The sequence below is a fragment of the Streptomyces sp. HUAS TT7 genome (genome assembly GCF_051550175.1).
GTDB lineage: Bacteria > Actinomycetota > Actinomycetes > Streptomycetales > Streptomycetaceae > Streptomyces.
Map to the genome: position 1 here is coordinate 5,206,990 of NZ_CP196175.1, position 227,836 is coordinate 5,434,825.

Annotated in this window: 196 protein-coding genes, 2 tRNA genes, 3 rRNA genes, 1 other RNA gene, 5 pseudogenes and 2 riboswitches (2 of these 209 running past the window's edge); of the genes and pseudogenes, 130 read left to right on the forward strand and 77 right to left on the reverse strand. The window is 69.9% G+C overall.

What is annotated here, in order from left to right; translation table 11 throughout:
- A protein-coding gene (locus tag ACSHXC_RS23545; protein WP_438293507.1) for an ATP-binding protein crosses the window boundary here: on the forward strand, positions 1-888 show its 3' portion. 384 nt of this gene lie to the left of the window's left edge; the window shows 888 of its 1,272 coding nt (coding positions 385-1,272); its start codon lies off the left edge, out of view; the stop codon is at positions 886-888.
- A 27-nt stretch (positions 889-915) separates the two neighbouring features.
- Here the strand turns inward: ACSHXC_RS23545 and ACSHXC_RS23550 are convergent, their stop codons facing one another.
- The gene (locus ACSHXC_RS23550; protein ID WP_438293508.1) at positions 916-1,419 is read right to left on the reverse strand and encodes a GtrA family protein; all 504 of its coding nucleotides are present in this window, start codon (positions 1,417-1,419) and stop codon (positions 916-918) included.
- Positions 1,420-1,576: 157 nt separating this feature from the next.
- Here ACSHXC_RS23550 and ACSHXC_RS23555 point away from each other — a divergent pair, with 157 nt between their 5' ends.
- The 4 genes from ACSHXC_RS23555 (at position 1,577) to ACSHXC_RS23570 (ending at position 5,946) form a co-directional block, all read left to right on the forward strand.
- Positions 1,577-2,716 carry a 5-(carboxyamino)imidazole ribonucleotide synthase gene (locus tag ACSHXC_RS23555; protein WP_438293509.1) on the forward strand — a complete coding sequence of 380 codons (1,140 nt, stop codon included), beginning with the start codon at positions 1,577-1,579 and terminating at the stop codon, positions 2,714-2,716.
- Entirely contained in the window at positions 2,713-3,246 is a 534-nt protein-coding gene (gene purE, locus ACSHXC_RS23560) for a 5-(carboxyamino)imidazole ribonucleotide mutase (protein ID WP_438293510.1), read from the forward strand. Before ACSHXC_RS23555 ends, purE begins: the two co-directional genes overlap by 4 nt.
- Before the next feature lie 5 nt (positions 3,247-3,251).
- Entirely contained in the window at positions 3,252-4,436 is a 1,185-nt protein-coding gene (locus ACSHXC_RS23565; RefSeq protein ID WP_438293511.1) for a dipeptidase, read from the forward strand.
- 376 nt (positions 4,437-4,812) lie between these two features.
- Positions 4,813-5,946 (forward strand): dipeptidase, encoded by a 1,134-nt coding sequence (locus tag ACSHXC_RS23570; RefSeq protein ID WP_438293512.1) that lies wholly within the window; start codon positions 4,813-4,815, stop codon positions 5,944-5,946.
- A 24-nt stretch (positions 5,947-5,970) separates the two neighbouring features.
- On the opposite strand, the gene ACSHXC_RS23575 is transcribed toward ACSHXC_RS23570, so the two are convergent.
- Entirely contained in the window at positions 5,971-7,296 is a 1,326-nt protein-coding gene (locus tag ACSHXC_RS23575) for a UDP-glucose dehydrogenase family protein (RefSeq protein ID WP_438293513.1), read from the reverse strand.
- A 190-nt stretch (positions 7,297-7,486) separates the two neighbouring features.
- Here ACSHXC_RS23575 and ACSHXC_RS23580 point away from each other — a divergent pair, with 190 nt between their 5' ends.
- On the forward strand, positions 7,487-8,653 hold the full coding sequence (locus ACSHXC_RS23580; protein ID WP_264198430.1) for an acyl-CoA dehydrogenase family protein: 1,167 nt from the start codon (positions 7,487-7,489) through the stop codon (positions 8,651-8,653).
- Between the two features lie 201 nt (positions 8,654-8,854).
- On the opposite strand, the gene ACSHXC_RS23585 is transcribed toward ACSHXC_RS23580, so the two are convergent.
- On the reverse strand, positions 8,855-10,030 hold the full coding sequence (locus ACSHXC_RS23585; RefSeq protein ID WP_438293514.1) for a tyrosine-type recombinase/integrase: 1,176 nt from the start codon (positions 10,028-10,030) through the stop codon (positions 8,855-8,857).
- Between the two features lie 124 nt (positions 10,031-10,154).
- On the opposite strand from ACSHXC_RS23585, the gene ACSHXC_RS23590 reads away from it, so the two are divergent.
- The 7 genes from ACSHXC_RS23590 to ACSHXC_RS23620 all read left to right on the forward strand — a co-directional run bounded on the left by ACSHXC_RS23590 (position 10,155) and on the right by ACSHXC_RS23620 (position 16,083).
- Positions 10,155-10,718, forward strand: a complete 564-nt coding sequence (locus ACSHXC_RS23590; protein ID WP_438293515.1) for a hypothetical protein — start codon at positions 10,155-10,157, stop codon at positions 10,716-10,718.
- Between the two features lie 224 nt (positions 10,719-10,942).
- A complete protein-coding gene (locus ACSHXC_RS23595) occupies positions 10,943-11,104 on the forward strand; it encodes a helix-turn-helix domain-containing protein (protein ID WP_438296778.1) in 162 nt (53 codons plus the stop codon).
- Complete coding sequence (locus ACSHXC_RS23600; RefSeq protein ID WP_438293516.1) at positions 11,101-11,661, forward strand: helix-turn-helix domain-containing protein; 561 nt, start codon at positions 11,101-11,103, stop codon at positions 11,659-11,661. Before ACSHXC_RS23595 ends, ACSHXC_RS23600 begins: the two co-directional genes overlap by 4 nt.
- A 644-nt stretch (positions 11,662-12,305) precedes the next feature.
- A complete protein-coding gene (locus ACSHXC_RS23605; RefSeq protein ID WP_438293517.1) occupies positions 12,306-12,719 on the forward strand; it encodes a hypothetical protein in 414 nt (137 codons plus the stop codon).
- A gap of 14 nt (positions 12,720-12,733) precedes the next feature.
- Positions 12,734-13,600, forward strand: a complete 867-nt coding sequence (locus ACSHXC_RS23610; protein WP_438293518.1) for a hypothetical protein — start codon at positions 12,734-12,736, stop codon at positions 13,598-13,600.
- A 745-nt stretch (positions 13,601-14,345) separates the two neighbouring features.
- On the forward strand, positions 14,346-14,678 hold the full coding sequence (locus ACSHXC_RS23615; protein ID WP_438293519.1) for an Lsr2 family DNA-binding protein: 333 nt from the start codon (positions 14,346-14,348) through the stop codon (positions 14,676-14,678).
- Between the two features lie 49 nt (positions 14,679-14,727).
- Complete coding sequence (locus ACSHXC_RS23620) at positions 14,728-16,083, forward strand: DUF3987 domain-containing protein (protein ID WP_438293520.1); 1,356 nt, start codon at positions 14,728-14,730, stop codon at positions 16,081-16,083.
- Between the two features lie 375 nt (positions 16,084-16,458).
- Here the strand turns inward: ACSHXC_RS23620 and ACSHXC_RS23625 are convergent, their stop codons facing one another.
- The 6 genes from ACSHXC_RS23625 to ACSHXC_RS23650 form a co-directional block, all read right to left on the reverse strand.
- Positions 16,459-16,644, reverse strand: a complete 186-nt coding sequence (locus ACSHXC_RS23625; protein WP_438293521.1) for a hypothetical protein — start codon at positions 16,642-16,644, stop codon at positions 16,459-16,461.
- 246 nt (positions 16,645-16,890) lie between these two features.
- The gene (locus ACSHXC_RS23630; RefSeq protein WP_438293522.1) at positions 16,891-17,139 is read right to left on the reverse strand and encodes a hypothetical protein; all 249 of its coding nucleotides are present in this window, start codon (positions 17,137-17,139) and stop codon (positions 16,891-16,893) included.
- Between the two features lie 91 nt (positions 17,140-17,230).
- Complete coding sequence (locus tag ACSHXC_RS23635; protein ID WP_438293523.1) at positions 17,231-18,079, reverse strand: helix-turn-helix domain-containing protein; 849 nt, start codon at positions 18,077-18,079, stop codon at positions 17,231-17,233.
- A gap of 27 nt (positions 18,080-18,106) precedes the next feature.
- Positions 18,107-18,637, reverse strand: coding sequence for a DUF6879 family protein (locus ACSHXC_RS23640; protein ID WP_438293524.1), 531 nt, complete (start codon positions 18,635-18,637; stop codon positions 18,107-18,109).
- Positions 18,612-18,869: a hypothetical protein gene (locus ACSHXC_RS23645; protein WP_438293525.1), complete on the reverse strand. Its 258-nt coding sequence runs from the start codon at positions 18,867-18,869 to the stop codon at positions 18,612-18,614. The genes ACSHXC_RS23640 and ACSHXC_RS23645 overlap by 26 nt, the downstream gene beginning before the upstream one ends.
- A 472-nt stretch (positions 18,870-19,341) precedes the next feature.
- A complete protein-coding gene (locus ACSHXC_RS23650; protein WP_438293526.1) occupies positions 19,342-20,670 on the reverse strand; it encodes an LCP family protein in 1,329 nt (442 codons plus the stop codon).
- Between the two features lie 116 nt (positions 20,671-20,786).
- Between ACSHXC_RS23650 and ACSHXC_RS23655 the strand changes: the two genes are divergently transcribed.
- Complete coding sequence (locus ACSHXC_RS23655) at positions 20,787-21,311, forward strand: acyl-CoA thioesterase (protein ID WP_438293527.1); 525 nt, start codon at positions 20,787-20,789, stop codon at positions 21,309-21,311.
- Positions 21,312-21,325: 14 nt separating this feature from the next.
- On the opposite strand, the gene ACSHXC_RS23660 is transcribed toward ACSHXC_RS23655, so the two are convergent.
- Complete coding sequence (locus ACSHXC_RS23660; protein WP_438293528.1) at positions 21,326-22,804, reverse strand: LCP family protein; 1,479 nt, start codon at positions 22,802-22,804, stop codon at positions 21,326-21,328.
- 120 nt (positions 22,805-22,924) lie between these two features.
- On the opposite strand from ACSHXC_RS23660, the gene ACSHXC_RS23665 reads away from it, so the two are divergent.
- Positions 22,925-23,956 (forward strand): glycosyltransferase family 2 protein, encoded by a 1,032-nt coding sequence (locus ACSHXC_RS23665; protein ID WP_438293529.1) that lies wholly within the window; start codon positions 22,925-22,927, stop codon positions 23,954-23,956.
- Between the two features lie 95 nt (positions 23,957-24,051).
- Here the strand turns inward: ACSHXC_RS23665 and ACSHXC_RS23670 are convergent, their stop codons facing one another.
- From ACSHXC_RS23670 to ACSHXC_RS23685, 4 genes are all read right to left on the reverse strand, one after another.
- Complete coding sequence (locus ACSHXC_RS23670) at positions 24,052-25,734, reverse strand: LCP family protein (RefSeq protein WP_438293530.1); 1,683 nt, start codon at positions 25,732-25,734, stop codon at positions 24,052-24,054.
- A gap of 98 nt (positions 25,735-25,832) precedes the next feature.
- Positions 25,833-27,566: an LCP family glycopolymer transferase gene (locus tag ACSHXC_RS23675; RefSeq protein WP_438293531.1), complete on the reverse strand. Its 1,734-nt coding sequence runs from the start codon at positions 27,564-27,566 to the stop codon at positions 25,833-25,835.
- Positions 27,567-27,796: 230 nt separating this feature from the next.
- Entirely contained in the window at positions 27,797-29,227 is a 1,431-nt protein-coding gene (locus ACSHXC_RS23680; protein WP_438293532.1) for an LCP family glycopolymer transferase, read from the reverse strand.
- A 181-nt stretch (positions 29,228-29,408) separates the two neighbouring features.
- Positions 29,409-30,161 (reverse strand): TIGR03089 family protein, encoded by a 753-nt coding sequence (locus ACSHXC_RS23685; protein WP_438293533.1) that lies wholly within the window; start codon positions 30,159-30,161, stop codon positions 29,409-29,411.
- 129 nt (positions 30,162-30,290) lie between these two features.
- On the opposite strand from ACSHXC_RS23685, the gene ACSHXC_RS23690 reads away from it, so the two are divergent.
- The 3 genes from ACSHXC_RS23690 to ACSHXC_RS23700 all read left to right on the forward strand — a co-directional run bounded on the left by ACSHXC_RS23690 (position 30,291) and on the right by ACSHXC_RS23700 (position 34,016).
- A complete protein-coding gene (locus tag ACSHXC_RS23690; protein ID WP_438293534.1) occupies positions 30,291-31,541 on the forward strand; it encodes a peptidoglycan recognition protein family protein in 1,251 nt (416 codons plus the stop codon).
- A gap of 108 nt (positions 31,542-31,649) precedes the next feature.
- Entirely contained in the window at positions 31,650-32,732 is a 1,083-nt protein-coding gene (locus ACSHXC_RS23695; RefSeq protein WP_438293535.1) for a sugar phosphate nucleotidyltransferase, read from the forward strand.
- 318 nt (positions 32,733-33,050) lie between these two features.
- On the forward strand, positions 33,051-34,016 hold the full coding sequence (locus ACSHXC_RS23700) for a DNA-3-methyladenine glycosylase family protein (protein ID WP_438293536.1): 966 nt from the start codon (positions 33,051-33,053) through the stop codon (positions 34,014-34,016).
- A gap of 24 nt (positions 34,017-34,040) precedes the next feature.
- On the opposite strand, the gene ACSHXC_RS23705 is transcribed toward ACSHXC_RS23700, so the two are convergent.
- Genes ACSHXC_RS23705 through ACSHXC_RS23715 form a run of 3 tightly spaced genes read right to left on the reverse strand, consistent with a single transcriptional unit; the run spans position 34,041 to position 36,841 of the window.
- Positions 34,041-35,330 carry a coenzyme F420-0:L-glutamate ligase gene (locus ACSHXC_RS23705; protein ID WP_438293537.1) on the reverse strand — a complete coding sequence of 430 codons (1,290 nt, stop codon included), beginning with the start codon at positions 35,328-35,330 and terminating at the stop codon, positions 34,041-34,043.
- Complete coding sequence (gene cofD, locus ACSHXC_RS23710) at positions 35,327-36,283, reverse strand: 2-phospho-L-lactate transferase (RefSeq protein ID WP_438293538.1); 957 nt, start codon at positions 36,281-36,283, stop codon at positions 35,327-35,329. Before cofD ends, ACSHXC_RS23705 begins: the two co-directional genes overlap by 4 nt.
- 12 nt (positions 36,284-36,295) lie before the next feature.
- Positions 36,296-36,841 carry a cysteine dioxygenase gene (locus ACSHXC_RS23715; protein ID WP_438293539.1) on the reverse strand — a complete coding sequence of 182 codons (546 nt, stop codon included), beginning with the start codon at positions 36,839-36,841 and terminating at the stop codon, positions 36,296-36,298.
- A gap of 718 nt (positions 36,842-37,559) precedes the next feature.
- Here ACSHXC_RS23715 and ACSHXC_RS23720 point away from each other — a divergent pair.
- The 3 genes from ACSHXC_RS23720 (at position 37,560) to ACSHXC_RS23730 (ending at position 43,394) form a co-directional block, all read left to right on the forward strand.
- Complete coding sequence (locus ACSHXC_RS23720) at positions 37,560-37,823, forward strand: WhiB family transcriptional regulator (protein ID WP_053723761.1); 264 nt, start codon at positions 37,560-37,562, stop codon at positions 37,821-37,823.
- A 274-nt stretch (positions 37,824-38,097) separates the two neighbouring features.
- Positions 38,098-41,820 (forward strand): glycosyltransferase, encoded by a 3,723-nt coding sequence (locus ACSHXC_RS23725; protein WP_438293540.1) that lies wholly within the window; start codon positions 38,098-38,100, stop codon positions 41,818-41,820.
- Positions 41,817-43,394 (forward strand): DUF5719 family protein, encoded by a 1,578-nt coding sequence (locus ACSHXC_RS23730; protein WP_438293541.1) that lies wholly within the window; start codon positions 41,817-41,819, stop codon positions 43,392-43,394. The genes ACSHXC_RS23725 and ACSHXC_RS23730 overlap by 4 nt, the downstream gene beginning before the upstream one ends.
- Positions 43,395-43,416: 22 nt before the next feature.
- Here the strand turns inward: ACSHXC_RS23730 and ACSHXC_RS23735 are convergent, their stop codons facing one another.
- Entirely contained in the window at positions 43,417-43,896 is a 480-nt protein-coding gene (locus ACSHXC_RS23735) for a metallopeptidase family protein (RefSeq protein ID WP_438293542.1), read from the reverse strand.
- Positions 43,897-44,179: 283 nt separating this feature from the next.
- Between ACSHXC_RS23735 and ACSHXC_RS23740 the strand changes: the two genes are divergently transcribed.
- The 6 genes from ACSHXC_RS23740 to ACSHXC_RS23765 all read left to right on the forward strand — a co-directional run bounded on the left by ACSHXC_RS23740 (position 44,180) and on the right by ACSHXC_RS23765 (position 50,110).
- Positions 44,180-44,599, forward strand: coding sequence for a DUF3499 domain-containing protein (locus tag ACSHXC_RS23740; RefSeq protein ID WP_438293543.1), 420 nt, complete (start codon positions 44,180-44,182; stop codon positions 44,597-44,599).
- 190 nt (positions 44,600-44,789) lie between these two features.
- On the forward strand, positions 44,790-46,151 hold the full coding sequence (locus tag ACSHXC_RS23745) for a phosphomannomutase/phosphoglucomutase (RefSeq protein WP_438293544.1): 1,362 nt from the start codon (positions 44,790-44,792) through the stop codon (positions 46,149-46,151).
- Between the two features lie 194 nt (positions 46,152-46,345).
- Positions 46,346-46,528 carry a Trm112 family protein gene (locus ACSHXC_RS23750; RefSeq protein ID WP_053723767.1) on the forward strand — a complete coding sequence of 61 codons (183 nt, stop codon included), beginning with the start codon at positions 46,346-46,348 and terminating at the stop codon, positions 46,526-46,528.
- Between the two features lie 65 nt (positions 46,529-46,593).
- On the forward strand, positions 46,594-47,721 hold the full coding sequence (locus ACSHXC_RS23755) for an SIS domain-containing protein (RefSeq protein ID WP_438293545.1): 1,128 nt from the start codon (positions 46,594-46,596) through the stop codon (positions 47,719-47,721).
- A gap of 183 nt (positions 47,722-47,904) precedes the next feature.
- A complete protein-coding gene (gene manA / locus ACSHXC_RS23760) occupies positions 47,905-49,071 on the forward strand; it encodes a mannose-6-phosphate isomerase, class I (protein WP_438293546.1) in 1,167 nt (388 codons plus the stop codon).
- A 79-nt stretch (positions 49,072-49,150) separates the two neighbouring features.
- Positions 49,151-50,110, forward strand: coding sequence for a cation diffusion facilitator family transporter (locus tag ACSHXC_RS23765; RefSeq protein WP_438293547.1), 960 nt, complete (start codon positions 49,151-49,153; stop codon positions 50,108-50,110).
- 457 nt (positions 50,111-50,567) lie between these two features.
- Here ACSHXC_RS23765 and ACSHXC_RS23770 read toward each other — a convergent pair whose 3' ends face one another.
- Positions 50,568-52,631, reverse strand: a complete 2,064-nt coding sequence (locus ACSHXC_RS23770) for a fructose-specific PTS transporter subunit EIIC (RefSeq protein WP_438293548.1) — start codon at positions 52,629-52,631, stop codon at positions 50,568-50,570.
- 392 nt (positions 52,632-53,023) lie between these two features.
- On the opposite strand from ACSHXC_RS23770, the gene ahcY reads away from it, so the two are divergent.
- Together ahcY and ACSHXC_RS23780 are read left to right on the forward strand one after the other, a co-directional pair.
- Positions 53,024-54,487, forward strand: a complete 1,464-nt coding sequence (gene ahcY / locus ACSHXC_RS23775; RefSeq protein ID WP_438293549.1) for an adenosylhomocysteinase — start codon at positions 53,024-53,026, stop codon at positions 54,485-54,487.
- A gap of 238 nt (positions 54,488-54,725) precedes the next feature.
- Positions 54,726-55,346: a hypothetical protein gene (locus ACSHXC_RS23780; RefSeq protein WP_438293550.1), complete on the forward strand. Its 621-nt coding sequence runs from the start codon at positions 54,726-54,728 to the stop codon at positions 55,344-55,346.
- Positions 55,347-55,447: 101 nt separating this feature from the next.
- Here the strand turns inward: ACSHXC_RS23780 and ACSHXC_RS23785 are convergent, their stop codons facing one another.
- Positions 55,448-56,497: an RDD family protein gene (locus ACSHXC_RS23785; protein ID WP_438293551.1), complete on the reverse strand. Its 1,050-nt coding sequence runs from the start codon at positions 56,495-56,497 to the stop codon at positions 55,448-55,450.
- 127 nt (positions 56,498-56,624) lie between these two features.
- Here ACSHXC_RS23785 and ACSHXC_RS23790 point away from each other — a divergent pair, with 127 nt between their 5' ends.
- The 4 genes from ACSHXC_RS23790 (at position 56,625) to rrf (ending at position 63,384) form a co-directional block, all read left to right on the forward strand.
- Complete coding sequence (locus ACSHXC_RS23790) at positions 56,625-57,632, forward strand: stage II sporulation protein M (RefSeq protein WP_438293552.1); 1,008 nt, start codon at positions 56,625-56,627, stop codon at positions 57,630-57,632.
- A 611-nt stretch (positions 57,633-58,243) separates the two neighbouring features.
- A 16S ribosomal RNA gene (locus ACSHXC_RS23795) occupies positions 58,244-59,769 on the forward strand.
- A gap of 283 nt (positions 59,770-60,052) precedes the next feature.
- Positions 60,053-63,175: ribosomal RNA gene (locus ACSHXC_RS23800) — 23S ribosomal RNA — on the forward strand.
- Positions 63,176-63,267: 92 nt separating this feature from the next.
- Positions 63,268-63,384 (forward strand): 5S ribosomal RNA (gene rrf, locus ACSHXC_RS23805).
- The 16S, 23S and 5S rRNA genes sit together here, the layout of an rRNA operon.
- A 124-nt stretch (positions 63,385-63,508) precedes the next feature.
- Here rrf and ACSHXC_RS23810 read toward each other — a convergent pair.
- The 5 genes from ACSHXC_RS23810 to ACSHXC_RS23830 are packed head-to-tail and all read right to left on the reverse strand — an operon-like array spanning position 63,509 to position 68,928.
- Entirely contained in the window at positions 63,509-64,819 is a 1,311-nt protein-coding gene (locus ACSHXC_RS23810) for a DUF58 domain-containing protein (protein WP_438293553.1), read from the reverse strand.
- A 9-nt stretch (positions 64,820-64,828) separates the two neighbouring features.
- Positions 64,829-65,812 (reverse strand): AAA family ATPase, encoded by a 984-nt coding sequence (locus ACSHXC_RS23815; protein WP_438293554.1) that lies wholly within the window; start codon positions 65,810-65,812, stop codon positions 64,829-64,831.
- A complete protein-coding gene (locus ACSHXC_RS23820; RefSeq protein ID WP_438293555.1) occupies positions 65,809-66,993 on the reverse strand; it encodes a DUF4350 domain-containing protein in 1,185 nt (394 codons plus the stop codon). Before ACSHXC_RS23820 ends, ACSHXC_RS23815 begins: the two co-directional genes overlap by 4 nt.
- A complete protein-coding gene (locus ACSHXC_RS23825; RefSeq protein WP_438293556.1) occupies positions 66,990-67,679 on the reverse strand; it encodes a DUF4129 domain-containing protein in 690 nt (229 codons plus the stop codon). The genes ACSHXC_RS23820 and ACSHXC_RS23825 overlap by 4 nt, the downstream gene beginning before the upstream one ends.
- Before the next feature lie 4 nt (positions 67,680-67,683).
- A complete protein-coding gene (locus ACSHXC_RS23830) occupies positions 67,684-68,928 on the reverse strand; it encodes a hypothetical protein (RefSeq protein WP_438293557.1) in 1,245 nt (414 codons plus the stop codon).
- Positions 68,929-69,083: 155 nt separating this feature from the next.
- Between ACSHXC_RS23830 and mtnA the strand changes: the two genes are divergently transcribed.
- The 7 genes from mtnA to ACSHXC_RS23865 all read left to right on the forward strand — a co-directional run bounded on the left by mtnA (position 69,084) and on the right by ACSHXC_RS23865 (position 77,732).
- Positions 69,084-70,232, forward strand: a complete 1,149-nt coding sequence (gene mtnA, locus ACSHXC_RS23835) for an S-methyl-5-thioribose-1-phosphate isomerase (RefSeq protein WP_438293558.1) — start codon at positions 69,084-69,086, stop codon at positions 70,230-70,232.
- 4 nt (positions 70,233-70,236) lie between these two features.
- On the forward strand, positions 70,237-70,926 hold the full coding sequence (mtrA, locus tag ACSHXC_RS23840) for a two-component system response regulator MtrA (protein ID WP_189389435.1): 690 nt from the start codon (positions 70,237-70,239) through the stop codon (positions 70,924-70,926).
- Position 70,927: 1 nt separating this feature from the next.
- A complete protein-coding gene (gene mtrB / locus ACSHXC_RS23845) occupies positions 70,928-72,928 on the forward strand; it encodes an MtrAB system histidine kinase MtrB (protein ID WP_438293559.1) in 2,001 nt (666 codons plus the stop codon).
- Positions 72,918-74,825: an LpqB family beta-propeller domain-containing protein gene (locus tag ACSHXC_RS23850; RefSeq protein WP_438293560.1), complete on the forward strand. Its 1,908-nt coding sequence runs from the start codon at positions 72,918-72,920 to the stop codon at positions 74,823-74,825. Before mtrB ends, ACSHXC_RS23850 begins: the two co-directional genes overlap by 11 nt.
- A 67-nt stretch (positions 74,826-74,892) precedes the next feature.
- A complete protein-coding gene (locus ACSHXC_RS23855; RefSeq protein WP_438293561.1) occupies positions 74,893-75,720 on the forward strand; it encodes a ComF family protein in 828 nt (275 codons plus the stop codon).
- A 314-nt stretch (positions 75,721-76,034) separates the two neighbouring features.
- The gene (hpf, locus tag ACSHXC_RS23860; protein WP_373300985.1) at positions 76,035-76,724 is read left to right on the forward strand and encodes a ribosome hibernation-promoting factor, HPF/YfiA family; all 690 of its coding nucleotides are present in this window, start codon (positions 76,035-76,037) and stop codon (positions 76,722-76,724) included.
- Between the two features lie 249 nt (positions 76,725-76,973).
- A complete protein-coding gene (locus tag ACSHXC_RS23865) occupies positions 76,974-77,732 on the forward strand; it encodes a response regulator (protein ID WP_399492923.1) in 759 nt (252 codons plus the stop codon).
- Here ACSHXC_RS23865 and ACSHXC_RS23870 read toward each other — a convergent pair.
- Together ACSHXC_RS23870 and ACSHXC_RS23875 are read right to left on the reverse strand one after the other, a co-directional pair.
- Complete coding sequence (locus tag ACSHXC_RS23870) at positions 77,725-78,891, reverse strand: winged helix-turn-helix domain-containing protein (RefSeq protein WP_438293562.1); 1,167 nt, start codon at positions 78,889-78,891, stop codon at positions 77,725-77,727. The genes ACSHXC_RS23865 and ACSHXC_RS23870 overlap by 8 nt on opposite strands.
- Before the next feature lie 44 nt (positions 78,892-78,935).
- On the reverse strand, positions 78,936-79,508 hold the full coding sequence (locus ACSHXC_RS23875; RefSeq protein WP_438293563.1) for a GNAT family N-acetyltransferase: 573 nt from the start codon (positions 79,506-79,508) through the stop codon (positions 78,936-78,938).
- A 197-nt stretch (positions 79,509-79,705) separates the two neighbouring features.
- Here ACSHXC_RS23875 and secA point away from each other — a divergent pair, with 197 nt between their 5' ends.
- On the forward strand, positions 79,706-82,558 hold the full coding sequence (gene secA, locus ACSHXC_RS23880) for a preprotein translocase subunit SecA (RefSeq protein ID WP_438293564.1): 2,853 nt from the start codon (positions 79,706-79,708) through the stop codon (positions 82,556-82,558).
- A 98-nt stretch (positions 82,559-82,656) separates the two neighbouring features.
- Here secA and ACSHXC_RS23885 read toward each other — a convergent pair whose 3' ends face one another.
- Complete coding sequence (locus ACSHXC_RS23885) at positions 82,657-83,064, reverse strand: Rv3235 family protein (RefSeq protein WP_438293565.1); 408 nt, start codon at positions 83,062-83,064, stop codon at positions 82,657-82,659.
- Positions 83,065-83,342: 278 nt separating this feature from the next.
- Between ACSHXC_RS23885 and ACSHXC_RS23890 the strand changes: the two genes are divergently transcribed.
- Together ACSHXC_RS23890 and ACSHXC_RS23895 are read left to right on the forward strand one after the other, a co-directional pair.
- Positions 83,343-83,849 (forward strand): DUF6912 family protein, encoded by a 507-nt coding sequence (locus tag ACSHXC_RS23890; protein WP_438293566.1) that lies wholly within the window; start codon positions 83,343-83,345, stop codon positions 83,847-83,849.
- 78 nt (positions 83,850-83,927) lie between these two features.
- Positions 83,928-84,623 (forward strand): HAD family hydrolase, encoded by a 696-nt coding sequence (locus ACSHXC_RS23895; RefSeq protein ID WP_438293567.1) that lies wholly within the window; start codon positions 83,928-83,930, stop codon positions 84,621-84,623.
- A gap of 6 nt (positions 84,624-84,629) precedes the next feature.
- Here the strand turns inward: ACSHXC_RS23895 and ACSHXC_RS23900 are convergent, their stop codons facing one another.
- Entirely contained in the window at positions 84,630-85,196 is a 567-nt protein-coding gene (locus tag ACSHXC_RS23900; protein ID WP_438293568.1) for a DJ-1/PfpI family protein, read from the reverse strand.
- Between the two features lie 460 nt (positions 85,197-85,656).
- On the opposite strand from ACSHXC_RS23900, the gene ACSHXC_RS23905 reads away from it, so the two are divergent.
- Positions 85,657-90,648 (forward strand): NAD-glutamate dehydrogenase, encoded by a 4,992-nt coding sequence (locus ACSHXC_RS23905; RefSeq protein ID WP_438293569.1) that lies wholly within the window; start codon positions 85,657-85,659, stop codon positions 90,646-90,648.
- Positions 90,649-90,723: 75 nt separating this feature from the next.
- Here the strand turns inward: ACSHXC_RS23905 and ACSHXC_RS23910 are convergent, their stop codons facing one another.
- The 5 genes from ACSHXC_RS23910 to ACSHXC_RS23930 form a co-directional block, all read right to left on the reverse strand.
- On the reverse strand, positions 90,724-92,490 hold the full coding sequence (locus ACSHXC_RS23910; protein WP_438296780.1) for a serine/threonine-protein kinase: 1,767 nt from the start codon (positions 92,488-92,490) through the stop codon (positions 90,724-90,726).
- 148 nt (positions 92,491-92,638) lie between these two features.
- Positions 92,639-92,983 (reverse strand): hypothetical protein, encoded by a 345-nt coding sequence (locus ACSHXC_RS23915; RefSeq protein WP_438293570.1) that lies wholly within the window; start codon positions 92,981-92,983, stop codon positions 92,639-92,641.
- Between the two features lie 65 nt (positions 92,984-93,048).
- Complete coding sequence (locus ACSHXC_RS23920) at positions 93,049-94,341, reverse strand: glycosyltransferase 87 family protein (protein WP_438293571.1); 1,293 nt, start codon at positions 94,339-94,341, stop codon at positions 93,049-93,051.
- Between the two features lie 162 nt (positions 94,342-94,503).
- Positions 94,504-95,316, reverse strand: coding sequence for an ABC transporter ATP-binding protein (locus ACSHXC_RS23925; protein ID WP_438293572.1), 813 nt, complete (start codon positions 95,314-95,316; stop codon positions 94,504-94,506).
- Positions 95,309-96,208: an ABC transporter permease gene (locus ACSHXC_RS23930; protein WP_438296782.1), complete on the reverse strand. Its 900-nt coding sequence runs from the start codon at positions 96,206-96,208 to the stop codon at positions 95,309-95,311. Before ACSHXC_RS23930 ends, ACSHXC_RS23925 begins: the two co-directional genes overlap by 8 nt.
- Before the next feature lie 204 nt (positions 96,209-96,412).
- Between ACSHXC_RS23930 and ACSHXC_RS23935 the strand changes: the two genes are divergently transcribed.
- Positions 96,413-97,045 (forward strand): TetR/AcrR family transcriptional regulator, encoded by a 633-nt coding sequence (locus ACSHXC_RS23935; protein ID WP_438293573.1) that lies wholly within the window; start codon positions 96,413-96,415, stop codon positions 97,043-97,045.
- 201 nt (positions 97,046-97,246) lie between these two features.
- On the opposite strand, the gene ACSHXC_RS23940 is transcribed toward ACSHXC_RS23935, so the two are convergent.
- The 5 genes from ACSHXC_RS23940 to ACSHXC_RS23960 all read right to left on the reverse strand — a co-directional run bounded on the left by ACSHXC_RS23940 (position 97,247) and on the right by ACSHXC_RS23960 (position 106,766).
- Positions 97,247-99,496, reverse strand: a complete 2,250-nt coding sequence (locus ACSHXC_RS23940; protein WP_438293574.1) for a bifunctional glycosyltransferase/CDP-glycerol:glycerophosphate glycerophosphotransferase — start codon at positions 99,494-99,496, stop codon at positions 97,247-97,249.
- Positions 99,497-99,676: 180 nt separating this feature from the next.
- Positions 99,677-100,558, reverse strand: coding sequence for a carbohydrate ABC transporter permease (locus ACSHXC_RS23945; RefSeq protein WP_438293575.1), 882 nt, complete (start codon positions 100,556-100,558; stop codon positions 99,677-99,679).
- Positions 100,559-100,690: 132 nt separating this feature from the next.
- On the reverse strand, positions 100,691-102,043 hold the full coding sequence (locus ACSHXC_RS23950) for a carbohydrate ABC transporter permease (RefSeq protein WP_438293576.1): 1,353 nt from the start codon (positions 102,041-102,043) through the stop codon (positions 100,691-100,693).
- Positions 102,044-102,050: 7 nt separating this feature from the next.
- The gene (locus tag ACSHXC_RS23955) at positions 102,051-103,448 is read right to left on the reverse strand and encodes an ABC transporter substrate-binding protein (protein ID WP_438293577.1); all 1,398 of its coding nucleotides are present in this window, start codon (positions 103,446-103,448) and stop codon (positions 102,051-102,053) included.
- Positions 103,449-103,679: 231 nt separating this feature from the next.
- Entirely contained in the window at positions 103,680-106,766 is a 3,087-nt protein-coding gene (locus ACSHXC_RS23960) for an FtsK/SpoIIIE domain-containing protein (RefSeq protein ID WP_438293578.1), read from the reverse strand.
- A gap of 398 nt (positions 106,767-107,164) precedes the next feature.
- Between ACSHXC_RS23960 and ACSHXC_RS23965 the strand changes: the two genes are divergently transcribed.
- From ACSHXC_RS23965 to ACSHXC_RS23980, 4 genes are all read left to right on the forward strand, one after another.
- Positions 107,165-108,868, forward strand: a complete 1,704-nt coding sequence (locus ACSHXC_RS23965; RefSeq protein WP_438293579.1) for a serine/threonine-protein kinase — start codon at positions 107,165-107,167, stop codon at positions 108,866-108,868.
- A 145-nt stretch (positions 108,869-109,013) separates the two neighbouring features.
- Positions 109,014-110,258, forward strand: a complete 1,245-nt coding sequence (locus tag ACSHXC_RS23970) for a serine/threonine-protein kinase (protein ID WP_438293580.1) — start codon at positions 109,014-109,016, stop codon at positions 110,256-110,258.
- A gap of 103 nt (positions 110,259-110,361) precedes the next feature.
- Complete coding sequence (gene prfB, locus ACSHXC_RS23975) at positions 110,362-111,468, forward strand: peptide chain release factor 2 (protein WP_438293581.1); 1,107 nt, start codon at positions 110,362-110,364, stop codon at positions 111,466-111,468.
- 439 nt (positions 111,469-111,907) lie between these two features.
- The gene (locus tag ACSHXC_RS23980; protein WP_438293582.1) at positions 111,908-112,852 is read left to right on the forward strand and encodes a hypothetical protein; all 945 of its coding nucleotides are present in this window, start codon (positions 111,908-111,910) and stop codon (positions 112,850-112,852) included.
- A gap of 73 nt (positions 112,853-112,925) precedes the next feature.
- Here the strand turns inward: ACSHXC_RS23980 and ACSHXC_RS23985 are convergent, their stop codons facing one another.
- Entirely contained in the window at positions 112,926-113,117 is a 192-nt protein-coding gene (locus ACSHXC_RS23985; protein WP_438293583.1) for a hypothetical protein, read from the reverse strand.
- A 265-nt stretch (positions 113,118-113,382) separates the two neighbouring features.
- Here ACSHXC_RS23985 and ftsE point away from each other — a divergent pair, with 265 nt between their 5' ends.
- From ftsE to ssrA, 5 genes are all read left to right on the forward strand, one after another.
- Positions 113,383-114,072, forward strand: coding sequence for a cell division ATP-binding protein FtsE (gene ftsE, locus ACSHXC_RS23990; RefSeq protein WP_114036589.1), 690 nt, complete (start codon positions 113,383-113,385; stop codon positions 114,070-114,072).
- A 46-nt stretch (positions 114,073-114,118) separates the two neighbouring features.
- Entirely contained in the window at positions 114,119-115,036 is a 918-nt protein-coding gene (gene ftsX / locus ACSHXC_RS23995; RefSeq protein WP_399492962.1) for a permease-like cell division protein FtsX, read from the forward strand.
- An 80-nt stretch (positions 115,037-115,116) separates the two neighbouring features.
- The gene (locus ACSHXC_RS24000; RefSeq protein ID WP_438293584.1) at positions 115,117-116,313 is read left to right on the forward strand and encodes a S41 family peptidase; all 1,197 of its coding nucleotides are present in this window, start codon (positions 115,117-115,119) and stop codon (positions 116,311-116,313) included.
- 34 nt (positions 116,314-116,347) lie between these two features.
- A complete protein-coding gene (gene smpB / locus ACSHXC_RS24005) occupies positions 116,348-116,860 on the forward strand; it encodes an SsrA-binding protein SmpB (RefSeq protein WP_053727225.1) in 513 nt (170 codons plus the stop codon).
- Positions 116,861-116,962: 102 nt separating this feature from the next.
- Positions 116,963-117,332: a transfer-messenger RNA gene (ssrA, locus tag ACSHXC_RS24010) on the forward strand.
- Between the two features lie 63 nt (positions 117,333-117,395).
- Here the strand turns inward: ssrA and ACSHXC_RS24015 are convergent.
- Together ACSHXC_RS24015 and ACSHXC_RS24020 are read right to left on the reverse strand one after the other, a co-directional pair.
- Positions 117,396-117,815: a hypothetical protein gene (locus ACSHXC_RS24015; RefSeq protein ID WP_438293585.1), complete on the reverse strand. Its 420-nt coding sequence runs from the start codon at positions 117,813-117,815 to the stop codon at positions 117,396-117,398.
- A gap of 54 nt (positions 117,816-117,869) precedes the next feature.
- Entirely contained in the window at positions 117,870-119,096 is a 1,227-nt protein-coding gene (locus ACSHXC_RS24020) for an MFS transporter (protein ID WP_438293586.1), read from the reverse strand.
- Between the two features lie 103 nt (positions 119,097-119,199).
- Here ACSHXC_RS24020 and ACSHXC_RS24025 point away from each other — a divergent pair, with 103 nt between their 5' ends.
- From ACSHXC_RS24025 to ACSHXC_RS24050, 6 genes are all read left to right on the forward strand, one after another.
- Positions 119,200-120,210, forward strand: a complete 1,011-nt coding sequence (locus ACSHXC_RS24025) for a LysR family transcriptional regulator (RefSeq protein ID WP_438293587.1) — start codon at positions 119,200-119,202, stop codon at positions 120,208-120,210.
- A 155-nt stretch (positions 120,211-120,365) separates the two neighbouring features.
- The gene (locus tag ACSHXC_RS24030; protein WP_438293588.1) at positions 120,366-121,124 is read left to right on the forward strand and encodes a hypothetical protein; all 759 of its coding nucleotides are present in this window, start codon (positions 120,366-120,368) and stop codon (positions 121,122-121,124) included.
- Between the two features lie 160 nt (positions 121,125-121,284).
- Positions 121,285-123,387: a bifunctional polysaccharide deacetylase/glycosyltransferase family 2 protein gene (locus ACSHXC_RS24035; protein ID WP_438296783.1), complete on the forward strand. Its 2,103-nt coding sequence runs from the start codon at positions 121,285-121,287 to the stop codon at positions 123,385-123,387.
- The gene (locus ACSHXC_RS24040) at positions 123,384-124,541 is read left to right on the forward strand and encodes an acyltransferase family protein (RefSeq protein ID WP_438293589.1); all 1,158 of its coding nucleotides are present in this window, start codon (positions 123,384-123,386) and stop codon (positions 124,539-124,541) included. Before ACSHXC_RS24035 ends, ACSHXC_RS24040 begins: the two co-directional genes overlap by 4 nt.
- A gap of 143 nt (positions 124,542-124,684) precedes the next feature.
- Positions 124,685-126,022, forward strand: a complete 1,338-nt coding sequence (locus ACSHXC_RS24045) for a nitrate/nitrite transporter (RefSeq protein WP_438296785.1) — start codon at positions 124,685-124,687, stop codon at positions 126,020-126,022.
- A 103-nt stretch (positions 126,023-126,125) separates the two neighbouring features.
- A complete protein-coding gene (locus tag ACSHXC_RS24050) occupies positions 126,126-127,277 on the forward strand; it encodes a uroporphyrinogen-III synthase (RefSeq protein WP_438293590.1) in 1,152 nt (383 codons plus the stop codon).
- Positions 127,278-127,301: 24 nt separating this feature from the next.
- Here ACSHXC_RS24050 and ACSHXC_RS24055 read toward each other — a convergent pair whose 3' ends face one another.
- The 4 genes from ACSHXC_RS24055 to ACSHXC_RS24070 all read right to left on the reverse strand — a co-directional run bounded on the left by ACSHXC_RS24055 (position 127,302) and on the right by ACSHXC_RS24070 (position 129,842).
- Positions 127,302-127,985: a DUF2637 domain-containing protein gene (locus ACSHXC_RS24055; RefSeq protein ID WP_438293591.1), complete on the reverse strand. Its 684-nt coding sequence runs from the start codon at positions 127,983-127,985 to the stop codon at positions 127,302-127,304.
- 50 nt (positions 127,986-128,035) lie between these two features.
- Positions 128,036-128,230, reverse strand: a complete 195-nt coding sequence (locus ACSHXC_RS24060; RefSeq protein WP_438293592.1) for a hypothetical protein — start codon at positions 128,228-128,230, stop codon at positions 128,036-128,038.
- Positions 128,231-128,748: 518 nt separating this feature from the next.
- Complete coding sequence (locus tag ACSHXC_RS24065; protein ID WP_438293593.1) at positions 128,749-129,030, reverse strand: hypothetical protein; 282 nt, start codon at positions 129,028-129,030, stop codon at positions 128,749-128,751.
- Between the two features lie 71 nt (positions 129,031-129,101).
- On the reverse strand, positions 129,102-129,842 hold the full coding sequence (locus ACSHXC_RS24070; RefSeq protein ID WP_438293594.1) for a hypothetical protein: 741 nt from the start codon (positions 129,840-129,842) through the stop codon (positions 129,102-129,104).
- 538 nt (positions 129,843-130,380) lie between these two features.
- Here ACSHXC_RS24070 and ACSHXC_RS24075 point away from each other — a divergent pair.
- From ACSHXC_RS24075 to ACSHXC_RS24085, 3 genes are all read left to right on the forward strand, one after another.
- Entirely contained in the window at positions 130,381-130,854 is a 474-nt protein-coding gene (locus tag ACSHXC_RS24075; protein ID WP_438293595.1) for a hypothetical protein, read from the forward strand.
- Between the two features lie 223 nt (positions 130,855-131,077).
- A complete protein-coding gene (locus ACSHXC_RS24080; protein ID WP_053727213.1) occupies positions 131,078-131,359 on the forward strand; it encodes a hypothetical protein in 282 nt (93 codons plus the stop codon).
- A gap of 403 nt (positions 131,360-131,762) precedes the next feature.
- Positions 131,763-132,056 carry a hypothetical protein gene (locus ACSHXC_RS24085; RefSeq protein WP_438293596.1) on the forward strand — a complete coding sequence of 98 codons (294 nt, stop codon included), beginning with the start codon at positions 131,763-131,765 and terminating at the stop codon, positions 132,054-132,056.
- Positions 132,057-132,271: 215 nt separating this feature from the next.
- On the opposite strand, the gene ACSHXC_RS24090 is transcribed toward ACSHXC_RS24085, so the two are convergent.
- Positions 132,272-133,696, reverse strand: coding sequence for a condensation domain-containing protein (locus tag ACSHXC_RS24090; RefSeq protein ID WP_438293597.1), 1,425 nt, complete (start codon positions 133,694-133,696; stop codon positions 132,272-132,274).
- 345 nt (positions 133,697-134,041) lie between these two features.
- Here ACSHXC_RS24090 and ACSHXC_RS24095 point away from each other — a divergent pair, with 345 nt between their 5' ends.
- From ACSHXC_RS24095 to ACSHXC_RS24140, 10 genes are all read left to right on the forward strand, one after another.
- The gene (locus ACSHXC_RS24095) at positions 134,042-134,284 is read left to right on the forward strand and encodes a hypothetical protein (RefSeq protein WP_399492994.1); all 243 of its coding nucleotides are present in this window, start codon (positions 134,042-134,044) and stop codon (positions 134,282-134,284) included.
- 270 nt (positions 134,285-134,554) lie between these two features.
- Positions 134,555-134,908 (forward strand): hypothetical protein, encoded by a 354-nt coding sequence (locus ACSHXC_RS24100; protein ID WP_438293598.1) that lies wholly within the window; start codon positions 134,555-134,557, stop codon positions 134,906-134,908.
- Positions 134,909-135,258: 350 nt separating this feature from the next.
- Complete coding sequence (locus ACSHXC_RS24105; RefSeq protein ID WP_438293599.1) at positions 135,259-135,576, forward strand: hypothetical protein; 318 nt, start codon at positions 135,259-135,261, stop codon at positions 135,574-135,576.
- Positions 135,577-135,942: 366 nt separating this feature from the next.
- Positions 135,943-136,299 (forward strand): hypothetical protein, encoded by a 357-nt coding sequence (locus ACSHXC_RS24110; RefSeq protein WP_438293600.1) that lies wholly within the window; start codon positions 135,943-135,945, stop codon positions 136,297-136,299.
- A 161-nt stretch (positions 136,300-136,460) separates the two neighbouring features.
- Positions 136,461-137,021, forward strand: a complete 561-nt coding sequence (locus tag ACSHXC_RS24115) for a CGNR zinc finger domain-containing protein (RefSeq protein WP_438293601.1) — start codon at positions 136,461-136,463, stop codon at positions 137,019-137,021.
- A 92-nt stretch (positions 137,022-137,113) separates the two neighbouring features.
- A complete protein-coding gene (locus ACSHXC_RS24120; RefSeq protein ID WP_078966511.1) occupies positions 137,114-137,701 on the forward strand; it encodes a sigma-70 family RNA polymerase sigma factor in 588 nt (195 codons plus the stop codon).
- On the forward strand, positions 137,698-138,459 hold the full coding sequence (locus tag ACSHXC_RS24125) for an anti-sigma factor family protein (protein ID WP_438293602.1): 762 nt from the start codon (positions 137,698-137,700) through the stop codon (positions 138,457-138,459). The genes ACSHXC_RS24120 and ACSHXC_RS24125 overlap by 4 nt, the downstream gene beginning before the upstream one ends.
- A gap of 171 nt (positions 138,460-138,630) precedes the next feature.
- A complete protein-coding gene (locus ACSHXC_RS24130) occupies positions 138,631-140,970 on the forward strand; it encodes a HelD family protein (protein ID WP_438296787.1) in 2,340 nt (779 codons plus the stop codon).
- 397 nt (positions 140,971-141,367) lie between these two features.
- The gene (locus ACSHXC_RS24135) at positions 141,368-142,801 is read left to right on the forward strand and encodes an NAD-dependent malic enzyme (protein WP_438293603.1); all 1,434 of its coding nucleotides are present in this window, start codon (positions 141,368-141,370) and stop codon (positions 142,799-142,801) included.
- A 369-nt stretch (positions 142,802-143,170) separates the two neighbouring features.
- Positions 143,171-143,452 carry an HU family DNA-binding protein gene (locus tag ACSHXC_RS24140; RefSeq protein WP_003968811.1) on the forward strand — a complete coding sequence of 94 codons (282 nt, stop codon included), beginning with the start codon at positions 143,171-143,173 and terminating at the stop codon, positions 143,450-143,452.
- A gap of 225 nt (positions 143,453-143,677) precedes the next feature.
- Here ACSHXC_RS24140 and murA read toward each other — a convergent pair whose 3' ends face one another.
- A complete protein-coding gene (gene murA / locus ACSHXC_RS24145; RefSeq protein WP_189966167.1) occupies positions 143,678-145,018 on the reverse strand; it encodes a UDP-N-acetylglucosamine 1-carboxyvinyltransferase in 1,341 nt (446 codons plus the stop codon).
- Positions 145,019-145,312: 294 nt separating this feature from the next.
- Between murA and ACSHXC_RS24150 the strand changes: the two genes are divergently transcribed.
- From ACSHXC_RS24150 to ACSHXC_RS24190, 9 genes are all read left to right on the forward strand, one after another.
- Complete coding sequence (locus ACSHXC_RS24150) at positions 145,313-145,873, forward strand: YqgE/AlgH family protein (RefSeq protein WP_053727200.1); 561 nt, start codon at positions 145,313-145,315, stop codon at positions 145,871-145,873.
- 55 nt (positions 145,874-145,928) lie between these two features.
- Positions 145,929-146,222, forward strand: coding sequence for a DUF3039 domain-containing protein (locus ACSHXC_RS24155; RefSeq protein WP_100578609.1), 294 nt, complete (start codon positions 145,929-145,931; stop codon positions 146,220-146,222).
- A gap of 221 nt (positions 146,223-146,443) precedes the next feature.
- Positions 146,444-147,760 carry an extracellular solute-binding protein gene (locus ACSHXC_RS24160; protein ID WP_438293604.1) on the forward strand — a complete coding sequence of 439 codons (1,317 nt, stop codon included), beginning with the start codon at positions 146,444-146,446 and terminating at the stop codon, positions 147,758-147,760.
- A gap of 32 nt (positions 147,761-147,792) precedes the next feature.
- Entirely contained in the window at positions 147,793-148,707 is a 915-nt protein-coding gene (locus ACSHXC_RS24165; protein WP_438296789.1) for a carbohydrate ABC transporter permease, read from the forward strand.
- Positions 148,704-149,540 (forward strand): carbohydrate ABC transporter permease, encoded by an 837-nt coding sequence (locus tag ACSHXC_RS24170; protein ID WP_438293605.1) that lies wholly within the window; start codon positions 148,704-148,706, stop codon positions 149,538-149,540. Before ACSHXC_RS24165 ends, ACSHXC_RS24170 begins: the two co-directional genes overlap by 4 nt.
- A 677-nt stretch (positions 149,541-150,217) precedes the next feature.
- Positions 150,218-151,921 (forward strand): beta-N-acetylhexosaminidase, encoded by a 1,704-nt coding sequence (locus ACSHXC_RS24175; RefSeq protein WP_438296791.1) that lies wholly within the window; start codon positions 150,218-150,220, stop codon positions 151,919-151,921.
- Between the two features lie 335 nt (positions 151,922-152,256).
- Complete coding sequence (locus ACSHXC_RS24180; RefSeq protein ID WP_438293606.1) at positions 152,257-153,156, forward strand: FAD binding domain-containing protein; 900 nt, start codon at positions 152,257-152,259, stop codon at positions 153,154-153,156.
- On the forward strand, positions 153,153-154,787 hold the full coding sequence (locus ACSHXC_RS24185; RefSeq protein WP_438293607.1) for a 2Fe-2S iron-sulfur cluster-binding protein: 1,635 nt from the start codon (positions 153,153-153,155) through the stop codon (positions 154,785-154,787). Before ACSHXC_RS24180 ends, ACSHXC_RS24185 begins: the two co-directional genes overlap by 4 nt.
- A complete protein-coding gene (locus ACSHXC_RS24190) occupies positions 154,784-157,102 on the forward strand; it encodes a xanthine dehydrogenase family protein molybdopterin-binding subunit (protein ID WP_438293608.1) in 2,319 nt (772 codons plus the stop codon). The genes ACSHXC_RS24185 and ACSHXC_RS24190 overlap by 4 nt, the downstream gene beginning before the upstream one ends.
- Here the strand turns inward: ACSHXC_RS24190 and ACSHXC_RS24195 are convergent.
- Positions 157,099-157,998: an NAD(P)-dependent oxidoreductase gene (locus ACSHXC_RS24195; RefSeq protein WP_438293609.1), complete on the reverse strand. Its 900-nt coding sequence runs from the start codon at positions 157,996-157,998 to the stop codon at positions 157,099-157,101. The genes ACSHXC_RS24190 and ACSHXC_RS24195 overlap by 4 nt on opposite strands.
- A gap of 107 nt (positions 157,999-158,105) precedes the next feature.
- Between ACSHXC_RS24195 and ACSHXC_RS24200 the strand changes: the two genes are divergently transcribed.
- The 4 genes from ACSHXC_RS24200 to ACSHXC_RS24215 all read left to right on the forward strand — a co-directional run bounded on the left by ACSHXC_RS24200 (position 158,106) and on the right by ACSHXC_RS24215 (position 162,029).
- On the forward strand, positions 158,106-158,465 hold the full coding sequence (locus ACSHXC_RS24200; RefSeq protein WP_438293610.1) for a winged helix-turn-helix transcriptional regulator: 360 nt from the start codon (positions 158,106-158,108) through the stop codon (positions 158,463-158,465).
- A 137-nt stretch (positions 158,466-158,602) separates the two neighbouring features.
- Positions 158,603-158,962 (forward strand): hypothetical protein, encoded by a 360-nt coding sequence (locus ACSHXC_RS24205; protein ID WP_438293611.1) that lies wholly within the window; start codon positions 158,603-158,605, stop codon positions 158,960-158,962.
- 17 nt (positions 158,963-158,979) lie between these two features.
- The gene (locus ACSHXC_RS24210; RefSeq protein ID WP_438293612.1) at positions 158,980-161,475 is read left to right on the forward strand and encodes a DUF6571 family protein; all 2,496 of its coding nucleotides are present in this window, start codon (positions 158,980-158,982) and stop codon (positions 161,473-161,475) included.
- Between the two features lie 83 nt (positions 161,476-161,558).
- Positions 161,559-162,029 (forward strand): hypothetical protein, encoded by a 471-nt coding sequence (locus ACSHXC_RS24215; RefSeq protein WP_438293613.1) that lies wholly within the window; start codon positions 161,559-161,561, stop codon positions 162,027-162,029.
- Positions 162,030-162,038: 9 nt separating this feature from the next.
- Here ACSHXC_RS24215 and ACSHXC_RS24220 read toward each other — a convergent pair.
- Positions 162,039-162,113: transfer RNA gene (locus tag ACSHXC_RS24220), tRNA-Cys, on the reverse strand.
- Between the two features lie 182 nt (positions 162,114-162,295).
- On the opposite strand from ACSHXC_RS24220, the pseudogene ACSHXC_RS24225 reads away from it, so the two are divergent.
- From ACSHXC_RS24225 to ACSHXC_RS24240, 4 genes and pseudogenes are all read left to right on the forward strand, one after another.
- Positions 162,296-163,744, forward strand: a pseudogene (locus tag ACSHXC_RS24225) (MFS transporter).
- A gap of 902 nt (positions 163,745-164,646) precedes the next feature.
- Positions 164,647-166,431, forward strand: a complete 1,785-nt coding sequence (locus tag ACSHXC_RS24230) for a DEAD/DEAH box helicase (RefSeq protein ID WP_189966194.1) — start codon at positions 164,647-164,649, stop codon at positions 166,429-166,431.
- Between the two features lie 481 nt (positions 166,432-166,912).
- Positions 166,913-167,557, forward strand: a complete 645-nt coding sequence (locus ACSHXC_RS24235) for an IclR family transcriptional regulator (protein ID WP_438293614.1) — start codon at positions 166,913-166,915, stop codon at positions 167,555-167,557.
- Between the two features lie 101 nt (positions 167,558-167,658).
- Positions 167,659-168,447 carry a YlbL family protein gene (locus ACSHXC_RS24240; RefSeq protein WP_438293615.1) on the forward strand — a complete coding sequence of 263 codons (789 nt, stop codon included), beginning with the start codon at positions 167,659-167,661 and terminating at the stop codon, positions 168,445-168,447.
- On the opposite strand, the gene ACSHXC_RS24245 is transcribed toward ACSHXC_RS24240, so the two are convergent.
- The 7 genes and pseudogenes from ACSHXC_RS24245 to ACSHXC_RS24275 form a co-directional block, all read right to left on the reverse strand.
- Positions 168,380-169,690: an MFS transporter gene (locus ACSHXC_RS24245; protein ID WP_438293616.1), complete on the reverse strand. Its 1,311-nt coding sequence runs from the start codon at positions 169,688-169,690 to the stop codon at positions 168,380-168,382. The genes ACSHXC_RS24240 and ACSHXC_RS24245 overlap by 68 nt on opposite strands.
- Positions 169,687-169,866: a hypothetical protein gene (locus ACSHXC_RS24250; protein WP_438293617.1), complete on the reverse strand. Its 180-nt coding sequence runs from the start codon at positions 169,864-169,866 to the stop codon at positions 169,687-169,689. The genes ACSHXC_RS24245 and ACSHXC_RS24250 overlap by 4 nt, the downstream gene beginning before the upstream one ends.
- Positions 169,867-169,879: 13 nt before the next feature.
- Complete coding sequence (locus tag ACSHXC_RS24255) at positions 169,880-170,509, reverse strand: ArsR/SmtB family transcription factor (RefSeq protein WP_438293618.1); 630 nt, start codon at positions 170,507-170,509, stop codon at positions 169,880-169,882.
- A gap of 99 nt (positions 170,510-170,608) precedes the next feature.
- A pseudogene (locus ACSHXC_RS24260) lies at positions 170,609-170,839 on the reverse strand (glycine betaine ABC transporter substrate-binding protein); the annotation flags it as partial.
- Positions 170,823-170,972: pseudogene (locus tag ACSHXC_RS24265) on the reverse strand (ABC transporter permease); the annotation flags it as partial. The pseudogenes ACSHXC_RS24265 and ACSHXC_RS24260, both read right to left, overlap by 17 nt.
- Before the next feature lie 2 nt (positions 170,973-170,974).
- Positions 170,975-171,118: pseudogene (locus ACSHXC_RS24270) on the reverse strand (ABC transporter permease); the annotation flags it as partial.
- 26 nt (positions 171,119-171,144) lie between these two features.
- Positions 171,145-171,630, reverse strand: a complete 486-nt coding sequence (locus ACSHXC_RS24275) for an Lrp/AsnC family transcriptional regulator (RefSeq protein ID WP_053729462.1) — start codon at positions 171,628-171,630, stop codon at positions 171,145-171,147.
- A 121-nt stretch (positions 171,631-171,751) separates the two neighbouring features.
- Between ACSHXC_RS24275 and hppD the strand changes: the two genes are divergently transcribed.
- Positions 171,752-172,894 carry a 4-hydroxyphenylpyruvate dioxygenase gene (gene hppD, locus ACSHXC_RS24280; RefSeq protein ID WP_438293619.1) on the forward strand — a complete coding sequence of 381 codons (1,143 nt, stop codon included), beginning with the start codon at positions 171,752-171,754 and terminating at the stop codon, positions 172,892-172,894.
- Positions 172,895-173,003: 109 nt separating this feature from the next.
- Here the strand turns inward: hppD and ACSHXC_RS24285 are convergent, their stop codons facing one another.
- On the reverse strand, positions 173,004-174,665 hold the full coding sequence (locus ACSHXC_RS24285; protein WP_438293620.1) for a tetratricopeptide repeat protein: 1,662 nt from the start codon (positions 174,663-174,665) through the stop codon (positions 173,004-173,006).
- 99 nt (positions 174,666-174,764) lie between these two features.
- On the opposite strand from ACSHXC_RS24285, the gene ACSHXC_RS24290 reads away from it, so the two are divergent.
- Positions 174,765-176,132, forward strand: a complete 1,368-nt coding sequence (locus ACSHXC_RS24290; RefSeq protein WP_438293621.1) for an FAD-binding oxidoreductase — start codon at positions 174,765-174,767, stop codon at positions 176,130-176,132.
- A gap of 10 nt (positions 176,133-176,142) precedes the next feature.
- Here ACSHXC_RS24290 and ACSHXC_RS24295 read toward each other — a convergent pair whose 3' ends face one another.
- Positions 176,143-176,628, reverse strand: a complete 486-nt coding sequence (locus ACSHXC_RS24295; protein WP_438293622.1) for an SsgA family sporulation/cell division regulator — start codon at positions 176,626-176,628, stop codon at positions 176,143-176,145.
- A 170-nt stretch (positions 176,629-176,798) separates the two neighbouring features.
- Positions 176,799-177,965: a hypothetical protein gene (locus tag ACSHXC_RS24300; protein WP_438293623.1), complete on the reverse strand. Its 1,167-nt coding sequence runs from the start codon at positions 177,963-177,965 to the stop codon at positions 176,799-176,801.
- A 278-nt stretch (positions 177,966-178,243) separates the two neighbouring features.
- Here ACSHXC_RS24300 and ACSHXC_RS24305 point away from each other — a divergent pair, with 278 nt between their 5' ends.
- Together ACSHXC_RS24305 and ACSHXC_RS24310 are read left to right on the forward strand one after the other, a co-directional pair.
- Positions 178,244-179,653: an RDD family protein gene (locus ACSHXC_RS24305; RefSeq protein ID WP_438293624.1), complete on the forward strand. Its 1,410-nt coding sequence runs from the start codon at positions 178,244-178,246 to the stop codon at positions 179,651-179,653.
- A gap of 85 nt (positions 179,654-179,738) precedes the next feature.
- The gene (locus ACSHXC_RS24310; protein WP_438293625.1) at positions 179,739-180,530 is read left to right on the forward strand and encodes an RDD family protein; all 792 of its coding nucleotides are present in this window, start codon (positions 179,739-179,741) and stop codon (positions 180,528-180,530) included.
- On the opposite strand, the gene ACSHXC_RS24315 is transcribed toward ACSHXC_RS24310, so the two are convergent.
- Complete coding sequence (locus ACSHXC_RS24315) at positions 180,516-180,821, reverse strand: hypothetical protein (RefSeq protein WP_438293626.1); 306 nt, start codon at positions 180,819-180,821, stop codon at positions 180,516-180,518. The two genes, ACSHXC_RS24310 and ACSHXC_RS24315, sit on opposite strands and share 15 nt — an antisense overlap.
- Positions 180,822-181,241: 420 nt before the next feature.
- Between ACSHXC_RS24315 and ACSHXC_RS24320 the strand changes: the two genes are divergently transcribed.
- Entirely contained in the window at positions 181,242-183,632 is a 2,391-nt protein-coding gene (locus tag ACSHXC_RS24320; protein WP_438293627.1) for an immune inhibitor A domain-containing protein, read from the forward strand.
- Positions 183,633-183,768: 136 nt separating this feature from the next.
- Positions 183,769-184,068 carry a hypothetical protein gene (locus ACSHXC_RS24325; protein ID WP_189966233.1) on the forward strand — a complete coding sequence of 100 codons (300 nt, stop codon included), beginning with the start codon at positions 183,769-183,771 and terminating at the stop codon, positions 184,066-184,068.
- Positions 184,069-184,070: 2 nt separating this feature from the next.
- Here ACSHXC_RS24325 and ACSHXC_RS24330 read toward each other — a convergent pair whose 3' ends face one another.
- Positions 184,071-184,658, reverse strand: a complete 588-nt coding sequence (locus ACSHXC_RS24330) for an isochorismatase family protein (RefSeq protein WP_438293628.1) — start codon at positions 184,656-184,658, stop codon at positions 184,071-184,073.
- A gap of 139 nt (positions 184,659-184,797) precedes the next feature.
- Positions 184,798-186,126 carry a nicotinate phosphoribosyltransferase gene (locus ACSHXC_RS24335; protein ID WP_438293629.1) on the reverse strand — a complete coding sequence of 443 codons (1,329 nt, stop codon included), beginning with the start codon at positions 186,124-186,126 and terminating at the stop codon, positions 184,798-184,800.
- Between the two features lie 236 nt (positions 186,127-186,362).
- On the opposite strand from ACSHXC_RS24335, the gene clpS reads away from it, so the two are divergent.
- The 10 genes from clpS to ACSHXC_RS24385 all read left to right on the forward strand — a co-directional run bounded on the left by clpS (position 186,363) and on the right by ACSHXC_RS24385 (position 194,390).
- Entirely contained in the window at positions 186,363-186,668 is a 306-nt protein-coding gene (clpS, locus tag ACSHXC_RS24340) for an ATP-dependent Clp protease adapter ClpS (protein WP_399490425.1), read from the forward strand.
- Complete coding sequence (locus ACSHXC_RS24345; RefSeq protein ID WP_399490423.1) at positions 186,668-187,249, forward strand: DUF2017 domain-containing protein; 582 nt, start codon at positions 186,668-186,670, stop codon at positions 187,247-187,249. Before clpS ends, ACSHXC_RS24345 begins: the two co-directional genes overlap by 1 nt.
- A gap of 319 nt (positions 187,250-187,568) precedes the next feature.
- The gene (locus ACSHXC_RS24350) at positions 187,569-189,032 is read left to right on the forward strand and encodes an amino acid permease (RefSeq protein WP_438293630.1); all 1,464 of its coding nucleotides are present in this window, start codon (positions 187,569-187,571) and stop codon (positions 189,030-189,032) included.
- An 85-nt stretch (positions 189,033-189,117) separates the two neighbouring features.
- Positions 189,118-189,540 carry a Mov34/MPN/PAD-1 family protein gene (locus tag ACSHXC_RS24355; RefSeq protein WP_053729475.1) on the forward strand — a complete coding sequence of 141 codons (423 nt, stop codon included), beginning with the start codon at positions 189,118-189,120 and terminating at the stop codon, positions 189,538-189,540.
- A 36-nt stretch (positions 189,541-189,576) separates the two neighbouring features.
- Positions 189,577-189,702, forward strand: a riboswitch (cobalamin riboswitch).
- A 38-nt stretch (positions 189,703-189,740) separates the two neighbouring features.
- The gene (locus tag ACSHXC_RS24360; protein ID WP_438293631.1) at positions 189,741-190,721 is read left to right on the forward strand and encodes an ABC transporter substrate-binding protein; all 981 of its coding nucleotides are present in this window, start codon (positions 189,741-189,743) and stop codon (positions 190,719-190,721) included.
- Positions 190,722-191,001: 280 nt separating this feature from the next.
- Complete coding sequence (locus ACSHXC_RS24365; RefSeq protein WP_438293632.1) at positions 191,002-192,030, forward strand: FecCD family ABC transporter permease; 1,029 nt, start codon at positions 191,002-191,004, stop codon at positions 192,028-192,030.
- The gene (locus tag ACSHXC_RS24370) at positions 192,027-192,821 is read left to right on the forward strand and encodes an ABC transporter ATP-binding protein (RefSeq protein ID WP_438293633.1); all 795 of its coding nucleotides are present in this window, start codon (positions 192,027-192,029) and stop codon (positions 192,819-192,821) included. Before ACSHXC_RS24365 ends, ACSHXC_RS24370 begins: the two co-directional genes overlap by 4 nt.
- A gap of 88 nt (positions 192,822-192,909) precedes the next feature.
- Entirely contained in the window at positions 192,910-193,038 is a 129-nt protein-coding gene (locus ACSHXC_RS24375; protein ID WP_438293634.1) for a putative leader peptide, read from the forward strand.
- A 121-nt stretch (positions 193,039-193,159) separates the two neighbouring features.
- Entirely contained in the window at positions 193,160-193,438 is a 279-nt protein-coding gene (locus tag ACSHXC_RS24380; protein WP_438293635.1) for a MoaD/ThiS family protein, read from the forward strand.
- A gap of 1 nt (position 193,439) precedes the next feature.
- Complete coding sequence (locus ACSHXC_RS24385; protein WP_438293636.1) at positions 193,440-194,390, forward strand: PLP-dependent cysteine synthase family protein; 951 nt, start codon at positions 193,440-193,442, stop codon at positions 194,388-194,390.
- A 28-nt stretch (positions 194,391-194,418) separates the two neighbouring features.
- On the opposite strand, the gene ACSHXC_RS24390 is transcribed toward ACSHXC_RS24385, so the two are convergent.
- Positions 194,419-194,880 (reverse strand): type II toxin-antitoxin system PemK/MazF family toxin, encoded by a 462-nt coding sequence (locus ACSHXC_RS24390; protein ID WP_438293637.1) that lies wholly within the window; start codon positions 194,878-194,880, stop codon positions 194,419-194,421.
- A gap of 233 nt (positions 194,881-195,113) precedes the next feature.
- Here ACSHXC_RS24390 and ACSHXC_RS24395 point away from each other — a divergent pair, with 233 nt between their 5' ends.
- The gene (locus ACSHXC_RS24395) at positions 195,114-195,866 is read left to right on the forward strand and encodes an MBL fold metallo-hydrolase (protein WP_438293638.1); all 753 of its coding nucleotides are present in this window, start codon (positions 195,114-195,116) and stop codon (positions 195,864-195,866) included.
- A 69-nt stretch (positions 195,867-195,935) separates the two neighbouring features.
- Here the strand turns inward: ACSHXC_RS24395 and ACSHXC_RS24400 are convergent, their stop codons facing one another.
- Together ACSHXC_RS24400 and ACSHXC_RS24405 are read right to left on the reverse strand one after the other, a co-directional pair.
- The gene (locus tag ACSHXC_RS24400) at positions 195,936-197,201 is read right to left on the reverse strand and encodes a PTS transporter subunit EIIC (RefSeq protein ID WP_438293639.1); all 1,266 of its coding nucleotides are present in this window, start codon (positions 197,199-197,201) and stop codon (positions 195,936-195,938) included.
- Positions 197,202-197,562: 361 nt separating this feature from the next.
- Positions 197,563-198,858 (reverse strand): PTS transporter subunit EIIC, encoded by a 1,296-nt coding sequence (locus tag ACSHXC_RS24405; RefSeq protein ID WP_438293640.1) that lies wholly within the window; start codon positions 198,856-198,858, stop codon positions 197,563-197,565.
- Positions 198,859-199,089: 231 nt separating this feature from the next.
- Here ACSHXC_RS24405 and ACSHXC_RS24410 point away from each other — a divergent pair, with 231 nt between their 5' ends.
- The 4 genes from ACSHXC_RS24410 (at position 199,090) to rdgB (ending at position 201,512) form a co-directional block, all read left to right on the forward strand.
- A complete protein-coding gene (locus ACSHXC_RS24410) occupies positions 199,090-199,323 on the forward strand; it encodes a glucose PTS transporter subunit EIIB (RefSeq protein ID WP_053729485.1) in 234 nt (77 codons plus the stop codon).
- Positions 199,324-199,654: 331 nt separating this feature from the next.
- Positions 199,655-200,392, forward strand: coding sequence for a ribonuclease PH (gene rph / locus ACSHXC_RS24415; protein WP_438293641.1), 738 nt, complete (start codon positions 199,655-199,657; stop codon positions 200,390-200,392).
- 104 nt (positions 200,393-200,496) lie between these two features.
- Positions 200,497-200,871 (forward strand): hypothetical protein, encoded by a 375-nt coding sequence (locus tag ACSHXC_RS24420; RefSeq protein WP_438293642.1) that lies wholly within the window; start codon positions 200,497-200,499, stop codon positions 200,869-200,871.
- A 38-nt stretch (positions 200,872-200,909) separates the two neighbouring features.
- Entirely contained in the window at positions 200,910-201,512 is a 603-nt protein-coding gene (rdgB, locus tag ACSHXC_RS24425; RefSeq protein ID WP_438293643.1) for an RdgB/HAM1 family non-canonical purine NTP pyrophosphatase, read from the forward strand.
- A 54-nt stretch (positions 201,513-201,566) separates the two neighbouring features.
- Here rdgB and ACSHXC_RS24430 read toward each other — a convergent pair.
- Positions 201,567-201,642, reverse strand: a tRNA-Leu gene (locus ACSHXC_RS24430).
- A 126-nt stretch (positions 201,643-201,768) separates the two neighbouring features.
- Complete coding sequence (gene bcp, locus ACSHXC_RS24435; RefSeq protein ID WP_189966275.1) at positions 201,769-202,236, reverse strand: thioredoxin-dependent thiol peroxidase; 468 nt, start codon at positions 202,234-202,236, stop codon at positions 201,769-201,771.
- Positions 202,237-202,370: 134 nt separating this feature from the next.
- On the opposite strand from bcp, the gene ACSHXC_RS24440 reads away from it, so the two are divergent.
- From ACSHXC_RS24440 to ACSHXC_RS24450, 3 genes are all read left to right on the forward strand, one after another.
- On the forward strand, positions 202,371-202,691 hold the full coding sequence (locus ACSHXC_RS24440; protein ID WP_438293644.1) for a DUF3618 domain-containing protein: 321 nt from the start codon (positions 202,371-202,373) through the stop codon (positions 202,689-202,691).
- 44 nt (positions 202,692-202,735) lie between these two features.
- Entirely contained in the window at positions 202,736-203,068 is a 333-nt protein-coding gene (locus tag ACSHXC_RS24445; RefSeq protein ID WP_053729492.1) for a GroES family chaperonin, read from the forward strand.
- Positions 203,069-203,110: 42 nt separating this feature from the next.
- A riboswitch (guanidine-III (ykkC-III) riboswitch) is annotated at positions 203,111-203,181 on the forward strand.
- A 33-nt stretch (positions 203,182-203,214) separates the two neighbouring features.
- A complete protein-coding gene (locus tag ACSHXC_RS24450; RefSeq protein WP_053729493.1) occupies positions 203,215-203,535 on the forward strand; it encodes a DMT family transporter in 321 nt (106 codons plus the stop codon).
- 38 nt (positions 203,536-203,573) lie between these two features.
- Here ACSHXC_RS24450 and ACSHXC_RS24455 read toward each other — a convergent pair whose 3' ends face one another.
- Complete coding sequence (locus tag ACSHXC_RS24455) at positions 203,574-206,051, reverse strand: transglycosylase domain-containing protein (RefSeq protein WP_438293645.1); 2,478 nt, start codon at positions 206,049-206,051, stop codon at positions 203,574-203,576.
- 161 nt (positions 206,052-206,212) lie between these two features.
- On the opposite strand from ACSHXC_RS24455, the gene ACSHXC_RS24460 reads away from it, so the two are divergent.
- From ACSHXC_RS24460 to ACSHXC_RS24475, 4 genes are read left to right on the forward strand one after another with little or no spacing between them, the layout of a single operon-like run.
- Complete coding sequence (locus ACSHXC_RS24460; protein WP_438293646.1) at positions 206,213-207,013, forward strand: ABC transporter permease; 801 nt, start codon at positions 206,213-206,215, stop codon at positions 207,011-207,013.
- 49 nt (positions 207,014-207,062) lie between these two features.
- Positions 207,063-207,839: an ABC transporter permease gene (locus tag ACSHXC_RS24465; RefSeq protein ID WP_438296793.1), complete on the forward strand. Its 777-nt coding sequence runs from the start codon at positions 207,063-207,065 to the stop codon at positions 207,837-207,839.
- Between the two features lie 55 nt (positions 207,840-207,894).
- A complete protein-coding gene (locus tag ACSHXC_RS24470) occupies positions 207,895-208,860 on the forward strand; it encodes an ABC transporter ATP-binding protein (RefSeq protein ID WP_438296795.1) in 966 nt (321 codons plus the stop codon).
- Between the two features lie 43 nt (positions 208,861-208,903).
- Positions 208,904-209,569 (forward strand): DUF1707 SHOCT-like domain-containing protein, encoded by a 666-nt coding sequence (locus ACSHXC_RS24475; RefSeq protein ID WP_438296797.1) that lies wholly within the window; start codon positions 208,904-208,906, stop codon positions 209,567-209,569.
- An 81-nt stretch (positions 209,570-209,650) separates the two neighbouring features.
- On the opposite strand, the gene ACSHXC_RS24480 is transcribed toward ACSHXC_RS24475, so the two are convergent.
- Entirely contained in the window at positions 209,651-210,871 is a 1,221-nt protein-coding gene (locus ACSHXC_RS24480; RefSeq protein ID WP_438293647.1) for a GDSL-type esterase/lipase family protein, read from the reverse strand.
- A 171-nt stretch (positions 210,872-211,042) separates the two neighbouring features.
- On the opposite strand from ACSHXC_RS24480, the gene ACSHXC_RS24485 reads away from it, so the two are divergent.
- Positions 211,043-212,383, forward strand: coding sequence for a DUF445 domain-containing protein (locus ACSHXC_RS24485; protein WP_438293648.1), 1,341 nt, complete (start codon positions 211,043-211,045; stop codon positions 212,381-212,383).
- Between the two features lie 182 nt (positions 212,384-212,565).
- Here the strand turns inward: ACSHXC_RS24485 and ACSHXC_RS24490 are convergent, their stop codons facing one another.
- The 3 genes from ACSHXC_RS24490 to ACSHXC_RS24500 form a co-directional block, all read right to left on the reverse strand.
- Positions 212,566-212,871 (reverse strand): hypothetical protein, encoded by a 306-nt coding sequence (locus ACSHXC_RS24490; protein WP_438293649.1) that lies wholly within the window; start codon positions 212,869-212,871, stop codon positions 212,566-212,568.
- Between the two features lie 100 nt (positions 212,872-212,971).
- A complete protein-coding gene (locus ACSHXC_RS24495; protein ID WP_438293650.1) occupies positions 212,972-213,184 on the reverse strand; it encodes a DUF397 domain-containing protein in 213 nt (70 codons plus the stop codon).
- Entirely contained in the window at positions 213,181-214,029 is an 849-nt protein-coding gene (locus ACSHXC_RS24500; protein ID WP_438293651.1) for a helix-turn-helix domain-containing protein, read from the reverse strand. The genes ACSHXC_RS24495 and ACSHXC_RS24500 overlap by 4 nt, the downstream gene beginning before the upstream one ends.
- Positions 214,030-214,240: 211 nt before the next feature.
- Here ACSHXC_RS24500 and ACSHXC_RS24505 point away from each other — a divergent pair, with 211 nt between their 5' ends.
- Complete coding sequence (locus ACSHXC_RS24505) at positions 214,241-214,897, forward strand: ATP-binding protein (protein WP_438293652.1); 657 nt, start codon at positions 214,241-214,243, stop codon at positions 214,895-214,897.
- A 132-nt stretch (positions 214,898-215,029) separates the two neighbouring features.
- On the forward strand, positions 215,030-215,959 hold the full coding sequence (locus ACSHXC_RS24510) for a YDG/SRA domain-containing protein (protein WP_438293653.1): 930 nt from the start codon (positions 215,030-215,032) through the stop codon (positions 215,957-215,959).
- On the opposite strand, the gene ACSHXC_RS24515 is transcribed toward ACSHXC_RS24510, so the two are convergent.
- Together ACSHXC_RS24515 and ACSHXC_RS24520 are read right to left on the reverse strand one after the other, a co-directional pair.
- The gene (locus ACSHXC_RS24515; RefSeq protein WP_438293654.1) at positions 215,956-219,093 is read right to left on the reverse strand and encodes a DUF3427 domain-containing protein; all 3,138 of its coding nucleotides are present in this window, start codon (positions 219,091-219,093) and stop codon (positions 215,956-215,958) included. The two genes, ACSHXC_RS24510 and ACSHXC_RS24515, sit on opposite strands and share 4 nt — an antisense overlap.
- Positions 219,094-219,165: 72 nt before the next feature.
- Positions 219,166-220,179 (reverse strand): SEC-C metal-binding domain-containing protein, encoded by a 1,014-nt coding sequence (locus ACSHXC_RS24520; RefSeq protein WP_438293655.1) that lies wholly within the window; start codon positions 220,177-220,179, stop codon positions 219,166-219,168.
- A 137-nt stretch (positions 220,180-220,316) separates the two neighbouring features.
- On the opposite strand from ACSHXC_RS24520, the gene ACSHXC_RS24525 reads away from it, so the two are divergent.
- The 9 genes and pseudogenes from ACSHXC_RS24525 (at position 220,317) to ACSHXC_RS24565 (ending at position 226,746) form a co-directional block, all read left to right on the forward strand.
- A complete protein-coding gene (locus tag ACSHXC_RS24525; protein ID WP_438296799.1) occupies positions 220,317-221,081 on the forward strand; it encodes a class E sortase in 765 nt (254 codons plus the stop codon).
- Positions 221,082-221,090: 9 nt separating this feature from the next.
- Positions 221,091-221,279 carry a DUF3311 domain-containing protein gene (locus tag ACSHXC_RS24530; RefSeq protein ID WP_438293656.1) on the forward strand — a complete coding sequence of 63 codons (189 nt, stop codon included), beginning with the start codon at positions 221,091-221,093 and terminating at the stop codon, positions 221,277-221,279.
- Positions 221,276-222,772, forward strand: coding sequence for a sodium:solute symporter family protein (locus tag ACSHXC_RS24535; protein WP_438293657.1), 1,497 nt, complete (start codon positions 221,276-221,278; stop codon positions 222,770-222,772). The genes ACSHXC_RS24530 and ACSHXC_RS24535 overlap by 4 nt, the downstream gene beginning before the upstream one ends.
- A gap of 218 nt (positions 222,773-222,990) precedes the next feature.
- A pseudogene (locus ACSHXC_RS24540) lies at positions 222,991-223,593 on the forward strand (IS200/IS605 family accessory protein TnpB-related protein); the annotation flags it as partial.
- Positions 223,566-223,853, forward strand: coding sequence for a hypothetical protein (locus tag ACSHXC_RS24545; RefSeq protein WP_438297115.1), 288 nt, complete (start codon positions 223,566-223,568; stop codon positions 223,851-223,853). The pseudogene ACSHXC_RS24540 and the gene ACSHXC_RS24545, both read left to right, overlap by 28 nt.
- Positions 223,854-223,968: 115 nt before the next feature.
- Positions 223,969-224,292 carry a DUF6412 domain-containing protein gene (locus ACSHXC_RS24550; protein ID WP_438293658.1) on the forward strand — a complete coding sequence of 108 codons (324 nt, stop codon included), beginning with the start codon at positions 223,969-223,971 and terminating at the stop codon, positions 224,290-224,292.
- Between the two features lie 107 nt (positions 224,293-224,399).
- Positions 224,400-225,173 (forward strand): YidC/Oxa1 family membrane protein insertase, encoded by a 774-nt coding sequence (locus tag ACSHXC_RS24555; protein ID WP_438293659.1) that lies wholly within the window; start codon positions 224,400-224,402, stop codon positions 225,171-225,173.
- 133 nt (positions 225,174-225,306) lie between these two features.
- Complete coding sequence (locus tag ACSHXC_RS24560) at positions 225,307-226,164, forward strand: fumarylacetoacetate hydrolase family protein (RefSeq protein WP_438293660.1); 858 nt, start codon at positions 225,307-225,309, stop codon at positions 226,162-226,164.
- A gap of 24 nt (positions 226,165-226,188) precedes the next feature.
- A complete protein-coding gene (locus tag ACSHXC_RS24565) occupies positions 226,189-226,746 on the forward strand; it encodes a Uma2 family endonuclease (RefSeq protein ID WP_438293661.1) in 558 nt (185 codons plus the stop codon).
- 42 nt (positions 226,747-226,788) lie between these two features.
- On the opposite strand, the gene ACSHXC_RS24570 is transcribed toward ACSHXC_RS24565, so the two are convergent.
- Positions 226,789-227,250 carry a heme-degrading domain-containing protein gene (locus tag ACSHXC_RS24570; RefSeq protein WP_438296801.1) on the reverse strand — a complete coding sequence of 154 codons (462 nt, stop codon included), beginning with the start codon at positions 227,248-227,250 and terminating at the stop codon, positions 226,789-226,791.
- Positions 227,251-227,297: 47 nt separating this feature from the next.
- Positions 227,298-227,836 carry the 3' portion of a Gfo/Idh/MocA family oxidoreductase gene (locus ACSHXC_RS24575; protein WP_438293662.1) on the reverse strand. The gene runs 547 nt beyond the window's last position, so the window shows 539 of its 1,086 coding nt (coding positions 548-1,086); its start codon lies beyond the right edge, outside the window — the gene reads right to left on this strand; it ends in the stop codon at positions 227,298-227,300.

The following is a 227,836-nucleotide window of genomic DNA, read 5'->3' on the forward strand; positions in this document are numbered from 1 at the left end:
ATCGGCGCGGTGGCCCTGCTCGCCATCGTGTCCGCGGTGCTCCTGGCCGTACGCCAGGCCAACAAGCTGGCCTCCCCGCTCACCGACCTCGCCGAGACCGCCGAGCGGCTCGGCTCGGGCGACCCGCGCCCGCGCCACAAGCGGTACGGGGTGCCCGAGCTCGACCGGGTCGCCGATGTGCTCGACTCCTCGGCCGACCGGATCGGCCGGATGCTCACCGCGGAGCGCCGCCTCGCCGCGGACGCCTCGCACCAGCTGCGTACGCCGCTGACCGCGCTGTCCATGCGCCTGGAGGAGATCGCCCTCACCGACGACCTCGACACGGTCAAGGAAGAGGCGACGATCGCGCTCACCCAGGTCGAGCGGCTCACCGACGTCGTGGAGCGCCTCCTCACCAACAACCGCGATCCGCGCACCGGTTCGGCCGTGGTCTTCTCCCTGGACGAGGTCGTCAAGCAGCAGCTGGAGGAGTGGCGCCCGGCCTACCGCAGCGCGGGCCGCGCGATCGTGCGCTCGGGGAAGACGGGTCTGAAGGCGGTCGGAACGCCGGGCGCCGTCGCCCAGGTGCTGGCGGCGCTGATCGAGAACTCGCTGATGCACGGCGGCGGCACGGTCGCGGTACGCACCCGCGTCACCGGGAACCAGGCCGTGGTGGAGGTCACCGACGAGGGCCCGGGCGTGCGTCCCGACCTCGGTGCGCGGATCTTCGAGCGGACCATCAGCGGCCGCAACTCCACGGGCATCGGCCTCGCCGTCGCCCGCGACCTCGCGGAGGCCGACGGCGGCCGGCTCGAAATGCTCCAGCAGCAGCCGGCGGTGTTCGCACTGTTCCTCAGCAGGGAGGCGCGGGGGCGCCGGGAGCCGGAGCGTACGGAAACGATCCGCTGACCCGCCCTGGTGGCTCAGCGCACGCGGTCAGCGCTTGGCGGGGACGGCGGGCCGGGGGTCGTCGAGAAACGATTCCGCCGTCTGCACGGCCTCCCGGGCGGGCAGTGCGCGGAAGACCCAGGTGCGGTAGGACCAGAACCGGAACAGCGTGCCGATGCCGATGCCGGCGAACTTGAAGAAGTTGTTCTGCCACGGGCTGTTCCAGCCGAAGCCGTACGTCGCCGCGTACAGAATCCCGTTCTCGATCACCGCGCCGACCACGCTGAACAGCAGGAACAGGGTGAGCTCACGGGCCCGGCCGCTCTTCTCGCGGTCCCGGTAGGTGAAGTAGCGGAAGCCCAGGTAGTTGAAGGCGACCGCGATCGCGGTGGCCAGCAGGCTGGCCCGCACGACCTGGAGCTCGGTCGTGTGCCGCAGCAGGTTGAAGGCGCCCATGTTCACGAGTACCCCGAGCCCGCCGACGGCTCCGAACTTGGCGACCTCCCGGACGAGCAGTCGCAGTCGCGATGGCGACGCGCCCTGTGCACTCATGGTGATCGCCCAGCCCCGTCCGAGTAGGTGTGCTTTTCGTGCCAGTCAACCCGCCCATGCTAACCACCCCCTCCGCGCGACGCCCCCGGGCGTCCGTATTGCCCCGGGCGCAACCGGGCCATGGAGGGCCCGCGGAGGCGGCGGATACCCTGGAGGTGTGACGTTCCCGGTAGTCGGCATGGTCGGCGGCGGTCAGCTCGCCCGCATGACCCACGAGGCGGGCATCCCCCTCGGCATCAGATTCAAGCTCCTCAGTGACACCCCGCAGGACTCGGCGGCCCAGGTGGTGAGCGACGTCGTCATCGGCGACTATCGCGACCTGGACACGCTGCGTGACTTCGCGCGCGGCTGTGACGTGATCACTTTCGATCACGAACACGTTCCGACCGAACACCTGCGGGCCCTGGAAGCGGACGGCATCGTCGTCCGGCCGGGGCCCGACGCGTTGGTGCACGCCCACGACAAGGGGGTGATGCGCGCCCGGCTCAGCGAGATCGGCGCGCCCTGCCCCCGCCACCGCGTCGTGGCCGACCCGGCGGACGTGAGCGCGTTCGCAGCCGAGGGCGAGGGCTACCCCGTCATCCTCAAGACGGTGGTGGGCGGCTACGACGGCAAGGGCGTGTGGTTCGTACGCTCCGAGGCGGACGCGGCCGACGCCTTCAAGGCGGGCGTCGACGTCCTCGCCGAGGAGAAGGTCGACTTCGTACGGGAGCTGGCGGCCAACGTCGTACGGTCCCCCAGCGACCAGGCCGTGGCCTACCCCGTGGTCGAGTCGATCCAGGTGGACGGGGTCTGCGACACGGTGATCGCCCCCGCGCCCGACCTCGACGACGCGCTGGCGGGCGAGGCGCAGGAACTCGCGCTGCGGATCGCCAAGGAGCTGGGCGTGGTCGGCCACCTCGCGGTCGAGCTCTTCGAGACCCGCGACGGCCGCATCCTGGTCAACGAGCTCGCGATGCGCCCGCACAACTCCGGCCACTGGACCCAGGACGGCGCGATCACCTCGCAGTTCGCCAACCACGTCCGCGCCGTCCTCGACCTCCCCCTGGGCGACCCGCGCCCGCGGTCGAAGTGGACCGTGATGTGCAACGTGCTCGGCGGCGACTACCCGGACATGTACTACGCGTACCTGCACTGCATGGCCCGGGACCCGCAGCTCAAGATCCACATGTATGGAAAGGACGTGAAGCCCGGCCGCAAGGTGGGCCACGTCAACACCTACGGCGACGACCTCGCGGACGTCCGCGAGCGGGCCCGCCACGCAGCCGACTACCTCAGAGGAACGATCACCGAATGAGCTCCACCACTGGTCCCGTCGTCGGCATCGTCATGGGCTCGGACTCCGACTGGCCGGTCATGGAGGCCGCCGCCAAGGCCCTCGACGAGTTCGAGATCCGGTACGAGGTCGACGTCGTCTCCGCGCACCGGATGCCGCACGAGATGATCGCGTACGGCGAGCACGCGGCGGACCGCGGCCTGAAGGCGGTCATCGCGGGCGCGGGCGGCGCCGCCCACCTGCCCGGCATGCTGGCCTCGGTCACCCCGCTGCCGGTCATCGGCGTCCCGGTCCCGCTCAAGTACCTGGACGGCATGGACTCGCTGCTGTCCATCGTGCAGATGCCGGCCGGGGTGCCGGTCGCCACCGTCTCGGTCGGCGGCGCGCGCAACGCGGGCCTGCTGGCGGCGCGCATCCTGGCGGTGCACGACGCCGAACTCCTCGCCCGCATGCGGGAGTTCCAGCAGGAGCTCAACGACCAGGCCACCGAGAAGGGCAAGCGGCTGCGGGCGAAGGTCGAGGGTTCGGGCGCCTTCGGATTCGGAAAGTGAGTCCCATGACGCATCTCGACGAAGCCCGCGCCCTGCTCTCCCGCCACCCCGTCGTCGACGGCCACAACGACCTGCCCTGGGCGCTGCGCGCCAAGGCACGTTACGACCTCGAACGCTGCGACCTCGCGACCGACCTGACCGGCCGCACCCACACCGACCTCAAGCGGCTGCGGGCGGGCGGGGTCGGCGCGCAGTTCTGGTCCGTGTACGTCCGTACCGACCTGGCGGGCGACGAGGCGGTCAGCGCGACCCTGGAGCAGATCGACTGCGTCGACCAGATGCTGGCCCGCTACCCCGGCGACCTGGCGCCCGCGCTCACCGCGGACGACATGGAGGCGGCCCGCGCCGAGGGCCGCATCGCCTCCCTGAAGGGCGCCGAGGGCGGCCACTCGATCAACAACTCCCTTGCCACGCTGAGGGCGTTGTACGCGCTGGGCGTCCGGTACATGACCCTGACCCACAACGACAACCTGCCGTGGGCGGACTCGGCGACGGACGAGCCGGGGGTGGGGGGTCTTTCGCCGTTCGGCCACGAGGTCGTACGCGAGATGAACCGCATGGGCATGCTGGTGGACCTGTCGCACGTGGCAGCGACGACGATGCGGGACGCACTGTCGACCACTACCGCCCCGGTGATCTTCTCCCACTCCTCCTCCCGGGCGATCTGCGACCACCCGCGCAACATCCCGGACGACGTACTGGCCCAGCTGCCGGGCAATGGCGGGGTGGCGATGGCGACCTTCGTCCCGAAGTTCATCCTGCCGGCGGCGGTGGCCTGGACCCAGGCGGCGGACGAGAACCTGCGGGCGCACGGACACCACCACCTGGACACCTCGCCGGAGGCGATGAAGCTCCACGAGGCGTTCGAGGCGACGAACCCCAGGCCCATCGCGACGGCCGCGACGGTGGCGGACCACCTGGACCACATGCGGGAGGTCGCCGGGGTCGACCACATCGGGATCGGCGGCGACTTCGACGGTACGGCGTTCACGCCGGCGGGCCTGGACGACGTCTCGGGGTACCCGAACCTGGTGGCCGAGCTGCTGTCCCGGGGCTGGTCCTCGGCGGACCTGGCGAAGCTGACGTGGTCGAATGCGGTGCGGGTGCTGCGCGACGCGGAGTCCGTTTCCAGGGAGCTGCGCGCTCGGCGTGGCCCCTCGAACGCGGTGCGAGCAGACCTGGACGCCTGACCCGGGCCACCTTCCGGGGGCGCCGCCCCCGGACCCCCGCTCCTCAAACGCCGGAGGGGCTGAGCAGGCCGTCGACCGGCCGCGGGCCGTGGTTGCTGGTCGCGCAGTTCCTCGCGCCCCTAACAGCGTCGGTGCTGGCCAGCGCAGGCATCTTTAGCCTGTCCGGCGTTTGAGGACGAGCGCCCTTAAGGCGCGAACGGGGTCTGGGGCGGAGCCCCAGGAGACCGGCCTCCCTCTTACTCCAACCCCCGGCGGGTCTCGGGAAGGGGCGGGGTGGGGGAAGGGGCCCCCGAACGGCCCATCCGCCGCGACCCCGCCGCCCCCGCATGGCACCGTGGCCGTACTGCCGCCACCGCCGACCCGCCGGGAGCACGTCATGGCAGATCTGCAGGACGCCCCCGAGGACACCTCGGCCGTCGGCGAGTTCGAGCCGAACCCCGGACCCCCCGGACCCCCCGCCCCCGTATACGTACCGGAATACGGCGACGACTGCCTCGCCCGGGCCCGGAACCTGCTCGCCGCCTACCCCGTGGCGGACGGGCACAACACCCTGGCGAAGGCCCTCGGGCAGATCCCCTGGCACGACCTGGAGGTCGGCGAGAGCGGGCTCGACACGGACATCCCGCGGCTGCGGGCCGGCGGGGTGGGCGCGCAGTTCTGGGCGCTGACCGCGGACGCCGACTGTCCGGACCCGGCAGGCGTCACCCTGGACCGGCTCGACCGGATCCGCTCGCTGATCGCCTCGTACCCGGAGTGGCTGCGGCTCGCCCTGAGCGGCGGGGACCTCGCGGACGCCCGCAACTGCGGCCGCATCGCCTCGTTCCTCGGCCCCGTGGCCGCGCACGCGCTCGGCGACTCGCTGGGCACGCTGCGGGCGTACCACCTCCTCGGTGTGCGGGTCCTCGCGCTGGGCCCGGGCACCCGCTGGACCGAGCCGGGGCTCACCCGCTTCGGCCTGGAAGTGGTGCGCGAGGCGAACCGGCTCGGGATGCTGCTCGACCTCTCGGGCGCGGAACCGGGCACCTGGCGCCGCATCATCGACAACTCCAAGGCCCCGGCGCTGCTCTCGCGCTCGGCGGCGGCCTCCCTCACCAAGCACCCGCTGAACGCCTCCGACGAGCTGCTCGCCGAGCTGGGCATGAGCGGCGGGGTCTGCCTGGTGAGCTTCGACCCCGAGCAGATCGAGCAGGGCGGCCGGGCCGTCTCCGTACGCGATGTGGCCGATCACATCGAGCGGGTGCGGGATGTGGCCGGGCCCTCCCACGTGGGGCTTGCGGGAACGTTCGGGCTGGTCAGGGGCGCCCCGCGGATCCCCGGCCTCGAAGACGCCTCCTGCTATCCGACGCTGATCGCCGAACTCCTCGGACGGGGCTGGACCGAACCCGAAATCGGGGCGCTGACCTGGGAGAACTTCGCCCGGGTCGTCCGCGATGTGGAGTTCACGGCCCGCGCCACGGCGCCGCGCAGGACCCCGTCGAAGGCCACGATCGAGGACCTCGACGGGCCCTGAGCGGGGCCCTGACCGCACGGGCCGTCAGGCGCGCGGACGTCCCATCGCGCGGTACGTCCAGCCCGCCTCGCGCCACTTCGCCGGGTCCAGCGCGTTGCGCCCGTCCAGGATGATCCGGCTGGAGGTGGCCTTCGCGAGCTCGGCCGGGTCGAGGTCGCGGAACTCGCGCCACTCGGTCAGGTGCAGGACGACATCGGCGCCGCGCACCGCGTCGTACGCCGAGTCGGCGTAGCCGAGCGTCGGGAAGAGGCGGCGGGCGTTGGCCATGCCCTTCGGGTCGTACACCGTGACCTGGCCGCCCTGGAGGTGGATCTGCCCGGCGACGTTCAGCGCGGGGGAGTCCCGTACGTCGTCGGAGTCGGGCTTGAAGGTGGCGCCGAGGACCGCGACCCGCTTGCCGAGGAAGGTCTCGCCGCCCACCGCCTCGCGGGCCAGCTCCACCATGTGGCCGCGGCGGCGCATGTTGACCGAGTCGACCTCGCGCAGGAAGGTCAGCGCCTGGTCGGCGCCGAGCTCGCCGGCCCGCGCCATGAACGCCCGGATGTCCTTGGGCAGGCAGCCGCCGCCGAAGCCGATGCCGGCCCGCAGGAACTTCTTTCCGATGCGCTCGTCGTGGCCGATGGCCTCGGCCAGCTTCACCACGTCGCCGTCGGCGGCCTCGCAGACCTCGGCCATGGCGTTGATGAACGAGATCTTGGTGGCGAGGAAGGAGTTCGCGGCGGTCTTGACCAGCTCGGCAGTCGGGAAGTCGGTCACCACGAACGGAGAGCCCTCGCCGATGGGGCCCGCGTACACCTCGCGGAGCAGCTTCTCGGCGCGCTCGCTCTCCACGCCGACCACGATCCGGTCCGGGTGCAGGGTGTCGTCGACGGCGAAGCCCTCGCGCAGGAACTCCGGGTTCCACGCCAGCTCCACGCCCTCGGGCAGCGCCGCCGCGAGCCGGGCCGCCGAGCCGACCGGCACCGTCGACTTGCCCACGACCAGCGCCCCGTCCCGCAGGTGCGGGGCGAGCGAGCCGAAGGCGGAGTCCACGAAGCTCATGTCACAGGCGTACTCGCCGTGCTTCTGCGGGGTGTTCACGCAGACGAAGTGCACATCGCCGAACGCCCCCACTTCCTCCCAGGAGGTGGTGAACCGCAGCCGCCCGGTCGCCCCCTCGATCCCCGCGACGTGCTTGCGCAGCAGCTCTTCGAGGCCGGGCTCGTACATGGGGACGCGCCCCTGGCCCAGCAGCTCGATCTTCTCGGGGACCACGTCCAGGCCGAGCACCTCGAACCCCAGCTCCGCCATGGCCGCGGCATGGGTGGCTCCGAGATATCCGGTGCCGATCACGGTGATCTTGAGGGCCATGCGGTGCTCCTGGAAGTGCGGGCTCGGGAGGCGGGCGGCGTACGGGCGACGAACGCGCTGCCCGAGCATAGTCGGGCCCCGGGCAGGCCCCCTTTTCGGGCTGTCGCCAAGCTCACGTATGCCTGCGGCGGTCCGGCCCCCTAAAATTAGGTTACTTAACGGTAGTTAGCGTCTTGGGGAGTGAGAGACCTTGGCCGGAACGGCTGGCAACTCGGAGTTCGACCTGTACCGCCCGTCCGAGGAGCACGACATGCTCCGCGACGCCATCCGCTCGCTCTCCGAGGCCAAGATCGGCCCGTTCGCGGCCGAGGTCGACGAGCAGGCCCGCTTCCCCCGGGAGGCGCTCGACGCGCTCGTAGCCAACGACCTGCACGCCGTGCACGTGCCGGAGGAGTACGGCGGCGCCGGCGCCGACGCGCTCGCGACCGTCATCGTGATCGAAGAGGTCGCGCGGGTCTGCGCCTCCTCCTCCCTCATCCCCGCCGTGAACAAGCTCGGCTCGCTCCCGGTGATCCTCTCCGGCTCCGAGGAGCTGAAGAAGAAGTACCTGGGCCCGCTGGCCAAGGGCGAGGGCATGTTCTCGTACTGCCTCTCCGAGCCGGACGCGGGCTCGGATGCGGCGGGCATGAAGACGAAGGCCGTCCGCGACGGTGACTTCTGGGTCCTCAACGGCGTGAAGCGCTGGATCACCAACGCCGGCGAGAGCGAGTACTACACGGTCATGGCCGTGACCGACCCCGAGAAGCGCTCGAAGGGCATCAGCGCCTTCGTCGTCGAGAAGTCGGACGAGGGCGTCTCCTTCGGCGCCCCCGAGAAGAAGCTCGGCATCAAGGGCTCGCCGACCCGCGAGGTCTACCTCGACAACGTCCGCATCCCCGCCGACCGCATGATCGGCGAGGAGGGCACGGGCTTCGCGACCGCCATGAAGACCCTGGACCACACCCGCATCACCATCGCGGCCCAGGCCCTCGGCATCGCGCAGGGCGCCCTCGACTACGCCAAGGGCTACGTCCAGGAGCGCAAGCAGTTCGGCAAGGCGATCGCCGACTTCCAGGGCATCCAGTTCATGCTGGCCGACATGGCCATGAAGCTGGAGGCCGCCCGCCAGCTCACCTACTCGGCCGCCGCCAAGTCCGAGCGCCTCGACAGCGACCTGACGTTCTTCGGCGCCGCCGCCAAGTGCTTCGCCTCCGACGTCGCCATGGAGATCACCACCGACGCCGTCCAGCTCCTCGGCGGCTACGGCTACACCCGCGACTACCCGGTCGAGCGCATGATGCGCGACGCCAAGATCACCCAGATTTATGAAGGCACGAATCAGGTGCAGCGGATCGTCATGTCGAGGAACCTGCCGTAGCGGGGTTTTCGCAGGTCACCGGCCCTATCCGGCCCTCTGCGAGCCGTGGTCGGCTTCCTGCCCGCTCCGGCCCAGTTCGGGCCGATCATGGGCGTCATGCTGGGGAAATCCTGGGCTGACGCCGGGCACGAAACCGCCTCCGACCTGCACAAACACCACGGCCCCCGGCGTCATGCCGGGGGCCGTTCGTGTGCGCTCTTCTCAGGCGACTTCGGTTCGCGCGGTGGGGTCGTCCGCACCTGGCGTCAGCATGGTCGCGATGGCTGCCCGCCCGCGCTGCTCGGCTCCTTCGAAGATGTAGTGATAGTGCTCGCGCAGCACATCCGTGCTGCTGTGGCCCATCCAGTCGGCAACGTCGTTCTCGGGGACGCCCGCGTACAGGAGCCGTGATCCGTAGTAGTGCCGCATGGAGTGCGGCTTGCAGTACGCCACCCCTCCCTTGGCCAGGGCGACGAGCCAAATCTGGCGGTAGAAGTACGAGGCGTACAGATACCCGGTGCGGGTCACGTTGGGGAACAGCAGCCGCTCCGGCCCCCACACGCCGTGGTTCTTGATGTGCCGTCGCAGCTCGAACGCGACGTTCGGAGGGAGCGGCACCACCCGCCCCGGCTCTTCCTCATCGCGTGCCTTGATGTGCCGTCGCTGTAGTGCACTGTTCTTGCCGGACTCGGTTTCGCCGTCCTCAGCAATCTGAAAGTCAACGCGCAGGACTTCGCCCTTGAAGTCGATCTGATCCCGTGAGACGGCCATGGCTTCCCCGAGGCGCAGACCGCATCCCGCCATCAGCCACAGCATCGCCCGGTACCGGGCGGGCGCCCCATCGAGCATCGCCAGCACTTCCCGAGTCGTGAGCCGACGGGCGTTGCTCTTGTGCTCGCGTATCTCCTTGGCGCGACTCCCGGCGTGCCTGATCTTCTTGCACGGGTTGCGCCCGATGATCTCGTTGACGACGGCCCAGTCCATCATCCCCGAGAAGAACGAGAACCGCTGGCGGCGAGTTCGGGCGGACAGCTTGCGGTCCTGCTCCATCCACAAGAGCCACTGCTCAATGTCCGCCACCTTCAGGGACACGATGGAACGAGCCTTGAAGAACGGTTCGAGGGTCGTGTTCTGGATCGAGCGGTACTGCTTCTTGGTGCTGTTCTCCAGCTTCCTTTGATTCGTCCACTGCTCCCAGACCGCAGTAACGGGCTGCTTGCCCAGCTTGTCGTCCAGGTACGTCCCCGCGTCGAGCTCTCGCTCCTTCCGCTTGCGATGGTCGTCGGCGCGCTTCTTGGTCTCGAAGGACTTCTGTCGCTGCTTGCCGTCGGGGTCGTACCAGTAGGCCGTCCACTTCTTCGGGTCGTCCGTCGATCTCGTCACCCATGCCCGTGCCACTGCTTGCCCGCCCCTCCAGTAGGTACGCGGGCTGTCCTGAGTGGCTGCCCGCTCTCAAGTCTGAACACGGGCAACCCTGGGTTGTCAACATAGGGTGGACAACCCAGGGTGGTACGGTCGGGGTATGGCATCAGATGAAACTGGGTTCGAGGTCACGCAGCAGCAAGGAGCGTGGACGGTCCGCATGTGGTGGCCGGTCGGTCCAATCACCGGCGGGCCGCAGCGCATCACGGTCGAGCAGGCAGAAGGAGCACCGGCGCGCGACGTGGCAAGAGGCATCTCGACCACTGTTCTGCGCCGCCTCGATCTCGCGGGGGCGCTCAAGATTGCGGAGCAGGGTGCACCGCAAGCACAGGAGGCGTTGCAGGGCCTCACTGAGGTCCTTGAACGACTCGGCAAGACAGCTGGTCTGTTGCTCAAGCGCGGGGGAGTGTCAGGCACCTACTTGGCTGCCCTGGCAACCGCCTATCAGGGCATGGCAGAGATGGGGATGCAGGCGCCGGTGCGCTGGTTGGCGCAACTCATCGAGCGTCGTCCGGAGACGATCAAGGGCCACTTGAAGCAAGCGCGCAGGGACGGCTATCTGACGACTGTGGCTGGCAAGGCGGGGGGTGAACTGACCGACAAGACGGTGGAGGAGTTGAAGGGAACTGAATATCAAGCATTCGCGAAGGAATTTGAGCAATAAGAGAATCGGAGATGAGGTACTGCGTGGCAGATAAGTTGATGACCGTTGACGATGGTGGGTGACTTATGGGCATCCTTCACTCACCGAGCGACAGCAGGCGGAAACGGAGAAATGTCGGGCACGGCTGTCACAGTGTGACGCCCCCTGACCTGTGAACTTTTCATGGCATGAAAAGTCAGGACCGCACCGACACAAGCGATAGGAGTCGCAGACACTTGGAACAGATGCTGACCGTGGACGACGTGGCCGAGATCCTTGTACGCCCGAAATCCTGGGTGTACTCCAACCATGTACGGGAGGGGATTCCGTTTCGCAAGATTGGGCAAGCGTTGCGATGTCGACCGGCCGACCTTGAAAAGTGGATTGATGCGCAGGAGGTGGCGTGAGCTTCACTCATCCCACCTGCGAGCACGGCCCGATGAAAATCGCTGACCGCAAACTTTCCCCGGGCGGTCCCATTTTCCCCTGGTGGCATTGCCGGGCAGGTGATGAGTTCTGTACTCAGACCCGGGGGCGAATGTCCCACCCGAACGAGACTGATCTCCCGCCGGAAGCGCCATATGCCGTCGTGGCAGACGAACAGCCGCTAAAAGCACCTGAGGGACCCCGGCCGTCTGTCAGCGCCTCCACGGAACTCGCAGGCCCGCTGTCGGTGGCTGACTGGCAGCGGGAGCTAAGAGCATCCGCCTTTGCGTCCACCATCAAGCTTGTTGGGTTCACGATCTCGACCTATGCAGACATTGCCACCGGAGCGAATGCCCACCCGTCCATGACCACCGTCGCAAACAACAGCGGAATCACACGCACGACAGCCAACAAGCACACAACCAAGCTCAAGAAGGCCGGATGGTTGAAGGCAACCGGAGAGAAGAAGCTGCCGGGGAAGCGAGGCAAGGGGGTCAAGGTCTACCAGTTGGTTCTCCCCCGACACCTTCAAACGTGACTCTGAATGTGTCCCAGGGATCACATAGACCAAAACAGTACCTACAAGGCATGAATCCTTGATTGGTACGGTCGCCGGGCCGAAGGCGGGAGGCGACTCCTAGCAGCCTTTGAGGACGACAGTGTGTCGTTTCCAAAAGGGCTCCGTGCTAGATATTCACCTGTACCAAGGGCGTCGTTCTTAGCGACACCCTTCATCTCCCGAGGTTGCTAACCATTTTGAGACTGTGAGGCACGTCTCACCCTCCGAGTGTCCCGAACCTTCATCCGTGACCATGCTTCCAAGTATGAGAGATAGATAGTTCCTTCTCCTTCTCTCTCATGCAGGCCATGACGATCTCCATCGGTCGTCATGGCCTTTCTTTTTGCCTAAAATCTCGACAGCTCCAAGGAGGCCTGTCACTTGTGATCAATCTCTGTGCTGTATGCGACCGGGAGAATGAGAACAGACTCGGCTCCTTTTTCTGCTCCGACCCCTGCTCAATGCGAGGGGATCTCATTGCCTCGCGAGCTCGGCAGGCTGATTCTTCCCCGATAGAAAGCCCTAAGACTGTAGGAGAGTGGCGAGCTTCATACCGACGCTTCTCAAACAGAGGAGAACTCGCCCCCTACCGGACGATCGACAACTAGATAGGAGATACGAACGTGGCCATCAATATCCCGGAAGCTCAGACTGCCCCGCAGGGGCCTGAAAATCCTTCGGACACCCAAGAGGTTAGCAAGTCTGTCACGGTGCCGGAGGCGCCGGTAAAGGCCGTTTCTGACCCGTTGGAGATTATGCGTGCCGAGCTTGCTCAGGAATATGCGGGGAAGTTTGCCCGTGCTGAACTGAGGGTGCAGGCCGCTCAGGCTGGCGTGACCATTCCGGACGCCCTTTCGGATGCTCTCGACACGTCCAAGCTGCTTGATGCTGACGGTCAGCCGAATACAGACCTGATTGCATCCATTGTCGACGCAATCCCTAAGGAACCAATGTACGCACAAAATATTGGCCTTGGCCGACAGGGTGGCCCCATTGATATACAGCCTCGCTTTAACATCAACCCCAACCGTTACTAACCCAGGAGCCTCATTTGAGCTGGACCACATCCCGCACCGACTCGTTTATCCCCAAGATTTGGTCCGAGGCCGTCCGATTCGGATACGACGCCTCCACTGTGTTCTCCTCCCGTCTCGTCAGCAACCGTGACTACGAAGGGGACATCAAGAGCTACGGCGATACGGTAAAGATTAATACCGTTTCCACTCCGGCCGTTCAGAAGTACACGCCTTTCACGAAGCTCAAAGACGAAGATATCTCCACATCGAGTGTGGATCTGTCGATTGATCAGAGTGACGCGTGGATGTTCAAGGTCGATGACGTGATTACTGCCCAGCAGCGCGGATCTCTCGCCGCAGGATCAACGGCTAAGGAAGGCCGCAAGCTGGCCGTAGCAGCCGACCTCTACATGTCCGGACTCATCACCGCGTCCAAGGACGTCGACAAGACCACTGCGCTCGCCCTCAATAAGACTGAGAACCCCGGGGAGCAGATCTACACGGGCGGAATTCTCGAACTTTCACAGAAACTCGACGACAACCTGATCCCCAACAATGGGCGATACCTTGTCGTGTCGCCGCGCATCAAGAAGTACCTTCTCCACTCTCCTCGCTTCACTGCCGCCGACGCTTATGGCTCCACTGATCCCATTCGCAACGGCATTATTGGCCGCATTGCTGGATTCACTGTCGCTGTCACTACTCTCATGCCGAAGGGTGCCGACATCGTCGCCGGTCACACGGACGGCCTGACTATCGCTGACCAGCTCGTGAAGACCGAGGCCACGCGGGAACCGCAGGGATTCTTCGACTACGTGAAGGGCCTGCACCTCTACGGCGGCCTGCTCCTGGAGCCGAAGGCCATTGTTACCGCTACCGTCGCCGACCCTGTAAAGAACTGACGCAATACCTTTCGGGGCCCTGGATCACCATTCCAGGGTCCCGTTTCTTTGCGTTTCAATACCAATAACCGAGCGTAAGGGAATGCGACTGGCGATATTCCAGATGCGTACATAGCCTAAAGACCGGCCTCGGCTGGCGGTTCCGAGAGAAAAGGATGCACATTACCCCACCTCTTTTTCGTGAATGAAGTCACGCCTTCAATTCGTTCATCTTCCTTCTTTCTCTATTCAATTCGTGAGATTATGAATGTGTTGGTCGATTGTTTGAGCTTCGCTCCGGTCGGCCGTGAATTCTCCTCGCGATTCCGTAGGGCATGAAGGATGGTCAGGAATGCTTAAATCAGTTCCCGTGACACATTTCGTGGACATGAGGGTGTGCGACACCCATGAGGCTCGGGGTGTGGACGTAGAGGCTGTGACGGCTATGTCGCTTCCCGTGGTGGATGGTGGCACTTCTCCGACTCTGGACCTTTGTGGAACATGTGCGAGGGTCGCGTCTGATGCTCTTCTGCGGGCCTTTGGTATGGGTGGTGGGCTGGATGCCGCAGAGAACGATTCTCGGCCTGTAGAAGTAGCCTCACAGCCTTCCGATGTACCGGAGCAGAATGAGCGTGAGGCTGACACGGATGCAGACCTTAAGGACTACTGCGCCCGGATCACAGATTCACGTACGGCTACGAAGGGACGGAAGCTGATTTACGGCACGCAGAGTGCACGAGCTCAGTACGAGCGGCACCGTGAGCGTGTGGCCAAGATCAGCAATGCTGAGCGTTCCCACTTTGAGGAATGGTGCAGGCACAACGGGCATGACGTGCATGCCACAGCGTCGCATCTTCTGTTCAGGTCGTGGCTTTGGGAGAATTTCCCCGCCAAGGGTCGCGAGTATGCCGACGCTTTGAAGGCTCGTTCCGGCAATGAGAATGGGGCCACGGAACGGGATGAGAATCGTGTGATCCGGGAATGGGCGCGTGATCATGGTTATGTGGTGTCGGCTCGGGGGCGCCTGTCGATGGAGGTACGACACGCTTACCGGCTGGCGCATCGGGAGTCTGCTGATAAGGAGTCCCACGCAGCGTGAACTGTCGCGACGGTTATGAGCAACTGGCTCTTGGCATGGAGATCTCAGCGTGACGCCGATTCTGTACGGGCCGATCGGGCGAGCGGTTGAAGAGATCAGCCCCCATGCGGAGACGGACCCGGTAGGGATTTATGCGGCTTGCCTGTCGATGTGGTCGGCTGCGATCGGTGGCACGGTCCGGGTGAACCGCCGAACTCCCCTTGTGTGGACTGCCCTTGTCGGCCGGACGGGACTTGGTAAGGGAATCGCTTACGGTGCGGCCGAGCACATCATGAGTCCTGCAATCGGCCGATTCCTGGAAACCCACACTGTCTCGGGACTCACGTCCGGCGCCAGCATGGTGAACCATCTATGGCTGCAACAGCAGGCCACTGAGGAAATGGAAAGCGGCCGAGACGTGCGGACCTTAGTAGTTGAGGAGGAGTGGTCAGAGTCTCTGCGTCGTGCTCGGCGGGATCATTCCTTCACTCCCAACCTGCGTATCGCGTGGGACGGAAAGACGCTACGGAACACGACCAAGGAAGAGCACCAGGAGGTGACTGGCCCGGGGTTGGTTATGCACGGGCACATAACCCCGTCTGACTGGAATGAGTACGTGTCAGTGCGGGAGGCGGCTGGGGGCACGTTCAACCGGTTCCTGCCCGTCACTCTGTCCGCTGTGCCCATGCTCGATGACGATGCGGATGAATGGCCGACCCTGGACGTTGATGACCTTGCAGAGGCGTACACGTGGGCGACGGCCAGGCCGAGGACGCTCACGCTCGGCACGGACGCAAAGCCGTTGTGGAGGCTGGTACGCCGGTACGGGCGCATCCTGAATGCCAGCCTGCCCGAGCACCTGGCCGTGTTCGTCCAGCGCACCGAGGAACAGACGTTGCGGGTCGCGGCCTGTCTCGCAGCGTCGGAACGCTCCACCACGATCACGCACGCCATGCTGTCGGCAGCCCTGTCATTCGTGCGCTACAGCGTCCATTCCGTGACGACGTTGGTAGCGGCGGCAGAAGAGCGGCACCCCCGGAAGGTCACCCCGGCCGACAAGGTGCGGGCCGTCATCGCACGGGCAGGGACCATCAAGCGGGGTGATCTCATACGGGCCTCGAAGATCCCGGCCGCCCAGCTCGACACGGTGCTGTCCGGCATGGACGACGTGACCACGGAACGACAGCGGACCAACGGCCGTCCCGCCATAGTGCTACGTCTTGAGCAGCTTGAGCGCCAAGAGGTTCGCCCCCGCGATGAGGGGGTGAACGTCGACGTGCCCAACGTGCAGGGTCAGGTGGTGAGCCTCGACGACAAACGGAGAGGCAATTCTCCTCACGCTACGGAGCGGCCGGCGCGACCACAGCGTGACCAAAATGATCTGGCTGACCCGTTCGCCGTTCTGCGCGCCAACCTCCACCGGTAGCCCCACCACGATGAAAGCCCCGTCCGCCTGCCACGGGGGAGAGGCAGGCGAACGGGGCCGCTATGAAGCGGAGTTAAGCCTAGACCGGCGGGGACACGTCCAGGCCGCCGCCTGAGTGGTGTAACGGCCATGATGTGAGTCGTTGTGAGCATGGTGGTTGGCCCCGCCAGGCATCGAGGGACACCTGGCGGGGCTTTTCCCTCACCGCTCCGAGCGGTGGAGCGGCACCCCAGTTAAGGGGCGGGCCGGGCCGGGAGTCTGAGCACGTCAACTCAATCGGGACACGGCCTGTCCCTACTCGCGGTTGTCCGGACGGGGGTTTAGAGTCCGCTCCGGCCACGTCGCGCCGCCGCGACCATGGAAAGAGCGGGAGTGTCAGGCGCCGATCATGTCGGCGACGGCGTGGAACACCCACATGACGAGACCCCAGAGAGCGACCACCACGAGGGCCGCTACAACGAGCACCAGGAGCGCGACCGGAGCGAATGCGTGTTCCACGGCTTCCTTCTCGGCCTGCTCCTCTTCCTGCTCCTGCCAGCCGGGGTGACAGTGCCCAGGCATACCGCATGGTGGTATCTGGGGTATGTCATCGTCCACAGTTGGCCTTTGCGCGGAGTACTTCGGCGAGTCTCTCCGCGAGGTGTGCAGGGACCATGCCGACATCGACCCACGGTGTCCCCCGGCCGCTCACCAGCGGTCGCAGCCGGTTTGCCTGCCCCTCTGTGGCACCCACAACCTGTAACGCTTCCTTGAGTGCTTCTGTGGCGTCATTGGCTCTGTCCCAACTCCCGCGCCACTCCTGCATCTTCACCACTGGGTGCCTGCCTTCACGCAGTCGCCGTCAGTGGGCTTTGTGTCGTGCCTCGGGTGGTTACGGACCTCTGCGGCAGCGTCATACGCCCTGCCCCAGTCCTTTGCCTCCCGAGCCTCGTCCAACTCCCTCACAAGAGCCGTACACACCCCACAGTTGCTGTCCGGCTCGCAGTCGTACAGATACGCCTCTACCGCCCCGGCCAGCTCTACCGGCGGTTGCGGATACTTGGTCGGATTGGTCATGGCTTCCCCTCGTCGATGACCCTGCCGTGTCAAGGACGGTAGGGAGAGGGGAGGCCGCCGGTCCACGTTCTTGCATGAGCTTGCACGCGGATTATTGGAGCGAGCTGATTGCCTCTGTGATGAGGGCACGGGCGTCCGAGCCGTAGACGGCCATTTCTGCCAGCTGAGAGAACGCCTTGGCATAGACGCTGATCTCACTCGGAGCCGACACGTTCACAGCGGCTGTCAGGAGTTCGACACTCGCCCGTTGGTCGTCGAACAGGTAGAACGCCTCCAGGGGCCACACGCGCCGCTCGGCGGCGAACGGGATGACGCCGAGGCTCACATTCGGCAGCGCCATCACTGCGAGCAGATAGCCGAGTTGGCCAGCCATCGTGTCGGCATCGCCAATGCGATAGCGCAGCACGGTCTCTTCCATGAGCAACGCGAACCGATGGCCGCCTTCATGGAGGACATGCGAACGCTCGATGCGTGACGCTGCGGCCTCGGTGGAGTCATCCGGGGTGCCTTGAAAGGTGGCGATTGTCGAGAGCAGGGCAGACGCGTATGCCTCGGTCTGGAGCATCCCGGGAACCACGTTCGAGCAGTACACGCGGAAGTGCTGTGTGCCCTCGTACAGCGGGACGACTTCCTCCTGTGCCCGGCGCATCCCGTGCCGGTGGAGCTTCTTCCAGTGGACGTACATCTGATCGGCTTGGCGGTTCGCTGCGAGGAGGTCGGCGGTCTGGTCTTCTGCGCCGCAGGCTTTGCACCATGCACGGATGTCGGAGTCAGAGGCGGGAGTCTTGGCGCGCTCGATGCGTGATGACTTCGCAGGACTCCAGCCACACCGAAGCGCCAGCTCGTGTCCGGTCAACTCCGCATCTCTGCGCAGCTCCCCGAGGCGAGCGGCAAGGAGTTCGCGGGCGGCCTGAGCGCTGGACGAGGGGGACACGGACATGAGTTGGCTCTTCAGTGCTTCGCTGGATCAGACCGAGTACTTCTCGTGCGGGACGCCACGCTCCCAGACAGCCTCGAACGCTGTCGACGCCAGCCGAGCTACGGCTGCTTCGGTGCGCACCTCCCATCCCGGCTCAGACCAGTTGCCGTCACCTGAGAAGTGATTGAAGAGCACGGTCTCGCCGTCGAAGACCCAGCAGTCGTTACCGGGCAGGGCGATATCCGACGCCTGCCGCCTGGGCAACCAACGGACTTGCTCCCCGGCGTGGAGGTTGACCACGGTGCCAGCGTGTTCGTACCGGATGTAGTCGGTGACCGGTTCGGAGACGATGCGGGCGCGACGGACCACAACGCCTCGGGCCGCTGTGCTCCGAATCAACTCAACCCAGGGCGTCCAGTACTCAGAGGCGGGGTCCACGTCACGCTTGCCGGTGCGCTTCCAGTTTTCGAAGTCCTCGGCCTCATCGCCCACGCCGTACGAATCGCGCATCTCCAGGTGTACGGCCGAGTGCCTGGCTGCGGCCAGCAACTCGTTAAAGCCCGGCTCGTTCTGCGACATCGCACGCCTCCCTGAGCATCGGCACCATGCGGGCCGGAATCCGAATCACGGCCTCGTGCGGGGGGATGCCCGGTGCATGTCCGGGAGCCTCGAACGCCGCGCACTCTGCCTCTAACTTCTCGTCTGGCTTCCAGCCCTGGAGCACGAGTTCCCTCTTCTCCTCGTCCACCCAAACGGTGGGGGAACCCTGCTGCCCGGTGTCTGGATCAATCCCGATGAACCGTAGTGCCATGACTGCCTCCGGTGTCGAGTGGCTTACGCCGACTTGCATGAGCGTTGCTGTGACGGGCCTAGCGCGTCAAGAGCGCACGCAGCCCGACTGAGGCGGTCAGGGCATCGTGCACAGCTCTGAGCAGCGAGGACGCGATGGCCATCCTGGGGGAATCCTGGGGAGGACCCCTCGATGGAGGGTGTCTGTGCAGGTCAGAGCTGTAAGAGCTGTAAAGCACCCAGATTTATGAGGGCACGAATCAGGTTCAGCGCATCGTGATGTCCCGCAACCTGCCGTAGCGGCAAGGGAGTTGAGGAGGGCCCGCATCCGTGGCACACGGATGCGGGCCCTCCTTCGTGCTGTGCTGTGTGTCAGTGCTGTGCGGCCTTGCGGCGACGTACGAGGGTGATGGCTCCGGCGCCGAGGACCGCCGCGCCGCCCGACAGGGCGAGCTGGGGGAGTGCCGAGGAGGAGCCCGTGTCCGCCTCGGCGGCTACTTGACCGTGACCGCCTCGTCGTTCTTCAGCTCGTTCACCAGCTGGGTGACCTTCGGCTTGTCCCACAGGAGCGAGGTCTGCGGACCGTCGCCCGCGACCGGCATGTTCATCGAGACGCCGTCGCCGCCGGTGATGCCCTTCATCGCCCAGAACATGGAGCCCAGGTCGAACAGGCCCATGTCCTTGTCGACGATGAGGGTGTCCAGGCCCGCGCCCATCACGGGGTACAGCTTGAACGGGTTGAGGATCGTCGTCGGCGTCGCCGTCTGGCTGGCGAGCGCGGACAGGAACTTCTGCTGGTTCTTCGTGCGCTCCAGGTCACCGGCGGCATAGCCGTGCCGGTTGCGGACGAACGCCAGGGCCTGCTGCCCGTCCAGGGTCTGCTTGCCCTTCTTGAAGTCCGCGCCGGAGTCCTTGTCCTTGATGTCCTGCGGAATATCGAGTTCCACGCCGCCGACCGCGTCCACGATGTTCGCGAATCCCGCGAAGCCGATCTCCGCGTAATGGTCGATGCGCAGTCCGGTATTCGCCTCGACGGTACGGACGAGCAGTTCGGGGCCGTCGATGGAGAACGCCGCGTTCAGCTTGTCCTTGCCCTTGGACGGGAACGACTTTCCGGAGTTGGAGCCCTTGAAGCTGGGGATCGTCACCCAGGAGTCGCGGGGCAGCGAGACCATCGTGTTCCCGTTGTCGCCGACGTGCAGCAGGATCATCGAGTCGGTCCGCTTGCCCTCGGCCGAGCCGGTGTGCAGCTTCTTCTTCTCCGCGTCGGACAGGCCGTCGCGGGAGTCGGAGCCGACGATCAGGTAGTTGGTGCCCTTGCCCTCGGCGGGCCGGTCGATGACCTTGGACAGGTCGACCTCGCGGCGCACCTTGCCGTCCGCCCAGAAGTACGTGGCGACCGAGGTGACCAGGAGTACGACGACCAGCGACAGCACCCCGATCGTGATCCGCCTGCGCCAGTTCGGCGCCGCCCCGGGCCTGCGCCCGCCGCCGCGCCGGGGTCCCTCGGGGCCACCGGGCCCGCCGGGACCCGCCGGACCCCGGCCCGCCGGGCTGCCGTAGACCTGGCCCTCGCTGTACCCGCTGTCGTACGAGCCCTGCGCGGGCACGCTGCGGCCGTACTGCTGCGGCTGCCCGTAGCCGTCGTCGTACGCGGGCTGCTGCTGCGGGACGGGGCGCTGCGGGGGAGGGACGGAGGCGGGCCGCTGGACGTGCCGCATCCGGCGCGCGCCCTCGGGCTGCGCGGCGGAGCTGCCGCGGCCGTAGGCGTCGTCGCCGTTTCCGCGGGCGTTGCCATTGCGGGCGTCGGGCCATTCGTTCATGCCGTCCAGCATGCACGGCGGCCCCGGGCCGCTGACAGGGCAGGGTGGGATTCGGGGCAGGGCTGTTGCAAGGCTGATGCAAAGAGGTTCGGCGCGTCGCCGCCTAAAGTGAATGCATGACTGATCTTCCGGGCAAGCCGACCTCGGCCTCCCGAACCACCCTGAGCCACATCATGACCACCCATGACACCAACCTCCTCGGCACGGTGCACGGCGGCGTGATCATGAAGCTGGTGGACGACGCCGCGGGCGCGGTGGCCGGACGCCACTCGGGCGGCCCGGCCGTCACCGCCTCCATGGACGAGATGGCGTTCCTGATGCCGGTCAGGGTCGGCGACCTGGTGCATGTGAAGGCGCAGGTCAACTGGACGGGCCGGTCCTCGATGGAGGTCGGCGTGCGGGTGCTCGCCGAGCGCTGGAACGAGTCGACCCCGGCCCAGCAGGTGGGCTCCGCCTACCTCGTCTTCGCGGCGGTCGACGCCGACGGCAAGCCCCGCCCGGTGCCGCCGGTGGTCCCCGAGACCGAGCGCGACGAGCGGCGCTACCAGGAGGCCCAGATCCGCCGCACCCACCGCCTCGCGCGACGCCGCGCGATCATGGAGCTCAGGGAGAAGAGGGCGGCGGAGGGCCTGGACGACTAGCCCTCCTCACAGGCTCAGGGACAGATCACCTTGTCCCCCGTTACCGTTCCGAAGTCGCCCCGGGGCTGTTCCTCCCCGCGTACCGGGACGACGTCCTTGAAGTCCGCGCCCGCCGTCACCTTCATCGTGGCGCCCAGGCCCTTGACCGGGCGCATCTCGCTGCCCGGGAGGGCGATCGCCAGGGAGCCGGCGGAGCGGTCCCAGCGCGGGTCGTACTCGATCAGGGTGCGGCGCACGGCCAGGTTGGCGCTCGGCCGGGGGAAGCCGGTGGTCCTGAAGCCGGTGGCCTGCAGCGCGTCGTCGACGCGCTGGCCGAGCCCCTCGGTGTGGGTCCCGTTGTAGACCTGCACCTTGATCCGCGCGGGGTCGACCTCGACGATCGAGCCGGGATTCCTGTGCGGCGGCTTCGCGTCCTTGGAGGCCGGCTTCGGCGGTGGCGTGTGCGGGGCCAGCGGCTTGTCGTCGCGGAGCAGCTGGAACAGCTTCTTCGCCTTGGCCTTGTCCCACTTCACGGTCGAGCCGACGCCCTTGATCTGGATGCCGAGCTGTTCGAGCGGCACGGTGGTGAAGTCCGAGGAGGAGGGCGAGAACCCCTTCATCGCGGAGGTGAAGTTCAGCATCTCCTCCACCCCGAAGCCCTCGTCGGCGCGTACCGAGGAGAGCAGGGACGAGGCGACCTCGCGGAACTTCACCGGGTTCAGGAGCACCCCGTTGCCCGTGACCTTCGCGATGAGCGCGGCCAGGAAGCGCTGCTGGCGCTGCATCCGGCCGAGGTCGGAGGAGCCGTCGGTGTGCCGGGAGCGCACGTACTGGAGGGCCTCGCCGCCGTTCAGCTGGTGGGTGCCCGCGGTGAGGTTGAGGCCGGTGTAGGAGTCCTTCATGGGGCGGGTCGTGCAGATCTGCACCCCGCCGACCACGTCGACCGTCCTCATGAAGCTGGTGAAGTCGACCTCCAGGTAGTGGTCGATCTTCAGCCCCGTCGCGCTCTCGATGGTGCGCACGCTGAGCGCGGGCCCGCCCTCGGCGTAGGCCGCGTTCAGCTTCACGGGGTGCTTGTCGTGGTGCTTGCCGGCCTCGTCGGTGTGCTCGGGGACCTCGGCGTAGGAGTCGCGCGGCAGGCTCACCACGCTGACCCGGTCCCGCTCCGCCGACACGTGCACCATCATGATCGTGTCCGTGCAGTGGCAGGGCTGCCCGCCGAGCCGGTACTTCTCCTTCTCCTCCGCCGTGATCTTGTCCCGCCCGTCGGTGCCGACGAGCAGGATGTTCGTGCCGCGGCTGCCCTGCGGCCGGTTCTTCATGTCCCGGAACGGGTCGACCCGGCCGATCCCGCTGTCCAGGCTGGTCACCACCGCATGCCCGACCCCGCCCGCGCCGAGCACCAGGACGGACAGCGTGGTCGCGAGCCGCAGGCCCCAGCGGGGGCGCTCGTCCTGCTGTCTGTTGCTGGGCTGACCGGGTCGTAGGGAGCGCGGACGGGGCGGCGTGGGCACGGGGACCTCCGCGGGTGACAGGGGGATCTTGAGCACCGTAGGCCCATACGATCAGCTACTCCGGGCACCGCCCCGGCCGCCGCGCGACCGTGTCCCCCGTTCGCGGTAACGTGACCACCGATGAACGCCACGCCTGCTGTTTCCGTGATCATGCCGGTCCTCAATGAGGAGCGGCACCTGCGCAACTCGGTCCGTCACATCCTGGAGCAGGAGTACGCGGGCGAGATGGAGGTGGTGATCGCGCTCGGCCCGTCCACGGACCGCACCGACGAGATCGCTGCCGAGCTGGTGGCCGAGACCGCGTCCAATGAACGGGCCCGGGTCCACACGGTCCCCAATCCCACCGGACGCACGCCCGCGGCCCTGAACGCCGCCATCAAGGCCTCCCGCCACCCGATCGTGGTACGCGTCGACGGCCACGGCATGCTGTCGCCGAACTACATCGCCACCGCCGTACGGCTCCTGGAGGAGACCGGCGCGCAGAACGTCGGCGGCATCATGCACGCCGAGGGCGAGAACGCCTGGGAGGACGCGGTCGCCGCCGCGATGACCTCCAAGATCGGCGTGGGCAACGCGGCCTTCCACACCGGAGGCGCGGCTGGGCCCGCCGAAACCGTGTATCTGGGTGTCTTCCGCCGCGAGGCCCTGGAACAACAGGGCGGCTACAACGAGGAGTTCATCCGCGCCCAGGACTGGGAGCTGAACTTCCGGATCAGGGAGGCCGGCGGCCTCATCTGGTTCTCGCCGGAGCTGAAGGTCCAGTACCGGCCGCGGCCTTCGGTGAAGGCGCTGGCCAAGCAGTACAAGGACTACGGGCGTTGGCGCCATGTGGTGGCCCGCTACCACGAGGGCTCCATCAACCTGCGCTACCTGGCGCCGCCGACCGCCGTCTGCGCGATCGCCGCAGGCGTGGTGGTGGGCGCGCTGGTCACGCCGTGGGGGTTCGTGGTCCCGGCCGGCTATCTCGCCGCGATCGCCGCGGGCTCGCTGCCGGCCGGCAAGGGCCTCTCGCTCAAGGCCCGCGCCCAGATCCCGGTGGCGCTCGCCACCATGCACATGTCGTGGGGCTTCGGCTTCCTGACCAGCCCGAAGGCGCTGGCCAAGAAGGTCATCGCGAGCCGCCGCCCGAGTGTGCGGACCACTTCCGTCTGAGCGGACGAAACAGAGCGTACGGAAAAAAAAGGGGGCGCCCGGTGCCCAGAAGCACCGGGCGCCCCCTTTCGCATACGGGCGCGGGCCGGAAGCGGCTAGAAGCGGTAGGGCGCGTACACCTCCATGCAGGCGCCCTTGTCGGCTCCGTTGACCGACTCGGTGTCCTTGAGCGGGTCGCTCGCCTTGGGGTCCTGCTTCGGGTAGCTGTCGCCGGTGCGCCAGTCGCCGCCGACCACCAGGGTCAGGCCCTTGACGTCGGAGGCCTTGACCGCGGAGGCGGGCAGGCCGAGCGCCGTGGCGACCGACTCCGCGTCCGCCTTGCCCTGCGCGCCCGCTGCCTTGGGATAGTCGACCTCACTGGTGGAGGCGGGGCCGCCGGAACCCGTGTCGGCCTTCTTGAAGCCCTTGGCCTTGAGGGCGGTGACCACCTCGGTGGCCCGGCCCTTGGCGGCGACGCGGCCGCCCGTGCCGGTGCCGTTGACCACGGTCACCGCGAGCGAGTCGGGGGCCGCGGCGGCCGGGCCCTTGGAGGGCGCGGGGGCGGGCTTGCCGTCGTCCTTGCCGTCCAGCGGCTTGTCGTCCCGCAGCAGCGCCCACAGGGCGTCGGCCTTCGCCTTGTCCGGCACCACGTGGGCGTCCGGGTCCTTGGGGTCGGGCAGGCGCGGCATGGTCAGCATGTTGATGCGGTCCATGGGGATGTTCTTGAGCTCCATCCCCAGGTCGAACAGCTTCTTGACGGTGTCGAGTTCGGAGGAGACCTTGAGCGTGTTGACCGCGGTCTCGGCGATGTTCATGAGGCGGCCCGCGTCGGTGAACGCGTTCTGGTCCTTGAGTTTGCGGATCACCGAGTTCATGTACATGTGCTGGGCCTGGGAGCGGCCGATGTCGCTGCCGAAGGCGTGCCGGGTGCGCAGCCACTGCAGGGCCTGCTCGCCCTTCACGTTGTGGTTGCCCGCGGTCAGGTGCAGGTGCGAGCCGCCGGGCTGGAGCTTGGTGGGGTGGTCGTCGATGTTCTGCTTCACACAGACGTCGGCGCCGCCCACCGCGTCGGAGATGGCCACGACACCGGCGAAGTCGACCATCATCCAGTGGTCGATGTAGATGCCGGTCAGCTTCTCCCAGGTGTCCAGGACACAGCCGGCTCCGCCGCGGCCCAGCGTCTCGTTGATGATGGCGTTGGTGGCCGGGTAGACCTTGTTCTTCTCGGTGTCCTTGCACTCGGGAACGTCCACCCGGGTGTCGCGCGGGATGCTCACGACCGAGGCGTTCTTGCGGTCGGCCGAGACGTGCAGCAGCATCTGTACGTCCGCGTGCGCGTCGCCGTCCCGGATGTCCTTGCCGCCGCCGAGCTTGACGTTCGCGTCCGAGGCCCGGCTGTCGGAGCCGATCAGCAGGATGTTCAGGGGCGTCTGGCCGTCGGCGTTCGGCGCGGTCTTCTTGGCGTCGCTGCCGCCCGCGCTGCGGTCGCCCTTGCGGATGCTGTTGTTCAGGTGCTGGTAGTACAGGTAACCGGCGGTGGCCGTCCCGAGTATGAGGACCGCGAGCGTGATCGCGGTCCATCTCAGTATGCGGTGCTTGCGCTTGCCGCGCTTGCGGCGGCCGCCCCTGCGGTGCCCGCCGCCGGACGCCGCGGGATCCCCGGGCGTGCCGCTGCCACCGGACGCGCCGGAGCCGTCCGGCGTCCCCGGACTGCCGGACTTCTCCGGCGCGTCGGACTCGCGGGGCGCGCCGTCCTCGTACAGGCTCTCGTCCCAGCCGAGTTCGCCGGCGTGCCCCATACGTCCGTCCGTCCCCTCCCCGCGCACGCTGTTCCTGCCCACCCCAATACCCCCTGTCCTTCAGACTCCCCCTGAGGCCCGGGCGGGCCGTGAGTCTGCTACTTGGCGCACACCGACTTGTCGGCTTCGACCTTCTGAATGCCTTCCGGTGCCTTGGCCGGAGCGGCTATGGGTGTTCCCGCCTGCTTGAAGTCGGGGCCGAGGGTCAGCACCATGGGCTCCTTGCCCACGGCGTCCTTCGTGCCCGGCCGCAGTGCCGAGGCGGACAGGCCGAGCAGATCCGCGAGCTTGCGGGCCTGGTCGGCCTGGTTCGGTGCGTATGCCAGGACCGTGGCGGGCACCTTCGCCGGCGCGTTCGAGCCGTTGCTCGACTTGAGCACGCCCTCCTGGTTCTGCATCCAGGTGACCATGTCGCCCGCGGAGCCCGCCGCCGCGCCGCCGTTGAGCACGTTGACCCGTACGTCGGAGGCCTTGGCGCGGGGGCCGTTGAGGCGGGCGGCCTCCTCGGCGGCGGCCGCGTTCTTGGCGTCCGCCTCCTTCTTCTTCACCTCGGTGAGCGAGGTGTCGGCGCGCATCATCGCGAACAGCGCGTCGGCCTTCGTCGGGTCGGGCACCACCGTGATGTGCTTCTTGCCCTCGGCCGGGTTGTCGATGACCGGCAGCGTGGTGAAGGTGATGTTCTTCGCGTCGATCTTGCCGAGCACCTGGGCGAGGTCGGTCAGCTTCTTGATGCTGCCTATCCCCGAGTCGACCGTGAGCGCCTTGGTCGCCGCGTCCGCGAGCCCGTACATCTTGGTCGGGCTGCCCAGGGTGTCGTCCGACTTCATCTGCCGGATCATCGAGCTCAGGAACTGCTGCTGCTGCTTGATCCGGGAGAGGTCGCTCTCGTCGCCGAAGCTGTGCCGGGTCCGTACGAACGCGAGGGCCTGCTCGCCCTTGACGACGCTCTCGCCGGCCGGGAGCTTCAGATGCGACTTGGGGTCGTTCACCGGTTTGGCGAGGCAGACCTTGACGCCGCCGACGGCCGTGGACAGCTCCTTGACGGCGTTGAAGTCGGCCATCATGAAGTGGTCGACGTTGAGCCCGGTGAGCTGCTTGACCGTACGCATCGTGCAGCCCGGGTCGCGGCCCTCCTGGCCCAGGCTCGTGTTGAACCGCACCTTCTTCTCGCCCGGCACCGTCTTGGTGGAGCCGTCCTTCTGCTTCGTCGGGCAGGAGGGGATGTCGGTCACCATGTCGCGCGGGATGGACATCGCGGTCGCGTTGGTCCGGTCGGCCGAGACGTGGAAGAGGATGTTGGTGTCGGCGTGGCCCTCGCTGCCCGCGTCGCCGTAGCCCTCGTTGCCCGCGCCGGTGCGCTTGTCGGTGCCGATGACCAGGATGTTGAACGCGCCGTCCGGCACCGAGCTCTTGCTGCCCGCGTCACCGACGTCGACGGTGTTGAGGTTGCCGTTGAAGTGCTGGTAGAGCCAGTAGGCGCCGCTCGCGCCGACGACGAGGACGAAGCCCATCACGCCGCCCGTCCACAGCAGCGCCTTCTTCTTGCGCGTCGCCTTGGGCTTGCGCTTGCGGCGGCCCTGGGCGTCGGGGGACTCCTCGGGAGACCGGTTCGATCGCCGGTTGCGCTGCCCGGGCACCTCGCGGCGCCCGGAACGTCCGGACTGCCCTGATTTTCTGCCCGACGCGGGACCGGTCGACGACCGGCCGGGAGCGGAATTCGACTGCGTTCCGGAAGGATTCAGTCGCAATTCGTAAGTGCCGGTGTCCGGGTTGAGGACCCACTGGTCTGCGGGGTCGACATCATCGGCCCGCCCACGGCTCTGCGCATCCACGGTTGCTTCTGTCCTCCGTCGGTGCCGAGTCGCTTCCCCCAAAGCGCTCAATCATTCGCTCCTGCGGTGCCCGGCCCTCTGGCCGGTGGCACCGGATCGCGTCACACTATCTGGCCAGTTCGGCCAAGAGCGACGGCCGTGACAAATTCCACGCCCTTTACAAGCGGGCAATTGACACCAATCCGCTGGTCGTTGCGTGCATTTCACAGGTTGTCGACATACACGCCCGGCTAGCCGCACATGCCGGAGGCGGCGTTCGTCCCCGAGTAGACGGGCGTTGCCGAAGCGCTCGGCGAGGGGTCCGGATCGTCGGGCCGCTTGCCGTCCCCGCCGGGTCCCGGCTTCTCGCTCTCCTTGGCCTTCGTCACGTCCGCGGCGGGTGCCACCTTGATTGGCCGATCTTCGCGCAGCTGCTTGAAGAGTCTGTCCGCGTCCGGCTGCACGAGCTCGTCGCGGTTGCCGTCGTACGCGTAGGGCTGACGCGGAACGGTCAGGAAGCGAATGTTCTCGGTCGGAATTCCGCGCACCGAGCGCACCAGGTCGTACAGGTCCCTCAGGGTGTTCAGGCCGGGGTCCGTGGTGATGGACCGGGTCGCCGCGTCCAGGACCGGGAAGAGGCGGGTCGGGTTGAGCAGTACCCCGTTGCTCTGCACCTTCTTGATCAGCGAGCCGAGGAACTGCTGCTGGCGGTCCATGCGTTGGGTGTCGCTGCCGTCCCCGAAGCCGTGCCGCGAGCGTACGAAGCCCAACGCCTGTTCCCCGCGCAGCAGTTGACGTCCGGCGGGGAGTTTCAGATGGGCCTGCCGGTCGTCGACCGGGTCCTTCAGACAGACCTCGACGCCGTCCACCGCGTCGACCATGTCCTTGAACCCGCTGAAGTCGACCACCATGTGGTGGTCGATCCGGATGCCGGTCATCTTCTCGACCGTACGGATCGTGCAGGCCGCGCCGGCCATCTCGAACGCCGAGTTGAACTGGGCGAATTGCTGCCTGGTCTCGGTGCCGTCCGGTCTGCCGCAGGCGGGGATGTCCGCCATCAGGTCGCGGGGCAGCGAGACGGCGGTGGCGCTGAGCCGGTCGGCGGCCAGGTGCAGCAGGATCGTGGTGTCCGAGCGCTGGCTGCCGCCGTCGTCCCTGCCGTACGAGGAGTTGTTGCCCGCGCGCGAGTCCGAGCCGATGAGCAGCAGGTTCTGCGCGTCGTGCACGACGGAGGCGGGCCGGTCCCGCTCGTACTTGTCCAGCTCGTGCGCGGCGGTGGTGTCCGTCTGGATGTTGCTGTCGAGCTTGCGGTAGAACCACCAGCCGGTTCCGGCCGCCGCGAGGACGACGACGGAGACGCCGAGCGCGGTCCAACGCAGCCAGCGACGGCCGTCCTTGGCGTCCGTGGACTCGGCCGGCTCTGCCGCGGCGGGTCCGGCGTCGGCGGCGTCCGTGATCGGGGGCTCGGCGTCCGTGGTCTCGGAGACCTCGGGCTCCGGAGCCGGTCCGGCGTCCTCGGGGTCTGCCGCGGTGGGCTCGGTGTCGGTTGCCGGGTCCGCGGTCTCCGGGGTCTCCGTGGCCTCGGGCTCCGCGTCCGGGCCGGTGCCGGTGGCCGGCGGCGGTGGCTGCTCGGCCCCGGCCCGGTCTTCCGGTTCAGGGGGAGTGCCAGCACTGTCGGTCACGTCGGCGTCCATCCTCACGGGCCATCACGGGGTCGGCGGGCGCGCTGCGCCGCCGGGCACCCCGGTAGACGGCCGAATCGCGCGCATGGTTGTGCGTACGGTCGATCATGTACCGGAGGTGTCGCCGGGGCCCGAGGGCTCGGCCCCCGAGTGGGCCACAAGGGTGGAGATCAGCCGACGGTCACAGCGAGCGGTGCGTGACCCGCTCGCTTTCGGCCCGCTTCTCCAGGCCGCCGTCGGCCAGTTGGGCAAGATTGCGGCACAGGACGACCGAGCCGCCCGAGGCGAGCGGCGCGTACAGACCGCTCGCGAGACCCGGCCAGCTGTCGTACGAGAGCGCCGAAAGCAGCCGCGAACCGGGGCCGAGGCCGAGCTCGGAGGCCTCCGCGCGGGCCCGCGCGACGAGTTCGGCGGCGCTCAGCTCAAGGCCGTCGACGGCGAGTGCGGGAGAGTCCGGGCCGACGGGCGCGAACGGCGCGAACCGGTCGCCCTGGCTCGGCACCTCGACGGCGTAGTCCACGAACCCGGCGGGCGGCTGCGGGAAGCGGCCGCCGAGCGGGCGCAGCGCGAGCGCCACCCGCTCGCCGGTGCAGGCGCGGGCCTCGTCAAGGGTGTCGGGGCCGCTGACCACGAGGTCGGCCGCGGCCGGATCGCCGCCGATCTCGACGGCCACGCCCACCGAGTGGCAGGCCATCAGCCACACGGCGCTCTGCCAGTGCGCGGGGAGCAGCAGCGCGAGGCGGTCGCCGGGCTCCGCGGTGAGATCGCCCTGGAGCAGATTCGCGGTCTTGGCCACCCAATTGGCGAAGGTGGCGACGGACAGTTCCACGCGCTCGCCGGTGGCGTCGTCGTAGAAGGTGATGAAGGGGCGGCCCGGGTCCGCGGCGAGCGCGGATCGCAGCAGGTCGGCAGGGGTGCGGTCGCTGGCGTTCACGCGGGCAAGGCTACGTGGGGCGCAGCCTTGGCACCGGCACCGGTGGGCGGGGTGCGTACACCGGTTTGGCCGACGGGCCGTCAGTTCCGCAATGGACAGGATTGTCCATCTATGCCCAGGATCGTCATCATGCGTAGCTTCCATGCGTCTTCGATCGGCGTCGCCGCTGTCGCGGCCCTCGCCCTCCCCCTGGCGGCCACGACACCCGTAGCGGCGTCGGATTCCGCGCCGCCGTCCGCCGCGGAACCCGCCGGCTCCACCCAGTCGCTGCCGCTGGAGCCGCTGCCCGGCACGGACCGCGCGGCGGACGGCCTATCCCAAGAGGGCCTGGCCCAGCGGGAAGTGCGGCCGTTCTCACTGGTCGGCGTGGTCTGGGACAACGCCGACGACGAGCTGCACGGCAGTGCCCAGGTCCGCACCCGGAGCCGCGCGGCCGGCACCTGGTCCGCCTGGCAGGACCTGGAGACCCACAACCACGACCACGCCGCCGACCCCGGAACCTCCGAAGCCGTGGGCCCCCTGCACGGCTCGACCGCGCCGCTGTGGGTCGGCGACTCGGACGCCGTCGAGGCACGCGTACGCCCCGAGGGCGAGCCGCTTCCCGAGGGCCTGCGCCTGGACCTCGTCGACCCGGGTGCCGACCCCGCCGAGGAGGAACCGGGCGAGGGCACCCGCGAGACGCAGGTCCCCGATGTGCTGCCCGCGCTCGACCAGGCCGCGAGCCAGGCCGAGGCCGTCGAGGTCGCCGGGACCACGGCCGAGGCCCGCCCGTACGTCGGGAAGCGGCCGCGCATCATCACGCGCAAGGGCTGGGGCGCCGACGAGGCGGTGCGCGAGGGCGGGTTCCTCTACACCAAGAGCATCAAGGTCGCCTTCGTCCACCACACCGCGACCGGCAACGGCTACAGCTGCGCCCAGGCGCCCTCCGTCCTCCGCGGTATTTACCGCTACCACGTCAAGAGCAACGGCTGGCGGGACATCGGCTACAACTTCGCCGTCGACAAGTGCGGGAACATCTACGAAGGCCGCGCCGGGGGTGTGGCCAAGGCCGTCATGGGCGCGCACACTCTCGGTTTCAACACCAACAGCATGGGCATCGCGCTCCTTGGTACCTACAACGACACGAACCCGTCAGCCGCCGCCCTCAAAGCCATCGAGCAGCTCTCGGCCTGGAAGCTCGGACTGTACGGAGTGAACCCGAAGGGCAAGAGCACGCTCGTCTCCGCCGGCGGCAATCGCTACAAGAAGGGGCACAGCGTCAAGCTCAATGCCATCTCCGGTCACCGCGACGGGTTCGCCACCGACTGCCCGGGGGCGCGCCTGTACGGCAGGCTCGGCGCGGCCCGGGTCGCCGCGGCCCACTACCAGGGCCGGCGCTGACCGGGCGGCATGAGCATCCGGACAGTCTGCATACACTGGCCGGCCGGGAGTTCCGCCCGAACGTGACGGAATCCGAAGGCCGGCCCCAGCAGGAAGCAGAGACGACAGGTGACAGAAGCGATCCTCCTGGTCGGCGGCAAGGGCACGAGACTGCGCCCGCTCACGGTGAACACACCCAAGCCGATGGTTCCGGCGGCCGGCGTCCCCTTCCTCACCCACCAGCTGGCCCGGGCCCATGCGGCGGGCGTCGACCACATCGTCCTGGCCACCTCCTACCTGGCCGAGGTGTTCGAGCCGTACTTCGGCGACGGCTCCTCGCTCGGCCTCAGCATCGAGTACGTCACGGAGGACGAGCCGCTGGGAACGGGCGGCGCCATCCGCAACGTGGCGTCCCGTCTCCGCTCGGGCCCCGACGACCCGGTCCTGATCTTCAACGGCGACATCCTGACCGGCCTTGACATCAGGGCCCTTGTGGACACCCACAGCGCCTCCGGCGCGGACGTCTCCCTGCACCTGACCCGGGTCGACGACCCGAGAGCGTTCGGCCTGGTCCCCACGGACCCGACCGGCCGGGTGACGGCGTTCCTGGAGAAGCCCCAGACGCCGGAGGAAATCGTCACGGACCAGATCAACGCGGGGGCGTACGTGTTCCGCCGAGCGGTGATCGACGAAATCCCGGCGGGCCGCCCGGTCTCCGTCGAACGGGAAACCTTCCCGGGCCTGCTGGCGGCGGGCGCCCACCTCCAAGGGATGGTGGACTCGACCTACTGGCTGGACCTGGGCACTCCGCAGGCCTTCGTCCGGGGCTCGGCCGATCTGGTCCTGGGCCGCGCCCCCTCCCCGGCCGTACCGGGCCGCTGCGGCGACCGGCTGGTCCTCCCCACGGCGAAGGTGGCCCCCGACGCGAAGCTGACGGGCGGCACGGTGGTGGGCCACGGCGCGGTGGTGGGTGAGGGCGCGCGGATCACGGGCAGCACGATCCTGTCGGACGCCGTGGTCGAAGCGGGCGCGGTGATCACGGACTCGCTGGTCGGAGCGGGTGCGCGCATCGGCGCGCGGACGATCCTGGCGGGAGCGGTCGTCGGCGACGGCGCGAGGGTGGGCCCGGACAACGAGCTCCGCGAAGGGGTACGGGTGTGGTGCGACGCGGTGCTCCCGGCGGGGGCAGTGCGCTTCTCCTCGGACCAGTAGCGCCGGCCCGCGGTTGCTTTGGGGCTCCGCCCCAAACCCCGCGGATACGTTGCGGGTCGACTGCGGGCCGGTGGGGGCTGGTCGCGCAGTTCCCCGCGCCCCTAGCAGCGTCGATGCTGGCCCGCACCGGGCATTTCAGCCCGTCCGGCGTTTGAGGACGAGCGCCCTTAAGGCGCGAACGGGGTCTGGGGCGGAGCCCTAGGAGCAATCCACCGGGCCGCGGCCGAACGACATCCCCCGGAGGGTCTCGGGAAGGGGCGGGGTGGGGGAGCAAAGCCGCGTACCCTCGAAGGGCAGCCCACCCCCCGAGGAACCCCCGTGGCAGGACGATTCACCCCCCGCTCCACTCGCCGCCCCGTCCCCGCGCCCCGCACGCCGGGGCGGACCCGCGCCTGGGCCCCGAAAGACGGCCCCCTCGACCTCGCCCTGACCCTCGGCCCCCTCAGGCGCGGCCCCGCAGACCCCACCTACCGCACCACCCCCGACGGAGCGGTGTGGCGCACATCGAGAACCCCCGCAGGCCCCGCCACCCTGCGCGTGACCGCCACGAAGGACACCGCGCACGCCGAGGCGTGGGGTGAGGGCGCGGAGTGGATGCTGGGTCAACTCCCCGCATTGCTGGGCGAGTTGGACGACCCCGGCGCCTTCACGCCCCGCCACCGACTCGTCGCGGAGGCACACCGCAGGCGCCCCGGCCTGCGCCTGGGCCGTACCGGACTGGTCCTCGAATCCCTGATCCCCTCCGTGCTTGAACAGAAGGTCACCACGACCGAGGCCTACCGCGCCTGGCAGCTCCTCGTCCGCAAGTACGGCGAACCCGCCCCCGGCGCCCCCGACGGGATGTACGTCGTGCCCGACGCCAGGACCTGGGCGCTGATCCCGTCCTGGGAGTGGCACCGCGCCGGCGTCGACTCCAAGCGCTCGGACACCGTCATGCGCGCGGTCAGGGCGGCCCGCCGCATGGAGGAGGCGGCCGCCATGGACCCGGCGAAGGCCGCCGAGCGGCTCCAGGCCATCCCGGGCATCGGCCCGTGGACCGCCGCCGAAACCCTCCAACGGGCCATCGGCGCCGCCGACTTGGTGACCGTCGGCGACCTCCATCTGCCCGGCATCATCGGCCACGCCCTCGCGGGCAACCGGGACGCCGACGATGCCGAGATGCTGGCCCTGCTCGAACCGTACGCGGGCCAGCGCCACCGGGCCGCCCGCCTGATCCTGCTCAGCGGCCGCACCCCGGAGCGCCGGGCCCCGCGCATGCAGCCCCGCAACATCGCCCCGCTGTAGGCGAGTTCGGCGAAGGGAGCCGGTTCAGCGGACCTCTATGAACGCCGACGCCTCCCGCTCCGGCCGCTCCCTCGGCGGCTCCGCCGCATGGCCCACCGCCACCGCCCCCATCGGGTCCCAATGGGCGGGCAGGCCGAGGGCGTCGCGTACGACGTCGCGGCAGAACATCGTCGAGGACACCCACGCCGAGCCGAGCCGCTCGCCCGCGAGGGCCACCAGGAAGTTCTGGACGCCCGCGCCCGCCGCGACCACGAACATCTCGCGCTCGGCGCCGTCGCGGCGGGCGTCGCCGTAGGAGTGCGAGCCGTCCATCACCAGGCAGGGCACCACCAAGTACGGTGCGGCGCGCAGGACTTCGCCCCGCGCGACCCGCTTGGCGATCGACTCCTCGGACTTGCCGTCACGGCGCAGGTCCTCGATCCAGGCGTCCCGCATCGCGTCGAGCAGCCGCGTGCGCGACTCCTCCGATTCGAGCAGCACGAAGCGCCAGGGCGTCGTGTGGTGCGGGGCGGGCGCGGTCACCGCCGCCGCCACCGCGCGCCGCACCGCGCCCGGGTCGACGGGATCGGCCGTGAAGGCCCGTACCGTACGCCGCTGGGTCACCGCCTCCCGTACCGCTTCCGAGGTGCCCAGGCGGAACATGTCGTCGGCCGAGGCGCGGACCATCTCGCGGGCCGAGCCCTCGCCCATGACGTGGCCGAGCCCGCGGACCACGGCGACCGGAAGCCCGCCGGCCTTGCCCTTCACCAGGTCGCCCGCGGCGGCCAGCTCGTCGGCGAGCGAGATCACGGTCGCGTTCAGCGGGTTGCCGTGCGCGTCCGTGCCGCCGCGCAGATCGTCGAGGACGCGTACGCCACTGGCCCCGATCGCCACGTCGGTGAGCCCGCTGCGCCACGGCCGTCCGAACGTGTCCGTGACGATCACGCCGACCTCGACGCCGAGCGCGTCACGCAGCCCGGCGCGGATCGCGGCCGCCGAGGCGTCCGGGTCCTCGGGCAGCAACAGCACTGTCCCGGCAGGGGTGTTGGAGGCGTCGACGCCCGCCGCGGCCATGATCAGACCCTGCCGGTTCTCGACTATGCGCAGGGTGCCGCGCCGGGCCACCACCCGTACCGTCTCGGCGTCTATGGCCGCCTCGCGGTCGGCGGCCTCGGTGATCCGGCCCTCCGCCTTGGAGACGATCTTCGAGGTGACGAGCAGGATGTCGCCGTCGGCGAGCGCGGGCTCGGCCGCCGCGATCAGCTTCGCGAGGTCGTCACCGGCCCGCACCTCGGGCAGCCCCGGCACCGCCCACACCCGGAAGGAAGGGTTCACGCGCGGACCTCCTCCGCGAGCCGGAGGGCCTCACGGGCCATCGCGGCCGTCGCGTCCAGGTCCGTCATCATCAGCGGCACGGCCCGGCAGCGGATGCCCGCCGCCTCGATCCGCCCGACCGATCCGGCGTCCACGCTGTCGACCAGCCAGCCGTCGAGCAGCCCCGAGCCGTAGTGCTCGGCGACCGCCGCCGCCGTGGACTCCACGCCGACCGCCGCGAGCACCTTGTCGGCCATGCCGCGCACCGGGGCGTCGCCCACGATGGGGGAGAGGCCGACCACCGGCACGCCGGCCTCGGCGATCGCCTCGCGGATGCCGGGCACGGCCAGGATCGTGCCGACCGAGACGATCGGGTTGGACGGCGGGAACAGGATCACGTCGGCCGCGGCGATCGCGTCGAGGACGCCGGGCGCGGGCTTGGCCTGCTCGGCGCCGACCGGCACGACGGCCCGCGCGTCCACGGAGGCCCGCAGCTTCACCCAGTACTCCTGGAAGTGGACGGCCTTGCGCTCGCCGTCCACGTCGATGGCCACATGGGTCTCCACGCGGTCGTCGGACATCGGGATGAGCCGCACGCCGGGCTGCCAGCGGGCGCACAGCGCCTCGGTGACGGCGCTCAGCGGATAGCCCGCGCCGAGCATCTGCGTACGGACGATGTGGGTCGCGAAGTCGCGGTCGCCGAGCCCGAACCACTCGGGCCCGACCCCGTACGCGGCGAGCTCCTCCTTCACCGTGAAGGACTCGTCGGTACGTCCCCAGCCCTGCTCCTCGTTGATGCCACCGCCCAGGGTGTACATCACGGTGTCGAGGTCGGGGCAGACCTTCAGGCCGAACAGATGGATGTCGTCACCGGTGTTGCCGATGACGGTGATGTCCGCGTCGGGGGCGGCGGACTTCAGACCACGGAGGAAGCGGGCACCACCGATGCCGCCTGCCAGAACCACAATGCGCATGCCGACAGTCTGTCAGGCGGGTACGACATCCTGGGTTGCCGGGGAGGAGCTCTGGCTGGCATGCATCGGCATGTCGGTGAGGCCCGGGTAGTAGACGTGCAGGCTCACGGCAGGTTCCAGGGAGTCGTTGACGACGTCGTGCACATAGCCCGGCGCGAAGACCCGCTGGGATCCGGCGCCCAGGTTCCGTACGCCGCGTTCGGTGCGCTCGGTCAGCTCGCCGGCCAGGACGGTCAGCACGCCCGAGGACGCGCCGTGGTCGTGGGCGCCGCTGCCCTGGCCGGGCACCCAGGACAGGAGCCAGACCTCGTAGCCGATTGGGGCCTCCCCTGCTCGAGCGGAGCCGAGAGCTTGGGGAACGGTGTGCAGGCGGTGGTACCAGCGGGAGACCGCGTCGTACTGGACGAGGTGGGCCCACTGGGAGCGGTCGGCGGCAATCGAGCGGGCGAGTCCGGCGAACTCGGCGACGGTGGCGGGGTGCTCGCGGGCGGGCTGCAGGAGGTGCTGGACCTCAAGGATGTCGCCGGCGATCTGGAGGTCGCTGTGGCTGCTGTTCATGGTGCGGGGGTTCCTCGGCAGAAGCGCTGGGGTGTCGCAGATGAGGTGTCTCGCTGAGACGGCGGCCACCCGGAGCGGACGCGTGGCGTCTCAGGGGAGGCGAGGGGAGAAGCTGGATCGCACGTGGGGCAGGGGGTGCGGGATCAACAGCTGGAACAGCAACAGCGTGCCTGGACAGCGCTGCGGAACCCACGGGTGTGGGTCGCTCGGTGCGCTGCGGTCACTGACATGCGGTCCAGGAGAACGGGTCCGTGGGTGTGTTGTCAACCCAATGACCGATTTGGCGGCAATGTTTCACCTCATCCGGTTACCGGAGCCGGAGAAAGGTTTGTGCAGTCGTGGGGCGGGAGATGTGGCGCAGCAACTGTGCAACCAAACGTCGTTGCCTTCTCGTGATCTGAATGTGATCCGGGCCGCTTTCCGGGTGCGGGCGCAACAAGATCAACACTCGGCTCGTCCTCCTCTGTAGTCACAGTCGAGCGGGGGTCGGGCGAACGGGTGAGGAGAGGCGTCGGCGTGGGCCAGTGGTGGGTGTCACCTTTTTACCGATTTGAACACTTTCCGCAAAGCCTTGGTTCCGCAGAGTGAATACGGGGCCCAATAGCAGATCTCGGCTTGACTGGCCCGGATCCACGCACTTGTAATTTCACTCGTGTCGTTCAGCCGGATTCGGTAACGACAACATCACGGGGCAGCAAAAGACAGACGAGGGGCGCACATGACCGAGCTGTTTCAGGAACTGCTGGTCGACGAGGCCGAAGAGGAGCTCGGCTGGCAGGAACGGGCACTCTGCGCCCAGACCGACCCCGAATCCTTCTTCCCCGAAAAGGGCGGCTCCACCAGGGAGGCCAAAAAGGTCTGCCTCGCCTGCGAAGTGCGCTCCGAATGCCTTGAGTACGCCCTTGCCAACGACGAGCGGTTCGGCATCTGGGGCGGTCTGTCCGAGCGCGAGCGCCGCCGTCTGAAGAAGGCCGCCGTCTGAACTCCTTGAGAAGGGCCGTCGAGAAGGGCCCTCGGGAACGCCGCCGTCTGACCCCCGGCGACCACCCTCAGGGGCCCAAACCGCCCAACTCCGTACACAACCAACGGTCCGTCCCCTGTGCCCCGTCCGCAGGCGGCGGACCGTTTGTGTGGCAGCCGTTAGTGTGGGGCGCTGTCCACGGCACTCCGGTCACGTCAGAGCCCGTCTCGCAACACCGGCCGCGCCGACCGCAGTCAGCACAGCAGCCTTCCGGGGCGGAGGGGCCCGTACCTCGATGTCCGTGCACAGCCAGTCGACGGCCCCGTACGAGGCGGCCGCGACTCCCGAGTTCCCCCGACACGTCGTCACCGCCGTGGTCGTCTCGCACGACGGCGCACGCTGGCTCCCCGACGTCCTGGCCGGACTCCTGGGCCAGGAACGCCCCGTACAGAACGCGTACGCCGCCGACACCGGCAGCGCCGACGACTCCGCCCGCCTGGTCACCGAGGCGCTCGGCGCCGAACGCGTCCTGCACCTCGCCCGCCGCACCGGATTCGGCGCCGCCGTCGAGGAGGCCGCCCGCACCGCGCCCGTGCTCGGCCCCGAGGAACTGCCCTATCTGAAGCGCCCCAGCGGCTGGGACCCGGTCTCGCGCACCTGGCGCGACGACAGCTACGACCTGCCCGAACTCCCGCACGGCGAGCCCGTGCAGTGGCTCTGGCTGCTCCACGACGACTGCGCGCCCGAGCCCGACGCGCTCGCCGAACTGCTCCGCGTCGCCGACTCCAACCCCTATGCCGCGATCGTCGGCCCCAAACTCCGCGGCTGGTACGACCGCAAGCAACTCCTCGAAGTGGGCGTCTCCATCGCCCGCAGCGGGCGCCGCTGGACGGGCCTGGACCGGCGCGAACAGGACCAGGGCCAGCACGACCAGGTCCGCCCCGTGCTCTCGGTGTCGTCGGCGGGCATGCTGATCCGCCGCGACGTGTGGGACGAGCTCGGCGGCTTCGACCGCAGGCTGCCTCTGATGCGCGACGACGTCGACCTGTGCTGGCGCGCCCATGCCGCAGGGCACATCGTCCTCGTCGCCCCCGACGCCGCGGTCCGCCACGCCGAGGCCGCCGCCCGCGAGCGCCGCACCGTCGACTGCGCGGGCCGCTCGGTCGTCAACCCGCACCGGGTCGACAAGGCGGGCGCCGTCTACACCATGCTCGTCAACTCCCGTCCCGCACTGCTCCCTTACGTGCTGCTCCGCATCGTGATCGGGACGCTCCTGCGCACCGTCGCCTACCTCGTGGGCAAGGTGCCGGGGCAGGCCGTCGACGAGGTCATGGGCCTCTTCGGCACCCTGCTGCGGCCGGGCAGGATCCTCGCCGGACGCAAGAGGCGCGGCAAGAGCGGTGTCGAGGCGAGCGAGCTGCGCCCGCTCTTCCCGCCGCCCGGCGCCACCATCCGCGCCACCGTCGAATCCGTGGCGGGCAGCCTCGGCGCGGGCACCGAGGACACCGGCGGCTCCCGGCACGGCGCCGTCGAATCCGGACCCGGCGGGGACGACGCCGACTTCCTGGAGATCGAGCAGTTCGCCCGACTCAAGAAGATCGCCCGCAGACCGGCGCCGGTCCTCTTCGCGCTCCTCCTGCTGGTCTCCCTCGTCGCGTGCCGCGATCTGCTCGGCGGCGGCACCCTGATGGGCGGTGCCCTGCTGCCCGCCCCGGACCACATCGGCAGCCTGTGGGGCCGCTACGCCGATGCCTGGCACCCCATCGGCGCCGGCGGCACCCAGTCAGCGCCGCCCTACCTCGCGATCATCGCCGTCCTGTCCGCGCTGTGCTTCGGCTCGACCGGCTTCGCGCTGACCCTGCTCCTGGTCTGCTCGGTCCCGCTGGCCGGGCTCACCGCGTACTTCGCCTCGCGTCCGCTCGTCGCGTCCCGCCAGCTGCGCGCCTGGGCGGCCATCGCCTACGCCTTCCTGCCCGCCGCCACCGGCGCGCTCGCCGCGGGCCGGCTCGGCACCGCCGTCCTCGCGATCCTGCTGCCGCTGATCGCCCGCGCCGGGGTGTCCGCCGCCGGGTTCCGCGGCGACGGCGCCCGGGGCAGCTGGCGCGCCACCTGGACGTACGCGCTGCTCCTGACCATCGCGATGGCTTTCACGCCGGTCGTGTGGCCGGTCGCGGTGCTGCTCGGCATCGGCGTGCTCGCCCTGCGCCGGGGTGACCTCGCGGCGTACGGCCTGCGCTTCCTGGCCGCCGTCGGCACCCCGCTCCTCATGCTCGCGCCCTGGTCGCTGACCCTGGTCGCCGGCCCGTCCGGCTTCCTCGGGGAAGCGGGCCTGGAGTACGGGGACGGCTCGGCCGGCGCGCTCGACCTGCTCGGGGCCAGCCCCGGCGGGCCCAAGACCATCGGCGGGCTGCTGCTCATCGGCTTCGTCGGGGCCGCGCTCGCAGCCCTGCTCCGCTCGGAGCGCACTTTCGCGATCCGCACCGCCTGGGCCGTCGCGCTCACCGGCTTCCTCTTCGCGGTCCTGTCGAACCACAGCGCCTGGGCGGGCCCCGCGACCCTCGTGTACGGGCTCGCGCTGCTCGCCGCCGGGGCGCTCGGCGCCGAGAACGGCCGGACCCGGGTCGCCGGGCACGGCTTCGGCTGGCGCCAGCCGGTCGCCGCGCTCATCGCGCTCGCGGCCGCTCTCGGTCCCGTGTACTCCGCCGCGAACTGGATGATCGGCGGCGCCGCGGGCCCGCTGGAGCGCCGCAACCCCGTGCAGGTACCGGCGTTCGTCGCCGAGGAGAGCGGCACCCGCGACCAGGCCCGCACCCTGGTCCTCGGCGGCACCTCGCCCGCCAAGGTCGCGTACACGCTCGTGAGGGGCTCGGGCGCACAGCTCGGCGACGCCGAACTCGCCGCGTCGGGCGGCGGCGACGCCGGGCTCGGCAAGGTCGTCGCCAACCTCGTCGCGGGCTCCGGCGCCGACCAGTCGACCCAGCTCAGCGGCTACGCCGTGCGCTATGTGCTGGTCCGCGACGGCGCGCCCCGCTCCTTCGCGCGCACCCTCGACTCGACGCCCGGCCTCAGCCGCCTCAGCCAGCTCGACGGCAGCGCGCTGTGGCGGGTCGACCGCCAGGTCGCCCGCGCCGTGATCGTCCCGGCCAAGGGCGCCGAGAGCCTGCCGGTGGCCGCCGACCCCGTCGACATCCACACCAGGATCCCGGCGGATCAGGCGGGCGGCGTCCTGCGCATCGCCGACAAGGCCGCCCCCGGCTGGACCGCCACCCTCGACGGCAAGGCGCTCAAGAAGACCACCGTCGACGGCTGGGCCCAGGGCTTCGAACTCCCCGCGGGCGGGGGCAAGTTGGACGTCACCTACGACGCCCCGTTCACCCACACCGCCTGGATCTGGATGCAGTCCGCGCTCGCCCTCGTCCTGCTGGTGCTCGCCCTGCCGGGCCGCCGCCGCGAGATCGACGACGACCTGCCCGAGGCCGAGGAGACCCTGGCGGCCGTTCCCGCGCAGCCCGTCGCGGGCGAGGGGCGCCGGGCGCGCAGGCTCCGCGCCCAGGCCGAGGCCGAGCCCCCCGGCGAGACCCCGGGCGCCGGACAGCCCGCCGAGCAGGCCGAGATCCCGCAGCAGCCGGCGTACGACGAGTGGGACGCGGCGCAGTACGCCACCACCTCCCCGGCCGCCGACCCCGCCCAGCACGACCAGCAGGCACAACAGCAGTACGACCCGTACCAGCAGCAGTACCCCGGCTACCAGCAGTACCCCGACGGCCAGTACGCCCAGGTCCCGTACCCCGAGCAGCACTACCCCGAGGCCTCGTACCCCCAAGTCCCGGGTGCCGACGGCCAGTTCGGCCAGAGCCAGTACGCCGACGGGCAGGGGCAGCAGCCGTACGACCCCTACCAGCAGCAGGCGCAGGGCCAGTCGCTGCCGCCGGACGGGAGTTACGACCCGTACGGCTACGGATACCCGCCCGAGCAGCCCGAGCAGCAGCCGCACCGCCCCGACGGGAGCCAGCAGTGAAGCGCACCACCCTCTCCCTCGCCGCGGGGGCGGTCGCCCTCGCCGCGCTGACCGGCTTCGCCTCGCTCACCGCGCCCAGCGGCTCCGCCGACACCGGCGCCAAGTCCCCGGCCCGGCTGCCCGTCGAACGCTCCAGCCTGCTGTGCCCGGCGCCCAGCAACTCCGACCTGGCCCAGACGACGTACACCGCGTTCACCCCGAAGGGTGCCGCGGGCAGCCCGCAGGGCAAGCCGGGCACGGCCGTGCTGAGCCCGGCGGTGCCGCCGCCCGCCGACGCCGGCGCGCCCTCGCCCTCCGCCTCGACCGACAAGGCGAAGGACGGCAAGGGCAAGGACGGCAAGGACAAGAAGCCGGCCGACAAGCCCGCCTCCGACAAGCCGGTCATCTCCCTGAAGGAGCCCGGCAAGCCGGCCGCCGCCACCGCGTCCGGCGCCGACGCACCCGCCCTCACCGGCTCCGCCGACGGCCTGCTCGCCCCGGGCTGGGCCGCCCAGCAGACCACCCAGATCACCGGCGGCGTCGGGCGCGCCCTGCTCGGCACCAGCTGCACCGCGCCGGACGCCGACTTCTGGTTCCCCGGCGCGTCCACGGCCAAGGACCGCCAGGACTACGTCCACCTGACCAACCCGGACGACACCGCGGCCGTCGCCGATGTCGAGCTCTTCGGCAAGGACGGTCCCGTCAAGGCCGACATCGGCGAGGGCATCACGATCCCCGCCAAGTCGAGCGTTCCCGTTCTCCTCTCCACGCTGACCGGCACGGTGGCCGACGATCTGACGGTGCATGTCTCCACCCGCGCCGGCCGTGTCGGCGCGGTGGTGCAGGCCACGGACGCGAAGGCGGGCGCGGACTGGCTGCCCGCGTCGGCGGACGCGGCCGCCTCCCAGGTGCTTCCGGGCATCCCGGGCGACGCCACCGACGTACGCCTGATCGTGCACGCCAAGGGCGCGGACGACGCGGACCTCAAGGTGAAGCTGATCGGCAAGGGGGGCAGCTTCACACCGGCGGGGCTGGACACCGTCCACGTGAAATCGGGGATGACGGCGTCCTTTGATTTGAAGAACGTCACGAGGGGCGAGACGGGTTCCCTTCAGCTCACCCCGGATTCGGACGGCAGCACTCCGGTCGTCGCGGCGCTGCGCGTGGTCCGCGGCACCGGCGACAAGCAGGAGATCGCCTTCATCCCGGCGACCAACCCGGTCGGCGCCCGCTCCACGGTCACCGACAACCGCGACAAGGCCGCCACGCTCGCGCTGACGGCGCCCGGCACCAAGGACGCCACGGTGCAGGTCACCTCCTCCGCGGGCACGGAGGCGGGCGAGCCGCAGTCCAAGACGTACACCGTGAAGGCCGGCACCACTCTCGCCGTCGACCCGCCGGCCCCCTCCGGCCTCAAGGGCTCGTACGCGCTGACCGTCGAACCCGACCCGAACGGCGGGCCCGTCTACGCCTCGCGCACGCTGGCGATCACGCAGGACGGGGTCCCGATGTTCACGGTGCAGACCCTGGCCGACGACAAGGGCACGGTCGCCGTACCGGCCGCCTCCCAGGACCTCTCGGTCCTGGAGAAGTAGGGCCGGGGGAGTGCGCGGGGGCTCAGTCCTGTCCGTACCGCGGGTCGACCGACTCGGGTGCCAGGCCCAGGAGTTCGGCGACCTGCTCGACCACGACCTCGTGGACGAGCAGGGCGCGCTCGTCCCGGTTCTTGGTGCGGATCTCGACCGGCCGGCGGTAGACCAGGATCCGGGCGGGCCGGTCCTTGCCCGCCGGGAGCGCACGGCCCAGCGGCACTGCCTCGTCGCTCCAGGCCGCCGATTCCCCGTCGTCGTCCGCGGTGCCGGGGGAGTCCTTGAACGGCACGTCGGTGACCAGGAACTCCACCTCCGCCAGCTGCGGCCAGCGCCGCTCCAGGCGCTCCACGGAGTCGAGTACGAGATCGCGGAAGGTCTCGGCCCTGCTGGCCGAGAGCGGCACCTGGGGCGGCGCCACGGGCCCGCGCATGCCACGGCCGTGCCGGTCGCGGCGCCGGGGCCCCGATCGGGAGCCAGTACCTTCGGCTGAGCTGGAGCTGTCCATCACTGACGCAGCGTAGCCCTCCGGAGCCGGTGGCGATCGCGGCGACGGCCCGGGGACCGCATGTCGCGGGCATGTCGCGGGATGACCATTTCGGCCACGCATGAGAGCGGTTACCGGCCCGTCCGACACCTAGGATTTCGCGTCGTTTGACCGAATCGTTCCCAAGTGGCGGTCGGCACAAGGGCGGTAACTGCCCGTGGCCTCCTGTTTCCGTGCAGGTCAGCGCAGTTGCTCGGGTGCCTCCTGTGTGCGAGCTCACATCGCGACACGGGGGAGTGACCTGGTGGAGAGTCGTCGCGGCCCGGTCAAGAGTGCGGTACCGTCCAACGTCGTGAGCCCTGTACGTCGCTGTTCGCGCACCGCGTGCGGCCGCCCTGCCGTCGCGACACTGACGTACGTCTACGCGGACTCGACCGCAGTTCTCGGTCCGCTCGCCACCTACGCCGAACCCCACTGTTACGACCTGTGCGCCGAGCACAGCGAGCGCCTGACCGCGCCCCGCGGCTGGGAGGTCGTCCGCCTGACGGATGCCTCCGCCCCGGCCCGCCCCAGCGGCGACGACCTGGAGGCGCTCGCCAACGCCGTACGGGAGGCCGCGCGTCCCCAGGAGCGCGCCGCCGAGCCTGGTGGGGCGCGCGCGGCGGACCCGGCGGAAGTCGGCCGCCGAGGCCATCTGCGCGTCCTGCGCTCGCCCGAATCCTGACCCGGATCCGCCGTCGTCAGAGGGTCTCTCCAGCTGTTGTCCCGCAACCCACAGGTGTCGCGGCCGAGTTGACACAGTCGTCCCCGTTCCACCGAAGCTGTGGCCGGGGCCCAGGTGGCGGCGGGTAGTTTGGGAGCCCGGTCGGCGCCCCGGGGAGGGCGCCGTCGACGACATCAGGGAAGGTTGGGCCGTGGCTGCTGATCTGTCGCAGATCGTGAAGGCGTACGACGTCCGCGGAGTGGTGCCGGATCAGTGGGACGAGTCCCTTGCCGAGCTCTTCGGCGCGGCCTTCGTCACCGTGACGCAGGCGGACGCCATTGTCGTCGGCCACGACATGCGGCCCTCGTCGCCCGGCCTCTCGGCGGCCTTCGCGCGCGGCGCGGCCGCCCTGGGCGCGGACGTCACGCTCATCGGCCTCTGCTCCACGGACCAGCTGTACTACGCCTCCGGCGCCCTGGACCTGCCGGGCGCGATGTTCACCGCCTCGCACAACCCGGCCCAGTACAACGGCATCAAGATGTGCCGCAAGGGCGCGGCCCCGGTCGGCCAGGACACCGGCCTCGCCGAGATCCGCGAGCTGGTCGAGCGGTGGTCCGAGCAGGGCGCCCCGGCCCCGGCCGCCGAGCCGGGCACGATCGGCGAGCGCGAGACGTTGACGGACTACGCGGCCCACCTCCTGTCCCTCGTCGACCTCTCCTCCACCCGCCCCCTGAAGGTCGTCGTCGACGCGGGCAACGGCATGGGCGGGCACACCGTGCCCACCGTGTTCGCGGGTCTGCCCCTCGACCTGGTCCCGATGTACTTCGAGCTCGACGGCACCTTCCCCAACCACGAGGCCAACCCGCTCGACCCGGCGAACATCGTGGACCTCCAGGCCCGCGTCATCGCCGAGGGCGCGGACCTGGGCCTCGCCTTCGACGGCGACGCCGACCGCTGCTTCGTCGTCGACGAGCGGGGCGAGCCGGTCTCGCCCTCCGCGATCACCGCCCTGGTCGCGGCCCGCGAGCTGGCCCGGCACCCCGGCGGCACCGTGATCCACAACCTGATCACCTCCTGGTCCGTCCCCGAGGTGGTCCGCGAGAACGGCGGCACCCCCGTCCGCACCCGGGTCGGCCACTCCTTCATCAAGCAGGAGATGGCAGCCACCGGAGCGATCTTCGGCGGCGAGCACTCGGCGCACTACTACTTCGCCGACTTCTGGAACGCGGACACCGGCATGCTGGCCGCGCTCCACGTGCTGGCCGCGCTGGGCGGCCAGGAGGGCAGCCTCTCCGCCCTTGTAGCCCAGTACGACCGCTACGCGGGCTCCGGCGAGATCAACTCCACGGTCGCCGACCAGGCGGGCCGCGCGGCCGCCGTCCGCGCCGCCTACGAAGGCCAGGCAGGCCTGACCCTGGACGAGCTCGACGGCTTGACCGTCACCGCCCAGGACTGGTGGTTCAACCTGCGCGCCTCCAACACCGAGCCCCTGCTGCGCCTGAACGTCGAGGCGCGCGACGTCCCCACGATGGCGAAGGTACGGGACGAGGTCCTGGCGATCGTCCGGGGCTGAGGCGGACCCCGACCCGGGTGCACCAGGAGTCGGCACCCGACGGGCGTGGGCGGCCGGGCTGCCCACGCCCCGCGCCGGGTGGGACTCCCTTCACCGGGCACGCACCCCGTCCACCCCGGCGGTAGGCTGACCTGGCCCGACCTCCGCGCGCGTTCCGGACGCGTACGGAACGAAGAATCGCCGAAGGGAACCCCATGCCGCTCGAAGCCGGCCTCCTCGAGATCCTCGCCTGCCCGGCCTGCCACGCCCCGCTCAGCGACGCGACCTCGGCGGACGAGCCCGAGCTGATCTGCACCGGCAAGGACTGCGGCCTCGCCTACCCCGTGCGCGACGGCATCCCGGTCCTCCTGGTGGACGAGGCCCGCCGCCCCGCGTAAGCAGGGTGCGGGTCCGCCCGCGCACTCCCGGTAACCCGCCAAGCCAGAGCCGGAGGCCGACCTACATGCTCGACGAGTCGCTGCTCGATGCACCGGAAGCCCTCGCCAGGGCCGACCGCCGTGGGCTGTTGCGCGGCGCGGCGGAGGCGGGCGCCCGCGTCCGCACCGCGGCCCGGCACGCGGCCGAGGCCGGTATCGCCGAGCTGAAGCCGGAGGGCCGCCCCCGGTCCGTACTGATCGCGGGCCCCGGCACCGCGGCCGCGGGAGTGGCCGACCTGATCACGGCGCTCGCGGGCGCGTCCGCACCGGTCACCCGCCTGGAGTCCACCGGCGTCGCACCCGCCGCGGGCGCCCTGCGCTGGAGCCTGCCGGGCTGGGCGGGCTCGGTCGACCTGCTGCTGATCACCACCACCGACGGCACCGAGCCGGGCCTCGCCCTCCTCGCCGAGCAGGCCTACCGCCGGGGCTGCAACGTCGTCGCGGTCGCCCCGCAGCGCTCCCCGCTCGCGGAGGCCGTGGACGGGGTGCACGGCCTGGTCGTCCCGATGGCGTCGGCCCCCTTCGAACCCGACGAGGCGGAGATGTCCGCCGCGAGCCCGGGCGCCCTGTGGTCGCTCTTCACGCCCCTGCTCGCGCTCCTCGACCGGGTCGGGCTGCTCAGCGCGCCCCCCGAGACCATCGAGAAGGTCGCCGCCCGCCTGGACCGCACCGCCGAACGCTGCGGCCCGGCGATCGCGACGTACAGCAATCCCGCCAAGACGCTCGCCTCCGAGCTCGCCGAGTCGCTCCCGCTCATCTGGACCGAGGGCATGGGCGCGGCCTCGGCCGGACGCCGGTTCGCCGCCGTGCTCAGCGAGCTGTCCGGCCACCCGGCGCTCGCCGCCGAGCTCCCCGAGGCACTGCCCGCGCACGGCGTGCTGCTCGCGGGCTCGCTCGCGGCCGGCGCCGACCCGGACGACTTCTTCCGCGACCGCGTGGAGGAGCCCGAGCGCCTGCACGCCCGCGTCGTCCTGCTGCGCGACCGGCCCGTCGGCGGCCTCTCCGCCGCCCCGGCCGCCCGCGAACTCGCGCTGAGCCACGACACCCCGATCAGCGAACTCGAACCCGAGGAGGGCAACGAGCTCGAATGCCTCGCCGAGCTCGTCGCCATCACCGACTTCGCGGCCGTGTACCTGACGATCGCGTCGACCTGACCCCGCCCGCGCCGCGCGGCCGGGGTCTGCCCAGGGACAGGGCGCCTGCCACAGCCAGTCCGCCACCGGGAAGCCAATGGCCTTCGGCCACCCCCGAACGCGGAACCCCCGAACGCGGAACGTCTCCCGGATCCATCTTCCGGAACCGTCTTCCGGAACCCGAAAGAGAACACAGGACGACCCATGGACCGTCTCACCAACACCATCCGTCCCTACGCCTGGGGCTCCACCACCCTCATTCCGGAACTCCTCGGCACCACCCCCAGCGGCGAGCCCCAGGCCGAGATGTGGATGGGCGCCCACCCCGGAGCCCCGTCCCGGCTCGACCGCGGCACAGGCCCGACATCGTTGTCAGACGTGATCGCGGCAGATCCGGCGGGTGAGCTGGGCCGCGCGGCCGTGGCCCGGTTCGGCCCCCGCCTGCCCTTCCTGCTCAAGCTCCTCGCGGCCGGCGCCCCCCTCTCCCTCCAGGTCCACCCCGACCTCGCTCAGGCGAAGGAGGGGTACGAGGCCGAGGAGCGGGCCGGAGTCCCGGTCGACGCCCCGCACCGCAACTACAAGGACGCCAACCACAAGCCCGAACTGATCTGTGCGCTCACGCCCTTCGAGGGCCTGTGCGGCTTCCGCGCGCCGGAGGAGGCCGCGCAGACCCTGGCAGCCCTTGAGGTCGACTCGCTCAAGCCGTACGTCGACCTGCTGCGCGCCCACCCCGTCGAGGCGGCCCTGCGCGAGGTCCTCACCGCCGTACTGAGCGCCGACCGCGAGGAGATGGCGGCGACGGTGACCGAGACGGCCGCCGCGTGCGAACGCCTGGGCGGCGCGCAGTACACGGCGTACGCCTCCCTCGCGCACCACTACCCCGGAGATCCGGGTGTGATCGCCGCGACGCTGCTCAATTACGTCCAACTCCAGCCCGGCGAAGCCCTGTTCCTCGGCGCCGGAGTGCCGCACGCCTACCTCAGCGGCATGGGGGTGGAGATCATGGCCAACTCCGACAACGTCCTTCGCTGCGGTCTGACTCCCAAACATGTCGACGTCCCCGAACTGCTCCGGGTCGTACGCTTCGAGCCGACCGACCCGGGCGTGCTGCGCCCCGAGGCGTCGGCGGCGGGGGAGGAGCTGTACGAGACCCCGATCGACGAGTTCCGACTGTCCCGTTTCGTTCGGGCGGAGGGCGCGGCCCCCACCGACCTGACGGCCCGGACCCCGCAGATCGTCCTCTGTACGGCGGGCAGCCCCTCGGTCGGGGGATTGACACTGACCCCGGGGGCGTCCGTATTCGTACCGGCAGAGGAAAAGTCTGAACTGTCCGGTACGGGAACAGTGTTCCGCGCCACGGTGGTTGCCTGATGTAACAATGTGCCGCCGCGGGGTCCGGCATCGGCCGGCCCCCGCTGAGGGCAACCGACGAAGGGAAGACGGCTACTCCATGAGCGCGTCAGGCGGAACCAAGGCCATCGTGGCGGCACTGAGCGCCAACCTCGCCATCGCGGCGGCGAAGTTCGTGGCGTTCCTGTTCAGCGGTTCGTCGTCGATGCTCGCGGAGAGCGTGCACTCGCTCGCCGACTCGGGCAACCAGGGCCTGCTGCTGCTCGGCGGCAAGAAGGCCCAGCGCGAGGCGACGCCCCAACACCCCTTCGGCTACGGCCGCGAGCGCTACATCTATGCGTTCCTGGTCTCGATCGTGCTGTTCTCGGTCGGCGGCATGTTCGCCGTCTACGAGGGCTACGAGAAGATCAAGCACCCGCACGCGATCGAGGCCTGGTACTGGCCGGTCGGCGTGCTGGTCTTCGCGATCATCGCGGAGGGCTTCTCGTTCCGTACGGCGATCAAGGAATCGAACGTCACCCGGGCCGGCCTCTCCTGGAAGGAGTTCATCCGCCGGGCGAAGGCTCCCGAACTCCCCGTTGTCCTCCTGGAGGACTTCGGAGCGCTGGTCGGCCTGGTCCTGGCCCTCCTGGGCGTGGGCCTCGCGCTGGCCACGGGCGACGGCGTCTGGGACGGCGTCGGCACGCTGTGCATCGGCATCCTGCTGATCCTGATCGCCCTCATCCTGGCGGCGGAGACCAAGTCGCTGCTGCTCGGCGAGTCGGCGGGCGCGGACGAGGTGGCGAAGATCAAGGCGGCGATCGTGGACGGCGACACGGTGACCTCGGTCATCCACATGCGCACCCTCCACCTGGGCCCCGAGGAACTCCTGGTGGCCGCCAAGATCGCCGTCCAGCACGACGACACGGCCCAGGAGGTCGCCACCGCGATCAACGAGGCAGAGTCCCGAATCCGCGCGGCCGTCCCGATCGCCAGGGTGATCTACCTGGAGCCGGACATCTACAGCGCGGAGGAAGCCGCGGCCGGCCCAGACCCGAAGGCGACCCCGGGCGGCCGCTGAGCGTTCAGGGAAGGGAGCGTCCCTCCCTGTCTCCAGGGCACAACCCCAGCCCGGCCCACCAAAACTCAGCCCCTCCGGCACTGGGCACCGACCGGAGGGGCAAACCCCCTCCGGCGCTTAGGGAGCGGGGATCGGGGGTCAGAGCCTCCAGCACCACCCACCGCGCCGAAGCTGGCGAATGGCCCCCAGGAGGTCTGCGCGGGGGACAACTTCAGCCCCTCCGGCGTTTGAGGAGCGGAGCCCGAGGCCCCGGCACCACCGGCCGCCGCGAGGCCGGGTGAATGTTTGTCCGGGAGGTCTCTCGCGGGTTGGCAACTTCAGCCCCTCCGGCGTTTGAGGAGCGGGGTCAGGGGCGGAGCCCCAGCACCACCCACCGGCCAGTAGCCGAGCGAACTCCCCCGGAGGGTCTCGGGAAGGGGCGGGGCGGGGAGAAACCCCCACCCCAGCCCCCACCGGCCTACCGAATCTCCCCCAGCACCTCCAGCACCGCCGCCGCATCGCCCGCCTCCGACAGCCGCCCCCGGAACCCCGTATCCATCAACTTCCGCGACAGCAACGCCAGAATCCGCAGATGCTCATCCCCCGCCGCAGCCTCCGGCACGGAGATCATGAAGATGAGCTTGGCCCGGGTCCCGTCGAGCGACCCCCACTCGATGCCCTCGGCGGACCGGGCGAACCCCACGGTCGGCACGGACACCGCATCGGTCTTCGCATGCGGAATGGCGATCTCCTCGCCGAGCCCGGTCGTCCCCTGAGCCTCCCGTGCAAGGGCGACCCGTACGAGCTCGTCGACGTCCCGTACGTTCCCGGTGGAAGCCAGCATCTCGGCCATCTCCCGGATCGCGGCGTCCTTGTCGTGCGAGGCGAGCTGCACCTTGACGGTCTGGGCGGTGAGATACCCGGAGAGCACCTCGGGGGCGGCAACGGAGCCAGGACGTTCCGAGGTCTGTACGGACAGGGCAGAGGCACCCTGATCACCGGCCTCCGCGGCACCACCGGCACTCGCACCACCACCCGCACCGACAGCCACGCCAGCCAGAGCAGGCTCAGGAACCAAGGCGGCAGCCCCAGCCTCGCCCCGCCGCCCCTTCCGCTCCTTGATGTCGATCAGCGCATTCGTGGTCAGCGCGGTGACAGCCGTACCGATGGCGATGGCCACGAAGAACATCGCTGCCCCGCCCACGGCCCCGAACAGCGAAACGATCGGCCCGCCGTGCGGAACGGAGTCCGTCACCCCGGCCACACCCGCGACCGCGCCGGCCACCGCGCCACCCAGCATGTTCGCGGGGATGACCTGGGCCGGACGGGCCGCGGCGAACGGAATCGCACCTTCCGAGATGCCGAAGAAGCCCATGAACAGCGCCGCGATACCAGTCTCCCGCTCCTGGTCGGTGTAGAGCTTGCGCCGCAGCAGCGTGGCCAGCCCCTGACCGAGCGGCATGACCGGAATGGCCGCGGCAGCCATGCCCATGACGGCGTTGTTCGTGCCGATCAGCCCCACCGCGACGAGGAACGCCGTCTTGTTGACCGGTCCGCCCATGTCGAACGCGATCATGAGGCCGATCAGCGCGCCGAGCACGATCGCACTGGACCCGGTCATGCCATTGAGCCAGCTGGTCAGATGCGTGAACACCCAGGAGATCGGCTGCCCGATCACGTAGATGTAGAACAGTCCCAAGGCCAGTGTCGACACGATCGGGATCACGATGATCGGCATGATCGGCTGGACGAACTTCGGCACCTTGACCTTGCGGATCCCCAGCACCAGATATCCGGCGAGGAAGCCGGTCGCGATCGCGCCGAGGAATCCGGCGTTCGCGTCGGCGCCGTAGATGTTCACGGCGTCGGCGGCGAGGAAGCCGCCGATCATGCCGGGCACCAGGGCGGGGCGGTCGCCGAGGGCGAAGGCGATGTAACCGGAGAAGATCGGCAGCATCAGCTTGAAGCCGAGCGTGCCGAGCGTGTTGACGTAGAACCAGAACGAGTCCTTGTCGAACTCGATGCCCTTCGGCGTGCTGTGACCGCCCAGCGCGATCGAGACGGCGAGCAGCAGACCGCCGACCACCACGAACGGGATCATGTGCGAGACGCCGTTCATCAGCGCCTTGTACGCGGCACTGCGCTCCTTGCCGCCACCCGCGCCGCCGCCACCACCGCCTGCCGGGAGGCCGTGGCCGCCCGCGTGCACGGCCGCGCTCTGCACCTGCTCGATGAGCTGCTCGGGCCGGTGAATGCCGTCGGCGACGGGCACGCTCAGCACCTTCTTGCCGGCGAACCGATCGAGCGCGACGTCCTTGTCGGCCGCGATGATGATGCCGTCGGCCTCTCTGACATCGTTGTCAGAGAGTACGTTTTCGGCCCCGATGGAGCCCTGCGTCTCCACCTTCATCTCGATGCCGAGCGCCGCCGCAGCCTGGGCCAGCTTCTCGGCGGCCATGTAGGTGTGAGCGATGCCGGTCGGACAGGCGGTCACCGCGAGCAGCTTCAACTTCCGCTGCCCCTCGCTAGCCGGACTGGTCACGTGGGGGTCTCCTAACGCTTCGCGCCTCGTCGCGCAGATCGTGCGTATGGTCCGCTCGTATCCCGAGTCGGGCCGACCCAAGCATCCTCCACCAGGTAAGGGCCAGATCAAAAGTCCGTTAGGCCCGGTTCACCCGGACTCTGGTCCCGATTTCCCGCCGAGGCTATTGGCCGGGCACGCTGGGGCACGCTCGGCTGATCGGTGTAGATTCGTGACCAGAGCCAGACGTCGCTGCTGATGGCGGTCGGTCGGTCCTTCATGGACCCGGCCGAGGGAGAGAGGGCCTCCGACGGACTGCGCTGCGAGCGCGTTCGGGCACTCCCATGCCCATCGCCGCGCCCGCAGACCAGCCGTACCCACCCTCGCCACCAACCCACGAGGAGCAGCCCGCCATGACGACTGACGCCACCGGCGCCGGCCAGGACTTCAAGGTCGCCGACCTCTCCCTCGCCGCCTTCGGCCGCAAGGAGATCACCCTCGCCGAGCACGAGATGCCCGGCCTGATGTCGATCCGCAAGGAGTACGCCGCCACGCAGCCGCTGGCCGGCGCCCGCATCACCGGCTCGCTGCACATGACCGTGCAGACCGCCGTGCTGATCGAGACCCTGGTCGCCCTCGGCGCCGAGGTCCGCTGGGCCTCCTGCAACATCTTCTCCACCCAGGACCACGCCGCCGCCGCCATCGCGGTCGGCCCGAACGGCACCCCGGACGCCCCCGCCGGCGTCCCGGTCTACGCCTGGAAGGGCGAGACCCTGGAGGAGTACTGGTGGTGCACGGAGCAGGCGCTGACCTGGCCGAACACCCCCACCGGCGGCCCGAACATGATCCTGGACGACGGCGGCGACGCCACCCTCCTGGTGCACAAGGGCGTCGAGTTCGAGAAGGCCGGCGCGGCCCCGGACCCGTCGACGGCGGACTCCGAGGAGTACGCCCACATCCTCACCCTGCTGAACCGCACCCTGGGTGAGAACCCCCAGAAGTGGACCCAGCTCGCCTCCGAGATCCGCGGCGTGACGGAGGAGACCACCACCGGTGTCCACCGCCTGTACGAGATGATGCGCGACGGCGACCTCCTCTTCCCGGCGATCAACGTGAACGACGCCGTGACGAAGTCCAAGTTCGACAACAAGTACGGCTGCCGCCACTCCCTGATCGACGGCATCAACCGCGCCACCGACGTCCTCATCGGCGGCAAGACCGTCGTCGTGTGCGGCTACGGCGACGTGGGCAAGGGCTGCGCGGAGTCCCTGCGCGGACAGGGCGCCCGCGTGATCATCACCGAGATCGACCCGATCTGCGCGCTCCAGGCGGCGATGGACGGCTACCAGGTCACGACGCTGGACGACGTCGTCGACAAGGCTGACATCTTCGTCACCACGACGGGCAACAAGGACATCATCATGGCCGCGGACATGGCCAAGATGAAGCACCAGGCGATCGTCGGGAACATCGGCCACTTCGACAACGAGATCGACATGGCCGGCCTGGCCAAGATCCCGGGCATCGTCAAGGACGAGGTCAAGCCCCAGGTGCACACCTGGACCTTCCCCGAGGGCAAGGTCCTGATCGTCCTCTCGGAGGGCCGCCTGCTGAACCTCGGCAACGCGACCGGTCACCCCTCGTTCGTCATGTCGAACTCCTTCGCGGACCAGACGCTGGCCCAGATCGAGCTCTTCACCAAGCCGTCCGAGTACCCGACCGACGTCTACGTGCTGCCCAAGCACCTCGACGAGAAGGTCGCCCGCCTCCACCTGGCGTCGCTCGGCGTCAAGCTCACCGAACTCCGCCCGGAGCAGGCCGCGTACATCGGCGTAGATGTAGAGGGCCCGTACAAGCCGGATCACTACCGCTACTGAGCACCTGACACCGCCACCCCGAGGACTGCAGGGCGTCGGGACCAACGGCCCCTGCAGTCACCGGGGTTGACGCATCGTCGGCTCAGTCGCCATCGGCGCTCGGGCTCCATCGGTACGTCATCGGTACCCGGGTAGGCCATCGGTACTGAGGCAGGCCCCCGCACCCCCGTGACGGGGGCCTGCCCCATACCGCTCCCACACCGAGTCAGCGTCCGACTCCCGAGGACCCCGAGATCCCATGCCCCGCGGCCGATATTCGCTTCACGATCCCCACGACCACACCCCTCTCGGCGAAGAACACTTCCACTGCGCGCCGGGCCCTTCCGGCTGGCGCTACGTCTCCCAGCTCACCACCCCCTCCGGAGACCACGCGGGCTCCGTAGACCTGGCACTTGACGAACTCGGCCGACCGATCCGCCTCGAACTCCATGCCGCCGGCTGGCAGGTACGAGGCGCCGCGCTCGACGGCGTCACCTGGGTCCGTACAGACCCCTCCGGGGTCCATGCCACCGAAGGCAATGTCCGCGCCCACGCCTTCGCCGGCAGTTCCCCCGCGTTCCTGGTCGCCACCTCCCGTCTGCTCCGCCTCACTCCCCAGTCCCCGACGACGCGCGTCCGCCTCGTCGCCTTCACGGACCCGGTCCTCGCCCCGCGGACGATCGACCAGTCCTGGGCCCTGATGAACAGTGAAGCGCACGCCACTGACAATGGCCCCCTGACCGTGGACGAGTACCAGGTCAGCGCCCTGGACACGGGGGAGCAGCACACCGTCCACATCGCGGGTGACGTAGTCCTCGCGGCCCCAGGAATCGAGCTGGAATCCCTGGAATCCCCACCCTCGACGTTCCCCACGCCGTAGCCCCGGGCACCGAACGCTCGAACACCCCTGTCCGGACGGCCGGGCGACCGTACACCCCGCCGCCCCCGGCCCAACTCCGGCCCACCGTCGGGCAGGCGGCGTCAGGCAGGCGGCGCGAAACCCGTCGAACGCGCAGGAGAATCAGCGCTGTTCGCCGCCTCGGCACCTGGCTCCCCGGAACCGCCCGGCCCAGCGGCACCGCCCGAAGCCGGCAGACCCGCCGACGGGAAAGCCGAAGCCGGATCCGGGGTCAGCTGCGGCCCCGCGCCCGAACCCCAAGCTGGACCCGGCCCCCGGCTCACGAACCCAGGCGGAGCAACCGCGGTCGCCGAGCCGTGAACCGTCCCGGAAACGGCCCCAGGCCTGCCCGGAACCCCCACCCCCGTGCCACCGGCAGCCCGCCCCGCTCCGAACGCCCTTCGCGCATCCCGGGCCTGGCGCTCACCCACCACACCGGCCAGATAGGCGGCGGGCGGCACGCCCTCCGGGAGGGGCGTCCCCGTACAGGCCGCCATGTCCTCGGCCAGGCGGACCGACATCGTCCAGCTCACCTGCGGGTCGAGCTGTCGCATACGCGTCAGGTACTGGCGCACCGCAAGCCACAGCCCGTCCGGCACCCGCGACAGATCCAGCCCGGCGAACCGCCCCACCAGCCACGGCGGCGGAGGCGGAACGGCCGTGGCCCACCCCGACGACACCCGCTCCCGCACGACCAGCGTCCCCGCGAAGACGTCCCCGATCCGCCGCCCGCGCTCAGAGACGAGCGACGCGATACAGGCGACGACACCGAACGTCAGCAGAATCTCGACGACCCCCATGGCCCCGCGCACCAGCGCGTGCCGGAACCGGATCGGCCCCCCGTCGTCCCGCACCACCCGCAACCCGCAGGCAAGCTTCCCCAGCGACCGCCCGTGCGACAGCGTCTCGACCGCTATCGGAGCCCCGACCAGCACGAGCACGAACAGGGCCACGGCTATCGCGGCCTGGGCAGCGGCATCCATCGAGGCAGTGGCGAACAACATGACCAACGAGACCAATATGTACGCCGCCCACACCACGGCCAGATCGATCACCAGCGCCAGCGCCCGACTCGGCAACCGCGCAGGCCGCAGCCCCAGTACGACCGCATCCCCCGTGACCAGCGCGCTCACCCGATACCCACCCTCCACAGACAACGGCCTTCCCCACCCCTCGGACAACCCAGTCTGCCAAGCTGGCCCGCAGCGCGCCGCAGTAGTACGGACCGTACGCACCCAGTGCCTGGAGCAGCAGCAGAACATGGACCTCGACGTCTTCGTGACCGCCCACCACGCGGAGTGGGACCGCCTCGAACACCTCCTGCACCGCGGCCGCCGCCTCACGGGAGCCGAGGCGGACGAGCTGGTGACGCTCTACCAGCGCACGTCCACACACCTCTCCCAGATACAGTCCAGCGCCCCGGACCCCTTGCTCACCGCTCGCCTGACGCAACTGGTGGCCCGCGCGCGCTCCACCGTCACCGGCACCCGCCGCGCGACCTGGCGCGATGCCACCCGCTTCCTTACCGAGGGCTTTCCCGCGGCCGTCTACCGCTCCCGCCGCTGGTGGATCCCCGCGGCCCTGATCTCCATAGCCGTCGCCGCGGTCATCGGCTGGTGGATAGGCACCCACCCCGAGGTCCAGTCCGCGATAGCCGCACCCGACGCCCTGCGCCAGATGACGCAGCCGGGCGGCGAATACGAGACGTACTACTCAAGCCATCCGGCCGCGTCCTTCGCGGCCCAGGTCTGGACGAACAACGCCCAGGCCACCGCAATGTGCCTGGTCCTGGGCGCCTTCCTAGGCATCCCCGTCCTGTGGATCCTCTTTCTCAACATGCTCAACCTGGGCGTCGGCATCGGCCTGATGTCGTCCGCAGGACGTCTCGACACCTTCCTCGGCCTGGTCCTGCCGCACGGCCTCCTTGAACTGACCGCGGTGTTCGTGGCCGCAGGTACTGGCATGCGCCTAGGCTGGACCGTTGTCGACCCGGGCTCGCGCACCCGTCGAGCAGCCCTCGCAGAACAGGGCCGCGCAGCCGTAGGGATGGCCATCGGCCTGGCCCTGGTGCTGTTCGTCTCCGGCACGATCGAGGGCTTCGTTACCCCCTCCGGCCTCCCCACCTGGGCCCGCATCGCCATCGGCATCGCCGCCGAACTGGCCTTTCTTGTGTACGTCTACGTCCTGGGCGGGCGAGCCGCCCGAGCCGGCGCGGTGGGCGACATCGAGGCCACGGCCCGCAGCGCCGAGCTCCCGACGGCTGTGTGATGTGCGCAGACCCCCTCTGACCTGCTACTGTCCTCTTCGCCCACAAAAACCGTTGACACGGTCGGAGTGGGGAGGTAGATTCAAACGGTTGCCCCGGACTGGACAAGTTCGGGAGCACTAGCTAGCATCTCTCTCGCTCTCATCGGAAATTGAATTTCTGAATGATGAGCCATTTCGATTCACCATTCGAAGTCAACGAAGTCGATTCGGTCGGCTGAAACGCTTCTGATAGAGTCGGAATCGCCGAAAAGGGAAACGCGAAAGCGGACAACGAATCGGCAGCCCGCTCCAGCGGGTGGCAGAAACGGGAAATCGGATCTGCTAAGCTGGAAACACGAAATGCCGAAGGGAAGCGCCCGGAGGAAAGCCCGCGAGGGTGAGTACGAAGGAAGCGTCCGTTCCTTGAGAACTCAACAGCGTGCCAAAAGTCAACGCCAGATTGACAACCCCGTATCCGCTCCGGCGGATCGAGGTTCCTTTGAAAAGTCCATCCGTCCCCTTTTGGGGTGTGGGTGGCGACAAACACAGCGAGGACGCTGTGGACGGGCCGCCTTATTCCGGTGGTTCCGTCCCGCTCTTACGTGATGTGTGCACCCGATGACGGGTAAACATTCATGGAGAGTTTGATCCTGGCTCAGGACGAACGCTGGCGGCGTGCTTAACACATGCAAGTCGAACGATGAAGCCCTTCGGGGTGGATTAGTGGCGAACGGGTGAGTAACACGTGGGCAATCTGCCCTTCACTCTGGGACAAGCCCTGGAAACGGGGTCTAATACCGGATAACACCTTCCACCGCATGGTGGGGGGTTGAAAGCTCCGGCGGTGAAGGATGAGCCCGCGGCCTATCAGCTTGTTGGTGGGGTGATGGCCTACCAAGGCGACGACGGGTAGCCGGCCTGAGAGGGCGACCGGCCACACTGGGACTGAGACACGGCCCAGACTCCTACGGGAGGCAGCAGTGGGGAATATTGCACAATGGGCGAAAGCCTGATGCAGCGACGCCGCGTGAGGGATGACGGCCTTCGGGTTGTAAACCTCTTTCAGCAGGGAAGAAGCGCAAGTGACGGTACCTGCAGAAGAAGCGCCGGCTAACTACGTGCCAGCAGCCGCGGTAATACGTAGGGCGCAAGCGTTGTCCGGAATTATTGGGCGTAAAGAGCTCGTAGGCGGCCAGTCGCGTCGGATGTGAAAGCCCGGGGCTTAACCCCGGGTCTGCATTCGATACGGGCTGGCTAGAGTGTGGTAGGGGAGATCGGAATTCCTGGTGTAGCGGTGAAATGCGCAGATATCAGGAGGAACACCGGTGGCGAAGGCGGATCTCTGGGCCATTACTGACGCTGAGGAGCGAAAGCGTGGGGAGCGAACAGGATTAGATACCCTGGTAGTCCACGCCGTAAACGTTGGGAACTAGGTGTTGGCGACATTCCACGTCGTCGGTGCCGCAGCTAACGCATTAAGTTCCCCGCCTGGGGAGTACGGCCGCAAGGCTAAAACTCAAAGGAATTGACGGGGGCCCGCACAAGCAGCGGAGCATGTGGCTTAATTCGACGCAACGCGAAGAACCTTACCAAGGCTTGACATATACCGGAAAACATCAGAGATGGTGTCCCCCTTGTGGTCGGTATACAGGTGGTGCATGGCTGTCGTCAGCTCGTGTCGTGAGATGTTGGGTTAAGTCCCGCAACGAGCGCAACCCTTGTTCTGTGTTGCCAGCATGCCCTTCGGGGTGATGGGGACTCACAGGAGACTGCCGGGGTCAACTCGGAGGAAGGTGGGGACGACGTCAAGTCATCATGCCCCTTATGTCTTGGGCTGCACACGTGCTACAATGGCCGGTACAAAGAGCTGCGATGCCGTGAGGCGGAGCGAATCTCAAAAAGCCGGTCTCAGTTCGGATTGGGGTCTGCAACTCGACCCCATGAAGTCGGAGTTGCTAGTAATCGCAGATCAGCATTGCTGCGGTGAATACGTTCCCGGGCCTTGTACACACCGCCCGTCACGTCACGAAAGTCGGTAACACCCGAAGCCGGTGGCCCAACCCCTTGTGGGAGGGAGCTGTCGAAGGTGGGACTGGCGATTGGGACGAAGTCGTAACAAGGTAGCCGTACCGGAAGGTGCGGCTGGATCACCTCCTTTCTAAGGAGCACAGCACCGTCTGCAGGCAGATGTCCTGCACGGTCAGCTCATGGGTGGAACGTTGACTATTCGGCACAGTTGGTTCGGTGGTTTTGCAAGTACTGCTTCGGCGTGGAACGCGAAATACATCGGCTGGCTGGGCCGGGCACGCTGTTGGGTGTCTGAAGGTGCGGCCGTGAAGGTTGTGTCTTCGGTTGCCGGCCCCAGTGCACTCCACTGCAAGGTGGGGGTGATGGGTGGCTGGTCGTTGTTTGAGAACTGCACAGTGGACGCGAGCATCTGTGGCCAAGTTTTTAAGGGCGCACGGTGGATGCCTTGGCACCAGGAACCGATGAAGGACGTGGGAGGCCACGATAGTCCCCGGGGAGCCGTCAACCAGGCTTTGATCCGGGGGTTTCCGAATGGGGAAACCCGGCAGTCGTCATGGGCTGTCACCCGTACCTGAACACATAGGGTATGTGGAGGGAACGAGGGGAAGTGAAACATCTCAGTACCCTCAGGAAGAGAAAACAACCGTGATTCCGGGAGTAGTGGCGAGCGAAACCGGATGAGGCCAAACCGTATGCGTGTGATACCCGGCAGGGGTTGCGCATGCGGGGTTGTGGGATCTCTCTTTCACAGTCTGCCGGCTGTGAGGCGAGTCAGAAACCGTTGGTGTAGGCGAAGGACATGCGAAAGGTCCGGCGTAGAGGGTAAGACCCCCGTAGCTGAAACATCAACGGCTCGTTTGAGAGACACCCAAGTAGCACGGGGCCCGAGAAATCCCGTGTGAATCTGGCGGGACCACCCGCTAAGCCTAAATATTCCCTGGTGACCGATAGCGGATAGTACCGTGAGGGAATGGTGAAAAGTACCGCGGGAGCGGAGTGAAATAGTACCTGAAACCGTGTGCCTACAAGCCGTGGGAGCGTCGCGTTGAGTACTTGTACTCAACGTCGTGACTGCGTGCCTTTTGAAGAATGAGCCTGCGAGTTAGCGGTGTGTAGCGAGGTTAACCCGTGTGGGGAAGCCGTAGCGAAAGCGAGTCCGAACAGGGCGTTTGAGTTGCACGCTCTAGACCCGAAGCGGAGTGATCTAGCCATGGGCAGGTTGAAGCGGCTGTAAGAGGTCGTGGAGGACCGAACCCACCAGGGTTGAAAACCTGGGGGATGACCTGTGGTTAGGGGTGAAAGGCCAATCAAACTCCGTGATAGCTGGTTCTCCCCGAAATGCATTTAGGTGCAGCGTCGTGTGTTTCTTGCCGGAGGTAGAGCACTGGATAGGCGATGGGCCCTACCGGGTTACTGACCTTAGCCAAACTCCGAATGCCGGTAAGTGAGAGCGCGGCAGTGAGACTGTGGGGGATAAGCTCCATGGTCGAGAGGGAAACAGCCCAGAGCATCGACTAAGGCCCCTAAGCGTACGCTAAGTGGGAAAGGATGTGGAGTCGCAGAGACAACCAGGAGGTTGGCTTAGAAGCAGCCACCCTTGAAAGAGTGCGTAATAGCTCACTGGTCAAGTGATTCCGCGCCGACAATGTAGCGGGGCTCAAGCGTACCGCCGAAGTCGTGTCAATCCAGCAATAGGGCCAACGCCTGTTGGGTTGGGTAGGGGAGCGTCGTGTGCCGGGTGAAGCTGCAGCGGAAGCTAGTGGTGGACGGTTCACGAGTGAGAATGCAGGCATGAGTAGCGATACACACGTGAGAAACGTGTGCGCCGATTGACTAAGGGTTCCTGGGTCAAGCTGATCTGCCCAGGGTAAGTCGGGACCTAAGGCGAGGCCGACAGGCGTAGTCGATGGACAACCGGTTGATATTCCGGTACCCGCTTTGAAACGCCCAGTATCGAATCAGGCGATGCTAAGCCCGTGAAGCCGTTCCGGACCCTTCGGGGAAAGGAAAGTGGTGGAGCCGGTGACCCAGACTTGTAGTAGGTAAGCGATGGGGTGACGCAGGAAGGTAGTCCAGCCCGGGCGGTGGTTGTCCCGGGGTAAGGGTGTAGGGCGTTGTCCAGGTAAATCCGGACAGCATGAAGCCTGAGACCTGATGCCGAGCCGATTGTGGTGAAGTGGATGATCCTATGCTGTCGAGAAAAGCCTCTAGCGAGTTTCATGGCGGCCCGTACCCTAAACCGACTCAGGTGGTCAGGTAGAGAATACCGAGGCGTTCGGGTGAACTATGGTTAAGGAACTCGGCAAAATGCCCCCGTAACTTCGGGAGAAGGGGGGCCACAACTGGTGATGAGTCTTGCACTCTGAGCTGGGGGTGGCCGCAGAGACCAGCGAGAAGCGACTGTTTACTAAAAACACAGGTCCGTGCGAAGCCGTAAGGCGATGTATACGGACTGACGCCTGCCCGGTGCTGGAACGTTAAGGGGACCGGTTAGTCACATTTCGGTGTGGCGAAGCTGAGAACTTAAGCGCCAGTAAACGGCGGTGGTAACTATAACCATCCTAAGGTAGCGAAATTCCTTGTCGGGTAAGTTCCGACCTGCACGAATGGCGTAACGACTTCTCGACTGTCTCAACCATAGGCCCGGTGAAATTGCACTACGAGTAAAGATGCTCGTTTCGCGCAGCAGGACGGAAAGACCCCGGGACCTTTACTACAGTTTGATATTGGTGTTCGGTTCGGCTTGTGTAGGATAGGTGGGAGACTGTGAAGCCGTGACGCCAGTCATGGTGGAGTCGTCGTTGAAATACCACTCTGGTCGTGCTGGATGTCTAACCTCGGTCCGTGATCCGGATCAGGGACAGTGTCTGATGGGTAGTTTAACTGGGGCGGTTGCCTCCTAAAGAGTAACGGAGGCGCCCAAAGGTTCCCTCAGCCTGGTTGGCAATCAGGTGTTGAGTGTAAGTGCACAAGGGAGCTTGACTGTGAGACCGACGGGTCGAGCAGGGACGAAAGTCGGGACTAGTGATCCGGCGGTGGCTTGTGGAAGCGCCGTCGCTCAACGGATAAAAGGTACCCCGGGGATAACAGGCTGATCTTCCCCAAGAGTCCATATCGACGGGATGGTTTGGCACCTCGATGTCGGCTCGTCGCATCCTGGGGCTGGAGTCGGTCCCAAGGGTTGGGCTGTTCGCCCATTAAAGCGGTACGCGAGCTGGGTTTAGAACGTCGTGAGACAGTTCGGTCCCTATCCGCTGCGCGCGCAGGAATATTGAGAAGGGCTGTCCCTAGTACGAGAGGACCGGGACGGACGAACCTCTGGTGTGCCAGTTGTCCTGCCAAGGGCATGGCTGGTTGGCTACGTTCGGAAAGGATAACCGCTGAAAGCATCTAAGCGGGAAGCCTGCTTCGAGATGAGTGTTCCCACCCACTTGATGGGGTAAGGCTCCCAGTAGACGACTGGGTTGATAGGCCAGATGTGGAAGCCCGGTAACGGGTGGAGCTGACTGGTACTAATAGGCCGAGGGCTTGTCCTCAGTTGCTCGCGTCCACTGTGTTTGTTCTGAAGCAATGAACAGCCGTGAGAACCCCTGGTTTCGGTGGGTTCCGGTGTTCAACTTCATAGTGTTTCGGTGGTCATAGCGTTAGGGAAACGCCCGGTTACATTCCGAACCCGGAAGCTAAGCCTTTCAGCGCCGATGGTACTGCAGGGGGGACCCTGTGGGAGAGTAGGACGCCGCCGAACAAATTGTGGGGAAAGCCCCGCACCAGGTCCGTATACACGGATCACGGTGCGGGGCTTTTTCGCGTTTCAGGGAGGGTTGGAAGTGGGCTCCTTTCTTCCACCCCTCTCTTTCCTTCCCTTCTTCTTACAGGTGGCCCGTCGCCTTGAGCTCGAGGTATGCGTCGGCCAAGGCCGGGGCCAGTTCGTCCGGGGTGGCGTCGACAACTGTGACGCCGTGGCGCATCAGTTTCTCGGCGGTGCGGCGGCGCTGTTGCTGGGTCTGGCTGGCTGCGGCCGCCTCGTAGACCGCCTCGACGTTGCCTCGTGCGGCTGCCATCTGCCGGATGTGGGGGTCGGCCACCGATGCCACCAGCACCGTGTGCCGCTGAGTGAGTTGAGGCAGTATGGGGAGCAGGCCCTCTTCGGCTGTCGCTGTGTCCAGGCTGGTCAGCAGGACGATCAGGGAGCGGCGGGGTGCATGGGTCAGGGCTGCTGCGCTGAGGCCACGGGCGTCGGTCTCCACGAGGGACGGTTCGAGTGGGGCCATTGCGTTGACTAGCGCGGGCAGGAGCTCGCCTGCGGCTCGGCCCAGTACCTGGGCGCGTACCCGACGGTCATAGGCGAGGAGATCGACTCGGTCGCCGGCTCGTGAAGCGAGGGCGGCGAGCAGCAGCCCGGCGTCCATGGCGGCGTCCAGCCGGGGTACGTCGCCGACGCGGCCGGCCGATGTGCGACCGGTGTCGAGGACGACTAGCACGTGGCGGTCGCGCTCAGGGCGCCAGGTGCGTACGGCGACATTTCCCTGGCGGGCGGTGGCGCGCCAGTCGATGGAGCGGGTGTCGTCGCCGGGAACATACTCGCGGAGGCTGTCGAATTCGGTGCCCTCACCGCGGGTCAACACGCTGGTGCGGCCGTCGAGTTCACGGAGCCGGGCAAGGCGGGACGGCAGGTGCTTGCGGCTTGTGAAGGGTGGCAGGACGCGGACCGTCCAGGGGACGCGGTGGCTGCCCTGGCGGGCGGCCAGGCCGAGCGGGCCGTACGAGCGGATCGTGACGCGGTCCGCGTGGCGGTCGCCCCGGCGGGTCGGCCGCAGGACTGTGGACAGGCGGCTTCGTTCGCCGGCCGGGATAGTCAACGGGTGTCGGGACGCGGCCTGTTCGGTGCCGGAAGGCCAACTGCTCGGCGGCCAGGCGTCCCTGAGCTGGGCGCGGAGGCGGCGGCTTGACGGGTTGATGACGGTGAGGCCGACTTCGGCCGCGTCACCCAGTCGAACTGACGTGTCACCGCTTCGAGTGAACTGCAGCTTCTGTACTGGCGCTGCGCAGGCGTAGTCGCACAGAATTGCGAGTGCAAGGGGAGCGTTGACTGCCAGCATGCCGGTCCAGCCCGGGGCGAAGACACCGACCGGGATGGAGCCGAGGGCGGCGAGGAGTGCGGAGCGTCCGGTGAGGGCCATGGGGGCGCCTCAGCGGGGCACGGGGACGTGGGCGAGGACCGAGGTGATGACAGAGTCGGCGGTGACGCCCTCCATCTCGGCTTCGGGGCGCAGTTGGATGCGGTGGCGAAGTGTGGGGAGTGCCAGGGCTTTCACGTCGTCCGGGATGACGTAGTCCCGGCCGGTGAGCCAGGCCCAGGCCCGGGCCGTGGAGAGCAGGGCGGTGGCGCCGCGGGGGGAGACCCCGAGGCTGAGCGAGGGGGATTTACGCGTGGCACGACAGATATCGACGACATAGCCGGTGATCTCGGCCGAGACCGAGGTCTTGGCGACGGCGGCGCGGGCGGCTTCGAGGTCGGCGGTGCCGGCCACCGGGCGTACGCCTGCCGCCGTGAGGTCGCGGGGGTTGAAGCCGTTCGCATGGCGGGCCAGTACGTCTATCTCGTCCTGGCGGGATGGCAGCGGCACCGTCAACTTCAGCAGGAATCGGTCCAGTTGGGCCTCGGGCAGGGGGTACGTGCCCTCGTATTCGACCGGGTTCTGGGTGGCGGCCACCAGGAACGGGTCGGGCAGGAAGCGCGGGGTGCCGTCGACCGTGACCTGACGCTCTTCCATGGCTTCGAGGAGGGACGACTGGGTCTTGGGCGGGGTGCGGTTGATCTCGTCCGCGAGCAGCAGATTGGTGAAGACCGGACCGGGCTGGAAGGAGAACTCCGCGGTACGGGCGTCGTAGATGAGGGAGCCGGTGACGTCGCTCGGCATCAGATCGGGGGTGAACTGGACGCGCTTGGTGTCGAGTTCGAGGGAGGCTGCCAGCGTGCGCACCAGGAGGGTCTTGGCGACACCAGGCACACCTTCGAGCAGCACATGGCCGCGGCACAGGAGGGCGACGACGAGGCCGGTGACGGCGGAGTCCTGGCCGACCACGGCCTTGGCGATCTCGGCGCGCAGGGCTTCCAGGGAAGCACGGGCGCTGTCCGGGTTCGCTGCGGTCTCCGGGGTGCGGTCGCTCATGAAGTGCGTACCTCTCTTTCGAGGGCGTCCAGTTCGTCCGCGAGGCGGACCAGTGCGGCGTCGTCGGCGGGTGTCGGGCCGAAGAGCAGGGAAAGGGGGTCACGGCCGGCGGCGGGAAGCCGGGTGGAGACGGCAGGTACGAGGACCTCGGGGGAGTGTGCCGCCGAGGCGGTCACGCCGACGAGGGGCGCCAGACGGCTGCGGGTGGCCGAACGGAGGGTGTCGGCCGCGCGGTCGCGGGCGTTGGCCTTGCGGTAGAGGCGGGCGCGCCCCTCGGTCGCCTCGGACGCGCGGATGGCGACCGGGAGTCGCTCGGTGACGAGGGGGCCGAGCCGGCGGGCTCGCCAGATGGCGGCGAGCACGGCGGCGAGGGCGAGTTGGAGGGTGGCCCAGCGCCATCCGGAGGGGATCAGGTCGAGGAAGGAGCGTTGGCCGCCGTCGGTGGCCGACGCGTCACCCAGCGAGGGGAGGTACCAGACCACATGGGGGCGAGTGCCGAGCAGTTGGAGGGCGAGGGAGGCGTTGCCCTCCTTGCCGAGGCGGTGGTTGAGGAGGATGTCGGGGGCGCCGAGGAGGACAGTGTCGCCCTGGCCCTGGGGCGCGGTGCGGAGCAGGGTGGGCAGTCCGTCGGCCGGGTAGCAGCCGTCGCTGTTCTCATCGGGGGCTGCGTAGCGGATGCCGCCGGTGTCGGCGCGGCCGGCTCGCGTCGCGGCGGGCTGGGAGCAGTGGGGGTCGCGGGGCTTGACGGAGACGGGGCTCTCGGCACGTACCCCGGGGGCGAGGACGCCCAGGGAGGGCGAGCCGGGGGCGATGAGGACCGTACGGCCGCCGGAATCGCTGGTGGCGGCGCGGACTTGGCGTTGCTGCCCCTCGGTCAGGAGGTCGGGGACCGTGATCAGGAGCGTGGTGTCGGGGCCGGTGGCCGCTGTCGCCTCGTCGAGGGTGGTGACCACGCGGGTGGAGACTCCCTGGGCCTTGAGGAGTTGGGCGACGGCTCGGCTGCCGTATTGGTCGGCGGAGCGCGGGTCGAGGCTGCCGTGCTGGGAGTTGGAGTGCAGCGCGGCGAGCGCGATACCGGCCGAGGCCAGGACGGCGAGGGCGAGCAGGAGGCCCCGGGTGCGGGTCCACAGCTGGCGGGCTGTGACCGAGGCGGAGGTCGGGGCGGTTATGGGGGCGGTCATTCGGCCCCTCCCTGGACCGCATGGCTCAACGCAGGCTTGGTGCGTTCGAGGTCGCGGTCGAGGTCGCTCAGGCGTCCGTACGCTGCTTCGTCGGCGATGCGGCCACCGTATGTGACGTCGTCGAACGACCGGGCGGCGGCCCGGAGTCGGTCCGCGTGGCCGGGCAGGTGGCGGCCCGCTTCGGCGGCGGCCTCGTCGGCGGTGCGGCCGGGGCGGGGGTCGAGGAGGGCGCGCTCTTCCAGCGAGCGGACGATGGCGCGCATCCGTTCCTGGACGGCTTCGTTCCAGCGGCGGGCGGCGGCATGCGTCTCGGCCGCGGTGCGGTGTTCGGCGGCGCTGCGCGGGCGGTCGTCGAAGACCGTGCCGCCCGAGGTGACGGCCCGCTGCGGGGTGCCGAGCCGCCACCACAGCGCGGCGATCAGCGCGAGGACGGCTACCGCGATCACGACCATGCCGAGCGGGCCGCCAGGGGTGGCTCCGGATGCCGAGTCGAAGAGCGAGCCGACCCAGTCCCAGAACGCGTTGAGTGCACGCTGGAGGAGGCTCGGGTCGTTCTGGTGGTACGCCGGGTCGGACAGTTCGCGCCGCGCCGCCTCGCGGGCGGCGTCGCGCCCGATGTCCACCGGAGGCGTGCCGGATGCGCCGTTCTGTAGTCGTGCCGTGATGAAGCCCCCCGCTCCTGACACTGCATCAGCTCCCGGGTGTCTCGTAGCCGGGAACGCCTGCGGCGCGGGCGAGTTCGAGGTCGAGGGCCTCGCGGCGGATGCGCTGGTCGATGTAGAGCAGCACGTTGACGCCGGCGGCGATGGGGTAGGTGATCGCCGAGGCGATCACGGCTCCGATCCCCGAGATGATCAGGTAGGACCAGCCGAACTCCGGGGCGGTGCCGCTCAGGATGCCGTGGAAGTCGCTGCTGTCCACGGCCGTCGCGATCGCGGCGAACGGGATCATGATGATCATCGAGACGATGGCCATCAGGATCGACGTCAGCAGGCTGATGCCGAAGATGCGCCACCAGGAGCCGTTGACGAGCTTGGCGGAGCGGCGCAGGGACTGGAGGATGCCCTGCCGTTCCAGCATCAGCGCCGGGGAGGCGAGGCTGAAGCGGACGTACAGCCAGAGGGTGACCACGGACGCGGCGAGACCGCCGAGCACGACGAGTGCGGCGCCGCCGCCTCCCCCGAGGAGCACGCCGGGAAGGATACCGACGGCGAAGATCGCGCAGAACATGCCGAACAGGAGGGCCAGCAGACCGAACAGGCTCAGCAGCCGCGGGCGGGCCTCGGTCCAGGCATCGTCGAGGCTCACCGGGCGGCCGAGCACGGAACGGCTGACGACGATGGTGAGGACGGCCGTCGTGAACAGCGTGGCGAACTGACCGATGATCAGGGACGGCGTGAAGTCGAGCAGGCTGGACTGCAGCGAGTCGAAGGCCTGGTTGACGGCCTCGGTGCCGGTCGCGTTCGGATCGATCGAGGCGGGGGGCGGCAGGATGAACCGGACGGCGAGGATCTGTGCGATCTGGGAGATCACCGCGACGGCCAGCGTCAGGCCGAGGACCGTGCGCCAGTGGGCGCGTGTGGTGGAGACGGCGCCGTCGAGGATCTCGCCGACGCCCAGTGGGCGCAGCGGGATGACGCCCGGCTTGGCGGCGGGCGGACGGCCGTAGTTCTGGTTCCAGTTGCCGCCCGGAGGCTGCCCCGGGACCTGGCCCCAGCCGCTGGGGCCCTGCTGCGGGCCGCCCCAGCCGGGCTTCGGCGGGGGAGGCGTCTGGCCGGCGCCCGGCGGGGACCACTGAGCGGCCGGGGGCTGGTCCTGCGACCACTTCGAGGAGGCACGGGCCCGGTCGGAGGGCTCGGGTGTCGGGGGAGTGCCGGAGTTTTCGCCGTCGGAGGGGGCCGATCCGGGCGAGGCCCAGCCCGGAGAGTCGTTCACGGTCGTCCACCTCGTGGATTGGTCGCGGGACCGGCTGCGCGTGCCGGCTCCTTCGGGTTGGCTGCCATCGTGCCACGTGGATCCTGGCCGCGGACCTGCCCCCGTATCTCGTTCGCACCTTCAATTGTCGGTGGCTCACGGGGCAGACTGGGCGAATGGCTGATCAGGACGTGCGAACCACCATGGGCCCCGGTCCTTCGGGGATTCCCTCGCTGCGCTGGGACGAGCCGCCGGAGGGCCCGGTGCTGGTCCTCCTGGACCAGACCCGGCTGCCGGCCGAGGAGGTGGAGCTCGTCTGCACGGATGTGCCGGGTCTGGTGCTCGCCATCCAGACGCTGGCGGTACGAGGTGCCCCGCTGCTCGGCATCGCCGGGGCCTACGGGGTGGCGCTCGCCGCGGCACGCGGCTACGACGTGGACGAGGCGGCGGCGCTGCTCGCGGGGGCGCGGCCCACCGCGGTCAACCTCGGGTACGGGGTGCGGCTGGCGGCCGGGGCGTACCGGGCGGCCGTCGAGAAGGGCGTGGGCCGGGCTGAGGCCGGGGCGGTGGCGCTGGCCGCGGCCAAGGAGCTGCACCGGGCCGATGCCGAGGCCAGCGTGCGGATGGCCCGGCACGGGCTCGCGCTGCTCGACGAGCTGCTGCCCGGCGGCAGCCACCGCATCCTCACCCACTGCAACACCGGCCGCCTTGTCTCGGGCGGCGAGGGCACCGCCTTCGCGGTGGCGCTGGCCGCGCACCGGGCGGGCCGGCTGCGGCGGCTGTGGGTCGACGAGACGCGGCCGCTGCTGCAGGGAGCGCGGCTGACGGCGTACGAAGCGGCGGGCAGTGGAATGGCGTACAGCCTGCTGAGCGACAATGCGGCCGGCTCGCTGTTCGCGGCCGGTGAGGTGGACGCGGTGCTCATCGGCGCCGACCGCATCGCGGCCGACGGCTCGGTGGCGAACAAGGTGGGGAGCTATCCGCTCGCCGTGCTCGCCAAGTACCACCACGTGCCGTTCGTCGTGGTCGCGCCTGTCACCACGGTGGATCTGGAGACTCCCGACGGCGCTTCGATCGAGGTCGAGCAGCGTCCCGGCCAGGAGGTGACAGAGTTCACTGCGCCGCAGGTCCCGGGGGGCGGCTGGGGGGCGGGTTCCGGACTGCCCGTGGCACCTCTGGGGACGCAGGCGTACAACCCCGCCTTCGATGTGACGCCGCCGGAACTGGTCACGGCGATCGTCACGGAGGAAGGGGTGCTCTCCCCGGTGACAGGGGGCGGGCTGAGGGAGCTGTGTGCCAGGTCACGCCGGGTAACGATTAGCTAATGGGATGATGACGTTTATGAAGGGACGCGTCCTTGTCGTCGACGACGACACCGCACTGGCCGAGATGCTCGGCATTGTGTTGCGTGGAGAAGGTTTTGAGCCGTCGTTCGTAGCGGATGGCGACAAGGCACTGGCGGCATTCCGTGACGCCAAGCCCGACCTGGTGCTGCTCGATCTCATGCTGCCCGGACGGGATGGCATTGAGGTCTGCAGGCTGATCAGGGCCGAGTCGGGTGTGCCGATCGTCATGCTCACCGCAAAGAGCGACACCGTGGACGTGGTGGTCGGCCTGGAGTCCGGGGCCGACGACTACATCGTGAAGCCGTTCAAGCCGAAGGAGCTGGTCGCCCGGATCCGAGCCAGGCTGCGCAGGTCCGAGGAGCCTGCGCCGGAGCAGCTCGCCATCGGCGATCTGGTCATCGACGTGGCCGGGCACTCGGTGAAGCGGGACGGACAGTCGATCGCACTGACCCCGCTGGAGTTCGACCTGCTGGTCGCGCTCGCCCGCAAGCCGTGGCAGGTGTTCACTCGAGAAGTGCTCCTCGAACAGGTCTGGGGCTACCGCCACGCGGCGGACACCCGCCTGGTCAACGTGCATGTCCAGCGGCTGCGCTCGAAGGTCGAGAAGGACCCCGAGCGGCCGGAGATCGTGGTGACCGTCCGTGGGGTCGGTTACAAGGCAGGACCGAGCTGAGATGACCCAAGAAGCTGGGCGCAAGACGTCCTGGGGCGGCCGGCTGCTCCAGGACGGAGCGCCCGGCGGTCCGGTGCTGCGCCTCGTCGTGCGCTGGCTGCGGCGCCCGTTGCTGCCCGCCGCGCGGCTGTGGCGGCGCAACATCCAGCTGCGGGTGGTCGCGGCCACCCTGCTGATGTCGCTGGGCGTGGTCGTGCTGCTCGGCTTCGTGGTCATCGGGGCGGTGCGCAACGGCCTGCTCGAAACCAAGGAGAAGGCGGCCGTGAGCCAGTCCGCCGGCGGTTTCGCAGTCGCGAAGGACAAGGCGGGCAGCCCCGTCTCGTCCGGTGACGACTCCACCTCGGGCCGCGGTTCCGGCTCCTCGGTGAGCTGGCGCAACGACCTGGTGACCCAGCTCGCGAGCAGCGGCCAGGGCGCGTTCTACGTCGTCGCCCTGGGCTCGGCCTCGTCGGACTCCGACTCGGCGTCCAGCAACCGCGGGCCGCGCGCCTCCGGCTTCGTGGACCCCCGCGCGAGCGTTCCGCAGAGCTTGCGCGACAGCGTCGACGAGGGCGTCGGCGCGTTCAAGACGTACACCTCGATCAAGTTCACCGACGGCCAGGAAGCCGAGCCCGGGCTCGTGGTGGGCACCCGGCTCAAGGACGTCGACGGGCAGTCCTACCAGCTCTACTACCTCTTCCCGCTGGTGCAGGAGGAGAAGTCGCTCACCCTGGTCAAGACGACGCTGGCGACCGCCGGGCTCTTCGTCGTGGTGCTGCTCGGGGCGATCGCCTGGCTCGTGGTGCGGCAGGTGGTCACGCCGGTGCGGATGGCGGCCGGAGTCGCCGAACGGCTCTCCACCGGCGTCCTCAGAGAGCGCATGAAGGTCACCGGCGAGGACGACATCGCCCGGCTCGGCGAGGCCTTCAACAAGATGGCGCAGAACCTCCAGGGCAAGATCAACCAGCTGGAGGAGCTGTCGCGGATGCAGCGGCGGTTCGTGTCCGACGTCTCGCACGAGCTGCGCACACCTCTGACGACCGTACGGATGGCAGCCGATGTCATCCATGAGGCGCGGGTCGACTTCGACCCGGTGACGGCGCGTTCGGCCGAGCTGCTCGCGGGGCAGCTGGACCGGTTCGAGTCGCTGCTCGCCGACCTCCTGGAGATCAGCCGGTTCGACGCGGGCGCGGCGGCACTCGAAGCCGAGCCGATAGACCTGCGGGAGGTCGTGCGCCGGGTGATCGAGGGCGCCGAGCCGCTCGCCGAGCGCAAGGGCACTCGGATACGGGTGGCCGGCGACGAACAGCCCGTGGTCGCCGAGGCCGATGCCCGCCGGGTCGAGCGGGTGCTGCGCAACCTGGTCGTCAACGCCGTCGAGCACGGCGAGGGGCGGGACGTCGTGGTGCGCCTCGCGGCGGCCGGCGGGGCCGTCGCGGTCGCGGTGCGGGACTACGGCGTCGGGCTCAAGCCGGGCGAGGCGACGCGGGTGTTCAACCGCTTCTGGCGGGCCGACCCTGCGCGCGCCCGCACCACCGGTGGTACGGGGCTCGGCCTGTCGATCGCCGTCGAGGACGCACGGCTGCACGGCGGCTGGCTGCAGGCCTGGGGCGAGCCGGGCGGCGGTTCGCAGTTCCGCCTGACCCTGCCGCGTACCGCCGACGAGCCGTTGCGCGGATCGCCGATACCGCTGGAGCCGGAGGACTCACGGGCCGCCCGTGAGCGGGCGAAGGCCGAGGCGGGGGCCGCGCAGGCGCAGGGCAACCGGCTCTCCTCCGTACCGACGCCGCGCCTGGACCGTTCCACGCTGCCCGTGCCGCCCACGGCGCCGGTGCGCCCGCGCACCTCGGGTCCCGCGGCCAGTCCGGCCGGGCTGCCCGGAGGCGGCGGGGGCCGCGTGGTGGCCCGGCTGACCGACGCGGAACCGGGCACGCGGCCCGCCGCGGAGCGCGGAGAAGGCGCAGCGAGCCCCGAGCGGCTCGCCGACATGACTGACCAGGAGGGATCGGCCCGTGGGCGCTGACCGGGGGAGGACCCGCGGCACGCTGCCCCGGGCGGTGGTCGTGCTGGGCTGTGGCTCGCTGCTGGTGTCGGGCTGTGCGTCCATGCCGAGCAGCGGTGACGTGCACTCGGTCTCGGCGTCCCAGCGAGCCGATTCGCAGGTGCAGGTCTACGCGGTGCCGCCGCGGCCCGGCGCCGAGCCCAACGAGATCGTGTCGGGCTTCCTAGAGGCCATGACCAGCGACGATCCCCAGTTCGCGATGGCCCGCCAGTATCTGACCGCGAAGGCCGCGAAGGACTGGCAGGCGAATCAGGTCACCGTCCTCGCCGACGGCCCCGACCCGCAGCCGAACCGGTCCGGCGACCGGGGCGCGGACTCGAACGGCTTCACCTTCACGGTGTCCGGCAAGCCCGTCGCCGTCGTCGACAAGCAGCGCGCCTACCAGCCCGCCAAGCCGCAGGACACCTACAGCCAGACCATTCACCTGGTGCGGCAGAGCGGTCCGGACGGGACGGGCAAGGAGTGGCGCATCGACGCGCTGCCGGAGGGGCTGCTGCTCGGGCAGTCCGACTTCCAGCGCATCTACCGCTCGGTCAACAAGTACTACTTCGCGGCGGGCCAGAACCAGCTGGTCGCCGACCCGGTGTACGTGCGCCAGCGCACCGACCCCGAGACGCAGATGAACCTGATCACGCAGACGGTGCAGTCGGCCCTGGACGGCCCGACCAACTGGCTGAAACCGGTGGTCACGTCGAAGTTTCCGTCGGGAACGGCGCTGAAGAGCGACACCAAGTCGCTCGCCCTGGACGACCGCAACGCGCTGAAGGTCCCGCTGAACGAGCGAGCCTCCAATGTCGGCGAGGCGCAGTGCAAGCGGATGGCGGCCCAACTCCTGTTCACGCTGCGGGATCTGACGACCACTCGGATCGGTCAGGTGGAGCTCGACCGGGCCAACGGCTCCCAGCTGTGTGTGCTCAGCGGCGACCAGGCCGAGACGTACGCGCCGGAGCGCATGTCGACCAGTCCTGGGCAGTACTTCGTGGACGCCACGGGCCATGTGGAGCGGATGCGGGCCGACGCGAGCGGTTCGGACAGCTCGGGCGGCGGCACGGACAGCTCCGACAGTTCGGACGCCTCGGTGGTGACCGAGCCGGTGCAGGGCCCGTTCGGCAAGGGCGAGCAGCAGGTGCGTACGGTCGCGGTCTCGCGGGACGAGAAGCGCGCGGCCGGGGTGTCGGCGGACGGCAAGGCCCTGCTCGTGGCCCCGCTCGCGGTCGGCGGCGAGCTGGTGCACACGCCGGTGACCAGCGACGACAAGGACGCCAAGAACGGCGGCCTCTCGGCGCCGAGCTGGGACGGGCGCGGCGACCTGTGGGTGGCCGACCGCAATCCGGCCAAGCCGCGGCTGCTGCGCCTCGCGCAGGGCACGGGCGAGCCCGAGGCGGTGGATGTGACGGGTCTCAACGGCGCGCAGATCCAGCAGGTGCGCATGTCGGCGGACGGTGTGCGCATCGCACTGCTCGTCTCCGAGGGCGGGCACACGACGCTGCGGATCGGCCGGGTCGAGCGGGCCGAGGACGGTGACAAGAAGGTGGTCTCGGTGCGCGAACTGCGCCCCGGGGCACCGCAGATGGAGGACGTGACCGCCGTGTCCTGGGCCGGGCGCAGCCGTCTGGTCGTGGTCGGCAAGGAGATCGGCGGGGTCTCCCAGCAACTGCGCTATGTGCAGACGGACGGGTCGACCTCGGCGGCCGGCACCCTGCCGAGCGTCAACAAGCTCACGGACATCGCGGCCACCGACGACGACCGGATGCCGCTTGTGGCGCACTCGCAGGAGGACGGCATCGTCCGGCTGCCGCCCGGGGCGAACTGGAAGACGGCCGTCAAGAAGGGCTCGGCGCCCGCGTATCCGGGGTAGCCGCAAGGCTGTGGACGGGTTGTCCACAGGGGTGGCCGAGCCCTGCTCCCGTTGGCACAGTGGAGCCATGCGGGGGTGGTGGCGGGAGTTCTCCGGCCTTGTGCTGCCGACTGCCTGCGGCGGCTGCGGCAGGCCGCGTACGGCGCTGTGCGAGGGGTGCCGGGCGACGCTGCTCGGGTCGCCCGCATGCCGGGTCCGCCCGGCGCCGGAGCCCGCCGGGCTGCCCGCGGTGTACGCCGCCGCGCCCTACGAGGACGCGGTGCGCGCGGTGCTGCTCGGGCACAAGGAGCGCGGTGCGCTCGGTATGGCCGCGGTGCTCGGGCAGGCTCTGGCGGGCGCGGCGCGGGCGGTCGCGGAGCCGTGCGGCCGGGGGCCGTTGCTCCTTGTCCCGGTGCCGTCGTCGCGGCGTGCGGTGCGGGCCCGCGGGCACGACGCGACCCGGCGCATCGCACTGGCCGCGGCCGGGGAACTGCGCCGGACGGGGACGGATGCCCGGGTGGCCGCGGTCCTGCGCCAGCGCCGTACGGTGGCCGACCAGGCGGGCCTGAGCGCCCCGCAGCGGCTCGCGAATCTGTCCGGGGCCCTGGTGGTGGCAGGCGGTGGTGCGCGGCTCCTGGAGGGCGGCCGGGTGGTCCTGGTGGACGATCTGATGACCACGGGCGCATCGCTCGTGGAGGCGGCGCGTGCGGTGCGGGCGGCGGGGGTAGGCGAACCCGGCAACGGCCCTCTGGACGGAGATCGATGCCCCGGGCAGGGAATTCCAGGATTTACCCGTTCGGCGGCTTCGCATCAGCGGCCGGGGACCGGGGCCGCGGTGCGGAACGCCGGTGTTCCGCACCCGGTGGCCGCGGTTGTCGCGGCTACTCCGGAAACGTTCGCAATAAACCGGAACTGACTGCGAACTTGCATCGTTGCAGGTAGTGAGAGGGCAGAAGCACCTGAGTGGAGGTACGTGCGAGTAGCGGGTGCCGACATCGGGCCGATCGAGCTATGTTCGGTTGTGAGGAATGGCGAAAGACCGTTCACTTAATGCACGGCTGAACTTCGGCGCGTTGTCACTTACCCCCGGGTTCGTGGGGTGGGGATCTTCTCGACGGGGGAGGAGGAGGTGATACGTCACCGAGTCCGACGCCCCGGCACTCACCGGGGTCTGGTGCAAAAGGGAGCAGCTCCGCACTGAGGCGGAGTGATCCGGGAACGGAGTTCTGCGTGGACATCGTCGTCAAGGGCCGCAAGACCGAGGTGCCCGAGCGGTTCCGCAAGCACGTGGCCGAGAAGCTGAAGCTGGAGAAGATCCAGAAGCTCGACGGCAAGGTAATCAGCCTCGACGTCGAGGTGTCCAAGGAACACAACCCGCGGCAGGCGGACCGGTCGGACCGGGTGGAGATCACCCTTCACTCGCGCGGCCCGGTGATCCGTGCGGAAGCGGCGGCGGCAGACCCGTACGCGGCGCTCGACCTGGCGACCGGCAAGCTGGAGGCGCGGCTGCGCAAGCAGCACGACAAGCGCTACACGCGCCGGGGCAACGGCCGGCTCTCGGCCGCGGAGGTCGTGGATGTCGTACCGGGTGTGGCGGAGTTGAACGGAAACGGCAAGCCTGTGGACGCTTCGGAGGAAGACCGCATTCCCACCACCAGGATCGGCTCGCTCGAGGTACAGGGCGAAGGACCGCTGGTGGTCCGCGAGAAGAACCATGTCGCAGCCCCGATGACGCTCGACCAGGCGCTCTACGAGATGGAGCTGGTCGGGCACGACTTCTACCTCTTCGTCGACTCGGAGACGAAGAACCCCAGTGTCGTCTACCGGCGGCACGCCTACGACTACGGCGTCATCCACCTGGAGACCGACCCGCTCGCCGGTGAGGACGCGAGCGGCGCGGGCGGTGCGCTGGGCGGCTGATCCCGGCCGGGAAGGACCACGGAGAACTCGCCGGTGGGCGCGTTGAACGTCCGCGGACGGCGCGCCGTACCCATGAGTGTTGGTGCCCCTGGAGCCTTTGTGCGCCCCCGGGGGCACCACCGTGCGACCACTGGATCACCCTTCTGTCGGCCGGGCATGAAATCATGGCGTCGCACGCCAACCGCAGCTCCCTGGAGCGTGGTTGGTGCCGCACACCAACTCGGGCCACGGCCTTCAGGGGGAGGAACGATGGCGGACAGCTTCGGGCCGGTGCACGACGGTTCCCATGCCGACAGCCCGAACGGTGGGGACCGCGAGGCCGGCATGGACGCGGGCACCTCCCGCAAGGAGCCGATCCGGGTCCTGGTGGTGGACGACCACGCCCTGTTCCGCCGGGGCCTGGAGATCGTGCTGGCCGCCGAGGAGGACATCCAGGTCGTCGGCGAGGCGGGAGACGGCGCGGAGGCGGTGGACAAGGCGGCCGACCTGCTGCCGGACATCGTGCTCATGGATGTACGGATGCCCCGGCGCGGCGGCATCGAGGCCTGCACCTCCATCAAGGAGGTGGCCCCCAGCGCGAAGATCATCATGCTGACGATCAGCGACGAGGAGGCCGACCTCTACGACGCGATCAAGGCGGGGGCGACCGGCTATCTCCTCAAGGAGATCTCCACCGACGAGGTCGCGACCGCGATCCGGGCGGTGGCCGACGGCCAGTCGCAGATCAGCCCCTCGATGGCGTCCAAGCTGCTCACCGAGTTCAAGTCGATGATCCAGCGCACCGACGAGCGCCGTCTGGTGCCCGCGCCCCGGCTCACCGACCGCGAGCTGGAGGTCCTCAAGCTGGTCGCCACGGGGATGAACAACCGTGACATCGCCAAGGAGTTGTTCATCTCCGAGAACACCGTGAAGAACCATGTGCGCAACATCCTGGAGAAGCTGCAGCTGCACTCCAGAATGGAAGCGGTGGTCTACGCGATGCGCGAGAAGATCCTGGAGATCAGGTAGCCAGCGCCGAGGTGAGCGCCGCCGCTTCCTGCGGGCTCCCGGCCCGTTCGATGCGTACGGAGTCGCAGCCCACCCACTCGGCGGCCTCCAGCAGGGCCTGCGCCATGGGCCGTACGGCCTTCGGCGAGTCCAGCGAGACCTGCTTGGCTACCAGGGTGCGGCCCTCGCGCGCCGGGTCGACGCGGCCGATCAGCCGGCCGCCGGAGAGCAGCGGCATCGCGAAGTACCCATGAATCCGCTTGGGCTTGGGGACGTAGGCCTCCAGGCGGTGGGCGAAGCCGAAGATCCGCTCGGTGCGTGCGCGCTCCCAGACCAGTGAGTCGAACGGCGAAAGCAGCGTGGTGCGGTGGCGGCCGCGCGGCTCGGTGGCCAGCGCCTCGGGGTCGGCCCAGGCGGGCTTGGACCAGCCTTGCACGGTGACCGGCACCAGACCCGAGTCAGCGACCACCGCGTCGAACTGCTCGCCCTTGAGGCGGTGGTAGTCCGCTATGTCCGCCCGGGTGCCCACTCCGAGGGACTGCCCCGCGAGCCGGACCAGGCGGCGCAGGCACTCGGCGTCGTCCAGGTCGTCGTGCAGGACCGCGTCCGGAATGGCCCGCTCGGCCAGGTCGTACACCCGCTTCCAGCCGCGCCGCTCGGTGCAGACCACCTCGCCGTACATCAGCGCCCGCTCGACGGCGACCTTGGACGCCGACCAGTCCCACCACTCGCCCTTGTTCTTGGCGCCGCCCAGGTCCGTTGCCGTGAGCGGGCCTTCGGCGTGCAGCTGCTTGATCACCTGTTCGTAGGCGCCGTCCGGCAGCTCGTGGTTCCAGTGCGGCCGGGAGCGGTAGGCGCGGCGGCGGAAGGCGAAGTGCGGCCACTCCTCGACGGGCAGGATGCAGGCCGCGTGCGACCAGTACTCGAAGGAGTGGCCGCCGCTCCAGTACGCGTCCTCGACGGCCTTGCGGCCGACCGCGCCGAGCCGGGCGTACGGGATGAGCTCGTGCGAGCGGGCGAGGACGGAGATGGTGTCGAGCTGGACCGCGCCCAGGTGGCGCAGCACTCCGCGCACCCCGGCCCGACGGTCGGCCGCGCCGAGAAAGCCCTGGGCGCGCAGGGCGATCCGGCGGGCCTCGTCGGCGGACAGTTCGGCGGCGGGAGGCGGCAGGCTCGTCATGCTCCGCACGATAGTGGCCGCCACTGACAACGCCCGGGCGAAGGTCAGCTCTGCGCGGGCAGGTAGGGAAGGGCGCTCGGCAGGCCCAGGTCCGAGGGGAGCAGGGCGCCGACCCAGCTGTCCCGGCGGGTGCCCTTGTTGAGCATGGCGCCGCGCAGGGTGCCCTCGATGGTGAAGCCGGCCTTCTCGGCCACCTTGCGCGAGCCCGCGTTGCCGACCTCGGCCCGCCACTCCAGGCGGTCGATCCCGAGCTCCGTGAATGCCCAGCGGGCCAGGCGCAGCAGCGCCTCCGTGGTGTACCCGTGGCCGCGGTGCTCCGCCACCGCCCAGAAGCCGATCTCGGCGGTGCCCGCCCCGCGCGCCATCACGCCCATGAGGGCGAGCAGCGGACCGCCGTCCTTGGGGAAGATCGCGAAGCAGTACTCGGTGCCGGTCGCCCAGGACTCCGGCGCGATCTTGCCGGCGAAGGTCTCGGCGTCCTCCCGGGTGTAGGGCGACGGGACGGTGGTCCAGCGCTGGACGGCAGGGTCCTGGGCGCCCTCGTACACGGCGTCGATGTCCTGGGGGCCGAGCGGGCGCAACAGCAGGCGGTCGGAAGTGAGTGTCAAGCGTTCCATCGCCCGATTCTCCGTGGGCGCGGCGGCCGAAGCCACCTCATTTCCCCGTCAGCCCGGCACCTTCCGGGAGTCCCGTCCGTTGTCGTAACGGCAGACCTCCCGGCGCGGCCGGGTCCTCGCATACGATGACCGTTGCTGTACCCGTACCCATAGCCACTCGACCGCGCCAGGCCCGACCGGCAAGGAGACCAACCCCCGTGTCCGTCCTCTCAAAGATCATGCGTGCAGGCGAAGGCAAGATCCTGCGCAAGCTGCACCGCATCGCGGACCAGGTCAACTCCATCGAAGAGGACTTCGTCAACCTCTCCGACGCCGAGCTGCGTGCCCTCACCGACGAGTACAAGGAGCGGTACGCGGACGGTGAGAGCCTGGACGACCTGCTCCCCGAGGCCTTCGCGACCGTGCGCGAGGCCGCCAAGCGCGTCCTCGGCCAGCGTCACTACGACGTCCAGATGATGGGTGGCGCCGCCCTGCACCTCGGCTACGTCGCCGAGATGAAGACCGGTGAGGGCAAGACCCTCGTCGGCACGCTGCCGGCGTACCTCAACGCCCTGTCCGGCAAGGGCGTGCACCTGATCACGGTCAACGACTACCTGGCCGAGCGCGACTCCGAGATGATGGGCCGGGTGCACAAGTTCCTCGGTCTCGAGGTCGGCTGCATCCTCGCCAACATGTCGCCCGCCGAGCGCCGCGCCCAGTACAACTGCGACATCACGTACGGCACGAACAACGAGTTCGGCTTCGACTACCTCCGCGACAACATGGCGTGGTCCCAGGACGAGCTCGTCCAGCGCGGCCACAACTTCGCGATCGTCGACGAGGTCGACTCGATCCTGGTCGACGAGGCCCGTACGCCGCTGATCATCTCCGGCCCGGCCGACCAGGCCACCAAGTGGTACGGCGACTTCGCCAAGCTGGTGACGCGCCTGTCCAAGGGCGAGGCGGGCAACCCGCTCAAGGGCATCGAGGAGACCGGCGACTACGAGGTCGACGAGAAGAAGCGCACCGTCGCCATTCACGAGCCGGGCGTCGCCAAGGTCGAGGACTGGCTGGGCATCGACAACCTCTACGAGTCGGTGAACACCCCGCTCGTCGGTTACCTGAACAACGCCATCAAGGCGAAGGAACTGTTCAAGAAGGACAAGGACTACGTCGTCATGGACGGCGAAGTCATGATCGTCGACGAGCACACCGGCCGTATCCTCGCCGGCCGCCGCTACAACGAGGGCATGCACCAGGCGATCGAGGCGAAGGAAGGGGTGGACATCAAGGACGAGAACCAGACGCTCGCCACGATCACCCTGCAGAACTTCTTCCGCCTCTACAAGCGCCACGACCAAGAGGGCAAGGAAGTGCCCGGCCTCTCGGGCATGACCGGTACGGCGATGACCGAGGCCGCCGAGTTCCACCAGATCTACAAGCTGGGCGTCGTCCCGATCCCGACCAACCGGCCGATGGTCCGCAAGGACCAGTCCGACCTGATCTACCGCACCGAGGTCGCGAAGTTCGAGGCGGTCGTCGACGACATCGCCGAGAAGCACGAGAAGGGCCAGCCGATCCTGGTCGGCACCACCTCGGTCGAGAAGTCCGAGTACCTCTCGCAGCAGCTCTCCAAGCGCGGCATCCAGCACGAGGTGCTCAACGCCAAGCAGCACGACCGGGAGGCGACGATCGTCGCCCAGGCCGGCCGGAAGGGTGCCGTCACCGTCGCCACCAACATGGCCGGACGAGGCACCGACATCAAGCTCGGCGGAAACCCGGACGACCTCGCCGAGGCCGAGCTGCGGCAGGCGGGCCTCGACCCGGTCGAGCACGTCGAGGAGTGGGCCGCGGCGCTGCCCGCCGCCCTGGAGAAGGCCGAGCAGGCCGTCAAGGCCGAGTTCGAAGAGGTCAAGGAGCTCGGCGGCCTGTACGTGCTCGGCACCGAGCGGCACGAGTCGCGGCGCATCGACAACCAGCTGCGCGGCCGCTCCGGCCGTCAGGGCGACCCGGGCGAGTCCCGCTTCTACCTGTCGCTCGGCGACGACCTGATGCGCCTGTTCAAGGCCCAGATGGTCGAGCGCGTCATGTCGATGGCCAACGTTCCGGACGACGTCCCGATCGAGAACAAGATGGTGACGCGCGCGATCGCGTCCGCCCAGTCGCAGGTCGAGCAGCAGAACTTCGAGACGCGCAAGAACGTCCTGAAGTACGACGAGGTGCTCAACCGCCAGCGCGAGGTCATCTACGGCGAGCGCCGCCGCGTCCTGGAGGGCGAGGACCTGCACGAGCAGGTCAGGCACTTCATGGACGACACGATCGACGCCTACATCCAGGCCGAGACCGTCGAGGGCTTCGCCGAGGAGTGGGACCTGGACCGGCTGTGGGGCGCCTTCAAGCAGCTCTACCCGGTGAAGGTCACCGTGGAGGAGCTGGAGGACGCGGCGGGCGACCGGGCGGGCATCACCGCCGAGTTCATCGCCGAGTCCGTCAAGGACGACATCTACGAGCAGTACGCCTCCCGTGAGGAGCAGCTCGGCTCCGACATCATGCGCGAGCTGGAGCGCCGCGTGGTCCTGTCGGTCCTGGACCGCAAGTGGCGCGAGCACCTCTACGAGATGGACTACCTCCAGGAGGGCATCGGCCTGCGGGCCATGGCGCAGAAGGACCCGCTGGTCGAGTACCAGCGCGAGGGCTTCGACATGTTCAACGCCATGATGGAGGGCATCAAGGAGGAGTCGGTCGGCTACCTGTTCAACCTGGAGGTCCAGGTCGAGCAGCAGGTCGAGGAGGTCCCGGTCGAGGACGCTCCGGCCGACGCGCCCTCGCTCAGCAAGGAGGACGCCATCCCGGCCGCGCGTCCGGAGATCCGGGCCAAGGGTCTGGACGCCCCGCAGCGCCCGGACCGGCTGCACTTCTCGGCGCCGACGGTGGACGGCGAGGGCGGCGTCGTCGAGGGCGACTTCGACAACGGTGACGACGAGCCGGCCCGCTCGGAGTCGGACGGTCTGACGCGCGCCGAGCGCCGCAAGGCCCAGAAGACCGCGGGCGGCCGTCGCCGCAAGAAGTAAGCGGCAAGAGGTGAGCCGCGAGGAGTAGCCAACGGCTGTGAGCCGTCGAGGGGCCCGGCACCGGAAAGGTGCCGGGCCCCTCTGCCATCGCCCCTTCGTCATGCCGGGACGCGCTCGCCGCCCAGCTCGACCGCGGCGCACCGCCAGCGAAGATCGGCGCCCTGCTCCAGGCGGAAGGCCATGGCGCGCACCTGCTCGCCCGCCGCGATGCAGGCGGCCGCCTCGACGATCCCCCGGGCCGGCGGGGCCGCGCGGCAGGACCGTACGACGGGACGGGTGCCGCGGGTGCGGAACGGGGTGCGCGGGGCGAGCCGTACCAGCTGCTCGTACGCGTCACCGACGGTCAGGCCCAGCATCCAGTGCACCGGGCGCTCTCCGCTGAGCACCGCGAGGAGCTTCTGCGCGAACAGCTCGTGCGGGGTAAGCCGCGCCGGGCGCCGGGTTCCGGTGCTGCCGGGCCTGCGCTGGTCGCCGCGTCCCGCCGGCCCGGTCGTGGTCCTGCTCATGGCTGCCGCCCCCTTCGATACCAGTGGGTAACTTCTGTTGGGGATCTTGTACGGGGGCGGCGCGAGCGGCCGCAAGGACCGGCCCGGGGCGCGGTGCGGCTCCGCGGATTCACCTATCCGGGTGAGTGGATGAGCTGTCTTCCCAGGTGGGGGCCGGTGCGGCAGGCTCCGGCGGACAGCGGAGCCGTGCCGGTACCGGCAGCTCGAAGGGGGACTCCCGCGCGTATCCTGAACCCGTCTCACGACCGGATGGGACGACGAGAAGAGAGCGGTCTGTCATGCGCGTCTACGTACCCCTGACCATCTCCGGTCTCGCGACGGCACACGGCGCGGGAGAGCTCGGACCAGGCCCGCTCACCGCCTACGCCGTCACCCCCGGCCTGCGCGAGTGGTACGTCTCCGACGACATCGAGGAGCTGGAGTACGCGGCGCTCAGCCGGGCCGCGGCCGCCTCGCTGCGGCTGCTCGCCGGAGCGCCCGACACGGCCAGGCGCCGCGTCGTGATCGCCGTGGACGTGCCGGACAACACCGTGGCCGCCGACCCCGACAGCGCCCTGGACGCCGGCTCGCTGGGCGAGGTCCGGATTGCCTCCTCCGTGGCGTTGGCCAAGGCGGCCGCCGTGCACGTGGACGCCGAGGACGCGGTGGCCGATGTGACGGCCGCGGCGGACGCGCTCGGCGCCGCCGACCACGGCGACGACGACGCCCAGTTCACCGTGGACGGGGCCGAGGACCACGAACTGCTCTGGTTCGGGGTGCAGGAGATCCCCAACCTGATCGCCTGATCTCCCGCCCGACCTGCCCCGACCTGCGGCTACGGCCGCTCGTGGTCGATTGTCAGTGGGGGTGGGTACCGTTTTGGCATGGGGAACGGCAGGCAGGACACGGGGAAACGCCCAGCCCATCTCGTCTGGGACTGGAACGGCACGCTGCTCGACGACAACGTGGCGATCATCGAGGCGACCAACGCCGCGTTCGCGGAGCTGGGTCTGGAGCCGATCACGCTGGAGCGCTACCGCGATCTGTACTGCGTGCCGATACCCCGGTTCTACCAGCGCCTGATCGGTCGGCTGCCCACGGACGCCGAGTGGCTGGTCATGGACGAGGCCTTCCACCAGCAGTACTGGGCGAGGGCGGACGCCTGCGGGCTCACCGAGGGCGCGGCCGAGCTCCTCGCGGCGCGCTGGGCGGCCGGGCTCAGCCAGTCGCTGCTCTCCATGGCGCCGCACGAACACCTGGTGCCGATCGTGCGGCGGCACGGCATCACCGACCACTTCGTACGCGTCGACGGACGCACCGGGCCCTCGCACGGCAGCAAGGCGGAGCACATGGTGCGCCACCTGACCGCGCTGCGGGCGGCGGACCCCGAGATATCCGGCGAGCGGACCGTGGTGATCGGGGACGCGGTCGACGACGCGGTGGCCGCGGCGGCCGTGGGCGCGAAGGCGGTGCTGTTCACCGGCGGCTCCCACAGCCGGGCCAGCCTCGCCGCGGCGGGGGTGCCGGTCGTCGACTCCCTCGCCGAGGCGGTGGCCGTCGCGGAGGACCTGGTCGGCTGAGCGGGGTTACGTCACCGGAGCCTTCGCCCGCAGCACCGTCAGGAACTCCCGCATCCAGCGGGAGTGGTCCGGCCAGGCGCGGGCGGAGACCAGGGTGCCGTCCACCACGGTCTCGGCGTCCTGGAACGTCGCGCCCGCGGTCTGCATGTCCAGCTCAAGGGCGGGATACGCGGTGACCCGGCGCCCGCTCAGGCCGCCGATCGCGGCCGTCAGGAGCGGGCCGTGACAGATCTGGGCGACCGGCTTGTCGGTGTCGAAGAAGGCCTTCAGGATCTTCCTCAGCTCCGGGTCGTTGCGGAGGTACTCGGGGGCCCGGCCGCCCGGGATCACCAAGGCGGCGTACTGGCCGGGGTCGACTTCCGAGAAGGCCAGATCGGCGGGCCAGGTGTAGCCGGGCTTCTCCGTGTACGTGTCGAAGCCGGGCTCGAAGTCGTGGACCACGAACCGCAGCTTCTTGCGGGCCGGGGCCGCGATGTGGACGTCGTACCCCTCCTCGCGCAGACGCTGGTACGGGTAGAGGACTTCCAGGGATTCGGCGGCGTCGCCGGTCACGATGAGGATCTTGGCTGCCATGAGTGCACTCCCTCTCAGGGGCTGGAGCTCAGGTGGCTGGAGGTCGATCGCACCTGCGGATTCCGTACCGTCAACCTGCCCGCGCGGCGCCGGTTTGCCAAGAGGGCTCGTTCTCGCCGCCACGTCGCTGTCCAGAGTGTCAAACTTCGGGCCCAGCTTTTGTACACATAAGGCTCATGACGGTTCGGGGGGAAGGGGCGATAGCCTTGACCCGTGATCAGCGCGATATGCCGCGGAGGCACTGACGCCTCTGCCCTGCGCCCGGAGCACCACCGTGCCCGGGCAGTCGCTGATTCCCTCCACCCGGAATCAAGGCCCGAAGCCACAAAATTGGCCGGTAAGCGCCCGGGTATCTCTCATCGCGGCATAGCGTCGACACCGACCGGACACCCCGCGTCGTGGCGTTGCGTCGCTTCTTTCCCCTACGTCACGCAACGGCGCGCGACAGGAGCCAGAGGACATGCAGACCAAGCTGGACGAAGCCAAGGCCGAGCTGCTCGCACGGGCGGCCCGGGTAGCTGAGAACAGCCCGGCCGGGGGGCCCGGAGGCCTGGGGGACACCCCCCGGACCGACCGGGCAGCCACGACCGGGGCCACGAGCGAGGAAGGTCCCGACCAGGGCGTCCTTCTCGGGTACCTCCAGCGCTACTACCTGCACACCGCTCCCGAGGACCTGGCCGACCGCGACCCGGTCGACGTCTTCGGCGCAGCGCTCTCCCACTACCGCCTCGCGGAGAACCGGCCGCAGGGCACGGCGAACGTCCGGGTGCACACCCCCACGGTCGAGGAGAACGGCTGGACCTGCAGCCACTCCGTCGTCGAGGTCGTCACCGACGACATGCCCTTCCTCGTCGACTCGGTCACCAACGAGCTGTCCCGGCAGAGCCGCGGCATCCACGTCGTGATCCACCCGCAGGTCGTCGTCCGCCGCGACCTCACCGGCAAGCTCATCGAGGTCCTCGACACCGGCGCGCAGACCGCCGAGCTGCCGCACGACGCGCTCACCGAGTCCTGGATCCACGTCGAGATCGACCGCGAGACCGACCGCGCCGACCTGAAGCAGATCACCGCCGACCTGCTGCGCGTCCTGTCCGACGTACGGGAAGCCGTCGAGGACTGGGAGAAGATGCGCGACGCCGCGCTGCGCATCGCCGACGAGCTGCCCAAGGAGCCGAAGGCCGGCGACCTGCGCGAGGAGGACGTCGACGAGGCCCGCGAGCTCCTGCGCTGGCTCTCCGACGACCACTTCACCTTCCTCGGCTACCGCGAGTACCAGCTCACCGACGACGACTCGCTGTCCGCCGTCCCCGGCACCGGCCTCGGCATCCTGCGCTCCGACCCGCAGCACGGCGAGGACGACGGCCACCCCGTCTCGCCGTCCTTCAGCAGACTGCCCGCCGACGCCCGCGCCAAGGCCCGCGAGCACAAGCTCCTCGTGCTGACCAAGGCCAACAGCCGGGCCACCGTGCACCGGCCCTCCTACCTCGACTACGTCGGCGTGAAGAAGTTCGACGAGCAGGGCAACGTCGTCGGCGAGCGCCGCTTCCTCGGCCTGTTCTCCTCGGCCGCCTACACCGAGTCCGTGCGCCGGGTGCCGGTCGTGCGCCGCAAGGTCGAAGAGGTCCTCAAGGGCGCCGGCTTCTCGCCCAACAGCCACGACGGCCGCGACCTGCTCCAGATCATGGAGACCTACCCGCGCGACGAGCTGTTCCAGACCCCGGCCGACCAGCTGCGCTCCATCGTGACCTCCGTGCTGTACCTCCAGGAGCGGCGCCGGCTGCGTCTGTACCTGCGCCAGGACGAGTACGGCCGCTACTACTCGGCGCTGATCTACCTGCCGCGCGACCGCTACACCACGGGCGTACGGCTGCGGCTCATCGAGATCCTCAAGGAGGAGCTCGGCGGCACCAGCGTCGACTTCACCGCCTGGAACACCGAGTCGATCCTGTCCCGGCTGCACTTCGTGGTGCGCGTCCCGGCCGGCACCGAGCTGACCGAGCTCACCGACGCCGATTCCGACCGCATCGAGGCCCGCCTGGTGGAGGCCGCCCGCTCCTGGGCCGACGGCTTCTCCGACGCGCTGAACGCCGAGTGCGGCGAGGAGCGCGCCGCCGAGCTGCTCCGCCGCTACGGCCACGCGTTCCCCGAGGGCTACAAGGCCGACCACTCGCCGCGCGCGGCGGTCGCCGACCTCGTCCACCTGGAGCAACTCACCCACGGGCGGCGGGACTTCGCGCTCTCCCTGTACGAGCCGGTCGGCGCGGCCCCCGGCGAGCGCCGTTTCAAGATCTACCGGATCGGCGAGCAGGTCTCGCTGTCCGCGGTCCTCCCGGTGCTCCAGCGCCTGGGCGTCGAGGTCACCGACGAGCGGCCCTACGAGCTGCGCTGCGCGGACCGTACGCACGCCTGGATCTACGACTTCGGCCTGCGCATGCCGAAGAAGACCAACGGCAACGGCGACTACCTCGCCGACGACGCCCGCGAACGCTTCCAGGAGGCCTTCGCCGCGACCTGGACGGGCGCCGCCGAGAACGACGGCTTCAACTCCCTGGTGCTGCGCGCCGGTCTCAACTGGCGCCAGGCGATGGTGCTCCGCGCCTACGCCAAGTACCTGCGCCAGGCCGGCTCCACGTTCAGCCAGGACTACATGGAGGACACCCTCCGCGACAACGTCCACACCACCCGGCTGCTCGTCTCGCTCTTCGAGGCCCGGCTCTCGCCGGACCGCCAGCGGGCCGGCACCGAGCTGATCGACGGGCTCCTCGAAGAGCTCGACGGCGCGCTCGACCAGGTGGCGAGCCTCGACGAGGACCGCATCCTGCGCTCCTTCCTCACCGTCATCAAGGCCACGCTGCGCACGAACTTCTTCCAGGAGACGGTCGACGGTTCGCCGCACGCCTACGTCTCGATGAAGTTCGACCCGCAGGCGATCCCCGATCTGCCGGCGCCCCGCCCGGCGTTCGAGATCTGGGTGTACTCGCCGCGCGTCGAGGGCGTCCACCTGCGCTTCGGCAAGGTCGCCCGAGGAGGGCTCCGCTGGTCCGACCGGCGTGAGGACTTCCGCACCGAGATCCTCGGCCTGGTCAAGGCGCAGATGGTGAAGAACACCGTCATCGTGCCGGTCGGCGCCAAGGGCGGCTTCGTCGCCAAGCAGCTCCCCGACCCGTCGGTGGACCGCGACGCCTGGCTCGCCGAGGGCATCGCCAGCTACAAGACGTTCATCTCGGCGCTGCTCGACATCACCGACAACCTGGTCGCGGGCGAGGTCGTCCCGCCGGCCGACGTGGTCCGCCACGACGAGGACGACACCTACCTGGTGGTCGCCGCCGACAAGGGCACCGCCACGTTCTCGGACATCGCCAACGACGTGGCGATCAGCTACAACTTCTGGCTCGGCGACGCCTTCGCCTCCGGCGGCTCCGCCGGATACGACCACAAGGGCATGGGCATCACCGCCCGCGGCGCCTGGGAGTCCGTCAAGCGGCACTTCCGCGAACTCGGCCACGACAGCCAGAGCGAGGACTTCACGGTCGTCGGCGTCGGCGACATGTCGGGCGACGTGTTCGGCAACGGCATGCTGCTCTCCGAGCACATCCGGCTGGTCGCGGCCTTCGACCACCGGCACATCTTCATCGACCCGCAGCCGGACGCGGCCGTCTCCTACGCCGAGCGCCGCCGCCTGTTCGACCTGCCGCGCTCCAGCTGGGCCGACTACAACAAGGAGCTCCTCTCGGCGGGCGGTGGCATCCACCCCCGCACCGCCAAGTCGATCCCGCTGAACGCGCACGTCCGCGAGGCCCTCGGCATCGCCCCCGGCGTCACCAAGCTGACCCCGGCCGACCTGATGCAGGCCATCCTCAAGGCCCCGGTCGACCTGCTGTGGAACGGCGGCATCGGTACGTATGTGAAGTCGTCGGCGGAGTCCAACGCGGACGTCGGCGACAAGGCCAACGACGCGATCCGCGTCAACGGCGAGGACCTGCGCGTCAAGGTCGTCGGCGAAGGCGGCAACCTGGGCCTGACCCAGCTCGGCCGGATCGAGTTCGACCGCAAGGGCGGCCCCGAGGGCGAGGGCGGCAAGGTCAACACCGACGCCATCGACAACAGCGCGGGCGTGGACACCTCCGACCACGAGGTGAACATCAAGATCCTGCTCAACGCCCTGGTGGCGGACGGCGACATGACTGTCAAGCAGCGCAACAAGATCCTCGCGGCGATGACCGACGAGGTCGGCCACCTGGTGCTGCGCAACAACTACGCGCAGAACGTGGCGCTGGCCAACGCGGTCGCGCAGTCGCCCTCGCTGCTCCACGCCCACCAGCGCTTCATGCGGCGCCTCGGCCGCGACGGCCACCTGGACCGGGCTCTGGAGTTCCTGCCCAACGACCGCCAGATCCGTGAACTGCTGGGCGGCGGCAAGGGGCTCAGCCAGCCCGAGCTCGCCGTGCTGATGGCGTACACCAAGATCACGGTGGCCGACGAGCTGATCCACACCGGTCTGCCGGACGACCCGCACCTGGCCAAGCTGCTGCACGCCTACTTCCCGCAGCAGCTCCGCGAGAAGTTCACCGAGGCCGTCGACGGGCACGCGCTGCGCCGCGAGATCATCACGACCGTCCTGGTCAACGACACCGTCAACATCGGTGGTTCGACCTTCCTGCACCGGCTCCGCGAGGAGACCGGGGCCTCGCTCGAAGAGATCGTGCGGGCGCACGCCGCGGCCCGCGAGATCTTCGGCGTGAGCGGGGTGTGGGACGCCGTCGAGGCGCTCGACAACAAGGCCGCCGCCGACGTCCAGACCCGTATCCGGCTGCACTCGCGCCGCCTGGTCGAGCGCGGCACCCGCTGGCTGCTCAACAACCGGCCGCAGCCGCTCCAGATCGCCGAGACGATCGAGGACTTCTCGGCCGGTGTGGCCCAGGTCTGGGACTCGCTCGCGAACCTGCTGCGGGGCGCCGATCTGGAGTGGTACCAGGGCATCCTGGACGAGCTGACCGGTATGGGCGTGCCCGAGGAACTCGCGCGACGCGTCGCCGGGTTCTCCTCGGTCTTCCCGGCGCTCGACGTCGTGGCCATCGCGGCCCGCACCGGCAAGGAGCCGCTCCAGGTCGCCGAGGTCTACTACGACCTCGCGGACCGGCTGCGGATCACCCAGCTCCTGGACCGGATCATCGAGCTGCCGCGGGCCGACCGCTGGCAGTCGATGGCGCGCGCGGCCATCCGCGAGGACCTGTTCGCGGCGCACGCCGGGCTGACCCAGGACGTCCTGTCGGTCGGCAACGGCACGACGTCGCCGGAGCAGCGCTTCAAGGACTGGGAGGAGAAGAACGCGGCGATCCTGGGCCGTGCCCGCACGACCCTGGAGGAGATCCAGTCCTCCGACGCGTTCGACCTGGCGAACCTGTCCGTTGCGATGCGGACCATGCGGACGTTGCTGCGCACGCACAGCTGACCGCGCCCCTCAGGCGCTTGAAAGGGCGCCCACCGTTCAACTGGTGGGCGCCCTTCCGCGTGCTGGTGAGCCCGGCTACTGGCCCGGCTTCCAGAGGGTCAGGGTGCCCTCGTAGGTCGGGACGTGGCTCGTGTTGCTGTCCGGGGTCACCTTGGTGATCTTCCACATGGCGACGTTGCCCTTGGACGTGACGGTGCACATCGCGTCGCCCGCCTTGATGACGCCGTCCCCGGCCAGCGCCTTGCCGGCCTCGGAGGAAGGCAGCGGGTTCTGCAGGGCGCCCGCCCGGCACTCCTCGGGGGTGAGCCCCGAGGCCTTGCCCATGGGCCGGGTGAAGTCCACCCGGTCGTCGCGGAACTCCAACTCCTCGTCGGAGGAGTCGAGTTTGCCCGTCGGGTCGACCTTCGGTGCGTCGAAGTCCACCGAGGTGTTGTCGAGCCCCGACGGGGTGCGCACGGTGAGCGGCTTGTCCTGGAAGAGCACGGTGTACGTGGCGTCGGCGGGCGGCGCCGAGGGGCTTCCGGATGCGTCGCCGGACGGGGCGGGAGTGTCGGCCTCGCTGCCCGAAGAGGCCTTCGGCGTAGGGGAGTCGGACGGCTTGTCGTCCTTGGCGTCGGTCTTCACGTCGTCGCCCGTGTCGCGCGTCAGCCACACGGCCGCTCCCGCGCCCGCACCGAGCGCGACCACCAGGGCCACCGCGATCAGCGCCGTACGTCCACGTCGCTTGGCCGGGGCGGGCGCCGCCGGGGCATGCGGCGCGGCCGTGCCGTAGGCGGGCGGCTGCCGGCCGTCCGGTCCGGAGAACTCCGGCTGCTGCGCGGGCGGCGCGTACGTCGGCACGTACCCCGGTGGCTGACCGGTGGGCGGGCCCTGCGGCATCGCCGGGGGAACCGTCGGCTGCTGCGGGGGAGCCGTCGGAGCGGGCGGCGGGGGTGAGGCCGCCGCCTGCTCGCTGCGTACGATCTCGGCGGCGACCGGGGCGGGCAGCCAGCCCGCGAAGTCGCGCAGCGGGCGGCCCGCGGCCTGCTCGCACAGCGGGGCGAGCTCGGCGGGGCCGATGCGCTGCGCCGGGTCGGCCGCGAGCGTGCACTCCAGGAGCGGGCGCAGCTCGTCGGGGTAGCCGCTCAGGTCCGGCGGGCGGTGCGCCGAGTTGGCGATCTGCGCGGCGACCGTGATGGCGCCGCCGTCGCCGTAGGGGTGCCGGCCGGTGGCGGCGACGGCGGCGATCAGGCCGAGCGAGAACACGTCGGTGGCGGGCGTGAGCTGCTCGCCGAGCGCGTGCTCGGGCGACATGTACTGCGGGGTGCCGATCATGCCGCCGCTCGCGGTGAGCTGCGTGGCGTCGGCGGCCCGGGCGATGCCGAAGTCGATGACGTACGGGCCGCCGGAGCCGAGCAGGATGTTGCTGGGCTTCAGGTCGCGGTGGATGACCCCGGCCGCGTGGATCGCGGTCAGCGCCTGGGCCGCGCAGCCTATGAGCTGGAAGACGGCGGACAGCGGCAGCGGACCGAACCGGTTCAGGGCGTCGGACAGCGCGAGGCCCGGCACGTACTGGGTGGCGAGCCAGGGGCGCTCGCCGCTCGTGTCGTGGTCCATGACCGGCACGATGTGGTAGCCCTGCACACGGCGGGCCGCCTGCACCTCCTGCTCGAAGCGGCGCCGGAAGTCGTGGTCCTGGCCGTACTCGCGGCGGATCACCTTGAGAGCGACCGGCTGGCCGCCGCGGGTGTGCGAGAGGTAGACCGTCCCCATGCCGCCTTCGCCGATGCGGGCGAGCAGCTGGTAGCCGGCGGTCTCGCGCGGGTCCTCCGGCCCGAGCGGGCTGAGTGTGTCGCCGACGATGGGATCCTCCTGGGTTCTGGGTTTCGGCTGGGTCGGGTGGGCATCCGGGGTGATTCCCCTGGCCCTGGGGTGGTGGCCCTCAACCCACTTGACTGCAACCGGCGTTGAGGCCGAGGAACTGGGGGTGCTGCCCCCGGGTCCCCGCTCCTCAAACGCCGGAGGGGCTGTTCTTGCCGGGGTTTTCGCCCGGCGGGGTTTGCCTGGGGGCGGTCCTCGGGGCCGTCGGCAGGGTCAGGCGCAGGCGGGCCGCTCGCTCGGCGGTGTTCACCGCAGCCGCGTGCGGTGGGGAGAGCCGGGCCTCAAAGTCCTGGGGGCCGCGGCCCGAGGGCTTGCGGTACAGGTCCGCCAACCCCGCCGCGCTGGGCCGGAGTTCGGGCCGGGCGGACAGGTAGACCGTGCCCATGCCGCCCTCGCCGGTCCTGGCCTCCAGGACGTAGCCCGAGACCGCGCGCGGCTCGTCCGAGCGCAGCGGCAGGAAACGCGTGTCCGGCACCTTCGGCCCCCCCCCCGTGGTCGCCCGGTGATCTGCCGGTCGGGTCCGGTCAGTTGGATCAGAGACTAGCGCGCTCCGCCGACAGGGGTGACCGTGGTTGTCGAGGCGGTCACTGTCGACGTCCACAGCCTTCGGCACGAGAGCAGGGTGGCTGCCAGCAGCAAGGTGTTGCGGGCGGTCATCACCCCGGTGCCCAGGGCGGATCCGGCCATGACCTCGTCGTACAGGCAGGGGAAGGCCAGGGCGCTCAACGTGGCTGCCGGGAGCAGGAGTTGGGCCACCGGGCGCTGGGTGGTCTGGCGTGAGGTGAGGCAGGCGGCGGCCAGGCCGAGCAGCCAGATCAGGTACTGGGGGCTGATCACCCGGCTCGTCACGGTGAACAGGAGCACCGCGCACAGCGCCGCGTCGAGCGGCACCGCCACCGTCCAGCGCCGGGCGCGCACCCGCCAGAACAGCAGCCAGCAGAGCGCGAGTCCGGTCAGGGCCAGGCTGAGGGTGGCCAGCGCCGAGACGTACGGGCCGGTGAACTCCATGGCTCCGTACCGGTAGACGACCCGGCCGGGGCGGCCCGTGAGCAGGTGGGCGAGCTGGAGCGCGGTGCCGCCGAGCGATTCGATCTGGAGGCCCCGGCCGCCCTGCTGGCGGGCGAAGTCCAGGGTGTGGTCGAAGGCGAGGGCGAGGGCGGCGAGCAGGGCGGCCGCCGAGCCGAGCGCGCCGAGCAGCGCGCGGCGGGCGCCGCGGCCGGGCGGGGCGCCGATCAGGGTGAGCAGCGGCCACACCTTGACCAGGGCGCCGAGTCCCGCGAGCGCGCCGCCGAGGCCGGGCCGGCGGCGCAGTGCGAGCAGGGCGCCGACGGCGACCGCGGTGACCTGTACGTCGTAGCGGGCGTACGGGATGTGCAGGAGCAGCGGGAGTCCGGCCACCCACAGCCAGGCTCCCGCCGCGCTGCCGCCGGGGCGGGCGCCGGCCCGGACCAGCGCGCGGGCGATCAGCGCGTCGCAGCCGACGGTGACGGCGGTGAAGGCCTGGAAGAAGGTGAGGAAGGGGAGGAGTGCGGGGGCGAGCATGATCGCCCCCGCGCCCGGCGGGTACTGCCAGGTGGGGTCCCCGAACGGGAAGGCGCCCGTGCCGAGCTGCTCGTACCAGCGCCGGTAGAGGACATACACCTCGCCGGTCACGCCGCCGGCACCGAGCCGGTCGGTGACCAGGAGGTGGAGCATCAGCGCGCGGGTGGCGAGCCAGCTCGCGACGAGGGCCGCGGACCGGGTGCGGCGGCCGAAGGCGCCGGGGTCGGGCGCGGGCGCCGGGGCCGGGATGCGGACCCGGGCGGGCGGCGGGGGCATCTGAGAGGGCGTCATCGCGCGAATTTTATGCGCGCTTTGTCCTGTTTTCGCGAGGCGCCGCGAGGGGCATGGTGCGAGGCGTCGCCGCGACAGCGGAGTGCACGGGCGTGTCGCGCTGGGCGCCGGGCAAAGAGCTGTGCGGGGCGCCCCGGCGGCGCCCCGCGCCCGCCCGGGCCGCTACTTCTTCTTCGTGAACCGCTCGTACGCCGCGATCACCTCGGGCGTCGGGCCGTCCATCCGCAGCGTGCCCGACTCCAGCCAGAGCGTCCGCTCACAGGTCTCCTTGATCGAGGCGTTGCTGTGGCTGACCAGGAAGACGGTGCCCGCCTCCTGGCGCAGCTCGTTGATGCGCTCCTGGCTGCGGCGCTGGAACCGGGCGTCACCGGTGGCCAGGGCCTCGTCGATGAGGAGGACGTCGTGGTTCTTGGCGGCCGCGATGGAGAAGCGCAGCCGCGCGCTCATGCCGGACGAGTATGTGCGCATCGGGAGCGAGATGAAGTCGTCCTTCTCGTTGATCCCGGAGAAGTCGACGATGTCGTCGTAGCGCTCGCGCACCTCCTCGCGCGACATGCCCATGGCGAGCCCGCCGAGGGTGACATTGCGCTCGCCGGTCAGATCGTTCATCAGGGCCGCGTTCACGCCGAGCAGCGAGGGCTGGCCCTGGGTGTAGATCTTGCCCCGGGCGGTCGGCAGGAGCCCCGCGACCGCCTTGAGCAGGGTCGACTTGCCCGAGCCGTTGGAGCCGATGAGGCCGATCGCCTCGCCGCGCCGGGCCACGAAGGTGACGCCCTTGACGGCGTGCACCTCGCGCATGCCCGGGGTCTCCTTGCGCGAGACGATCCGGTTGAGCGCGGCGGTGGCCCCGCCCTTGCCCTTGGATCCGGTCCCGTTGACCTTGTAGACGATGTGCACGTCGTCGACGATCACGGTCGGCTCGCCGAGTTCGGCCGCCGCGGCCTCCGCCTTGTCCGGTGTCCGGGTCTCAGCCACGTCCGTACTGCTCCTCTGCCTTCCAGAAGTACATGAAGCCCAGGGCCAGCGCGACGACCGCCCAGCCGCCGGCCACCGCCCACACGTGCGGGGGCAGCTTGCTCGCGTGGAAGCTCCGGATCATCGCGAACCGGACCAGGTCGATGTAGACCGCGGCCGGGTTGAGCCCGAGCAACTGGCCCACCAGGGGGTTCATCTTCTTGAGCTGCGGGCCCAGGTTCCACATCACGCCGGACATGTACATCCAGGTACGCAGGATGAACGGCATCACCTGGGCGATGTCCGGGGTCTTCGCGGTGACCCGGGCCATCACGAGCGACAGGCCCGTGTTGAACATCGACTGCAGGACCAGCGCCGGGACCAGCAGCAGCCACGAGACGCCGGGCAGCTGGCCGAAGCACATGATGATGATCGCGAGCGCGGCCAGCGAGAACAGCAGCTGCTGGAGCTGCTGGAGGGCGAGCGAGACGGGCAGCGAGGCGCGCGGGAAGTGCAGCGCCCTCACCAGGCCGATGTTGCCGGTGATCGCGCGGGTGCCCGCCATGATCGAGTTGGCCGTGAAGGTCCAGATGAACACGCCCGTGACCAGCCACGGGATGTAGTCCGGCGTGCTGCCCTTGTTGCCCATCAGGACGCCGAAGATGAAGTAGTACACCGCCGCGTTCAGAAGCGGCGTCATCAACTGCCAGATCTGGCCCAGCTTCGCCTCGCTGTACTGCGCGGTCAGCTTGGCGGTGGCGAACGCGGTGATGAAGTGGCGCCGGGCCCACAGCTGCCGCACGTACTCGGGCAGGGAGGGGCGGGCGCCGCTCACCTTCAGGCCGTACTTCTCGGCCAGCTCGGCCGGGCTGAGGGCCTGGTCGCCGGTGTACCGGGCGGACTGCGTCGGGATGGAGGCCGACGCGGCCGATGGTGCTGCGGTCTCGCGCGCAGCTGCGGTCTGGCTCACTACGGTCGCTTTCGCCGGGGGATCCCGGGAGGCTTCCCGGGGCGGGGGATCACTTGCGACGGAACGGACCCGTATCGTCGCTACGGCGAGAGTAGGACGGCTCTGCGTCGCAACGCAACCGTCTCGTCGCAACGCTATGCTCAAGGCATGACCAAGACGGACCCGGAGATCGCCGCGAACCGCCCGCCGTCACGCCGCGCCCCCGCGGGCGCGGCCGTGCTGCGCGAGGACGTGACGGACGCCATCCGGGCGGCCGTCTTCGAGGAGCTCGCCGCGGTCGGCTTCGCCCGGATGTCCATCGAGGGCATCGCGCGCCGCGCGGGGGTCGGCAAGACCGCGGTCTATCGCCGGTGGAAGTCGAAGCTGAGCCTGGTCCTCGACCTGGTGTCGGCCTTCGCGGAACAGGGCCTTCCGGTGCCGCACACGGGCTCCCTGCACGGGGACATCCGAGCCCTGCTGGCGGTCGCCTCGCTCGCCCTGCGCCACCCCATCGCCTCGCAGGTCATCCCCGACCTGCTCGTCGAGTCCGTACGCCACCCGGAGATCGCCGACGCGATCAAGGCGGCGCTGCTCGACGGCCAGCAGGGTGTCGCCGCGGTCGTCGTCCGCGAGGCGGTCGAACGGGGCGAGCTGCCCCCGGGGGCGGACCCCGACCGAGCCCTCGACCTGATCGTGGGCCCGCTGTACTGGCGCCTGGTCGTAGTCAAGGGAGCCCTGCCGAAGGGCTACCTGGACGACCTGGCCAAGTCGGCAGTGGCGGCCCTGAAGGCAACGGGCTAGCGGGTAGGCGGGCTCGGCCACCGCACCCTTGAGCGGCGCGGGGCTGTGACATCGTGCGGCTCCGCCGCGATGGGGGTCCCCCTTGTTCGAGCGAAGCCGAGAACTTGGGGGAGTGACCGGCCGCCGACGGCCCGCGGCCGACGATCAGCACGCACAAGCGCCCCGGACCCGGCGCCCCGCGCGCCGCGCCCCCCTCCGGACTCAGCGCCCCGCGCCGGACCCCGCCCCCTCCGGGGCGAACTCGGTCCCCCTGACACGCTGCCCGGGCAGATTCCGGCCCGTGGGGGCGGCGGCCCCCGAGTCGCCGAGGAACACCCGCCGAACCACCCGCTCCGCCGCATGCCCGTCGTCGTACGGGCAGAACCGCGTGCGGAAGGCGGACCGCAGCTGGGCCGAGCGGGAGCCGCGCCAGTGGCCGGTGGTGAAGATGTCGATCAGCTCGTCGTCGTTGCGGGCGACCGCGCCCGGCGGGCAGCTCCGCAGGTCGAAGTAGGTGCCCCGGGCCGCCTCGTACGCCTCGCGGTCGTCGTCGAGGATCACGATCGGCCGGTCGAGACCGGCGTAGTCGAACATCAGGGACGAGTAGTCCGTGACGAGCGCGTCCGAGACCAGGAAGAGCTCCTCGACGCTCGGGTACCCCGTGACGTCCAGGACGCGCGGCAGCTGGATGCGGTTCAGCGGCGCCCGGTAGGAGAAGTGGGCGCGGGTCAGCAGGAAGAACTCCGGGCCGAGCGCGCGGCCGAACCGCTCCAGATCGAGCGGGAGGTGCTGGCTGCGGCTGTAGTCGCGGTGCGTCGGCGCGTACAGGACGACCGTCGACTGCCCCGGTACGCCGAGTAGTTCGCGCAGTCCAGCCACGGCAGCGGGAGTGGCGCGGCGCAGCACGTCGTTGCGCGGGCTGCCGTATTCGAGCGTGGTGTACGCGGCCGGGAAGGCGCGCTCGCCGGCGAGGGTGGCGTGCCGGTTGGCGGACAGGGCGTAGTCCCACTTGTCGGCGTCGGCGAGCAGGCGGGCGGGGTCGCTGTCGCGCGAGGCCGCCGGACGGTCCGCCAGATCCAGGCCCACCTTCTTGAGCTGGGTGCCGTGGTGGGTCTGGAGCAGGATCTGGCCGGGCCGCTTGACCAGGCGGTGGTCGAACTCGACGTTGTTCACCAGGTACTTGGCCCGCGCGAGGGCCGCGAAGTAGCCGAAGCTGTCGGGGCGCAGGCGGGGGGTGGTCGACGGCACCGTCGCGTCGTGCTCGGGCGTGGTGATCCAGGCGGTCCGCATCCCGGGGAGGAGTTCGCGGACCTTCGCCTCGATCGCCGCGGGGCTGCACGCGTAGCCGCGGTTCCCGTACGCGCTGAACACCGCCAGGTCCTCGAATACGGGCAGGCGTCGCTGGACCCGGTAGTGCAGGCCGAGCGCGGCCGAGCGCACCGGACGCACCAGCGTCGCGGTGAGCGCCCGGGTGCGGGCACGCAGCGCGCGGATTCCTCGCAGCACGCGGTAGATGCGGTACCTGCCGAAGCGGACGCCGAAGTACCGCAGTCCGGCGGCGCCCGGCACGCGGTGGCGGCCGTAGTGGGCGCGGGCCAGGCGGAAGAACTCGGTGCGGGTGCGCGCGGAGAGGCCGGGCGCGGTGAGGACGGTGGCGGAGGCGGCCGCGAGGTGGTCGGCCATCCGGCGCGCGAGCACCGGGCGCCAACTGCTCAGCTCGGGACGGGAGTCGATGAAGTCGAAGGTGCGGTCGTACTGCGGGAAGAGGTCGAAATGGCGGCCGGGCGCCGGGGCCGGGCCGCGCCGCCTGCGGTGGTGCACACAGACCCGCTCCAGGGTGCTGAGCGAACCCGCCGCGAGGAGCGCCGCGTACGACCAGAAGGTGTCCGTCTGCCGGCCGGGCGCGAAGGTGAGCCCCTCGCGCTCGGTGAACTCCCGCTTGTACGCCTTGTTCCAGGCCGGGGCCGGCTGCCTCAACAGGGCCGGGCGCTCGTCCAGTTGGAAGGGGGCGGGGCCCGACTCGGTGAGGTGCGGCGGCAGGACGTCCTCCCTCCCGCCCGACCAGTGCGTGTGGGCGTGGCCGAAGACCAGCACGTCGGGGTCGCCGGACGCCTTGAGCCGGTCGGCGATGTCGCGCAGGGCGTGCGGGGCGAGGGTGTCGTCGCCGTCGAGGAACAGTACGTAATCGCCGGTGGCGCGGGCGAGCCCGGCGTTGCGGGCGGGGCCAGGGCCCTGGCCGGGGTCGGCCGGGTCCGCGGGCAGGTGCACCGCGATGACCCGGGGATCGCGGGCGGCGACCTCGTCGATGATCTCGCCGCAGGAGTCGGGCGAGCCGGCGTCGACCGCGATCACTTCCAGGTCGAACGCCGGGCTCTCGTCACTCTCGTACGTCTGACTCAGTACCGATTCCAGACAGGCGTGAAGATGGGCCTGGAGCTTGTACGCGGGCACGATGACGCTGAACCGGGGCAACGGAACATCCTGGGGGCGTGAGAGGACACGGGTGGATGGCCCGTGAACGTCCGAAGGAGTGATCCGGTTACGCCGCCGGTGCCGTCCGGCGTAGTCGCGTGATCATGCGCTTGACGTGGTGTCATGCGAGCGCGCTGCTGTGATCGTTCGATCGAGTGATCAACTCCGTTGCACGTGCGGTCACTTGACCGCACCGGCCATCACCCCCGACACGAACTGCCGCTGGAAGGCGAAGAAGACGGCGAGCGGGATGACCATCGAGACGAAGGCTCCCGGGGCGAGCACGTCGATGTTGTTGCCGAACTGGCGGACCTGCTGCTGCAGGGCCACCGTGATCGGCGGGTGCTTGGAGTCGGCGAAGATCAGCGCGACCAGCATGTCGTTCCAGACCCACAGGAACTGGAAGATGCCGAGCGAAGCGATCGCCGGGCCGCCGAGCGGCATCACGACGCGGGTGAACAGCCGGATCTCGCCCGCGCCGTCGAGGCGGGCCGCCTCAAGCAGCTCCCTCGGGATCTCCGCGAAGAAGTTGCGGAGCAGGAAGATCGCGAAGGGCAGACCGAAGGCGACATGGAAGATGATCACGCCGATCGTCGTCTCGAAGATCCCGATCTGCCCGAAGAGCTTGGCGACCGGTACGAGGGCGACCTGCACCGGCACCACCAGCAGGCTCACCACCACCATGAACCACCAGTCGCGGCCCGGGAAGTCCATCCAGGCGAACGCGTAACCGGCGAGCGAGCCGATGACGACGACCAGGACGGTGGCCGGGACGGTGATCGCGACCGTGGAGAGCAGGGAGTTGGTGATCGTGCTGTTGTCCAGCAGGTTCGCGTAGTTGTGGAAGGTGAGCTGGGACGGGTCGGTGAACGTCTTCCACCAGCCCGTCGAGGCGATGTCGGAGGGGCTGCGCACCGAGGAGAGCAGCAGTCCGACGGTCGGCATCAGCCAGAAGAGCCCGACCAGGACGAGGAACACGCGCAGCACGCCGCCGCCCGTACGCGACACGATGCGCGCGGGCAGCGGCTGCCGGGCCTTGACGATCCCTTCGACAGCGGTCATCGCCTGGCCTCCTCGCGCACACACCGGGTAGTCATCGCCTGGCCTCCCTGCGCATGCGCCGGATGTTGCTGTGCTGTCCCGGGGGGCGACCCCCGGACCCCCGGCAAGGGGCGATCGCGGCGCGGCCCGTGGTCATCGCTTGGCCTCCCTGCGCATGCGCCGGATGTTGAACAGCATCACCGGGATCACGAGGAGCAGCAGCAGGACCGCGATCGCGCTGCCTATGCCCAGGTCCGCCTCGGTGCCGAAGGAGGAGCGGTAGAGCTGGAGAGCCAGGACGTTCGCGTCGGCCTGGCTGGAGCCGGGCGCGATGATGAAGACCAGGTCGAAGATCTTCAGGACATTGATCATCAGCGTGACCAGGACGACCGCGAGCACCGGCGCGAGCAGCGGCACGGTCACCCGGCGGAACACCTGCCACTCGTTCGCGCCGTCCACGCGGGCCGCTTCCAGGAGTTCGCGCGGCAGCCCGGCGAGCCCCGCCGCGATGAGCACCATCGCGAACCCGGCCCACATCCAGATGTACGAGCCGATGATGGCCGGGGTGACCAGCGTCGGGCCGAGCCATTCGACGCCGTTGTACGGCTCGTGGAAGTTGCTTTCGGGGAGCCGGAGTTGGGACCCGTCGGCCGAGGCGGGCAGGGTGAACGTACCGTCCGCGCCGGCGGTTGCCGAGGCGACGACCTTGCCGTCCTTGACGGCCTCGACCTTGATGCCCTTGAGGCCGAGCTCCTTGGCGTCGATGACGCCCGGACGGCCGCCGCCGCCCTTGGTGAAGTCGAGCCAGACCGTGCCGGTGACCTTGCCCGGGTCGGTCTTGGCGGCCTTCGCGGTCCCGGCCGACGTCGGCATCTTGTCGGCGGCGACCCCGACGAGGGGCAGCAGGGCGGGCTGGCCGACGTGCACCGCGTCCCGGGTGATGAAGGTCCCGCCGCCCCCGTCCTTCAGCGGCGCGCTGGGCAGCGGATGCGCCTTGGGATAGCCGGCCGACTCGGCGAACGTGTCGTGCACGCCCACCACCACGGCGTTGGCGACCCCGCGCGCCGGGTCCTGCTCGTACACCAGCCGGAAGATGATGCCCGCGGCGAGCATCGAGATCGCCATCGGCATGAACACGATGAGCTTGAACGCCGTTCCCCAGCGCACCCGTTCGGTCAGTACGGCGAAGATCAAGCCGAGGGCGGTGGCGATCGTAGGGGCGCAGACGACCCAGACCGCGTTGTTCTTCACCGCGGTGCGGATGGTGTGGTCGGTGAACAGCGTCTTGTAGTTGTCGATTCCGGCGAACGAATGACCGGACTGATCGAAGAACGATCGATAGATCGAGAATCCGATCGGGTAGACCACGAGCGCACCGAGCAGCACGAGCGCGGGCAGCAGGAAGGCCGCCGCGATCCACTTGCGGGTACCGGTGACGCTCTTGACGGTCCTGGGCGCGGGCGGTGTGGCGGGAGGCGGCGCGCCCCCCGCCGTGGCGGTCGTCATCGCCGGATCAGCTCTTGAACGCCGCGGCCGCGTCGGCCTCCAGCTTGGACTGGGTGCCCGCGATGTCGGACGGGTTCTTCAGGAAGTCCTGGAGATCCTTCCACTCGCCCTTGCCGGGGGTGCCGCCGAAGGACTGCGGAGCCTGGTCCGACATGTCGAAGCGCACGTTGTCACCCGCCGCGATCAGCGACTTGGCGATGTCACGCTGTACGTCGTTGGGGTACGCGGCGAAGTCCAGGGACTTGTTCGGCGAGACGAAGCCGCCGGCCTTCGCCCAGATCTGCGCGGCGTCGACGGACGCGAGCCAGGTCAGCAGCGCCTGGGCGCCCTTGGTGTCCTTCAGGGCCACGGCCGCGTCGCCGCCCGTCACGACCGGGGCCTTGTCGCCCACGGCCGGGAACGGGAACGCCTTGGCGTCGGTGCCGATCTTCGCGGAGGTCTGCGCGATGTTGACGGAGGCGAAGTCGCCCTCGAAGACCATGCCCGCCTTGGGCTGGTCGCCACCCGTGAAGGTCTGTGTGACGGAGTTCGGGAACTCGGTCTGGAGCGCCCCGTCGGTGCCGCCCGCGATGAGGTTCGGCTTGCCGAAGAGCTGGGCGAGGGTGGTGAGCGCGTCCTTCACGGACGGATCGGTCCACTTGATCGCGTGCTTGGCCAGCTGGTCGTACTTCTCGGGCCCGGCCTGGGAGAGATAGACGTTCTCGAACCAGTCGGTGAGCGTCCAGCCGTCCGCGCCGCCGATGGACACCGGGGTCACGCCGGAGGCGGAGATGGTGTCGGCGGTGCTGAGGAAGTCCTTCCACGTCGCGGGGACCTTGACGCCCGCGTTCTGGAAGACCTTGGTGTTGTACCAGACCAGGGACTTGTTGGCGGCCTTGAAGTAGACCCCGTACTGGGTGCCGTCGACCGAACCCAGGTCCTGCCACACCTTCGAGTAGTTCGCGGCGAGCTGCGCCTTGGCCTCGGGCCCGGCGGGCTTGGCCCACTTCTTCGCCACGGCCTGCTGGATCGCGCCTACCTGGGGGAGCATCGCCACATCGGGCGGGCTGCCTCCGGCGATCTTCGTACCGAGGAAGTTGACGATGGGGTCCTGGGCGGGCACGAAGGTGACGGTGGCCCCGGTCCGCGCCTCGAACTCCTTCAGCACTGTCACGAAATTGGCCTGTTCGGGCCCCGTCCACACGGCGGCGACCTCGATCTTCTCCCCGTTGAGCTTGGGGAGTTGGAGCCCGCCGCCCGTGGACGCGGAGGTCGAGGCGCCGGCGGACGGCCCGCTCTTCTTCCCGTCGTCGCTGCTGCACGCGGCCGCGCCGAGCGCAAGGCTGCCGATGGCGAGGGCGGTGATGAGGGTGCGACCTGTCGTCGTGGTGCGTGTGGTGGTGCGGCCTGTACGAGTGCTGCGCATGCGTGCCCCGTCTCTCCCGTGCGCGTACGAACCGCCGCGCCCGGTGACGCAGGCGCCGCCGCTCTCGTCCCGTGCGACAGTCCTACGCCGGGTGCGGGGGCGCCGCAATACCGCCTTCGCTGTCCAGTTGATGATCGTGATGGGCTTGTGACGTTGGGTGTTGCGGGATGCCCCAACTGCCTCCCTTTGCAGCCGGGTTGATCCATCGGGGCCGCGCGCGGCAGCCCGCTGTCACGGCAGCGGCGGCACCGAGGGCGCGTTGACCAAGGACGCCGCACGGTCGAGGGCGCTCGCCAACAGGGCCAGGTCGGTGGGCCCGTTGCCGAGCTCGCGGACGGGCCGGCGGGCCGGCGGGTCGCCCATCCGCTCCCACTCCAGGACCACGACGGTGGGCCGCTGCGTCGCGGTGCGCGGTATGCGCCCGGTGACCCGGCCGCCCTGGAACGGCACGGACACCCCGTCCGCCTGATGCAGCCGGCCCCTTCCCGGGGACGGTTCCTCCGGCGAGGGCGATGCGGGCGGCGGGTCGAGGACGACCCGGTGCCGGGCGCCGCGCGCCAGCTCCGTGTCGGCCGTGCGGTCCGGCCGGGCCGAGGCCGCCACGAGGTGCACCCCGAGCCGCTCCCCCTCGCGGGCCACCGACTCCAGGGCCCGTACGACCGAACCCGCGGCGGGCCGCCCGGGGCTGCCGAGCGCGGGCGCCACCAGCGCGTCCAGATCGTCGACCAGGACGACCAGGCGGGGCAGTGCGGGCCCTTCCTCGGTGCGACTGCGGGCCACCGGGCGCAGCCGCAGGGTGCTGCTGCCCGGCGGATCGAGGTCGCCCCGGCTCTCCGCGGCGGGTGCCTGCCGCTGCCCGACGAGCCGTCCGGCGACCTCGCGCTGCGTCTGCCACTCCGCGAAGCCGAGCCCGCCGAGCACCTCGGCCCGGCGCTTCAGCTCGGCGCCGAGCGCCTGCGCGAACTCCCGCATCCGTACGGGGTCGGAGGCGATCAAGTGGGTTGACACATGCGGGAGTTCGGTACAGGGGCGCAGCCCCTCGCCGCGTTCGCCGCCCGCTCCGTCGACCAGGATCAGGGCGAGCCGGTCGGGCCGGGCGCCCGCCGCGAGCGAGGCGGCGACGGCCCGCAGCAGCTCGGTGCGGCCGCTGCCGGGCGGCCCTTCGACCAGCAGGTGGGGGCCGTCGGACGCGAGGTCCACGCCGACCGGGCCGCGCGGCCCGGTGCCGAGCACGACCGCCCCGTCCGGCGCCGACTCCCAACGGGCCATCAGGGACGCCGGGGTGGCCCGGGCGAGCCCCAACTCGTCAAGGAGGCGCGAGGACTGGGGCAGCGAGGAGGCGAGGCGCCCGGCCGAGGCAGCCGTGCCGTCGCCGGTGCGCAACGGGGCGAGAGCGCGGGCGAACCGCTCGGCCCAGGCGCGCGAGACCGCGTCCATCGTGGCCACCGTGCCGTGCCCGGCGGGCCGGCCGCCCGCGATGCGCAGCAGCCGCAGGGCGGTGGCCACATCCCCGCTGAGCAGCGCGACCGCCCCGCATTCGCGGAAGGCGAGCGAGGCCGCGCACGCCGTCTCGTACGTCGCCGCGACGGGGGACGCGGCCGATGCGGGCGGGGCGTCGGCGAGGCACAGCAGATGGATGCCGGCCGCGGCGCCCGCCGCTGCGAGGCGTGCGGTGGTCTCGCGCAGCGGGGCCGAACCCGGGTCGCCGTCCACGACGACCACCGTGAACGGACCCTCGTAGCGGGCGGCGGCCTCGGCCACGGCGCTCCGCTCGGCCGAGGCCCAGCCCGGGCCGAGCGGGCCCGCGTCGAGCCGTCTGACCAGCTCGGACGTGCGTGCCGTGGCCTGGTCGCGGTCGTAGGCGAGGAGCAGCCGGCAGTCCTGCCCGTGCGCCGGGCGGACCTGGGGGAGCCAGCCCAGCCAGTCCCACTCGGCGGTGCGCGCCTGGAGGGGGCGCGACCGGTCCGTACTGATGAGGACGATCTCCAGGGTGGTCGGCGCGTGCAGCGCGGCCAGCTGGGCGATCGCCGAGCGGGCCAGCCCCGTGAGCCGCTCGCGTGGCCCCGCGAGCCCGAGCGAGCCCGCCTCGCGCAGCCCCACCGTGACCGGCACGGCCGCCAGCTCGCCCCGGTCCGCGGTGCCGACCCGGACGGCGAGCGCCTCCGGATGGCCGGGCTCGCGCTCCCACAGCCGGGGGCCGGGGCCGAGCGCGGTCAGGAGCAGTGCGGCCGGGTCGGGCCAGCTCTCGGGCGCGGGCTCGGCCGGGGGCCGCTGCGGCTCGGCGGGCGCCTGCTCGGGCGCCACCTCGCCGCGCCCGCCGGCCAGCCGCCGGGCCCATGCCCCTATCCCGCCGCGCCGCCGGCCGCCGTCGGCCGAATCCGCGCGGGCGTGCTCGGTCTCGTCAGGACCGGGCAGGCCTTCGGGGATCCGGGTGCCGCGCATCGGCGTGCCCTGCCGCCTGCTCGGCGGCGCCGCCTCCCGGTGGTCGTCCCGCCCGTCGTGCCCGTACCCGGACGGCGCCCCCAGCGCGTCGAACCCGCCGCCGTACGCCCCTTCGTGCCCGCCGGACGTACCGAGAGGGGACGGGGACGTGCCGAAGGCGTAGGCCGTGTCGCCCGACGGAGGGCCCAACTGCGGTACGGAATCGGCCTGTTGGGCGGCCGCCGGGCGAGGAATCACCCGAAGGTGTCCATCGCCGTCCGGCGTGGTGGCGAGGGACGGCTCCGCCTCGGGGCCGCCGGGGGAGAGCCGCAGGGCGGACTCGCCGATCCGCAGCAGCGCGCCGGGGGCGAGCCGGACCGGCTGGGCGCCGATCTCGCGGCCGTCGAGGCGGGTGCCGTTCGTGGAGTTCAGGTCGGCGACGCTCACCCGGCCGTCCTCGCCGACCGTCACCTCGCAGTGCTGGCGCGACACGTCCGGATCGTCCAGCGCGACGTCCGACTCCGTGGAGCGGCCGATGGCGATGCGGCCGCCGTGCAGCAGGTGGACGCCGCCCGCGTCGGGCCCCGCCACGACGTGGAGGCGGGCCGGGGCCGGGCCGTCGTGGGCCGGCTCGCCCTCGGCGGGGGAGGCGAGCGAGAGCACCGCGCCGTCCACCAGGGGTGGCTCACCCAGGATGCGGCGCTGGGCGTCGAGCCGCTCGCGGCCCGCGTACAGCACCACGGAAGCGCCCGAGACCTCCGCGCCGGAGGCGGCCGAGGCCAGGCCGGACGCGACGGCCGCGAGTGCCGTCCCCGCCGGGGCGGTGACGAGCACGTCGCAGGCGCGCGCCGCAGCGTGGCCGCTGCGCGGCGCGAGGACGGTCAGCCGGATCTGCATCGCCTCGGCGGTCCCTTCTGCGCGGGGGTGCCAAGAAGGGGGGAGCAGCCCTGTGATTCCCCCCACCCGGCACACAATTCGTGCTGAGGGCATCCTCGCACCTGCCACTGACAACACGCCCGTCGCCCACCTTTAATTGATCTTGATTGGTCGGCTCCGGACACAAATGTGGACGGAAAAGTGGCTGGTTGCGACCGAGTGGGGCATTCCGAAGAGGTGCCGGGCACGGCCGTTCGGCAACCTTCCGTGCGAAGACCGCGTCTTGACTGAGAACCATGAGAAGACGGTGAACAACCTGGTGGCACCGACCGCACGACCCGTCGGCCCGGTCGGGGGCGGCACTAGAGTGGGCCGGAAACCCACACAGCAATGGACGCGAGCAGCAGGGAGCGCATGACGTGCGGCCGGTAGGCAGCAAGTACCTGCTCGAGGAGCCGCTCGGACGCGGCGCCACGGGCACCGTCTGGCGAGCCCGCCAGAGGGAGACCGCGGGCTCCGAGGCGTCCGTGGCGGGCCAGCCGGGCGAGACCGTGGCGATCAAGGTCCTCAAGGAGGAGCTCGCCAACGACGCGGACGTGGTGATGCGCTTCCTGCGCGAACGCTCCGTGCTCCTGCGGCTGCGCCACGACAACATCGTGCGCACCCGCGACCTGGTCGTCGAGGGCGATCTGCTCGCCCTGGTCATGGACCTGATCGACGGGCCGGACCTGCACCGCTACATCCGCGAGAACGGCCCGCTCACCCCGGTCGCCGCGTCCCTGCTCACCGCGCAGATCGCGGACGCGCTCGCCGCGAGCCACGCCGACGGCGTCGTGCACCGCGACCTGAAGCCCGCCAACGTCCTCCTGGACGAGCGCGACGGCGCTATGCACCCGATGCTCACCGACTTCGGCATCGCGCGCCTGGCCGACTCCCCGGGTCTGACCCGTACGCACGAGTTCGTGGGTACGCCCGCCTATGTCGCGCCGGAGTCCGCCGAGGGCCGCCCGCAGACCTCGGCCGTGGACATCTACGGCGCCGGAATCCTGCTGTACGAGCTGGTCACAGGCCGTCCGCCGTTCGCGGGCGGCACCGCGCTCGAAGTCCTGCACCGCCACCTCAGCGAGGAGCCGCGCCGGCCCACCACCGTCCCCGCGCCGCTGTGGACGGTCATCGAGCGCTGCCTCAGCAAGGACCCGGACCGCCGCCCCAGCGCCGAGAACCTGGCGCGCGGGCTGCGCGTCGTCGCCTCCGGCATCGGCGTCCACTCCACCTCGGCCCAGGTCGAGGCGGCCGACGGGGTGGGTGCGCTGCTCGCGCCCGATCCGGCGCCGGCCCCGGTCCCGGAGGCCCCGGGCGCGGCCGACCCGACCCAGGTCCTGCCGAGCAACGCGGCCTCGTACGACCCGGCCGCGCCCACCTCGGTGCTGCCGCAGACGGGCCAGGCCCAGCACGCCGACCCGACCGCCGTCCTGCCGCCGGTGCCGCAGGGCCAGCCGCAGCCGCAGGAGCCGCACCCCTGGCAGTCCCAGCTCCAGGCCGCGCGCGACCGCAACGAGCAGACCCAGGTCGGCTACCTGCCCCCCGAGCAGGACCCGCTGCGCCGCCGCCCGCACCGCCAGCAGCAGCCCCCGCAGGGCTACGGCCAGCAGCCTCCGCAGGGCTACGCCCCGCAGGGCCCGCCGCAGGGCCGCCCGCCGCAGCGTCAGCAGTACGCCCCGCCCCCGCAGCCCTACCAGCAGCAACCGCAGCAGCAGTACCCCGGTGCAGGCACCGGCTCCACCGGAGCGGCTGGCGCCGCGCGCTACCCTGCGCGCCAGCAGTACGCGCCTCCGCAGCCCCCGCCGCAGCAGCCGCAGCAGCCTCAGGCCCCCGCCCGTGAGCCGAGGGAGCCCCGCGAGCCGCGCCGCCGCAGCCCGAACCGGATGCGGATTCCGGGTCTGGGCTGTCTCAAGGGCTGCCTGTTCACGTTCCTGCTGCTCTTCGTCGCGGGCTGGCTGATCTGGGAGCTCACCCCGCTCCAGGACTGGGTCGCCCAGGGCAAGAGCTACTGGCAGGCCATCGGTGACGGGATTTCGACGGTATCCGGCTGGATCAAGAGCATCGGCGACGCCGGAAAGTAGCGGGCAAAGGGCTCTGCCCCGCCGGTCCGGGACGCGACTTCGTGGATTTGTCGACTTCCAGAGGGTGATTTCGGCGCCAGAAGTGAAGGTTGGCGTCCCGGCCGCGTAGCCTCAGCGTGCACAGCCAGCCGCTGAGGGAGCAGTCTTGGCACGGAATATCGGCAGCCGGTACACCGCCCACCAGATCCTGGGCCGCGGCAGCGCCGGCACGGTGTGGCTCGGCGAAGGGCCCGAGGGCCCCGTCGCCATCAAGCTGCTGCGCGAAGACCTCGCCGCCGATCAGGAGCTGGTCGGCCGCTTCGTGCAGGAGCGCACCGCCCTGCTCGGCCTCGACCACCCCAATGTGGTGGGCGTGCGCGACCTGGTGGTGGACGGCAACGACCTCGCTCTGGTCATGGACCTGATCCGGGGCACCGATGTGCGCACCCGCCTGGACCGCGAGCGCCGCCTCGCCCCCGAGGCGGCCGTGGCCATCGCGGCCGACGTCGCCGACGGTCTCGCCGCCGCCCACGCGGCCGGCGTGGTGCACCGGGACGTGAAGCCCGAGAACATCCTCCTGGACATGCAGGGCCCGCTCGGCCCCGGCGGCGCCCACCCCGCCCTCCTCACCGACTTCGGCGTCGCCAAGCTGATCGACACCCCCCGCCGCACCAAGGCGACCAGGATCATCGGCACCCCGGACTACCTGGCACCCGAGATCGTCGAGGGCCTGCCGCCGCGCGCCGCCGTCGACATCTACGCGCTCGCGACGGTCCTGTACGAGCTGCTCGCGGGCTTCACCCCGTTCGGCGGCGGCCACCCCGGCGCCGTGCTGCGCCGCCATGTGACCGAGACGGTCGTCCCGCTCCCGGGCATCCCCGACGAGCTGTGGCAGCTGATCGTCCAGTGCCTGGCCAAGGCCCCGGCATCCCGTCTGCGCGCCTCCGAGCTCTCGGTCCGGCTGCGCGAACTGCTCCCCCTGGTCGCGGGCATGCCCCCGCTCGACGTGGACGAGCCGGACGCCGAAGGCACCGAGGACGAGGAGGCGTACGAGGACCCGTACCCGACCGTCCCCACCACCCCGCGCCGCGGCGCGGTCCCGCTGGTGCCCGGGGCGCAGCACGACTCCGCCAACCGCGACACCCACACCAGCATGCGCGTCCCCGGCCCCGACGAGCTGGCCGGCGGCCCGCTCGGCACCGCCCGCGCGCCCCGCTCCTCGGGCGCCCCGCGGCCCGGCTCGGCCCGCCACCGCGCCGACCAGGTCCGCAAGCGCCGCCTGGTCCTGACGACGGCCGCGGTCGCCCTCGCCGCGGCGGTCGGCGTCGGCGGCTGGCTGGCCCTGAGCGACGACTCCGGCAAGCAGCCGCCGCCCCAGGACACCAAGAACTCGGCGCCCGTCGTGCCCTAGGGGGTGTCCGGCGGGTCGGTCACGGCCCACCGGACACCTCCCAGAACAGGGATGATCAAGCCGCCCGGGGAACGCCGGAGCGCGCAGCCGTTACGCTGGACCCGTGGCAGTCGTCGATGTATCCGAAGAGCTGAAGTCCCTCTCCTCGACCATGGGGTCGATCGAGGCCGTCCTGGACCTCGACACGATGAGGGCAGATATTGCTGCGCTCGAAGAGCAGGCGGCCGCCCCGTCCCTCTGGGACGACCCGGAGGCGGCGCAGAAGATCACCAGCAAGCTTTCGCACCTCCAGGCGGAGCTGCGCAAGACCGAGGCCCTGCGCGGCCGGATCGACGACCTCGGGGTGCTCTTCGAGCTCGCCGAGGAGATGGACGACCCGGACACCCGCGCCGAGGCCGAGGCCGAGCTGGAGTCCGTGCGCAAGGCGCTGGACGAGATGGAGGTCCGTACCCTCCTGTCCGGCGAGTACGACTCCCGCGAGGCGCTGGTCAACATCCGCGCCGAGGCCGGCGGCGTCGACGCCTCCGACTTCGCCGAGCGCCTCCAGCGCATGTACCTGCGCTGGGCCGAGCGCCACGGCTACAAGACCGAGGTGTACGAGACCTCGTACGCGGAAGAGGCCGGCATCAAGTCGACCACCTTCGTCGTCAGCGCGCCCTACGCCTACGGCACGCTCTCCGTGGAGCAGGGCACGCACCGCCTGGTCCGCATCTCGCCCTTCGACAACCAGGGCCGCCGCCAGACGTCCTTCGCCGGCGTCGAGGTGCTGCCGGTCGTCGAGCAGTCCGACCACGTGGAGATCGACGAGTCCGAGCTGCGCATCGACGTGTACCGCGCATCGGGCCCGGGCGGCCAGGGCGTCAACACCACGGACTCCGCGGTCCGCATCACGCACGTCCCGACCGGCATCGTCGTCTCCTGCCAGAACGAGCGCTCGCAGATCCAGAACAAGGCGAGCGCCATGAACGTCCTGCAGGCCAAGCTCCTGGAGCGCCGCCGCCAGGAGGAGCAGGCGCTGATGGACTCGCTGAAGGGCGACGGCGGCAACTCCTGGGGCAACCAGATGCGTTCGTACGTGCTGCACCCGTACCAGATGGTCAAGGACCTCCGCACCGAGTTCGAGGTCGGCAACCCGCAGGCGGTCCTCGACGGCGAGATCGACGGCTTCCTCGAAGCGGGCATCCGCTGGCGCAAGCAGCAGGAGAAGTAAGTCTGTTGCGCGCCTGCCTTTGAGCGCACCAAGACGCCGGGTCCCGAAAAGGGGACCCGGCGTTTTCTGTTGTGGTGGTTGGGTGTACCCGAGGTGGCGGTTCCGTATCGGGGCGGGGCGAGAACATGTCCCGCGGCCGAATTCGCTGGCGCAAGCGGGAATTGAGCGACTCGCCGCTTTGTCGACATCCGAACTCCCCTGCGGAAGGCTTCAGTTCCGGCCTTCTGTCACAGTCGTATTCCCGTACGCCCGGCAAGTAGGGCGATTTCGGGCATTGCGTGCGCAACGACCTTGACGTCATCTTTAAAACTGGCAAAGCTAACGCGCGGCATGCGTATTTCTGGGGCGTGTGTGACAGGGGAGGGGCCCAATCGCTCCCCCGGCGTTGCCGCCCCGGGCGCTGCTCCACGACGAGACAGCTACTGGGGGTAGCAGGCAGATGACCAAGAACACGCGGGTCCGCGTCGCGCGGATAGCAGCCGGTGCGGTGATTGCCGCCGGCGCGTCCCTGACCGCCGCGGGGGCGGCCCAGGCCGTCGGCTTCGACTCCAACGACAGCAAGGCCAAGACCACCTTCGACGAGCCCTGCATCCCGGGCACGCCGCTGTGTGACACCACGGGCGGCCAGACGACCGGTTCGACCACCTCTTCGGGTACGACCGGTTCGACCACCTCCGAGGGCACCACCGGTTCCACGACCTCCGGCACCTCCGGTACCTCGGGCAGCACCGGCTCGACCACCTCTTCGGGTACGACCGGTTCGACCACCTCCGAGGGCACCACGGGCTCGACCACGTCCGGCACTTCGGGCACCACGGGCTCGACGACCTCGGGCACCTCCGGCACCACGGGGTCCACCACGTCCGGTACTTCGGGCACCTCGGGCTCCACCGGTTCCACGACCTCCGGCACCTCCGGTACCTCGGGCAGCACCGGTTCGACCGGCTCCACCGGTTCGACGGGCTCCACGGGCAGCACCGGTTCCACGGGCTCGACCGGTTCGACGGGTTCGACCGGCAGCACGGGCTCCACCGGCTCGACGGGTTCGACCGGTTCCACGGGCAGCACCGGCTCCACGGGCAGCACCGGCTCCACGGGCAGCACCGGTTCGACCGGCTCCACCGGTTCGACGGGTTCCACCGGCAGCACCGGTTCCACGGGTTCGACCGGTTCCACCGGCGCCACGGGCTCCACCGGCAACACCGGCACCAACCCCGACACCGTCGGGTCCCAGCCGGTCGAGCAGGGCAAGCAGAAGGAGGAGCTCGCCGCCACCGGTTCGGGCGGGACCACCTTCCTGCTGATCGGCGCCGCGACCATGATCGCGGGCGGCATCGGCTTCCGCTTCATGCCGCGCCTCGCGGGCGGCCGTAACGTTGCGTAAGCAGTAGCTGACACACAAGAGGGCCCCGGGTGCGTTCTGCACCCGGGGCCCTCTTCGCGTACGGACCGACGGATCAGACGGTCTGGTGGGCCAGCAGGGCGAAGGCCCCTATCAGGACGATCAGGAGAGTCAGCAGCGCCGCTGGGCTCAGGGCTCCCCACTGGCTCTCCTGCTGCAGGCGCTCCCGGTTCGCCCGGCAGACACGGCAGCGGCCCTCGCTCACGGGCGCCGCGCAGTTGGCGCACACCAATCGGTCATAGGTCATGCGCTCTCCTCCTCCCGCGCGGCGGAGCCGGCGCATACAGCTGTCAACCCGCTATCTCTCCGCTCAACGCTCAGGGAAACGCAACCGTTCCCCCTACCACTGTGCCAGCTCCCGCGCGTTTCGGCGCGCCCCGCCTGATTCATCCCGGTCCCAGCCCCGTAACCCAAGGGACATAAGGTGCATCCCCGGACGTGGCCTGCGCGGGCTCGTCCCGTTCGCGTAAGGTCACGCACACCTATACTCCCGGCCGACCCGTGGTGCACCCGTGATCCGATTCGACAATGTCTCCAAGACCTATCCCAAGCAGAACCGACCAGCCCTGCGGGAAGTCTCCCTCGACATCGAGAAGGGGGAGTTCGTCTTCCTTGTCGGCTCGTCCGGTTCCGGGAAGTCGACCTTTCTGAGACTGATCCTGCGGGAAGAGCGCGCCAGCCATGGGCAGGTGCACGTACTCGGCAAGGACCTGGCCCGGCTCTCCAACTGGAAGGTGCCGCACATGCGGCGCCAACTGGGCACCGTCTTCCAGGACTTCCGGCTGCTCCCCAACAAGACCGTCGCCGAGAACGTCGCGTTCGCCCAGGAGGTCATCGGAAAGCCGCGCGGCGAGATCCGCAAGGCCGTGCCGCAGGTGCTCGACCTCGTCGGGCTCGGCGGCAAGGAGGACCGCAGGCCCGGTGAGCTCTCCGGTGGTGAGCAGCAGCGCGTGGCCATCGCCCGCGCCTTCGTCAACCGGCCCATGCTGCTCATCGCGGACGAGCCGACCGGCAACCTCGACCCGCAGACCTCCGTCGGCATCATGAAGCTGCTCGACCGGATCAACCGGACCGGCACCACCGTCGTCATGGCGACCCACGACCAGAACATCGTCGACCAGATGCGCAAGCGCGTCATCGAGCTGGAGTCCGGCCGTCTCGTACGAGACCAGGCGCGCGGCGTCTACGGCTACCAGCACTGAGCGCCGTAGAGCACTCGTCGAGCACTGAAAGGCTGAAATCGTCGCCATGCGCGCTCAGTTCGTTCTCTCGGAGATCGGGGTCGGTCTCCGCCGCAACCTGACCATGACGATCGCGGTCGTCGTCTCCGTCGCCCTCTCGCTGGCCCTGTTCGGCGGCTCGCTGCTGATGCGGGACCAGGTCAACAACATGAAGGGCTACTGGTACGACAAGGTCAACGTCTCGATCTTCCTCTGCAACAAGGCGGACGCCGAGAGCGTCGCCAAGTGCGCCAAGGGTGCGGTGACCGCCCAGCAGAAGAAGGACATCGAGGCCGACCTCAAGAAACTGGACGTCGTCCAGACGGTGTCGTACGAGTCTGCCGACGAGGCGTTCAAGCACTACAAGGAGCAGTTCGGCAGCTCCCCGATGGCCGGTTCGATCACGCCGGACCAGATGCAGGAGTCGTTCCGGGTGAAGCTCAAGGACCCGGAGAAGTTCGCCGTGGTCGCCACCGCCTTCGCGGGCCGCGACGGCGTCCAGTCCGTCCAGGACCAGAAGGGCATCCTGGAGAACCTGTTCGGGCTGCTCAACGGCATGAACATGGCGGCGATCCTCGTCATGTGCGTGATGCTGATCGTCGCGCTGATGCTGATCGTGAACACCGTGCGCGTCTCGGCCTTCAGCAGGCGCCGCGAAACCGGGATCATGCGCCTGGTGGGCGCCTCCAGCTTCTACATCCAGGCGCCGTTCATCATGGAGGCCGCCTTCGCCGGGCTGATGGGCGGCGTGGCCGCCGCGGGCTTCCTGGTCGTCGGCCGCTACTTCATGATCGACCACGGGCTCGACCTGGCGCACAAGCTGAACCTCATCAACTTCATCGGCTGGGACGCGGTGTTGGCCAAGCTGCCGCTCGTGCTCGCGGCAAGCGTCCTGATGCCCGCGCTCGCGGCCTTCTTCGCCCTGCGCAAGTACCTCAAGGTCTGACCGCGCATGTGACACGCGCCCCGGGCGCCGTAGGAGCAACACCCCCTACGGCGCCCGACGTGTGTCCTAGACTCGGCGCCATGTCGGGCCCGGAGTTCTGTCCCAGGCCCCGCGGCGTGCGCCGCGGGGCGGCTCTGGCATTGGTCTTCGCGAGCGTCCTGGTGACGGCGGCAGCCACCAACTGCCTTCCGCGCGCAGAGCAGAAGCCCGCCTCGTTGGCGGCCGGGACCGCGGCGGCCGCTCTCGACCCGCGCAAGGGGCACACCGCCCGCGGCGGCGACCGCACCGCCGAGGACGTGACGCGCGCGGCCGCCGAGGCGCAGGCCGACGGCAAGTCCGCCACCCGCGCCGCCGAGGAGGCCGTGGGCCGCAGCGGGGACCACTGGGGCGCGGTGTACGACAAGGACGAGTACGAGCAGTACACGGACGCCCTCGACGGCCGCTACACCGGCGTCGGCCTCTGGGTCGCCCGCACTGCCGACGGCCGCACCCAGGTGACCCGGGTCCAGTCCGGCGCCCCCGCCGCCCGCGCCGGCATCGAGGCCGGCGACTTCCTGCGCAGCATCGACCACTGGTCCGCCGACGGCCGGCCCGTCACCGAGGCCGTCTCCCGCCTCAGGGGCGACGCGGCCGGCAGCAAGGTCGTCGTCGGCCTCCAGCGCGGCTCCCGCAGCTGGCAGCAGACGCTCGACCGGGCGGTCCTCGACACCGAGGACGTGGCCGTCGAAGAGCTCTCCGCCGAGGTCGTGATGATCAAGGTCGCGGCCTTCACCAAGGGCTCCGGCGAGCGGGTGCGCGCCGCCGTGCGCCAGGCCCCCGAGGACGCCGGGCTCCTGCTGGACCTGCGCGGCAACAGCGGCGGCCTGGTCGGCGAGGCCGTCACCGCCGCCTCGGCCTTCCTCGACGGCGGCCTGGTGGCCACGTACGACGTGCACGGCAAGCAGCAGGCGCTGTACGCGGCCGACGGCGGGGACGGCGCGAGACCCCTGGTCGTGCTGATCGACGGCGGCACCATGAGCGCGGCGGAACTCCTCACCGGCGCGCTCCAGGACCGCGGCCGCGCGGTCACCGTCGGCTCGCGCACCTTCGGCAAGGGGTCGGTCCAGATGCCCACCGGCCTCGCGGGCGGCTCGGTCGCCGAGCTGACCGTCGGCCACTACCGCACCCCCTCGGGCCGCGGCCTCGACGGCAAGGGCATCACCCCCGACCTTCCCGTCACCGACCACCCCCTCGAACACGCGAAGACCGTCCTGAGCGGTCTGGGCGGCACGTCTTAAACCTGTTGCGCCGGGGTGCGAAAATGGCCGCACTATGGCTAAGAACACGGGCAAGGACAAAGAGAAGGACAGCAAGCGCAAGCTGGTCGCGCAGAACAAGAAGGCACGGCACGACTACCTCATCATCGACACCTACGAGTGCGGTCTCGTGCTCACCGGTACCGAGGTGAAGTCGCTGCGCCAGGGCCGCGCCTCGCTGGTCGACGGCTTCGTCCAGATCGACGGCGGCGAGGCCTGGCTGCACAACGTGCACGTGCCGGAGTACGCGCAGGGAACCTGGACCAACCACAGCGCGCGGCGGAAGCGGAAGCTGCTGCTTCACCGGGTCGAGATCGACAAGCTGGAGTCGAAGTCGGGGGAGTCGGGCCACACGATCGTGCCCCTCGCCCTGTACTTCAAGGACGGCCGGGCCAAGATCGAGATCGCGCTGGCCAAGGGCAAGAAGGAGTACGACAAGCGGCAGACGCTGCGCGAGAAGCAGGACCGGCGCGAGACGGACCGGGCCATCTCGGCGGTCAAGCGCAAGGAGCGGGCGAGCCTGCGCTAGGCAGGCAGCGGCCCGCGCGAAATAGGCTGGCACCCTCGGGCGTCGGTCACGTACGATGGGTCGTGCACCTCACAGCGGGTGCGCGTTTTGAAAACACCACATGGGGATGATCGGTTTCGACAGCGGATGTCGAAGCAGGGGAAGCGTGTCGAGGAAGCGGCAATGATCTCGTAAACCATATGTCGCAAACAATAATCGCCAACACCAAGCGCGATTCCTTCGCCCTCGCTGCCTAAGTAGCGACTTGCGAAGTGTCAGCCCGGGGCTGTTCCCGACCCGGATCCTGGCATCAGCTAGGGAACTAAACTTCTAGACCCGGTCACGGGGTCTGGAAGGAAATCAAACAGTGGCTGGGCCCGTCGGCGACTTGTTCGCGTGATTGCCGGGGCCGAGAAAATCGCAGCGAACTGCACACGGAGAAGCCCTGTTTTTGCACCGTTGGACGCGGGTTCGATTCCCGCCATCTCCACAATTCCCATGTAGGCGAAGGCCCCGCTGTTCCGGCAGTGGGGCCTTTGTCGTGCCCGGGGCCGGGTCAGGCGACCGGCTGGCCGGTCAGCATGCCGAGGAGCTGGTCCATCTCGTTGCGCCACAGGCGGTGGACGTTCATACGGGTCGGCTTCGGCTGCCCCGGCAGCTGGCAGCGGAACGAGCTCCACAGCGTGTTCCGCCGTACGTCACTGATCATCCGCATCGCCTCGGCCGGCGGGATCGCGGTGACGATCTCCTGCGGGCGGTTGTTCCAGCGGCTGGCTCGGTGCAGCAGCATGGCCTGCTGGGTCACGGTGATGAAGTAGTACGACAGGAAGCACTGGCCTATGAGGCCGAGCATGCTCATCAGCCAGACGCTGGGGCCCGCCACCGCCTGGATCATGACGATCGGGCGGTCCTGCGGATTGGCCTGCGCGATCGCCTCGGCGACCTGCTGCTGGATGGTCGACTTCTTCACGGCCATGGGGATGGGCCTTCCTGATGCGTGGTCATGCTCAAGCGGAGGGGGACGTCCCGCTTAGCGGCGGGGCGGTGCAGCGTACCGCCCGGATCCGGCCGCGCTCACCACCAGGGCGACGGCCGCCGCGCAGACCGGGATCAAGTAGCCCATCTCCGCGCCCGCTTGGTCGATGACCTGGCCGCCGATGGCCGAGCCCGCCGCGATGCCGCCCAGGATCGCGGTGACAGCGAGGGCCATGCCCTCGTTCAACTGGCCCTCGGGAGTGAGGCGCTGGACCAGGGTCATACCGGTGACCATGGTGGGCGCGGTGGCGGCGCCCGCGCACAGCAGAGCCGCCGCCAGCGCGAGCAGTGAGCCGCTGGTCCGTGCCGCGAGCAGCGGCAGGCACATCAGTACGGTCATGGCCCCGACACAGCCGACGAGCCGCCGGGGCACGCTGCGGGCCGGGCGGACCGCCCCGTACAGGAGCCCCGCGGCGCACGATCCGGCCGCCTGGAGCGCGAGCACCCCGCCCGCCGCCGAGCTGTGGCCGAGCCCGTCGGTGTAGGCGATGGTGACGACTTCCAGGGAGCCGAATACCGCGCCGGTGGCGAGGAAGACCGCGAGCAGCGGGGCGAACCCCCGTGCCTTCAACGGGGACTTGGCGGCGGGCGCGCGAGGTGCTGCGGGCGGCTCGGTCGTGCGCTGGGCGGCGAAGAGCAGGACGCCCGTCATCAGCAGGACCGCGCCGACGAGCGTGCCGGCCTCGGGGAACAGGGCTGAGCAGAGGGAGGCCGCGGCGACCGGGCCGAGCATGAAGCAGAGCTCGTCGGCGGCCTGCTCGAAGGAGTTGGCGGCGTGCAGAGCGGCTGGGTCGCCGCGGTGCAGGTGGGCCCAGCGGGCGCGGGACATGCCGCCGGTGTTGGGGGTGGTGGCGGTCGCGGCGTACGCGGCGAACAGGGTCCAGTCGGGGGCGCCGAAGTGCACGCACAGGAGCAGGGCCAGCGAGCCGCAGACCGCAACTGCCGTCGCCGGTACGGCAATTCTGGCCTGGCCGTGCCGGTCGACGAGCCGGGCCGTCCACGGGGCGACGAGGGCGGTCGCCGCGAGACCGGTGGCGGTGACGGCGCCCGCGAGGGCGTACGAGCCGCGCGCGCCCGCGATCATGATCACGGCGCTGACGCTGAACATGCCCATGGGGAGCCGGGCGACGAGGTTGCCGAGCGTGAAGGCGCGGGCGCCGGGGGTGCGGAAGAGGCGTATGTACGGGTTCGGGCGGCGGGCGAGCGGGGGCGTTTGCGGCATGACTCGATCTTTGTGCGGGCCGGGTCGTGGGGTCCAACACCTGATCAGGGCCCATTCACGCACTCTTGTTGTCAACGCCTGTGTTGTTGTTGACTTGACCGCCGTGCCCCACGACGTTGACCCGCGCCTCCTCCGCTCGTTCGCCGCCGTTGCCGACGAACTGCACTTCACCCGTGCCGCCGCCAGGCTGTTCGTCGCCCAACAGGCGCTGAGCCGTGATGTCCGGCGCCTGGAACGGGAGTTGGGCGCCGAGCTCTTCGTGCGCACCACCCGGGCCGTCGCGCTCACGGCGGACGGAATGCGGCTGCTGCCGTACGCCCGCAAGGTGCTCGCCGCCCACGACGAACTGCGTACCGCGTGGGCGGGCGGCGGCTCCGCGCGGCCGCTGCTCGTGGACATCTCGGCGCCCGTCGGCACCGGGGCGCGGGTGCTCGCCGAGGCCCGCGAACAGGCTCCCGGCGTCGAGTTCGTGGCCCGGTTCATCAGCGGGCTCACCGGGGCGGCGGCCGAGATCCTGGCCGGGCGGCTCGACGTCTCCTTCGGCCGGGTGGCCGGGCTCGACCCGGCGGTGCTCGCGGGCCTCGGCCACCAGCCGGTGCGCTACGAGCGGATGGCCGTGCTGCTCGACGAGGGGCACCGGCTCGCGGGCCTGGCCGAGGTGCCGTTGGACGCGCTGGCCGGAGAGACGCTGTACGCGGCGGCGGGGAATCCGGCCACCGCCGAGTGGACCGACCTGGCGGAGCGGCTCTTCGCGGGGCGCGGCATCGAGATGGCCGCGCCGTTCCCGGAGATCGCGGGGGAGGAGGAGTTCGTCCGGGTGGTGCGCAAGCAGGGCTGGTCGGTGCTTGCCAGCACCGAGTTCATGGACGTGCCAGGCATGGTCGTACGCCCGCTGACCGGACCCGTACCGCTCGCGCCGGTGTCGCTGGTGTGGCGCAAGGGGCTCGCGCATCCCGGAGTGGACGCCCTGAGGCGGGTCGCCAACGAAGCCTCGGCGGCGCACGGCTGGCTCGAAAAGCCCCCCGGAAGCTGGCTGCCCGAGCCCGACATGTCCCTGATGGTGGCCGATGCCCCGCATGCGGCCCGGCGAAGGCGAACATCGCGCGATACGTGAACACATGTCCACAGCCACGTGCGCTACATTCATCGCCCGGGTGCGGCGGGATAGTGGGGGCGCTCGGAACGGGTGGGGTTTCCCCGTTCCGGATGGTGGTGCCCGGGAGTCGTGCGCGCAACCCGCGAAAAACATTTCAGGGAGTGCGTACGAAAATGGACAGTCGGATAACCGACGGGCCGGGCGGACAGCCCCGGCCCGGCCACCCGGCGGATCAACAACCGCCACGCGACGGCGCGATGCAACTCGGCGTGTTCGCACAGGAGTTGAGCACGCCCACACGGCGTCTGACCAAGCCCGAGCCGCAGGCCGCCAAGCCCGATCCGCGGCTGGCGATGGCCGATCCGCGGGTGGCCGGGGCCGAGCCGCAGGCGACCGTGCCCACGCCGCGGTTCACCAAGCCCGAGCCGCAGGCGGTCAGGCCCGACCCTGAGCCCGTTTCGCGGTCCACGACCCAGAAGGTCCCGATCTTCAAGCCGCTGCGGGCAGCCTCGGCCGAGCAGGCCGTGTTCGTCGACGCCAGCGGAAAGCGCGGCAAGAAGCTGCGCTGGCTCGGCTGGCTCTTCGGGCTCGCCGCCACCGGCTTCGCCGTGGCGCTCGTCGGCTCGCTGCTCGGCGGCAGCGCCCGCGCCCCGGGTCTCAACCTCCCCGACAAGGCCGACGCCGTGACGGCGCCGCCCAAGGCGACCGCCTCGCAGGCCCCGCAGCCGAAGACGTCGCCCTCGAAGAAGGCCGTGGTCCCCGTACACAGCGCCTCCAAGGCGCCCTCGCCCAAGGCCTCCAAGTCCTCGCACAGCGCCACGCCCGTCACGGGGCACAGCCCGGTGAACACCAAGGTCTCCCCGCGTCCCAGCGCCTCGCACAAGCCGGTCGCGCGGGCGGCCTCCCCCTCCGCCGGCAAGACCGGCGCCTGAGCACCGCCGTCCCGGCCCGCCCGCAGTGGCCCGGGATGTCGGCCCTGAGCACCAACCCCGTACGGCGCCCCCAACGTCGTACCGGCCCGAAGGCGTAACGACACCTGCCATGAGAACCACCAAGGCCAAGCCGCGGCCAACGCGGCGCAAGCGGCTGCCCATGCGCTATCTGCTGCCGCTGCTCCTGCTCGTCGCGCTCGTCGCGATGCTGATGCTGCGCGGCTATGTGCACAGCGAGATCCAGGCGGACCACCGCGTACGCGACCCCGCGCCCACCGACAAGGTGCCCGAGAAGATCATCGACGGCGGGCCGGTCATCGACGCGCGCACCCCCGGCAAGCCGGTCAGCCTGCGGATACCGGACCACAAGATCGTCATCACCTTCGACGACGGCCCGGACCCCACCTGGACGCCGAAGGTCCTGGACGAGCTGAAGAAGTACCACGCGCACGCCGTCTTCTTCGTGACCGGAACCAACGCCTCGCGCTACCCGGACCTCATCCAGCGGATGGTCGCCGAGGGCCATGAGGTGGGCCTGCACACCTTCAACCACCCCGACCTGTCCTACCAGTCGAAGTCGCGCATCGACCGGGAGCTGTCCGAGAACCAGCTCGCGCTCGCGGGCGCCGCGGGCGTGCACAGCTCGCTGTTCCGGCCGCCGTACTCCTCGTTCGCCGACGCCATGGACAACGACACCTGGCCGGTCGTCCAGTACGTCGGCAGCCGCGGCTACATCGTGGCACTCGACTCCACCGACAGCGAGGACTGGCAGCGGCCGGGGGTGAACAAGATCATCCACAACGCCACCCCGGAGGACGACAAGGGCGCCATCGTCCTGATGCACGACTTCGGCGGCGACCGCTCGCAGACCGTGGCCGCGCTCGACAAGTTCCTGCCGGACATGCAGGAGTCGGGCTACAGCTTCGTCAACCTCACCACCGCCCTCGGCGCACCGAGCGCGCTGACGCCGGTCAAGGGCATGGACCTGTGGAAGGGCGAGGCCTTCGTCGGCGCCGTCCAGGTCGCCGAGCACACCACCGACTTCCTGGTCGTGGGCCTCGCCATCGTCGGCGTGCTGGTCTTCGCCCGCTTCGGGCTGATGCTGGTCCTCTCCTTCGTGCACGCCCGCAAGGTGCGCAAGAAGGACTTCCAGTGGGGTCCGCCGGTCACCGAACCGGTCTCGGTCCTGGTGCCCGCGTACAACGAACGCGAATGCATCGCCAACACTGTTCGTTCGCTCATGGCGAGCGATCATCCGATCGAAGTGATCGTCATCGACGACGGTTCGAGCGACGGCACCGCGGACATCGTCGAGGCGCTGGGCTATCCCAACGTACGCGTGGTGCGCCAGGCGAACGCCGGCAAGCCCGCCGCCCTCAACAACGGGATCGCGCACGCCCGTTACGAGCTCGTCGTGATGATGGACGGCGACACCGTCTTCGAGCCGTCCACCGTCCGCGAACTGGTCCAGCCCTTCGGCAACCTGCGGGTCGGCGCCGTCGCGGGCAACGCCAAGGTCGGCAACCGCGACTCGCTCATCGGCGCCTGGCAGCACATCGAGTACGTGATGGGCTTCAACCTCGACCGCCGCATGTACGACCTGATGGGCATCATGCCCACCATCCCGGGCGCGGTCGGCGCGTTCCGCCGCCAGGCCCTGGAGCGGGTCGGCGGCATGAGCGAGGACACCCTCGCCGAGGACACCGACATCACCATGGCCATCCACCGCGACGGCTGGAAGGTGGTCTACAGCGAGAACGCCCGCGCCTGGACCGAGGCCCCCGAGTCCGTCCAGCAGCTGTGGTCGCAGCGCTACCGCTGGTCGTACGGCACCATGCAGGCGATCTGGAAGCACCGCGGCGCCATCAAGGACCGCGGTCCCTCCGGCCGCTTCGGCCGCTTCGGCCTGCCGCTGGTCGCCGCGTTCATGGTGCTGGCCCCGCTGCTGGCCCCGCTGATCGACATCTTCCTCCTGTACGGAATCGTCTTCGGCAAGACCGAGCAGACCATCGTGGCCTGGCTCGTCGTGCTGCTGATCCAGGGGATCTGCGCGGCCTACGCCTTCCGGCTCGACAAGGAAAAGCTCACGCACCTGCTCTCGCTGCCCCTCCAGCAGGTCCTGTACCGGCAGTTGATGTATGTCGTGCTGCTCCAGTCCTGGATCACCGCGGTGACCGGCGGCCGGCTGCGCTGGCAGAAGCTGCGCCGCACCGGCGCGGTCGAGGCGCCGGGCAACCCGGCCGAGCGGAAGGCAGCGGGATGACCTCGTACGCGGAAGTTCCGGGAGCGGCGGCCACCCCCGCCGCCCCGGCGCCCCGGGCGCCCGGGCGCGACCGGTACTTCGATTTCCTGCGCGCCCTCGCCCTGTTCCGGGTGGTGCTCTACCACCTGATGGGCTGGGCCTGGCTGCCGCTCGCCTTCCCCTCCATGGGCGTGATGTTCGCGCTCGCCGGAAACCTGATGGCCCGCTCCCTGAAGCGGCCCGCCGTCCAGGTCGTACGGGGCCGCCTGCGCAGGCTGCTCCCGCCGATGTGGCTGCTCGGCGCGGTCGGCATCACCGGCATGCTCGCCCAGGGCTGGGGCCCCGACTCCGACGGACACCCTGCCTGGTGGTGGGGGCACCTGCTGTTCTGGGTGGTCCCGCTCAGCGACCCGCCGTACGGGGCCGGCCTGCCCGGCATCCACCACGTACTGGGCGACAACTGGGGTGCCAACCTGGCCGAACCGCTCTGGTACCTGCGCGCCTACCTGTGGTTCGTGCTGCTCTCGCCGCTGTTCCGGGTGCTGCTTCGGCGACTGCCCTGGCTGACGGTCCTCGCCCCGGTCGCCATCGCCGCGCTCGTGGACTTCGTGGACCTCGGCCTTCCCCAGCGCATCGACTCCGCGCTCACCGACTTCGCCACCTTCGGCGCCTGCTGGATCCTCGGCATGGCCCACCAGGCGGGCGTCACCCGGAAGTTGCCGAACTTCCTGATCCCCTCGCTCGCCCCCATCGTGATGGCCCTTGGCTACTGGTGGGCGGTGCGCGGCGGGTACTCGATCACCGGCAACACCGAGCTCGACTCGATCCCGCTCGCGCAGACCCTGTGGTCGCTCGGCGCGGTGCTCCTGCTGCTCCACATCAGCCCCTCGTGGGAGCAGTGGCCGGCCCCGCTGCGCCGCTGGGACCGCCTGATCACCCTGCTCAACTCGCGGGCCGTGACGGTCTACCTCTGGCACAACCTGTGCATCCTGGTCGCCGCCACCGTCTGGGACGACCTGTGGAGCATCGACGCGCTCGCCGGCGCGGGCAAGTTCCTCAACAGTTCATGGCCGGTACTCGCCGTGACCTGGGTCCTCATCGGCCTGTGCGTGCTGTGCTTCGGCTGGGTCGAGGACGTCGCGGCCAAGCGCCGGCCCCGGCTCTGGCCCGCCTGACGGACCCGGGCGGCGGCGGTCTCACCGCCGCCGCCCGGACCCCGTGAAGACAAGGTTGCACCCCGGTCACCCGGCGGCACGCGGCCGAAACCCTCCCTCCCTATGGTCGCTGTCACGTGAAGTGAACCGACCGTGGAGGCATGATGGCTGGCCGTTGGATCGAGCGGTGGGACCCGGAGGACGACACCTTCTGGCGGGAGACCGGCGAGCGCGTCGCCCGGCGCAACCTGTTCCTGTCCGTGCTCTGCGAACACATCGGGTTCTCCATCTGGAGCCTGTGGTCGGTGATGGTGCTCTTCATGGGCCCCGGCTACGGGGTCGACCCCGCGGGCAAGTTCTTCCTGATCTCGGTGGCGACCCTCGTCGGCGCCCTCGTCCGGATCCCCTACACCTTCGCCGTCGCCCGCTTCGGCGGCCGCAACTGGAGCGTCTTCAGCTGCCTGCTGCTCCTGGTCCCGGCCGTCGCCGCCTGGCTCGCCATGGAACCCGGCACCACCTACACCACGTTCCTCCTGGTCGCGGCCCTCGCCGGGGTCGGCGGGGGCAACTTCGCGTCCTCGATGACCAACATCAACGCCTTCTTCCCGCTGCGCAAGAAGGGCTGGGCACTGGGGCTCAACGCGGGCGGCGGCAACATCGGCGTACCGGTGGTGCAGCTCGTCGGGCTGCTCGTCATCGGGACCGCCGGGGCCACCCACCCGCGCATCGTGCTCGCCGTCTACATCCCGCTGATCGTGATCGCCGGGCTGTGCGCGGCCCTTGGCATGGACAACCTGGCGCCGGTACGCAACGACACGGGCGCCGCCAAAGAGGCGCTGCGCGACGCGCACACCTGGATCATGGCGTTCCTGTACCTCGGCACGTTCGGCTCCTTCATCGGCTACAGCTTCGCCTTCGGCCTCGTACTCCAGACCCAGTTCGGCCGGACCCCGCTCCAGGCCGCCTCGCTCACCTTCATCGGGCCGCTGCTCGGCTCCGTGATCCGGCCCGTCGGCGGCCGTCTCGCCGATGTGTACGGCGGTGCCCGCATCACCCTCGGGAACTTCGCCGCGATGGCCGCCGCCACCGGCGTCGTCCTGTACGCCTCCGTCCAGAAGTCGCTGCCCGTCTTCCTGACCGGGTTCATCGCCCTGTTCGTGCTCAGCGGCCTCGGCAACGGCTCCACGTACAAGATGATCCCCGGCATCTTCCAGGCCAAGGCGCTCGCCCGGGGGCTTTCCGGCGAGGACGCGGCGGCCTACGGGCGGCGGCTCTCGGGGGCCGCCATGGGGTTCGTCGGGGCCATCGGCGCGCTCGGCGGGCTCGCCATCAACCTCGCCTTCCGCCAGTCCTTCCAGACGGTGGGCACCGGCACCGCCGCCTTCGCCGCCTTCCTGGCCTGCTACGCCGCGTGCTTCACGGTGACCTGGGCGGTATACGTCCGCCGGCCTGCCCGGACCGCCGTCTCCGCCGCACCGGCGCCCGCCTACGCCGAGGTGTGATCCTTATTCTGCAGGGGTGACGTAACACCCGGGAAACCACGGTGAACCCCGGGCGTCACGCTCCGTTGGCAGGCTCGGACGTCCCCGCACCACCTGGAGAGTCATGTCCGCAGAAGCAGAGGCCGCACCGCACGGGCCGCTCGCCGGCTTCACCGTCGGGGTCACCGCCGCCCGCCGGGCCGACGAGCTCGCGGCGCTGCTCACCCGCCGCGGGGCCGCCGTGCTGCACGCCCCCGCGCTGCGGATCGTGCCGCTCGCCGACGACAGCGAACTCCTGGCCGCCACCCAGGAGTTGATCGCCAAGGTGCCCGACACGGTGGTGGCCACCACCGCCATCGGGTTCCGCGGCTGGGTCGAGGCCGCCGACGGCTGGGGGATAGGGGACGCGCTCCTGAAGACCCTCAAGGGCGTCGAACTCCTCGCCCGCGGCCCCAAGGTCAAGGGCGCGGTACGGGCCGCGGGCCTCACCGAACAGTGGTCGCCCTCGTCCGAGTCGATGGCCGAGGTGCTCGACCGGCTGCTCGCCGAGGGCGTCGCGGGCCGGCGCATCGCGATCCAGCTGCACGGCGAACCGCTGCCGGGCTTCGTCGAGGCGCTGCGCGCGGGCGGCGCCGAGGTCGTCGGGGTGCCGGTCTACCGCTGGCTGCCGCCGCAGGACCTGGCGCCGCTCGACCGGCTCCTGGACGCCACCGTCTCGCACGGCCTGGACGCGCTCACCTTCACCAGTGCCCCGGCCGCGGCCTCCCTCCTGAACCGGGCCGAGGAGCGCGGCATGCTCGCCGAGCTGCTGCTCGCCCTGCACGACGACGTACTGCCCGTCTGCGTCGGCCCGGTCACCGCGCTGCCGCTCCAGGCTCGCGGCGTGACCACGCTGGCCCCCGAACGCTTCCGCCTGGGCCCGCTCGTCCAGCTCCTGTGCACCGAACTCCCGGCCCGCTCAAGGGTGTTGCCCCTGGCCGGCCGCCGCGTCGAGATCCGCGGGCACGCGGTCCTGGTGGACGGTGAGCTGAAATCCGTCCCCCCGGCCGGCATGGCTCTGCTTCGCGCCCTCGCCCGCCGCCCCGGCTGGGTGGTGGCCCGCGCCGAACTGCTGCGCGCGCTGCCCGGCTCGGGCACGGACGAACACGCGGTGGAAACGGCAATGGCCCGCCTGCGCACGGCCCTTGGCGCCCCCCGGGTCATCCAGACAGTGGTGAAACGCGGCTACCGGCTCGCTCTGGATCCGGCGGCGGACGCCAAGTACGCGGAGAGCTGAGCGGCGCGCCGTCCGCCGCAACGGCTACGGCCTCTTCTTGAGCCCGTTCACGACGTCGAAGGCGTGCCGGGGGCCGGGCCGGGGCGAGAACTGGCCGACGAGTTCACGGAAACAGACCAGGGCGGTGATCGGCGGAATTCCGACGACTACCATCGCGAAAAGTGAATGCGGTGCTTGGCCGATGCACATAGTCACCGCGGTGCCGGAAGAGATCAGCATCACCGCCCACGACCGCCGAGCGGTCCGGTGCTGAACGGATGCCCGCAGGATGGAAAGACCTGCCAACAGCCACGGCCCGTACACCGTCAGCGGCCACCATTGTGCCAACTGCGGCGTCGCCCCCAGCAGCGCAATGGTGCGCAGCTGATTGTACGAATAGGAGATGGACCAGGTCAGTATCGTCACTGCGCAGATGGTGATTATTACGATGAGGATCGAGACGGCGATGATCCTCCGTTTTCCGGCGAGGACGTGAAACCCTGACCGGGGCCGCCGCCGGCTGACCTGGCGGTGCGAGTGCCGGTCGCCGTCCAGAGGGGGAGGCGCCGGATCCACGCTGTGCGTCGGTTGCAGGATGCGGGCCAGCTCTTCGTCCGGATCCCAGCTGTCCGCCGGGACCTCGGGATCGGGCGTGCGCCACATGTGCTGCACGTCGATGGGCTGGGTGTAATCGGGGTATTGGTCTACCGCGTCGTAGTCGGTTCTCATTCTGCATCCTTTCGATCTTCGGCTTCTCCATGAGCGATCGTGCGGATGTTTCAGTCGGAGTGGGTGCCCTGAGGCGGCCAACCTGCCGTCGCGGCCTGCAGGTATTCACTCTCCATCCGGCTGATGGTCGCGAAGAAGTCCTCGAGCAGATCCGAGCAGTGCATGAGGCCTGCCGGATCACTGGAGTCTTCCGGGTGCGAGAGGAGAAGGTGGGTCTTTTCTGCGTTCTTTTCCTTCAAAGTCACGATCGCCTAACGAGCATCACGCGGCGCGAGGCGTCGTACATTCGGGGGAATATTCGCCGGTGGAGCCTTCCTGTATATCGGATTACAGTCCCTGGTCGATGAAATTCCGAGACGTATTACTTGGCGTTGTCGAGGGTGTTTCCAGCCAAGATCTTCCGTGCCGGCCTGCCGGTCCGGTGCTCGTCGGCTCAACTGCATGATCGTTTCTGCGTGGTCCCCGAAGGGCACGCGTGATCGGCGCTGCGTGAGGCGTGATGACAAATGCGCGTACGGCATCGTCCGCCGGAAGCGGGAGCCCGCGCCCGTACTCGGTGAGTGCGGCGCCGGGTTCAACGGTCGGCGATGCGGCAGGAGTCGTTCGATCTCCCGGCAGCTCCGGGCCCGATGACACCACCCCGGGCCATCCGCTCGCCAGGGGTGGGAGTCATGCCGGGCCCGGAGGCCGGTGACCCTCGTGCGGAACCGCGAAGTACGGGACGAGGGCGGGTACTTGGCGGGAAGGCGTGCAGCGCGGCTGCTCAGCCCACCTTGCTGTTGCAGCCCATGTCCGAGCCCAGGTGGGCGGGCTGCGCGCCCGGGGCGCCCTCGCCGTTGAGCCCGTTGCCCAGCAGGGCGTTGAGGGCGCCGACGCTGCCGAGGACGTCGATGTTCATGTCGTGCGAGCGGCACTCGGAGTTCTGCATGATGTCCGTGTCGTGCGCGTCCTGCTCGCCGTGCGCGAAGGCGGTGCCGCCGCCGAAGGCGCCGATGCCGCCGAGGACGGCGACGCCGACGAGGGCGACCTTCTGGATCTTGCGCATTTCTTCTCCTGGTCGAGCTGATGTGGTGTGCGACAGATGGAGTTGAGCGGTGGAGATTCGCGGAGAGGCGATCAGCCGAGGCGGGGCAGGCCCAGCTGGCCGACGGGAGGCGCCGCGAGCTGGCCGAGGCCGAGCCCGGGTACCTGCGGGGCGCTGGCCGGCGCGATCAGCGGGTTGATGAGCGGGTTCACCGTGGGGTTCACCTGCGGGTTCACCTGCGGGGCGACCTTGGGCGCGGGCTCCGGGTTGAAGACCTGGGGCATGGCGACCTGGGGGGCGACCTGCGGAGTGACCTGCGGCGCCGCCTGCGGCATGATCTGCGGCTGCGGCCCGGCCTGCGCGACACCCGTCGACTGGGCGTAGGCGGCCGCCTGCGGCGGCGCCGCCGGGGGAGCGATCAGCGGCTGGGCGTACGGCTGCTGGTTGGAGGACTGCGTCGTGCTCGACGCGCTGGAGACCGACGTGGCCTGCGCCTGGCGGGGCGGCTGGTACTGCGGCGGCGCGTACTGCGGGGGCGGCCCGTACTGCGGGTACTGCGGCGGCGCGTACTGCGGCGGCGGCCCGTACTGCGGGTACTGCGGCGGCGCGTACTGCGGCGGCGGCCCGTACTGCGGGTACTGCGGCGGCGCGTACTGCGGGGGCGGCCCGTACTGCATGGGCGCGTAGTCGGGTGCCGAGTACTGGGGACCAGGCGCCGGACCGGGACCTCCGTACCCGTACCCGGGTGAGTCGGCATGGCTGACGCCGACGCCGACGGCGGACAGACCGCCGGCCGCTGCTACTACGAGCGCGGCCTTGTGAAGCTTTCGCATGGAACCCTCGGCCCTTCAATACCTGTACAGGGGAAATCCGTTGCATTCAGTGCAGTCTTGCGTGCGCTCAGTCTGATATTCACACTGCGCCCAAACAGGGGAAATGGGGGCTGCCTTGTGGACTTCACGCCGGAGTCGACGGCGGATCCCGTTGTCCCTCTCTACCGGTTCGTGGTCGCCGCCTTACTCCCAGCTGGCAACGATGTTTCCTCCGGGCCGGTCACGGGATCCAAAATTCCGTCACCCATTTGCCATCACTCGTAGCACCACGGACGAGTGAGGACGCCTCGCCCCTGTCACGAACAAGTGCGAGGCCGACCCTCCTGAGTTGACGATTCAGATGATGATTCGCACCCTTCGGCAAATGGGTGACCGCACCCCGGATCCCGTGACGGGACGCCTGCTCATCTCGTTCCGCACAGGGCCAGGACGATGGCCCATCGCAGCCGCAACAGGACAGCGGGAACAGTCAAGGCTGCACTGGCTCATCCGCATTCCATACGTTTCACGCACAGGTCAACGAAGGGCCGAGGGTTCCATGCGCAAGTTCCAACAGGTCGCGCTCGTCTTCGCAGCAGCCGGTGGGCTGTCCGCCATCGGCGTCGGCTCCAGCTCCGCCGTCTCTCCCGTTGCGTACAACGGCGCTGCTCCGCCCCCGATCGGGCAGCCGGACACCGCCCACGCCTCCTCGTCCTCGCAGGCCGTCGCGCGCAGTTACAGCACGCCCATCCAGCCGCAGGGCATGTCCCTGCCGCAGCCCTCTGAGGTCAGCCCGCAGATCAACCCGCAGCTGAACCCGCTGATCTCCCCCCAGATCTCCCCGCAGACGGCTCCGGCGCCGGGCGGCCCGGTGGACCAGAACAACCTCTTCCGCCCGTCCCAGGAGTGCAGCCCGCAGAACCTGCTCAACGCGAATCTCCCCATCGCCGTACTCGCCGGCGCCGAGACCCGTGGCGTCAGCTGCACCCAGGCCAACCAGCAGGCGAACGCCCTCGCCCACGCCAGCAATTAGCGCTTCGCCCGCCGTGCGGTCGCCGAGATGAGGCCGTACGTGAGGGTGGTGGATGACGCCGGAGGACCCGCTCGTAGGCATTACGACTTCAGAGTGCTTCCACAACAACCTCGTGGCACCCGGCGCGTCATCGGGCGGTTTGGGGGTATTTCGTATTAATTTCCGTGACCGTAAGGAATCGATCTGCCACGGATCGTATCCACTTCACTCCAACGGAGATGACATGAACAAGCTTCGCAAGGCCGCCGTTCTGGTCGCTGCTCTCGGCAGCCTCGGAATGCTGGCCGCCGGCACGGCCCAGGCGCACGACGGCGGCAAGGGCGGCGACCAGTTCAAGATCGGGCAGAGCAGCAACTGCAAGTCGCACGACCTGAACCTCGACGTCCTCGGCCAGGTCGGCCTGCTCAACGGCCTGCTGGGCAACGCGCTCAACGGCGAGGGCAACCCGGGTGCGCAGAACACCCACATCGGCTCGAGCATGGGCTGCAACAACAGCGCCTTCTAATCACGGGTCCGGTCACATAAGCGGCCGAAAGAGGAAAACAGGTCCCGGCACCGAGCCCTTGGTTCGGTGCCGGGACCTTTTGTGTCGAAGTGGCTGTGCGGGCCGCTCGGCGCGCGTCTGCCGGGGCCGCAGGGGTGAGGTGGAGGTCTTACCGGCCGGACCGCCGGGACGCGTTGTGGCGCCCGTGCAACTGCGCATCGAATCGCGGGAGTTCATCGGGAATCGACCGGGTGCAGCCGCGGTACTCACGGGGCTGGTTATTTCGCGTAATCGACCAAGATGGTGAGGGATTTCCTGAATTCGGCGCGCCGCCGGGTGCTTTGGGGATAGGTCGTATTACCTCTGTAACCACACGAAGTCGATCTGCCACAGATCGCGTCCACTTCACTCCATCGGAGATGACATGCAGAAGCTTCGCAAGGCCGCTGTCCTGGTCGCTGCCCTCGGCAGCATCGGGCTCCTCACCGCCGGCGCCGCACACGCCGACGGGGGCAAGGGCGGCCGGGGCGGCGATTTCTTCGACATCAAGCAGAGCAGCACCTGCACGTCGCATGACGGCAACGTCGACGTCCTCGGTCAGGTCGGCATCCTCAACGGCCTGGGCGGCAACCTCCTGAACGGCGAGGGCAACGCCGGCTCGCAGCAGACCTCCATGGGCTCCAGCATGGGCTGCAGCAACGGCGCGTTCAACAAGTAGCAGTCACCGCCTTCCTCGGCGCCCCGGCCACCGGCAGGGGCGCCGAGGCATGTGCGCCGCAGGTCCGCCGCCGCCGGCCCGATCAAGTCGCGTACGTGTCCGGGGAGTTGCAGCACGGTGCCCCCGGCGGCGGCGGTGGCGTCGTCGGGGGCGGGTCGGGAGGAGCCCTGTCCCTCGTGTCGGCGGTGGCCGGCACGAGGGATGTCGTGGACCGGTCACCCGGCGAGATCGTGCGGTGCGAGTTCGCGGGCGCGTTGCTCGCGCGCCACTTCGAGGATGACGTCCCCCAACCGCTCCGTGTACAGCCGCATGTTCTTGTACGCGATGTCGGTGTCGGGGTAGCGGCAGGTGAACCACAGGCCCTCGTGGAGCCGGTTCAGCCAGATGCAGACCTGGTCGCCGTAGGACACGCGCACCAGCCCGTAGGCCGCCAGCTCGTCCCAGCGCTCCGCACCGGAGATGCCCCGTGCGTCGACGAACGAGACGATCGAGTACAGGTCGGGCGAGGTAGGGCGGAAGTCCGAGCCGAGCAGGCGCAGCACCCTGGCCAGCGGCATGCGTGCCAGCGACCTGTTGGCCTGCAGCTCGGCGCGTACGACCTTCAGGGCGCCGAGGAAGTCGGGCGCCTCGTCGATGGGGACCTCGATGGGCGCACCACCCACGTACCAGCCCACGGAGTCGGACCACTTGGACTTGACGCGGGTGTGGAAGGGAACGACGGCGCGGTAGACGGGCTGCCCGCCGATCTCGTTGACGATGAGGCTGGTGGCGGCCAGCATGCCGACCAGGCTGCCGCCGAAGGGCCGGCAGTACGCCTCGAACGCCGCGACGGAGTCCGCGTCGACGAGCATCTCGCTCATGAGCTTCTGCGTGGGCAGCGGGCCACCGGGCTCCAGGCCGAGCGGGACGGGGAAGTTGGGCAGTTTCCCGTTGCACCGCTTGATGAACTCCCGCCAGCGGCCCACGATCGCGTGGCTGCTGTCGATCCGGTCCGCGTCCGCCCGCTCGATCTCGCAGAAGTCGACGTAACTGCTGACCGGCGACTGCTTGGCGGGGCGGCCCTCGACGGCCGCGGCGTAGAGCTCGCTCATCTCGGCGGGGATGCGCTGGATGGAGTAGGAGTCGACGTTGCTGTGGTCGAAGGCGATGTACACGCTGGTGCAGTCGTCCCTGATGACCGCCGCATAGAGGAAGTTGGGCCAGCGCAGCGCGTTCGCGACGGTGTCGAAACGGTTCTGGAGATGCTCGACGAGTTGCTCCGCGTCGGGGAAGTCGCCGATGTCCTCGCGGTGGAGCGACACGGCCTCGGTGTCGAGCGTGAACCGGCGCATCACGTCGCCGTCCCAGCGGAAGCCGCTGCGCAGCGTCTCGTGCCTCAGCGTCCAGCCGCGCAGCGCGTCCTGCAGCGCGTCGAGGTCGACCGTGCCCGGAATGTCGAATGCCGTACCGATCCAGGTCGGCACGAACAGGCCGTCCTCGTGCACCGATTGGGCGGTCCTGATGTGCGACTCCTGGAGGTACGCGGGCGGCCGGGGGTCCTCCGGAAGGTCGGCCGCCGCGGCGACGGTCGCCGGACTGAGCGCCCACTCGACGAGCCGTCCGGGCCGGACCTCGCAACGCTGGATGTCGGTGATTCGCACGGGCGTCTCCGTTCGCAGTTGGAGCCCGGATCGGGCGGACCCGTTCAAGGGAAAGCCGCGAGCGCGAACGGAGACACCCGGAACATGATGTGTTACCACTTTTGAGTGGATTGAGTGATCGGCGGCTGTGAGCCAATCGGTCCACCGGGCATCCGTCGGCACCGGCCGACACGCCTCGGTCCATGAGCGGTTCGAATTCGAGGGTGCCGTGTTGTTCGAGTGCACGCAGAGTCATTGTCGACGAGAGGGCGCACCCTCTGGGGAGGTGCATCGTTACTGTTTGTGTTCAACCGGTAACGGTGGGCAATCAACCTCGATGTACAGGCAATGGAGGACCGAGGTTCCATGCGTAAGTTTCAGCAGGCCATGATCGCAGCAGTGGCGGCGGCTGGCGGTCTGGCCGCAGTCGGCGCCGGCGCCGGTACCGCCTCCGCCCATGAGGGCGTGCACCAGAACGACCACTACCGCCCCTACCAGGAGTGCAGCCCGCAGGCGGGGGCCGAGGCCAATACCCCGCTCAGCGTGCTCGGCCTCTCCGACACCTTGGGCACCACCTGCGGCCAGTTCAACAACGCATTCACCAAGTGAAGTCGGCGGCGTAAGCGAGCCCGACGCTTTCCGCGGGCCCCTTCGGGGTCACCCCCGAGGGGGCCCGTTCATGTGCGGCCACCCGGAGCGTGAGGCCGCCGACTGCAGTAACCGTGCCTGCGACAGGCAAGCCCTTCACTTCGTAAGCGAAACGGACCCGAACGTCCCGGACATGGGTCGGACGCTGGAGCCCGGATCTCCGGTCTGCCCAGGGCCCGGCGCGGACGGTTCGCGGCGCCCCGGCGCCCCTCACAAAGGAAAACGCATCACATGTTCAGTGCGAAGAAGATCGCAGCCGTCTCGGGGCTTCTCGGCGGCCTTGTCGTGACCTGCACCGGTGCCACCCAGGCGTACGCCGCGGAAGGGGCGGGCGTGTGCAGCCACGACTCCCAGGGCGGCACCACTTGCATCCAGCGGTACGTCGGCAGCACGCCCGAGGGTGGCGGGTACATCCTCCGTCAGGCGCAGGGCTGTGTGCCCTCGGAGCCCCTGTCGCTGCCCGTCGTGGGCCTGCTGAACCGCGGGAACATGAAGATCGGCCCCGAGGTGACCTGTTCCCCCACCAACCCGGGGCCCGAAAGGGGCGAGGAGCCGGGTATCAATCCCCTTGGCCTGATGAGCTGAGTGCGGGGTCGGAATACTCCGACGCCTTTCCTCACCTTTTTGACGGCGGATGGCCGGACCGGGCGACCGGGTCCGGCCATCCGCCGTTTCCGGTCCGGCGGGCAAACGAGTGACCGTCTCCCACTGCCCGTGACTCACCCCCGGGGAAATGTCGTTTCCCGGGGGAGCGGTGAGCACGACCGAGCTCCCTCAATTCCCTTCGGATCCACGGTGGACGAAGGGCACCTCGCCATGGCCGACACGGCTCACGGAAAGGAGCCAAAGATCCCAGATGACCACACTCCGTGTGTATATGCTCACATTAAGTAGTCCGGTCAGGGCTTCACACCTAGATAGGGAAGAGTCGAATTATGCGCAAGTTTCAGCGGGCTGCGGCCGTAGCCGCAGCGGTCGCGGGGCTGTCCATCCTCGGCGCCGGCGTCAGCTTCGCCCACGACGGCGGGGTCACCGCGGTGGCTTCCTCGCAGGCCAATGCGGTGGCCAACAACGGTGGCGGTGGCTGGGACGGCGACGAGCACCACGGCCGGGGTGGCGCGCCGGTGTTCGCCCCGGAGAACGGTGCCGGCGTCAGCTACGGCCAGGAGCACGGCGACCACGGTGGGGACCACGGTGGCGACCACGGTGGCGACCAGGGTGGGGACCACGGCCAGGACGGCGAAGGTCAGTAAAGAAATTCCCCGAGCTCGGTGCGCACATTTCGGGGAGCTGCGGCCGTAGCCGCAGCGGTCGCGGGTCGGGGAATTCGCTATCTCGCGCCGCACTGAGCCCCACAAGGCGTATCGATATCCGGCAGAACACCGCAATGCGGGTCGCGCGATTCGAATGTCCGTCCCCTGGATCGGCTCGGATTGCTCGACGGTGCGCCGGACAACACCCTCAACGGCAAGGGCAGCCCGGACGCGCAACAAACCCGCCAGGGTGCGCGCCCGGGCTGCACCGCTGCCGTCGTCGTATTTCGAATTCCCCCAAGGCTCGGGTGCACGCCGAATCCATGGCGTAGGCGCCCGGGCCTCGATTGCAAAGGAACGCAGCACATGTTCAGTCGGCAGAAGATCGCAACCGTCTCGGGGCTCATCGGAAGTCTCGCCGTGATCTGCGTCGGCGCCACGCAGGCGCACGCCGAGCAGCTCAAGCCCAAGGGCGAGTGCCAGACCTCCCCCGCGGGTGAGACCACCTGCATTCACAAGAGCGAGACCGTTCACATCGACAAGAAGAACGGCAACTACAGCATCAAGCAGACGCAGGAATGCTCGACGACCGACCGGCCGAACGTGGTGATGCCCGGGGACGCCAAGCCGAACCAGGGGACCATGACCGTCGGGCCGACCGTGGGCTGCGCCAACGATGCGAAGCTGCCCAAGGGTTTCAAGGTGCCGCACTTCGAGTTCTGAGGCGCGATCGGTGAAGGGTGCGGCTCCGCTGCGGGGAGCGGACGCCGGCGTCGGTTCCCCTCGCGCCGGTAACCGCCCGGTAGGAGGGGTTCCGGGGGAGGCCCGGGGCGGGCACTCTGGGGGGTGGCACTCACCGGTAACCCCTAGGCGGTGACAGGCGCATGGTGCGGTTCGACCCGGGGCGGATCTGTCTGGATCTGCTGGCGACCGGGGCGTACGAGAGGGAACAGCTCGACAGCACCGCACAGTTGGGCCAGTGGCTGATCCGCGCCGGTCTGGTCCCGTGCGGCACCCCGCTCACTGGGCTCGGCCGCGACTGGCCGGTCAGATTCATCGAACTCCGGTACTGCATCGGCCAGTTGATCAACGCCGAACTCGGTGGACCCGCAGACGGCGCGCCCGCCGCCCTCGACCGCGTCAACGCGCTCGCGGCCGCGCCGCCCCCGGGCGTCCGCGCGATCCGGGGCGCCGACGGCGGACTCGTACGCACCCTGAGCCGCGCCCCCGAGTGCGGCGCGCTGCTCGCCGCGGTCGCCCGGGACGCCGTCGACCTGCTCACCGACCCCGAGGCCCGGGCCCGGCTCCGCCAGTGCGAGGGCGACAACTGCCGGCTGCTCTATCTCGACACATCGCGCGGGCGCCGGCGCCGCTGGTGCTCCAGCGAGGTGTGCGGAAACCGCGAGCGGGTGGCCCGGCACCGGCGCCGCGTCGCCGCGCCCTGAGAGACCCGCGCGAAGAAAATCGCCCCGCGTTTGAATGGATCCCGACAACCGCCCGTATGGAGAGATGAACCGGCCCGCAGCCGCGCGCCGGGATGGTCTCGACCTGGAGGTGCCGGTTGCGCAAGGATGCCGCCGTGGCCGATGACCGTCCGCGAGGGGCCAAGCACCGCTCCGTGCCCGACGAGGAGCTGATGCGGGCGCTGTATCGCGAGCACGCGGGGCCGCTGCTCGGGTACGTCATGCGCCTCGTGGCCGGCGACCGGCAGCGGGCCGAGGACGTCGTGCAGGAGACGCTCATCCGTGCCTGGAAGAACGCCGGTCAGCTCAATCGGGCCACCGGTTCGGTCCGCCCCTGGCTGGTGACGGTCGCGCGCCGCATCGTCATCGACGGCCACCGCAGCCGGCAGGCCCGGCCGCAGGAGGTCGATCCGTCGCCGCTGGAGGTCATGCCCGCGGAGGACGAGATCGACAAGGCGTTGTGGCTGATGACCCTCTCCGATGCGCTCGACGACCTCACCCCGGCTCACCGGGAGGCCCTCGTCGAGACGTACTTCAAGGGACGTACGGTCAATGAGGCGGCCCAGGCGCTCGGCGTACCCAGCGGGACCGTGCGGTCCCGCGTCTTCTACGCCCTGCGCTCCATGAAACTCGCACTGGAGGAACGGGGGGTGACGACATGACGACCGGGGAACACGCGGAAGGCTCGCTGCACGAGGCTGTCGGCGCGTACGCGCTCGGCATCCTGGATGACGCCGCGGCCACCGCCTTCGAAGCGCACCTCGCGGACTGCGACCTGTGCGCGGCCGAACTCGACGGCCTGGCCGGCATGGAGCCGATGCTGGCCACCCTCAAGGAGTTCCCGGGCCCCGCCGCCCAGCCGCTGCGCCCGGCGCCGCCCAGCATGGCCGCGAACCTGATCAACGAGGTCGCGGCCCAGCGTGCCAAGCGCCGCCGGCGTACCACGTACCTGGTGGCGGCCGCGGCCGCGCTGATCGTGGGCGGCCCGGCGATCGCGGTGGTGGCGACCTCCGGCGACACCGGCACCCACCAGAGCGCCGAGGCGCACCCGACCAGCCCGGCCGAGGACGCCTTCTTCAACCACATGACCCAGAAGGTCTCCGCGACCGACCCGAAGACCGACGTCACCGCGACCGTCGGCACCGAGGCGAAGGCGTGGGGCACCCACACCGTCCTGGAGCTCAAGAACGTCAAGGGCCCGCTCAAGTGCAGCCTGATCGCGGTCGGCAAGAACGGCGAGCAGGAGACCGTCACGTCCTGGGCGGTGCCCAACTGGGGTTACGGGATCAAGGACAGCCCGCACGAGTCGGCGAAGTATCCGCTGTACGTGCACGGCGGCACCGCGATGAACCGCGACCAGATCGACCACTTCGAGGTCCGTACCTTCGACGGGAAGGCGCTCGTGGACGTCCCGGCCTGAGCCGCGCGGCGGGACAACCGTCCCGACATGCGGTTCGGCACCGAATTGTGGCCTGACATCGGGTCCCCCTTCGCGTACGGTTGACGGCTGCCCAATGCACGTCAGAAGGGGGCCTCGGTGGCCGCGCAGGATGCCGCTGTCGATACCGCTTCCGGTACCGCCGAATCCGCTATGGATTCGGTCCGGGAACGCGAGATCGCTGGGGAACAGGTACATCTCGACCAGGTGTACCGCCGCCTGGAGGAGAAGATCCACGAGGCGGAGTTCCTGATGAACGACGCCGCCAAGCGCGGGCAGGTCGGCACGCCCGGCGCGCTCGCCGAACGCGACGCCCAGGTCTTCAGGGCAGGGGTCCATCTCAACCGGCTCAACAACGAGTTCGAGGACTTCCTCTTCGGCCGGATCGACCTGCTGCTCGGCAAGGACGGCAAGAAGGGCCCGGACGGCGCGTACACCTCGGTCGACCCGGCCGAGGACGCCGTGCGCCCCGACGGCACGGCCGACATCGCCGAGACCCTGCACATCGGCCGGATCGGCGTCCTGGACGCCGACTACTCGCCGCTGGTGATCGACTGGCGGGCGCCGGCCGCGGCGCCCTTCTACCGCTCGACGCCGGTCGACCCGGGCCGCGTCGTGCGCCGCCGGGTCATCCGCTCCAAGGGCCGCAAGGTGCTCGGCGTCGAGGACGACCTGATGCGCCCGGAGCTCAAGGCGACCCTGAACGGCGCCGAGCTGCCCGTGATCGGCGACGGCGCCCTGATGGCCGCGCTCGGCCAGGCCCGCAGCCACACCATGCGGGACATCGTCGCCTCCATCCAGGCCGAGCAGGACCTGGTCATCCGGGCGCCCGCCGCCTCGGTGACGTACGTCGAGGGCGGCCCCGGCACCGGCAAGACGGCGGTCGCGCTGCACCGCGCGGCCTACCTCCTCTACCAGGACCGGCGCCGCTACGCGGGCGGCATCCTGATCGTCTCGCCGACCCCGCTGCTCGTCGCCTACACCGAGGGCGTGCTGCCCTCGCTCGGCGAGGAGGGCCAGGTCGCGATCCGTGCGGTAGGCAACCTCGTGGACGGCGCGGAGGCCACCGAGTACGACGACCCGGCGGTCGCCCGGATCAAGGGCTCCTCGCGGATGCTCCACGTCCTGCGCAGGGCCGCCAGGGGCGCCCTGGAAGGGCCGGGGGAGCAGCCCAGGAGGTCCCGTCGGCGCGGCGGGGAGCAGCTGGCCCTCGGTGACGATGCGCCGGCCCAGCAGCCCGGCCAGCGGCTGCGCGTCGTCGCCTTCGGCGCGCGCATCGAGCTGGAGGGCGAGGAGCTGCGGCGCATCCGCCAGAACGTGCTCGGCGGCACCGCGCCCGTCAACCTGCTGCGCCCGCGCGCCCGCAGGCTGCTGCTCGACGCCCTGTGGTCGAAGTCGGGCGCGAACGGCCGCCACACCGACCCCGAGCTCGCCGCCGAACTGCGCTCCTCCTTCGACGACGACATCACCTCCGAGGACGCCTTCATCGCCTTCCTCGACGCGTGGTGGCCGGAGCTGACCCCGCGCGGGGTGCTCGCCGCGATGGCCGACGAGAAGCGCCTGTCGCGCTGGGCCCGCCGGGTCCTCAACCAGGGCGAGGTGCGCCGCCTGGCCCGCTCGCTCGTGCGCACCGCCGAAGGCGCCTTCTCGGTGCACGACGTGGCCCTGCTCGACGAGCTGGAGACGCTGCTCGGCGCCCCGGCCCGGCCGAAGAAGAAGCGCGAGTACGACCCGCTCGACGCGCTCACCGGCCTCGAAGAGCTGATGCCGCACCGCGAGGAGACCCAGCGCGAGCGCGCCGAGCGGCTCGCCCAGGAACGTACCGAGTACGCGCACGTCATCGTCGACGAGGCGCAGGACCTCACCCCCATGCAGTGGCGGATGGTCGGCCGGCGCGGGCGCACCGCCACCTGGACGGTCGTGGGCGACCCGGCACAGTCCTCGTGGTCCGACCCGGACGAGGCCGCCGAGGCCCGCGACGAGGCGCTGGGCAGCCGCCCGCGCCGCCGCTTCGAGCTGACCGTCAACTACCGCAACCCGGCCGAGATCGCCGAACTGGCCGCCAAGGTACTGGCGTTCGCCATGCCGGGCATGAAGTCCCCGGCCGCCGTCCGCTCGACGGGTGTGCGGCCGCGGTTCGCGGTGGTACGCGACGGCGACCTCGCCCGCTCCGTACGGGAGGAGGCGGCGCGGCTGCTCGACCAGGTCGACGGAACGGTCGGCGTGGTCGTCGCGATGCGGCGCCGCGAACAGGCCGCGCGGTGGCTCGCGGGGCTCGGCGACAGGGTCGTGGCGCTCGGCAGCCTGGAGGCCAAGGGCCTGGAGTACGACGCCACGGTGGTCGTCTCCCCGGCCGAGATCGCGGACGAGTCCCCGGCCGGACTGCGGGTGCTGTACGTGGCGTTGACCCGGGCGACGCAACAGCTCACGGTCGTCTCCGGCGAGCGGGACGAGCCCGACGCGGACGGGGTGCCCGACCTGCTCCGCGATTAAATTCGGGGTCAACTCGCGATGCGGGGATCACTTGCCGGGGTGGTTTGTTAGCCTGGGTGAGGCACCGGCTCGATCCAAGCCCCCGGGCCCAACCTTAGTCGCTCAGAGCGACCACTTGCCGCGAGGCGAGCATGGCGGGTCGGTGTCATTAACGTGAGCGACAGGCCCACGTCATCTTTGGATGGCGTGGGCCTGTTGTCGTTGGTGCGGGCCCTCGGCAGGTCTCCGTAAGGGTCTTCCGCCCGACCACCACTTTCTCGTATGGTGGAAACAACTTTCCGAAAAGGGTCGTCCATTATCGGCTACCAGCCAGTAGGTGCGACCATCGGATGGCACCGCCGCGCCACAGCCGGGGCGGTGCTAGCAACGAAGCTAGGGAAAGCAGAGGAACACGGTCATGGCAACGGCGCCCAGCGTCTCGTACTCGATGACGGTCCGCCTTGAGGTGCCCGCCAGCGGCACGGCGGTCTCCCAGCTCACCACCGCCGTGGAGTCCTCCGGCGGGTCGGTGACCGGCCTCGACGTGACCGCCTCCGGCCACGAGAAGCTGCGGATCGACGTCACCATCGCGGCCACCTCCACCTCGCACGCCGACGAGATCGTCGAGAAGCTGCGCGGCATCGAGGGCGTCACCCTCGGCAAGGTCTCCGACCGTACGTTCCTGATGCACCTCGGCGGCAAGATCGAGATGCAGTCGAAGCACCCCATCCGCAACCGTGACGACCTCTCCATGATCTACACCCCGGGCGTGGCCCGCGTGTGCATGGCGATCGCCGAGAACCCCGAGGACGCCCGCCGCCTCACCATCAAGCGCAACTCCGTCGCAGTCGTGACGGACGGCTCCGCGGTGCTCGGCCTCGGCAACATCGGCCCGATGGCCGCGCTGCCCGTCATGGAGGGCAAGGCGGCCCTCTTCAAGCGGTTCGCCGGCATCGACGCGTGGCCGATCTGCCTGGACACCCAGGACACCGACGCCATCGTCGAGATCGTCAAGGCGATCGCCCCCGGCTTCGCGGGCATCAACCTCGAAGACATCTCCGCGCCCCGCTGCTTCGAGATCGAGGCCCGCCTGCGCGAGGCCCTCGACATCCCCGTCTTCCACGACGACCAGCACGGCACCGCGATCGTGGTGCTCGCCTCGCTGACCAACGCACTTCGCGTGGTGGGCAAGGGAATTGGCGACGTACGCGTCGTCATGTCCGGCGCCGGCGCGGCCGGTACCGCCATCCTCAAGCTGCTGCTCGCGGCCGGTGTCAAGAACGCCGTCGTCGCCGACATCCACGGCGTGGTGCACGCCGGGCGCGACGACCTGATCAGCGCGAGCCCCGAGTCCGCGCTGCGCTGGATCGCCGACAACACCAACCCCGAGGGCCTGACCGGCACGCTCAAGGAGGCCGTGGTCGGCGCCGACGTCTTCATCGGCGTCTCCGCCCCCAACGTTCTCAACGGCGACGACGTCGCGGCGATGGCCGACGGCGCGATCGTGTTCGCGCTCGCGAACCCGGACCCCGAGGTCGACCCCGCGATCGCCCGCCAGAGCGCGGCAGTTGTGGCCACCGGCCGCTCGGACTTCCCCAACCAGATCAACAACGTGCTGGTCTTCCCCGGCGTCTTCCGGGGCCTCCTGGACGCCCAGTCCCGCACGGTCAACACCGAGATGATGCTGGCCGCGGCCGGTGCGCTCGCGGACGTCGTCGCCGAGGACGAGCTCAACGCGAACTACATCATCCCGTCGGTCTTCAACGACAAGGTCGCCGGAGCGGTCGCGGGAGCCGTCCGCAACGCCGCCAAGGCCGCCGGGGGCGCTGTGACGGCGCCCACGTCGGCCTGAGCTCCGGCGCGTCGCGGGATGCGGGCCCAGTAACGCCCCCTTAGGGTGACGGACCATGACCCGCATCCGCACCGGCCCCGGCCCGGGAGTTCTCACCCTGTCGACGGAGCGTCACCTCGACGAGGCAGTGGCGCTTTTCGTGTGACTCAGGGTGACTCGGGAGGGTGCCGGATTGGCTTTCCCGCCGTAGGTGGGGGCAGGATGCTTCCCCAAGGACTTCGTCCAGGGGGGACCCCCATGGACGCGAGGGTCGTGACCCGGGTGCGGGGACTGTCCGAGGGCCCTGGCAGCATCGGCTTCGCTGTACCCAACATGCGGCTTCCGCCGCGTGGCACGCCTCACAGGCAAGAAGAACACGGGAGTAAGAACATGAACCGCAGTGAGCTGGTGGCCGCGCTGGCCGACCGCGCCGAGGTGACCCGCAAGGACGCCGACGCCGTGCTGGCCGCTCTCGCCGAGACCGTCGGCGAGATCGTCGCCAAGGGCGACGAGAAGGTCACCATCCCCGGCTTCCTGACCTTCGAGCGCACCCACCGTGCCGCTCGTACCGCTCGTAACCCGCAGACCGGCGACCCGATCAACATCCCGGCCGGCTACAGCGTGAAGGTCTCGGCGGGCTCGAAGCTCAAGGAAGCCGCCAAGGGCAAGTAAGCTTCCTTGGCTTTGCAAGGCGCTTAGCAGCAACGCGAAGGGCGGCCACCCCGGGTTTCCGGAGTGGCCGCCCTTTTATGCGTCCAGGGCCGCTTTCGCCCGCGGGCCGCGGACGGCCCTCGCGCAGTTCCCCGCGCCCCTAAACCCGCCTTTGGCCGCAGGCCGTGGACGGCTGGTCGCGCAGTTCCCCGCGCCCCTGGCAGGGCCGGTGCCGGGGCGGAGGGGTCAGACCAGCGAACCGTTCGGGAGCTCGACCTTCGCGCCGAGGCTCTCCAGTTTTTCCATGAAGTTCTCGTAGCCGCGGTTGATCAGGTCGATGCCGTGGACGCGGGACGTGCCCTGGGCCGCCAGGGCGGCGATGAGGTACGAGAAGCCGCCCCGGAGGTCCGGGATGATCAGGTCGGCGCCCTGGAGCTTCGTGGGGCCGCTCACGACCGCGGAGTGCAGGAAGTTGCGCTGGCCGAAGCGGCAGTCCGAGCCGCCCAGGCACTCGCGGTACAGCTGGATGTGCGCGCCCATCTGGTTCAGCGCCGAGGTGAAGCCGAGCCGCGACTCGTACACCGTCTCGTGGACGATGGACAGGCCGGTGGCCTGGGTGAGGGCGACGACCAGCGGCTGCTGCCAGTCGGTCTGGAAGCCGGGGTGCACGTCCGTTTCGAGGGCGATGGACTTGAGCGAGCCGCCGGGGTGCCAGAAGCGGATGCCCTCGTCGTCGATCTCGAAGGCGCCGCCGACCTTCCGGTAGGTGTTCAGGAACGTCATCATCGAGCGCTGCTGGGCGCCGCGGACGTAGATGTTGCCCTCGGTCGCCAGCGCGGCGGACGCCCAGGAGGCGGCCTCCAGGCGGTCCGAGAGGGCGCGGTGGGTGTAGCCGCCGAGCTTGTCGACACCGGTGACGCGGATCGTCCGGTCGGTGTCCATGGCGATGATCGCGCCCATCTTCTGCAGTACGCAGATGAGGTCCTCGATCTCCGGCTCGACCGCGGCGTTGGAGAGCTCGGTCACACCCTCCGCGAGCACCGCGGTCAGCAGCACCTGCTCGGTCGCGCCGACCGAGGGGTAGGGCAGCCGGATCTTGCAGCCGCGAAGGCGCTGCGGGGCCTCCAGGTACTGGCCGTCCGCGCGCTTCTCGATGGTCGCGCCGAACTGGCGCAGCACCTCGAAGTGGAAGTCGATGGGCCGGCCGCCGATGTCGCAGCCGCCGAGGCCCGGGATGAAGGCGTGGCCCAGGCGGTGCAGGAGCGGGCCGCACAGCAGGATCGGGATCCGCGAGGAACCCGCGTGCGCGTCGATGTCGGCGACGTTGGCGGACTCGACGTGGGACGGGTCGAGGATCAGCTCGCCCGGCTCGTCGCCGGGGCGGACGGTGACGCCGTGCAGCTGCAGCAGGCCCCGTACGACGCGCACGTCGCGGATGTCGGGCACATTGCGCAGTCTGCTCGGGCCGCTGCCGAGAAGGGCGGCGACCATCGCCTTCGGCACGAGGTTCTTCGCGCCGCGGACGCGGATCTCGCCCTCGAGCGGGGTTCCGCCGTGGACAAGCAGTACATCGTCTGTGCCGGTCATGAATCTCGCGTTCCGGAGTGGTCGGGCAAGGGGCAGGGATAAAGGGTAAGGGGCTTTCACCCCTGCCCCATAAGGCCGAGGAGGGTTCAGAGAGGTAATGAATTCGCTACAGCACGCTCCGCGCAGGGAGTTCAGCGCAGCGTCACGTACCCCGGTCCTCCTCCGGGGGCGCACGAGGGAAGAGGTCCCCTTGCTGCCGTGCGCCCGCCCGTCACCCGACCGCCACCCCTCAACGTCGCGCTTCGCGCGGCACCTTCCTATCCGAACGGCAGGGTTATGCGGGATCATGTCCGCATGACCGAGGTGTCCTCGCTCACAGGGCGGCTGCTCGTCGCGACCCCCGCGCTCGCGGATCCGAACTTCGACCGCGCGGTGGTGCTGCTCCTCGACCACGACGAGGAGGGCACGCTCGGCGTGGTCCTGAACCGGCCCACCCCCGTCGGCGTCGGCGACATCCTGGAGTCCTGGGCGGGACTGGCCGGCGAGCCCGGCGTGGTCTTCCAGGGCGGCCCGGTCTCGCTCGACTCGGCCCTCGGCGTCGCCGTCATCCCCGGCGACGAGGGCCCGCTCGGCTGGCGGCGGGTGTACGGGGCGATCGGCCTGGTCGACCTGGAGGCGCCGCCCGAACTGCTCGCGGCTGCCCTCGGCTCGCTGCGGATCTTCGCCGGGTACGCGGGCTGGGGCCCCGGCCAGCTGGAGGACGAGCTCACCGACGGCGCCTGGTACGTGGTCGAGTCGGAGCCCGGTGACGTCTCGTCCCCGGAACCCGAGAGCCTGTGGCGGGCGGTGCTGCGCCGCCAGCGCAGCGAGCTCGCGATGGTCGCCACCTATCCGGACGATCCCTCGCTCAATTGACGCCCCGGCGACGCGCCTCCACCCAATCCGGTTGCCTTCAGTACCCTTGGTGGTTATGAGCACTCTTGAGCCCGAGCGCGGGGCAGGTACGGGGACCCTCGTAGAGCCGACACCCCAGGTGTCGAACGGCGACGGCGACCACGAGCGCTTCGCCCACTACGTCCAGAAGGACAAGATCATGGCGAGCGCGCTGGACGGCACGCCCGTCGTCGCGCTCTGCGGCAAGGTCTGGGTGCCGGGGCGCGACCCGAAGAAGTACCCGGTCTGCCCGATGTGCAAGGAGATCTACGAGTCCATGGGCGCCGGTGGCGACAAGGACAAGGACAAGGGCGGCAAGGACAAGAAGTAGTGCCGGAGAAGTAGTGCCGGACGAGTAGGCGGTCCGGGCTGAGGCAGCCCCCGGCGGCCCCCTGGGTGTGCGTGACGCACACCCAGGGGGCCGTTTTGTGTGTGCCGGGTTGTCCAGACCTCTTGCCGGGGGCTTTGCCTCCGCCATAACCTCCTCCCTGTTGTGCAGTATGCGAAACGCTCGTTGCGTATGTTGCAACGGCCATGGGGAGGATCTCTGCCGTGAAGCTCGCTGCCCGAACTGCCCGAACTGCTCTGACTGCCCTGCCGCTGGCGGCACTTGCCCTCGCCGGCCTGGCCGCCTGCGCCCCGCAGACGTCCGACAACAGCGCCAAGAGCGACGACAAGAGCGGCACCCTGCGGGTCTGGCTCTTCCAGGAGGTGAGCAACGGCCCCAAACAACGGGTGGTGGACAAGGCCGTGGCAGCCTTCGAGCAGGCCCACAAGGGCGCCGACGTGCAGGTCGAGTACATACCCGTCGACACCCGCGCCCAGAAGATCAAGGCCGCCTTCAACGACCCCGCCTCCGCGCCCGACCTGATCGAGTACGGCAACACCGACACGGCCGGCTACGTGAAGGACGGCGGACTCGCCGATGTGAGCGCCGAGTTCGCGGCTTGGCCCGAGGCGAAGGACGCCGATCCGACGGCGAAGCAGTCCGTCACCGTGGGCGGAAAGGTCTACGGAGCCCCGCAGTTCGTGGGCGTACGCGCCCTCTACTACCGCACCGACGTCCTCAAGGACCTCGGCCTCGCCGTGCCGAGGACGCAGGACGAACTGATCGCGACAGCGAAGAAGATCCACCAGGTGAAGCCCGGCCTGTACGGGCTCGCGGTGGGCGGCGCCTATACCTACGGCGCGCTGCCGTTCCTCTGGGCGGGCGGTGGTGAACTGGCCACCGAGAACGGCGGGAAATACACCTCGGCGATCGACAGCGAGCCCGCCCGCAAGGGCATCGCGGCCTACACCTCGCTCTTCGGCGACGCCAACTGCCCCGCCGCCAAGTGCGCGCAGATGGGCGGCAACGCCACCGTCACCGCCTTCGCGAACGGCAAGGCGGCCATGGCGATCGGCGGCGACTTCAACCACGCCGCCGTCGAGGCGGGCACCGTCAAGGGCAAGTACGCGGTCGTGCCGCTGCCGGGCATCGCACCGGGCTCGGTCGCCCCGGCCTTCGCGGGCGGCAACAACATCGGCGTACTGAAGAGCAGTTCGCACCGCACGCTCGCGGTCGGGCTCATGGAGCGGCTCGCAGGCAAGGCCACCCAGCGCGAGCTGTTCGACGCGATGGGCTTCCTGCCGACGTACACCGACGTGCGGGCGGAGGTCGCGAAGAAGCAGCCGTTCGTCGATCCGTTCGTGCGCAGCCTGGCAGCGGGCGCCAAGTCCGTTCCCGCGTCGCCCGGTTGGGGCCAGATCGACTCCTCGCTCGTGCTGCCGACGATGTTCCAGGAGATCGTCAGCGGCAAGAAGGACGTCGCGAAGGCGTCGGCGGACGCGGCGAAGAAGATGAACGACGTGTTCGGGGCGGCGGGTTGAGCCCCGCGACTGCCACGCGGGACGCCGTACGGGTGCCCGTGACGAAGCCGGCGCCGGGCCGCCGCTCGCACCGGCAGGCGGGCTGGACCCCGTGGCTGTACCTGGCCCCCGCGCTCGCCGTCCTCGGCGCGCTCCTCGTCTACCCGATCTGCCAACTCGGCCTGATCTCCTTCCTGGAGTACACCCAGGCCCAGGTCAGCGGCGGTCAGCCGACCAGCTTCCAGGGCTTCGGAAACTACTCCGCACTCTTCTCGGACAGCCAGTTCTGGTCGGTGCTGCTCGCCACGGTCTTCTTCGCGGCGGCCTGTGTGCTGAGCACTCTCGCGGTGGGCTGTGTGCTCGCGGTGCTGCTCACGCGTGTTAGGGCGCTGCCCCGGCTCGCGCTGATGCTGGCCGCGCTCGGCGCGTGGGCGACGCCCGCGATCACCGGCTCGACGGTGTGGATGTTCCTGTTCGACCCTGACTTCGGCCCGGTCAACCGGGTTCTGGGCCTCGGCGACCACTCGTGGACGTACGGCCGCTACAGCGCGTTCCTCCTCGTGCTGCTCGAAGTGGTGTGGTGCTCCTTCCCGTTCGTGATGGTCACGGTGTACGCCGGGATCCGCGCGATCCCGGGCGAGGTCCTGGAGGCGGCCGCGCTGGACGGGGCCTCGCAGTGGCGGATCTGGCGTTCTGTCATGGTCCCGATGCTGCGGCCGATCCTCACGGTCGTCACGATCCAGTCCGTCATCTGGGACTTCAAGGTGTTCACGCAGATCTACGTCATGACGAACGGGGGCGGGATCGCGGGCCAGAACCTGGTCCTGAACGTGTACGCGTACCAGAAGGCGTTCGCGTCCTCGCAGTACAGCCTCGGCTCGGCGATCGGCGTGGTGATGCTGCTGATCCTGCTCGCGGCGACGCTGGTGTATCTGCGGGTGCTGCGGGGGCGGGGGGAGGAGAGTTGAGTCTCGTACGTGTCCGCCGTCCGGGGCGGTTGGCTGCCGAGGCGGTCGCGCTGGTGGCGGCGCTGGTGGTCGCCTTCCCGCTCTACTGGATGGTGCTCTCGGCGTTCAAACCGGCGGGGGAGGTGCAGTCGGCGCACCCCAGGCCCTGGACGCTGTCCCCCTCCCTCGACTCCTTCCGCCGGGTCTTCACGCAGCAGGACTTCGGGCGGTACTTCCTCAACAGCCTCGTGGTGGCGGGCTCGGTGGTGCTGCTCTCGGCCCTGATCGCCTTCCTGGCGGCGACGGCCGTGACGCGCTTCCGGTTCAAGTTCCGCACCACGCTGCTGATCATGTTCCTGGTGGCGCAGATGGTGCCGGTCGAGGCGCTGACGATCCCGCTGTTCTTCCTGATGCGGGATCTGGGCCAGCTCAACACGCTTGGCTCGCTGATCCTGCCGCACCTGGCCTTCTCGCTGCCCTTCGCGATCTGGATGCTGCGGGGGTTCGTGAAGGGGGTGCCGGTGGCACTGGAGGAGGCGGCGGCGCTGGACGGGGCGAGCCGCACGCGGTTCCTCTGGCAGATCCTGTTCCCGCTGGTGTTTCCGGGGCTGGTCGCGACGAGCGTCTTCTCCTTCATCTCGGCCTGGAACGACTTCCTGTTCGCGAAGTCGTTCATCATCAGCGACACGTCGCAGTCCACGCTGCCGATGGCGCTGCTCGTCTTCTTCAAGCCGGACGAGAACGACTGGGGCGGGATCATGGCGGCGTCCACGGTGATGACCCTGCCGGTGCTGGTGTTCTTCGTGCTGGTCCAGCGGCGGTTGGTTTCGGGGGTGGGGGGTGCGGTCAAGTGAGGCTTGGCTCCGCCGGTTTCGGGGGCCCCGGGGCGGGTGGGGGTGCGTGGGCTCTGCCTTGGGCCCCCGGGGGGCTTGCCCACCCACCCACCCGTGCAAGGGGTCGGATGGTTCGGCCCCTGGGGCTGCGCCCCTCGCCCCCTTCGGGGCTCCGCCCCGGACCCCGGGGGGTTTGCCCACCCACCCGCCCGTTGCTCAGGGGTTGGATGGTTCGGCTTCTGGGGGCTGCGCTCCCAGACCCCTTGCGGGGGCTCTGCCCCCTGCACCCCCGGGGAATTCGCCCACCCTCCCCCAAGTTCTTAAGGAGCGGAGGGGGGACCCCCATGCCGTGACGGGGGTGGAGAGGCCGAGCCCTGGGGCGGCACGCCAGGCCCCGGCGGGGACTGTGTCCCCTGCGCCCCTCTCGGGGGCTCTCCCCCCCCCGGCCCCCGCCTGGGGCTTCGCACCTCAGCAGCACCCTCCCAGCGGCAAAATCCAGCCTCTCCGGCGCTTGAGGAGCGGGGGTCTGGGGGCAGAGCCCCCAGTGTCGACCGCCGGGCCGCAGGTCACCCGGATCCACCGGAGCCACGCGGCGGAGCCGCAGAGTGTCACGGTCGGGGAGGGGCGGGGTGGGGAAGGAGAAAGCCGCACCCGACACACCGCACCACACCGCACGAAAGGACCTCACGGACATCGACATGGACATCCACATGGACACGGACATCCACAGCCTCATTCCCGCTCCCAGCAGCCTCACCCCCGCTCCCAGCAGCACCCTGAACCCCCGCACCACGCCCCCCACCCGCCACCCCCTGCACCCCCACACCACCCTCCACACCACCCCCGGCACCGAACCCCTCGCCGCTCTCCTGCGAGGGACCGTCGGGGCCGCCACCGGGCTGCCGCTCCCCGACGGCTCCGTCGGGCAGGACCGCATCGTGCTGCGGATCAGCCCGGAGGTCGCGGGGCGGCACGGCCCGGAGGGATACCGGCTCTCCACGGACCGCTCCGTCGAGGACGTCGCCGTGCTCATCGAGGGCGGCAGCGCGGCCGGCGTGTTCCGGGGGATGCAGACGCTCCGTCAGCTGCTCGGGCCGGATGCCTTCCGCCGGGCCCCGTTGGAGAGCACCCGGCACTGGGACCTCCCCGGGGTCAGCGTCGAAGACGGGCCCCGCTTCGCCTGGCGCGGGCTCATGCTCGACGTCTCGCGGCACTTCATGCCGAAGGACGGCGTGCTGCGCTACCTCGATCTCATCGCCGCCCACAAGCTCAATGTTTTTCACTTCCACCTGACGGACGATCAGGGGTGGCGGATCGAAATCAAGCGGTATCCGCGGCTCACCGACGTCGGCGCCTGGCGCAGCCGTACCAAGTGGGGGCATCGCGCATCGCCCCTGTGGGACGAGAAGCCGCACGGGGGTTACTACACCCAGGACGACATCCGAGAGATCGTCGCGTACGCCGCCGAGCGGCATATCCGCGTCGTCCCCGAGATCGACATCCCGGGACACTCGCAGGCCGCCATCGCCGCGTACCCCGAACTCGGCAACACCGACGTCATCGACACCGCCTCCCTCTCCGTCTGGGACACCTGGGGCGTCAATCCGAACGTACTCGCCCCCACTGACAACACCCTCCGCTTCTACGAAGGGGTGCTGGAGGAGGTGCTGGAGATGTTCCCCGAGGAGACCTCGCCGTTCATTCACATCGGCGGGGACGAGTGCCCCAAGGAGCAGTGGCAGAAGTCCGACCTCGTACAGGAGCGGATCCGCGAGCTCGGGCTCGCAGGTGAGAACGAACTCCAGTCCTGGCTCATCCGGCACTTCGACAGCTGGCTGAGCGCGCGCGGGCGACGGCTCATCGGGTGGGACGAGATCCTGGAGGGCGGCCTCGCACCCGGCGCAGCCGTCTCGTCCTGGCGCGGCTACGGCGCCGGGATCGCGGCCGCCGAGGCCGGCCACGACGTCGTGATGTGCCCCGAGCAGCACGTCTACCTCGACCACCGCCAGGCCGGCGGCGAGGACGAGCCCATGCCCATCGGATACGTACGCACCCTGGAGGACGTCTACCGGTTCGAGCCCGTGCCGCCGCAGCTCGGCCCCGAGGCCGCCGCCCACGTCCTCGGCACCCAGGCCAACGTGTGGACCGAGGTGATGGAGAACCAGTCCCGCGTCGACTACCAGGTGTTCCCCCGGCTCGCCGCCTTCGCCGAGGTGGCCTGGAGCGCCCTGCCCGCCCCGGCCGACCGCGACTTCGCCGATTTCGAGCGGCGAATGACCGCCCACTACAAGCGACTTGACGCGCTCGGCGTCGACTACCGTCCGCCCACCGGCCCGTTGCCGTGGCAACAGCGCCCAGGTGTGCTCGGACGCCCGATCGAGGGGGCGCCCCCAAACAGGTGAGCCCTGGCTCAAGGGCGTGCTCGGAGGCCGTGTCCCTGGGAGCGTGACCCCTGGTCACGGCCGCCCCGGCCGCGTCCGGCTGCGAGGAATACCGCTGTGACGAACACCCGGCGTGCGGAACAAGGCGTACCGCATAAGTCGTACAAGGCTTTCCAAACCGGAACATTCCCCAGGTCGGGGACGGAAGTGTGCTTCGTGGACCCTCCCGTCGGCCGGTCCGGAAGATGTGCCAGAGTTGCCACGTCCGGGCTGTGAGCACGTACGGTACGGCCATCAGCAGGTGGCTACAGACGGCACAGCCGGTACGGCCGGGACACCGGGAAGGGGCAGCTGGGTTGACCACGCACGCACCGCAGGCGGCGCAGTCCGTGACGCTGCCTGCCTCACTGGACGAGGCCGTGGCGGCGCTCGCGGCCATGCCTGCCGCCGTGCCCGTCGCGGGCGGCACCGATCTGATGGCGGCCGTGAACCGGGGCCTCCTGCGCCCCGCGGGTCTGGTCGGACTCGGCCGGATCAACGAGATCCGCGGCTGGCAGTACCAGGACGGCCACGCCCTGCTCGGCGCCGGCCTCACCCACGCCCGTATGGGGCGCCCGGACTTCGCGGCGCTCATTCCGGCGCTCGCCGCGGCCGCACGCGCCGCAGGCCCCCCGCAGATCCGCAACGCGGGCACCCTGGGCGGCAACATCGCCTCCGCCGCCCCGACCGGTGACGCGCTGCCCGTGCTCGCCGCGCTCGAAGCCACCCTCGTCATCGCGGGCCCGGACGGCGCCCGGCGTGAAATCCCCGTGTCGCACCTGCTGGCCGGCCGGGACATGCTCGCGCCGGCCGAGTTGATCGGATATGTCCGGGTGCCGCTGCTGCACGCTCCCCAAGTTTTCCTCAAGGCGACCGGCCGCACCGGCCCCGGCCGCGCCACCGCCTCGGTCGCCGTCGTCCTGGACCCGGCCCGGCGCGGCGTGCGCTGCGCGGTCGGCGCCATCGCGCCGATGCCGCTGCGGCCCCTGGAGGCCGAGCGCTGGATCGCCTCGCTCATCGACTGGGACGGCGAGCGCGCGGCGCTGGCCCCGGAGGCGCTGGGCGCGTTCGGCGAGTACGTGGCCGCCGCCTGCATCCCGGACCCGGCGCCATCCGCGGACGGCGCACCGCCACCGCCCCTCTCGCCGGCCGTACTGCATCTGCGGCGCACCGTCGCCGCGCTGGCCCGACGAGCACTGGGGAGGGCGCTGTCGTGACCGACCAGAACAACGAGCACGAGCCCGAGCGCGGACACGAGCACGGCTACGGCCAGGTGCCCCGGCACGGCGGCTGGGAGCCCGTCCCGCACGGCGGCGAGTACGAGCCCGACGCCACGGCCTTCGTTCAGCTGCCCCCGGACATGGACATGATGGGCGCCCCGCTGGCGGCGCCCGGCCACGGCTACGTACCGCCGATGATCGTGCCGCTCACCCCGGCCGCCGCGACGGACCCGGGCGCGACCGGCGTCTGGCGCATCCCGACCGAGCTCACCGGGCAGCCCGCGCCCGACGCCGACCCCGCGCCGGGTGCGCAGACCGTGGTGTGGCCCGAGCCCGCCGCGCCCGCCCCCGTGCCCGCGACCCCGACGGAGCCCGCCCACGACCCGGCCGCCACCGCCCAGTGGAACTTCGCCGACGAGCCCTCCCTGGCGGGCACCGGCCAGTGGACCATCCCGGTCGCCGAGGGTGAACTCCCGGAAGAATCGGGCGAGTTCACCACCTCCTCGCTGATCGAGCAGTGGGGCTCGACCCCGCCCGCCACCCTCCCCGGCGGCGCGCCCGCCCCCTGGGCGAACCAACTGCCCGAGGCCCGGCAGCCCCAGCCCGAGCCCCGGCCTGAGATCCAGGAGCCCGCGGTCCAGGAGCCCGCGCCGGAGCCGGTGCTGCCCGCTGGCGACATTCCGGATGTACGGGACGTATCGGATGCGGCCGGATCGGCGGACGGCGCCGTCCAGCAGCCGCACCCGCCGTCGCATCCGCAGCCGGAACCGGAAGCCGTGCGCGCGCCCGAGCCCCTGCCGGAAGCGCCCGCCGCCGAACCCGTGCCCGAAACGGTCGAAGCACCCGGCGCGCCCGGAACGCCCGAAGCGGCCAAGTCGCCCGAAGCGCCCGAAGCGCCTGAATCGGCCGAACTCCCCGCGCCCCAGGCCGAAGCGGAGCCCGAGCCGGAGCCGGGTCCCCAGCCCGCGCCCGAGGCCGCCGCCGATCCCGGGACCGTCACCGACCCCGCCCCCGAGCCCGTCGTGGAAGCGGCGCCCGCCCCCGACCTCGAACACCCCCGCGCCTCGTACGTGCTGCGCGTCAACGGCGCCGACCGGCCCGTCACCGAGGCCTGGGTCGGCGAGTCGCTGCTCTACGTGCTGCGCGAGCGGCTCGGGCTCGCCGGGGCCAAGGACGGGTGCTCGCAGGGCGAGTGCGGAGCCTGCAACGTCCAGGTGGACGGGCGGCTCGTCGCCTCCTGCCTGGTGCCCGCGGCGACCACCGCCGGGAGCGAGGTCCGTACCGTCGAGGGGCTTGCCGCCGACGGTGAACCCTCCGACGTCCAGCGGGCGCTCGCCGAGAGCGGCGCCGTGCAGTGCGGCTTCTGCATCCCCGGCATGGCCATGACCGTGCACGACCTGCTCGAAGGCAACCACGCCCCCACCGAGCTCGAAACCCGCCAGGCGCTCTGTGGCAACCTGTGCCGCTGCTCCGGCTACCGTGGCGTCCTCGACGCGGTGAAGGACGTCGTGGCGGGCCGCGCGGCGGCCGGGACGGCCCCCGCCGAGGAGGCCCGCATCCCGCACCAGGCACCCCCAGGGGCCGGCAGCGCCAAGCCCCCGCACACGCACGACGGAGGCATGGCGTGAGCAACGACGCAGCCACCGCGACGGTCGACGGCGCCTCCCCGGCGGCGGCGCCGGAGCAGCAGGCGCCCGCGCACGGGATCGGCGCGTCGCTCGCGCCGGTCGACGCGCGCGCCAAGACCGAGGGCACCTTCCCCTACGCGGCCGACCTGTGGGCCGAGGGTCTGCTGTGGGCGGCCGTGCTGCGCGCCCCGCACGCCTCCGCCCGCATCGTCTCGATCGACACCTCGGCCGCCGTCGCCATGCCGGGCGTACGGTCCGTGGTGACCCACGCCGACGTGCCGGGCGACCCGGCGTTCGGCCGCCGCATCGCCGACCGGCCCGTCTTCGCCGCCGAGTTCGTACGCCACCACGGCGAGCCCATCGCCGCCGTGGCCGCCGACCACCCGGACACCGCCCGCCTCGCGGCCGCGGCGATCGCCGTCGAGTACGAGGTGCTCGAACCGGTCACCGACCCGGAGAAGGCGTTCGCGGCCGAACCGCTGCACCCCGACGGCAACCTGATCCGGCACATCCCGCTCCAGTACGGCGACCCCGAGGTCACCGGCGATGTCGTCGTCGAGGGCCTGTACCGGATCGGCCGCCAGGACCCGGCCCCGATCGGCGCCGAGGCGGGCCTCGCGGTGCCCCGGCCCGACGGCGGCGTCGAGCTGTACACCGCCTCCACCGACCCGCACAGCGACCGCGACCTGGCCGCCGCCTGCTTCGGCCTGGAGCCGGACCGCGTCAAGGTCGTCGTCACCGGAGTGCCCGGCGCGACCGGCGACCGCGAGGACCTGGGCTTCCAACTCCCCCTGGGTCTCCTGGCGTTGAAGACGGGCTGCCCGGTCAAGCTGACCGCGACCCGTGAGGAGTCCTTCCTCGGCCACGCCCACCGCCACCCGACGCTCCTGCGCTACCGCCACCACGCGGACACCGAGGGCCGCCTCGTCAAGGTCGAGGCGCAGATCCTGCTCGACGCGGGTGCCTATGCCGAGGCCTCCTCCGAATCCCTGGCGGCCGCCGTCGCGTTCGCGTGCGGTCCGTACGTCGTGCCGCACGCCTTCGTCGAGGGCTGGGCGGTGCGCACCAACAACCCGCCGTCCGGGCACGTCCGGGGCGAGGGCGCGATGCAGGTGTGCGCGGCGTACGAGGGCCAAATGGACAAGCTGGCCACGAAGTTGGGCCTCGACCCGGCCGAGCTGCGCATGCGCAACGCCCTCGCGACCGGCGACCTGCTGCCCACCGGCCAGACGGTGACCTGCCCGGCCCCGGTGGCCGAACTCCTCGCAGCCGTACGGGACTTCCCGCTCCCGGTGCTGCCCAAGGACGCCCCCGAGGACGACTGGCTGCTGCCGGGCGGCCCCGAGGGCGCGGGCGAGCCGGACGCGGTCCGGCGCGGCGTCGGCTACGCGCTCGGCATGGTTCACATGCTCGGCGCCGAGGGCACGGACGAGGTCTCCACGGCCACCGTCAAGGTCCAGGACGGCGTCGCCACGGTCATCTGCGCGGCCGTCGAGACCGGCCAGGGCTTCACCACCCTTGCCCGCCAGATCGTCCAGGAGACCCTGGGCATCGACGAGGTCCACGTCGCCCCCGTCGACACCGACCAGCCCCCGGCGGGCCCCGCCACCCACGGCCGCCACACCTGGGTGTCCGGCGGCGCGGTCGAGCGCGCGGCCAAGATGGTCCGCACCCAGCTGCTCCAGCCCTTGGCGCACAAGTTCGGCATGTCAACGGAGCTGCTCCAGATCGCCGACGGCAAGATCACCTCGTACGACGGCGTGCTGTCCACGACGGTGACCGAGGCGATGGACGGCAAGGAACTCTGGGCCACCGCCCAGTGCCGCCCGCACCCCACCGAGCCGCTGGACGAGACGGGCCAGGGCGACGCGTTCGTGGGCCTCGCGTTCTGCGCGATCCGCGCGGTGGTCGACGTCGACATCGAGCTCGGCTCGGTCCGCGTCGTCGAACTCGCCGTGGCCCAGGACGTCGGCCGCATCCTCAACCCCCGCCAGCTCGCGGCCCGTATCGAGGCCGGCGTGACCCAGGGCGTGGGCGCGGCCCTCACCGAGAACCTGCGTACGGTACGTGGCCGGATCCGCCACCCCGACCTCACGGGCTACGCCCTGCCCACCGCCCTGGACGCCCCCGACATCCGCATCGTGAAACTGGTCGAGGAGCGGGACGTGGTGGCTCCCTTCGGTGCTAAGGCCGCGAGTGCCGTCCCGGTGGTCACCTCGCCGGCCGCGATCGCCTCCGCGGTCCGCGCCGCGACCGGCCGCCCGGTCAACCGCCTCCCGATCCGCCCGCAGGCGGCGGTGGTCCAGCAGGGTTAGTGATTCGGCCGGCGTCGGAGCAGGTCGACCACGCCGGTCAGGCTCTCCTCGCCGCTGCCCTCGGCGAGGCGCTGCCGCATCAACGCGAAGTAGGGGAAGAGCAGTTCGGGGCTGACGCCCTGCTGCTCGGCGGTGTCGAGGAAGGCCGGAGTTCCGGCCACCTGCATGCCGAGGTTGGAGACGACCCCCTTGGTGTAGTCACCGCTCTTGAGGTGGTCGGCCGTCTGGTGCACCGACGGGGCCATCGCGACGAGCCAGTCGGCGAGCAGCGGGGCGAGCGAGGCGGGGTCGATGTCCTCCTGGCGGATCAGGGCGAAGGCGTGCGCGGCCCCCGCGAACATCCCGTACATGGCGCTGAGCAGCGCCACGTCGTGCAGCGCCGCGAAGCCCGCGTCCTCGCCGACGTAGGTGGTGGCGACCGGAACGGCCAGCGTCTCCCGATGCCGCTCGAACAGCTCGCGCGAGCCGCTGTAGAAGACGTAACCACCCGCTTCGGATACGCCGATCATCGGCGGTACGGCCATGATCCCGCCGTCCAGGTAGCGGGCCCCGCGCTCGCGCGCCCACGCGGCACGGGCCCGGGCCTGGGCCGGGGTGCTGGTGGTCAGATTGACGAGGTCCTTGCCGTCCAGGTCCACCCCCGCAAGGGCTTCACCGACGGAGCCGTCGTCCAACAGGCAGGCAATGACGAGGGAGTTGGCCGCCACGGCCTCGGCGGCACTGCAGGCGACCCGCGCGCCTTCGGCGGCGAGCGCGGCGGCGCGGGCGGGGTTGCGGTTCCAGACGGTGAGCGGGTGGCCGGCGGCCATCCAGGTACGGGCGAGGGCGGAGCCCATGGCGCCGAGCCCGAGGAGGGTGAGGGAGGGCTTCTCGGGGTGATCAGAGTGCTGTGTCATGCGTTTCAGGCTCGTCGCGACCTGACACATGATCAAGTACGCACTTGGAAGTGGGTGGTTACCCTGGGGTGAGTGAGCAGGCCAGAGCGTTCTGAAGAGGGTGGGGCATGACGACGCTGAACCGGCCGGGCGCACCGGACGGGCACATCTGCGGGATCGACACCGCGATGGAGGTGATCGGCGGCAAGTGGAAGGTGCTGATCCTCTGGGCCCTCCACGAACACCCCTGCCGCCGTTTCGGCGAGCTGCGCCGCCTGCTGCCCGGGATCACCGAAAAGGTCCTCGCCTCACACCTGCGCGAGATGGAGGCGGACGGCGTGGTGAGCCGCATCTCGTACGACGAGGTGCCGCCCCGCGTCGAGTACGCGCTGACCGAGGGCGGGGCGCGCCTCAACGAGGCGCTTGAACCGCTGGCGGCGTGGGGGCGCGAGCGGGCGACCGGCTGGAGACCTCGATCCGCCTCCTGAGCCGGGTGATCCCGGGGACATGAGTACGGCCGCCGATTCACCCCTGAGCGCCCGCGGACACGGAATCCGTGGGATCCCCCTCCCTTACGCTGACGGCAAAGATTCCGTAATGCGCGTGTACAGAACGGGAGTTGGGGATGGCGTCAGGGGCAGCTGCGCAGGGTTCGGGCGGCGGGGATCTCGTCGCGCACGCCGATGATCTCGGGGTGATCGGCTCGGACGCTTACAAGCTGTACGACGGATTCCGGCGCGACGGTGACCATGCGAGGGCGGCCACGTTCGAGGCGGCGCGGGCGCTCGGCGCGGACAACTTCACCAGTGGGGCCGCCCTGATGAAGGTCCACGACACCTGGCAGAGCCAGTACACGACGCTCCGCGACGCCTGCGCGCAGATCTCGAACCACCTCGACTACTCGACCGCCCAGCACGCGAAGGACGACGCGCGCGTACAGGGTGACCTGGCGGCCGTCTCGGTGATCAGCGGTTACATCAACTAGCGGACGGGGAGCGGCAGTTGCTGAAGTACGCGGACGTGGTGAACGCCCCGGTCGACAAGCTCAAGACGGCGGTGGACGACTGGTCGGACATGGCGCGCAGGCTGAAGAGGCTGTCCGGCGAGGCGCACGACGGCATGCGGGTGCACGCCGAGACCGCCAGGTGGGCCGGGGTGAACGCGGGGGTCACCCGCGAGTTCGTCCGCAAGACGGTGAAGGAGTTCGCGGACGCCGAGAAGGAGGCCGAGGGTGTGCACCGGCTCCTGCTCGATGCGTACACGGAGTTCAAGAAGGCGAAGGACGGGCTGCAGGCCATCCTCGACAGCGCGCAGCAGAACGGCATCGCGGTCGACGCGAAGGGCCGGGTCGTGGCCCGCGACCCGGTCGTGGACGACGCCGCGAGGCGACATGACCCCGAGTACGACGGGCTGGCGAAGGACATGAAGGCCGAGCAGGCTCATGTCGCGGCCTGGCAGCGCAAGGTGGACGCGCTGGTCGCCGGGTGCGACGCGGCGGACGAGTCGCTGCGCCTCGCCCTGACGGCGAACGTCCCGCACGAACACGACTTCAGCGCACCGCGGTTCGCCTCCCTGGACGACGAGGAGGCCGCGCGGGCGGTGGACCTGGCGAAGCGGGTCACGGGCGAGGGCGGCACGGCCCGCAACGTGGAGGAGCTGAAGCAGCTCCAGACCCTGCTGGACGCGAACGCCCAGGACCCCGAGTTCTCGACGTCCTTCTACCGGCGCCTGGGCCCGCAGGGAACGCTGGACTTCTACACCCGGCTCTCCCTCGACGCGACGGGCCTCGGCGCGGCGGGCCTGGACCGGGCGGCGATGGTCCGCCACGTCCAGGACGACCTGGGCCCGATGCTGGGCCTCGCCACGAACCCGCACACCGCCGGCCACCTCGGGGGCCCCTGGACGACCGACCTGATGCGGGCGGGCCGCCGCCCGATCGATGTCAGCGGCTTCGCGGGCGCGGGGGCGAAGGTGTACGGGTACCAGGCGCTGGGGGCGCTGCTGAGGCACGGCGCGTACGACAGGGAGTTCCTGCTGCCCGTCGCCCGCGACATGGTGGGCTTCGAGCACCAGAATCCGCACGTCTTCGAGCAGGGTGTGCCCCAGGTCCCCGACATGAGGTTCAACCTCGACCCGTCGGGCGGCCGGGGCTTCGACCCCCTGACCGGCCTGATGTCGGCGATGTCCAACAACCCTGATTCTTCCGCGGAGTTCTTCAACGAGCCGGTCCGTGCGGACAGCGACGGCAACGGTCTGGTGACGTCGGACGACGTCTTCGAGCAGGGTGTGCCCCAGGTCCCCGACATGAGGTTCAACCTCGACCCGTCGGGCGGCCGGGGCTTCGACCCCCTGACCGGCCTGATGTCGGCGATGTCCAACAACCCTGATTCTTCCGCGGAGTTCTTCAACGAGCCGGTCCGTGCGGACAGCGACGGCAACGGTCTGGTGACGTCGGACGACGCGGCGGTCCGGACCCCCGGGGGCGGCCGGCTCAGCATGGTCGACCACCTCCTGGACAAACCCCCCACGGACGACCGCTACGACGCCCTCCCCGACGCCTGCACCCCGTACCAGTCCGCCCTGGGCAACGCCCTGGAGGCGGCGGTCACGGGCCGCGTCCCGGGCGACGAGACGGCGAAACCGGTGGAGCACACGGCGGCGATGGCGAGCGTGATGGAAAAGGTGGTCGCGAAAATCGGCGCGGCCCCGTCCTTGATCCTGGGCGAGGATGACGCACCGGGGAAGCTGGAGGGGCTTTCGGGGAACTTTGGGAATATGGCGGCGGAGTATATGGCCGACATTCAGGCGACGGCGGAGGACGGTGCGGGCCAGGCGAAGCCGTTCGGTGTGCTGGCGAAGTTCAGCAACTCCGGCGAGGTAGCTCATTTCCTGGGCGCGGTTGCCCAGGACCCTGATGCGTATGGTGCGATCACCAATGCCCAGCAGGCTTACACCACGCTGCTGGTGCGTGATGTGTTTGCCCATCCGGAGAACCATGGCTCCGATGTGGGTGAGGCTGTGCGTAACGCGGTGTACCCAGGTGGTGAGATCGCCGGAATGATGGCGCAGGCGCGCGTGCACGCTATCTATGAGCAGCATGCGGCCACTGACAAGGACTTCAACGATGCCCTGCAGGACAAGGCCGACTGGACGAACCGGATCATCAGTGCGGTCGGCGCGAAATACGTCGAAATGCTGCCGGTCGGGGGCGATGCCGTGGAATGGCTCCAGGAGGACATCACCAAGTCCATGGTCGAGAACAGGCAGCATGACTCGTCCAATGAGGCGAGCCAGGAGGCGGCAGATGCCTACTCGGCGGCAGAGGACAAGGCGAAAAAGTCTGCGTCGGCGGCAGTGGGTACGGCGGGGCATAGCGCGGGGCTTTCCGCGCGGGACACCCGTGAATATCAAGGAGTTGCTTCCTCGTCGATCTCCTCCGCCTATTCCGCCGGACGGAGCGCGGCGGCGAGTGGGACGTCCAACGGCGGAACGAAGTGAGGAGCGGCAGCAGAATCTCCATATCTGTGCTGACTCTGGTGCTGGCGGTGGCCGGTTGTTCGGCCGAGCCCTCGGTGCCGAGTATGCCGAAGAACATTTGCTGGGGGGTCTTCGCAAGCGGTTCGGTCGCACCGTTGCTCCCAAACGGTGGCTCGGCAGCCCTGGAGAACGATCGCCCCTTCGACGTCTTTCGGGGGAACGAGCAGACCACGTACTGCACTGTGCGTATCGACGGCAATTCACGGTTCGTCGCGTGGGCCGAACTCCGAAGGAGCGGGAAGGGAACGATTTGGAGTCTCCCGGCACGGAACTTTGGCACACACATCGACGCAGGTGACGAGGCATTCGTCTGGGACGGCGCAGCCGCCTCCGTCTTCTTGTGCGAGCGGCCTGACCTCCCGAGAAACCTGGTCCTGCCGCCCTCGGCCAAGTACATCGAACTGGAACTGACGGCAGACCGGTCGCCCAAAACCCAGCAGACCCGGGACGTACTCACCACCCTGATGAAGCAGTACGTCCAATTCGCCAAGCGCGAGCTCAAGTGCCGGAATTGATCCGGCTGTTGGAGGCCGTGACCGGAATCGAACCGGCGTAACTCGCTTTGCAGGCGAGCCCCTGAGCCACTCGGGCACACGGCCGTGTGCTGGTGCGTTGAGATGACCGTAGGGGGCGGCGCGGGGGAGGGGAAGGGCGTCGCGCCGGGTGCAATGGGACTGCCATGCGGCGTTCATGTTCGGGGGCGGGACTACGACCATTTACGTAGCCGTAGTCCCGTCCTTTGACAGGGGTCAGTACGCGGTACGCCTCTTACTCTGGGCGGATGAGTGCCCTTGAATCCTCCGATGCCTGTACGGATGCCCTGACCGCCGACCTCCCCGGCGGGGGTGTCGCCGGGGGGATTCTGGGGCGGGAGTACCGCGCGCTGAGTTTCGGGATCGTCACCGTCGTGCTGCTCATCGCCTTCGAGGCGACCGCCGTGGGTACGGCCATGCCCGTCGCGGCGCGGGAGCTCGACGGGGTGTCGCTGTACGCCTTCGCCTTCTCCGCGTACTTCACGACCAGCCTGTTCGGGATGGTCGTCGCGGGGCAGTGGGCCGACCGGCGCGGGCCGCTCGGGGCGCTGGGGGTCGGGATGTCGGGGTTCGCGGCGGGGCTGCTGCTGTCCGGGACCGCGCTGAACATGTGGACGTTCATCGCGGGGCGGGCCGTGCAGGGGCTCGGCGGGGGGCTGGTGATCGTCGCGCTGTACGTCGTCATCGGGCGGGCCTACCCCGCGCGGCTCCAGCCGACGATCATGGCGGCGTTCGCGGCGGGCTGGGTGGTGCCCTCGGTGGTGGGGCCGCTCGTGGCGGGGACGGCCACCGAACAGCTGGGCTGGCGCTGGGTGTTCATCGGCATTCCGGCGCTCGTGGTGTTCCCGCTGGCGCTCGCGCTGCCCGCGACGCGGCGGATGGCGTCGGGGCCGGCCGATCCGGCGGCGCCCGTCGCGCCCTTCGACCGGCGCCGGATCAGGCTGGCGCTGGGGATCTAGGTCGGGGCCGGGCTGCTGCAGTACGCGGGGCAGGAGCTGAGGTGGCTGTCCGTGCTGCCGTTCGTGGCGGGCGTGGCCCTGCTCGCGCCGGCGGTCGCGGGGCGGCGCGCCCTGCTGCCGCACGGCACCTGGCGGGCGGCGCGCGGGCTGCCCGCGGTGGTGCTGCTGCGCGGGGTGGCGGCAGGGTCGTTCATCGCGGCGGAGTCGTTCGTGCCGCTGATGCTCGTCACCCAGCGCGGGCTCACGCCGACGATGGCCGGGCTCTCACTGGCCGTGGGCGGGGCGACGTGGGCGCTGGGTTCGTACGTGCAGGCCCGGCCGCGGATGGAGGCGTACCGGGAGCGGCTGATGGTGGGCGGGATGGTGCTGGTGGCCCTCGCGATAGTGGCCGCGCCGAGCGTGCTCGTGGCGGCGGTGCCGGTGTGGATGGTCGGTGTCGCGTGGGGTGTGGGCTGTTTCGGCATGGGCATGGTGATCGCCTCGACGAGCGTGCTGCTCCTGAAGCTGTCGGCTCCGCAGGAGGCCGGCGCGAACTCCGCCGCCCTCCAGATCTCGGACGGCCTGTCCAACGTGCTGCTGCTCGCTGGGGGCGGGGCGGGGTTCGCGGCGCTCGGCGGCGGCGCGGTCTCGGGTGCGACGGCCTCGCATCCGGGGGCGTTCCTGGTGGTGTTCCTGCCGATGGGGGTGGTGGCGCTGAGCGGGGCGTTCGTGGCGGGGCGGGTGGGGGAGCGTGGCTGAGTGGTGCCCCACCCCGCCCCTTCCCCAGACCCTCCGGGGGTGGGGATGGGTGGGTAGGGAAGGGGACGTTTCCTGGGGCTGCGCCCCAGACCCCCCGGGGCTCCGCCCCTCGACCCCGTATCGCGCTGTGAGAGCGCTCGTCCTCAAACTCCCCCAAGGCCTTAAGGACCGGGGGACCCCTACGACGGGCTGGGTGCTGGTGGGGCGGGGCAGAGCTTGGGAGAGGGTGCGCCGGCGCCCGGCGGGGGCGGGGCCCAGAGAGGGGTGCAGGACGCGGTCGCTGCCGGGGGTCTGGGGGCTCAGCCCCAAGGCTCGGCATTCTCCACACCCTGCACGGGTGGGCGGGCTACCCGGGGTCCGGGGCGGAGCCCGAAGCGGGGTGAGGGGGCGCAGCCCCCGGCCGGTCTGGGGCGCAGCCCCAGGGGCCGAACCGTCCTACCCCAGTTCACGGGCGGGCGGGGGCAATCCCCCCCGGGTCCGGGCGCAGCCCCAGGGCTCGACCTTCCCAGCCTCCGTCACGGATGGGCGGGTGGGCCAGTGCCCCCCGAGGGTCCCCAGGAGGCCTGGGTCGTGCAACCCCGCGCATCCGGCCCCATCTCGGGTGGGCGGAACCCTCCCGGGGTGGGGCCCACCCCCTGTGAGGCGGGTCTCAACCCCGCCCCGCCCGGGGGCATTCCGCCGGGGTCCGCCGGCCCGCGCCGGTAAGGTGGCCCGGTTGTCGTACGTGAGCGCCGGCGCTCACGTACCCGCCCCGGCCCGCCGATCCGGACGGAGTTCAGCCCCAGCCCAAAGCCAGCCGGTGCTGAGCCGGGCCGAGCCCCGCCCAGCCCCAACCGCAGCTCCCCCGGGCTCGCCCCGGATGCCCCTGACCCCGTACAACCGAGAGCCCCGAACCGGAGACCGTGACTACTACCGCCTCCCACCACCTCTCACCCGCCTTCCCCGGCCGCGCCCCCTGGGGCACCGCCAACAAGCTGCGTGCCTGGCAGCAGGGTGCCCTGGAGAGGTACGTCCAGGAGCAGCCGCGCGACTTCCTCGCCGTCGCGACGCCCGGCGCCGGCAAGACGACGTTCGCGCTGACGCTCGCGTCGTGGCTGCTGCACCACCACGTGGTCCAGCAGATCACCGTCGTCGCGCCGACCGAGCACCTCAAGAAGCAGTGGGCGGACGCGGCGGCCCGCGTCGGCATCAAGCTCGACCCGGACTACAGCGCCGGGCCGCTGAGCCGCGAGTACCACGGCGTCGCCGTCACCTACGCCGGTGTCGGCGTGCGGCCGATGCTCCACCGCAACCGCTGTGAGCAGCGCAAGACCCTGGTGATTCTGGATGAGATTCACCACGCGGGGGACAGCAAGTCGTGGGGCGAGGCCTGTCTCGAAGCCTTCGATCCCGCCACCCGGCGGCTCGCGCTCACCGGTACGCCCTTCCGGTCCGACACCAACCCCATCCCGTTCGTCACGTACGAGGAGGGGAACGACGGCATCCGCCGGTCCTCCGCCGACTACACGTACGGATACGGCAACGCGCTTGCCGACGGGGTCGTGCGGCCCGTCATATTCATGAGCTACAGCGGCAACATGCGCTGGCGCACCAAGGCCGGTGACGAGATCGCCGCCCGGCTCGGCGAGCCCATGACCAAGGACGCCATCTCGCAGGCCTGGCGCACCGCGCTCGACCCGCGCGGCGACTGGATGCCCAATGTGCTGCGCGCCGCCGACCAGCGACTCACCGAAGTCAGGAAGGCCATTCCCGACGCCGGGGCGCTCGTCATCGCCTCCGATCAGGATTCCGCCCGCGCCTACGCCAAGCTGATCCGCGAGATCACCGGTACGAAGGCCACCGTCGTGCTCTCCGACGACACCGGCGCCTCCAAGCGGATCGACGAGTTCAGCGAGGGCGACTCCCGGTGGATGGTCGCCGTCCGCATGGTGTCGGAGGGCGTCGACGTGCCGCGCCTGGCCGTCGGCGTGTACGCCACCACCATTTCCACCCCCCTCTTCTTCGCCCAGGCCGTCGGCCGTTTCGTGCGTTCGCGGCGGCGCGGTGAGACCGCTTCCGTTTTCCTCCCCACCATTCCGATGCTGCTCGGCTTCGCCAATGAGATGGAGGTCGAGCGCGACCACGTGCTCGACAAGCCGAAGAAGGACGGCGAGGAAGAAGACCCGTACGCCGAGTCCGAACAGGAAATGGACGACGCGAACAAGCAGCAGGACGAGGACACCGGGGACGACATGCTCCCCTTCGAGGCCCTCGAATCCGATGCCGTCTTCGACCGGGTCATGTACAACGGCGCCGAATTCGGCATGCAGGCCCACCCGGGAAGCGAGGAGGAGCAGGACTATCTCGGGATTCCCGGGCTCCTCGAACCCGACCAGGTGCAGATGCTGCTGCAGAAGCGGCAGGCCCGGCAGATCGCGCACAGCCGCCAGAAGCCGGCCGAACAGGCCGATCTGCTCGAAATGCCCGCCGAGCGGCGCCCCGTCGTCTCGCACAAGGAGCTGCTCGAACTGCGCAAGTCGCTGAACACGATGGTCGGCGCGTACGTCCACCAGAGCGGCAAGCCGCACGGCGTCATCCACACCGAGCTGCGCCGGGTGTGCGGCGGGCCGCCGAGCGCGGAGGCCACGGCCGGCCAGCTCCGCGAGCGGATCAAGAAGGTCCAGGAGTGGGCCACCCGCATGAAATAGCGGGTGCACACAGCGAACGGGGCCCGGCGTGCGTTGCCGGGCCCCGTTCGATCCCATGGGTACGGGATGAGTACGAGGACCGGCCCCCACGGACGCCCCTCGGACGACTGCCACAGTAATGTCCCGGTAAATCCATTCCGGTCGCCCAAGGTCCTCGCTAAGACGGACTTTGGTCCCGAACGTGATCGAACGGGGATCAAATTCGTCGCTCACGGACAATATTTGTCCATCCGTTGGGGCCGGTTCGCCCATTCCCTGGGGCCCGTAATTCTGATCGCGCCCGGATTCTGGACGAGGTCTTCCGCTGAGCGGTGTCCGCTCGCTACTGTCCCGGCCATGCAAACGCCCCGTGGCAGCGTCGCCGCGGAGCGCAGCCGGTGCCTTGGCCTCGCCGGCGGGCTCTGCGCGCGATGCCGATGGGACCGGCGCCGCGAACCACGTGAGAGTGCCGCCGCGACTCACCACTTAAGGAGTGGGTGTCGTGACCGCGGAGACCTCCCAGACGCTCGACCGGGGACTACGCGTCCTCAAGCTGCTCGCCGACACCGACCACGGTCTGACGGTCACCGAGTTGTCCAACAAACTCGGCGTCAACCGCACGGTCGTCTACCGCCTGCTCGCGACCCTGGAGCAGCACGCCCTCGTCCGACGTGACCTGGGCGGCCGCGCCCGGGTCGGGCTCGGGGTGCTGCGCCTGGGCCGCCAGGTGCACCCGCTGGTCCGCGAGGCCGCGCTGCCCGCGCTGCGCTCGCTCGCCGAGGACATAGGCGCCACCGCCCACCTCACCCTCGTCGACGGTTCGGACGCGCTCGCGGTCGCCGTGGTGGAGCCGACCTGGACCGACTACCACGTCGCCTACCGGGCCGGGTTCCGCCACCCCCTGGACAAGGGCGCCGCGGGCCGGGCGATCCTCGCGGCCCGCCAGGCCGGGGGCCTCGCCGAGCCCGGGTACACCCTCACCCACGGCGAGCTGGAGGCAGGCGCGAGCGGGGCCGCGGCGCCGCTGGTCGGGGTCACCGGGATAGAGGGGAGCGTCGGCGTGGTGATGCTCGCCGACGCCGTGCCCGAACGGGTCGGGCCCCGCGTCGTGGACGCGGCGAGGGAAGTCGCCGACGCCCTGCGCTGAGCCGGAGCCCTGCGCCGAGCCGACGCCCCGGCCCGCCCTACGCACCCGGCCGCCCGGGCCCGTGCCCCGGGCGGCCGGGCGCGTACGGATAGATTGGGGCTGTGCTCACTCGTCACCCCCGCCTCCGCAACCTCGCCATCGGCGCCGCTCCGGTCGTGGCGCTGCTCGCCGTCGCCTGCTTCGCGCCGCTGCCGTTCGCGGTGGCGCAGCCGGGGCCGACCGCGAACGTACTCGGCGACGACGAGGGCAAGCCGGTGATCACCATCTCCGGTGCGCCCACCCGCCCCACCAGCGGGCAGCTGCGGATGACCACCATCGTGGCGACCGGGCCCCACGCGGACGTCGGCATCTCCGACGTCGTGGACGGCTGGTTCCGCACCGACCGGGCCGTGATGCCGCGCGACTCGGTCTATCCGGGCGGCGGCAGTGAGAAGGAGATCTCCGAGCACAACCAGGCCCAGATGAAGCAGTCGCAGGACTCCGCCACCGTCGCGGCCCTCGGCTACCTCGGCCTCAGCCCCGACAAAGTCAAGGTCGACCTCCACCTCGCCGACGTGGGCGGCCCGAGCGCGGGCCTGCTCTTCACGCTCGGCATCATCGACAAGCTGAACGGCAACGGCTCCGGCGGCGACCTCACCGGCGGCCGCAACATCGCCGGTACGGGGACGATCACGGGTGACGGCGAGGTCGGCGCGGTCGGCGGGGTCGCGCTCAAGACGCAGGCCGCGGCCCGGGACGGGGCGACCGTCTTCCTCGTGCCGAAGGCGGAGTGCTCGGACGCACAGTCCGAACTGCCCAAGGGGCTGCGCCTGATCCCCGTGACTACGCTGAAGGGTGCGGTGTCCGCGCTCCAGGCGCTGCAGAAGGGCGCCCCGGTTCCGTCCTGCTGACGGCGCCCGCGTCCATGTCCTTCCAGGCCGGGAAGACCAGCGGGCTCAGCGTCGCCAGGAGATAGACCCCGCCGACCGCGAGCAGCGCGCCGCGCACCCCGGCCGCCTCCACGAGGAAGCCCGCGGCGAGCCCGCCGAGCGGCATCGCCAGTTCGCAGCCCGCCGTGAGCACCCCGGCGACCCGGCTGCGCAGCTCGTCCGGCACCTTTTCGTAGATCACCGTGGTCAGGATCGGGTTGAGCGCGCCGCTCGCGAGCCCGGCGACCAGCATCGTGACGGCCAGCGGCAGGGTGGTGCCGGTCAGCGCGGCGACCGCGTACCGGGGCGCACCGCACAGCAGCACGCAGACCGTGAAGACCGTACGGCGCGAGAAGCGGTGGCCGGCCAGGCCGTACAGGAGCGCGCCGCACAGGCCGCCCGCCCCGAACAGGGCGGCGAGCAGGCCGAGTCGGGTCGCTCCGCCGAGCTCCTGCGCGGCGTGGACGGGGAGCAGTACGGCGGTCCAGCCCTGGTCGGTGCCGTTCATCAGCATCACCATGGCGACCACCGCGAGCAGCAGCCGGGTGTGCGCCAAGTATCCGTATCCCTCGCGGAGTTCGGCCTTGTAGGTGCGCAGGGAGACCGGTGGCGCGTCGCGCCGGGGGCGGGCCGCACGGACGTCGCGCAGGCCGATCGCGACCAGCACCGCCGAGGCGGCGAAGGTCGCACCGTCGATGAGGAGTACGTCGCCGGCGCCGGTCAGCGCGATGAGCACGCCGGCCAGGGCCGCGCCGGTCATCCGGGAGCCGCGCGCGACGGCGTCGTACACGCTGGCCGCGCGCGCCAGGGTCGTACCGGACTGGCGGGCGAGGTCCGGAAGCAGGACGTAGCGGGCGGTGACGCCCGGGGTGTGGGCGAGGCCGCCGAGCGCCATCAGGGCGCACAGCATCCAGAAAGCGAGGAGCCCGGCGTGGTGCAGGAGTGGGATCGCGGCGACCGCGAGCCCGCAGACGACATCGGAGCCGACCGAGACCCGGCGGCGGCCGATGCGGTCGACGACCGGGCCGCCGATCAGCGCCGAGACCACGATCGGCAGCGTCGCGCAGAAGGCGACGACCCCGGCCCGGCCCGCGCTGCCGGTGGTCTCAAGCACGAACCACGGCACCCCGATCAGGGTGAGCGAACTGCCGGTCGCCGAAACGGCGTTGGCGGTCAGTACGGCCGCGAGTGGCCTTCTGTCGCGGCGTCCCCCCGGCCCGCTCATGCGAGGCGGGCTTGCCGGTGTGGTGCCTGCTGGGTCAGGCGGAGTCCCAACTCGACCAATATCCAGCCCAGTCGGGCGCGCAGGGCGCGGGGTTCGCGGGGGAGTGCGGTGCGGGCCTCGGTCTCCAGCTCGGCGGCGCGCAGGTGGTGAAGGAGGAGGTGGGTGTCGCTGTGCACGGCGGCGGTCCTCTCAGCGGGACGGGTGGGAGCGCGGGAAGGAGTGCAGATGGACGCGGACCTGGGCTGCGTCGCCGGTCTCGTCGGGGGCGATCGTGCGGTACGTCTCGACGACCGCGTGCAGCTTCTCGTTGAGCTCGTGCAGCTGGGCCGCGGTGAGGCTGAGCGTGAAGTCGCTCAGGTCGCCGCTGGTGGACCAGGGTTCGGGCCAGTCGTGCATGGTGGCGAGCCAGGTCGAGAGCTCCTGGGTGTGGATGCCGGCGATCTCGTGCAGGAACAGGTTGGCCGCGCCCCGCACCTCCGGGTCGGTGCTGGTGTGCAGGTCGTCGGCGAACGAGGTGCCGTTGTGCACGGCCTTCCACCAGCGCTCGCGGCCTTTGCCGCGCCCCGGGTCGTCCTCGACGAAGCCGTGCGCGGCGAGCTGGCGCAGGTGATAGCTGGTCGCCCCGCTCGACTCGCCAAGCCGCTCGCCGAGCCGGGAGGCGGTGGCCGGGCCGTCGTGGCGCAGCGACTTCAGGATCCGGATGCGCAGGGGGTGGGCGAGGCCGCGCAGGGAGCGGGCGTCCAGGATGCGCTCCCCGGCCGCGTTCTGAGGGTGCTTGCCGTGGGGCTGCTCGTTCTCGGGCTTCTTGCTCTCGGGCATGTTCCAAAGATAGCCATGCAAAGAGACTGTTGCAACGCTTTCTTTGCATCGACTGCTTTGCATGATGTTCTTTGCGCGTCGCATGCGGTCCCGGCCCGCTCACCCCTTCCTGATGAACCCCTCCCGCACCAGCCAGTCCAGGGCCACGTCGTGCGGGTCCTTGCCCTCCACGTCGACCTTGGCGTTGAGGTCCCGGGCGACCTGCGTCGTGAGCTTGGCGCTGAGCGGGTCGAGGAGGCCGGCGATCGCCGGGTACTTCTGGTACGTCCTGCTGTGCAGCTCGGGCGCCGCGTTGTAGTTGGGGAAGAAGTGCTTGTCGTCCTGGAGGGTCGCCAGGTGCGTACGCCGCGATCGCCGCGATGCCCATCAGCATCTGCGTGGAGACCCGGATGCCGGTGAGGATCGGCGGCCAGGCCAGCGGGAGTTCGACCCGCAGCAGGCGGGCGACGCGCGACATCCCGCCGCCCAGCCGCTGCGGTACGTCACCAAGCCGATCGCGATGCCGAGCACGGTCGCGATCACTATGCACTGGAACACCGCGCTCGCGTGCTGGAGGGCGTCGGTGAGCAGCTGCTGGTGCCTGCTGGACAAGTAGTCCCAGAAACCCACGCGCGCTCACCCCTGTCGGTCCGGGGTCAGGCACCCCCGGGGACGGAGTCCTGAGCCGCCTGCTCCACCAGCGGGATGATCCGCAGCGGGACCGGGTTCTCCATGACGATCGCCGTGGAGGCCCGGACGATGCCATCAAAACCGACAACCCGGTCGATCACACGCTGGAGATCGGCGTTGGAGCGGGCCACCAGACGGCACAGCATGTCGCCGTGCCCGGTGGTCGTGTGCAGCTCCAGGACCTCGGGCACGGTCGTCAAATGGGCCCGTACGTCCGCCCCCTGGCCCTGTTTGATCTCCAGGGTGGCGAAGGCGGTGACCGGGTAGCCGAGCGCGGCCGGATCGACGTCCGGGCCGAAGCCCCGGATGACTCCATTCGACTGAAGCCGGTCGAGCCGCGCCTGGACCGTCCCGCGCGCGACCCCGAGCCGCCGCGACGCCTCCAGGACCCCGATCCGGGGCTCGCGCGCGAGCAGCACGATCAGCCGCCCGTCCAGATGATCGATCGACATCGCCGCCTCCGGATGGTCATCATGTACAGAAAGCCCTCTCATACTGGCCGGTCGCTGTACGGATTGCCCAGTGAAAACGCGAACTATTGCGCAGCTTGCGGTACAGAGGGACTCTCCTCGCATGACTGAGACCATCCATCACACCCCCGAATCCGCGCGGCAGGCCGACCCCTTCCCGGTGAAGGGCATGGACGCGGTCGTCTTCGCCGTGGGCAACGCCAAGCAGGCCGCGCACTACTACTCGACGGCCTTCGGCATGAAGCTCGTTGCCTACTCCGGACCGGAGAACGGCAGCCGCGAGACCGCCAGCTACGTGCTGACGAGCGGCGCCGCCCGCTTCGTGTTCACCTCCGTCATCAAGACCGCCACCGCACAAGGCCGCTTCCTGGCCGAGCACGTCGCCGAGCACGGCGACGGCGTGGTGGACCTCGCCATCGAGGTGCCGGACGCGCGCGCCGCGTACAAGTACGCCACCGAGCACGGCGCCACCGGCCTTCAGGAGCCGCACGAGGTCTCCGACGAGCACGGCACCGTCGTCCTGGCCGCGATCGCCACGTACGGCAAGACCCGGCACACCCTGGTCGAGCGCTCCGACTACACCGGCCCCTACCTGCCGGGGTTCGTCGAGGCTGCGCCCATGGTCGAGACGCCCAAGAGGTTCTTCCAGGCCATCGACCACTGCGTAGGCAATGTCGAGCTCGGCAAGATGGACGAGTGGGTGGCGTTCTACAACAACGTCATGGGCTTCACCAACATGAAGGAGTTCGTGGGCGACGACATCGCCACCGAGTACTCCGCGCTCATGTCGAAGGTCGTCGCCGACGGCACCCTCAAGGTGAAGTTCCCGCTCAACGAGCCGGCCATCGCCAAGAAGAAGTCGCAGATCGACGAGTACCTGGAGTTCTACGGCGGCCCCGGCGTCCAGCACATCGCGCTCGCCACCAACGACATCGTCGCCTCGGTGAAGGCCATGCGGGCCGCGGGCGTGCAGTTCCTGGACACCCCCGACTCGTACTACGACACCCTCGGCGAGTGGGCCGGCGAGACCCGGGTGCCGGTCGAGACGCTGCGCGAGCTGAAGATCCTGGTCGACCGCGACGAGGACGGCTACCTGCTGCAGATCTTCACCAAGCCGGTCCAGGACCGCCCCACCGTCTTCTTCGAGATGATCGAGCGGCACGGTTCGATGGGCTTCGGCAAGGGCAACTTCAAGGCGCTCTTCGAGGCGATCGAGCGCGAGCAGGAGAAGCGCGGGAACCTCTGACCTGCAACTGGTCACGTTCGTACGGTAATTGAGTTACCGTCATCAGTCTGCGGCCCCACGGACCTGACCCGTGGGGCCGCGACTCTTTTTCCGCGCGCCTGCGCGAAGCTCAGTGGCGCCGCCTCGCGGGCTTGCGCGGCTTGACCGGCCGCTTCGGGCCGGAGTTCGAGCTCGTCCCCGAACCCGACGACGAGGAGGAGCCCGCGCTGGAAGAACCGGAGCCGGAGCCGGATCCCGAGCCGGATCCCGATCCCGACCCCGAGTCGGAGCCCGAACCCGCCTGGGCGGCGGCCGCCACATAGCCGTACATGTCCCTCGGGCCGCCCTCCGCCGGCTCGCCGAGCGCCGCGAGCGCCTCGCTCGCCTTCGGCGCGAGCACCGGCGAGAAGTACGGGTTGGTGCGCAGCGCGTCCTGGAGGTGGCGGCGGGCCGCGCCCGACTGGCCGAGCTCCCGCTCGATGACGGCCTGGTGGTAGGAGAACAGGGCGTCGCGCACCCCGGAGTCGGTCGCCTTGCGGGCGTGGACCAGCGCCTCCTCCGTCTCGCCCGAGTGGTACATCGCCCAGCCGAGGGCGTCCTCGGTCGCCGCGCTCGGATGCACCCTCCACTCGGCTTCGAGCCGGTCGAGCGCGGCGTGCGGCGCACCGTGGTCGGTCTCGAACCGGCCGAGCACCAGGGCGTCGTCCACCCCGTTGGCGCCATCCCGTGCGGCGAGCTCGCGCAGCTTGTCGAACCAGGTCCGCGCGTCGCCGTCCAGGCCCTGCGACTCGTACAACTCGCCCAGTTCCAGGAGGTATTCGGGGCGCGGCAGGACGGCGACCGCCGCTTGGTAGTCGCGCTGGGCGTCCGCCTTCTGGCCGAGCGCGGCCTTGGCGCGACCCCGGCGTGCGAGCGCCTCGTGCGTGCCCGGATCCGTGCGCAGCGCCGCGTCGTAGTGGGTGATCGCCGCCTGCGGCTCGCCCCGCTCCCATGCGAGATCGCCCACCGCCACCAGCGCGGCCGCCTTCTGCGCGGGCGACGTGGCGTGCCCGACGGCCTCGTCGAGGGCGGCCGAGGCGTCCTCGCGCCAGCCGTGCTCGCGGTAGACCTCGGCCGCCTGGGCCAACGCGGCCGAACCGCCCCGGAGTTCGAGCAGCTGCTCCACCGCCTTGGCCGCGGACTTCGGGTCGCCGAGCCCGTTGTACGCCTCGATCAGCGCGGGGTAGAGCGTCCACCGCTTAGCCCCGCGGGCACGCACGCCCTCGGCCAGGGTGCGCGCCGCCGCGTAGTCGTGCCGGGCGTTGGCGAGCGCCGCGAGCCCGGTCTCGGCGTCCAGGTTGTCCTTCGGCCGCACCTGGAGCGAGCGCTTCAGCGCCGACTCGGCCAGCGGGTAGAACGAGGAGTCGGCGGCCCGCACGCCCCGCTCCAGATAGGCGGAGCCGAGCACCGCCCACGACGCGTCGTCCGTGGGGTGGGTGCGCACCCAGTCGGTCCGGTCGGTGATGAGCGCCGTCAGATCGCTCATCGAGGCCGGCGCCCCGGCCGCGGCCGCCGACAGGGCCCGCGCGGCCGGGCCCAGGGCGGGCGGCGGCGCCTTCGCCACCTCGCCCTCGGGCGTGATCAGCAGCACGCCCCCGATCAGTACGGCCGCGGCCAGCGCCACCAGGCCGGCCCGCTTCAGGGCACGCGGCACCCTGGACGGCGGCGAGGTCCGCTGGGCCGCGGCCGAGGCGGCCAGCCAGGCCGCCCGGCGTGCCGCGTCCGCATCCTGTTCGGTCTTCGCGATCTCCATGGCGCTCACTGTGCGTCAATAGGAAGAGCGCACCCGGTCCCGCCCGACCGACCGGGGAAAGGGTTCACACCGATGGCCCCCGGGTGCCAGGCTGAAGGCATGGACGATCTTCTCGAACGGCTGCGCGAGGAACTCCCGGCGGACGCCGTCATCACCGACCCCGACATCACCGGTTCGTACGCCCACGACATGGCGAGCTTCTGCGCCGCGGGCAGCCCGGCGGTGGTCGTGCTGCCCCGCACCGTCGAGCAGGTCCAGCACGTGATGCGCACGGCGACGGCACTGCGCGTGCCCGTCGTGCCGCAGGGCGCCCGCACCGGCCTGTCCGGCGCGGCCAACGCGAGCGAGGGCTGCATCGTCCTGTCCCTGGTCAAGATGGACCGCATCCTGGAGATCAACCCGGTCGACCGGGTCGCGGTCGTCGAACCCGGCGTCGTCAACGCCGTACTGTCGCGCCAGGTCCATGAGCTCGGGCTCTACTACCCTCCGGATCCCTCCAGTTGGGAGATGTGCACCATCGGCGGGAACATCGGCACCGCGTCCGGCGGCCTGTGCTGTGTGAAGTACGGGGTGACCGCGGAGTACGTCCTCGGTCTGGAGGTCGTGCTCGCCGACGGGCGGCTCATGAGCACCGGGCGGCGCACCGCCAAGGGCGTCGCCGGATACGACCTGACCCGGCTGTTCGTCGGCTCCGAGGGCAGCCTCGGCATCGTCGTGAAGGCGGTCCTCGCCCTGCGCCCTGCGCCGCCGGCGCAGCTCGCGCTCGCCGCCGAGTTCGCCTCGGCCGCTGCCGCCTGCGACGCCGTCGTACGGATCATGGAGCGCGGCCACACCCCGTCGCTGCTCGAACTCATGGACCGCACCACCATCGGGGCCGTCAACCGCATGGCCCACATGGGTCTGCCCGACAGCACCGAGGCGCTGCTGCTCGCCGCCTTCGACACCCCGGACGCGGCCGCCGATCTCGCGGCCGTCGGCGAGCTGTGCACCGCCGCGGGCGCCACCCAGGTCGTCCCGGCGGAGGACGTCGCCGAGTCCGAACTGCTGCTCCAGGCGCGGCGGTTGTCGCTCACCGCACTGGAGACGATCAAGTCGGCCACGATGATCGACGACGTGTGCGTGCCGCGCTCCAAGCTCGCCGCGATGCTCGAAGGCACCTCCGCGATCGCCGCCAAGTACGGCCTGACCATCGGCGTCTGCGCGCACGCCGGAGACGGCAACACCCACCCCGTGGTCTGCTTCGACGCCGCCGACGAGGACGAGTCGCGGCGCGCCCGCGAGTCGTTCGACGAGATCATGGCGCTCGGTCTGGAACTGGGTGGCACCATCACCGGCGAACACGGCGTCGGCGTACTCAAGAAGGAATGGCTGGCCCGCGAGCTCGGTCCGGTGGGTATCGAGATGCAGCGCGCGGTGAAGCACGCCTTCGACCCGCTCGGCCTGCTGAACCCGGGCAAGCTGTTCTGAGCCGGGCCCCTCACGCACCCTCCTCCGGCCGGGACTCGTCGGAGGGCCACGGGTCGCTCAGCCACAGCTCGTCCCCGCGGCCGGTGGCCGGTGCGAGCAGCTCGGCCAGGCCGTCGTCGATGCCGAGCTGCTCGGTCTCGGAGCCGGGCGGCACCACCCGGAGCGTCCGCTCCAGCCACGCCGAGACCTGCGCGGACGGTGCTTCGAGCAGCGCGTCGCCGTCCGGCGAGCTGAGCGCCATCAGGACCACGCTGCGGCCCTCGACCTTGGTCGGCCAGATCCGCACATCGCCGTGCCCGCACGGCCGGAACACCCCCTCGACCAGGAGCTCGCGCGCGAACGTCCAGTTGACGGGCGTCTCCGAGCCGATGTGGAAGGTGATGTGCACGGCGTACGGGTCGTGGGTCCGGTAGGCCAGCCGGGCCGGCACGGGGATGCTGCGCTCGGGCGACAGCACCAGTTTGAGCTCCAGTTCGCGTTCCACCACGGTGTGCATGAGGGGTCTCTTTTCCCTTTCCCTGTACGAGTCCGCAGGACGAGCCCGTACGTGCGGTACGGCGCGCGGGGGCGGGCCGTACAGGTGAGAGCGCGTTCCCCCGCGGGCATTACGCGACTTCGGGAAGTTTTTCGGAAGAACTTTTTTGAGCGCTGCGGCGCCCACTCCTCCTACGGCGGGCCCGAGCCATTGAGCCAGCTCGCGCCGTACACCGCCGAGCCGAGCGCGAGGACGGCGACCACCGGCACCGCCCGCGCCGCGCGCACCCGGGACAGCGCCAGTGCCACCGGAAGCAGCAGCGGGAAGGCGGGCAGGAGCAGGCGGGGCTTGGAGCCGAAGTAGCCCGAGGAGCACAGCGCGAGGGCCATCACGATGCCGGTGTAGACGAGCAGCGGGAGCGGCTGGCGCCCGCGCACACACGCCCAGTACGCCCAGAGCGCGAGCGCCGTGCCCGCGATCAGGCCGAGCCCGGCGAGCACGACGGGCCAGCCGCCGAGGTGGGCCACGATGAACTTCCCGTACGCCAGGCCCCCGTCGAAGCCGTTGCCCCATTCGGCCTGGACGTCGAGATAGGCCAGCGGGCTGCCCCGGCGCAGGCCCACCCACAGGATGTAGCCCGCCGCGCCGAGCGGGGCGATTACCGCCCCGGTGAGCATCCGGGCCCCGATGTGCCGGGTGCGCCGCGCCTCGACGGCGGCCCCCGCCCACAGCGCGGCCGCGACCGCGAGCCCCACCGGGCGGGTGAGCCCCGCGAGCGACGCGAGGAGCCCGGCCTCGATCCAGCGGTGCCCGAGGACGGCGTGCAGCGCCCACGCGGCGAGCGCGACGAAGAGAGCCTCGCTGTATGCCATCGACTCGACGATCCCGACCGGGACCGCCGCCCACAGCGTCACCAGGAGGACCCCGGCCCGATGGCCGTAGAGCTGATGGCCCATCAGATACATGCCCCAGGCCGCGGCGAGTCCCGAGAGGCCGCTGATCAGCAGACCCGCGTCACCCGGGCCGAGCGGGCTCACCGCGGCTACGGCCTGCTCCAGCCAGGGGAGCAGCGGGAAGAACGCCATGTCGGACAGGACCCGCCCGTCCGGCGCGGTCAGCGTGAAGTCGTACCCGGACTCGGCGACCCGCACGTACCAGAGCGAGTCCCAGCGCGCGGAGAGCAGCTCATGGGCGTCGCTTTCGTTGACGCGGGACCAGATGGCGAGGACCAGCAGACCGAGCGCGCGGACCGCCGCGAAGGCCGCGACCGCCGTCCAGGCCCGCCGTAACGCGGGAGCCTCCGTCAGGGAACCGTCGGCCGGTTCGTCGTGACCGGTTCGGCCGGGCCCCACGCGCATTGCTCACTCACTTTCCTGACCGCCCGGGCCGGGTGCACCAGTTCGATCCGCCACGACTCTACGCACTGGTGGGCCCCCGGGGCGCGGCCCGGTCCCCGGGGGCGGCGCGCCGCGTCGCCGTCGCTCGTACGCGGGCTTCCTCCGCGGCTTCTTCCTACGGGCCCGGGGTTCTTCGTTAATGTCCTCCTGGAACAAGCGGAAGCGGCCGGTCGGCGTCAGGGCCGGGTGGCGTACCGCGGCAGAGATCAAGTGTGCTGGATCGGAACGGAGTTGGGGACATGGCGACGGTTCCTCCTGACGGCGGCGGGAGCGTAGCCCGGGAAGGGTATTACCCGGACCCCTCCATTCCCGGATATGTCCGGTACTGGAACGGGGTCTCCTGGGTGCCCGGCACGAGTCGGCCCGCCCCCGCCGCGGGTGAGGCGCCGCCCACCCCGCCGCCGGGTGCCGCCCCCGCGCCGGCCCCCTCCCTCGCGTCCGCGCCGCCGGTCGGGCCGGCGCCCGCGGAGGAGACCGGCCCGGTCTTCCTCGACGAGCCGGAGGCCTCGCCCCCGTCCGCCGCGCAGGGCCAGGGCCCCAGGTCGCAGCCCGCCTGGCACGCGGACACCGCCCATCAGTCCGGCTTCGGCGGCGACCAGGACCGCCGGGTCTCCTGGGGCCGGCCGGTCGATCCGCGTGGACTGCCCGAGGCGGCCGACCCGCGCCGCCTCCCCGACCCCCGGCGGCCCGAACCCGTACCGCCGACGACCCCGGCGGCCCCCGCGCGGCCCGGCGGCTCGGTGCCGCAGCAGCAGTCCGGGCGGCTCGCGGGGGCGATGCCGCCCGCCGCCGTCGAACCGCCGCCCGCGCGGCCCCAACTGCCCGCCCCGGCCGACCCGGTCCGCCCGGCGACGCCGCCCGGCCGCGCGGACGGCGCCCACTCCGCGCCCGCCCTGCCGCACCAGCCGCCGCAGGCCCGGCTCATGCAGCCGGGGGCCGCGCAGCCCGCTCCCGTACCGCCCGCTCCTGCCCAGCCGCACCCCGCGCAGCCGCACTCCGCCGTGCCCGGGTCGCCCATGACGGCGGGGCCCGGGGGAGGGGCCGCGTCCTGGGCGCAGCAGGTGCACCAGCTCGCCAGGACCGAGCAGCAGGCACACGAACCGGTCGTGCCGTGGAAGCCGCCGGTCGCCGACCCGTTCCTCCAGGCTGCCCAGGCACAGGCCTCGGCCAGGCCCGCCGGGCTCGGCAGGCGGCTGACCGCGCGGCTCGTCGACACCGTGCTGCTCGGCGGCGTCGTCGCGGGTCTCGCCGTGCCGCTGGTCCCGGGGGTCACCGAACACATCCAGGACAAGATCGACGCGGCGAAGCTGTCGGGGCGGACGGTCACCGTCTACCTCCTCGACGGCACGACCGCGGGCTTCCTGGGCATCGTGCTCGGAGCCTTCCTCGTCCTCGGCCTGCTGTACGAGGCGCTGCCCACCGCCAAGTGGGGCCGCACCCTCGGCAAGAAGCTGTGCGGGGTGCAGGTGCGCGGCATCGAGTCGTACGAGCCGCCGACGTTCGGTCAGGCGGCGCGCCGCTGGCTGGTCTACGGGGTGCTCGGGCTGCTCGCGGTGGGCGTGGTCAACGTGGCGTGGTGCCTGTTCGACCGTCCGTGGCGCCAGTGCTGGCACGACAAGGCGGCCCGTACGTTCGTCGCGCAGGGCTGAGGCCCCTGGCGCATTGCGCCCGGCCCGTCCCCCGAACGGCGTCCGTACCGTTGCGGGGGCCTCGCGCGCGCGGTGCACTACCGGCATGAGCACCGATCAGCCGCGGCCCGGTGAGCCGCCCGAGGACGACCCGTTCCTGAAGAAGCCGTCAGGGCCTCCGCAGAGCGGTTCTCCCTACGGCGGCTCGCAGCCGCCGCCCGGTGATTCCCCGTACGGTGCGGGCCCGCCGCCGAGCGGCGCGGGCCCCTACGGCACACCGCCGCCCCCGGTCGGCGGAGGCGGGGGCGGTCCTTACGGCGGGCCGCCTCCCCCCGGTGGCGGCCCGCCGTACGGCAGCGCCCCGCCACCGCCCTCCGACCCCTACGGGGGCGGGTACGGGGGTGTCGACCCGCTGGCCGGAATGCCGCCGCTCGCCGACTACGGCAAGCGGTTCCTGGCCCGCTTCATCGACTTCCTGATCATCGCGGTTCCGCTCGGCCTGATCGAGTGGGGGACCAGCAACCGGTTCGTCATCTCCACGAACAACAGCGACTCCGGCACCGAAGTGGTCAGCAAGGCGTACTCCGGCAGCGGGCTGCTGTGGCTGCTGATCTCGCTCGTCGCCTACATCGGCTACGACACCCTGATGGTGTCCAAGTCCGGCCAGACGCTCGGCAAGAAGTGGCTGGGGCTGCGGGTCGCGATGCTCAACGACGGCAGTGTGCCCACCACCAACGCGGCGCTCGCCCGGGCCGCCGTGCTGTGGGCGCCGTTCGTGATCTGCTGCTACTGCCTGTGGGACATCATCCTGATCATCACGATCGTGGCGGACAAGCCGTACCGGCAGGGCTGGCACGACAAGGCCGGCAAGACGGTGGTGGTCTCAACCACGCAGTGAGTGCTCGCGCGCGGGAACCCGCAGCGCGGCGGACGTCTCGACGACGGCCGCACGGTTCACCGGTGCCGCACCAGCGGCCGGGACCGTGCGGTCGTCGGCGTTCGCGCGCGCCCGGCGGGGCAGCGGCATGGGGACGGTGACGGCGACGAGCAGGCCGAGCAGGAGCGCCGCGAGCACGATGACGGCCACGCCGACCCCGGACTCGGTGCGCGAGAGCAGCAGCATGGCGACGGTCGAGAAGACGACGGTGGCCGAACCGTAGGAGAGCTGTGCGGCAGTGGGACGCGGCATGGCGTTATCCGTCCTCATGGTTCGGATAGGGGTGAGCCTCTCAACCGTTCTCAACCGGCGGACCTGGCAGCCGGATCGCACTGTCAAGCGACTCTACGACGGTCCATGCCCGAGCGGAACTGTTGGTAAGCGTGACCTAACCCACGGTGCCGGTGCACAGGGGGCGCACGGAGTCATTCGACGAAGTGGCGCCGTCCGAATGGTGAGACATGCGCACCGGTTGTCCCGGTCTGTTAGCACAACTGTCACGTTCGGATAGCGGAACTGGCCTTCTGCATAATGTACTTGGCACGAACAAGTCAAGATCTGTCTTTTCTTTGGCAACTCCGGTCCAATGTCGTCACTTGAGACGCGTGTCGCGCACCGGAACCAGCCCCTCACCCCCCGGTTCCTGCCGGCCGCGGGGGAGGAAAACATCAAGTGACCAGCAGCAGGAAGGCGGCAAGAGCCGCTGCCGTGCTCGTGGCCCTCGCCACGGCCGGCGCCACGGGCTCGGCATACGCCACGGCCCAGGCGGACTCGAAGGCTCCGGCACCCGTCGTCCGCCAAGACCCGTCCACGGCCAAGGGTCAGGAGCACAACCTCAAGGGCCCGTTCAGCGACCAGCAGGCCCAGCAGCGCCAGGCGGCGCTGGAGCAGGTCATCTCCGGCAAGAAGAAGGTCGAGAAGAAGGACGGCTCCGACGTCGTCAAGCTCGACGACAACAAGTACGTCGAGCTCGGCCGGCAGAAGACCGACAAGATTTTCACGATCCTGGTGGACTTCGGCGACCAGGTCGACAACACCACGATGTACGACCCGGACGGCCCCGACGGCCCCAAGCCGCCGCAGCCCAAGTACGGCGGCACCCCCGGCCCGGTGCACAACCAGATAGCCAAGCCCGACCGGGCGAAGGACAACTCCACGGCCTGGCAGGCCGACTACAACCAGAAGCACTACCAGGACCTGTACTTCGGTACGGGCCAGGGCGTCAACTCGCTGAAGACGTACTACGAGAAGACCTCCTCGGGGCGCTACTCGGTCGACGGCCAGGTCAGCGACTGGGTCAAAATCCCGTACAACGAGGCCCGTTACGGCTCCAACTACTGCGGCCAGACCAACTGCGCCAACGTGTGGGACGCCGTCCGTGACGGCGTCAACGCCTGGGTCGCCGACCAGAAGGCCAAGGGCCAGACGGACGCGCAGATCAAGGCGACCCTGAGTCAGTACGACCAGTGGGACCGCAACGACTACAACAACAACGGCAACTTCAACGAGCCCGACGGCTACATCGACCACTTCCAGATCGTGCACGCCGGCGAGGACGAGTCGGCGGGCGGCGGTGCCCAGGGCACCAACGCCCTGTGGGCGCACCGCTGGTACGCGTACGGCACGGACGCCGGCAAGACCGGCCCGGCGAACAACAAGGCCGGCGGCACGCAGATCGGTGACACCGGGATGTGGGTCGGCGACTACACGATGCAGCCGGAGAACGGCGGCCTCGGCGTCTTCGCCCACGAGTACGGCCACGACCTCGGTCTGCCGGACCTCTACGACACCACCAACACCGCCGAGAACTCGGTCGGTTTCTGGTCGCTGATGTCGGCGGGCTCCTGGCTCGGCACCGGCAAGGACTCCATCGGGGACCTGCCCGGCGACATGACCGCCTGGGACAAGCTCCAGCTCGGCTGGCTCAACGCCGAGACGGTGAAGGCCGGTACGGACAAGACGGTCAAGCTGGGCGTCTCCGAGTACAACACCAAGGACAAGCAGGCGCTGGTCGTCGAGCTGCCCAAGAAGGAAGTCACCACCACCGTCGTGAAGCCCGCCGAGGGCTCCAAGCAGTGGTGGAGCGGCATGGGTGACAACCTCAACAACAACCTGACCCGCAGCCTCGACCTGACCGGCAAGTCCAAGGCGTCCCTGGACCTTTCGGGCTGGTGGGACATCGAGAAGGACTACGACTTCCTGTACACCGAGGTCTCCACGGACAACGGCGCCACCTGGACCGCGATCGACGGCACCGCCGACGGCAAGGCCATCACCCGCGACTCCAGCAACAAGCCGGCCCTGACCGACGCCTCGGGCGCGTACAAGAAGCTGTCGTTCCCGCTCGACAAGTACGCGGGCCAGAAGATCCAGCTCCGCTTCCGCTACCAGACGGACGGCGGCGCGGGCGGCAAGGGCTTCACCGCCGACGCGATCACCGTCACCGCGGACGGCGCGGCCGTCGTGACGGACGGCGCCGAGGGCGACGACAACGGCTGGACGGCGAAGAACTTCACCCGCATCGGCGAGTCGTTCACCAACGACTACCCGCAGTACTACATCGCGGAGAACCGCCAGTACGTCTCGTTCGACCAGACCCTCAAGACCGGCCCGTACAACTTCGGCTTCTCGGGCACCCGCCCGAGCTGGGTCGAGCACTACCCGTACCAGAAGGGCCTGCTCATCTGGCTCTGGGACACCTCGCAGAAGGACAACAACGTCTCGGCCCACCCGGGCCAGGGTCTGATCCTGCCGATCGACGCGCACGCCAAGCCCCTCAAGTGGGCCGACGGCACGCTGCTCCGCAACAAGGTCCAGCCCTTCGACGCGCCCTTCAGCTGGTACCCGACGGACAGCTTCACGCTGCACAAGGCGGACGTCGCCACGAAGATCAACTCGCAGATGGGCGTGCCGATCTTCGACGACCACCACGGCACCTACTGGTACGCCGAGAACCCGACCGGGAGCGTCAAGGTTCCTGACACCAAGACCCGGATCTCGATCGTCAACCAGCCGCTGGACGGCTCGACGGTCACCGTGAAGGTCGGCTCCTCGATCAAGTAATTCTAAAAACCGCAGTTCAAACCATGATCGGCCGTCGCCCTCTAGCGGGGCGGCGGCCGATCGTGTTTAGGTGCGTCCTACGAGTCCTTATTGACAGCGGGTCCAACGCGTCGTCTTACAGGGGGAGTGGTCCGGCATGCCCGGCGGAGGTTATTGCAAGCTGCCAGGGGGCAGCGTGGTCGTCGCGCTCACGCTGCCGAACCCGGCCGCACCCGGCACGAACGTGCGCGTCCTGGTGCACGCCGTCAACCGAGCCCGCGCCCTGACCAGGCTGCGGAACCTCGGTCTGCGGGCGGTCTATCTGCGCGGCCAGACCGAGCCGCCCACGCTGGACGAGATCACCGCCGTCCTGCACCATCCGGACGGCCTGCTGTGGCGCACGGCCCCGGAGACGACGGAAGAGCTCTGGCACCCGATACGCGCCCTGCTGCGGTAGGCCTACACCACGGGCTTGCCCGACAGCTCGACCCCGGCCGCCCGCATCTCCTCAAGCGCCAGCGAGGTGGTGTGCTCCGCCACCCCCGCCGTCAGGTCGAGCAGCACATGCGTGGCGAACCCGGCCCGCACCGCGTCCAGGGCGGTCGCCCGCACACAGTGGTCCGTGGCGATGCCCACCACGTCCACCTCGGTGACCTGGCGGGCCCGCAGCCAGTCGGCCAGCGAGACGCCGTTCTCGTCGAGCCCCTCGAAACCGCTGTACGCGGCGGCGTACGCGCCCTTGTCGAAGACCGCGTCGATCGCCCCGCAGGCGACCGCCGGCGCGAAGTTGGGATGGAAGCCCACGCCCTCCGTGCCGGCGACGCAGTGCGCGGGCCAGGAGTGCTCGAAGTCGGGGGCGTCCGAGAAGTGCGCGCCCGGGTCGATGTGGTGGTCACGGGTCGCCACCACGTGGCGGTAGGCGGACCCGGCCGCCTGGCCCACCAGGTCGGTGATCGCGGCGGCGACGTCCGAGCCGCCCGCGACCGCGAGGGAGCCGCCCTCGCAGAAGTCGTTCTGGACGTCCACGACGATCAAGGCGCGGTGCATGTCGGCTGTCCTTCGGTCTGCGGGCCCGGGGTCTGGGGGCTGTTCTTTGAGCGTAGAGACTTCGTTCGGCGCGCGGCAGGGGGCAAACGGGGGCGGAATCCCTGCCGCACGCGGGAGCCGTCGGGCGCGGACGTGCGGCTCAGACGTACTCGGTCGGGATGACCGGCTCGCCGCGCGAGAGCTGGCTCGCGGACATCGGCAGCGCGGCCAGCGCGTCGATGTGCCGCTCGCGGGCGCTCTCCAGCGGCTCGCGGGCCACCACCGAGCCGCCCTTGACCAGCTCGACCAGGAGCAGGCGGTCGGCGAGCGCGGTCGGTACCGCACCGGTGCCGATGACCTCGGCCTCGGCGATCCCGTACGCGTCCGAGCGGCGCGCGGCCCACTTGCGGCCGCCGATCGAGGTCTTCGCGCCGAGCGACTTCTTGGCGACGGGGATCAGCGGGGCCTTCGGGTCGGCGGACTGGGCGCGGGCGACGAGCTTGTAGACCATCGAGCAGGTCGGGTGCCCGGAGCCGGTGACCAGCTGGGTGCCGACCCCGTACGCGTCCACGGGGGCGGCGGCCAGCGAGGCGATGGCGTACTCGTCGAGGTCGGAGGTGACCACGATCTTGGTGTTGACGGCGCCCAGCTCGTCGAGCTGCTGGCGCACCCGGTGGGCGACCAGGAGCAGGTCGCCGGAGTCGATGCGGACCGCGCCGAGCTCGGGCCCGGCGATCTCGACGGCGGTGCGGACGGCCTCGGCGACGTCGTACGTGTCGACCAGGAGGGTCGTGCCGCGGCCGAGCGAGTCGACCTGGGCCCGGAAGGCGTCCCGCTCGCTGTCGTGGAGCAGGGTGAAGGCGTGCGCGCTGGTGCCGACGGTCGGGATGCCGTAGCGGAAGCCGGCCGCCAGGTCCGAGGTGGAGCTGAAGCCGCCGACGTAGGCGGCCCGCGAGGAAGCCACCGCGGACAGCTCGTGGGTGCGGCGCGCGCCCATCTCGATGAGCGGGCGCCCGCCGGCCGCGGCCGACATCCGCGAGGCCGCCGCCGCGATCGCCGAGTCGTGGTTGAGGATCGACAGGATCACGGTTTCGAGCAGCACGCACTCGGCGAAGGAGCCCTCGACGCGCAGGATCGGCGAGCCCGGGAAGTAGACCTCGCCCTCGGGGTAGCCCCAGATGTCGCCGCTGAAGCGGTACGAGGAGAGCCAGTGCAGGGTGGGCTCGTCCACGATTCTGTTCTCGCGCAGGAAGCCGAGCACGCCCGCGTCGAAGCGGAAGTTCTCGACGGCGTCCAGGACGCGCCCGGTGCCGCCGACCACGCCGTACCGGCGGCCCTCGGGCAGGCGGCGGGTGAAGACCTCGAAGACCGAGCGCCGCCCGGCCGTGCCGGCCTTCAGAGCGGCCTGGAGCATCGTGAACTCGTACTGGTCGGTGAAGAGCGCGGTCGACGGCACGTCCACCGGCAGCCCAAGGTCCGCAGCATTCACAGCGAGCTACCTCGCACTTTCGTCCGGGCCGGGCACACGCCGGCCGGGGTTCCGGGGATCGCCCCCGAAAGAGGGGGCATGTGGGGGATGCTACCCCGAATACTCGTCACTCTGACGATTTCTAGGGGCCCGTTTGTGCGATGACCCGTCCCGGGTGGCAGCATGGAGGCCGTGGCTGTGTTTTCCGGGGGGCGCCCCCGGACCACTGGCAGAAGAGACGAAGGTCGCCCAGAGCCGTGAGTGTTGCCCCCGTAGAGATCGAACGCCCCGAGTCGGCGGAGTCGAGCCGGCCCGTCGCCGAACCCGATGTGCCCTGGGTGACGCTCGTGCACAACGACCCCGTCAACCTGATGAGTTATGTGCAGTACGTCTTCCAGTCCTACTTCGGCTACTCGAAGGACAAGGCCCACAAGCTGATGCTCGACGTGCACCAGAAGGGACGGGCCGTGGTCTCCAGCGGCAGCCGCGAGGAGATGGAGCGCGACGTGCAGGCGATGCACGGCTACGGGCTCTGGGCGACGCTCACCCAGGACCGCGGCTGATGGCCGGTCACTTCGAGGCCCTGCCCCGCGGCGGCGCCGCCGTCGCACTCGACGAGGTCGAGATCGCCATCCTGCGCTCGCTCGCCGTCCAGCTGCTCGAACTCATCGGGCCCGGCGACGAACCGGCCGAGGACGCGGACCCGCTGGCCGCCCTGTTCGCCGAGGGCCCGAGCGAGCCGCCCGCCGACCCCGCGCTCGCCCGCCTCTTCCCCGAGGCGTACGCGAGCGAGGAGAGCGACGAACTGCGGGCCAAATCAGCCGAGTTCAGGCGCTTCACCGAGAACGACCTGCGCGCCCGCAAGCGCACCGACGCCCTCGCGGTCGTGCACGGCCTCGACGCGCTGAGCCCCAAGGGCGACGGCGGAGCCGTCCTCAAGCTGACCGCCGAGGATTCGCAGCACTGGCTGGGCGCGCTCAACGACCTGCGCCTGACCATCGGCACCCGCCTCGACATCACCGACGAGGAGGAGAGCGAAGAGCTGTACCGGCTGCCGGACGACGATCCGCGCAAGCCGATGGTGATGGCTTATTTGTGGCTGGGTGTGCTGCAGGAAACACTCATCGAGACACTCATGCCCTGACCGGTCGACCGGGAGATGGCCGTTCGCTCAGCGGACGCTCAAATCCGTATAACGATCCCATCACCACATCGACCTCCTTTGTCACGTCGAGGGACTTTTGTCCGCTTCTTCCTGTGCTGTGCGCCACAGTGGCCGATATGGATCACCCATAAGGCCGTGATAAATCTTCACGACCACCCGGGGACGCCACCCATGTCCCCGGGGGCGCTTTAACCGGCTGACCGCCGGTGGCACTCCATCCACATCCGGGGGGATCAGGACCTGATCCGTCGCTTCGTGACCGAGGCGGGCGGGTCAGCATGGAGAAAGGCGCACCACCATGACCTCAGCGCAGGTCGACAAGCACGACGACCGTCCTGCCGGCAATGAGGCCGCGGGGACCGCCCACAGCACGAGCGAAGGCTCGGGCGAGGGATATCAGCGGGGCCTCGGGGCCCGGCAGATCCAGATGATCGCGATCGGCGGTGCCATCGGCACCGGCCTCTTCCTGGGCGCGGGCAAGGCCATCTCGAAGGCCGGCCCCAGCCTCATCCTGGCCTACGCCATCGCCGGCCTGGTCATCTTCTTCATCATGCGCGCCCTCGGCGAGCTGCTCATGTACCGCCCGGTGTCGGGCTCCTTCTCGGAGTACGCCCGGGAGTTCGTCGGCCCGTTCTGGGGCTTCGTCACCGGCTGGACGTACTGGCTCTTCTGGGTCGTCACCGGCATCACCGAAGTCACCGCGGCCGCCCAGTACATGGCCTTCTGGACCCACAGCAGCGTCCCGCAATGGCTGTACGCGCTGGTCTTCACGCTCATCCTGTACGCCGTGAACCTCATCTCCGTGAAGCTCTTCGGCGAGCTGGAGTTCTGGTTCTCCATGGTCAAGGTGACCGCCATCGTCGGCATGATCCTGATCTGCGCCGGCATCCTCACCGTCGGCTTCTCCGACGCCGCGGACACCGCCACCGTCGCCAACCTCTGGAACGACGGCGGGTTCTTCCCCAAGGGCATCGGCGGCACGCTGATGACCCTGCAGATCGTCATGTTCGCCTTCCTCGCCGTCGAACTGGTCGGCGTGACCGCGGGCGAGTCCAAGGACCCCGAGAAGACCCTGCCCAAGGCCATCAACACCGTGCCGTGGCGCATCGCCGTCTTCTACATCGGCGCCCTGATCATGATCCTCTCGGTCGTCCCGTGGCACGAGTTCCAGCCGGGCGTCAGCCCCTTCGTCGCCGCCTTCGAGAAGATGGGCCTCGGCGTCGGCGCCGCCATCGTCAACTTCGTCGTGCTGACCGCCGCGCTCTCCTCCTGCAACTCGGGCATGTACTCCACCGGCCGCATGCTGCGCGACCTCGCGCTCAACGGCCAGGGCCCGAAGGTCTTCACCAAGCTCACCAAGAGCGGCACCCCGCTGGTCGGCACCACGGTCTCCGCGGCGCTCATGCTGGTCGGCGTGTGGATCAACTACGTGGCGCCCGGCAAGGCCTTCGACTACGTGGTCTCCTTCGCCACGATCTCCGGCATGTGGGCCTGGATCATGATCCTGGTCTGCCAGATCCGCTACCGCCGCCTGGCGGACACCGGCGCCTTGCCGCAGTCCAGCTTCCGCGCCCCCGGCGCCCCGTACACCAGCTGGTTCGCGCTGATCTTCATCTTCATGGTCATCGTGATGATGGGCATCGACAAGGACTCCCGCGTCTCGCTGTACTGCGCGCCGCTGTGGGGCCTGATCCTGGGCGTCTCCTACCTGGTCCTGAAGGCCAAGAACCCGGAGAACAAGGCGTTCGCGAAGCGCTCTTGATCCTCTGACCTGCTGATTCTCAGTATTCGGGCCGGTACGTATCGACTATCGATACGGACCGGCCCGTCTGCTTATCCTTGCCGACATGCTGACCATCACCCAGGCCCTGTACGACCAGCTCGTCGCGCACGCCCGCGCCGACCACCCCGACGAGGCGTGCGGTGTGGTCGCGGGCCCGGCGGGCACCGGCCGCGCCGAGCGCTTCATCCCGATGCTGAACGCGGCCCGCTCGCCCACGTTCTACGAGTTCGACTCGCAGGACCTGCTGAAGCTGTACCGCGAGATGGACGACCGCGACGAGGAGCCGGTGATCGTCTACCACTCCCACACCGCCACGGAGGCTTACCCGTCCCGCACGGACGTGACGTACGCGAACGAGCCCGGCGCGCACTACGTCCTGGTGTCGACGGCGGACACGGACGGGGCGGGGGAGTTCCAGTTCCGCTCGTACCGGATCGTGGACGGCGTGATCACGGAGGAAGACGTGAAGGTGGTAGAGGCGTACTGACCCTTACGGGTCGACCCGTACCATCTACGTGCAATCTCGAATATTCGGGCGGCAGGACCCAGGAAGCCGGTGTGAATCCGGCACGGTCCCGCCACTGTGACCGGCACCGCGGGAAACCCGCGGGGCCGGAAGCCAGGAACTGACCTGCCGCCTTCTCCCGACGACAGGGGACGTGGAAATCCCCTTGGAGGAGCTCAGCCATGCTCTGGCGCCGCGCGGCCCTGGCCGCCGCCCTGCTGTTCCCGCTGGCCGCCTGTACGACGCAGGCACGGCCCGAGGCCCGGGGCGGCTCGGCCCCCGGCTTCCCGTACAAGGTCACCAACTGCGGTGTGACGACGACCTTCACCGCCCCGCCGAAGCGAGCGGTGACGATGAACCAGCACGCCACGGAGGTGATGCTGGAGCTGGGCCTCGCCAAGTCCCTGGTGGGGACGGCCTACCTGGACGACAGGATCCTCCCGAAATACGAGTCGGCGTACGGCTCGGTCCCGGTGCTGGCCAAGGAATACCCCTCCTACGAAAAGCTCCTGTCGGCTGCTCCCGACTACGTCTACGGCGGCTACGCATCCGCCTTCGCGGCGAACGAGGGCCGGGGCCGCGAGGCCCTGGCCAAGAGCGGCATCAAGTCCCGCCTGAACGTGGAGAACTGCCCCAAGGGCGCGGCGACGACGATGAACGAGGTGTACGAGGAGGTCCGCGAGGTGGGCCGGACGTTCGGCGTGCCGGAGCGGGCGGAGTCGTGGGTGAAGTCGGCCGAGGCCACGAACGCGAGGACGCAGGCGGCCCGGAAGGGTGCGGCTCCCGTCCCGGTCTTCGTCTACGACAGCGGGGACAAGACGGCGTTCACGGTGGGCGGCAAGGGAATAGGCAACGACATCGTGACGCGGGCGGGCGGCCGCAACGTCTTCGCGGCCGACCTCAAGGACAAGTCCTTCGGCGACGCGAGCTGGGAAAACGTGGTGGCCCGCGCGCCGGAGACGATCCTGATCCTGGACTACGGCGGTACGAGCGTGGAAGCGAAGAAGCAACGCCTGCGCGACGACCCGGCACTGGCGTCCGTCCCGGCCGTCAAGAACAACCGCTTTGCCGTTCTCCCTCTGTCCGACATGGTGACAGGGGTCAGAGCCCCGGACGCAGTGACAAAGCTGGCGGCCCAGCTCCGTGCGGGGGCGGGGGAGTGAGCGCCCGCTCGCAGACCTGGCCGGAGCGGCGCCGGGGAGGCCTGTGCCCTCGGCCTGCGACGGGCCCGGCCTCTCGCCCGGGCGGCCGGCGGTGGCGGCCGGTGGTCGGCTCTGTCCACGGTCCGCAGTCGCCGACGGCGCTCGGTGGACGGAGGGAAGGGCCGCACCCTCCCTCCCGCCCGCACGGGTGGTACGGGTGGGAGAACGGGTTTTGGCCGGGGGATGGGGGGCCTCCGGGGGCGCCTGGGGTGGCCCCGCGCGGCTCGGACGGGACCCGCTGGTGACCCCGCGTTGGCGGTACCCGCTCGTCATCGGGGTGCTCGCAGCCGTGCTGGTCGCTGCCGCCGGGGCGGGGCTCGCGCTCGGGTCGGTGCGGATACCGGCCCACCAGGTCCTTGGGATCGTCACCGGTTCGGCGGAGCCGGGCCCGTACCGGACCATCGTGCTCGACGTGCGGCTGCCCCGCGTCGTGCTCGGGGCCGTCACCGGGGCCGGGCTCGCCGTCATCGGGACCGTGTTGCAGGCTCTCGTGCGCAACCCCCTCGCCGACCCCTTTCTGCTCGGGGTGTCCAGCGGGGCCTCCGCCGGGGCCGTCGCCGTGATCGTGCTCGGGGTGGGGGCCGGGGTGGCCACCACCGTCGCGCTGCCCGCCGCCGCCTTCGCGGGGGCGCTCGCAGCCCTGGTCCTCGTCTACGCCCTGGCCGGGCGCGGCGGCTCCATGACGGGCGGCCGCCTGGTCCTCGCCGGGGTCGCCGTCTCGTACGTCCTGTCCGCGCTGACCAGCCTGATCCTGGTCACCTCGGCCAGTGCCGATCACGTACAGGAAGTCCTGCACTGGACGCTCGGCGGACTCGGCGGCGCCCGCTGGGACATGCTCGCCCTGCCCGCCACGGCCCTCACCCTCGGCACCCTCGTCCTGATCGCCCTGGCCCGCCCCCTGGACCTGCTCCTCGTCGGCGAGGAGGGCGCCACCGTGCTCGGCCTCGACACCGGCCGCTTCCGGGCGGCCGTGTTCGTGCTCGCCTCCCTGCTCACCGGCATCCTCGTCGCGTACAGCGGAGCCATCGGCTTCGTCGGCCTGATGGTTCCGCACGCCGCCCGCATGGCCGTAGGCGCCGCCCACCGCACCCTGCTCCCCGTCGCGGCCCTCGGCGGCGCCGGCTTCCTCGTGCTCGCCGACCTCGCGGCCCGCACCGCAGCCGCCCCGCAGGACATCCCCGTCGGCGTCCTCACCGCCCTCACCGGCGGCCCGTTCTTCCTCTGGATGCTGCGCGGCCGCCGGGCCGGCGCGGAAGGCAGTCCCGCATGACGACCCTGTGCACCGAGTCCCTCTCGTACACCACACCCCAGGGCCGCACCCTGCTGCACGACATCACCCTGCACGCCGCCGACGGCGAGACCGTCGCCCTGGTCGGCCCCAACGGCAGCGGCAAGACGACCCTGCTGCGCTGTATCTACGCAACCCTGCGCCCGACCGCAGGCCGCGCCCTGCTCGACGGCGCCGACCTGCACGCCCTGCCGGCCAAGGCCCGCGCCCGCCGCATCGCGACCGTCCCGCAGGACGCCGACGCCGGCGGCATCGAGCTGACCGTCCGCGAGATCGTCGCCATGGGCCGCTCCCCGCACCGCCGCTTCTGGGAGGCCGACACCGCTGCCGACGACACCCTCGTACGCGAGGCGCTCGCCCGCGTCGGCATCGCGGACCTCGCCGCCCGCCCCTTCCCCTCCCTCTCCGGCGGCGAACGCCAGCGCGCGCTGGTCGCCCGGGCTCTCGTGCAGCAGCCGGACGTCGTCGTCCTGGACGAGCCGACCAACCACCTCGACATCCGCTATCAGCTCGAAGTCCTGTCCCTGGTAAGGGAGTTGGGCACGGTCAGCCTGCTCGCCCTGCACGACCTGAACCTCGCCGCGTACTACTGCGACCGCATCTGCGTCCTGGCCGGCGGCCGCATCGTCGCCGCGGGCCCGCCCGCCGACGTCCTCACCGCCGAGCTCCTGCGCGAGGTGTACGGAGTGAACGCCGAGGTGAGCCGCCACCCCGTCACCGGCGCGCCCACCGTCGTCTACCTGCCACCCGCACGGGTCACGACAACCACCTGACCTCACCCTGACCGCATCCTGAGCGGAATCCGTCCAGGATGCGAGATCACATTCCGGGAAGCGGACCGGGAATCTATACGATGCCCCCATGGTTTCGAACGACGTGAGCGACAAGATGCCGAGCAGCGGCCCCGCCCTGCTGCTCGTGGCGCGGCTGCACGTCGACCTGTGCCGTCTCGCCAGCGCGATCTGTACGGCCCGCGCAGCCGCCGTCTGACGCCGCGCACCCCCGCGTCAACGCACCGAACGCACCACCGCACGCCCGACGGCGCGCGGCGCGCGGACCCGAGCCCGACCCGCGCCCACCTGCCTCTCCCTTCCGATCAGGAGCCCACGCCATGGCCATCGAGGTCCGCATCCCGACCATCCTCCGCACCTACACCGACGGCGCCAAGGCCGTCGAGGGCAGCGGCGCCACCCTCGCCGACCTGCTCAACGACCTCGACGCCCGGCACACCGGCATCCGCGAGCGCATCGTCGACGGCGACAACCTGCGCCGCTTCGTGAACGTGTACCTCAACGACGAGGACGTCCGCTTCCTCGACGGCATCAACACCGCGCTCGCCGACGGCGACAACGTCACGATCCTGCCCGCTGTTGCGGGCGGCTCTGTCTGACATGCGCTACGACTCCCCGCTCGCTGCGGTCGGCAACACCCCGCTGGTCCGCCTCCCGCGCCTGTCCCCCTCGGACGACGTACGGATCTGGGCCAAGCTGGAGGACCGCAACCCGACCGGTTCGATCAAGGACCGGCCGGCTCTCCACATGGTCGAACAGGCCGAGAAGGACGGCCGGTTGACGCCGGGCTGCACCATTCTCGAACCCACCAGCGGCAACACCGGCATCTCGCTCGCGATGGCCGCGAAGCTCAAGGGCTACCGCATCGTGTGCGTGATGCCGGAGAACACCTCCCAGGAGCGCCGCGACCTGCTCGCGATGTGGGGCGCGGAGATCGTCTCGTCCCCGGCGGCGGGCGGCTCCAACACGGCCGTACGGGTCGCCAAGGAGCTGGCCGGGCAGAACCCGTCCTGGGTGATGCTCTACCAGTACGGAAACCCGGACAACGCGGGCGCCCACTACGCCACGACCGGCCCGGAGATCCTCACCGACCTGCCCTCCATCACCCACTTCGTGGCAGGTCTCGGCACCACCGGAACGCTGATGGGCGTTGGCCGCTACCTGCGCGAGAACGTCCCCGGCATCCAGATCGTCGCCGCCGAACCCCGCTACGACGACCTGGTCTACGGCCTGCGCAACCTCGACGAGGGCTTCGTGCCCGAGCTGTACGACGCCTCCGTGCTGACCACCCGCTTCTCGGTCGGCTCGGCCGACGCGGTGACCCGCACCCGCGAGCTCCTCCAGGAGGAGGGCATCTTCGCGGGCGTCTCCACGGGCGCCGCGCTGCACGCCGCGATCGGCGTCGGCAAGAAGGCCGTCAAGGCGGGCACCCCCGCCGACATCGTCTTCGTCGTCGCCGACGGCGGCTGGAAGTACCTGTCGACCGGCGTCTACACCGCGCCGACGACCGAGGCGGCGATCGAGACCCTGCACGGCCAGCTCTGGGCGTGAGGCACTCCCTGTACGGGACCGGGGCGCGTCACCCCGCCAGGTGGCGGACCTGGTCCCACAGGGCTGGGTCCACCACGCCCACCCGGCGGCGGAACGCCCACACCCCGACCTCGCGCAGCTCGTCGGTCTCCAGGAAGCTGGGCCGTCCGTGCGCGTCGGCCACCGTGCCGGGCGGCAGCGGAATGACCCCGGCCCGCTCGTCGTGGTACTTGCTGGTGATCTTCGCGACGGTCGCCGCGTCGCCCCGCACCCGCAGCACCAGACACGGACGGTCCTTGCCGCCCGGAACATCCTCGTAGGGCACCTCGGCCCACCAGATCTCCCCGGCCTTCGGCGGCCGCCCCGCACCCCGGCCCGTCCCCGCCGGGCGGCCCGGCGGCCGGGTCCGCCCACCGGGCCTGCGCGCCGAACGCCCGCGCCCGTCCATGGCGGCCGCGACCAACGCGAGAGCCACCACGGCCCCCAGCGCCAGCCACCACGACGTGTCCATATCCCAGACGTTACCGGCGCACCACCCACCGCGCGCGCTCCGTACCAACACCATCCGAACCGGTGACAGCGCAGGTGAGTTCCCCCACAACGGCCCGCTCCGAAGGAGCGAGGGGCCTTGTGGCGCCTTACGCTCGACGCACCGCAGCCCTTCCCCGCGGCCGCCCCGCCTGCCTCGTCCGCCCCTCAACGACAGGCTTCGCCCGGCCCAGCTGTTCCGGAGGTCCACGCTCCATGAAGCTCACCGTCGTCGGCTGTTCCGGGTCGTTCCCGTCCGCGGAATCGGCCTGCTCCAGCTACCTCGTCGAGGCAGACGGCTTCCGGCTGCTCCTCGACATGGGCAACGGAGCCCTCGGTGAGCTGCAGCGCCACATCGGTCTGTACGACCTCGACGCGATCTTCCTGTCGCATCTGCACGCCGACCACTGCATCGACATGTGCGGCTACTTCGTCGCCCGCTACTACCGCCACGAGGGCGGCCGCTGCGCGCCGATGCCGGTGTACGCGCCGGAGGGCGCCGAGCAGCGCCTGACCACGGCGTACGCGGACACGCCCTCCGCGTCCTCGATGAGCGAGGTCTTCGACTTCCACACCCTGAAGCCGGGCACCTTCGACATCGGCCCCTTCTCGGTGCGTACGGAGCGGGTGTGCCACCCCGTCGAGGCGTACGGCATCCGCATCGAGCACGGCGGCAGCACGCTGGTCTACTCCGGCGACACCGGGGTCTGCACCGCCCTCGACGAACTGGCCGAGGGCGCCGACCTGTTCCTGTGCGAGGCCTCCTTCACCTACGGCAAGGAGGACATCCCGGCGCTGCACCTCAACGGCCGCGAGGCGGGCCAGAGCGCGGCGCGCGCCGGGGCGGGCCGCCTGGTCCTCACCCACATCCCGCCGTGGACGGACGGCGAGGTCAACCTGGCGGACGCCCGAGCGGTCTACTCCGGCCCGACGGAACTGGCGGCGCCGGGCGCGGCGTACGAGCTCTGAGCCCCGGACGCGCGAAGGCCCCGGAACCCTCAGGGTTCCGGGGCCTTCGCCGGTCGGACCGGCCGGGGCCTACTTGGCCTCGGCCTTCTGGAGCTCGGCGAGCTCCTCGTCGGACTCGCGGCCCGGCGTCGGGATGTTGAACTTGGTGATCGCGAAGCGGAAGACCACGTAGTAGACCACCGCGAAGCAGACGCCGACGACCGCCAGACCCAGCGGGTTGGTGGCCTTGCCGAGGTTCAGCAGGTAGTCGATCGCGCCGGCGGAGAAGCCGAAGCCGTCCTTCATGCCGAGCGCCCAGGTCAGCGCCATGGAGACGCCGGTCAGGACCGCGTGGATCGCGTACAGCACCGGGGCGATGAACATGAACGTGAACTCGATCGGCTCGGTGACACCGGTGACGAACGAGGTCAGCGCCAGCGAGAACATCATGCCGCCGACGACCTTGCGGCGCTCGGGGCGGGCACAGTGGACGATCGCCAGGCACGCGGCCGGAAGGGCGAACATCATGATCGGGAAGAAGCCGGTCATGAACTGCCCGGCGCTCGGGTCACCGGCCAGGAAGCGGGCGATGTCGCCGCTCTTGCCCTGGTACTCGCCGGCCTGGAACCACGGGAAGGAGTTCAGCAGGTGGTGCATGCCGACGGCGATCAGGCCGCGGTTGGCGACACCGAAGATGCCCGCGCCGACCGCGCCCGAACCGACCAGCCACTCACCGAAGTTGTGCAGACCCGTGCCGAGGACCGGCCAGATCAGGCCGAAGACGATGCCGATGGCCAGGCCCGCGAAGGCCGACAGGATCGGGACGAGGCGGCGGCCGCCGAAGAAGCCCGCCCACTCGGGGAGCTTGGTCCGGTAGAACTTCTGGTAGAGCAGGGCCACGACCAGGCCCATGACCACGCCGCCGAGGACCTTCGCGTCGACCGGGGCGTCGACCATGACCACCTTGCCGTCGACCGCCTTGGCGACCTTGGGGAGGTTGGAGTCGGTGAACGTGCCGAGCACGTTCTTGAAGACCAGGTACCCGGTGACCGCGGCCAGTGCGGTGGAGCCGTCGGACTTCTTGGCGTAGCCGATCGCGATACCGACGGCGAACAGCAGCGCCATGTTGTCCAGGAGCGCGCCACCACCGGCGGACATGTAGGTGGCGATCTTGTTGATGAACTCCGGCATCGAGGCGGAGCCCAGCATGTCCTTGTCGCCGAGGCGCACCAACAGCGCGGCAGCGGGCAGCACGGCGACCGGCAGCATCAGGCTGCGGCCGATGCGCTGCATCACTGCCATCACGCCGGCGCCCTTTTTCTTGGCGGCCGCGGGGGCGGCGCTAGCCGTACTCACAACATCCTCCAGTAGGCAAGGCGCCGCCCGGGGGCATGGGAAACTACGGGGGGACGGCGGCGTCTCGGGGGGAACGCGGTCAAGCCCGCGTGGTCTACACCATTGAGTGGTGTAGACCAGTTGTAGCACGGTGAGGGATAGATAAGGAACCTTCGTTTTTTGTGGCCTGAGCCATACCCGGCAATACGGGCAAGACCGACTCCGTGCCGTCTCCCCGCCGTGACCATTCCGTAGTCCTCGCCCGGGCCGTGCACCGCGCGAAGGCCCCCGGACGGGGGTCCGAGGGCCTTGCGGGCTGCAGGCGATTATGGGGACTGCGGGGATTACGGGGATTGCAGAGATCGGGGAGTGCGGAGAAGGGCTACGCCTTGATGTTCTCCTTCTCCAGCTCGTCCTCCTCCGGCTCCCGCCCCGGCGTCGGCAGGTTGAACTTGGTGATCGCGAAGCGGAACACCACGTAGTAGACGACGGCGAAGCACAGACCCACCGGAATGATCAGCCACGGTTTCGTCGCCAGACTCCAGTTGATGACGTAGTCGATCAACCCGGCGGAGAAGCTGAAGCCGTCCTTGATGCCGAGCCCCCAACTCACCGCCATGGAAACGCCGGTGAGCACCGCGTGGATCACGTAGAGCAGTGGCGCGATGAAGACGAAGGAGTACTCGATCGGCTCGGTGATGCCGGTGACGAACGAGGTCAGGCCGACGGACAGCATCATGCCGCCGACCTCCTTGCGGCGGTGCGGCCTGGCGCAGTGCGCGATGGCCAGGGCCGCTGCGGGCAGCGCGAACATCATGATCGGGAAGAACCCGGTCTGGAACTGGCCTGCCGTCGGGTCGCCCGCCAGGAAGCGCGGGATGTCGCCGTGCACGACCGCGCCGTCCGGCTTGGTGAAGTCGCCGAACTGGAACCAGATGAAGGTGTTCAGGAACTGGTGCAGGCCGATCACCAGCAACGCACGGTTGGCGACACCGAAGATGCCCGAACCGGCCGCGCCCAGGTCGACGAGCCACTTGCTGAAGCTGGTCAGCGCGTCACCGACCGGCGGCCAGATCCACAGGCACAGCACCGAGAACACGATCGCGACCCCGGCCATGATGATCGGCACGAGCCGGCGCCCGTTGAAGAACCCGAGCCAGTCCACCAGCTTCGTACGGTGGAAGCGCTGCCAGAAGTACGCGGTGAGCAGGCCCATCACGATGCCGCCGAAGACACCCGGATTCTGGTACGTGGCCAGAACGGCCGAGCCGTCCTTGGCGACACAGGCGCCCGCCGCGAGCTTGGCGCCGGCGGCGCAGTCCTTCGGGAACTGCTGGAGCACCCCGTAATAGACGAGGAATCCGGCCACCGCCGCGAGCGCGGTCGAGCCGTCGGCCTTCTTCGCCATGCCGATCGCGACACCCACGCAGAACAGCATCGGCAGCCCGAGCGCGCCGTTGAGCAGGGCGCCGCCCGCGCCGTTGAACACCTTGGCGACGTCGTTCCAGCCGAGTCCGGTCTTGCCGAACACGTCGTCCTGGCCGAGCCGGTTGAGAATGCCCGCCGCGGGCAGCACGGCGATCGGCAACTGGAGGCTGCGGCCCATCTTCTGCAGCCCCTGGAACAGCCCGTTCCACCACTTGGGCTGCGGTACTGCGGCCGCGCTGCTCGCACTCATCGGCAACCTCCAGGCTTGCGGAACGAGCCCGCTCGGGCGGTCGTTGCACACTGGTGTAGACCAGTTGCGGTATCGTCCGGAGGGGCCCCTCGCGGGACATGGCTCCGGTGATCGCCATCCTTGGCCAGGCGCAATGCGCTCGCGCGCATAGCTGGGCCAAACGTGGGTTAACGTGACAAAGCGGACCTACCGTGGGCCGACACAGCGTTCTTCAAGAACCAGGAGAGACACATGGCCAGCAAGGCTGAGAAGATCGTCGCCGGCCTCGGCGGTATCGAGAACATCGAGGAAGTCGAAGGCTGCATCACGCGCCTGCGCACCGAGGTCATCGACCCGAGCAAGGTCGACGAGGCCGCCCTCAAGGCCGCCGGCGCCCACGGCGTCGTCAAGATGGGCACGGCCGTCCAGGTCGTCATCGGCACGGACGCGGACCCCATCGCCGCGGACATCGAAGACATGATGTGAGCAACCCGCTCAAGCGACAGGCCCCTCCCTCTCTGGGAGGGGCCTGTCGCGTGAGGCGAGGCTTTCGCCCGGGGCGAGCCTTCCGCGTGGGGCGCGGGCGCGCCCCCACCGGCCTCGGAGCCCCCGGTTGCAGCGCCTCCCGGCCCGCCTTCCCACTCCCGACTCCCCCCTCCCCTCCGTGTGGGCAATCGTTCCGCAGGGCGTAGGGGGTCCCTCCCTGGCCCTTGAGGCCTTGGGGGAGGGTGGGCGCATGGAAACCCCGGCCCGCGGCCGAAGGGGGGTCTGGGGCGCAGCCCCAGGAGCGAGCCGGCCACGAGCTAGGCTCGGGGGCATGTCTCGTATCGACGGCCGCACCCCCGAACAGCTCCGCCCCATCACCATCGAACGCGGATGGAGCAAGCACGCCGAGGGCTCCGTCCTCATCTCCTTCGGCGACACCAAAGTCTTCTGCACCGCCTCCGTCACCGAAGGCGTCCCCCGCTGGCGCAAGGGCAGCGGCGAAGGCTGGGTCACCGCCGAATACTCGATGCTGCCCCGCTCCACCAACACCCGCGGCGACCGCGAATCCGTCCGCGGCAAGATCGGCGGCCGCACCCACGAGATCTCCCGCCTCATCGGCCGCTCCCTGCGCGCCGTCATCGACTACAAGGCCCTCGGCGAGAACACCATCGTCCTGGACTGCGACGTCCTCCAGGCCGACGGCGGCACCCGCACCGCCGCCATCACCGGCGCCTACGTGGCCCTCGCCGACGCCATCACCTGGGCCCAGGGCAAGAAGCTCGTCAAGCACGGCCGCAAGCCGCTCACCGGCACCGTCAGCGCCGTCTCGGTCGGCATCGTCGACGGCACCCCCCTCCTCGACCTCTGCTACGAGGAGGACGTACGCGCCGAGACCGACATGAACGTCGTCTGCACCGGCGACGGCCGCTTCGTCGAGGTCCAGGGCACCGCCGAGGCCGAGCCCTTCGACCGCAAGGAGCTGGGCGCCCTCCTCGACCTCGCCACCGGCGGCTGCGCCGACCTCGCCGCCCTCCAACTCCGCGCCCTGGCCGCGGTGTCCGGAGAGTAAAGAAGCAACCAAGGGGAACGCTTCCCGCGTCACTACGAGTACGGGCGTACGGGCCAACCGTGCGCCCGTCCGTAACTTCTGGCCCCCTGGGGAGGACCCGACCGATGCGCCGAACCGTGCTCGCCGTCGCCACCGCGGCCCTGGCCGTCACTGTCACCGCCGGATGCGGTGCGGTCGACAAGGCGATCGACTGCGTCAAGACCGCGGACGCCATCGGCAACAGCGTCGACAACCTCGGCAAGGCCGTGGGCAACGCCACGGACAACCCCACCCAGGCCGACCGGGCGCTCAACGACATCGACAAAGAACTGTCGTCCCTGAAGAACAAGACGGACAACGCCGACCTCTCCAAGGCCGTCGACGACCTCAACAGGGCCGTCGGCAACGTCCGTACGGCCATCAAGAACGGCGACAACACCCCCGACATCAGCGGCGTCACCAGCGCGGCCAAGGAAATCGGCAAGGTCTGCACGCCGTGAGGCGCTGGGGGGTGTCGTGATCCCTCGATACTGGGAGCATGACGCGCCTGATCCTCGCCACCCGCAACGCCGGCAAAATCACCGAACTCCACGCCATCCTCGCCGCGGCGGGGCTGCCCCACGAACTCGTGGGCGCCGACGCGTACCCCGAGATCCCCGACGTCAAGGAGACCGGCGTCACCTTCGCCGAGAACGCCCTCCTCAAGGCGCACGCCCTGGCCCGGGCGACCGGCCTGCCCGCCGTCGCCGACGACTCGGGCCTCTGCGTCGACGTCCTGAACGGCGCCCCCGGCATCTTCTCGGCCCGCTGGTCCGGCACCCACGGCGACGACCGGGCGAACCTGGACCTCCTCCTGGCCCAGCTCTCCGACATCACCGACGAACACCGAGCGGCCCACTTCGCCTGCGCGGCAGCCCTGGCCCTCCCGGACGGCACGGAACGAGTGGTGGAGGGCCGTCTTCGGGGCACCCTGCGCCACATCCCCGCCGGCACGGGCGGCTTCGGCTACGACCCGATCCTCCAGCCGGACGGCGAGACGCGCACGTGCGCGGAGCTGTCGGCCGAGGAGAAAAACGCGATCAGCCACCGGGGCCAGGCGTTTCGGGCCCTGGTGCCGGTGGTGCGGGAGTTGTTGGGCTGATACGGAAACGGCGTGGTTTCCCCTGCCAACAGGGGAAACCACGCCGTACCGACTTGGTGCGCCCGGTCGGATTCGAACCGACAAACACGACCACCTAAAGATCGCCGCTCAGCCCTTGGCGTACGGGCGCGCATACCGCGCCCACTCTACTGGTCGCGGCCCGCTGCCGGTGGTTGGTGGTCGGCGGCCGGTTGGCGAAAAGCGGAACGGCTTTTACCACTTGGCGAATTGCGCGGGCCGACGCCGGGGCGGCGCCTCAGATGCCCAGGTCCTTGATGATCTTGGCGACATGGCCCGTCGCCTTCACGTTGTACAGGGCGCGCTCCACCTTCCCCGCCTCGTCCACGACCACTGTCGAGCGGATGACGCCCGTGACCGTCTTGCCGTACAGCTTCTTCTCGCCGTACGCGCCGTACGCCTCCAGGACCTCCTTCGAGGGGTCGCCCACCAGCGTGACCTTCAGGGACTCCTTCTCGCGGAACTTCGCCAGCTTCTCCGGCTTGTCGGGGGAGACGCCGATCACGTCGTACCCGGCGCCCGCGAGCAGCTCCAGGTTGTCCGTGAAGTCGCAGGCCTGCTTGGTGCAGCCGGGCGTCAGGGCGGCCGGGTAGAAGTAGACGATGACCTTGCGGCCCTTGTGTGCGGCGAGCGAGACCTCGTTGCCGTCGGCGTCGGGCAGGGTGAAGGCGGGGGCGGTGTCGCCGGGCTGAAGTCGCTCGCTCATGGGTTTCCTCCGGAAAGGCCGAGGGTGTGGCGTACAACGACAGAGCCTAATGGGGGCCTGTGACAGTGCAGCGGCGACGGAGCTGACAGACTGTGGATGACGGATGACCCCATACGACCACCGGAGGCGGCGCAGTGTCGGATGCCAGGACCCCTGCGCAGATCGAGGCGGACATCAAGAGCCGGCGGGACCAGCTCGCGGTGACCCTCGACGAGATCGGGGTGCGGCTGCACCCGTCCACGATCGTCGGCGATGCGAAGGCCAGGTTCGCCTCGGCCGTGGACCACACGGCGGGCCGGGCGTACGTGGCGGTGAACCGTACGGTGAACGACGTGAAGGCGCAGTTCGTGTCCGAGGACGGGTCGCCCCGGGTTGAGCGGATCGTGCCGGTCGCGCTGGTCGCGGTGGGCCTGGTGGGGCTGCTCGCGCTGTCGGCGAAGAAGCGGCGGGCCTGACCCTTCGGCGTACGCCCGGCGGCGGGGCGGGTAAGTTCGACCCCGTGAGCGAGAACACCCACGACAAGCTGCCCATCCGGATGCTGCACGACCGTGTGCTGGTCCGGTCAGACTCCCCCGAGGGCGAGCGGCGTTCGGGCGGCGGCATCCTCATTCCGGCGACCGCCGCCGTAGGCAAACGGCTCGCCTGGGCCGAGGTGGTCGCGGTCGGCCAGAACGTGCGCACCGTCGAGCCGGGCGACCGGGTCCTGTACGACCCCGAGGACCGTGCCGAGGTCGAGGTGCGGGGCGTGGCGTACGTGCTGATGCGCGAGCGCGATCTGCACGCCGTCGCCTCCGAGCGGGTGTCGGTGGACGCCACCGGGCTGTATCTGTAACCCCAGGGCCAAGGGCTGGTGACCGGTGTCACCAGCCCTTTTGCATGCCCTTTGCTATCGTGGTGGGACCCCGACGAGACGCGTCGTACCGGGTCAGGACAAGACGACGCACCCCGTATGTGTTCGCGTCTTTCGGAGGTGCCGTCATGGCATGGGTCCTGCTCGTCGTCGCCGGTCTGCTCGAAGTGGGCTGGTCGATCGGGATGAAGTACACCGACGGATTCACCCGGCTCGTGCCCAGTGTGCTGACCGGCGCGGGGATCGTCGCTTCGATGCTGCTGCTCTCGCAGGCCGCCAAGACGCTGCCCATCGGTACGGCGTACGGCGTGTGGGTCGGCATCGGCGCGGCCGGTGCGGCGGTGCTCGGCATGGTGGTGCTCGGTGAGCCGGCCACCGCCGCCCGGATCTTCTTCGTGTGCCTGCTGCTCGTCGCGGTGGTGGGGCTGAAGGCGACGAGCGGTCACTAGGCGCTCCGGCTTCACGGGGTCCGAAAGCCTTACGGGCCTTACGGGCTTCTCGAACCCCGCGGCCGGCCGGCCGCGCCCGTCGTCGTGCCGGCCGTTCCCGTGGTCGTGCCGCCGTTGTCGGTGCCTGCGGTGCTGGTGCCTCCGTCCGTGGCGCCACCCTGGGTCTGGCCCTGGGTCTGGCCCTGCGTCGATCCTTGCGTCTGCCCCTGGGTCTGGCCTTGAGTCTGGCCCTGCGTCGATCCTTGGGTCTGGCCTTGGGTCTGCCCCTGCGTCTGCCCCTGGGTCTGGCCTTGAGTCTGGCCTTGGGTCTGGCCCTGGTTGCGGCCGCCGGTCTGGCCTTGGTTCTGGCCCTGTGTCTGCCCCTGCGTCTGGCCCTGGTCGCGGCCGGGGGTCTGGGACGGGGACGGGTTCGGGGGCGGCGGTTCGACCGGGACACTTGCGCCGTCCTGGAGTTCCAGGTCGAAGTCCTTGGGCTCGCTGCCCCGGAGGGCGCCCTTGGTGTACTGGGCCCAGATCTGCGCGGGCGGCCCGCCGCCGTTCATGCGGGTGAAGCCGAGCGCCCCGTACAGCGGCTGCTGGACGGCCGTTTCGGGGTCGGCGCCCATGAGCGCGACGACGGTGGCCAGGTCCGGGGTGTAACCCGCGAACCAGGCGGCCTTGTCCTTTTCGGCGGTGCCGGTCTTGCCGGCGGCGGGCCGGCCCGCCGCCTGGGCTTCCGTGCCCGTGCCGCCCTCGACGACGCTCTGCAGCATCGACGTCGTGGTGTCGGCGGCCTCGCGGCTGACGGCCTGTTTGGTGTCCTGCGAGGGCAGTTCGGTCTTCTCGCCGTCCTTGGTGACGGATTCGACCATCGTGTACGTGCCGTGGCGGCCGTGGCCGGCGAGCGTGGCGTACGCCTCTGTCATGTCCAGGACGCTGGCGGTCGCGGTGCCGAGCGCGATGGAGGGGCCGTTGGGCATGTCCGGGGTGTCGGCGGGGATGCCGAGGTCGACCGCGGTCTGCCTGACCTTGGAGGGGCCGACGTCGGCGGCCATCTGCGCGTACACCGCGTTGACGGACTTGTCGGTGGCGGTGCGCACGGTGATCGGCCCGTACGAGGTGTCGTCCTCGTTGGCGGGGTTGTACGGGTCGCCCTTCCAGCCCTGCACATAGCGCTTGTTGGTGCCGTCGTAGATGGTGTTCGGGGTGATGGGGCGCCCGTCCTGCGTGGTGGAGTCGTTGACGACGGCCGACGTGAAGACGAACGGCTTGAAGGTGGAGCCGACTTGGAAGTCGTGCCGGGTCGCGTTGTTGACGTACTGCTTGGTGTAGTCGATGCCTCCGTACATCGCGAGGACCTTGCCGGTCGACGGGTCGATGGAGGCGCCGCCGACGCGGACGTTGCGGTCGGCCTTGCGGTCGGGGCTCAGCTTGGAGTTGACCTTGTCGTCGACGGCTTTGACGAAGGCGTCCTGCTTGTCCTTCTGGATGGTGGTGGTGATGCGGTAGCCGCCGGTCGCGAGGGTGTTCTCCTCGATGATCTTGTTGCTGGTGAGGTAGTCCTTGACGGCTTCGACGAGGTAGCCGCGCTGGCCCGCGAGACCGGCGCGCGGCTTGACCTTTCCGGGGACGGGGAAGGTGGTCGCGGCCCGCTCGGGGGCGCTGAGCCACTTCTTCTTGACCATGCCGTCGAGCACGTAGTTCCAGCGTGCCAGCACCCTCGGCTTGTTCTCGGGGTGGGCGATCACGTCGTACGCGCTGGGGGAGTTGAGCAGCGAGGCGAGGTAGGCGCCCTCGGCGGTGGTGAGCTTCTCGACGTCCTTGCTGTAGTACGCCTGGGAGGCGGCCTGGATGCCGTAGGCGTTGCGGCCGAAGTAGCTGGTGTTCAGATATCCGGCGAGAATGTCCTCTTTGGTCTCCTCGCGATTGAGTTTGATCGCGATGAAGAACTCCTTCACCTTGCGGGTGACCGTCTGCTCCTGGCCCAGGTAGTAGTTCTTGACGTACTGCTGGGTGATGGTGGAGCCGCCCTGGGTGCCCTTGCCGGTGAGGGTGTTCCAGGCGGCGCGCACCATCGCCTTGGGGTCGACGGCCCGCTCGGAGTAGAAGTCCCGGTCCTCGGCGGCCAGTACGGCGCGCTGCACGGTGAGCGGGACCTGGGAGAGCTGTACGTTCTCGCGGTTGATCTCGCCGTCCGAGGCGAGCTGGGTGCCGTCGGCGTACAGGAAGACGTTGGACTGGGCGGTGGCCCCGGCGTTGGCGGCCGGGATCGACACGAGCATGTAGCCGGTGATGAAGCCGCCGATGAGCAGCAGGGCGAAGAGCAGGACGATGCCGAGCACGACGCGCCAGCGGGGGACGAAGCGGCGCCATCCGGTGCGCTTGGGGCGCTTGCCCTTGCCGTTGTCCTTGCCGCTGCCGTTCGCCGCGGCGGTGGGCACCGGCCCGGGGCCGTCGGCGCCGGGATCCCGGGGCGCCCACTTCTGCGGCGCCTCGTGTCCGGGCTTCGGGGGCTCCGGCTGCTCGTCGTCGCTCATGTCTCTCCGGCCGTTGCATCTCGTGGCGTTTGCGAAATGTATGGGGTGATATGGGGTGTAAGGACATCTTGCATGCCGCACCGCGGAAATTCCGTCGCGAAGGGCCGTGGGACTGGGCTAGGCTCCCGCGCTTTGGTGTCCATAGCGGTAAGGGGGCGTTCGTGCGGCTGTACGGAGTCGTGGCCGCGGGTGGTTTCCGGCGCTATACGACATACCGGGTCGCCACCGCGGCCGGGGTCTTCACCAACACTGTTTTCGGCGTGATCGTGGCCTACACCTATATAGCCCTGTGGGACCAGCGCCCCAACCTCGGCGGCTACGACCAGTCCCAGGCGCTCACCTATGTGTGGATCAGCCAGGCCATGCTGATGACGGTCAACCTGTTCGGCGGCGGCTTCGCGGACGAACTCGTGGAACGCATCCGTACGGGTGACATCGCGATCGACCTCTACCGTCCGGCCGACCTCCAGCTGTGGTGGCTGTCCGCCGATCTGGGCCGGGCGCTGTTCCACTTCCTGGGGCGCGGGGCGGTCCCGCTGGCCTTCGGCGCGCTGTTCTTCGACCTCGCGCTGCCGGCGAACCCGCTGACCTGGCTGGCCTTCGTCCTCGCGGTCCTGCTCGGGGTGGTGGTGAGCTTCGCGCTGCGGTTCCTGGTGGCACTCTCGGCGTTCTGGCTGCTCGACGGGGCCGGCGTCGCCTCCCTCGTCTCGATCGCGGGCCTGTTCTTCTCCGGGATGCTGCTGCCGCTCAACGCCTTCCCCGGCCTGCTCGGCGAGGTGGCCCGCGCGCTGCCGTGGTCCTCGCTGCTCCAGATCCCGGCGGACGTCCTGATGGGCCGGCATCAGGGCTGGGGCCTGCTCGGTGCGTACGGTTTCCAGCTCGGCTGGGCGGCGGCGCTGCTCGGCGCGGGCCGGCTGCTCCAGTCCGCGGCGGTACGGAGGGTGGTGGTGCAGGGTGGCTGAGACGGTGACCGAGCGGCGGCCGGCGCCGGGTGTGTGGGCTACGTACAGGATGATCGCCGGAATGTGGATCCGCTCCACACTCGCCTACCGGGCGTCGTTCGTGATGCTGCTGGTCGGGAACTTCCTGGTGACCGCGTTCGACTTCGTCGTGATCGCCCTGATGTTCTCGCAGGTCCGCTCGCTCGGCGGGTACTCCTTCGCCGAAGTGGCGTTCCTGTACGGGACGTCGACGACGGCGTTCGGGCTCGCGAACGCGGTGCTCGGCTCGATCGACAAGCTGGGCGCGCGCATCCGCGACGGCACGCTCGACACCCTGCTGGTGCGCCCGGCGCCGGTGCTCGCGCAGGTCGCGGCCGACCGCTTCGGCCTCCAGCGCCTGGGCCGGCTCCTCCAGGGCGTGCTGGTCCTGGCGGGTTCGCTGCTGTCCCTGCACGTGCACTGGACGGTACTGAAGGTGCTCCTGGTGCCGGTGATGCTGCTCAGCGGCACCGCGATCTTCTGTGCGGTGTTCGTGGCGGGCGCGGCCTTCCAGTTCTGGGCGCAGGACGCGGCGGAGGTGCAGAGCGCGTTCACGTACGGCGGCCAGACACTGCTCCAGTACCCGCCGACGGTGTTCGCCAAGGACATGGTGCGGGGCGTCACCTTCGTCCTGCCCCTGGCCTTCGTGAACTGGCTGCCCGCGCTGTACGTCCTGGGCCGCCCGTACCCCCTGGCCCTGCCGGCCTGGCTCGCCTTCACACCCCCGCTGGTGGCGGCCGCCTGCCTGACGCTGGCGGGCCAGGCGTGGCGGGTGGGAATCCGTTCGTACCGCAGCACGGGGAGCTGACGAATGGACCCGAACTCGCTGCACAAGAAGGAGAGTTGATGTGACGGACATGGATATGGACCTGGACCTCATCGAACTCGACGGCGTGGAGAAGGTCTTCGACGTACGCCGTAAGAAGGGCCGGTTGCGCCGCGAAAAACGACAGGTCAGGGCCGTTGACGGGATCAGCTTCCGGGTGCCGCGCGGCGAGATGGTCGGCTACATCGGCCCGAACGGCGCCGGAAAATCCACCACGATCAAGATGCTGACGGGCATCCTCACCCCGAGCGCGGGCCGCCTCAGGGTCGCGGGCCTGGACCCGTCCAGGGAACGTACGAAACTGGCGCAGCGCATCGGGGTGGTCTTCGGCCAACGCACCACTCTCTGGTGGGACTTGCCCCTGTACGACTCGTACAAGCTGGCCCACCGCATGTACCGCATCCCGGACGCCCGCTTCCGCGAAAACCTGGACAGATGCGTGGAACTGCTGGACCTGTCAACCCTGTTGGACGTACCAGTACGCCAGCTCTCCCTCGGTCAGCGGATGCGGGGCGACATCGCGGCAGCGTTGCTGCACGACCCGGACGTCCTGTACCTGGACGAGCCGACGATCGGGCTGGACGTCATCAGCAAGGCAAAAGTCCGGCAATTTCTGCGCGACCTGAACGCGGAACGCGCCACCACGATCCTGCTCACCACGCACGACCTGACGGACATCGAGCAGCTCTGCAAGCGGGTGATGGTCATCGACCACGGGCGCCTGATGTACGACGGCGCGCTGGCCGGGCTGCACGAGGCGGGCGAGAGCGAACGCACCCTGGTGGTCGACCTGGAGCGCGAACTCCCGCCGGTACGGGCGGAAGGCGCCCGCGTGGTGAAGGTGGAGGGCCCCCGCCAGTGGCTCGCCTTCCCGGCCTCGGCGTCGGCGGCGCCACTGGTGGCGCACCTCGCGGAGGTGTACCCGTTGGTGGACCTGTCGGTACGCGAACCGGACATCGAGGCAGTGATCGCGAGAATGTACGAGGACCGCACCCTTCACTAGGCTTCACGGCATGACGAGTGAACCAACGGGTGGGCTGCCGGAGATGCGGGCTTCGGACGCCGAGCGGGAGCGGATCGCGGAGACGCTGAGGGACGCGGTGGCCGAGGGCCGGCTCGACATGGAGGAGTTCGAGCAGCGCCTGGAGGCGGCCTACAAGGCGCGTACGCACGGGGAGTTGGAGCCGCTCGTCCGCGACCTGCCCGCGCCGGGCACGGCGGGTCCGGCGGCCCCGGTGGCCCGCCGCACCGAGGACGAGACCGAGGTCCACTGGCCCTCCCGCATCGGCCACCCGCCCACCTCCAAAGGAGGCTTCGCCCTGTGGGGCGGCTTCCAGCGCAAGGGCAACTGGACGGTGGCGAAGAAGTTCACCGCGTTCGCGATGTGGGGCGGCGGCGACATCGATCTGCGCGAGGCCCGCTTCGAGGACCGCGAGACGGTGATCCGCCTCTTCACGATCATGGGCGGCATCGGCGTGACGGTCCCGCCGGAGCTGAACGTCCAGGTGAAGGGCTTCGGCATCATGGGCGGGGTGGGCGGCAGCAAGGCCAACGGCGAGGGCACGCCGGGCTCACCCCACGTCACGATCGTGGCGTTCGCCCTGATGGGCGGGATCGGGGTGGACCGAAAGCTGAGGAAGGCCCAGAAGGAGCGGCTGAGGTCGGAGAAGCTGGAGGAGAGGGAGGGGAAGGGGCGGAAGGAGCTGGGGTGAGGGCGGGCGCCGCAGGCGCCCATCCACCCGTACCCATCCGCGCGCCGAGCGCCCCGCACCGAGCCGCCCGCTCGGCCCCGCTCACAACGCCCCCAAATCCACCCCCCTCCCCATCGCCAGATACCCCGCATCAGACGGATGCAGCCGATCCCCGGAGTCGTACGGCCCCCACAAAGACCGCGGCGCATAAGGATCCCGAAGCACCCGATCCATATCGACGACCCCGTCATAAACCCCACCCCCACGAATCGCGGAATTCACGGACTCCCGCACTCGCTGAACCGAACCCGTACACCCCCGAACCCCGCCGCAAGGCGAAAGCGTCGTGCCCAGGACCCGCACCCCCCGCGCATGCCCCACCCGCACCAACTCCCGCATCCCCGCAAGCAGCGCAGCCGCATCCCGCCCCCCACCGAGCAGATCGTTGATCCCGAGCTCGACAACGACCGTACGAACCCCGGCCCGCGAAAGCGCGTCCCGCTCAAAGCGCTCGACCCCGCTGGGCCCGGCGAACCGCGCGAGCAGCGCGTTCCCGCCGATCCCGGCATTGAGCACGGCCCGCAGCCCGGAACCGCTGTCCGCAGAGAGCGCGGCGTGCGGCCCCCGCAGCCGCCCGGCCAGCACGTCCGTCCACCGCCGGTCGGCCCCCGGCGTGGACCCGACCCCCTCGGTTATGGAGTCCCCGAACACGACGACGCTGCCGGCCGCGGCCCCGGCCCCCTGGACATCGAGGGCGGTGACATAGCGCCAAGCCCCCGTGACCTGCGCAAACACCCCGGGATCGGCAGCGCGGTCGACAGCACCCGGGGCCACGAACGAGGTCTGCTGCGCCCCGGGATGCCAGGTCACGGGCCCGGCCGCGTACACGGACACGTACAGATCGCCCAAGGCGGGCACCTCGAAGGAGAGCGGGTCGCTGACGACCTCCCCGCCGGCCGGCACGGAGACCCGCGCGAGCCCGCGGAAGGTCAGCGTCCGCATGGTCCGCGCGGGGTCGGCCACGGTGGCCAGCGTGGTGTGGCGCAGGTCGAGCGGCGCGTTCCCGAACAGGTTGGAGACCGTGACGCGGGCCCGGCTCCCGCCGAGCGAGGTGTGCACGACATTGCGTACGGTCCGGGCCGAATCGCCCCCGGGCTCGGCGCCGACGGGGGCGGCGTACCAGGTCCCGGCCCAGTCGGCGTCGTCGGAGCCCGCCCCGGCCCGCCCGGGCACGACCACGGCGTAGACGGTGGCGGCGAGCAGCACCACCACCGCGAGCAGGGCAAGCCGCCCGGCATGCGACCGAAGCGTCCGCATGGACATGATCCGAATGTACGGAGCGAAGGCCCGCGGGGCCACGCGAACGAGTGGTCGTACGGGCGCACGGGAACTGAACGCGCGCGCCGTAAGTACTTCAGATAGAGGTCGTACGGAACGGATCGTGGCCGTACGAGACAGATCGGGGTCGTGCACAGGCACGGACGGGTGGAGCGAATGGAACGTACGAGATCGGGGCCCGACGCCGAGGCGGCGGTCGAGGCGGACACGGCCGCGCGCACGCCCCGCTCGTCCCCCTTCGCCTACACGGCGGCGGACGAGGAGAAGCGCCGGGGCGTGCGCCGTATGAAGGCCACGGCGACCGGCCTGCTGCTCGTGGTCGCGGTGGTCTTCGGCCTCGCCACCTGGGCGGACCGCTCGGGAGCGGGCGCATGGGCGGGATATGTCGCGGCGGCGGCCGAGGCAGGCATGGTGGGTGCGCTGGCGGACTGGTTCGCGGTGACGGCGCTGTTCCGCCGCCCGCTGGGCCTGCCGATCCCGCACACGGCGATCATCCAGAACAAGAAGGACCAGTTCGGCGCCACCCTCGGCTCGTTCGTGGGCGAGAACTTCCTGTCGGCGGCCGTCGTACGCACCCGCCTCCAGGCCCTGGGTATCGGCCGCCGCCTGGGCGCGTGGCTCGCGGAGCCCGAGCATGCGGACCGGGTCACATCGGAGCTGGCCACGGCCCTGCGCGGCGCGCTGACGGTGCTCAGGGACTCCGATGTCCAGGCGGTGGTGGGCGAGGCGATCACGCGCCGGGCGGACGCGGCGGAGATCGCGCCGGGCCTGGGCAAGGCGCTGGAGAAGATCGTCGCGGACGGCAGCCACCGCAAGGCTGTGGACCTGGTGTGCGTACGGGCCCACGACTGGCTGGTGCTGCACGGGGACTCGGTGATGGACGCGGTGCAGGGCGGCGCCCCCGGCTGGACGCCGCGCTTCGTGGACCGCAAGGTGGGCGAGCGCGTCTACAAGGAGCTGCTGCGCTTCATAACCGAGATGCGCGACATGCCGGCCCACCCGGCGCGCGGCGCCCTGGACCGCTTCCTGGCGGACTTCGCGGCCGACCTCCAGTCGGACTCCGAGACCCGGACCAGGGTGGAGCGCTTCAAGTCGGAGATACTGGCCCGCCCCGAGGTCCAGGACATCATCGCCTCGGCGTGGTCGTCCGTACGGTCGATGATCATCGCGGCTGCGGAGGACGACCACAGCGAACTGCGCCTGCGTGCAAGGGCGTCCCTGCTCTCCCTTGGCACCCGCCTGTCCACGGACCCCCGCCTCCAGTCCAAGGTGGACGGCTGGCTGGAGGACGCGGCGGCGTACGTGGTCTCGACCTACCGAGCCGAGATCACCTCACTCATCACCGACACGGTGGCATCGTGGGACGCGAACGACACGTCCCGCAAGATCGAGGCGAACATCGGCCGCGACCTGCAGTTCATCCGCATCAACGGCACGGTGGTCGGAGCCTTGGCGGGGCTCCTGATCTATACGGTGTCGCACGCGCTGGGCGGGTAGAGGGGCGTAGGCGGGGTTCCTGTTTCTTGTTGGAACCCTTGGAACCCTTGGAATCCATCGGGCGCATGACCGACAGGCCTGTCCCTGCCGTACGGCCATGCGCCCGACCATCGTGGGGAGTTGCCCTTAAGTACGGCCCCGGAGCGGACTCTGCTCAACGCCGTTGAAAAATTCTCCGCCGATTACTTGGCGGAGTTACGGGTGACAGCCCAGGAGGCGACGGCGACGGCCCCGGCCACGCCGAAGACGGAGGGCCAGGCGCCGACCTTCTTGGCCAGTGGGTGAGACCCGGCGAAGGCGGCGACGTAGGCGGTGGTGAGCCCGACGGCAGCCTTGGTCCCGGCCGCCTGCTGCCACTGCCGCGCGGCGAGCGCCCCGGCCGCGGCAAGCGCCACCCCACCGAGCGGCCGCTTCTTGGTCCACCGGGCAACCCCATACCCGCCGATGAGCCCGCCGGCGGCGATTGCAGTTGCGGGAACCTTTGCCATGGTTTGCCTCCTGAGGTGCGGTTTCTTTGAGGCTAACGGGCACGTTCTGCGGGGCTTCTAGGGGGTCTGGGGGTACTGGCACCGCTCGGCGAGGCCCTGCCTAGCTGAGCCGCTCTGCCCGTAGGGCATCCACAAATGCACCCCAGGCGCCATGGCAGAACTTCAACTGGGGCCCCTCGGCCCACTTTGAGTCCCGTACGGCAAAGCTGGTGCCGAATCCGAGGGACGCTTCGACGCACTCGCCACCTGATCCGTTGCTGTAGCTGCTCCTGAACCATCCGTCGGCGGGGGACGGGCTGGACGTGATGTTCATCGGGAGTGCTCCTCCATCGCGCTTCTCATGAGGTGCGTCGAGTGGGACGGACTCAACGCGAGGGCCCGAAGGTTGTCGAAGGCCTTGGTGTACTGCCCTACATCATGCGGCGTGTCGAGGTAGGTGGCATCGGTCATGCCATCGCGATACACGAGGTCGGGGTCCTCCTGCTCGGGAAACCCAAGGATGGTGAAGGCACCTGTGGCCGGGTAGGTCCCGGCGGTGAAGGGCAGGACTTGCAGGGTCACATTCGCCAACGTAGCGACGGCCAGGATGCGTTCGAGCTGCTCATGCATCAGTTTGGCATCGCCCACGACATGGCGCAGTACGGACTCATGGACGATGAACCATGCATCCGGCGCGCCCTCCTGGGTGAGCAGTGCCTGCCGCTCCATGCGCACCGCCACCGCGCGCTCCAGGTCCTCGGGCGTCATCTGATTGGTCGCCCGATGTAGCTCTGCCGCGTATTCGGCGGTCTGCATCAGGCCGGGCACGAACTCGCACTGGTACTGCCGCAGGTTCGAAGCCGCCTGCTCGAAGCCGACGTATCCAGCGAACCAGGGGGGAACTCCGGTGCCGTGGGCCTGCCACCAGCCGCGGACCTTCGAGTCCTTGGCCAGCGCCATGAGGAGCTCACGGAGTTCCTCGGAGGTGGAGTAGAACCGGCACAGGGCATCGACATCCGAGGGCTGAACGCGCCCGTTACCTGTCTCAAGCCGGTTCACCTTGGAGCCGCTCCAGTGCAGCGCCTCGCCGATCTGGTTGCAGGTCAGGCCGCTCTCCTCGCGGAGCTTCTTGAGTTCGATCGCCAGTCGGCGGCGGCGAGCAGTGGGCGAACCGGCCATCTCAACTCCTGAGTGCTTAGGGGAAGTTCCATCCCATCGGAAGTCCAGTGGATCGCCAATCACTCGATGGAGCGAATCCCTGCGTGCACATTGCATGGCGGGATGGGCGATGTCATCGTCTCACTTGGAGTTACGGGCGGACACTGTTGGTCACCCACTGTCTGTCTGGCCTCTGACCTTGGGGTGCCATCAAGCTGGGAGGTAGGCGGGCGTGCTCATTTACGACGCTGAATGCATGCGGCGGAAACCGTGGGATCTCCCCTTCAGTGCAGAGCCGCGCGAACTTGGCGGGCTGCGAAGGGTGCTGCGTCTCCATCTGTCCCTGTGGGGAATTCCGGAGGTGGTCGAGGCTGCCCAGATGTGCGTCACGGAATTGGTTACGAACGTCATCAATCATGTCGGCCCGGGTACGCCCGCGACTCTGGCAGTGTCCATGAGCGAGACGCGCCTTCGCATCGAGATCCACGACCCGAATACGCGCGCGCTCCCCACCCTTCTCGCACCTCACGATATGGACGAGGGGGGTCGGGGAATGGCGATCGTCGACGCCATCGCTCTCTGCTGGGGTGTGGTCCTGCGCGCGGACTCCAAGGTGGTGTGGTGCGAACTGGCCACTGACCTGACGACGGCGGGCGGCCACGTTGACAGCCCCAGGGTTGCACGGGCCGAGCGGCACCTTTCTCAGTGCGACGCGCTGCGGCAGGTGCGATCAAGCGGGTTGGGGCGCCTGGGTGTGACAGTGGCCGAGGAGGCAGCCATCGACCTGATCGTCGACCTCCTCCACTGGCTGCGGGCTCATGGCTGCGATGCGGATGACGCTTTGGTTCGGGCGCAGATGCACGTCGAGGCTGATGTCGTGGATGGTTGAATCGCGCCGCGACGGGGAGCTACCTGCCCCCTAACGCCTCCTTTAGGTCAACTTGCGGCCACTTTCAGACGCTGATGGGCGTAAGGCGTCAGACCTGATCGCTCTTGATCAGTCGGTCGGCAGCATGTCCGCATGGCTGCGTATAGAGCTGTCTTCGGACACGTCGGTGATGTCTTGCCCGGTACTCGTTTCGATTCTCGCGAAGAGGTCAGAGCTGCAGGACTCCACAAAGAGAAGCAAGCCGGAATCTCGTGGGGGCTTGATGCTGATGGTGAACGTGCCGCCGACGCCATCGTGCTGAGTGATGGGTACGAGGATGATGTGGACGAATGGGATGAGATCACCTATACCGGAGCCGGGGGGCAAAATCCCAACACGAAACGGCAGGTTGCTGACCAGGATTGGGAGAATCGGGGGAACGCTGGCCTACGTCGCAGTCGTATCCAGGGATACCCCGTTCGCGTTATCCGAGGCTACCAAGGGGAGAACGACTTCTCGCCTGTGAGCGGGTATCGCTATGACGGCCTCTACAAGGTGGAGTGCGAGTGGATGGAAGCGGGGAATGCTGGATTTCAGATCTGCAGGTTCACGCTGCGTCGTCTCGTCGATGAGCACCAAGAGCTATCGCCTATAGAGGAGCAAGTTCAGGAACTTCTTGAAGGGCGAGCTCCCCGCGCTACGGCCACGGTGGAGCGGATCGTTCGGGATACGGCAGTGGTTCGTCGTGTGAAGCGCTGGTACGACTACACCTGCCAGATTTGCCGACTCGCATTGAGGGTTAATGGGGATGGGGCAAACTACGCAGAGGGTGCCCATATTCAGTCGCTCGGTGCAAATGATGGCCCGGACGTCGACGGTAACGTCCTGTGCCTATGCCCCAACTGTCATGTGAGGCTGGATCGTGGGGCGCTCTACTTGACGGACGACTTCGAAGTTATAGATCGGTATGCCGAAGGGCCCGGCCCTAGGGTCTACCTGAGGACTGTTGAGGGTCACCGCATACAGCAACGATTCCTCCGGGCGCATCGCCGCTTCTGGAACGTAGACGGCCCGGCGGCCTAGCCCGCCGCGATCACGGCGTACGTCAACACATCCGCCGGCAGCTCATGCAGCAGCCCCCACGTGATGGCCATCGGCTTGTTGCCCTCGTGTTTGACGTACTGGGCGGGGCCCAGCAGCATCCACGGTTGGGCCCCGCCGATGTCCGTGCTCTTGTAACGGCGGACGAAGAGCAGGACATGACTGCCTTCGGCTACGTGGTTTTGGTAGCGCCTGCCCGTAGGTGAGGACTCCGACGTCTGGTTCTGTGACTCCCAGTGGAACAGCTTCTCGCTCAACGCGTAGTCGTGGTAACGAGTTTGCGGTGAGAAGTCCTTCTCGTCTTTTTCGCGCGTGACGAGAAGGGCATCGGTCTTCACGGACTCGCACCACTTCACGCCCTCTCGGAAATGCCCCGGCATGAATCCGCCGATCACGGACTGGCCGAGGGCGGGAAGGATTTCCTCGCGCGTATACGACGCGTGCACGGTGAGCGGCAGGTTGGCCTGGTCGCCGAGGAGCGGGACGGGGACGTGCTCCGTGTGGGCGAGGTTGTACGCCAGCACCTGACGGAGTTCGTCGCGCAGAGCGGGCTGCTCAGTCAGGGTGGTGAAGGCCTCGTCGTAGCTCGTGAAGGGGCCTCCGACAGGCCAGAGCGAGAAGAAGAGCATCCGAGCGTAACCCTGCTCTTGCTCGCTGAGGCTGTCGTACGCGGGAGGCTGGTCTGTCAGCAACTGGGAGTAGACGGCCACTCGTTGGGGGTCGTCGACGTGCAGGAAGGACGGTACTCGCTTCAGGAGTGCCGTCTCACCCTCGGGCGCGGGAGTTGTCAGGAGCTTGGCGCGGCGCAGCAGGCCGGTCCACGAGTTGCCGCCGCGGTAGACCTCCTTGAGTTCACGGCCGCTCTCGTCCAGGTAGGTGCTCAGGCGGGGCTCGCCGTACGCCGCTACCTCACGCGCCAACACCGTTATGCTGACGCTGAGTTGAGCCTTGATGTTCTCGATGATGACCCCCTTCGCCTTGGGTTCCAGAATGATCTGGCAACCGGAGGGGAGCTGGGGGAAATCGTGCTCGATGTGGTTCAGAAGCCGCTTCCGGGTCAGGTTGGTCAGTGCCCGGAACTGGTTCTCGAAGCGGAATTCCTTGCGGTGCTGGCCGATGAAATCCAAGACGGTCAGCACGGCTTTGCCCTCGCTCCTACGCAGACCCCGGCCCAGCTGCTGGAGGAAGACGGTCGCGCTGGCGGTCGGGCGCAGGAGCAGCAGCGTGTCGACGTCGGGGATGTCCAAGCCCTCGTTGAACAGGTCCACCGAGAAGATGACCTGGAGGTCTCCTGCCTTCAAGTCGGCAAGGGCCCGCTTGCGTTCATCTGATGGCGTCTCGCCGGACAGGGCCAAGGCGTTCAACCCGGCGTGTCGGAAGTAATCCGCCATGAAGTGTGCGTGGGCAACCGAGACACAGAAGCCAAGGGCCCGCATGCCAGCGGGGTCCGCCACCTTGTCCTGAACCGCCTTGACCACCAGGCGGGCTCGGGCGTCGTTGCCCGTGAGGACGTTGTTCAGCGCCGCTGTGTCGTACGCCCCACGCTTCCACTCGACGGCGGTCAGGTCCGTGTTGTCGCTGATCCCGAAGTAGTGGAACGGGCTGAGTAGGTCGTTCTCCAGGGCTTCCCACAGGCGCATCTCGGCTGCGATACGGCCGTCGAAGAACTCGTCCTGAATGTTCTTGCCGTCCATGCGCTCCGGCGTCGCGGTCAGGCCGAGGAGTTCGAGTGGGCGGAAGTAGTCAAGGATCTTTCGATACGTCGGAGAGGTGCCGTGGTGGAACTCGTCGATGACGATGATGTCGAAGTGGTCCGGGGCGAACTGCTCCAGGGCACGGGCGTTGAGGGACTGGACGCTCGCGAAGAGGTGAGTCCTGTGTACGGGCTTTTTGCCGTCGACTAGCAGCTCACCGAAATCGGCATCGACGAGGACGTCCTGGTAGGTGCGCAGCGACTGTTGCAAGATCTCCTTGCGGTGAGCGACGAATAGCAGCCGCGCGTCGCGCCCCAGCTTCTGCCGCAGCTGCTTATAGTCCAGCGCAGCCATGACCGTCTTGCCCGTACCGGTCGCCGCGACCAGGAGATTGCGGTGGCGACCGTGGACGGTGCGTTCGACTTCGAGCCGCTCCAGCATGTCCCGCTGATGCGGATATGGGCGCACTTCCAAGCCTGAGAGCTGGAGTGAAGGGCGCTCGGTCCCGTTCATCCGTCCCGAGGCCCGGCTCAAAGCCTCGTCGAGTCGTGCGCCATCCCGGGCGGGGTCGTACAGCTCGAATGTCGGATCGTTCCAGTACGAGTCGAAGGTTGCCTCGAACTTCCGCAGGACATCCGGAGTGGCGACGGAAGACAGCCGTACGTTCCACTCCAAACCGTCCAGGAGGGCCGCCCTGGAGAGGTTCGAGCTTCCGACGTATGCCGTGTCGTAACCGCTGTTGCGATGGAAGAGCCACGCCTTGGCATGGAGGCGCGTCGAGCGCAGCTCGTAGCTAACGCGCACCTCGGCGTTGAATTCCTGGACCAGACGGTCGAGGGCCCGTCGTTCCGTGGCCCCGATATAGGTGGTGGTGATCACTCGGATCGGTACGCCACGCGCACGCGCCGCCTTGAGGGATTGCTCCAGCACCCTCAGGCCGTGCCACTTCACGAAGGCGCAGAGCAGGTCTACGCGATCGGCGGTGGCGAGCTCGGCCCGAAGCTCGAAGCCCAGATTTGGATCATCCGGCGCGTTGGTGATCAGAGCCGTGTCGGAAAGGGGGGTTGCGGGACGGATGGCATAGACGCCTGGCGCCTCGGGCTCGGCCACGGCCAACAACTGGCGTGGCCCATCGGCCACGAGATCGACCCACTCGCGCGCCCCATCCAGATTGCTCACGGACTCAAGGATGTGATTGGCGGCATGGACGCGCTCTGCGGCCGGCAGGCGGTGCAGCACCTGTCGTACGGTGTCAGCGATGTGGCGAGCGAGGACGTGCGGCGTCGATTCGGCGCCCACCTCGGCATCAACGGTCCGCCAACCGCCCGCATCGAGCCCCTTGAGCTGCTCGGTGAGGCGCAGCGTGATGAGCTGCTCGTAGAGACCGGTTACGGGTTGCCCCGAATTAGTGGTGTTGGTCACGCTGCGCCCCTCCCATGGACTGTCACCCCCAGTGAAGCAGGGGCCACTGACAATCCAGGGAATCAGAGTGGATCAACCCGCCCCATGACAGTCCCCATAAGCCACCCCCGACCCGCACCAGCAATCCGCCCCCCTCCCCGGCGGCCACGCCACAGCTCGGCCCCGGGCCGCCAGGGTCGTGGCGTACTGGGGGAGGAGGTCCGCGTTCGCGGGGGACGAGGATTCCGAGGCGGCGAAGGCCTCGTACGAGGGGACCGTGGCCGTCACGATGCCCAGGTTCGGGGTGCCGGCTGCTGCCAGTTCGCGCAGGGACGCCTCGATGTCCAGCAAGTGGGCCGCGTGTGTGGGGTATTCGGACTGGAGCTCCGGGTACGCCGTCAGGAGTTCGTCCAGTTCCGGCTCCGGCCAGTGCAGGACCGCTACCGGGAACGGGCGGGACAGGGCCGCCCGGTAGCTGCCCAACTCCGCTCTCAGACGGGCCAGTTCCGCCTGGAGCTCCGCCGGGTCCTCCGAGCCCAGCGACCACAGGCGCTTCGGGTCGTGGAGCTCGTCCAGGGTGATCGGCGCCGTGTGCAGCTCGTCCGCCAGGGTGTCCCATGTGTCGTGCGGGAGCGCGAGCAGGCGGCGTACTCGGTGGCGGGTCGTCAGCAATGATTGCGTGCTGTAGGGGATTCCTGTCACATCCACCGCTTCCTCGCCAACTCCCAGCAAGGTCAGTGCTGTTGTGAGGGACGCGTGGGCCAGGTCCAGTTCGTCGTGGGACTCCAGCGTCTCGGCGACGATCTCCCACGCCGCCGGGTCCAGGGGGGCCGCCGCCCGGATGCCCTCGATGATGGCGCGGGCCTCCGGCTCGTGGCCGTACTCCCACAGGTTCGCGGCCTTGAACGCCTTCACCAGGTGGGGGTGATCCACCTTCGAGGCCAGCAGGCGGTCGTAGAGCGTGGTGGCCTTCGGGCGGTCGCCGGCGAGTTCCAGATGGGCCGCGGCCTGTAGCAGCAGGGGCTCGTGGTCCTCCGGGTACTGCGCCGCGGTGCGCAGCAGACGCTCGGCTTCGGCAGTGTGATCGGCAGGCGTGTCGGGGCGCATGAGGGACACCGTACTGCTGTACGGGGGCCCGGCGGAGGGTGCTTCCGGCCCTGGTGGGTGGAGTTTGTGCCGTTGAAGGCCTGGTGAGTTGTGGTGGCGGCACCTACCCTGCGCCCGTGCGCACAGGGATACCGGTGATGGTGCAGGGCGGTCGCGCCCGGCGGGCCTGGGCGGCCCGGGGGCTGTGGGCCGGGGCCGAGCTCGCCGTGACCTTCGGGCTGCTTGTGCTTCTGCTGGTCGCGCACCAGCTCTGGTGGACCAATCGGGAGGCCCGGGCGGAGGCCGGGCACACCGTTCATTCCCTGGAGCGGGAGTGGGGGGCTCCCCGCGTCCCGGTCCCCTCGGGGAGCGGGGACGATGAGCAGGTCGCCGTCGGGGACCATCCCGCCACCGGCGCCCCTCACCCCTCCGGGGGTAAGGCCGCCTCCGGCGCGAAGATCACCCCGCACGGGGACCAGGCGTACGCAGTCATCCGGATTCCCCGGATCGGGGTCACCGCGCCCATCGCTCAGGGAATCAGCAAGGCCGGCGTGCTCGACAAGGGGTACGTCGGGCACTACGTGCAGAGCGCCCAGCCGGGGCAGGTCGGCAACTTCGCGCTCGCCGGGCATCGAAACACCCACGGGGAGCCCTTTCGATACATCAATGAGTTGAGGGCCGGTGACCAGGTGATGGTTGAGACTCGGGACACCGTCTATACGTACGTTGTCGATTCCACGCTTCCTCAGACCTCCGCTCGCGACAGCGGGACCATAGCTGCCGTTCCCCGTAGTGATGTCAAGCCCTCGTACGGGTACTCCACGCCGGGGCGCTACATCACGCTCACCACCTGCACGCCCGAGTTCACCTCCACCTACCGGCTTGTTGTGTGGGGCAAGTTGCAGGCGAGCCGTCCGCGCTAGCGTTCGGGCATGCGTCGTCGTCGATCTCATGTGCTCTGGCTGGGGGTGCCCTACCTGCTGTATCTCGGGGCGCTGCCCTTCGTGAACAAGGTGCGGCCCGTGGTTTTCGGGCTGCCCTTCCTCTTCCTCTGGCTGCTGATCGCGACGCTGGTCACCCCACTCGCCATCTGGCTCACCTGGAGGGGCGACAAGCGATGAGCAGTGCTGCTGTTGCCACCACCATCTTCGGCGTCTTCATGGCCGCCACCGTCGCCCTCGGGCTGTTCGCCGTACGTGGGCGCGGGGGCGGAGGGGGTGGGCTCGCCGAGTGGTCCGTCGGTGGGCGGAGCCTGGGGACCGTGTTCATCTGGGTGCTCATGGCGGGGGAGAGCTACACCAGTTTCAGCTATCTGGGTGCCGCGGGCTGGGGTTACAACTACGGCGCCCCGGTGCTGTATGTGGTCGCCTACATGTCGTGCGGCTATGCGGTCGGCTATGTCGTCGGGCCCATGTTGTGGGACTACGCAAGAAAGCACGGGCTTGTGGGGATCACCGACATGGTGGCCCATCGGTACGGGCGGCCCTGGGTCGGGGCGCTCGTCGCGCTGCTCGCCACCGCCTTCCTCCTGCCGTACATCCAGTTGCAGATCACCGGCATGGGCGTGGTCGTCTCGACCATTTCGTACGGTGCCGTCTCGCTCAACTGGGCCTATTTCATTGCCTTTGCCGTGACCACCGGGTTCGTGGTCGTCAGCGGGCTGCGCGGCAGCGCCTGGGTGTCCGTGCTCAAGGACGTGCTCGTCATCGCCACCCTGGCCTTTCTCGCGATCTATGTGCCGCTGCACTACTTCGGCGGGTACGGGGACTTCCTCGACCGGGTCGTGAGCGAGAAGAGCGACTGGCTCACATTGCCGGGACACGGCGGAGCCTTCGGGGAGGCGTGGTTCGCCACCACGTCTGTTCTCAATTCCCTCACGGTTGTTATTTTTCCGACCACGGTGGCCGGGTATCTCGGGGCGCGCAGTGCCGATGCCCTGCGGCGCAACGCCATGCTGCTGCCCGCCTACAACGTGCTGCTCTTCGTGCCCATGCTGCTCGGGATGGCGGCGATCTTCGTCGTGCCGGGCCTTGCCGGAGCCGACTCCAACCTCGCGCTGTTCAAGCTCGTCGTCGACTCACTGCCCGCCTGGACCGTCGGGCTCATCGGGGTGGCCGCGGCGCTCTCCTCGATCGTGCCGATGGCCGTGTTCATGCTGGTCATCGGCACGATGTGGGGACGCAGTGTGCTCTCGCTCGTGCCCCGGCTCCGGGAGCGGCAGAAGGGCGCATCGCAGGTCGTCGTGGTCGTCGCGGGGGCGCTCGCCCTGCTCATGACGTACACCGTGCCCAACACCCTCGTACGGCTCTCGCTCATCTCGTACGAGGGGATGGCGCAGCTCCTGCCGATGCTGCTTCTGGGGCTTGTGTGGCGGAAGTTGACTCTGGTGGGCGGGCTCGCGGGGCTTGCCGTCGGGGTCGGGGTGGTGTGCGGGTTCGTGTTCACCGATCACGATCCGGTGTGGGGGGTCAACGCCGGGATCATCGCGCTCGGCCTCAACCTCCTTGTGGCGCTTGCCCTTTCGTACCTCGGGCCGAAGGGGGTAGTGGTTGAGGGCGACGTGCTGGCTCGCGATCCCATCTACGACGAGGAGCCCGCCTCCCTGGGAGCGTGAGCGACCTCAGCGCCGTGGGCGCAGAGCCATCTCCAGTCGCTCACCGAGGCCGGGTTGGGAACTGCTACTGGTTGAGTGGCCAGGAGTGTGTGTGAGGGCGCATGGGTGCGTCCTCGGTCGTGGTGGGGGGGCGTATGAGCAGCGGGGGCCGGATTGTCAGTGGTGGCCGGTAGGTTCGAGATGTTCATCCGCGAGGGAGGCCAGTGGTGCGGCGGAGCATGGATCGGCAACTGCGTACCATCGGCGCGCCGTTCGTGGCGCTGGGGCCGTCCGGTGTGGCGATTCGCGGTCGGCTCAAACACCTCACGCCTGAGGATGAGGGGGTGTTGCGCCTGGTGGGCGCACACCTCGGACGCCTCGCGTCGCGTGATCTGGCGGCCCGCTGCCAGGATGGCGACGAGCACTCCACCGACACGTGGGCGGCCCGTAAGCAGGGGCTGACGGCCGCCTCGTCCTCGCGTTGGGCCGGGTCGATCACGAAGGCCACGCATGACCAGTGGGCGCTCTCGCGCCGCTGCCAGCTCGCGCACATCCAGTGTCTTGAGGCCGGTGTCCGCACCCTGAAGCACCGCCTGTCCCAGCCGATCGGGGAGAAGGGCACCAAACGCGCTCCGGGCGGATACCGCACGCGAGGCGAGTGGTTCAACAAGTCCCGCCGCCTGCACATCCTGGAACACCGTCTCGATGCGGCCCGGCAGGATCGGGACGCCGGTGTCGTGCATGTCGTGCGCGGCGGCCGGCGGCTGCTGAACACCCGGCACAACCTGGCCCGGGCCGGGCTGACCGGGGCCGAGTGGCGCCGGCGCTGGGAGGCCGGGCGCTGTGGCCGGCGCTGCGTGCACTCGGGCTCTGGGGGCGGGCCTTCAACCCGGACGCGCGGCCCATGCGGACCTTCCACCACGCCGAGTGCGGGACCGAGCTCGGGTCGTACGGGGAGTGCCGGGCGTGCGGGCGGGCGATCGACCCCGAGGACGTCGAGATGCGGCCCGGCCCCGGGCTCGGCCCGGCCGAGGACCCGGTGAGCCGCGCGCTGCGAGCGCCCCGGCGACTGCTGCAGCCCCTCGAAAATCAGCCGCTGTGACGTGATTCGCTCTGGTGGCGACCGCTGTTCGAGCGTCGTGTATAACGGCTGGAGGGAAATCCGCGGCGCATGAGTGCCTGCGGATTCGTGCCGTGAATGAGTGAGGGAGGGCAGCATGGGCGGCGTACTGACGCGTTCCGCACGGGTTGCCCGTCCGCTGCTCGGCCTCTTCCTCTTCCTGCTGGCCCAGGCCGTCCTCATCGAGGGCGGCATGCTCTCGGCCGCCGTCGCGCTCGCCGCGACCGCCGCCGCCGGCTCCGCGCTCGCGGTGTGCGCGACGCTCGCCTCGCGCGCGGTGCCGCAGGTGGCCCGCACCAAGGTGCGTACCGCGATCCGCGACCGGGAACGGCGTACCGCCTTCCTGTCGCAGCGCGACCCGGACGCCTCCGGGCGGCCCAGGCCCCGAGCGCCCGGGGCTCTCGTCCCGACGGCCGCGTAGGGGCACCCTCGTAACGCTCTGCCCTTCCCGGCCCGTCACGCCGACATGCACGTCACTCACGTGCGCTCACATGTCATCCCTGACGAGACGCCCCGGAGGGCTTCCTCATGTTCACGTCCCTTTTCAGCGCTTTCGCGAGCCTCGCCGAGCACCTCGCGAGCCTGCTCGAACCGGTCTTCCACGGTGCTTCGACGGCTGCCGCGATCGTGCTTTTCACCGCTCTTGTACGTCTCGCTGTGCACCCGCTGTCGCGGCAGGCGGCGCGGGGTCAGAAGGCGCAGGCCAAGTTGCGGCCGCAGCTCGCGGCGCTGCGCGAGAAGCACGGCAAGGACAGCAAGGCACTCCAGAAAGCGGTCATGGAGCTGCATGCCGCCGAGAAGGTGTCGCCGCTGTCGGGCTGCCTGCCCAGCCTGCTCCAGATGCCCGCGTTCTTCCTGCTCTACCACCTGTTCTCCAGCACGAAGATCGGCGACAGGGCGAACGCCCTGCTCGACCACACGCTCTTCGCCGCCCCGCTCGGCGGGAACTGGACGGAGGCGCTCGCGCACGGCGGAGTGTTCGGGGCGCGGGGCCTGGTCTACCTCGTGCTGTTCGCGATCGTCGCTGCCGTGGCCACCTTCAACTACCGGCGGATGAAGCGGCAGATGGCGGCCACGCCGCTGCCGCTCGCCGCGCCGGGCGGCCAGGACGCGGTGCCGGGGATGGCGGCGATGACCAAGTTCATGCCGCTGCTGTCCTTCGCCACGCTGTTCACGGTCGCCGTGGTGCCGCTCGCCGCCGCGCTGTACGTCGTCACCAGCACCACCTGGACCGCCGTCGAGCGGGCCTTCCTCTACAAGGACACGCTGCCCGCGCCGGCGGCTCTGGCGACCGTCGCCTAGCACCCCGGATCCTGGTTACGGTCCAGTTTGTGAACGGGGTCTTGCGGAGTGGACGTCTTCATCGGAGGATCGGACGATCCTCCGATGGCCGCTACCCATCGGCCGGGCCCGGCTCGACCAAGGGAGACTGACCATGAAGCTGCTGCGTGCAGGCAACGCCGGCGAAGAGCGTCCGGCGCTGCTCGACGCCGACGGGACCCTGCGGGACCTGTCCGGCCTGGTGGCGGACATCGACGGCGAGCTGCTCGCCGACGAGTTCGCCCTGGACCGGATCCGGGCCGCGGCCGACACCGGAGTGCTGCCCGCGCTCGACGACGCCGGGGTGCGCATCGGGCCGCCGGTGGCGCGGATCGGCAAGGTCGTGTGCATCGGGCTGAACTACCACGACCACGCCGAGGAGACCGGGGCCGCGATTCCGGCCGAGCCGGTCGTCTTCTTCAAGGCGGCGGACACGGTGGTCGGGCCGAACGACACGGTGCTCGTGCCGCGCAGGTCGGTCAAGACCGACTGGGAGGTCGAACTCGCCATCGTCATCGGGCGCACCGCGCGCTACATCGGCGACGACGAGGACCCGCTGGCGTACGTCGCCGGGTACGCGGTGTCGCACGACGTGTCCGAGCGGGAGTTCCAGATCGAGCGCGGCGGCACGTGGGACAAGGGCAAGAACTGCGAGACGTTCAACCCGCTCGGGCCGTGGCTGGTCACCCGGGACGAGATCCCGGACCCGCAGGCCCTCTCGCTCAAGCTCTGGGTCAACGGGGAGCTCAAGCAGGACGGCTCGACCTCGCAGCAGATCTTCCCGGTCGCGGAGGTCGTCCGGTACGTCAGCCAGTTCATGACGCTGTACCCGGGCGACGTCATCAACACGGGGACCCCCGCGGGGGTGGCCATGGGGCAGCCCGAGCCGAAGCCGTATCTGCGGGCGGGGGATGTTGTAGAACTGGAGATCGAGGGGCTGGGACGGCAGCGGCAGGCCCTGAAGGACGCTTAGGCTGGAACCCTTAAGGAGGGCACGATGACCGTTGCGCAGTCCGAAATGACGCTTGAGGAGTTCGAAGCGTTCGATGCCGCGGCGCCGGAGGGCTACCACGTCGAGCTGATCAACGGGAGGCTGCTGGTGACTCCGGCGCCGGATGGTGACCACTCAGAGGCTGCGCGGGTCATCGCACGCCAGATCATCGCCGAGCGCCCCGACCTCTGGTTGTACGAGGAGCGGGGCTTGGCCGTTCCCGCCTACCGGGCGGGGCGCATCAGGGCCGACGGCGCGGTTGCGCGTGACGGGTATTTCAAGGGGCAGCCCTCCTGGGCAGACCCCTCGGGCGTCCTCCTAGTCCTGGAGGTGACATCCGGGCGCGAGCAGGACGCCGACGTGGACCGGGTCGACAAGCGCGACGCGTACGCCCAGGCCGGGCTGCCGGTCTATCTGCTCGTCGACCGCCACCGGGGCGAGGTCGCCGTGCACTGGGAGCCCGAGGGCGGCCGCTACCTGCACGTGGCCAAGGCCGCCTTCGGTACGAAGCTCGCCCTGCCCAAGCCGTTCGGCTTCGACCTCGACACCTCCGAGCTCGCCTGACGACTCAGCCGGCCGGTGCGGTTGCGCGTCCCCGCACCGGCCTCAGCCCTGCTTGAGCCTCCCCAGCGCCTCCACCACCAGCGCATGGTCCTCCGCCTGGGGCAGGCCCGACACCGTGACCGTGCCCACGACTCCGACCCCCTCCACCGTCACCGGATACGAACCCCCGTGCGCGGCAAAGGAGTTGGGGTCCAGGCGGGACGACTCCTCGAATGTCGTGCCCTTTGCGCGGAAGCGGGCGCCCACCAGGAACGACGGCGCCGCATAGCGTTCGGCGACGCGGCGCTTGCGGTCGATCCAGGCGTCGTTGTCGGCGCTGGAACCCGGCAGCGCGCAGCGGAACACCTGCCGTGCCCCGTGCCGTACGTCGATGGTGACCGGAGCCTCCCGCTCCACCGCCAGGGAGCGCAGCAGCATGCCCAGCTCCCAGGCGTCCTCGTACGTGAAGTGCCGCAGTACCAGGCGCTGTTGTTCCGATTCCAGGGCGGCCACGCTGCCCGCCACCGGGGTGCCCTCCGCCACCTCGCGGTGCGCCGCTGTGTCCCGGGCCCTCACAGGGCCAGCTCCACCGTCACGCCCTCGCGGGCCGAGCGGCGGGCCGCCTCCAGGACGTCCAGGGCTGCCGCCGCCTCGTGCGCGGTGACCGGGGGTTCGCCGCCCTCGCGCAGGGCCTTCGCGATCGCCGCGTAGTACGCCGGGTAGTCACCCGGGATCGTCCGGAGGGGGCGGCCGCCGCCGGTCTGGGGGGATTCTCCCGAGCCCACCCGGCCCCACATCGACTCCGGTTCCACGCCCCAGGGCTCGTCCACCGAAGGGCGCTTGCCCTCGCGCAGAGCCGCCTCCTGCGGGTCGAGGCCGTACTTCACGAAGCCCGCCGACGACCCCAACACCCGCAAGCGCGGGCCGAGTTGGGCGGTCGTCGCGCTGACGTAGAGGTGGGAGCGGACGCCGCTCGCGTGCGTGATCGCGATGAAGGTGTCGTCGTCGGCCTGGGCGCCGGGGCGGCGTACGTCGGCCTCCGCGTAGACGCGCAGCGCCGGGCCGAACAGGACGAGCGCCTGGTCGACGACATGGCTGCCGAGGTCGTAGA

Excerpts from the sequence above, each read along its gene's own strand:
- ACSHXC_RS23550 (WP_438293508.1), bottom strand. The coding sequence starts at position 1,419 with ATGAGTGCACAGGGCGCGTCGCCATCGCGACTGCGACTGCTCGTCCGG.
- purE (WP_438293510.1), top strand. The coding sequence starts at position 2,713 with ATGAGCTCCACCACTGGTCCCGTCGTCGGCATCGTCATGGGCTCGGAC.
- ACSHXC_RS23565 (WP_438293511.1), top strand. The coding sequence starts at position 3,252 with ATGACGCATCTCGACGAAGCCCGCGCCCTGCTCTCCCGCCACCCCGTC.
- ACSHXC_RS23570 (WP_438293512.1), top strand. The coding sequence starts at position 4,813 with ATGGCAGATCTGCAGGACGCCCCCGAGGACACCTCGGCCGTCGGCGAG.
- ACSHXC_RS23575 (WP_438293513.1), bottom strand. The coding sequence starts at position 7,296 with ATGGCCCTCAAGATCACCGTGATCGGCACCGGATATCTCGGAGCCACC.
- ACSHXC_RS23590 (WP_438293515.1), top strand. The coding sequence starts at position 10,155 with ATGGCATCAGATGAAACTGGGTTCGAGGTCACGCAGCAGCAAGGAGCG.
- ACSHXC_RS23595 (WP_438296778.1), top strand. The coding sequence starts at position 10,943 with ATGCTGACCGTGGACGACGTGGCCGAGATCCTTGTACGCCCGAAATCC.
- ACSHXC_RS23625 (WP_438293521.1), bottom strand. The coding sequence starts at position 16,644 with ATGCCTGGGCACTGTCACCCCGGCTGGCAGGAGCAGGAAGAGGAGCAG.
- ACSHXC_RS23630 (WP_438293522.1), bottom strand. The coding sequence starts at position 17,139 with ATGACCAATCCGACCAAGTATCCGCAACCGCCGGTAGAGCTGGCCGGG.
- ACSHXC_RS23635 (WP_438293523.1), bottom strand. The coding sequence starts at position 18,079 with ATGTCCGTGTCCCCCTCGTCCAGCGCTCAGGCCGCCCGCGAACTCCTT.
- ACSHXC_RS23640 (WP_438293524.1), bottom strand. The coding sequence starts at position 18,637 with ATGTCGCAGAACGAGCCGGGCTTTAACGAGTTGCTGGCCGCAGCCAGG.
- ACSHXC_RS23645 (WP_438293525.1), bottom strand. The coding sequence starts at position 18,869 with ATGGCACTACGGTTCATCGGGATTGATCCAGACACCGGGCAGCAGGGT.
- ACSHXC_RS23650 (WP_438293526.1), bottom strand. The coding sequence starts at position 20,670 with ATGAACGAATGGCCCGACGCCCGCAATGGCAACGCCCGCGGAAACGGC.
- ACSHXC_RS23655 (WP_438293527.1), top strand. The coding sequence starts at position 20,787 with ATGACTGATCTTCCGGGCAAGCCGACCTCGGCCTCCCGAACCACCCTG.
- ACSHXC_RS23665 (WP_438293529.1), top strand. The coding sequence starts at position 22,925 with ATGAACGCCACGCCTGCTGTTTCCGTGATCATGCCGGTCCTCAATGAG.
- ACSHXC_RS23670 (WP_438293530.1), bottom strand. The coding sequence starts at position 25,734 with ATGGGGCACGCCGGCGAACTCGGCTGGGACGAGAGCCTGTACGAGGAC.
- ACSHXC_RS23690 (WP_438293534.1), top strand. The coding sequence starts at position 30,291 with ATGCGTAGCTTCCATGCGTCTTCGATCGGCGTCGCCGCTGTCGCGGCC.
- cofD (WP_438293538.1), bottom strand. The coding sequence starts at position 36,283 with ATGCGCATTGTGGTTCTGGCAGGCGGCATCGGTGGTGCCCGCTTCCTC.
- ACSHXC_RS23715 (WP_438293539.1), bottom strand. The coding sequence starts at position 36,841 with ATGAACAGCAGCCACAGCGACCTCCAGATCGCCGGCGACATCCTTGAG.
- ACSHXC_RS23720 (WP_053723761.1), top strand. The coding sequence starts at position 37,560 with ATGACCGAGCTGTTTCAGGAACTGCTGGTCGACGAGGCCGAAGAGGAG.
- ACSHXC_RS23725 (WP_438293540.1), top strand. The coding sequence starts at position 38,098 with ATGTCCGTGCACAGCCAGTCGACGGCCCCGTACGAGGCGGCCGCGACT.
- ACSHXC_RS23735 (WP_438293542.1), bottom strand. The coding sequence starts at position 43,896 with ATGGACAGCTCCAGCTCAGCCGAAGGTACTGGCTCCCGATCGGGGCCC.
- ACSHXC_RS23750 (WP_053723767.1), top strand. The coding sequence starts at position 46,346 with ATGCCGCTCGAAGCCGGCCTCCTCGAGATCCTCGCCTGCCCGGCCTGC.
- ACSHXC_RS23755 (WP_438293545.1), top strand. The coding sequence starts at position 46,594 with ATGCTCGACGAGTCGCTGCTCGATGCACCGGAAGCCCTCGCCAGGGCC.
- manA (WP_438293546.1), top strand. The coding sequence starts at position 47,905 with ATGGACCGTCTCACCAACACCATCCGTCCCTACGCCTGGGGCTCCACC.
- ACSHXC_RS23765 (WP_438293547.1), top strand. The coding sequence starts at position 49,151 with ATGAGCGCGTCAGGCGGAACCAAGGCCATCGTGGCGGCACTGAGCGCC.
- ahcY (WP_438293549.1), top strand. The coding sequence starts at position 53,024 with ATGACGACTGACGCCACCGGCGCCGGCCAGGACTTCAAGGTCGCCGAC.
- ACSHXC_RS23780 (WP_438293550.1), top strand. The coding sequence starts at position 54,726 with ATGCCCCGCGGCCGATATTCGCTTCACGATCCCCACGACCACACCCCT.
- ACSHXC_RS23790 (WP_438293552.1), top strand. The coding sequence starts at position 56,625 with ATGGACCTCGACGTCTTCGTGACCGCCCACCACGCGGAGTGGGACCGC.
- ACSHXC_RS23810 (WP_438293553.1), bottom strand. The coding sequence starts at position 64,819 with ATGGCCCTCACCGGACGCTCCGCACTCCTCGCCGCCCTCGGCTCCATC.
- ACSHXC_RS23815 (WP_438293554.1), bottom strand. The coding sequence starts at position 65,812 with ATGAGCGACCGCACCCCGGAGACCGCAGCGAACCCGGACAGCGCCCGT.
- ACSHXC_RS23820 (WP_438293555.1), bottom strand. The coding sequence starts at position 66,993 with ATGACCGCCCCCATAACCGCCCCGACCTCCGCCTCGGTCACAGCCCGC.
- mtnA (WP_438293558.1), top strand. The coding sequence starts at position 69,084 with ATGGCTGATCAGGACGTGCGAACCACCATGGGCCCCGGTCCTTCGGGG.
- mtrA (WP_189389435.1), top strand. The coding sequence starts at position 70,237 with ATGATGACGTTTATGAAGGGACGCGTCCTTGTCGTCGACGACGACACC.
- mtrB (WP_438293559.1), top strand. The coding sequence starts at position 70,928 with ATGACCCAAGAAGCTGGGCGCAAGACGTCCTGGGGCGGCCGGCTGCTC.
- ACSHXC_RS23855 (WP_438293561.1), top strand. The coding sequence starts at position 74,893 with ATGCGGGGGTGGTGGCGGGAGTTCTCCGGCCTTGTGCTGCCGACTGCC.
- ACSHXC_RS23865 (WP_399492923.1), top strand. The coding sequence starts at position 76,974 with ATGGCGGACAGCTTCGGGCCGGTGCACGACGGTTCCCATGCCGACAGC.
- ACSHXC_RS23870 (WP_438293562.1), bottom strand. The coding sequence starts at position 78,891 with ATGACGAGCCTGCCGCCTCCCGCCGCCGAACTGTCCGCCGACGAGGCC.
- ACSHXC_RS23875 (WP_438293563.1), bottom strand. The coding sequence starts at position 79,508 with ATGGAACGCTTGACACTCACTTCCGACCGCCTGCTGTTGCGCCCGCTC.
- ACSHXC_RS23885 (WP_438293565.1), bottom strand. The coding sequence starts at position 83,064 with ATGAGCAGGACCACGACCGGGCCGGCGGGACGCGGCGACCAGCGCAGG.
- ACSHXC_RS23890 (WP_438293566.1), top strand. The coding sequence starts at position 83,343 with ATGCGCGTCTACGTACCCCTGACCATCTCCGGTCTCGCGACGGCACAC.
- ACSHXC_RS23895 (WP_438293567.1), top strand. The coding sequence starts at position 83,928 with ATGGGGAACGGCAGGCAGGACACGGGGAAACGCCCAGCCCATCTCGTC.
- ACSHXC_RS23900 (WP_438293568.1), bottom strand. The coding sequence starts at position 85,196 with ATGGCAGCCAAGATCCTCATCGTGACCGGCGACGCCGCCGAATCCCTG.
- ACSHXC_RS23905 (WP_438293569.1), top strand. The coding sequence starts at position 85,657 with ATGCAGACCAAGCTGGACGAAGCCAAGGCCGAGCTGCTCGCACGGGCG.
- ACSHXC_RS23920 (WP_438293571.1), bottom strand. The coding sequence starts at position 94,341 with ATGACGCCCTCTCAGATGCCCCCGCCGCCCGCCCGGGTCCGCATCCCG.
- ACSHXC_RS23935 (WP_438293573.1), top strand. The coding sequence starts at position 96,413 with ATGACCAAGACGGACCCGGAGATCGCCGCGAACCGCCCGCCGTCACGC.
- ACSHXC_RS23945 (WP_438293575.1), bottom strand. The coding sequence starts at position 100,558 with ATGACCGCTGTCGAAGGGATCGTCAAGGCCCGGCAGCCGCTGCCCGCG.
- ACSHXC_RS23950 (WP_438293576.1), bottom strand. The coding sequence starts at position 102,043 with ATGACGACCGCCACGGCGGGGGGCGCGCCGCCTCCCGCCACACCGCCC.
- ACSHXC_RS23955 (WP_438293577.1), bottom strand. The coding sequence starts at position 103,448 with ATGCGCAGCACTCGTACAGGCCGCACCACCACACGCACCACGACGACA.
- ACSHXC_RS23960 (WP_438293578.1), bottom strand. The coding sequence starts at position 106,766 with ATGCAGATCCGGCTGACCGTCCTCGCGCCGCGCAGCGGCCACGCTGCG.
- ACSHXC_RS23980 (WP_438293582.1), top strand. The coding sequence starts at position 111,908 with ATGACCAAGAACACGCGGGTCCGCGTCGCGCGGATAGCAGCCGGTGCG.
- ACSHXC_RS23985 (WP_438293583.1), bottom strand. The coding sequence starts at position 113,117 with ATGACCTATGACCGATTGGTGTGCGCCAACTGCGCGGCGCCCGTGAGC.
- ftsX (WP_399492962.1), top strand. The coding sequence starts at position 114,119 with ATGCGCGCTCAGTTCGTTCTCTCGGAGATCGGGGTCGGTCTCCGCCGC.
- ACSHXC_RS24000 (WP_438293584.1), top strand. The coding sequence starts at position 115,117 with ATGTCGGGCCCGGAGTTCTGTCCCAGGCCCCGCGGCGTGCGCCGCGGG.
- smpB (WP_053727225.1), top strand. The coding sequence starts at position 116,348 with ATGGCTAAGAACACGGGCAAGGACAAAGAGAAGGACAGCAAGCGCAAG.
- ACSHXC_RS24015 (WP_438293585.1), bottom strand. The coding sequence starts at position 117,815 with ATGGCCGTGAAGAAGTCGACCATCCAGCAGCAGGTCGCCGAGGCGATC.
- ACSHXC_RS24020 (WP_438293586.1), bottom strand. The coding sequence starts at position 119,096 with ATGCCGCAAACGCCCCCGCTCGCCCGCCGCCCGAACCCGTACATACGC.
- ACSHXC_RS24030 (WP_438293588.1), top strand. The coding sequence starts at position 120,366 with ATGGACAGTCGGATAACCGACGGGCCGGGCGGACAGCCCCGGCCCGGC.
- ACSHXC_RS24035 (WP_438296783.1), top strand. The coding sequence starts at position 121,285 with ATGCGCTATCTGCTGCCGCTGCTCCTGCTCGTCGCGCTCGTCGCGATG.
- ACSHXC_RS24040 (WP_438293589.1), top strand. The coding sequence starts at position 123,384 with ATGACCTCGTACGCGGAAGTTCCGGGAGCGGCGGCCACCCCCGCCGCC.
- ACSHXC_RS24045 (WP_438296785.1), top strand. The coding sequence starts at position 124,685 with ATGGCTGGCCGTTGGATCGAGCGGTGGGACCCGGAGGACGACACCTTC.
- ACSHXC_RS24050 (WP_438293590.1), top strand. The coding sequence starts at position 126,126 with ATGTCCGCAGAAGCAGAGGCCGCACCGCACGGGCCGCTCGCCGGCTTC.
- ACSHXC_RS24055 (WP_438293591.1), bottom strand. The coding sequence starts at position 127,985 with ATGAGAACCGACTACGACGCGGTAGACCAATACCCCGATTACACCCAG.
- ACSHXC_RS24065 (WP_438293593.1), bottom strand. The coding sequence starts at position 129,030 with ATGCGCAAGATCCAGAAGGTCGCCCTCGTCGGCGTCGCCGTCCTCGGC.
- ACSHXC_RS24070 (WP_438293594.1), bottom strand. The coding sequence starts at position 129,842 with ATGCGAAAGCTTCACAAGGCCGCGCTCGTAGTAGCAGCGGCCGGCGGT.
- ACSHXC_RS24075 (WP_438293595.1), top strand. The coding sequence starts at position 130,381 with ATGCGCAAGTTCCAACAGGTCGCGCTCGTCTTCGCAGCAGCCGGTGGG.
- ACSHXC_RS24080 (WP_053727213.1), top strand. The coding sequence starts at position 131,078 with ATGAACAAGCTTCGCAAGGCCGCCGTTCTGGTCGCTGCTCTCGGCAGC.
- ACSHXC_RS24085 (WP_438293596.1), top strand. The coding sequence starts at position 131,763 with ATGCAGAAGCTTCGCAAGGCCGCTGTCCTGGTCGCTGCCCTCGGCAGC.
- ACSHXC_RS24095 (WP_399492994.1), top strand. The coding sequence starts at position 134,042 with ATGCGTAAGTTTCAGCAGGCCATGATCGCAGCAGTGGCGGCGGCTGGC.
- ACSHXC_RS24100 (WP_438293598.1), top strand. The coding sequence starts at position 134,555 with ATGTTCAGTGCGAAGAAGATCGCAGCCGTCTCGGGGCTTCTCGGCGGC.
- ACSHXC_RS24105 (WP_438293599.1), top strand. The coding sequence starts at position 135,259 with ATGCGCAAGTTTCAGCGGGCTGCGGCCGTAGCCGCAGCGGTCGCGGGG.
- ACSHXC_RS24110 (WP_438293600.1), top strand. The coding sequence starts at position 135,943 with ATGTTCAGTCGGCAGAAGATCGCAACCGTCTCGGGGCTCATCGGAAGT.
- ACSHXC_RS24115 (WP_438293601.1), top strand. The coding sequence starts at position 136,461 with ATGGTGCGGTTCGACCCGGGGCGGATCTGTCTGGATCTGCTGGCGACC.
- ACSHXC_RS24120 (WP_078966511.1), top strand. The coding sequence starts at position 137,114 with ATGGTCTCGACCTGGAGGTGCCGGTTGCGCAAGGATGCCGCCGTGGCC.
- ACSHXC_RS24125 (WP_438293602.1), top strand. The coding sequence starts at position 137,698 with ATGACGACCGGGGAACACGCGGAAGGCTCGCTGCACGAGGCTGTCGGC.
- ACSHXC_RS24130 (WP_438296787.1), top strand. The coding sequence starts at position 138,631 with ATGGATTCGGTCCGGGAACGCGAGATCGCTGGGGAACAGGTACATCTC.
- ACSHXC_RS24135 (WP_438293603.1), top strand. The coding sequence starts at position 141,368 with ATGGCAACGGCGCCCAGCGTCTCGTACTCGATGACGGTCCGCCTTGAG.
- ACSHXC_RS24140 (WP_003968811.1), top strand. The coding sequence starts at position 143,171 with ATGAACCGCAGTGAGCTGGTGGCCGCGCTGGCCGACCGCGCCGAGGTG.
- murA (WP_189966167.1), bottom strand. The coding sequence starts at position 145,018 with ATGACCGGCACAGACGATGTACTGCTTGTCCACGGCGGAACCCCGCTC.
- ACSHXC_RS24150 (WP_053727200.1), top strand. The coding sequence starts at position 145,313 with ATGACCGAGGTGTCCTCGCTCACAGGGCGGCTGCTCGTCGCGACCCCC.
- ACSHXC_RS24155 (WP_100578609.1), top strand. The coding sequence starts at position 145,929 with ATGAGCACTCTTGAGCCCGAGCGCGGGGCAGGTACGGGGACCCTCGTA.
- ACSHXC_RS24175 (WP_438296791.1), top strand. The coding sequence starts at position 150,218 with ATGGACATCCACATGGACACGGACATCCACAGCCTCATTCCCGCTCCC.
- ACSHXC_RS24195 (WP_438293609.1), bottom strand. The coding sequence starts at position 157,998 with ATGACACAGCACTCTGATCACCCCGAGAAGCCCTCCCTCACCCTCCTC.
- ACSHXC_RS24200 (WP_438293610.1), top strand. The coding sequence starts at position 158,106 with ATGACGACGCTGAACCGGCCGGGCGCACCGGACGGGCACATCTGCGGG.
- ACSHXC_RS24205 (WP_438293611.1), top strand. The coding sequence starts at position 158,603 with ATGGCGTCAGGGGCAGCTGCGCAGGGTTCGGGCGGCGGGGATCTCGTC.
- ACSHXC_RS24215 (WP_438293613.1), top strand. The coding sequence starts at position 161,559 with ATGCCGAAGAACATTTGCTGGGGGGTCTTCGCAAGCGGTTCGGTCGCA.
- ACSHXC_RS24245 (WP_438293616.1), bottom strand. The coding sequence starts at position 169,690 with ATGAGCGGGCCGGGGGGACGCCGCGACAGAAGGCCACTCGCGGCCGTA.
- ACSHXC_RS24255 (WP_438293618.1), bottom strand. The coding sequence starts at position 170,509 with ATGCCCGAGAGCAAGAAGCCCGAGAACGAGCAGCCCCACGGCAAGCAC.
- ACSHXC_RS24275 (WP_053729462.1), bottom strand. The coding sequence starts at position 171,630 with ATGTCGATCGATCATCTGGACGGGCGGCTGATCGTGCTGCTCGCGCGC.
- hppD (WP_438293619.1), top strand. The coding sequence starts at position 171,752 with ATGACTGAGACCATCCATCACACCCCCGAATCCGCGCGGCAGGCCGAC.
- ACSHXC_RS24285 (WP_438293620.1), bottom strand. The coding sequence starts at position 174,665 with ATGGAGATCGCGAAGACCGAACAGGATGCGGACGCGGCACGCCGGGCG.
- ACSHXC_RS24290 (WP_438293621.1), top strand. The coding sequence starts at position 174,765 with ATGGACGATCTTCTCGAACGGCTGCGCGAGGAACTCCCGGCGGACGCC.
- ACSHXC_RS24295 (WP_438293622.1), bottom strand. The coding sequence starts at position 176,628 with ATGCACACCGTGGTGGAACGCGAACTGGAGCTCAAACTGGTGCTGTCG.
- ACSHXC_RS24300 (WP_438293623.1), bottom strand. The coding sequence starts at position 177,965 with ATGCGCGTGGGGCCCGGCCGAACCGGTCACGACGAACCGGCCGACGGT.
- ACSHXC_RS24305 (WP_438293624.1), top strand. The coding sequence starts at position 178,244 with ATGGCGACGGTTCCTCCTGACGGCGGCGGGAGCGTAGCCCGGGAAGGG.
- ACSHXC_RS24310 (WP_438293625.1), top strand. The coding sequence starts at position 179,739 with ATGAGCACCGATCAGCCGCGGCCCGGTGAGCCGCCCGAGGACGACCCG.
- ACSHXC_RS24315 (WP_438293626.1), bottom strand. The coding sequence starts at position 180,821 with ATGCCGCGTCCCACTGCCGCACAGCTCTCCTACGGTTCGGCCACCGTC.
- ACSHXC_RS24325 (WP_189966233.1), top strand. The coding sequence starts at position 183,769 with ATGCCCGGCGGAGGTTATTGCAAGCTGCCAGGGGGCAGCGTGGTCGTC.
- ACSHXC_RS24330 (WP_438293628.1), bottom strand. The coding sequence starts at position 184,658 with ATGCACCGCGCCTTGATCGTCGTGGACGTCCAGAACGACTTCTGCGAG.
- ACSHXC_RS24345 (WP_399490423.1), top strand. The coding sequence starts at position 186,668 with ATGGCCGGTCACTTCGAGGCCCTGCCCCGCGGCGGCGCCGCCGTCGCA.
- ACSHXC_RS24350 (WP_438293630.1), top strand. The coding sequence starts at position 187,569 with ATGACCTCAGCGCAGGTCGACAAGCACGACGACCGTCCTGCCGGCAAT.
- ACSHXC_RS24355 (WP_053729475.1), top strand. The coding sequence starts at position 189,118 with ATGCTGACCATCACCCAGGCCCTGTACGACCAGCTCGTCGCGCACGCC.
- ACSHXC_RS24360 (WP_438293631.1), top strand. The coding sequence starts at position 189,741 with ATGCTCTGGCGCCGCGCGGCCCTGGCCGCCGCCCTGCTGTTCCCGCTG.
- ACSHXC_RS24370 (WP_438293633.1), top strand. The coding sequence starts at position 192,027 with ATGACGACCCTGTGCACCGAGTCCCTCTCGTACACCACACCCCAGGGC.
- ACSHXC_RS24375 (WP_438293634.1), top strand. The coding sequence starts at position 192,910 with ATGGTTTCGAACGACGTGAGCGACAAGATGCCGAGCAGCGGCCCCGCC.
- ACSHXC_RS24380 (WP_438293635.1), top strand. The coding sequence starts at position 193,160 with ATGGCCATCGAGGTCCGCATCCCGACCATCCTCCGCACCTACACCGAC.
- ACSHXC_RS24385 (WP_438293636.1), top strand. The coding sequence starts at position 193,440 with ATGCGCTACGACTCCCCGCTCGCTGCGGTCGGCAACACCCCGCTGGTC.
- ACSHXC_RS24390 (WP_438293637.1), bottom strand. The coding sequence starts at position 194,880 with ATGGACACGTCGTGGTGGCTGGCGCTGGGGGCCGTGGTGGCTCTCGCG.
- ACSHXC_RS24395 (WP_438293638.1), top strand. The coding sequence starts at position 195,114 with ATGAAGCTCACCGTCGTCGGCTGTTCCGGGTCGTTCCCGTCCGCGGAA.
- ACSHXC_RS24405 (WP_438293640.1), bottom strand. The coding sequence starts at position 198,858 with ATGAGTGCGAGCAGCGCGGCCGCAGTACCGCAGCCCAAGTGGTGGAAC.
- ACSHXC_RS24410 (WP_053729485.1), top strand. The coding sequence starts at position 199,090 with ATGGCCAGCAAGGCTGAGAAGATCGTCGCCGGCCTCGGCGGTATCGAG.
- rph (WP_438293641.1), top strand. The coding sequence starts at position 199,655 with ATGTCTCGTATCGACGGCCGCACCCCCGAACAGCTCCGCCCCATCACC.
- ACSHXC_RS24420 (WP_438293642.1), top strand. The coding sequence starts at position 200,497 with ATGCGCCGAACCGTGCTCGCCGTCGCCACCGCGGCCCTGGCCGTCACT.
- rdgB (WP_438293643.1), top strand. The coding sequence starts at position 200,910 with ATGACGCGCCTGATCCTCGCCACCCGCAACGCCGGCAAAATCACCGAA.
- bcp (WP_189966275.1), bottom strand. The coding sequence starts at position 202,236 with ATGAGCGAGCGACTTCAGCCCGGCGACACCGCCCCCGCCTTCACCCTG.
- ACSHXC_RS24450 (WP_053729493.1), top strand. The coding sequence starts at position 203,215 with ATGGCATGGGTCCTGCTCGTCGTCGCCGGTCTGCTCGAAGTGGGCTGG.
- ACSHXC_RS24455 (WP_438293645.1), bottom strand. The coding sequence starts at position 206,051 with ATGAGCGACGACGAGCAGCCGGAGCCCCCGAAGCCCGGACACGAGGCG.
- ACSHXC_RS24465 (WP_438296793.1), top strand. The coding sequence starts at position 207,063 with ATGATCGCCGGAATGTGGATCCGCTCCACACTCGCCTACCGGGCGTCG.
- ACSHXC_RS24470 (WP_438296795.1), top strand. The coding sequence starts at position 207,895 with ATGGACCTGGACCTCATCGAACTCGACGGCGTGGAGAAGGTCTTCGAC.
- ACSHXC_RS24475 (WP_438296797.1), top strand. The coding sequence starts at position 208,904 with ATGCGGGCTTCGGACGCCGAGCGGGAGCGGATCGCGGAGACGCTGAGG.
- ACSHXC_RS24480 (WP_438293647.1), bottom strand. The coding sequence starts at position 210,871 with ATGTCCATGCGGACGCTTCGGTCGCATGCCGGGCGGCTTGCCCTGCTC.
- ACSHXC_RS24485 (WP_438293648.1), top strand. The coding sequence starts at position 211,043 with ATGGAACGTACGAGATCGGGGCCCGACGCCGAGGCGGCGGTCGAGGCG.
- ACSHXC_RS24490 (WP_438293649.1), bottom strand. The coding sequence starts at position 212,871 with ATGGCAAAGGTTCCCGCAACTGCAATCGCCGCCGGCGGGCTCATCGGC.
- ACSHXC_RS24495 (WP_438293650.1), bottom strand. The coding sequence starts at position 213,184 with ATGAACATCACGTCCAGCCCGTCCCCCGCCGACGGATGGTTCAGGAGC.
- ACSHXC_RS24500 (WP_438293651.1), bottom strand. The coding sequence starts at position 214,029 with ATGGCCGGTTCGCCCACTGCTCGCCGCCGCCGACTGGCGATCGAACTC.
- ACSHXC_RS24510 (WP_438293653.1), top strand. The coding sequence starts at position 215,030 with ATGGCTGCGTATAGAGCTGTCTTCGGACACGTCGGTGATGTCTTGCCC.
- ACSHXC_RS24520 (WP_438293655.1), bottom strand. The coding sequence starts at position 220,179 with ATGCGCCCCGACACGCCTGCCGATCACACTGCCGAAGCCGAGCGTCTG.
- ACSHXC_RS24525 (WP_438296799.1), top strand. The coding sequence starts at position 220,317 with ATGGTGCAGGGCGGTCGCGCCCGGCGGGCCTGGGCGGCCCGGGGGCTG.
- ACSHXC_RS24530 (WP_438293656.1), top strand. The coding sequence starts at position 221,091 with ATGCGTCGTCGTCGATCTCATGTGCTCTGGCTGGGGGTGCCCTACCTG.
- ACSHXC_RS24535 (WP_438293657.1), top strand. The coding sequence starts at position 221,276 with ATGAGCAGTGCTGCTGTTGCCACCACCATCTTCGGCGTCTTCATGGCC.
- ACSHXC_RS24550 (WP_438293658.1), top strand. The coding sequence starts at position 223,969 with ATGGGCGGCGTACTGACGCGTTCCGCACGGGTTGCCCGTCCGCTGCTC.
- ACSHXC_RS24555 (WP_438293659.1), top strand. The coding sequence starts at position 224,400 with ATGTTCACGTCCCTTTTCAGCGCTTTCGCGAGCCTCGCCGAGCACCTC.
- ACSHXC_RS24560 (WP_438293660.1), top strand. The coding sequence starts at position 225,307 with ATGAAGCTGCTGCGTGCAGGCAACGCCGGCGAAGAGCGTCCGGCGCTG.
- ACSHXC_RS24565 (WP_438293661.1), top strand. The coding sequence starts at position 226,189 with ATGACCGTTGCGCAGTCCGAAATGACGCTTGAGGAGTTCGAAGCGTTC.